Consider the following 201,682-nt stretch of genomic DNA (forward strand, 5'->3'; position numbering starts at 1 on the left):
AACTCTAAATAGATTTCGAAAGAAACGATAAAAAAGGTTGTGATGAATCCAATAAAAAAAGAAAGCACAACACATAACTGACACAGTTTTTTATCATTTATTGTTTTAAAGAGACCCTGAGTTATGGGTAAATAACGCTCAACACGTTTGAGTCCCCAGTTTTCAATTTTTGCTTCAATCATGTTGAATATATCAAGCTCTTATAGAACATAATAATAGGTGAGCATTTTAATTTGTTGAGGGTGAAACACATAACTAATTTCTATAAGCGGATTAAAAATACGCAGTTAGAAAAAATATCTAACTGCGATTTAAAATAATGAGTTGCTTTTAACGCATAATCACACAAGAAAAAGAATACAATGAAACAATGTTTATTGTAAGTGCTGCGTTAATTGCTACTTAGCAAGAAAACCAACGTGTGATAATTGTTTTTTTGCTGATTGTTCTGATGACTCATTTGATGATATTTGCGGTGTTTGTTCTGGCGTTTTCGCTGCTCGAGGAAGTAGACGGAACACGGGTTGACCATCTTCTTTTCTCACAAAAGCAACATCACGATAAAGTAGCTCGTTATCACTTTTAATGGCATCTAATTGTTGATCTTTAATCAGTGATAATGGGCCAATCATGGCTGTACAGTGATAGATTTTATGCTCGTAGTTATTAAATAATTTACAAGGTTGATCGAGTACAAAAGTTTCACCTGGTTCTAAATGACGGCTGTTTTCTACTGCGCGGTTGATGTCCGAGATGCTAGCAAATACTGTTGTTGATAAGCTTAATAACACAATACTCGCTAGCCTTGCTAAGGGATATTTCGATTTAAAAGTAGGCATAATGATTATCCAAACAAAAAGCCAATACCTTATTCATTTCGACTAAAATATTGGCTTTATTAGTATGATGGCTATTAAGACGGGAGTGTACTTCCGTCATGGGAAAATAAAAAGACAATTATCACAACGTCGTTTTTATTTACCACCGAGTGTTTGTTCTATAATCCAAACCCCGCCTAATTTTCTGAGTCTACAGCCCGTGAGATGCTAGCAAGTTATGGGTGTACATTGAGATACTAGCCCAGATTCGGGTGAACCAGCCGCCTTGCTGAACACTGTTGAGCGCGACAAGTGGTTCGGTTTTAATAACTTTGCCATTATAAGTGACAGTCATTTCGCCTAATTTTTCACCCTTATCAACCGGTGCTTTGATGTCATGGTCAAATTGGAGATCAGTTTTCAGACCTTTTTCATCAACACTTGAAGGAAGAACCAAGGTTAATGGCTTCTCAAGACCTAAAGAGACTTTATCTTGTTGTCCTCCCCAAACGTGTTGTTCAGAAAGTTTGCTGTTTGCTGCATATAAAGTGTCTTGCTTGAAGAAGCGGAAGCCATAATTGAATAGCCCTTTGCTTTGCGCTGCGACATCATTCAGTGATTGCGTGCCCAGAACAACCGCAACCAACTTCATTGGGTTATCTGGCATTTGAGCAGAGCTTACCAGAGAGTACCCAGCGGCTTCTGTACTACCCGTTTTCATACCCGTCGCATATTGATAAGTGAACAATAAGCGATTGAAATTTGGTTGGCGGATATGATTGTATTCAAAATACTTCTGACTGAAAAAATGAAAGTATTGAGGGTAGTCGTTCATGATGTGCTCTCCGAGAAGACCAAGATCATAAGCGGTTGAGAAATGTGCAGGTGCTGGCAGACCCATAACGGTGGTGAAGTGGGTATTGTGCATACCTAACTTCACTGCCGTCGCGTTCATCATCGAAACGAATGAAGATTGCGATCCCGCGACGTAATTAGCCAGTGTTACAGCGGCATCGTTCCCCGATTCAACAATTACACCCTGAATAAGATCTTTCACTGACACATAAGAGCCGGGCTTCAAGAACATTCTTGAACCACCAGTGCGCCACGCGACTTCTGGTACGAGTACTTTTGAGTCAAGTGAGATTACACCGTCAGCCAGTTTTTGCTCAACAATGTACATTAGCATTAACTTCGTGGTGCTGGCTGGAGCCATACGCATGTTGCCATTGTTGGATGCAATAATTTGTCCAGTGTTGGCATCGATTAAAATGAACGCCCGTGCTTTAAGACTAGGTGGGAATACGCCTGTCTGAGCCCACTTCTGTACCATAGTTTGTGGGATCCCATTCGCACCGCCGGCTTCTGCTGGAGCAGGAGGCACTTGCACATTTTCTGGGATATTGACTTTTACGTCGATAGCACCAAAGTTATTAAGTGGAGCTTTTGCTTCTTTGTATTGTGTTGCCGCATAGTAATCACTATCAGGCATGGTGTTCGCCGCATCGTTGCTAGGCGTGGCAAATACTGTACTGGAGGAAAATAATGCAGCGATTGCTACTGCTAAGGAAAGCTGTTTAATAGTTGTCATAAGGGTTTTAAATTTACAGTTATTCACAAAAAGCGCGATATAAAAAAGCGATTAGATTGGATACTGACTTCAGCAGGTAATTACTGCCCGTTGAGTCTATCCATCACTACCACGGCAATGGTGAGTGCTTTTCCGTTCTATTCAGCTTTACGATGACTTTGGTCACGGACCGCATTATCCATAATGATGTCCTGAGCGAGTGACCTGAATACTGTTGATAGCTATAACCAATCATGGTGCTTAAGCCCTGCCTTCTCAGCAAGTCATGCGTTCCCCGTATTGGTTATAGCCCTCGTATCTTGTCTACTTCTATCCTACCAGCTGAATCATTATGGAAACCTGAACGATAATGATGTTTATGCAGCAGCAAATTCGGCAAGTAGTTCTTTTTGACGTTCACTTAGGTTTTGTGGTGTTTCAATGACTAATTGAACAATTAAATCGCCAGTGTTGCCTTTACGATCTGTGACTCCTTTGCCTTTTAGGCGGAATTTACGACCGGTTTGTGTCCCTTCAGGGATCTTAAGGCTAATCGCACCATTTAAGGTATTTACTTCAATCTTGCCACCTAATGCAGCAGTCACAAAGTCGGTAGTCGCTTTACAATGTAAATTATTACCTTCGCGCGTGTAACGTGGATGAGGGCGAATATTCATTTGAATAAATACATCACCTTGCGGGCCACCGTTGATGCCAGGGTGACCTTTACCACTTAAGCGAATTCGACCGCCATCTTCAATGCCTGCAGGGATTTTGATATTCAGCTTTTTATTTACTTGGCTTGTGCCTTCAAATACGGGTAAATCAATAACACGAGATGCACCGCTAATTGCATCTTCTAAATCAATTTCCATGGTGTATTGAAGATCTTCGCCTTTTTGTGGGCGAGTGGAATGACGGCTACCAAATCCTCCACGACCACCGCGAGCATTTGAGAACATATCACCAAATGCGCCACCAAAAATATCTTCAAAATCACCGTAACCGCCACCTTGGAAACCACCGTGATGACCGCCACCATGATGTCCACCGCCCATACCTGGGTTATCAAACGCAGCATGACCAAATTGATCGTAGGCTGTGCGCTTTTCTTTGTCGGTTAAAATTTCGTAAGCTGCTTTTACTTCTTTAAATTTGTCTGCAGCCGTTGGATCATCCGGATTTTTGTCTGGGTGAAACTTCATTGCGAGCTTTTTGTACGCTTTTTTAATTTCCTTTTCTGATGCCGTTTTGGCGACACCTAGAACTTCATAAAAATCACGTTTTGACATTAGTAACACCTCTTATCTCAACTGAGATAACTATCTGGAATATTCTTTGCTAATCATACCTAAAAACGATAGCTGATTTAAGCGTAATCAACGATTAAAGGCACAGATAGTTAGCCAAATTAGATTTACATTTTGTCTGTTGTTATTGTAGAAAAGGGCGAGAGATGTTGATCTCTTCGCCCGTCTCTATTCATTGCGATTGATTGCTACCAATGATAGCAAACTATCGTGAGTAATTACTTCACTTCTTCAAACTCTGCATCTACAACATCGTCGTCTTTTGCATTGCTCTGAGCATCAGCTTGTTGCTGAGTGTTCGCTTGAGTTTGGGCATGCTCCATTAGCTTTTGTGCTGCAGTCATCAATGCTTGAGTGTGTTTTTCAATGGCGTCTTTATCATCGCCAGATTTCACACTCTCAAGTGCAGAGATAGCTGCTTCAACGCTTTCTTTATCTGTTGCTGGTAAATTATCGCCTGCTTCAGTTAACTGTTTGCGTGTGCTGTGGATCATGTGGTCAGCTTGGTTACGCGCTGTGACCAGTTGTTCAAATTGCATATCAGCGTCTTTGTTCGCTTCAGCTTCTTGAACCATTTTCTCAATCTCAGCCTCAGTTAAACCACCTGATGCTTGAATCGTGATTTTTTGTGCTTTGCCTGTCGCCTTATCGGTTGCTGATACATTCAATATACCATCAGCATCTAAGTCGAATGTCACTTCAATTTGTGGCATACCACGAGGTGCTGCTTGAATACCTTCAAGGTTGAATTGACCAAGTGACTTATTGTGCATCGCTTGCTTACGTTCACCTTGTAGTACGTGAATGGTGACCGCACTTTGGTTATCTTCCGCCGTTGAGAACACTTGTTCAGCTTTGGTTGGGATCGTGGTGTTCTTATTAATCAATGCTGTCATCACACCACCCATGGTTTCAATACCAAAGGATAATGGTGTTACATCAAGAAGAAGCACATCTTTCACATCACCCGCTAATACACCACCTTGAATTGCAGCGCCCATAGCAACAGCTTCATCAGGGTTTACATCTTTACGTGGCTCTTTACCAAAGAAATCAGCAACGGTTTTCTGTACTAGTGGCATACGTGTTTGACCACCCACTAAGATAACGTCAGTGATATCACTTACATTCAAGTTAGCGTCTTTAAGTGCTGATTTTACAGGGCTTAAAGTACCTTGTACTAGCTCATCAACCAGTGATTCCAATTTTGCACGTGTGATCTTAATATTCATGTGCTTAGGACCAGTAGCGTCCGCAGTCACATAAGGTAGATTCACATCTGTTTGTTGTGCAGAAGAAAGCTCAATTTTTGCTTTTTCAGCGGCTTCTTTTACACGTTGCATTGCAAGTGGATCATTGCGTAAATCAATACCTTGATCTTTCTTAAATTCATCAACAAGGTAGTTGATCATACGAGTATCGAAATCTTCACCACCAAGGTGTGTATCACCATTGGTTGCTAACACTTCAAAGGTTTGCTCGCCATCAACGTTATCAATTTCGATAATAGAAATATCAAAGGTACCGCCACCTAAGTCGTACACTGCGATAGTGCGATCGCCACCTTTTTTATCTAAACCATAAGCAAGCGCTGCTGCTGTTGGCTCATTGATAATACGTTTAACTTCCAGCCCAGCAATACGGCCAGCATCTTTGGTTGCCTGACGCTGTGCATCATTAAAGTAAGCAGGTACTGTAATTACCGCAGCAGTTACTTTTTCACCTAAGTATTCTTCTGCTGTTTTCTTCATTTTTTTCAAAACTTCAGCAGAAACCTGAGGTGCCGCCATTTTTTGACCTTTTGCTTCTACCCATGCATCGCCGTTGTCAGCTTTAACAATTTTGTATGGCATAACAGAAAGATCACGTTGAATTTCTTCGTCTTCAAAACGACGACCAATTAAACGCTTAATAGCAAATAACGTATTTTCAGGATTGGTTACTGCCTGACGTTTTGCAGGTTGACCAACTAAGGTTTCACCATCTGTATATGCGATCACAGAAGCTGTAGTACGTTCACCTTCCGCATTTTCAATAACACGTGGCATGTCGCCGTCTAATACAGAAACACAAGAGTTAGTTGTACCTAAGTCAATACCGATAATTTTACTCATAAATCTTTTCCTCATTGTATCGCATTGATTAGTTATTCTTATCTGAACTATGTTCGATATTTTATTGGGGATAAGAATGTTGTTGGTTGAAGTGCTGACTTCAAGCCAAAGATCAATGCAATTTAAATATGATTTCCCGATAGGGGATGAATATAGTGAGCTATCAACCTGTCGAATTTAGGTCGAAAAAAGGTGATAGCTCTAAATATGTTATCTACTCAAGGCTAATTAATAGCGTTGAAATTATTCTTCAGTTGGCAGTGTCGCCGCTTTACCGATAGAAATTTTACGTGGTTGCATTGCTTCAGGTACTTCACGTTCTAAATCGATATGAAGTAAACCATTCTCTAAGTTTGCACCAACAACTTTTACGTAATCTGCAAGTTGGAATTTACGTTCAAAGTTACGCTCAGCAATACCTTGATAGATAAAATTTTTGTTTTCTTCAGGAGCCTTAGTTCCTGTTACAACAAGCATATTTTCATTTTGAGTAAGATCTAAGCGATCCTCAGAGAAACCAGCCACCGCCATTGTAATGCGGTAATTATTCTCGTCAGTTTGCTCGATATTGTACGGAGGGTATCCGGTTGCCTGTGCTTTGTTGTTGCTTGCTTCAACGAGGTTGAATAAGCGATCAAAACCAATAGCGTGGCGGTATAGGGGAGTGAAATCTACATTACGCATAATAACTATCCTCAATAATAAGCAATAGTCTTAGTGTCGACAGAAGGTATATAAAGTTGTCGTTTATCACTAAGTGGATCTGTCTAAGATCCGTAAAAACAAAACTAATAAGGGTTTCCCTAATAAGGCGAATCCTATTAGCATTTCGAACTCCATTTGGCAGTTCGTGTAATTAATATATGCTTCCGTGATTGTGCGGTCAATACTTTTTAATAAGTTTTTCTAATCTTTTTGTTGGTTGGTGTATAACTGATTGATTTCACAAGTTAACCATAACTAAAAAAGTTTAGCTTCTCTCTCAATATGTACGATTTACAGCTTTAATAAAGGTAAATTGGTTTATTCAAATGGTGTCTCTACACAAGAAATAAGGGTTGGAAAGTGATTTTCAAGGGGCTGTAATGCGTAAAGTTCAACCTTTAATTACTTGGGTTAAACGTTTTAAAAGTATGGTGTGTGCAGATAAAGTAGTAATGATAGATCACATAATTAACGATGGGATGTATAAATATTCAAAAATAAGAATGACATAGTGAACAAACTCACACTCTATTACGTACGGTTTAATATTACGTTTCTACTTTTGAGCATTCATCTATGCTCTACAATAGAAACAAGATCTGATTATTGAAATGCGCTGATTAGGGATTAAAAGCATGCATGTAATGGTAAGACGATTACTACCTTTGGTTATTATCGCAATATTTATTGTGGCGTCAGTGTTGTTGATAAATACCAAAAAACGCCCAGAGCAGCAAAAAGTTACAGTGCAGCCTCCTGTTTTAGAAGTGATTAAAATACAAAAACAAGATGTGCAACTCACCGTAGGTTCATATGGAATTGTTGAACCCAAGCAAAAAGCAGAAGTTGTCTCTGAAGTCGTCGGTTCGGTCAAATACATTTCTCCTGATTTTGCTGTGGGCAAGTTCGTTACAAAAGGAGAGTTATTAGCACGTTTAGATGATAGCGACTATCATGCCGATCTTGCTCAAGCTGAAGCGACATTGGCACAAGCACAAGCGAAATTAAAAGAAGAAATTGCGCGAGGGAAAGTCGCTAAAAAGATCTTACGTGATGTATCTGTGAATAAACAAACCTCTCTTGGTTTACGTGAACCGCAACGCAAACAAGAAGAAGCCAATGTAAAGTTTGCACAAGCGGCTGTAGAGCGTGCTAAACGTAATCTGACTAAAACAGAAATACGTGCTCCTTTTGATAGTTTAGTGACAGCGAAAGAAATCAATATCGGTAGTTATGTAACGAAAGGTAAGTTAATTGGCGAGTTGTATGGTACTCAAACGGCTGAAATTCGTTTACCTATCACGCCGCAATCAATGGCTTATCTTGATTTACCCCGTCTTGAAACCACAAAGATCACCTTAGAATCTCAATATAACGAAGTGAAAGTGATTCAATGGGCGGCACAGTTAGTACGTAATGAAGGTGTAATTGATAAAGATAATCGAATGATTTATCTCGTCGCAGAAGTCAACGACCCTTATAACCGTCATACATCCCTCGTTAATAACACATCCTCTTTTTCATTACCTATTTTGCAATTTGGTACATTCGTAACAACAAAGATCCAAGGGCGAAAAGTCAGTGATGTGATTAAGTTACCGCGCCACGTTGTTCGCTCTGAGCAGGTCATTGTGGTTGATGCGGATAATAAAACCACAACTCGAAAGGTGCATGTAGTCCGTTCAGATAAAGAAAATGCTTATATTATCGGGGGACTAAAAGATGGAGAGTTAGTTTCCTTAATAAGCCCTGATAGCTTAATAGATGGCACTGAAGTTACAACGGTGATGAGTAAAAGTTATTCCCCTGATATTTCACCACTAATGGCTGCCGATAACAAAGAGGTAAATCCTAACGTCGTGAATAAGGGAGAATAGCGATGAAAGAAAAAGGATTAATTGCTTGGTTTACCCATAATCATGTTGCTGCCAATCTACTCATGTTGCTTGTTATTTTAGGTGGCTTATTTTCTATTAGTTTAATTAATAAAGAAATTTTCCCCGCTTTTGCTTTGAATCGCATTATGATCACAGCAAGTTATCCTGGCGCGTCTCCTGAAGATATAGAACAAAGCATCAACATTAAAATTGAACAATCGCTCGATAATGTAAAAAACATCAAGCGGATTGAATCTGTCGCTTCTCAAGGCTTGGCTTCATTGACTTTAGAGCTTGATACGGGAGCCGATCTTGAGAAAGTGCTAGATGATGTCAAACAACAAATTGCTGCCATTACGACGTTTCCAGTCAATATGGAAACGCCATTGATCAAGCGGGCTGAATTTACCAGTAATGTCATGTTCATTTCGCTTTATGGCAATCTCAATGAAAGACAATTAAAAGAATATGCCAAACAAGTTCGAGACGATATTTTACTCGAAAGCAGTGCTTCTGACGTTGTCGTTTCAGGCGTAAAAGATTATGAAATAGCGATAGATGTCTCTGAAAATGCGCTAAGAAAGTATGGTTTAACCTTTGAGCAAGTCGCGAATGTTGTTCAACAGCGCTCTATAGATTTACCCGGTGGCATTATTAAAGCTAAAGATGGTGATTTATTGGTTCGAACTAACGGTCAACTGTATAGCGGTGAGGCGTTTTCATCGATTGTTTTACGCACACGCTCAGACGGTAGCCGATTATTATTATCAGATGTCGCCACTGTTTCAGACGGTTTTGTTGAAAATAGGGTTTTAAATCGTTTTAATCGCCAACGAGCCGCAGTTATTCAAGTACGAAACTTAACGGATGAAGATGCGACTAAAATCTCACATCAAGTCAGTGAGTATATAGCCAAAAAGCAAGCTCAATTACCTTTGGGTGTCTATCTCGACACCTGGGGAGATATGTCACATTATTTGGAAGGGCGTTTGAATATGATGCTTTCCAATATGCTATATGGTGGCATATTAGTCTTTGTTATTCTTGCTCTTTTTCTTGATATACGCGTTGCGTTTTGGGTCATATTAGGGATCCCATTTTGTTTCCTTGGTACGCTTTTGTTTATGCCAACGCCGTTTATTGCGGTATCAATTAATCTTATCTCGCTGTTTGGTTTTATTTTAGTGCTAGGGATAGTTGTTGATGATGCAATAGTGGTGGGAGAAAGTGTTTACAGTGAAATTGAAGACAAAGGGCAAGGTATTGATAACGTTATAGCTGGGGCGAAGAAAGTCGCTATTCCTGCAACATTTGGCGTCTTAACGACCATGGCGGCGTTTATCCCCATGTTGATTTCGGATGCGCCTCGCACTGAGTTTTTCAAAGCTATCGCATGGATTGTATTGCTGTGTTTAAGCTTTTCTTTGATAGAGTCAAAACTTATCCTTCCTGCACATTTAGCGCGTATGCGTTTAACGCCGCCGAGCAAGACACCTCATTTACTTTCACGCTTAAAATTGCGTTTTAACAATGCAGTCGATCGGTTTATAAATTATAACTATCGTCGATTTATTACCCTGTGTACGAGGCATCGCTATAGTGTCTTAGCGACGTTTTCTGGCATCTTAATGCTTGCTATCGCACTTGTGGTAAGTGGCCAATTACGATGGGTCTTTTTTCCTAATCTTCCATCTGATTATATTCAAGTAAATGTAGATATGGATGTGTCTTCTTCTGATGAAAATAACGCGCGTGTTGCGGCTCAAATAGAAGATGCATTGTATCAAGCAGATGCCAAAATATATCAAGAGCTGGGTGTGAATGTGGTAAAACACACTTTTATGAATATGGCGAATCGGCAAGATTTATTTATCTTAGCCGAGCTCCATAAAACAGAAACGTTACCGATCAGTAGCTTTGAAATATTAAAACAATGGCAAGCACAAATGCCACCTTTAGTCGGAGTGAAAAATATTACCTATGATGCCTCGATTGATCGTAAGCAAAGTGATTTACAGTTTAGTTTAAAAGGCGAAAATTTAACGCAACTTGCTGCCGCATCGAAAGCAATGCAACAACTGTTATCTGAATATGATGGCACGTTAAATATTAAAGATGATCTCTCATCACCAATACCAGAAGTGAAATTACAATTAACCGCAGTAGGGGAAGCATTAGGCTTATCATTATCAGCATTAGCCAACCAAGTTCGTCATGCTTTTTTTGGTTACGAAGCACAGCGTGTTTTGCGTAATAATGAAGAGGTTAAAGTCATGGTGCGTTATCCGCAACAAGAACGCAGTACGATTGGATATTTGGAGAACATGAAGGTGAGATTACCAAGTGGCAAGTTTGTCCCTTTTACTGAGGTTGCCACGGCTAATATTGAATCTTCTTATACCAGCATCAATCGGGTTGATCGAAAACGATCTGTGATTGTGTCTGCCAATGTTGATAAAGCACAAACATCACCGTCTGAGATCTATAATGATATTCTGACAAATAAACTCGATACATTACAACAGCAATACCCTGATATTAAGATAGCGTTAGATGGTCGAGCAAAAGATGAAAAAAATACCAAAGGTAGTTTAATTCGTGATGCTTTACTGGCTCTTCTCACTATATTCGCTTTAATGGCGATTCCGCTGCGATCTTATAGCCAGCCATTGATTATTATGTCTGTGATCCCATTCGGTATTATCGGCGCAATAGCTGGGCACTATATTGCTGGGCTTACCCTTAATTTACTCAGTGTGTTTGGAATTTTGGCGTTAGCTGGGGTTGTGGTCAATGACTCGTTAGTGTTAGTTACCTTTATTAATCGAGCATTAAAGCAAGGCGTTGACTTACAACAAGCGGTTATTGATGCGGGGTGTGCACGATTTAGGGCGATTGTATTAACGTCATTAACGACCTTTTTTGGTCTCGCGCCTATTTTATTAGAAGATAGCTTACAAGCACAGATCGTGATCCCGATGGCAACATCATTAGCCTTTGGGATTTTATTTGCCACCGTTGTGACCTTACTATTAGTGCCATCATTGTATTTAATATTACAAGATGTTAAATCAGTAATAAGGCGGTTTTATCACTGGTGGTGGCAACCACGCACATCCGAGTAAATTGCGTCAAAGGATGGACGTGGTTACATTTAACGAGGTATTCGGTATGGATGGCCTAACCTAGAAACCAATACCGACACCAGCAGAAACTCCCGTATCATGCTCTGAGTCGTCAGATGCAGCAACAGTAATGATACCTCGTTGTCCAACATCAAATTTACCGCCTAATGCAATTGCAGATTGGTTATCGTAATTTGCCGTACCTAGGCCGATGGTATAGTGATAACCTTGACGGAAAGGGATTGCACTCATCGCCATAGCACTTGCAATACCCGCATTGGCTTCGTTATGTACTTTGTTAATATCTTGGCTAAGTTCACCAAAACGTTGATCGGTATAACTATTAGCTTTATTGAGTGTTGCTGTAGCATTTTGATCTGCATAATGGTCAGCCTTATTTACGGCATTATTAGCGTCAATATCTGCATAATGGTTAGCCTGTTTAACCGCTTCGGCTGTTTTATTATCGGTATATCCATTAGCTTGGTGTAAAGTGTTAGCCGCTGAAGTATTGGTATAACTCTTTGCTTGGTTTAATGTTGATGATACTTGAGTATCAGTATACTTATTTGCTTGTGAAATACCTTGGTGTAGCTGACTTACGTTAACCGCATCTGTTTGTGCTATACCTGCTTGTACATGCTCTAAACGACGTTGGATCTTATCGCTACCAAATGATACTTGGCCATCAGTAGAAACAGATTGATTGCCTATCGCAATAGAGCCTGCTTTACCTGATGCAGTCGCATAGTTACCAATAGTAATATCTTTTTCACCCGCTGACGCTTTAGTCCCCAGTGCCATTGAATAGTTACCGTCAGCATGGCTACTTGTACCCATAGCCATTGCATATGTACCTTTCGCGACACTACTGGTACCCAACGAGGTCGTTGAATACCCAGTGGCTTTAGCACTAGAGCCAAAGGCAATAGAAGCATTGCCATCAGCATTGGCTGTAGAGCCAAAAGCCTCGGTTTGAACGCCTTTTGCGATTGCTCCAGAGCCAAATGAAGAGGAACTATTGCCGTATGTTTGTGCATTAGAGCCAAAAGAGGCAGATTGGTTACCTTGGCTTTTTGCCGCAATCCCCATAGCTATCGCAGCATTACCATTAGCACTTGATGAATAACCTTCAGCAACACTCGATTCCCCTTTTGCTGATGATGCGTAACCAATTGCAACAGAATTGTTACTTTGCGCAACAGAAGCACCTTGGCCCAAAATAACATTATTCGTATTCGTTGCTGCATTAGAAGAATTATCACTTAAATTATTACTTAAATTAAGGGGTTGAGCGAAAGCAGGTAATGAAAAAAGTGATATTAATAAATAATGTTTTTTATTTAATAGCATGGCATAACCCTAATAGTTTAATTTAGCGGTAGCATATACAATTTAATTAATAAAGTTAGAGTTAGGAATAGAATTAAAGTTACCAAAAATGTGATTTATGCATTGTGGTAGGGTTTATATTCATTAAATGCGAATATATATTAGTATTTGATGTTAAATGTGCCAGTTTTTTGACTTTTTAGGTGTTTTTTAAAATAAAGAAAAATATGGGTGTTTTTCAAAATTAAAAGAAAATTAATTAATCTTGACTGCAAATCTACATTTAAATTTTAGAATATATTTAATCTTTAACCTTATTTCTTTTAACAGTTAAACAAACCGAATAATCATTAATGCCATTTTCTTGACACTTGATAACATTTTCTTTTAATTTTTTTAACTCTTGTTGATTGCGGACAGAATAGACCATCCCGTTTACGCAAGAAATCGTGATCATGCCTTGCGGTGAGAATTGATAACCTTCTACTTCACTCCCGCACGGGTTAAAGCCAATGCCTGCATTTACACTGACTTTTTTGGGTACAACTCTCACACTTTCAGTTACGCAACCTACCAGTAAAAAAAGACTTAAAATAATGCTTTGTGTCGTTATCAATTTCATGAGTATTCTCAGTTTGTTAATCTTGATGATGTTGTGTCTAAATTAGGATGCAGCAATGCTCAATAGAATGAATGCTAACGAACAACAATTAATGATTTTAACATCTCACTATGCCGTTTATCTATAATATAAGTTATTCATATGTTAATAAACGTTCAGCCTGATTAAACATTAGAGCCGTTTTTAATTTTTTCTAAGTTTATGAAAATATTGCGTTATAATAGATGTAATGCAAATGACTTTGTTTAAATTTAAAGGAGGAGAACTTAATGTTTAGCGATGTACTGTGGTTTGTTCCCTTCATGATTTTGTTTCTTATCTTTAATTTACTCTTTATAAGAAAACGAAAAAAGAAATCACATGGCAGTTATTTCTCTCATCTTAAAACGCGTTTGAACACTTATCAATCAATGCTAGAGAGTGAAAATGAAGAAGACGACAGTATTATTGAAGATGATTTCATCGAAGAAAAGCCGATAAAAAAACAAGGGACAAAAAAGCCTCGCCAACCTGATGCGACAGAGCCTGCGAAGAAAACAAGCCAGAGAAAAACACCACTAAGAAAGAATACCCAGATAGACAGTGACCATTGGTTAAATCAAAAAGCCAAACGAACGCCTGCCAATAAACCATAGAGGCTTAGTGTTGTTATAGGTATCACTAGAACGCTATACAGCTGCTATAGAAAAGGATAAAGGATTATGAAATCAAAGAATAAAGCACTCTGGGGAAGGGGGAGTTGGCTTGATGTCACGATAAGAGTGACGCTGTTATTAGCCTTTGCTTATGCGGTAAAAACGTTTCATGAATTCGTGACCATTGATCGCTGTTTAGATGCTGGGCATAGCTATAATTACATAGAAAAACACTGTAATACGATAGAGTAAACCGCTTACCACTGCCTATTGGTGGGGTATGGTTATCGTCTGATATCCCACTTTTAACTTCTCTACAATCACCTTTCCCTCTCTGAAGATTTAAATACATCAAATAAACCCTTTTTCACATTTCGTTCACTGTTGACATTAAAAGTAGATCTACATATATTAAAAATCATATATATGAAAAATCGCATGTGAATTTATGGAAACACTATCTTTCTTCAAAGCCATGGCGGATGACACTCGCCTTAAAGTACTTATGCTCCTTAGTTTGAAAGGGGAGCTTTGTGTGTGTGATTTACAACAAGCATTAGATATTAGCCAGCCTAAAGTGTCTCGTCATTTAGCAGAATTACGTCGTACTGGGTTGTTGGTCGATGAGCGCCGAGCAAAATGGGTGTATTACCGACTGAATCCTGCAATACCACCTTGGATGAGCGAGATAGTTTCAACATCGTCACAAAACAGTCATCAATATTTAGAAGACTGTTTATCTCGACTCGAATCAGATTGTTCTAGTTGCTAATTACATATCGATTAGTGACAGAGTTAAAGACTATTTATACATAGGCCACAACATGGAAATTAAAGACTTATCGTTACCAAATCTTGATGAAAACCAGTTCAATGTTACGACGTCAGAAGATTTAGTTGCGCCAAAATCAACCCATAAACCGCGTATTCTGTTGCTTTACGGATCATTACGTAAGCGTTCTTTTAGCAAGTTAGTGATTGAAGAATCAGCGCGATTATTAGTAAAAATGGGCGCAGAAGTCCGTATTTTTGATCCACAAGGATTACCACTACCAGATGCAGAAGATCCAACGCACCCCAAAGTCGCAGAGTTAAGAGATCTTGTGATCTGGTCAGAAGGGCAAGTGTGGTGCTCACCAGAGCGACACGGTTCGATGACTGGCATTATGAAAGCACAAATTGATTGGATCCCATTATCTATGGGGGCTGTTCGTCCAACTCAAGGGAAAACACTGGCGGTAATGCAAGTGTGTGGTGGCTCTCAATCATTCAATGTAGTAAATCAGCTTCGTGTGCTGGGTCGTTGGATGCGTATGGTGACTATCCCTAACCAATCATCAGTAGCGAAAGCGTTTTTAGAATTTGACGATAACGATCGTATGAAGCCATCTGGTTACTACAACCGCATTGTTGATGTGATGGAAGAGCTAGTGAAATTTACGCTATTAACCCGCGATAACAGTGATTTCTTAGTCGATCGTTATTCAGAACGTGTCGAAAGTGCAGAGCAATTAATGCAACGTGTAAACCAAAAAGAAGGCTAATAAAATGGGACTGTTTGAACGTTACTTAACCGTATGGGTTGGGGCTGCCATTATTGCCGGTCTTATTCTTGGCAGTGCAATCCCACAATTATTTAGTGTGGTGGCATCGCTTGAATACGCGCACGTTAATATCGTTATTGCGGTATTAATTTGGTTAATGATCTTCCCAATGATGATGCAGATTGATTTCTCATCGATCAAAGATGTGGGTAAAAAACCGAAAGGCCTAGTGCTAACACTGGCGATTAACTGGTTAATAAAACCATTTTCTATGGCGTTTCTAGGTTGGCTATTCTTCAAAGTTTTCTTCGCCTCTTGGGTTGATCCAGAAACCGCTTCTCAATACATCGCAGGTATGATCTTATTGGGCGTTGCACCTTGTACCGCAATGGTATTTGTGTGGAGTCAAATGACCAAAGGTGATGCGAACTACACCTTGGTACAAGTATCCGTTAACGATCTGATCATGATCTTTGCTTTCGCACCGATTGCGGCATTCTTGCTAGGTGTGACAGACATTACTGTGCCTTGGGATACCCTAGTATTATCAGTGGTGCTGTATGTGGTGATCCCATTAGTGGCGGGTGCCATTACTCGTAAAGCGTTAGATAAATCAAACGACCATTCTCGTTTAGATAACCTATTAGCCAAGCTAAAACCTTGGTCAATTATTGGTTTGTTATCAACAGTTGTTTTATTGTTTGGTTTCCAAGCTGAAACAATTATTGCTAACCCTGAAGCGATTGTATTAATTGCGATTCCACTATTGATCCAAACTTATGCGATTTTTGCGATTGCTTACTGGGCTGCAAAACGCATGAAGTTAGCTCATAACATTGCAGCACCCGCTTGTATGATTGGTACCTCTAACTTCTTTGAATTAGCGGTAGCCGTTGCGATTTCACTGTTTGGTTTACACTCAGGTGCCGCTCTTGCCACCGTTGTTGGCGTGCTGGTGGAAGTACCCGTTATGTTGTCTTTAGTATGGTTTGCCAACCGTACTCGCCATTGGTTTGATGAAAACGAAATGCCATCAAACACTATTTCAAAAGTACACGGAGAGTAAAAAAATGGTTGTTATTCACCATAATCCAGAGTGCGGTACCTCAAGAAATGTGCTGCAAATTATCCAAGATGCAGGCTATGAGCCAGTTGTGATTGAATACATTCAAGAAGGGTGGACAAAACCTCAGCTTCAAGCGTTATTTGCAGCGGCAAATTTAACCCCACGCACAGCATTACGTACCAGCAAATCGCCAGCTAAAGAGCTCGGTTTATTAGATGAAAGCGTATCAGATGAAGTGATTCTAGAAGCCATGCTAGAGCACCCTGTATTGGTGAACCGCCCAATCGTATGTACGGCAAAAGGTGTAAAACTGTGTCGCCCTAGTGAAGTAGTATTAGACGTGCTTGAAAACTGGCCGAAAGGACCACTAATTAAGGAAGATGGTGAAGTCATCATCGACGCCAACGGAAACCGTCTACTGTAATTGCTTTTGCCACTACAACTTAAGTAAGTATAAATAGACATGTTTAAAGCTCTGATGAAAGTCAGAGCTTTTTTCGGTTAGATGATAAGACAATGCTTAATTTTCTAATTATCTCAATTTCATTAGGTGTTGATATATAGGGCTTTATTCATGGTTGTGTTTTTAATCCGACGGGTTAAAAACCGTTCTTACTTTTATCAAAAGCAATCTATCAATAAAAGTGATTTTTTTTGCGACTAAGTTAATGAAAATAAATGTTTTTATTTATTATAATTATGAGAGTTTGCTGTATTAATATAGCGTAAAAGTAAGAATGCTAATTAATATACTGTTATACCTTCGGAGGAATTGTGACAGAGTCAGAAAGTCAATTTGAAATAACACTCGACGATAAGAACATTAAGTTTCAAAAAATCCCCGAGACTGAAGGAAAAACACCTGATTATGAAGTTTATCTTGGTAATCACCTAAGCTATTGGGAGATTAAAGAACTCATTGAAAACCCATCTGAAAAACAAGTATTGCGTGACATTGAAGGTGAATGTTTGGGCATATATCAAGTGAATTCTGATCGTGTTGTAAACAGCATTAAAGATGCGGCTAAACAGCTAAAAAACTATGGAGAATCAAAAGCTAGTAGAGTCATTGTTTTATGTGACAGCCGAGACTTCGCAACAATGGATTTTTTATTCATTCCGAGCATCCAAGAAGTGATGTTAGGTAAAGCTGAATACTATGCTCATCGAGATGGATCACTCGAAGAAATAAAAAGGTATCCAGGTTTACTCACAAATAGAATGAAGTACATCAGTGCTATAGCTGTACTTTCAGTAAAAACAGGTAAAATGCTATTTCTTCATAACCCAAATGCTACCGTTCCATTGTTCGAAACGGACTTAGTGAAGCATTTTGATAATCATCAAGTTTTTGAAAAGAATGGTAGGACTAATACTTGGCAACAGGTATAACAAATAAGGATATGTGTTGCGAAGCCGACACCTATCCGAAGTGTTGGACAAGCCCAAGCCACCTTATATAAGTAAATATTGGAAATATCATGAAGGGTGATGACAAAAAGAAGTCGAGTGTTATCCTTGGTGTGAACCAATAACTTTAAATTTCTGATTTATAATAAAATCCTCTTTATTTTTGAAGCGTTAAAGCCATTATCCTTATTATTTAACGTCGGTTATCTGGGTCGAAATATCCCCGTTAATTGCATCACATGTTGGCAGCAGGGGCAAAAGGGTTGGGCTTTTATACGTACCGTTTTATTCAGTGAGGGCAACGTCAGTTGCCCGGCTAACATGAACATAAATTGGATTGCTTGAAGCCGCTTCTTTTCATGCCCTCGCAACAAACCATAATCACGTACTCGTCGAAACCCTTTCGGTAACACATGCTGCAATATCAACCAAAGAAATTTCACCACGGGTAACGTGCGTGTTTTCATCGTTTGAGTTTGGCTCTCTTTATAACGAAATGTCACCTGATTATGATGGATATACAGAATATCTTTATCCGCAATCACCCCTCGATAAAGGTATGTCGATAAATACAATAATGCAGGTTTTCCTTGTCCTACATGTCGACAATCAACCACCCACTTTTGCGTGATGTGATCGGGTAACGCCCATTTTAGTTCAGTGGTGAGATAGGCTAACAATCTCGCTCGCCATACTTTCGCAAGAGCAAACGCATTAAAGAGATACTTATTTTTACAGTTCTTCCATTGTCGTTTCTTTTCATCAAAGCTACCGCCAGTGATCACCATATGAATATGAGGATGTAAATCTCGACGCCGATTATGGGTGTGTAAAACCGAAGTAAAACCGATGCGATTACCAAGGTGTTTATCATTGTTAGCGAAGCTTTTTATCACACAGGCTGTCACAGTAAACATGGCTTGGTAGAGTGCTTTGGGATGCTTTTGTGCCAGATACCGAAGTTCAGCAGGCAGTGTGAATGTCACCATAAAGTAATCAACAGGCAACAATTTCTGTTGCTGCTTTGCTAACCAATCGGATGTTGTTTGGTGCTGACACTGAGGACAATGACGGTGTCCACAAGACATCGCATATTCAGATTGATGTTCGCAATGCGAACATTGCCAGCGACTATGTCCTTGTTTTTCAGTGTGACACGTGAGTATCGCTTTCATGGCATAACGTATATCGTGATTGATCTGGGTTGAGTACGTAGCACAAAAGTCATCGTAATAATCGCGCAATAATGATTGAAAAGTCATAGGTTCAGTTCCCATGATAGCGTTAAATCATTAGTGAGTTGATTAATGGTTGTTGTTGTGTTTTTACGGGAGATGTCGGTCAGATGGGTGTACTTAGCGGTCGTATTTAAACTGTTATGACCTAATAAATGCTGCACTGAACGTAAATCCAAGCCTCGTTCTAACAGGTGAGTGGCATAGCTATGACGTAAATTATGAGGACTGATAGATTTCGTGATCCCACAGCTTTTAATGACGGCTTTCATTGCTTTTTGAACGCCACCGCGATCCATCATGGTATGGTTAACATTGAACGGTGAAGGAAAAAGATAACGACTATTTTTGTGGGTTTGCCAATAATATCGCAGGGCATACAGGGTTCGCCTTGGTAGTGGGATGAACCTGTCTTTACCCCCTTTGCCTTGTCGAATATGGACAAACATACGATGGCTATCAATATCACCCACTGTGAGATTTAACCCTTCACCTAGCCGTAACCCGAGGCTATATAAGGTCAGAAAAAACACTTGGTAACGCAGTTGCGAAGTGGCATTGATCAATAGGCTCACTTCGGTTGGCGTCAAAATGTCAGGTAAGGTTTTCACGTGTGGCGGCTTTACAATGTTCAGCCACTCCCAATCACGTTGAAGGACATGCTTAAAGAAAAACTGTAAGCCATTGCGATCAATTTTCACGGTACTCCATGAATGTGTTTTGATCAGTTGTGTAAAATGTTGTTTAAGATCTTCGGTAGTTAATGTGTCTGGTGATTTATCCAGTTGATGGGTAATGCGACGTAGAGCACGACTATAAGCATCAATCGTAGCGGGGCGTTTACCTTGCAAGGTGAGATGGGTAAGGTGTTGTTCATAAAGATAATCTGAACGATGTTGCTGTGCTTTGTTCATGATAAATATTCCTTTTTTAAAGGTATATTTACCGTAGTCGAGCTTATGGGCTTTCACTCTGCCGCGCAGCGGCTTCGTTCAACAAACTGTTTAAAAGTGATTCGCAACGCATGGCATTTTTACCATGCGTCAGGTTTAGTGATTAAGGTGGTATGCGGCGGCTTCGGTATTGTGTTGCTCACCCCTTAGCAGGGCGTTAGCCCTCACGAAAAGGTACATGTATTCATGAAAGGACGTTGCCCTAACTGCAATGCAGAGTCTGAGTCGATTCCTCTTAGCCAAAAGTGTTCTCAATGTGGAGAGTTCTCAAATGACTGGGTTATTTATGATTGGGAAGGGTACTGCAGATTCAAGAGAGTAATGATTAGATGTAATTGGGTCCTTTTAGTATTGTGCTCTGCTAATTTATTGGCAATTGTACTAGGCTTTGCCGATCCAATTCAGTGGCTATTTTGTTTGCTCATTATTCCAGCAATAGTGAGTTTAACTAGATCTTATCAGGCAATCGCTAACTCTAAACACTATAAAGGACATCGCTTAAAGGATATAAGCCCATGGTTTCCTTTGTTGTAAAGAGCTAAAAGATAAGTATATGTGTGCGAAGCCGACACCTATCCGAAGTGTTGGACAAGCCCAAGCTACCTTATTATAAGTAAATATTGGAAATATCATGAAGGGTGGTGCCAAAAAGAAGTCGAGTGTTATCCTTGGTGTGAATCAATAATTTTAATACTCTGATTTATAATAAAATCCTCTTTAATTATGAAGCGTGAAGGCCATTATCCGTATTATCTAACGTCGGTAGTTAACGTGTCTGGCGATTTATCCAGTTGATGGGTAATGCGACGTAGCGCACGACTATAAGCATCAATCGTAGCGGGACGTTTACCTTGCAAGGTGAGATGGATAAGGTGTTGTTCATAAAGATATTCTGAACGATGTTGCTACGTTTTATTCATGATAAATGTTCCTTTTTTTAAAGGTATATTTACCGTAGTCGAGCTTATGGGCTTTCACTCTGCCGCGAAGCGGCTTCGTTCAACAAGCTGTTTAAGAGTGATTCGCAACGCGTGGCATTTTTACTATGCGTTGCGTTTAGTGTTTAAGGTGGTATGCGGAAGCTTCGGTATTGCGTTGCTCACACCTTAATAGGGCGTTAGGTTTTTCCGAGGACTACTCTGCACATGACTATTATCAAGTTACTAACTACTTCGTTAATACTTCTATCTTTTACTGCATATTCGCACGAAGAACCAATCCATATGGCGGTGGCTGAAGGTGAATTTGAAAAAGTAAAAGAATTACTAAAGCTTGGTACTGACGTTGAGCAACCAACTAAAAATCTTAGGAAAGACTCTCCTCTTCATTTTGCTGTTGAGCTAGAAAAAATAAAAATAGCAAAACTTCTTTTAGAGGAGGGGGCTAACCCCAACAGAATAAACGGTGTTGGGTACGCTCCTATTCATTATGCTTCGGATGTAGATATTAATATTTTAAAAGTTTTGGTTGAGTATGGTGGCAATGTAAATTTGAAAGCTACCAATGGCACAAGCATGCTTCAAACTGCTATGCAAAATGAAAATCTTCAGGCATTTAGGTATTTATTGAAAGAAGGGGCGGATACTAACGGTATTGCTACTTTTGACCAGCCTATCATTTGTATTGCTGTAGCATACGATAACCCAGAGTTTGTCTCTTTGCTCATCAAATACGGCGCTGAAATAAATCACCGAAATTGTGTACTAAACCCTTTTACTAAAAAAAGTAATTGGGAATTTGTTGCTCCTATACACCTGGAAAAGTGTGACGTTAGTCGAATTAAGCTTTTAGAGTCATTAGGAGCAAAGACAAATGCCACATCAAGCAAAGGAAAAACAATTATTCAACTTGCTAAAGAAGTTGGGGAACGTTGGGATAACGGTAAAGATTGTAACCAAGTGATAAGTTATTTATCTAAGTGAAGTTGAGGGTTAAAACCTAACAAATAAGGATATGTGTCGCGTACCCGACACCTATCCAAAGTGTTAGACAAGCCCAAGCCACCTTATATAAGTAAATATTGGAAATATCATGAAGGGTGATGATAAAAAGAAGTCGAGCGTTATCCTTGGTGTAAACCAATAATTTTAATACTATGATTTATAATAAAATCCTCTTTGCTTCTGAAGCGTTAACTCGATGACGCTATTTCTATTACGACCACACAGCAAACCATAATCACGTACTCGTCGAAATCCTTTCGGTAATACATAGTAAAACCGAATATTTTTAGTGTTCGATGACGAAAAGTTAACAATGCATGAAATAGATTATGATGAAATGAGTGTGGTTGGCTTAACGGTATTTGATTGACTGTTTAGATAACTAGCTTGTTGCTGGCTATTATTAAATAATGGCAATGCGGGTGTAAAATTAAATCAAAAGCGAATGAATCGCGGCTTACAGAATAAGGATATTGTTATACATGCCAATAAATAAAGTGATAGGTGCAAGTGTTATCTTTATCACTATTCTGACAGGGTGTTCCTCACTGCCTAAACAAGCAGAGCATCTTGATGCGCCACTAACACCGAAATTAACCAGTGCGTTATCGACATTAAACGATCGCCACAATCCATTTATAACGCCACAAACACCAAGCGCAGTTCTGGTGCAAAATACGGGCTGGGATGCATTGGCGCAACGTCTAGCTTTGGTTGAAGCTGCCGAGCATACAATAGATATTCAATACTATATTTGGAATTCAGATAGTTCTGGTCGTTATTTAGCGAGTCGTTTAGTCGCAGCCGCTGATCGTGGTGTTTATGTGCGTGTGTTGCTTGATGATATTAACCTAAACGATCGTGAAGCACTGCTAACAAAACTCGATGCACACCCTAATATCGATATCCGCATTTTTAATCCGATCCCTACCCGTAATGCTGGCAAATGGATAAGTTTTGTAGGGGACTTTTCACGTTTAAATCGTCGTATGCATAATAAATCTTTCACTGTTGATGGTGCTTTTACTGTTGTTGGTGGACGTAATATTGGTGATGAGTATTTTGACCTTTCCCATGAACTTAACTTGCGTGATCGTGATGTATTAGCAAGTGGAAAAGTTGTCGCGGATGTTCAACACAGCTTTAATGATTATTGGAATAGTGAGTGGGCATATTCAGTTGATTTATTAAGGGATAAAGCTAAACCACTACCACAGTTAATGCTTAACAGTATCCCTGTACCTGAATATAAAAACTATCCTGCATTGCCTCAAAGCCAAAATGCAGCCATGACGTACTTATCAACGCAGTTAAAGAAGATGACTGGAGCCAAAGCCACATATATTGCAGATAAGCCAATTCCAGATGATGTTGATAATAGTGATCAGCCAAAAGCAACGGCGCAGTATTTATCTACACTGGCGAAAAATACAAAAAATGACATCATTATTGAATCAGCATATTTAGTCTTTGATGATAAACAACTAGCAGGTTTACAGCAGCTCACGCAAAAGGGCGTGGAGATCAAAGCACTGACAAACTCAATGGCATCGAATGATCTTGTGACGAATCATTCTGGTTATGCTGGTAGACGGCAAGAGATGCTTGAAAGTGGCATGGATTTATATGAATTAAAGCCTGACGCTAAGTTATGCAAGATTGTTATTCAAGATAACGACAAATGTGCACCGAATGCGGTATACGGTTTACACGCTAAATCAGCGGTATTTGACCATCAAATAGCGACGATTGGCTCATTTAACTTCAATTTACGTTCTACCTATCTTAATACTGAGTCGCTATTGGTGATAGAAAACCCTAAGATTGCCACAGAGCTGGCTACGACCTTAGAGGGCGCAATGCAAGACACTAACAGTTGGCATTTAAGTCTGGATGATGGCGATGTGTATTGGCATTCGGGTAACGAAATATGGGACAGTGAACCGAACACTAAACAATGGGATCGTATGAAATCAGAATTATTACAGTTATTGCCAATAGAGAAGTATTTGTAAGCACTAATTTTAATAAGAGATTGTAAAGTCAGCCTCTGAGGCTGGCTTTTTGTTTTTAATGCAATAGTTGCTCTTTTTTCTATTGTTTCACGGTTGGTTTCTAAGTTTATTTGTTACTCACTTCAGTATTAATAACATATTTATTAGTATCTGCTATGGGTTAATTATATAAAGGAGCATTTATGAAGGTTATTATTGTCACCGATATTTTTGGTTTATGTGAAACCACAGATAAGATGGCCTCATTTATTGCTCAACATACTGACAGTGTAAAAATCGTTGACCCTTACCAAGGTGTTCGCTTTGAGTTTTCTAGTGAAAAAGCTGCGTATGAGCAATTTATTAAAGCTTGTGGGCATGATGATTACTTATCTTTAGTTTGTGAGTCAGTATTAAAAGATAAGCCTGATGTACTGATAGGTTTTAGCGCAGGCGCAAATGCTGCTTGGCGAATATCCGAATTAGTCGCATCTGATTGTAAAAGTATTCTTTGCTTTTATCCTTCACAAATACGTCATCACGTGGATATTGAGCCGAAAGTACCAACAGCGGTTATTTTTCCGAAAAAAGAAGCCTCTTTTGACGTTTTAACCATGAATACAGTACTTCTTCATCGAGTAAATGTAACGACTCAAATCATGCCTTATAAACACGGCTTTATGAATTGTTTATCTGATGCTTATGATAAACAAGGTGAGACGATGGGGTTAGAGTATATTTTGAATGAAATTAGGTGATCTCATCGGCAGATAATAGGATGTACTTTGTATCTCAACGGATAGCCAACTAGTTTGTTTTAAACTTGGCGCGATCTCTAGTATTGAATACTTAATATGAAGGTGACTATTTTGGGTAAACAATTTTCTGAATTATCAGATAAACATGTAGAGTTTATCGAAAAGCAAAAAATCTATTTTGTTGGTACTGCCGCTGATAGCGGTAATGTGAATTTGTCACCTAAAGGTGGTGATTCATTGAGAGTCATCAATTCAAAGCAAATAGCGTGGTTAAATTTAACAGGTAGCGGTAATGAGTCTGCATCGCATGTTATTAAAAACGCACGAATGACACTCATGTTCTGTGCATTTGAAGGAGCTCCGCTCATTTTTCGAGTATATGGGAAGGCAAAAGTCTTACATACTAAAGATGAGGAATGGGATCAGTTTGTGCAGCTATTTCCAGAAAGTGTCGCTTCTAGACAAATATTTATCTTAGATATTGATTTTGTTCAGTCGTCTTGTGGCATGTCGGTTCCGTATTTTAGCTATGAGGGGGATCGTGATGACTTGGCGAATTGGTCAAAAAAGCAAGGTGTCGAAGGAATAGAGCAATACTGGCTCAAAAAGAATCAAAAAAGTATCGATGGCTTTGAAACTGAAATAGCGAAAAGATCTGGCTTGGACGTAGAGTAATGAATTAAGCGGTTATTTCGCGCCTAATACTTCATCATACTACTCACGATATAACGTATTCATGGCCTGTTACGCTAGTATTTTGCTAGAAAACGCTCATAATCTTGCAAAACAACATTTAAAGAAGAAATTATCTATGACTGACTTTCAATATTACTTTCAGAAACTGCCATGTTTTAACTGTAAAAAAAATACAGTAAGCATTGATCTTGGTTGGTTAACCGCAGCGATGAAAGAAGATGTTATTGCACAAGCGTCTGCGATTATTGCGCAAGATAACGTTGAGCCTGAAGTGTCGGTGAACGTAACTTGTACAAAAGATGAAGCTCGTGATTATTTATTGCTTAATTTCTACGGTTATTCTGAAGAAGAGTTAGCGCATCAAGTTAAAGCTGAAGATGAACAAGAAGTAGCAGAAGAAATTGCTGAGCTTTTTGCTGATGGTAGCGATGTCGGTGTATTTGAACACGAAATCGTACTGCTAAGTTGCACTGATTGCGGTATTGACGATTAGTTTAATTCAGCGTTGTAAGTATAAGGCAATGCTTTTGATAGCGTAATGCCAATGAAAAAGTCCGCAATTAACTTATTACTAGCGCCTAGTAGTAAAAGATTGCGGACTTTTTGTTATGTTTTTTAAGGTTGTTATTTGTCGACGTTTAACGCAATGGCGTTTTCAGTTGCAAATGCGGTTGCCACGTTACCTCCCGCAAGCGCTACATTGGTCGCTGTTAGCAATACATTGGTAGTCCCTGCTTCTGCCACGGCGAAATCGTAATTACCTTCACCCACGTTAAGTACAGCAGAGTCTTTGAAATTCACATTTTGTAATACCGCAGTATCGGCTGAGAATCCTGTACCGGTAGGGGCTGCGTGAATATCCACTGTGCCTGCTATTGGATTAGCATGAACGACTCTTAGTTTTGCATATGTCGCAACACTTCTTAAATCATCTTCAATAATAACAGGTTCTATAGATTGAGCGGCAAATTGTCCGACGGCAAAAATGGTTGTTTCAGAGCCTGCTGCAAAAGGGGTGCCTGGAGCTTTAATGGCTTCAGGTGTTGTTGATCCAGAAGGAGTAACCGTTAAATCGTAAGTGTTCGGCGCTAAATCAAGGCTTTTAATTGTTTCATAGCTTATCGAATCAAGTCCAGACACAACATTGCCACTGGCTCTTACATCGACATCACCTAAATCAGCGACGGCATGACCAACACGCACCGTTGAGTTTTCGCCAGTGTTTCTCAGTACATTAACGGTTGATCCGTCTGCAACAAGAAGGTTGACAGGAGAAACGGCACCACCGCTTACATTGGGTACTGCTGTGACCATTAAGTCGCTACCACCATCTAATGCGATGTTGCCACTGTCATATACTACATCGGCATCAGTACTGTTACCTGCTAACGTGATCCTTATTCGGTATTCACCAGCGGGAAGTGTAACGGGGAGATTTGCATCGTCTTCTTTAAAGGTGAGATCGGAAACCGCAATTGTATCTGCACTGATACTAGGATCGGTCGTTACGTGAATATCAACACCACCAACGTTGGGGTGTCCATGTAACACATCGACGCGAATAGATTGGTCATCAGGGGCTTCATTAGACCGAGAAAGAATCACAGGCTCTATAGCATTCACATTATTTACAGCAAAGACGTCATACTGCATATCTGGTGCAAGGTTTACTGCGTTTGCTGTGATCACATCAGCGGTCGCATCGTTTGCAAGAAGTCCACGCACAATCAGATCATGACTGCCTGAATTAACAGTAAGTAATGGGCTACCTTGCTGATAATCAACGTTAGATAAGCCACTGACTACATCACCATCCATTAAAATAGAAACAAGCGGAGCATCCGCACTTGCATGCGTGACCCTTAACTGTGAAGTAGGCATTTCAGCTTGTTTTGTCTCATTTTCATCATGCGAATCGCTGTCACAACCGTTTAAGATTAATGCCGCAGTTGTAAGTAATGTAAGTGTTGTTTTTTTCATATAAAACCTCTTCCTTGCTTGATTAAGGAAAAATTTCTACGGCAATATGAATATATTGGTTCACAAGCAAAAAATCGTCACTGTGCATCATTTGTCTTATTGTGAGGAATATCACTCAATAGCTATGAATTATTACTTTTTTCATATTAGAAACCTTGGATAAGTTGTTGTGAAAATTAAAAATAGATAAATATGCTTACGCTCTGTTTGTTATCATTTCTATTACATTGATCTAACTTGTTTGTATATGAAACTCATTTTTAAAAGCAACAAATTTATAAAATAGGTGATTTATTAATAAGGAAGTTAAATATTACTCTTATGAAGCGTTTTATTGCTCGCCTGTTAATTTAAATGTTCTGTATTTTATTATGGAGAGAGTCATTTATCAGGATGATTTATTGATGTGGGATTGTTACATTTATACTTTTATTTCATTAAAAATAACAATGCTTTATCACATGTTATTCTTAATTTATGTTTGTGCTTTTAAATTATTTATTAACAAATAATAAGAATAAAAATATATTATCATAATGTTGATTTATTGTTACGTTATAACATTAATAATGGGTAATGTTTGTTATTCATCCATTATTTTTAAGTAACCATATTAGTATGTGAATTTTATTGTTTTTTTTAAATAATGTCTAATTTTCTTTATTTAAATGTACAATTTTCATTTATATGCCTACACTATAAAAACATTAATAAAATGTTACGTAAATTCAAAATTACAAATAAATAAAATCTAATTTCACCGACTATTCATTGATTAATTAATAATAAGTGAAAAACTGAATTTTTATTGAATAAACAGTTGTTTTCATATTATTACCATAAGTTTGAGATTGCTTCTATTAAAGATGTTGACATAAGATTATTATTGATATGCAACTTGTTTTTATTCGCAAATATAGTATTTTCTAGGTGAGAGTTATATTAGTTCATAAATAAAAAGGATTATTATGAATAACTTGAAAATATATGGACCGATGATTTTATACTCATCTTTAATTTTATTTTTTCCTACTGCATTTGCTGATACCAATAATGTTTCTAATAATTGGTATGTAGGACTAGATATCGGCAAAGGAAGTTATACCAACGCTGGAGATGAACATGCTTTATCTGTTGATCAAGATCATTGGGCGTTTGGCACGCATGTTGGTTATCAATTTAATCGGTATTTATCAACTGAAGTTGCGTACCAATACTTTGGTGAGGGAAATGCATCATATCCATTAGGAAATATTAAAGGTAACTTTCAACAATTAGTTTTAAAAGGAATTATTGGCAATTATTTAAATGATTTCTACCCATTTTTGAGTGCAGGTGTTGCTGCATGGTCAGGTAAAAGTAAAGGTTTAAGAGAAGGTACTGCTACAGGTTTTTCACCCGTATATGGCGCAGGTATTCGCTATTATATAAATTCACGATTGAATATTAAGTTGGAATATCAACGTACGGAATCAATGGGAAATAATGATATAGGGCATACCGATCATCAATTAGTTTCTATGGGCGTAAGTTGGGTATTTTAAAAGTACAAGGAAGAGCGTACTATGAAAAAGTCGTGTATACCTTTAGTTATATTATTAACAGCGTGTGGTGGCGAAGATGATGGTTTTCTCGATCAGGAAAAACCTTCGAACAATGGCAACGATACTTCTGAGTTTTTACCACCAATTACTAAAGATTATGAAATTATTACCTTTAATCAAAAAGCGATAACACTAAATCTTAATAATTTATTTTCAGACCTTGATACAGAACAGAAGCATTTAATTGTTAGCATTGGAAAAAACTTTCAAATTAAAAGCCCTAGTACATATGAATTATCGAATCATAACTTAACTTATATTCCTAATGGATTTATTGGTGAGCAGGTTATACCTTACAATGTTTTTGATGGTACATCGTCGACGATAGGCTATATCAAAATAACTAATGAGCCTTCTTCTGGCTCACCAATTACACCTGATATTATTGAAGTTCATACGCGAGATCTCATTATTTATATGGCGTCGTCTGCAACTCAATCATTTAGTCTTGGAAGTAAAGGTACTGTTATTGATTCATTATCAGGGGGATCGCTAGGTCGTATATCTACAAATGGGAATCAAATTACCTATACACCCAATATTAATGCTGATGGTGAAGACATACTTTCTTATGTTACGACAGATAGTAACGGTAAGGTTGTATCAGGTACCATTTCCATTAATGTAATTAACGATAAACCTGAACCTTTGGTGCCAATTACAAAAGACTATTTTGTTTCTATGGTTACTGGAACCGAGAAAATAATCTCATTGAATTCTGGCCCATCTAATATTTCAATAGACACAATTTATGGTGAAAAATTAGGTACAATTAGCTTTTCTGGTAGTCGTTTTACCTATAAATCTATCGCCGGAAAATCAGGTGAAGATATTATATTTTACACAATGACGAATAATGATACGGGCCAGACATTCAAAGGAAAGGTTGTTATCGATCTCTCTTTACCTGCTCCCGTCACGAAAGATATTATTCTGTATGTTGATGCGGGTGAATCAAAAACATTTTCTTTGGGTGATGGTTCATCCATCAATAAGATCCAAGAAATTACTAACGAAAAGTTAGGCTCAGTTTCAATTAACGGAAGTGAATTTACCTATAATCCGTCTGAAAATAAGTACGGGCAAGATATTTTATCTTATACCATGGCTGATCCAAATAACCCGAATAAAAAACAAACAGGCAATATAATTGTTAATGTTGTACCACCTGAAAAGCCAACCTTAACATATATAGGTCTTGATTTAGGTGGGGCGAGTTATGAACCTGGTGCCGAACTAACTTCTTCTTTATATTGTGAAAGGCATTGCGATAGTTATGAATATCAATGGATCATTAATGGAAAAGTGGTCGGGACTGATGAATCTTATACATTACAACCAGAAGATATAAATCACGCAGTTAAATTAGAGGTTGTTGGTGTTGATGAGTATGGACAAAAATCTAGTTCTGAGTATTCAATTTACTCTATAGCCACTGTCAATCAGATCCATAGCAATCACTATTCATTCATAGCGTCTAAAAGCCCTTCTTTAGATCCTTTTATTTCTTCATCAGATTTTATTGGTTGGGGAGCTGAAACATTAGGCGCTAAAGACCAATATATGCCAAGACCAGGAGCCGAATACAAACTCGTTGCTACGCAAATGGCTTATGTTTATGTACCTGAATACGATGCTGATGGTTGGGTGAAAGCTCCTGTCAATGCATGGGGAGATATTCGGCATGGTGGCGAGATGGGGATATATGATCCAAATTTCGGTACTAATAAACTTTATTATATTAAAGATTGTGTCGCATCACGTTTTGCATTTGCTTGTGTAACGGGTTTAGATTTTTATGATGACACTGGTGAGATGCCATTTGGTAAAGTTTATACATGGTATGACCCTAATCATGACGGAAGCTATACCAAAGTCGTTGAAGAAGAGGTCCCTGAAGGTATTGACGTAATTTTTTCTGCTGAAAATGCTTTCGCTGCACTAAAAGGTGACGACCTTGTGTCTTGGGATGTTAGTGCAAACCCGACAGTATTAAAACTTAATGATGTTGTGAAAGTTTATGATTCAGGAAAGCAGGACTCAATTTGGAAAAGACGTCCTGGTTTTACCGCAGTGACTTCAACGGGGAGAATCTTCACTTGGTCAGGTGGAGAGACGTCAGCGAATGAGATTACTTTTAGTTCCGCAACTGGTACGCCTCTTAACGGTGATGATATTGTATCTGTTCATACAACCGACTCTGCATATGCTGCAGTAATGAAAGATGGCTCGGTGCAGGTATGGGGTAATACAGATGGGGGGGCGGATATTAATGGGCTCGAACATCATTTATCTTCTGGTGTTGTTGATATTTTCTCCACGTCATCTGCTTTTGCAGCCTTAAAACAAGATGGAAGCGTTATTGTTTGGGGTGATGAAAGCTGCGGCGGCAAAAATAATACAGGTGTAAACTTAACTGATATTAAAGCAATCTCTAGTACAACAGATGCATTTGCCGCAATTAAAAATGATGGTTCAGTCGTCACTTGGGGAGATGTATCTGCAGGTGGTGACTCAAGTAGTGTGAGTTCTGAATTGATTTCAGGTGTTAAAGATATTGTGGGTAATAGGGAAGCATTTGCCGCTATTAAAAGTGACGGTTCTGTCGTGGTATGGGGATATAATCATGGCGGCGGTTTAATTACATCAACTGATGGTGTAACTGAACCTACAGAAAATGCTAATTTAGTTTCACGCTTAAAGTCTGGCGTAATTCATATTCAAGCAACATTATTTGCTTTTGCTGCACTAAAAGATAATGGAGAAGTCGTAAGCTGGGGACGAGATTATTTTGGTGGTGATACGAGTACTGTTGATTCAGAATTTATGCCAGATCCTAATTCGTTTTCACTTAGAGAAACATCTATTTTTGAGTCATATTGAAATTAGTATACCTATGATAATGCCCATTAATGTAGCTAGTTCATCTATAAATAAGCCGTTTTATTTTCTATATTAAATAATAATTAATGGTCAAAATATTATATTTAAGTGTGATTTTAGTAAATCGTGAATATTAGATGATTGTTTTTACGTATGTATTAACTAAATATAATGAGTGTCGGAGGTATATATATTAAAAATCACATATTAACCTAACGCTATTGATTGCATTGTTATTTACATTGTTGCAAAAATATTGAGGTTGATATCATATTACAATGATGAATTATTCATTAAAGGTATGTTTGGTTGATTTATGATAGCTGGTTGTTATAATAAAGACCTACAAAAAATATGGTTTTTAATTATTCACTTTAAAAGGTAACTGATCTGATGTTAATTAATCGCTCTGGTGTTAATTAATCGCTCTGGTGTTAATTAATCGCTCTAGTGTTAATTAATCGCTCTGGTGTTAATTAATTGCTCTTATGTTAATTGATCGCTTTTATTTTAATTAAACACGCTGGTGTTAACTAATTTATTTTGTTGGAAATAAATTTAATGTGAAAAATGAAATATTTAAAGGTAATACTTTAAATGCATTTTTGAACAACGAATATTGATAAGGATATAATATGAAAATGGATAAAAAGACTACATTAGCTTCTACTATCTTACTATCTACTGCTTTTTTTTCAGTATCAGCTTTGGCAAATCAAGGTGATGTTATATTTCAAGGAGAAGTAACGAAAGCAACATGTAATTTTGTTATTCAAGACAGTGATGGTACAACGAATGCTTCTAACGTTGTGAATTTAAAGACAGCTACTGTTGATGAAGTAGAAGCTGGTAATGCCGAAGAAGTCGTTTTTGATATTGTTTCAGCAAAAAAAAATGATGGTTCTGATTGTTTCACTGCAGCTCATGATGTGACAGTTCTTTGGGTACCTGTTAATGGATGGGATGCTGATAATAACTTGGCTAATTTGGCGCCAAATGCATCAAAAGCACAAAAAGTTGCCGTAAGATTAATGAAAGGAGACGATGGCACTCAAATTACATCAACTGATTCACGTGTTCATTTTGAGAAAATAGCTCCAGGTACTGATGCTATTCACACACCTACAAGATATCAATTTAAAGCACAAATGGTAAAATCTACTGATGATGCGAGTACAGAACCAGCAGTAACAGCTGGTAACGTAAAATCGCAAGCTAAATTTGTTGTCGGCTATCGTTAATAAATTGGAGAAGTACTTTATAAGTGCTTCTCAATTACTCTTATTAATAGTAATTATATTATTAATAACTTATATGTGAACATTACAGTAAGCATAATATCACAAGAACTCTATTAATTATTAGAGACCAATGATTACAAATTAAGATGGATTTAATTCGTGGTTGAAATGCGATGGAGATACGCATGCATATAAAAAATGTGATTACTATTTTAGCTGTTATGAACTCTTCTTTGTGCTTGGCACAAACTGAGTTTGATACTTCATTTATGAATGGTGGCAAAAATGTAAGATCAGATTTTTTAGACTATTCAAGTAGCAATGTTCCTGGAAAATATTTGGTTGATTTTTATCTAAATAATAAAAGTTATGGTCGTCATGTTTTAGTGATAAAGGATGATGATAAAGAATCTATTTGTTTGCCATTAACTTTATTAGAAACGTTAGATCTACCTATTAATTATGAAAAAATGATCGACGCTTTCAATCCAACAGATCATTGCTATAATTTAGAAAAAATACCGAAAGCTTCAGCTATATTTGATTTTTCTACGCAATCTTTATCGCTTCAATTACCACAACTTATTTTATTAGAAGATAATGAGTATAGCTGGGACTATGGTGCTAATGGTTTTATTCTAAATTACAATGCAAATGCAAGTCATCACTATTATCGGGATCATGGTAAAGATACATCTTCAGCATTTGTGAATTTTGATTTACAGATGAACTATGATCGCTGGGTATTTACAACACAGGCGAGTGGTACTAATAAAACAGGTATAAGATCTTCAGAATATCTTGTGTCAACAGCGATAAAACCAATAAAAAGTGCTTTCTCTATTGGTAAAACATATACCCGATCATCTGTACTCAATGATTTTAGTTTTGTCGGCTTAACATTATACTCTGATAGCTCAATGGAACCTCATAAAACGAGAGGTTATGCACCGATTATCGAAGGATTTGCAGATTCCAGCTCAACAATTACCATTAAGCAAGGTAAATATATATTACTTTCTCGTGATATCCCTGCAGGTCATTACTCTTTTAGTAATATTAACCCTATTGGAAGTAAAGATATTGTTGTGGAGGTAGAAAGTGACACTGGAAAAATTACTAAAAAAATATATCCAATGTCAACGTTACCAAATCTGCTTGCTGAAGGTGACTACGATTATAATATAGCAACGGGACGCAAAGGTGATTTTGATAACTATATTAAAAATCCATTTATATTTGCTTCTTTAGATCGTGGGTTTAGGTATGCAACGTTAAATACAGCTGTGGTTTTACATGATAAGTACCAAAGCTTAGGTATAGGAGCTGGAGTTCCTTTAAGCTATTTCGGTGCAATTTCTTTTAATGTTAATGGCTCTAGAAGCGAATATAACAAAACGGATAAAAGTCAAAAAAGAAGTCTAGAAGGGATCAACACAAGTTTACGTTATGTGAAAGATATTACAGAACGTACACATGTTCAATTTGTAGCGTATGAATACCACAGTACTGGTTATGTTGATTTTAATGGCTTTGATCCTGATTCTTATGATGAGTATGGCAGTGAGTCATTAAGAAATCGATTTGAAACAATTCTTACGCATAGTTTTGATCATTCATATCTATCTGCTTCTGGCTGGTACAGTAATTATCGAGGGATAATCGCTAGCGAATATGGTGGCAACGTATCATTCTCAACAGCATTTGAGAATGGTGTGACTGCAAGTATTAGTGGTTCAATAACATCGTCTGAATCTCTTGGTGAGGACTATTCAACGACTCTAAGTTTAAGTATTCCATTATCTTATAAAGAACGAGATATATTCACTAATTCATCAGTGACTTATTCTAAAACATCTGGGACTACCGTTAGTACCAATACGTCATTCAACAGCAGTGATAATATTTCTCATTCTGTAAGTGCAAGTGCTTCGAAGTCTGAACGTTCTGCGTCATTTAGTACAAATGCCAACTTGAATCCTGTTGCTATCGGTTTTAATGCTTCAACGAGTAATAACTCAACGTCTGTTGGCGGATCTATCTCGGGCTCAGTTGCTGCTGCAGAAGGGGCTGGTATTGCTTATTCAAGCCGTCGCTCGCAAACTATAGCAATTGTGAATACAAAAGGGATAGATAAAGCTAAAGTTAACGGTCGTAAAGCTGATAACTTTGGAAACATTATTATTCCGCTTTCAACTTATACACAGAATCGTATTAATTTAAATAGTAAAGATATATCTCATGATATTGAGTTAAATAAAACGTCATATAATGTAATTCCGACTGATAAAGCAATAATTGTTCGTAAATTTGATTATAAGAAAGTGCAAAGATACTTACTTCGTGTGTTTGATAAGAATGGAACTGAATTACCATTAGGTTCACAGGTAACAACGGACGATAATGTTTATGTTGGTTTTATTGCAACACAAGGGGTGTTAATGGCAACGCTTGACTCACCTTCACATTACCTACATATCAAAACAAATACTCAAACTTGTAAAGTGGACATTTCGAAAATTAAGCCAGATCTTAATGAAGTTAAAGATATATATTGCCAATAATGTTGAGGTTTTAATGAAAAATTACTTAATATCATTTTGTTTAGTAAGTTGTATGCTACTTTCTAGCAGTGTATATGCTGGGCTTAAAATGAACAAAACGCGTTATATTTATAATGAAGGACAAGGTGATATTACCGTAAAAATTGTCAATGATAGTGATGTTAACTATGGCGGCCAAGTATGGATAGATAATCTGAATGAAATAAATACGAATAGTGTTAATTTTATTGTGCTTCCTTCAATGTTTAAAATAGTAAAAAATGGTCGACAAATTATAAGATTAAAAAAGATTGGAAATAATATAAGAAAGGATCAAGAGTCACTCTTTTTTATTAATGTTCTTGAAATGCCACCTCGGCCAAAAGATGCTCCTGATAGCTTTATGCAAATAGCGCTTCAAACAAAAGTGAAGTTGATATACAGACCAACATCATTACAAAAGACTCGTTTGGAAGCAGAAAAAGAAATAAAAATAGAAAAAGTGAATCATGGTTATAAGATAATTAACCCAACATCATATTATTTTGCTATTAGTAAAGTAATAGTGGATGGTAAATTGATTCATTTTAATAAATCCGTTGATAAAAAATTAGGATTATTTTCTCCAAAAAGTTCAATAGATCTATCTGGGATAAAGGTTAAATCTAGTTCAAAAATTACAATTTATGCACTCGATGATTTTGGCAGTAGTAGAGAATACATTATCAATGGGTAATTACTAAGACTTATTAAATGGTATTTATATGAGTGTGAATAAAATTGCTTTTGCAGTATTACTTTTATCATCTAATTACGTAATGGCACATATAGCTGAAGTAACTGTAAATATTAGCGGTAATATTATTAGTCCAGGTTGTACTGTTAATAGTAATAATGATGAAACCGTTGATTTTGAAACTGTTGATACGGGGCAGGTAATAACGGGTATTATAACAGAAACAGTGCCAGTTGTGATTCATTGCGCTAGGCCTGAAATTATTGACGGCATTAATATCAAATATGACCCTATTGATACATTAGGAAGTTCTGATGGAATACTTTCTACGAGTAAAGATGAACTTGGTATAAAACTCTTAGTTGAAGGCAGTAACTTGGTATTTGATCAAAACTACCCTGTTCCTATCGGTAATGAAACAGAATTTATCCATGATGTTACTGCTACACTGATTTACACGGGTAACGGTAATTATACAGATTTAAATGCAGGGGAGTTTACAAGCAAGTTAAGAATTACTTTAACTTATTATTAATCGTATTTTACTTAGGTTGATTCATGACATTCAAATATATTTTACATATTGGGCTATTTATACTTTTTTACAGTAGCAATTCGTTAGCTGCATTACAATTAAACGCAACAAGATATATTGTTAATGAAGGCGATAAAAGCGTTGAAATTAAGATAGAGAATATAGCAGATAAAACATACGCTGCTCAAATATGGATAGAGAACGAAAATAAAAAAGATAAAAACGTTAACTTTATCCCTATGCCTAACTTTTTTAAATTTAACAAAGGTGAAACACAAGTTGTTAGACTGCTAAATACACATAAATCGTCATCTCTTAATAATGAATCTCTGTACTGGCTCAATTTACAAGAAATACCACCTGTTGATAAGTCTAAAAAAAGTAGAATAACACTAGCTTTAAAAACAAGAGTAAAACTAATTTATAGACCTAAAGTTCTTTTAGGTAAAAGGGCTAATGCTGAGAAATTATTATCAATTGTTAAATCTAATGGAAATATAAAAATTACGAATCCAACACCTTTTTATCTAGCAGTAGTTAACGTTAAATTTAATGGTAAAGAAATAAAACTAAACAATGAGATGAAACAGCAGTTAGGTGTTTTTCCACCTGAAAGTTCAGTATTTATTAAAAACAATTATGTAGCAACAATCTCAAAATTTGAATTTGACGCTATTAATGATTACGGAACAGTCAGTCATTTTCAAGGGAAATTAGGATATTAAATACTAATTAAACGTTTTAATTTTAGAATACATATTAGGCTATCAGAATGATTAAAATTAAAGGAATCATGTTGTTCCTAATTGTTACCAGTACTTTTAATGTATATGCTAATGATATTGATGTTTTTGTTAATCCAGGTAGAGACGTTGTAGTTCCAGTTGTGCTAGATGGAATTACTTTAAATAATCAATTAGTTAACAGTGAGTTCTTTTGGGCTCATGAACGAGTCGGTACTAGTGACGAATACTCACGATCTGAAACTAGAGGTAATATAACTCTTAGTATGGTGGGAACTGCATCAACATTTAGCTTGTTATTTAATGGTGGTGGAACAAATTGGAATTGTAACCTTGGCGGTAACCCACTTCCTGGTGCGTTTCCTGGCCATAATTTAGCGGGTAATATATTGCATAGATTTTGTGGAGGAGGAAGTCAACGTTTGGGGTTTCACCTCAGAAATCGGGTTTTGCGCAATAATTGGAGAGTTAACCTTCGAACTAGAGTAAATCAGGTACGTATAGTTGTACCCGCTAATGCTACCACTCAACAAGAAAGATTTTCTATTTTCCATCGAGTGCAAAGAAATAATGCTGATAGACCTATTAATGTCGGCACTGCTGATAGAATCACTGTACATATTATACAAAATACCTGTACGTTTGGAGCTAATAACGCTGATATAGATATTAATGTTGGCGATATTACACCCGGTATCGATGGACCGAGAACTCCAGTGGACCTTGATTTAACCTGTATTTCTGAAAATAATGAAGTTGGAACCGCTGTTAATGCTGGCTTATCGAATACGGAAAATACAATGTTGGCAAATTATCGTATTGAAGAGAATATAGCGAGTAATTTTAATGACAAGGCTGTAAATGTGTTCTTATTTAGACCGAATAATGTTCGTGTTAATTTAGGTCAAGTATATGATGATATATTTGAATTAAACAACTTGGAATATCAAGTTATACCAAGTCCAATTGATGAATTTGATCCTCATGATAACACGGCTGCTCAGTTTGGTGCTTTTACTCGATCATATAATGTAAGAATTGATTATTTTTAATCATGATATTGGTTTTAAAAAGGCTTAAGCTATATTTTAATAGCTTAAGCCTTTTTTTATCAATAAGTAAAGTATTCATCTTTATAGTTATTTTAATGATAAAGATAGTCTGTTTCCTTTTTGGAATTGAATGGTATCTTGTTATTCTCTATATTAATTTTTTATTACAATATAAACTGTGGTTGTTGTATATCGAGATTGTTAAATTATCTTATATTTTCAATATTAGAATGTTTTAATAATATATAATCTTTAAATCGCTATGTTTATTTTGGTATTAATTAATGAATAAAAGGATTCTGTGTTTATCTTTAATTTCTTCTTTTTCACAGGCTAATGAGAAAAATATTTATGTAAATCCGGGACGTACTGTCATTGTTGATGTAAATCTTGATGGTTATAACGGTGAGTTTGATACTGGTAAGAATCATGTTTGGAATGGCCTATCTTTAGCTAGAGAGCATAACTATGGTGTGCCAACATATAAATTTAAAGATATCCAAGCAACAATTGTGAGTACATATAACCGTATGAGAATTAAGCGAAAGGGCAGAGTTGGGGAAATATAAATAATTGTGATTATGATTGGTCTAATAGGGGAGATCCTGTGCCAACCTGGTTTCCAAGAGGTTACAATTCAACTCCTCAACCTAAAAATAGTGATTATGATACAAAAAAATGTCGAAACAATGTTCGAGCTGGTTTTAGTTTTAAAACAGGTAATGGAAGGCTTGATGGTTATAAAGCAAGTTACGATATTAAATTAACCAAGATTCAATTTGAAGTTCCCATCAGTCCTGTAAGTACAATTTATAGTATTCCGATACATACCAAAAGAACGACAAATAATAATACCTCAATAATTGATACAGATTATATACAGTTACATATTGTTCAAAATACATGTGGATTTGTTGATAGTGAATTGAATAATGATGTTGGTGATATGACTCCCGGTGAGACTTCAAGTATGCGAGATCTAGATGCTGCTCTACAGTGTACACATAGTGATATTAGTACTGGACAAGCAGGAATTTCTCCTGAACCGAATACGATGTATGCGACATATACAATGACGCCAAATGAAGTATTTGATGAAATTAACCGTGATGCAGTTGATGTTCATTTTTATCGTAATGGGTTTGATCCAATTCAGTTTGGTCATATATATAATGATAATTTATATGAGCTTAATCATTTAAAGTATCAAATAATAGTAAAGCCGATTAAGGATTTTAATCCCCGTAATGATACCGGACCTCAGTTTGGACGGTTTTTAAGATCATATACAATAACAATAAATTATTATTAAAGTTATTATTTATCGAATTATTACTTATTTATTATTAGTCTGTGCAATAATTTATATGTTCGTTTTAAGTTAACAAAGCCAGCAATAAATGCTGGCTTTGCTGTTAACCTGATGTGTTAAGTTAAGCGTTTAAGCAAGTAACAACATCTTCTGTAAAGTAGGGTTCTTGGTATCCCCAGAACATGTATTTTACTTTTAGGAAGTGCTGACTAAATGAGTGCAGCATCGGTGCGATGTTGTTTCGTTTTTCAACTACTGCAGTTGTGTTTGTTTGCCCTATGTAATTACCGTCTTGAATGGCAATCCCTAAAGGGACGGAATACTTATTTTCATGCATCATAGCTAAAGCATGGTTTAATTGTCCTCGACGCTTAACCATGAGATCAGGTGCACCTAATCCCACACCCATTTTTTCGCCATATCGATAAATACTTTTCAGGTAACCTTTGTCTTCCCAAGGAAGCCATTCACCGTTAACAAAGTTGGCATATTGCATGGTTGTTGAGGAAGGAAACGTCTGTTTCAAGGTCAGCATGTTTGCTTTGATACCTGTTATATAGTCTTTTTCATTAAAGCTTGGATCGGTTTTTACTGATACACCAATAGCGGTTTTTTGTAAGTTTATCCCTTCCATTTTTCGTCAAACTGGCGTCCTAATGCTTGCACTAATAGTGAGAAGGTATTTAGGTACGGCTTTATTTTCAGAATAGAAGGTTGCATCTTGAAGTTGAATAAACAGTTTTTTACCGTGCTTTTTTAGGTATTCATAATCATCAAAAATGATAGAGAAATCTTAAACGTCTTTTTGAGGTTCTAAGTCAGACCATGAATACATGATTTGTGCGCCTACAAAACGAGGTTTGTTGAGTAAAGGATGAGATTTAATGGCTTGTCTGTCTTTAGCAAAATAGACGAAATGTTTCATGTTATCACTAGCAATAGGGCAGCTTGCGCTTAAGTGTTTTTCATATTCATTTTTATAGCGATCTGTTGGGTTACCCCATGCCGCATGGTGTTAATACTGAAACAAAGTGTGAAGAGAAATGGAAATATTGGCATAGTAGTTAGCGGTATATAGAACAAAAGCTAGCATGCTATATGCTAGCTTTTGTCGTTAGTTTTTCGTTGTTATAACGGTATGTTTAGAGTTTAAAGCGACTGATTTCTTGTTGCAGTTCATGAGATAAATTTGATAGCTCAGCTGCCTGTTTGGCGGCTTCATTGGCTTCTACAGCAAGTTCATTAGAAACATCACGAATTCCCTCTGTATTACGGGTGATCTCAGATGTTACGGAAGATTGCTCTTCAGCGGCGGAAGCAATTTGTGTTGCCATATCATTGATCGTGGTTACGGCAGTCGTAATTTGTGACAAGCTTACTGCTGCTGCATTGGCATCATCAACACTGGTTTCAGAGAGATGACGACTATCCTCCATGATATTCACAGCTTGACCTGTGGTTTTTTGTAGGGTCTCTATCATTTGTTGAATTTCTTGAGTTGATGCATGCGTCCGTTGGCTAAGTACACGTACCTCATCTGCAACAACAGCAAACCCTCGACCTTGCTCACCAGCTCGGGCTGCTTCAATCGCGGCATTTAATGCCAATAAGTTGGTTTGTTCAGCAATCCCTTGAATTGTAGATAGGATAGTTGTAATGCTTTGAGCATGGTGATTTAGCTCACTGATCACAGATGTTGCCGTATCCACTTCTTGCGCTAATGTGCTGATGGATTGTTGGCTTTGGTTGACCTGTGTTGCACCGTGATTAGAAGCGGTTACCGTTTGCTCTGATGTTCTTGCTGTGTTTTCTGCGTTGGCAGCAATCTCTTGTGTGGCGGCTGCCATTTCATTGATTGCTGTTGCGACCATATTAATTTCATCTTGCTGATGCTGAATACGAGTGCTGCGCTCTTCGGCTTGTGAAGCGGTTATATGAGATTGATGATTAAGTGATTCTGAAACATGACGTAATCGAGTCACCATTTGGTGCATGTTACCGACAAACTGGTTGAAATTTAGTGCAAGCTTACCCACTTCGTCTTGGCTTCTTGGTTCTAAACGTTGTGTTAAATCACCTTCACCATTTGCAATTTCAGCCAGTGCTTTAGATACACGGTTAAGATCGCGAAGAAGATAGTTTACTAACCACGCTACCGCCATAACCACGATCAAAGTGATCACAATAGCGGTGATGATTAACTCTGTTAATAGTGAATAGTAGCTGGCTTCTTCTGTCGATTTATCCATTTCAAGGCCAAATATCCAATCACTATTTGGGATATTTGCAAAGTAAAATAGCTTATCTACCCCTTTGATTGAGATCTGCTCTAAGCGGTTTGTATTGGCACTTTGTTCAATGTTACCCATGTTTAACTGATTGCTATAATTAGCAATCGGTTTCAATAACAGTGACTTATCAGAATGAGCAAGGAAAGTTCCATTCTTTTTATCGATTAACATAGCATGAGCATTATCACCAACGTTCAAACTGATCACATCGTTAATGAGTTGATCAATTAATACGTCGGCACCGATAACACCGGCAAGTGCGCCGCTATGTCGAATAGGCTCGGCAATCGTCACTAAAAGGGCGTTAGTAATAGCGTCTTGATAAGCGGTGGTGATCACTTGTTTATTGCTGTTAACGGCATCACCGTACCAAGGGCGAGTACGAGGATCGTAATCAGCACGGTTACGTTCTGGGTGTGAACGCAGCATTTGTCCTGCAACGGTGCCGTAGTAAATATCGTCAAAACCGCCAGCATCGCGTGCTTGTTGAAGGAAAGGCACAAGATCTGCTTTTTGATAGGGTTCTTTTACTGAAGAGGTAATACTGCGACGGATATTAATCCAATCTTCAATACCGCTGGTAGCTGTGGTTGCTACGCTTTGTACGCGATCTAAGATATTTTCATTTGTTTGTTGTTGTAAATTACTGGCAGCAAGCCAAGTTAATACTGTTGCCATAAGGACAACAGCAGACAAGCTCGCGCTGATCAGCTTTTGTTTCAGTGATAGTTGCATTGTTGTCTCAGAAAATGAGGTGTTAGAAAGTGCGGCGAGTGTAAATAGTGTTTTATATATATGCACGTAAATAAATACAAAAATTAGAGGTATCACTTAAAAGAATTAAAATTGTCATTTTTATGACTGTGTGTAGTCTGATTGATGGCGTTTTATTCTAAATGTTAGGCTTGTATTGATTTTAATTTTTTTGGGAATAATTGTTTTTTGTACTTAGTACAAGAACTAAAACTCTAGCGTATATTAATAAAGAGTTGCGGCTGAATATAGTCAACCGTGATGTTAAGTTATGGATGTCGTATTGGGCTCATTCCACTGATTTATCAAAAGATAAATAACCTAATAGAAAAGTAAGATCGTGATTGAGCATAGTGTTAAACATTTAGCTTAGCTGACGTCTATTAATCAATTGAACAGCTATTACAACGGGATTTTCCGGTTAATAAATAGGAAATATGATAACGGTTTCTGGCAAAAAATAAGTATGCTTTATCTGCAACGATACGTATCACAGGAAGCCTGAGTATCTTTAACCATTTCTTTTTACCAACCAGGTTCCATGCTTTATAAGTGACATCAAGACCAAGTAAAAGCTGTTGTTCTGCGCCTATTTGAGATGAGAGTAAACCGTGTAAAACAGTGCTGGCTTTTTCTTTTGATATATCAGGAAAGCGTTGGATAAAATCAGGCGCAAGAATATCTTCAAATTGTAATTTTTGATGTTTATTAAGTTGTCGAAGTTGTTTCATTTCAGCGACGCAAAGTGGGCAACTTCCATCATAAAAGATGATCATCTTTTCCATTTTTCATATTCCCTGGTTATGTGATTGCAAATACAACCGCATGTAATCCGCAAACAAAAGTAGTTAGACGATTACGTAATTGTTGATAATACTCATCTTGATGAGCGGAGTTAAATTTTATCTCGGCGATACGAATACAGATAAACCCCAGCATTAATGCAACAAGAGCCCAAGTGTAGTTACTCGTTGAGTATAAAAGTGAAAACCAAGCCAGTAGCGCAAAAAGATTACTTAAGAGTAGAGGATATATACAGGTTGAAGTTTCGTTATGATTAAGGCTGTTTCCCCACATAACACCAGAAAGAAAACTAAGAATAATGGCACTGTAACTGACGAAAATGAGCAAAGCGGAAGTGTTAAAAATACGTATCTCAAGGCTGATAGCGAGTGCACTTAGGGCAAAAGGAATAAGACCTAGATAGCCAAGTGTGTGGGAGGGTAATCGAGTGATAGTGTTCATATTACCTAGTCGTCATTGATTGATTAACTTAATACGCTTAAAAATAGGAATCTGATCAATGGGGGTTACATATTGATGAAAAGCGGGGATAATACTGCGCTCGCTGTAGGTATATGATTGGTATATACCTATGTGTAGCGATGCTGGTGTCACTTTCAACTTCTAGGATATTAACTATGCGTGCTTTCGTATTAAGAGCCCGTTCTGCACCCACCGACAGTAAAATGCTATTAGCATCTGTGGGTCAAGATGCTCACACTGAAATTTTGGCTCACGTTTTAATGAATGCTATTTTTGTGGCGCAGTCTCACCGCGAAGATATTATGGTGCATTTAGTGCTTGAAAGTACGCAAGACTTTTCTCGTACCATTAGCTTTAATTCAAATGATATTACTAATTTAACGGGTTTTCATGAGCAAGCATGGTTAGATAAGATTACTCATGCGCTTGATAAATCATTAGGCATGGGTAAAGAGCAATGTCGTAATGTAGAACCGGGGATCACAGTTCGTACGATCAGTTTTGAAAAGCTGATAGTTGAACTTGCTGAAGACTACCAATTATACATGTTAGATAAGAAAGGGGATTTTGTTCGCGATATTGAACTTGCTGCGAACCCTTGTTTCTTATTAACCGATCACATGCCAATGCCGAAGAAAAGTTATAATAGCTTAAAACGCTTAGGCGCGCAGAAGATTAGCTTAGGTCCTAAGATGTTATTTGCTTCTCAATGCATCGTATTAATTCATAATGAGTTAGATTTAACGCTATAACGTGTTCTAACTGTTTCTTTTATTAAAGCCGTAGCAGCGATTGTTACGGCTTTTTTGTTACATTAATGTTGTGATTTTTGTTATATAGCTCTACTGAAGATTTTAGTTTAGTGACGTGTTTTTAACATAACCTTATGAATACTTAGTTTTTTTCAAAATTGATGCTTTGTTAGAACTAAAAATGGAATGATGTTTGTTTACTGCTTGTAAATGGAATAATCTATTTCTAGTGAAGCAATGATTAAATGTCTAAAACTATGAAAAGTAAGATACTAAATATGGGGTAAGAATATGCTTGAGCTTAGAGAAGTTCAGTGTATTTTCATTCTTAAATACCCTAGGTATAAACACACCCATAAGAATGACAACCGTTAGCTAAACGGGCCTTTTTACAGGAATCAATATGCAATTATCCTCTCAGCCTAAAGGGCTTTTTCACCTCATCGCAATACAAATGTGGGAATTTTTTAGCTACTACGGCATGCGTTCGCTATTAATTCTATTTTTAACCCAAAAACTCTTAATGTCAGATGAACATGCTTATGCTCTATATGGTGCATATACATCTTTAGTTTATGTGACACCCATTTTAGGGGGTTATTTAGCAGACCGTTATTTGGGTAATTACTGGGCTGTTGTTATTGGTGGCTCACTGATGGTTGCTGGCCACATTGTATTAAGTATTCCGAGTAACGATCATACGACCTTGTATTCTGCGTTAGCATTAATTATTTGTGGTTATGGCTTTTTTAAAACTAACTCAAGCTGTTTATTGGGTGAGTTATATAAAGGTCATGAAAGCGCACGTGAATCAGGATTTTCTATATCCTATATAGGCGGTAACATTGGTTCTGCTTTAGCGCCAATTTTCTGTGGGTATGCTGCAAGCCGTTGGGGATGGCATGTGGGCTTTGCTCTTGCAGGTATTGGTATGTTTATTGGCTTAATCATTTTTAGTACGGGCCGTAAAAACTTTGCCCATGTACAAAAAGCCAATAAAGCGGCGTTAACACAAAAAACAGCAGGTATTAGTCACTGGTTCTTAATCATTCTCGGTGTCGTTGCTGCCGCGATAGGTCTTGTATTTGTACTTAAAGATTTATTAGCCGGTTACATTCTTGCCGTGATCCTTGCATTTTCAGCACTACAAATGCTGCGTTTATACCGTAAGAGTGATGCTGAAGATCGCAAGAAACTTCACTCAATTATGTACTTTATGATTTTTGGTATGGTGTTTTGGGCATTTGATCAGCAAGGTGGCAGTTCAATCAGCTTATTCATCGAGCGTAATATTGATACTGATATTTTTGGTTACCATATTCCAACAGCTTTCTTCCAATCGGTGAATCCTGTAGCCGTTATTGTGGGTGGTGCTGCGGTGACATGGTTGTGGAAAGTATTATCGACACGTCAGATCTCTGTTCGTACATTAACTAAATTAAACATGGGTTTGTTTCTCTTAACTGCGGGCTTTAGTTTGATTACGTTGTCTTCTAAGTTAGCAATGGCAACAGGTCATACAACATTCCTATGGCTATTTATTGGTTTGTTTTTCATTGGTATTGCTGAGCTATTTATTGACCCTGTCGCGTTAGCTGCAATTACGCGTATGAATCCGCAAGGAGCAACAGGTACGGTTGCGGGTATTTACATGTTAATGGGTGGTTCGGTAGCAAACTATTTAGCAGCAAACATTGCTGAGTTAACATCAACCAATACACCAAAAGGTGATGCCATTGATTTAATTACTTCTGCTGCGCAATATCACCACGTATTCCAGTCTATTTTAATAGTGACGGTTGTGGTACTGGTGATGGGATTATTGGTGAATTTTAAAAACCGTAATCAGCCAGAATTTGATTAACGACTAATTACATTTTCAGCCAGTATTATTACCTTTCTTGTTAATAATACTGGCTTTTTTATTGCCTAAATTTCTTGACAGCAAGAATAAAAATCGATCGTTATGCCTATTCGTATCGTAAATGAAGAGTCGATAAAAAATAAGGCATATAATTTATGGCGGTAAAAGCTCTTTATTGGTTTACCAATGATCTACGTTTACACGATAACCCTATACTTCATCAAGCTTACGAGTATTGTGACAACTTGCTGTGTATTTATTTTATGGAGCCACAAAAGCAGCAATTTAATCGTTATCAACTTGTCTCGGTGGGAGCCATTCGCCATCGCTTCCTGCTGCAATCGCTACAAGCACTGCAATCTAATTTAGCCACATTGGGTCAGCGTTTATTAGTGATGCAAGCCGATCCTATGGTTTTTATGCCTAAATTAATAGAACAATACGGTATTAACCTTATCTATCGGAGTCGTCACTGCGGCTGGTATGAACAACAGCAATGGCATTACCTAAAACAATGTTACCCCCATTTTCAATTTGTAGAAGTCGATACGCATACGTTGTATTCACAAAATCAACTGCCGTTTCCTCTTTCAGATATGCCAAATAGATTTTCAAAATTTCGTAAACAGATAGAGCAAAGCGTCACTGTTTTTTCGTCCCTACCTGTGCCTGATTATTTACCGCCACAACCCAATGTATATTGTTCTGGATATTTAGATATTCGAAATGTTCCCATTTTAGATAATGATCAGGTGGAGTGGCATGGTGGTGAAAATGCAGCACTGATGCATTTACAGCAATACTTTTCTTCTCGTTTACCGTCTAGTTATAAAGAGACGCGTAATGCCATAGAGGGTTGGGATAACTCAACCAAATTTTCACCGTGGTTAGCGTGTGGTGCACTATCCGCCAAAATGATTATGGCTACCTTGCTAGATTATGAAAAATACAAAGAGAAAAATTCATCAACCTACTGGATCTTCTTTGAGTTGTTATGGCGTGAGTTTTTTCAATGGCATGCCCATGCTGTTGGGCGAGATCTGTATCGTTTCAGTGGCGTGCAAAATAAACGTTTATTAAGCAGTTTTTATCCAACTCGTTTTAAACAATGGTGTGAGGGCTCAACACCATATCCTATTGTTAATGCGTTTATGAAACAGTTAAACCAAACGGGCTATATGTCTAATCGTGGGCGCCAAATAGTTGCAAGTTGTTTGGTTAATGAGCTATCTGTTGATTGGCGCTACGGTGCAGCTTATTTTGAACAACAGCTGATTGATCATGATGTCGCGGCAAACTGGGGCAATTGGCAATATATTGCAGGTGTTGGAACAGACAGTCGTGAAAAACGTTGGTTTGACTTAGAAAAACAAACACGAATATTTGATCCTAATCAGCATTTTATTCGCCATTGGCGAGGGGATGAAAATCTTAATACCTTAGACAGCGTAAATATTGATGATTGGCCAATGAGTGGTAGAGGATAATCATGCAATCGCGCTATACAACTCTTCGTTTTATTTTAGGCGATCAACTCAATGCGAGTCATCATTGGTATCAACAACCCAATGAACATGTGCTGTATGTTATTGCAGAGCTAAAGCAAGAAACCAACTATGTTACTCACCACCATCAAAAGATCTGTGCATTTTTTGCTGCGATGGAAAATTTTGCGATTGCGCTGCAACAAGCAGGACATGAGGTTTTACATTTAACATTAGACGATACTCATACCTATCATGATTTACCTGATTTAATTATTTCACTTTGTCAGCAATATCATTGCCAAGCATTTGAATATCAACAACCAGACGAATACCGATTATCGCAACAGTTAGCGACGTTAAAGATTCCTGATGTAACCGTTCAAGCATGTGATAGCGAGCATTTCTTACTGACATTGGCCGAACTTGAGCAGTATATAACACCAAACAAACATCACCGTATGGAGCATTTTTATCGCGCTATGCGGAAACGATTTGATGTATTAATGGTTGAAGGAAAGCCTCAAGGTGGTAAATGGAATTATGATGGCGCAAATCGAAATAAGTTAAAGGCTGTTGATATTGAAGCTATTCCTCAACCGTTAATGTTTAGTAATGATGTTAGTGCTATTTCTAAACGACTCGAAAAATACGGTATCAACACAATCGGTCAATCTTGTGAGCAGTTACTTTGGCCAACAAACCGTAAACAATCACAAGCGCTACTGATTTACTTTTGCCGTGATTTATTGCCTTTGTTTGGACGCTTTCAAGATGCGATGACCACGAGAAGTGAGTCAGCATGGAGCTTATACCATTCTCGTTTATCTTTTGCTTTGAATGCGAAAATGTTGCATCCCATGCAAGTGATCCAAGCGGCTATTGATGCTTACTCTCAGCCAGATTCAAAAATTGATATTGCCCAAGTTGAAGGGTTTGTTCGTCAGATACTAGGCTGGCGTGAATTTATTCGCGCTATTTATTGGGTAAATATGCCCCATTACGGAAAAGAGAACACGTTAGAAGCTAGCGGCTCGTTACCTGATTTTTTCTGGAATGCAAAAACCAATATGCAGTGTATGCATCATGCGATTAAGCAGTCGCTTGATTATAGCTACGCTCATCATATTCAGCGTTTAATGGTCACGGGTAATTTTTGTTTATTAACGGGGATTGCGCCGAGTGAAGTCGAACAGTGGTATTTAGGTATTTATATTGATGCGGTTGAGTGGGTAGAAAAGCCCAACACGCTAGGTATGGCGCTGTTTGCCGATGGTGGTGTGGTTGCAACAAAGCCTTATGCTTCAAGTGGGGCATACATTAATAAAATGAGCGATTATTGCTCATCATGCCAGTATGAGGTTAAAAAGAAAACAGGGCTGAATGCTTGTCCATTTAATAGTTTATATTGGCGTTTTATGGATAAACATAGAGGGTTATTAGCAAACAATCCTCGTGTAGGTATGCTATTTAGTCATTGGGATAAATTAGATGATAATGAGCAATCTGTTATTGTAGAGCAAGCCGAGTATTATTTACGCCATATTAATTCACTATAAAGAAAAGGCGTGTTTAATCGCCAGTAATGACGTTGTTACACATCATCGTAAGATAAGGTTTAAGCATGAAAGATCCACATCAGTATTCAAAAGTGCCTAAAGGGCGATTATCACGACTATCGAAATTAGGCTCACTGGCGTCAAGAGTCGCAACGGGCATGGTTGCTGAAGGGGTGAAACAGTTAGCGTCAGGACATCGTCCTAAAGCCAGTGAGTTGCTCTTAACGCCGAAAAATGCTCAACGTGTGGCTGATCAATTAGCACAGTTACGTGGTGCTGCGATGAAAGTAGGTCAACTTTTATCGATGGATGCTGGTGATTTACTCCCGAAAGAATTAACTGAACTGCTATCTCGTTTGCAAGCTGATGCTAAACCTATGCCTATTAGCCAATTGAATCATGTGCTCATTGCTAACTGGGGGGAAGATTGGCAAGACAAATTTGCTCAGTTTTCGTTTTACCCTGTTGCTGCAGCATCAATAGGACAAGTTCATAGAGCAAAAACCAAAGACGGTCGAGATATTGCTTTAAAGATACAGTATCCAGGTATTGGAGAAAGTATTGATAGCGATGTACATAATGTTTCAACCTTACTAAATGTATCAGGATTGATCCCTAAGTCTATTGATGTGTCAGAGTTATTAGACGAGGCGAAAAAACAGTTACATGCCGAAGCTAATTATCAGAAAGAAGCACAATATCTTAAACAGTTTCGCCAGTTACTTTCTGATGATGCCCGCTTTTTGATCCCTGATATATACGATGATTTAACATGTGAAACGATCCTTGCGATGAGTTTTGTCGAAGGCATAGAAATAGAGCAACTGGCTAAGCAATCCCAAGCGGTACGTGATGAGGTGATGGCATTAGCCTTTACCTTATTGTTCAAAGAAGTGTTTGAATTTCGATTGGTGCAAACCGACCCGAATTTTGCTAACTATCGTTATAACCTCACAACGAATCAGTTTATCTTGCTTGATTTCGGCGCCACGCGTGAATATCCCGAGCACGTCTCTGAAGGCTATCGCCAATTGATGACTGGTGCGGTGAAAAATGATCGGGGATCTATGCTTAACGCGTTAAAACAAATAGGCTTTTTCCATCAGCACATTGAAGATGTCGCACAACAAGCAGTCGTGAATTTGTGTGTAGAAGCTTGTGAGCCATTAGCCTTTGATGGTGTGTATGATTTTGGTGCAACAGAGATGGGGAAACGCATTCGCGATGCCGGTAGTGCCTTGAGTATGAATAGTGGTTATTGGCATACACCGCCCGCAGATGCTATTTTTTTACACCGTAAATTGGGTGGTTTATATTTGTTGGCAGCCAAGCTTAAAGCAAGAGTGAATGTTCATGCGTTATTTAAGCCTTATATGAGGTAATGTTGAATAACGAGTTAAATATTCTCTGATAATATTAACTTGTATAATCACATAAAACCTAAAGTTCAAGCTGTTAATGTTTAGAAATTAGAGCGTATATTTTTACAATCAAATATTGATCGTTTTTTATTAGACATTAGACCCCTATTTGATAGTATGCCTTGCGATATTTGTATGATGAATATGCATCAAAGTATGCAGTAATCTTGAGAGAGTAACATGACAGGTAAGCATGTATCTTATGCGGTACAAAATTATGACGCATTGTCCCATAAGCCTCAGGACGTATCTAAGATAGCACTTGTCACGGAAGGTGGAGGCCAAAGAGGGATTTTCACCGCAGGGGTATTGGATTCATTTTTAGATCAGGATTTTAATCCGTTCTCACTAATGATTGGTACGTCTGCAGGATCGCTTAATTTAGCGTCTTATATCTGTGGTCAAAAGAAACATGCTTTTAAGGTGATCACAGAAGCAACAACGAATCACCATTTCTTTGACGTATATCGTTTTTTGTTTGGTCGTGAAGGGCTTGATCTTGATTGGTTAATGCAGCAAACCCAGACACGCTTTGAGCTTGATTGGCATCAAGGCCGACAGAATATGCGTAATCGAACTGTACTCGCATCAGCAAGTAATACGGTGAGTCATCAAGCGGCGTATTTTAATTTAAATACGGATAATTGGTCTTTGGCATTAAAAGCTTCATGCGCGATCCCTGTTTTAAATCGACAACCCATTTACTCACAAAATGAATATTGGGTTGATGGTGGCTTATCTGCCCCCATTCCTGTTCAAGAAGCTTATGAGCGCGGTTATCGTCATATTGTGGTGATCCGCACTGTGCCTATTGATACATCATTTGATCATTGTTGGATGAGTAATATTCGTCGTGCGTTAGGCCAATCAAAAGCCGCAGGTATGATTGAGATGTTGTTAGAGCACGAAGATAACTATAGAAAAACACAAGAGTTTCTTAGTAATCCACCTGATGATGTTACTATTTATGAGATTCATCCGCAAAAAGCACTAAAATCAAAAATGATTGGTAGTGATATGCCATCTTTAGAAGAAGATTATAGGCTTGGTTATCAATCAGGTAAGTATTTTTTAAACACTGTGGGTCGTTATATTGATATTGATGAACCTCATTGTAATGCATCCCATTTAGTGGGAGAAGAAGTCAGCGATTTATGTAAGTTTGTATAATAATTATAAGAAGTTGTCATGGTTAAACAAAATTGTGAGAGGGATTTTGTTACCAAGGAGTCGGTTTTTACACAATTAATGGCGAGTGAAGTCCATTATATGTGGCAGAAGAGGGAGCAAGGCGAATTTAAAGGTGTTGATGGAATACCGATCCGATGGATAAGTATTCGACATCCTCAAAATGAACGTTGTGTGGTCATTGTTAATGGGCGTAATGAGAGCTTCTGGAAATATCAGGAGTTATGTTATGAGTTATCTCGTAAAGGTTATGACGTGTATGCCTACGATCATCGCGGTCAAGGCGCATCAGGACGATTAACTAACGATAGTGAACTTGGACATGTGATTTGTTTTGATGATTATGTGTCAGATCTTCATTCATTTATTACAAATGTCGTTGGAAAACAAACATACAGACAACGGTTTTTATTAGCTCATTCAATGGGTGGTGCGGTAGCAACCTTATATTTAGAGCATTATCAGACTCATTTTAATGCCGTTGTTCTTAATGCACCTATGTTTGGTATCAATCTTCCTGTCCCCCTTAAATTAGTCGCATCTTCAATCGCTAAAATTATCGAGCATTATCAAACACAGCCGTCTTATGTGTTTGGATATAAGCCGTATCACGAAGCACCTTTTGAAAAAAATGATCAATGCCAAAGTCAAATACGTTACGTTTGGGCGAAGCATTTGTATCAGTGCCACCCAGAACTGCGTGTTGGTGGTCCTAGTGCACGATGGGTATGGCAAGCATTAGCTGCCGCGAAAAGCTGTATTCGGGATGTGGAACATATCCATACGCCCATTTTATTGTTGCAGGCAGGCGACGATACCGTTGTAGATAATAATTCTCATCATCTTTTTTACGCAAAATGTGCAGAGTGTGAAATGAAAGTGATCCCACATGCTCGACATGAATTGTTAATGGAAAAAGATTGCTTACGTAATCAGGCATTAGACGATACGTTAGATTTTTTTGAGACTTACAGTTAATGATTTTATGCTATTCATGCGTAAGATAAATAAAGAGCCCAGCATAACGATGAGATTATGCTGGGCTTTGTTATTTTTTAAAGAGAGTAATACTATTTACTGACAAATAAACCAAGAACGTGCATCTGCTTCAATTACCGCTTCTTTATACCAAGGTAGTGGATCAATTTCAGGTGCAATACGAATATCGCCTTTTAACTTTTCAGTCGCTAATACACTAACGCGGTTGTCATTTACACTTTGGATTTTACCTTTGTAGGTCACACCATAAGCTTCGTCTTTGGTCTTCTTATACATACACACAGTTTCACCTACGTGTGTCGCAATAAAGCCGGTTTCTTCAGTCCAAGGTTCTTGTTCCGGTGCAGGTGTTTCTTTCTCATTAAACAGTGCTGCTTGAGATTGGTTTGATGGGACAATTTTTCTATGTACAGAATAGGGTTGATAACCAAGAAGTTTAGCGCCATCAATCCAAGCGGCTTCATTGACGTCTTTATTTTCAATGACACGCATTGTAACAAATGGCCCTGTAGGACAAACATCAGCCCATAGATCTGTTGACGTAATTCGTGCTGAGAAAATAGGTGTTTCATCAGGCGTATTAGGGTGACTCACACACCAGGCATCAGTATCTTGGTTGATCATGGTGCCAGAGTTAGCTTTACATGTTTTTTTTGCTAATTGATAAAATTGATCAATATCTTGTTTCGCTTGTTCGGCACTTGCAGAGCAATAACGATAACTTAGAGAGAAGGTTTCTTTAGGGTAAAACATACCTTTATCAACAACTGTACCTTGGCTACGTGTTGCATCAGAAGTCATAAATTGGCTAGCTATCGTTTTGAAACTTTTTTCAACTTTTGGAGCTGGCGGCGGTGGTGTTGATGAACAACCCGCAACGGTAGCAATAAGACTTGCTAGTGATACTCGGGTTAAAAGGGTTTTGCGCATTCTTGCCCCCAGAAATACTCTTCGTATATATAAATAAAAAGATAGAATTAATTATTAAGTGTATAGGGGACAACAGAACGTGTGAGGAATCAAGAAAATATTCTGTAAAATAAAATGTATTTGTTATTTTTCAATTGGTTAAGTTAAAAATAAATTACATTTTTATTTCTTTATGATTTTTAACAAAAAAATGCCCACAAATTTTCATTTGTAGGCACATTGCTGAGGCGATAGATTAACCGGCGAAAGTATTCATTAGTGTTTGTGAAGGTACAAAGTAGTGAGTACCTGTTTTTGCTTCCACAAAATCCAGTAAGCGATCGTAGTTACCATTTTCATCAGCATAAATCATTTGCTTCAATGAGATATCTAGAATTTCAGGTGAGGCGGCAAACCCGACAAACATAGTGCCATGTTCCATAGCATTACCAAATGGACGGTTCTGACGTAGCATTTTAATTTCTTGGTCATCAATAATAACTTTACTCTTATTATTGTGCGCCCAAGCGGGTTTTTGATCATCATCAAGTTCAATATCATCAAGCTTGGTACGACCAATAACTTGCTCTTGGTATTCTGTGGTTTGTTTATCCCATAAGCCTTGACGATCTACATAGCGTTGTACGGTTAAGTAAGTCCCGCCTTGATGGATATCACGGTCATTATCAACTAATACGGCATTAAAACGAGCTTCATTTTTTGGGTTTTCAGTTCCATCAACAAAGTCGATCATGTCGCGGTTGTCTAGATATTTAAAGCCTTGAATATCTTCAATTAAATTAGCGACAGGTTGAAGCGCTGCGGCAATGTATTTCGCAGCTTGAAAATTAATATCCATACGTTCAGATTTTATCATGATGAAAATATCTCCCGGTGTACTTGGGAAACTACGTTCGCCGTCAGTCATAGCAATGAAATCATGCAATAAAGATGGCGCTTGAACATCAGGAAAAACGGTAGGCCAACCTTTATTTGAAATACCAATGGTTAAAGAAAGGTTAGCTGAAGGATCTTTTTGCGCGATGGATTTTTCAATAATTTGAATTTTGGCAAAGATTTTTGTTACGTCATCATTTTCAATATTTTCTTTGAAAATAAAGGTGAGGTATTCAGCGAAAGTATTAGGGTTAGAAATAGCACCAGGTTGTGCAAGTTCAGATAATTGAGTATTCATAATAAAAACCTTTAAATTTTTTTATTACGCTACGCTTTTTATACTCATAACTATAGTATGAATAATGTAATGTTAAATTACTAAATGTGAGTGTGTAAAGTGCGACATAACATACTGACAGAAAACAGTTATTTTTTTTATCATAAGCTTAAATCAAAAATGTTGACGCATTTTATTGATAAATAGATATACACAAAATGTTGTTATATTCATGCCTTATTAATTAAAGCTTATATATAAATAGCTTGGGTCAAATATGTCTAAATATTAAACGTTTTTTATTTGCCAAGAACTTCTATTACTACGCTTGTTATTCGTTATTGACTAGTCATTTTCAGTTGTTTTTGTAATTTTATTACATGAACATCGATTTGATCACAAAGTTAAATTTATCAGCTTAACTCCTCTAATTACCTCTGATACTAAGTAAATCATAATGACACAGGTTACTTTAGGAGGTTGTTGTGTCTATTAACTCTATCGATTTTTCAGAAATTTCTTCCGTATCATCTAAGTGGGATCACAAGGATGAGTCGGCAACCAATATTGCTGAGAGTAAAAAACAACAAGCGGCAGCAAGACGACGTATAGAGCTTCTCCGTGATATTCAAGCGAGCGGGCTTACCATTGCCGAAGCCCGTGAGTTAGGGTTATTACATTAATTACCAGTTAAGTTATTAACGCTAATCGTATTGTGACATTGTCACTGTAGTTGTGGGAGTTCCAGAATAAGCAGTGTAATCATAATTAACTAATAATAAGTGACACTGAATGGGATGCGATGTTTGCATCCCATTTGTATGCGTTCGATATAATAGTTTTTTATCAATCTTTTTTGCGACATTCGGCTTTTGATAGTTTTAGGCTATTGCTCTAATAAGTTGAATCATATTGCTTTTTTATCTGTAAGCGTTACAGTAAATACAGATAAAGTTTAAAGATGGATGATAACAATGACTACAATCACAACACGCTGTCCACACTGTAAAGCACTGAACCGTTTACCTTCTGAGCGCGTAAATGATGAAGCAAGCTGCGGCTCATGTAAGGAAAAATTATTCGACGGCATGCCAATTGAAGGTACTAGCGATAATTTCTCTACACTATTAGAAAGTGATAAGCCTGTCGTTGTTGATTTCTGGGCACCGTGGTGTAATCCATGCGTAGGATTTGCTCCTGTATTTTCAGACGTATCTCAAGAGCGTGATGGCCAAATACGTTGTGTGAAGATTGATACTGAAGCACAACAAGCACTCGCTGCTCAATATCGTATCCGTAGTATTCCAACAATCATGGTGTTTAAAGAAGGCAAGATGGTTGATATGCTAAATGGCGCAATGCCGAAATCGCATTTCGACCAATGGCTAAATGAAGCACTTACAAAGTAAACATTGCTCACTAATAATATATTCCCAAAAGCCGAACATTTATCGTGTTCGGCTTTTTTGTTATCAATTGAGTGCGCTGTACGATAAATCAACAGTTATGCGTTAAAGGATTTATATAAGGTATTATTTGCTTATATAGTATTCACTTGGCCTTGAAGTATGCTAATTATGAAAAATGATATTGTTATTGTGAGCAAGATCTCTATATACTCTCGCCTCGGTCAGAACAGTTAAGTTCAGCCACCTTATTTTACAAGCTGTCACCAGGGATAAGTGAACGACCCACGGAGTTGGACCGGCGTTATTTGTAGCTTGTTAATTTAGGTGACTCGTATGTTGTATTATTGGGCGAACATATTCATATTTTTAGCGTTGTATTACGTTAATCCTACCTTTTTTACTTTTTCCCCAAAAGTAATTGTTACTCAATGGCAGCAAACAGCAATACCTTCATTATTCGACACCCATTTAAAAAACAGCAGGACGAAATAATGCAGTTGTTAATTACATTAGCCGGTATCGTAGTACTGGTTCTATGCGCAGTGGCGCTTTCTGATAATAGAAAGGCGATCAATTGGAGAACCGTTGGCGGTGCTTTATTCTTACAAGCGAGCTTTGCCGCTCTTGTACTATATGTGCCCATTGGTCAGAAGATGCTAGGTGCAATGAGTGACGGTGTAGCTGGTCTTCTTAGTTTCGCTGATGTTGGTATCAATTTCGTCTTCGGTGATTTAGCTAATATCCAAAAAAGCGGTTTTGTTTTTGCTATTCGTGTTCTTCCTCTTGTTATATTCATCAGTGCTTTAATTTCTCTCCTTTATTACTTCGGTATTATGCAATGGGTAATTAAAGTTTTAGGTGGTGGTATCCAAAAACTATTAGGCACCAGTCGCGCAGAGTCTTTGGTTGCGACAGGTAATATCTTCCTTTCTCAAGGTGAGTCTCCTCTTCTTATTCGTCCATTCCTTGCAAAAATGACACGCTCTGAACTTTTCGTGGTAATGACATGTGGTATGGCGTCAGTTGCGGGTTCTGTATTAGGTGGCTATGCAGGATTAGGTGTTGAACTTAAGTATCTGATTGCAGCAAGTTTTATGGCGGCACCCGGTGGTTTACTAATGGCTAAAATTCTTGTACCAGAACAAGAAACGCCAATGGAACAAACTGAGGTCGAAATGGCAAAAAGTGAGCACAGTAATGCTATTGATGCATTAGCTGCTGGTGCAATGAACGGTATGAAAGTAGCTGTTGCGATTGGTACTATGCTTATTGCTTTTGTTAGTGTGATCGCAATGGCGAATGCTGGCCTTGAAGGGGTAGGGCATTGGTTAGCAAGCATTACGGCAACGATTGGTCTTGATTCGGTATCGCATTGGTTCGCTACAACGCCACTAACTATGCAAGCTATTTTGGGATATATTTTCTCGCCACTTGCTTTTGTTATCGGTGTACCGGCGACAGAAATGATGAAAGCAGGTACTTTTATTGGTGAGAAGCTAATTCTAAATGAATTTGTTGCCTTTATGGACTTCGCAGCGGTTAAACAAACGTTATCTGAACATACCCAAGTGATCATCACTTTCGCATTATGTGGTTTTGCGAATATTGGTTCTATTGCTATTCAAATTGGTTCAATTGGTGTTATGGCACCTGAGCGTCGTGGTGATGTTGCAAAATTAGGTATTAAAGCCGTTTTAGCGGCAACATTAGCTAACTTAATGAGTGCGGCGCTTGCTGGTATTTTTATCGGATTATAAGCGTTATTAACAGCATAAAAATTTATAGCCGTAGAGTTTGCTTTGCGGTTTTTTAATACGTGCTTTTCAATAAATATCCATATCTTATTGTTATTTAATACTTATTAGTATCAGTAACAAAGAAGGAAACTATTTGATTTTAGCGCTAGAAATTAAAATATAACAAGATTTTGTGAATAATTTCCTTGTCACCATGAGTATCGACGCTTATCATTGCAATGACCTTATTTTTGTTCACTATTTTTAGGTATTATGTTTCTGACCTTTGTTCGTTTTTTGATATTAAGTATTTGCTTAGGGGCTGCGTCATTAGCTTCGGCATCTACACATATCAACGAAAATGTTCAAAAGTATGTCGTGCAAAATACGATTAAGCAATGTAATGAAATGGTTGTTCAATCGCACTCTGTTAACCTTAATTCAGATGTTGCGAAATTTAACTGTAATAAAAATCAAACGGTTAAGCATTCTTCTGATAATAAACACCCATTAACACAAACACAAAGCAATAACAGTATTGGTTTACCTGTTTCTGTTAATAATTCAAAATTTGTCTGGAATTTCCCAATTTCTAAGCCAAATAAAAGCAGTGATAAGAATAAGCAACATCGTATTGAATTTAGCGATTACAATATTGCTTTAGGGACATCGAGCCGTTTATTAAATGCGCTTCATCTTAACCCTGAAGAAGTCTCGCCTGAATATCGATTAGCATTTGAGCTTCCTATCCTTGTTGCTGTACCACTTACCCTCGGTTATCAAGAGCCTCTGTCACCAACGGTTGAGTGGATACTCAAAATTAAATCATCTTCATCACGTATTTCAGGTTGGAAAGATACAAATCTGATCTACTCTCAATATGGCGAACAACTACAAGTTGTCTAAAATATTATTTATTAGTTGAAAATTACGATTCAGCTAATAGTAATAGCCTTTCAAAATATATTAATAATTGTCTGATTATTAAGTTCTATTTATCGTATCTGTAATTATATTGATCCTTTAAAAGTGGTCATATTTATGAGTATCTTTAACAAACTCTTGTGATAAAGGTATAATTATAGGTGTTCTATCGACTGCGACAGGCTGTCTGTTGCAAGGTACATGGCTAAATATAATGAGAAAAAAGAATACTAAACAGATTCTGAATCATTACGCAGCATGGAAATATGTTGTGTTAATTGTGACAGTTTTAATAATGTTATTAAGCGCTATTCCAACGTGGTATGGCGACAATGAAGCTGTACAAATCAGCAATAAAGGCGGTCCAATGCCGACACCTTTTGAAATTCAAAAGGTGTTAAAAGAACATGATATTGTACCGCTAAAAATTGAACAAAAGCCTGATAAAACAATTGTTGTATTAGATAACACTAAACAGCAAACGGATACTAAAGCGGCGTTAGATACACTGTTGAAAAGTGAAAAACGTTTAACGTTAGCATTAGAACCAGCAGCTCCAATGTGGCTACAAGACATGGGCTTTGAACCAATTAAGCTAGGTCTTGACCTTCGCGGTGGTGTTCAATTTCTTTTAGATGTTGATGTTAAGCAAGTTTACAAAAACCATGCTCAGCAATTAATGGATGACTTACGCGTTAATTTCCGTAAGGAAGATATTCGTGGCGGTCGTGCTGAATTAAAAGGTATGGATGAAGTGATTGTTCGTTTGCCTAGTGAGGCGGCAAATAATAAGGTTCGCCAGTTTATTCGGGAACAGTACCCACAATGGCAAGCTACCAATGGTTCTGCTGATAATCTTCTTCTTACAATTAGTGAGAAAGAGAAAACAGATTTGCGTAACCTAACCGTTCAGCAGAACTTACAAACAATGCGTAGTCGTATTGAAGAGCTTGGTATCACGGAAGCATCTGTTCAGCGTCAAGGTGAAAACCGTATTCGTATTGAACTTCCTGGTGTTCAAGATCCAGCGGCAGCGAAAAATGTTATCGGTGCAACAGCAAGCCTTGCTTTCTATGCTGTGAAAGAAGAAGGCACAGGTAGCACAATGATTCTACCTGATAAGAATGGTAATCCTATTCGTGTTAGCCGTAAGCCTGTACTTACAGGTGATCACATTGTTGATGCGCGTGCAAGTTTCGGTGAAAACGGTACGCCTGAAGTAAATATTACGCTGGACAGTGCTGGCGGTAAGATCATGTCTGATTTCTCACGTATGAATGTGGGTAAACCAATGGCGACGTCTTACAGTGAATATAGCCGTAATGCGCAAGGTCAGACGGTACAAACTAATAAGATCATCAGTGTTGCAACGATTCAAACACAATTAGGTAGTCGCTTCCGTATTACGGGGGCAGGTTCACTAGAAGATGCACAGCAACTTGCTTTACTTCTACGTGCAGGTTCGCTTACTGCGCCTGTAACAATTGTTGAAGAGCGTACTATTGGTCCAACATTGGGTGCTGAAAACATCAAAAATGGTTTCGCTGCACTTGCTCTAGGTATGGGTGTAACACTGCTATTTATGGCTGTGTGGTACCGTCGTCTTGGTTGGGTTGCTAACATTGCACTTATTACAAATATGATCATGCTATTTGGTCTATTGGCGTTGATTCCAGGTGCGGTATTAACTTTACCTGGTATCGCTGGTTTAGTGTTAACCGTCGGTATGGCGGTAGATACCAACGTACTTATATTTGAACGTATTCGCGATATGATCCGTGATGGTCGAAGCATGGCTCAAGCCATTGACCGTGGTTTTAGCAGTGCATTTGGTACTATTTTCGATGCTAACTTCACAACAATGATCACAGCTGTTGTGCTTTACTCTATTGGTAATGGTCCAATTCAAGGCTTCGCATTGACGTTAGGTCTTGGTCTATTAACAAGTATGTTTACTGGTATTTTCGCTTCTCGAGCCATTATTAACTTGGTTTGGGGTCGTGATTCGCGTCGAAATGTAAGGGTTTAACGCAATGAAAAATTGGATTATTAAAAACTTAACCAAATTGCGTTACATGACAGGTATTGTCTCTATCGCCTTAATGGTTATCTCTATTACTTTTATTTGTGTAAGAGGTCTTAACTGGGGTTTAGATTTTACTGGCGGTGTTGTTAGTGAAATTCAAATGGACAGCCAAATCACAAACAGTGAAATTGAGCCATTAATGGATGCAGGCTTTAATCAAGATGTTGTTGTTATTGCTGCAGATGAACCGGGCCGTTGGATTTTACGTTATGCAGCGCCAGCTAAAGGTGTTGACTATCCAGAAATTACAAAAGTTCTTGCGCCGCTCCATGCCAATATACAGGTGTTAAATACCAGTATTGTTGGTCCCCAAGTTGGTGCTGAGTTGGCCGAGCAAGGTGGTTTAGCGCTATTAGTAACAATGCTATGTATTTTAGGTTATCTAAGTTACCGTTTTGAATGGCGTCTTGCTGCAGGTGCATTACTAGCGTTATTACACGACGTTATTCTTGCTGTTGGTTTCTTTGCTATGACGCAAATGGAATTTAATTTAACAGTACTTGCTGCGATCCTAGCGATCCTAGGTTACTCGCTAAATGACTCAATTGTTATTGCTGACCGCATTCGTGAATTATTGATTGCGAAACCTAAGCAAGATATTGAAACGACAAACAATGAAGCGATTGTTGCAACGTTCTCTCGTACTATGGTGACATCTGGTACCACATTGATGACTATAAGCTCACTATGGTTATTAGGCGGTTCGTCACTACAAGGATTTTCTATTGCGATGTTTATCGGTATCTTAACGGGTACTTGGTCTTCAATCTCTGTCGGTACATTATTACCAGAGTATTTAGGCTTAAAACCTGAACATTACCAACCGAAACCAATAGCTGAAGAGCCTTAATCGGAAAATGTAGAGTTGTAAAGCTGTCCTTAAGCGAGTCTTAAGGGCAGCTTTTTTTTGCGTTAAATGTGATGTGACATGTGAAAATACCAACAATCGATTAACAATTTATTGGATAGTGAGCCAAACTTGATTTACTGAAGTATTATTTAACAGGAGACGTTCAATGAAAAATAATATCACTGTAGTATTTGTCGCACTTATGATGCTCGGTTGTACTCATACTGCTAATAACGGAGTACGTTTCTTACCTGAACAGTATGTCAGTAATGTTCAACACGATAGCATTTATTATTATGGTTATAACCAAGGTTGCAAGTCTGTATTGGCTCAGAGAGGTCATTCGAATGCTGGTTTTAAGAAAGACTCGACATTAGATGGTTCAGACTCTCGCTTTAATATGGGATGGGATGATGGGATGCAAGCGTGTGCTACGGGAGAAATGAAAGTTATTGATGATATTAATGCTAAGAATTTATCTATTTAAAGTTGTAAATGCTGAAAATTCTAATTAATGGATAAGATGAGACCAATCTCAAATAACGCAATAAATAATTTGGTAAAAGAATATAGATGTAATAATCTTCTTACAATAAGATGAAAAATGTTCAGGTAAAAAAAAACAGATCAAATGATCTGTTTTTTAGAGTGAATAATAAGAAAGCCTAGCCGTAGTATTTCTTAATCGTTCGTGTTTAATTTGTTTCTGTGTTTATGCTGCTTTTGCATCGATAATAGAGATAACATCTCCGTTATCGAAGTTGATAGTGGTTGCAACGTTGATTTCAGGTAACAGTAAATAGGCGCAATTGGTGCCATCGTCTGTGATAATTTCAACAATAACATTAAGTTGATTTTCTAAAAAATCACTTAAGCTTATATTTTTGCAATCAATATCAGAAATATGCAGTTTTTTATAGTGTCCTCTTGAATCGTGTACCCAAGTAGTGAAATTTTGCAATTCACTTTCCATTTGATATATAAAATCTGCCAGATTTCTCATAAAACGTCCTTTATGTTGATCAATATAAAATATTGACTCACATGTTCATTATGTACAAAAAACTAAATTATGAAATATAGTCCTGAAATTTTTTATAGATAGTGTGATCTGAAATGATATTTAAGGTAATTATTACTTTTATCAACATTTTTTATCATATGATTTATAAAATATAACAAAGAATAGTTTCATTAATATTTCAAAAAGGCATGGTAAATAGGTTGTTTTTTGTCAAAATATATGTTTATGGAATGTTTGTGGGCGAATTATTCGGTGTGTTACATGTATAATTTTGTTAATTAGGCATAGTGAAAACAATACTTTAAGAGAATCAATTGATAACTAATATTTAATTTATTTTTACGCTGATTAATTGTCATTATCTAAATCAAAGTAAGTGAACAATTGAGTGTTTAACTTAGTATGATTAAAGAAAATTTGTCTCATTCATGAACAAAATTCGCTATTATGTGTTGGTTTATAATAGTTACTTAATTGGTTAATTATGCCTAAAACAGCAGTAAAAGTTATACAAAAAGTTACATGGATAGGATCGATCGCCAATATTAGCCTCGCATTTATCAAAATTACTATTGGTAAAATGACGGGAAGTCAGGCACTTATTGCTGATGGTGTACATAGTTTTTCTGATCTAGTCACAGATACTGCAATACTTATTGGATCGCGTTATTGGACGGCGCCTGCCGATAAAGAACACCCTTATGGTCATGGGCGTTTTGAAACGTTAACCAATATATTTATTGGTATATTACTCGCTCTTGTTGGTATTGGTATTGGCTGGGAATCACTGACGTCTATTAGTGAACAATCACATAGTCATCCTGGTATGCTGGCGTTTGCAGCTGCAGTTACCTCAATTGTCGTCAAAGAAGTGCTGTATCGCTGGACTGCAGTGAAAGCAAAAGAAATTAATAGTCGGGCATTATATGCCAATGCATGGCACCACCGCTCTGATGCTCTTAGCTCTCTTCCTGTCGCTATTGCTGTTATTGCTAATTATTTTGTACCTGAACTGCATTATTTAGATCAAATTGCCGCGCTAATTGTTACGGCTATGATTTTAAAAGCAGCGGCTGAAATTTTATGGCCTGCGGTACTTGAAATTACAGAAGCGAAAGCTGACGCTGAAATTGAAAATAAAATTCAAGCATACGCGGCAGAGGAAAGGGATATCAAAGAAGTACATGCCATTCGTAGTCGTCGTACTGGCAGTACAATTTTGTTAGATTTTCATTTACTTGTCGATCCTGAAATGAGTGTAGATAAAGCGCATACGATTGCAGAAAATTTTAAAATGCATTTACTCGAAGTGTTAGATGAAGTGGTTGATATCATTATTCACATTGAACCTTTTAACTGCCAAGAACGAATATTAAATCCTTGTTGTGATAGCTGTGATGACAATAACTAGTTAATTTTGAGGCGATAAATTTAAAAAATTAAAGAGGCGATGTTGTTGCTGCACATTACCTCTTTATTTTTTAATATATCTATTATTAGCAATATCAGCTATACACCTTCTTATAGTAGGGGATATATAATCAAGGCTACTTGGTTAATTGGGAAGATAATTAATAAGCGGCAAATATCTAAATTTAATGAAAGAATAAAGCCGCTATTAATGACTAGATAATAACCTGTTTAAGCCATGTATTAATATCGAACAGCTCGTTTTTATATTGCTCCTGCTCTACTGTTAATTCTGATATGGCGTTACTTATAGTGGCTGCATTATATTCAAGACCAAAGAGTGTTTTTTCAACTAGCTCAATAGGTGTAGGATCTAAGCTATCTGTGAACATTTTTACAGAAATGATATGACCTTTTTTAACATCTAAATGAAGTTCAACGCCTCCCCAAGAAAAGCGCTCATCAAGAGAATGCATAAACTGGGGCGTATTGCCAAAGTTCCAGTTCCAACTTGCTTGTTGTTGGTATTTTTCTTTAAATCCAGGTAAGTCTGGCAGGTTTTCTGGTGAGATATACTCAATATCTACACATTCACCATAGTGGGCAAAAAAAGAGGCTGTAATCGCTTTACATACACTTTTATGGTCTATATTTGGAAGAAGTTCATTTAGGTTGATAACGCGAGATCTGACGGATGTGATCCCTTTAGCCTCTAGTTTCTTTTTATCAGGATTTAGATAGTTAGCTAAACGTGTCAGATCTGCACTTAGAAGAAGAGTGCCATGATGAAACCCACGATCCATTGTCTCTCTATATGCAGAACCTGAAAACTTTCGATCACCGTCTTTTGTTGATACAACGAGATCGTTTCGACCTGTTGCTGCTGCGTTTATTCCAAGTTGTTTTAAGGCTGATAAAACGATCTCTGTTGAGACGTTTTTATCATATTTTGGTTTTCCTGCCATAAAAGTGAAATTAGTATTACCCAAATCATGAAAGACTGCACCGCCACCACTTTGACGACGAGCGAGGGTGATCTCATCCTGCTCCATTTTCCTAGTGTTACATTCTTTCCATGGATTTTGAGCTCGACCAATCACAACTGTATCCGCATTGCGCCATAAAAAGAGAACCTGCTGATTGGCTGGCATATTTCGGAAAATAGCGTCTTCAACAGCAAGGTTAAACCAAGGTTGTGTTGATTGAGAAATAAAAACACGTGTTGTTACGGACATTTAACAGACCTGACAATGACTAGACAATATAGTGAATTTACAGGGTAACGTTATTGAGGTAAAGCAGAGGAAGATTCTGTTTCTATTGTACAAGGAGGTGAGGTTTGGCTTAAATCGCTAAATGTAATAAAAGTAATAGTTAAAAAAAAACCAAATCACATATTATAAACTGGAAGAATATATGATTTGGGAATGATATTTATGTTTCTCTATAGAGAATTTTAATGCGTTTTATTGCTTAAAATTAGGATAACATTGCAGGTTGTCAGAACATATAGCTATTGTTGAAAGGTAAGGTTGATAACATAAATGTTAATTTTCTAACCTGTCCCTATAAAGCGTAGTTAAAGAATACTGACCTGAAAAGCAAATAATTAAAAAAGTTGAAATGAGTGCATGGCTGAAACCATGCCTCTAATCGTGATGAAAATTTATTGCTGGCTGGTTTGTGCAGAGGGCGTTGTACTTTCAACTTGTGTAACAACATCATAAGTGATGAAGTAACCCACAAGTAGAATAAGAGGAAGAAATTTAAACCACTTTTTCATTTTAATATACCGATAGTAGAGATAGCTTCTCACCATACCATGCAAAAATTTACGATAAAGAGCCATTAATGGAAAGTTAGGTTGCTTATGGAGTTCATATTATGACCGTTATTCCGAGGCTAATTTTTATATAAAAAAGCCGAACATTATGTTCGGCTTTGCGACTTATTATTCTTATTTGTTAGAAATAGAGGCGAACAACTGATTCAGCAACACAGCCAGGACGACGACATCCTTCAATTTCAACTGTAATTTCTTGCACAATTTCCAAGCCGCGTTTAATTGGCGTGACGGATTGAATTTTAGTACGAGCACGCACATTTACGCCTGATTTTACAGGATATGGAAAGCGCACTTGGTTTAATCCATAATTCACGGTCATTTTGGCTGTAGGAAATTTTTGATCTTTAGGATCGACACTATCTGTTAATACTGATAATAATGACAGTGTTAAAAATCCATGAGCAATAGTTGTTTTAAAAGGTGATTCTGTTTGTGCGCGCTCTGGATCAGTATGTATCCATTGGTGATCTTCAGTGACATCAGCAAAATGGTTAATACGTGACTGCTCGACTGTTAACCATTCCCCAACATGAATTTCTTCACCTAATGTTGCAGTTAAGGTATTCATTAGCTTTTGAGCTTCAGGGTGCATCTCAATAGGTTCTGGCTTTTCAACTTCTATAGCATTGTCATTGGCGACAGAAACCAAGCTATGATCTTTAACCCATGAAGCAATTTGGCTATTGTTTGCTTTGTTTAAGAACTCAACCCAGTAATCTCGGATTGTTGGTGATAGCCAGTCTTTAAACTCAAACTGGTGATGCGCTAAGTCTTCACGCTTACGTTTGATAAAATCGACTACTTTTTCTTTCATAGAGCATAACCTTCGTTGATATAACCCACTTGTAGGGGGGCACGTATTTTAGCGAGATATTACATCTTCACAAACTTTTTCGTGCTTTGTGTCGCATAAATTAACTCATCCGATGAGTGAATTTTAGTTAAATCAATGAAATAGCGCAATGTATTAATGATAATTCCTTTATTAAGTTACATGCTAGTCAGAAAATTAATAACTAAATTAATGACTTAATAGTATAAGTATTATGTTAGAGAATATTGCACCTTTACTCTTCGTCATAAAAACATCCTTCCATTGTAGTAAAATTTTCATTTTTGTTTGCCAAAGTGTAGTGGTTTTTTATTAATGTTAAGGATCAACTGTGAAAAAACCATTATTTGCTGGGCTATTGATTTCGTCTTTATCTATACCTTTTTCTAACGCTCAGGCTGAAAGTCAATTTGATATACATTTAATTGGACGTGCATTGCTTAATGCTGAATCGCCAGAAGGTGCAGCTGAAATTGTTGCGTACCAGAATAACAAAAAACGAATATTTGCAATTAATGGATCTGGTTCGACATCGACGGTAGAAATTGTTGATATTGCTAATACCCCCTTAAAAAAACTCAAACGAACATCTGAAGGGGTGGTTAATGGTAGTAATTTAAAATCTAGCTATACGATTGATTTAAATAAATATACAGCAGGAAATGCGAATAGTATTGCGATTGCTGAAAAATCAGGATTAGCTGCTGTTGCTATGGCTGCTAATAAAACAGGTGAAAAAGGCGTCATTGCTTTTTATGACATAAGTAAAGACATACCTGCATTTATTAAGAATGTCGAAGTGGGTTATCTACCAGATATGGTGACATTTACACCGGATGAAACCAAAGTTGTCGTCGCCAATGAGGGTGAACCATCAGGGGATTACTTAACCGATCCTGAAGGCTCTATTGGTATTATTAGTATTAATAATGGCAAAGTGGCAGATAAAGCAGAATTACTCGACTTTACTTCTTTTAATGGCAGACAATCAGAACTAGAAAAACAAGGGATGGTTTTTTCTAATCCTAGCGGTCAAACCATTAAGGGCTCGAAAATTATAACAACAGTCGCCCAAGACATAGAGCCTGAATATGTCGCTATATCGAAAGACAGTAAAACTGCTTATGTGTCGTTGCAGGAAAATAACGGTATCGCTATTGTTGATTTAGCGACAAATAAACTCACTTTAAAAGGCCTAGGTTTCAAAGATTGGTCTAAATATAAAATGGATGCATCTGATAAAGATGGCGGCATTAATATGAAGACTTATTCCGGACTCTATGGCATGTTCCAGCCTGACACTCTCGCAAGTTATAGTGTAGATGGAAACAACTATGTCGTTATTGCAAATGAAGGTGATGGTCGCGAATATTTCTTTGATGCGAAAGATAAGGAATCATGTAAAGCACAAGGCGGAGTAGATTTTGACAAGAAAAAGGGCTGTGTGTCTTTTGTTAATGATATTCGCGCAAAAAAATTAATGCTTGCTGATAATTTTAATTATTTAAAAAATGATGAATCGGATATAGGTCGTCTTAAAGTTAATCCTCAGTTAGGTGATAAAGATGGCGATGGTAAGTATGAAGAGCTATATACCTTTGGCGGACGTTCTTTTTCTATTTTAGATAGTCAAGGCAAGATGATTTTTGATTCGGGCGATGAGATTGGACAACTCACCGCTAAAATTCACGGTAAAGCATTTAATAATGATGAAGATGAAAATGCAGGTGATGCGCGTTCTGACGCTAAAGGTGCTGAACCTGAAGCGTTAACCGTCGGAAAAGTGGGTGACAAGACATATGCTTTTGTTGGTTTAGAGCGCATGGGTGGGGTAGTTGTTTATGATATTACAGAACCACGTAAAGCGCATTATGTCGATTATTTCATTAATCGTGGTGTTGTAGAAGGTGAAGCGATCACGGGTGATTTGGCACCTGAAGGCATGACATTTGTGGAAGCAAAAAACAGCCCAACTCAAAAGCCGTTAGTGATTATTGGTAATGAAATTTCTGGCAGTATTGCGGTATGGGAAATTTCAACTAAGTAATTGTTAATAAATAAAAACGCCGATATCTTTTTTATTATATTAAGATATCGGCGTTGATGTGTAACTTAATTAAACAAGATGACGGTTATTATTGCTCTGATTTTGGCTGGCTTACATTACCTTCACGGAGTGACTTCAACACGGCATCTTTTGGACCATCGGCGACAATGCGTCCTTGCTCCATAACAATAAGTCGATCAACAATATCAAGCATACTGGTTTTATGAGTGATTAAAATCAGTGTTTCTTCTGGGGTCATATTAGTCAGTTGACGTTTTATATACATTTCAGAGCGGTTATCCATACTACTCGTTGGTTCATCCATAATCATAACGGGTGGGTTAGATAAGAATGCACGCGCAATCGCAATTGCTTGTCGTTGACCACCGGAAATAGCATGACCACCTTCACCAATTTGTTTTTCTAAACCTGCGGCATCGTGTTGTGTAAAGGCTGTCACGCCAGCACGCTCTGCTGCTAATAATATTTCATTATCACTGGCTAACGGGCGCCCCAATGTAATATTGTCACGAATCGAGCCAAAGAATAATGTGATATCTTGTGGAACACAGCCAATATTCCTACGGATATCAATATGATGAAGTTGATTAATATCAGTATCATCAATTAAAACAGAACCTTCTGTTGGTCTATATAGCCCCATTAACAAACGTTCTAAGCTTGTTTTACCAGAACCAATACGACCAATAATTGCCACTTTTTCACCAGGATTAATGGTGAGGTTAATATTTTTTAGCGCGGCATGTGTTGCATTGGGGTAAGCAAAGGATACATTATCAAATTCAATTTTTCCGCGAATAACAGGGCGATGAATGTAACGTTTGCCGTCTTCTTGCTCTAGTGGCATAGCCATCAATTGTTCAATGACCGTCATTGCTGATTTTGCTTGGTTATAACGGGTAGAAAGCAGGGCAAGTTGTACCATTGGACCAACCGCACGTCCACTTAACATGGTTGAGGCTATCAAACCACCCATAGTGAGGTCGCCATTGGCAATTAAATACACGCCTACCACAATCATTGCGACAGAAACGAACTGCTGTAAGAAACCTGCGGTATTTTGTACAGAGTCTGTTAAACGACGTGATTTTAAACTCCAGTTAGACATATGCGCGACAGCTTCTTCCCAACGGTATTGGAATTGGCTTTGTGCGCCAAACATTTTAACTGTTTCTAAACCTGATAGGCTTTCGATGAGGTTGGCATGTTTTTGCGAAGAAAGACGTGAGCCTTCTTCAATACTTTTTCGAAGTGGGCGTTGGATAAAGAAGCTATACGCCACTAATATGAGTACAGCAATCAAAGGTACTAATGCTAAAGGCCCTGCCATTATGTAGATGATCAGTAGGAATAGCAGAGCAAAAGGTAAATCGATTAATGAAGATACGGTTGCCGAGGTAAAGAACTCTCGAATAGATTCAAACTCTTGTAAGTGGCGAGCAAACGCACCAACAGAAGCTGGTTTTGCTTCCATACGAATACCCATCACACGGCTAAATATTTTTGCTGATATTAATATATCTGATTTTTTACCAGCAAGATCGATGAAATAGCTTCTCAGCAATTTTAATATCAAATCGAAGACAAAAATAACCGTAATACCAATGGCTAGCACCCATAATGAATCAAACGCTAAATTAGGTACAATTTTGTCATACACTAAGCGAGTGAAAAGGGGAGCGGCGATGGCAAATATATTGATAAGAATTGAGGCTATCAATACATCACGGTAAATATTACGAGATTCCCATAAGGTACTCCAAAACCAGTGGCCATCACGCGTTTTTAAAATTTCAGGCGAGCGTTCATCGTAGCGGAAGCGCTTTTTGACTAAAAATAACCGGCCCGTGTATTGCGCATTTAATTCATTCAATTTGATCCATTGTTCACTACCTTCATTTTGTGGCAGGACAACTTCGGCTTCACCTTTTTCTTTATCAATACTTAAAACGACACATGCGTCTCCACCTTTAAGTAGAGCGATGACAGGAAATAGAAGAGAAGAGATACTCTTCAATTCCATTTTTGTTTCTTTGGCTTGCAGTCCTGCTTTTTCTGCTGCGCGAGGAAGAAGAAAAGGAGAAAGTAAACCATCAGTTAATGGTAAATCTGCCACGAGAGCATCTGGTGAATTTGCTTGACCATAAAAACGGCTGACATATACGAGTGACTGAAGTAAAGGATCTTTCATTTTAATTCTCGTGATTCAATTGATCAGTAACAAAACCTTGGAACCCGAGGATATCCATCGCAGCTAATTTATCTTTTTGCTCAGCCGTTTCTACGCGTGTTGCAATTGTGGTGACAGAAAGGTTATTGGCCGTACGTGTGATAGATTGAAGTACATCCGTTTTTATCTGATCATCGAGTTGTGAAGTATAAGCAAAATCTAATTTAACGTAGTTTGGGCGGAGACGATTTAAATAACCAGCTGAGCTAAAGTTATGCCCGTAATTATCAATACCAAAGCGGAAGCCATTTTGATGAATGATTTCACACAGTAAAGATACATTGTCAATTTGCTTAATAAAGCAAATTTCAGGTAATTCGAATAAAACACGATCTTTAATTTGCTGTGAACTTTGGAGCTTGCTGTTTAACCAACGAATGAAACCCGTATCGTTAATACTGCTTTGTGTAATGTTAATCGCAATAGGAACAGAGGTTGGATTTCTCTCTATATCGCTAAATAATGCATCAACGATGTAGCGGTCAAAATTAGCACCTTCATTGAGTTGTTCTATCGCAGATAAAAATTGACCGGCATTAAAGCGCTGGTTGTCTTTTTGAATGTAAGCGAAAGCTTCTTTATGCAGTATTTTATTGCCAACATTGATCGCTTTTTGGAATGTGAAGTGGATAAGCTTATTGGCGATAGCTTCATCAACCAGTGCTTTCCATTGTTGCTTACCTAATGATGCCGTTTCTTTCTTCTCATGAGATTCAATCAGCGCGAGTGGTTCTTTAGGCTCTTGTCGTGCTTTGTTTAACGCATTATCAGCACTGGCTAATAATGTAGAGATTGTTTCATTGTCTGAACAAATCACAATGCCGACAGCAGCATGTAATGGTGCTATGCCTAATGGATCTGAATTAAGTTCTGAAGTCATGTTAAGCATTTTTCGACCAGTTTCGATAAGTTCTTCTTTGGTCGCGTTAGGAGATATTAAAGCAAACTCTGATTGGTTTAGACGTGCAATGGTTACATCGTCATTCGACAGTTCTTTTAAGCGAGAAGAAACTTTTTGAACTAATTGGTCACCAGCTTCATAGCCGGATTGAGTATAGCTATCTTCAATATCATCTGCTTTCAATAACGCCATACCGCCACTTGGTTTATGAGATAGCCAGGTGTTAATTTTTGATAGGAGATAACTACGGTTAGCCAAACCTGATACAGGGTCTTGATAAGCACGAATACGAAGGTTGTCTGCCTCTTGTGCTTGCTGTTCAAAGTGACTTTGAAGTTGTTGGTTCATTGAGTTAAAAGCGGTAACCACATCAGCTAGATCGCGGGTGAGAGGCATTGGAAGAGAAGATGTGAAATGCTGTGATGCCATCTCTTTTGCACTATTTTGGATCTGTTTTAACGGTTGTAATACTTTATTGAGAACAAGCGATAAAACGATTGCACCTAAAACTGAACATATAACGAAACCTAGCATGAGCTGCACGGTAGCTTTCCACAATTGTTGGTAAGCTGTAGCTGGGCTACTTGTTACTGTAAGGTTTGCAAGTTGCATCCAACCACTTGCAAGTGTTGTTGATTGCGTGATCGGTTCAATATTAATGAGGCTTTGGAACCAGCTAGGTACACCAGCAACCTTCTGAGGATACTGACGAACGATTTTCTTGTCGGAATCTAAGAGCTCAAGTTTAACTTCACTGTAAAAACTTGAGTCAAACGTTGCGCTTATCACTGATTCTGCAGCAACCATGTCTTTATTTTCAAGGTAAGGAGACAGGGCAAAACCAACAGAGCTTATTGCATTCGTTAACTCTGTTGATTGCTGGTGAACAAGATAGTCTTTTGTAGTACTGAATTGGATTGCAAAGACCGCACTGATAAATGCGAAAAATACAACCAGCATCCATAGTAAAAGCTGTCGATAAAGTGTCATTGATGTTCACTCGTTAATAAGTATTTTTAGGGCGGTGTAGTATTATTTTATTGGAACGATCACGGAGGTCGTTCCATAGGCTAAGACGTGACGCTTTTCCTGCGATTTGACTTTGCCCTCTATTTTTCATTAGCCACAACTTGCTACCATTAAAGCTGTAAATCGGTAGTAAATCTTTTCGTTGTGTTGCAGGTGAAATTTCACCTTTTAAGTTATCTAAAATTAGAGGTACAGAGGAGGGAGTAGGGTAGTAAGCGACAACCATGTGGAATTGATTCAGTTCTAAAGCTTTTACGTAAATTAATCGCAGCTTTTTATCTGGAATACCCAGTTCTCTTAATGCTTGGTATTTGGCGATACTAAAATCTTCACAATCACCGGCACCTGCACCTACAAATTCATAAGGTGTGGCCCAGTAATCTTCTTTACCCCATAACTTCTCATCACTTATAAAAACAAATTGATTGAAAAAGTTATTAACAGCTTTCAGTTTTTGCTGTTCACTTAAGTGTTGTGAATTTTGGATGAGTGCTCGCCACGCAGTCGCTCGTTTCCCAGCTCTTTCTCCGTAAAAGTGTTCTATTTTTGCGATCTGTTGCTTGTTCGTGGCAGCGAATACATTCACTGCCACGACTAAACACAGAGCCCAGAAGATTATTTTTTTCAACGTGGATTCTATTTATTAATTTTCACGAACAGTATAGATACTCCATTCTTTCACAACGTTACCTTGAGATCCAACAACTTGAGCGACAACGCGACGGCTAAGTGCGTTACTTTCTTCAACATCTGACGCTTTCACAGGATCGCTATCACCAAAACCAATAGTTTTAATGCGAGACGGTGCAACCCCTTCAGTGATCAGTGCTTGTCGAATAGCTGCAGCACGGCGCTTTGATAACGCAACATTGTATGCCGCGTTACCAACTGGACTCGCATACCCTTTTAGTTCAATGTGTGTTTTTGGGTATTTGGCTAAAAATTCACTCATATTGCTAATGTTTTCCATATAGCTTTCAGGGATTTCTGCAGAGTCATTAGCAAATAATACGTGAATATTATTCTCTTCTGAATTTTTAACATATGTAGGACAGCCATCGTTATCTACGACGGCATCTATAGGCGTATCAGCACAGCGGTCACGCTGATTGATCACACCATCACTATCTGCGTCAAACAGATCTTTTGTTTGCTTTGCAATAGGAGGCTGCGGTACAGAGAGTGAACAACCAAATAAAGAAAAAGACAGTAAAACCGTGATTACGTATTTCATTTTTAATCCTTTTATTTAACAGACTTTGCCCAAGTTTCTGGGATCTCAACGCGCATCTCATCAAGGATTAGACCGGTTGCATTAAGAACACGGTATTTTGCTAAAATACCATCATATTCAGCTGCTAAATAAGCTTTACGTGCTTCAAATAATTCGTTTTCGGTGTTGAGTACATCCAGTAATGTACGCTGACCAATTTTAAACTGTTTTTCATATGCGATAACGGTACGTGCAGAGGCATCAACGTGCTCTTGCAAGAACAGTTTTTGTTTTTTCGCTAAATCTAGTGCGCTCCAAGATAGGCGAGTACCTTCTTCTAACATGTGGTGAGCACGATCACGAATGTCTTTAGATTTGTTAATTTGGTATGCAGCACGACGAGATTTTGCTACATCACTGCCACCGTTATACAGGTTATAGCGCATTTTTAGCATGGCTTTTAGCTCATCAGTTTTACCTTCAGAGCCATTTAAGTCATCTCCCCATTCTTGTGATGCTTCTATACTAAATGATGGGTAGAACGTACCTTTTGCTTGCTTGTACTGATATTCAGCAGCGTCAATGTCATTTGAGGCAACGTGTACCACAGGGTTATTTTTCTTCGCTTTTTCTAATGCATCATCTAATGATTTTGGTAGGTAGTTCACGTCAACTTCAGGCTTTACAAGATCTTTAGGATACTGGCCAACGATACGCACAAACTGGGTGATCTTGTCTTGCAAATTGCTTTGTGCTGCCAGTAGATTTGTATTAGAACTGGCTAAACGGCCTTCGACTTGTGCTAAGTCAGCTGTTGATCCAATACCTGAGTCTGCACGTTTTTTAATGTCTGAATACATTTTTTGATGAACTTTAAGGTTTGATTCAGACAAAGCGAGTACATCTTGAGCATGAAGCACATTTAGATATGCTTCTGTGCTTTTTAATGCTTTGTCTTGTGCATCAGACAGTAATTGATAACGCTCTGCTTCTGTTTCTGACTTATTACGTTGAATATCGTTGTACGTAATCGAGCCATCCCAGATTAGCTGTCGAATGTTGATTTTCGCATTACGAGGTTTATATTCACCAGAAGGGCTTTTCGCTTTATAATCGTCATAGCCAACACCCGCTTCAAGATCGACACTTGGTAGGTAGTCACCTTTTGAAGCATTGATCAATTGATGCTTACTTTGGAACTCATTGTAGGCACTTTTAATCTCTGGATTACTTGAGAGCGTTTCAGCTACAGCTTGTTCCAATGATTGCGCCATTACAGGCGCAGCCATACATTGAAGACCGATGAGAAGAGTAATTTTTTTTAATTTATATTTCATAGTCACTTCATTATTCTCTTAACGCGGTATGTCGCGCTTTGAGTATTGGTTTAAGAAGGTAGTCAAGTACAGAGCGTTTTCCTGTAATGATATCAACGGTGGCTGTCATACCGGGTATAATCGGTAAAGCTTCGCCATTAGGTCCCTTTAAACTACTCGCATCAGTACGAATTCTGACTTGATAGAAACTATTGCCTTCTTTATCTTGGATTGTATCTGCACTGATTGTTTCCAATGTTCCATGCAAACCACCATAGCTAGTAAAATCATAGGCACTAAACTTAATAATTGCAGGTAGATTTGGTCGTAGAAAGCCAATATCTTGCGGTGCTATTTTAGCTTCTATTAGCAAGGTATCTTCCGTAGGAACAATTTCCACAAGTGGCATGCCTGGTTGAATAACACCACCTACAGTATTGACATATATTTTTTGAATTGTGCCAGTTACCGGTGAAACCACGGTTGTTCGTTTAACACGATCTTCTAAACCAATTTGGGTTTCACTTAAGCTCCCTAATTTGTCACTGGTTTCATTTAGTTGTGCTTGAATATCTGAACGGAACTGTAATGCAATATCAATGTACTTAAAGCCAGCTTCTTGAATCGCTGCTTGCGTGACAGGGATTTGCATTTTTGCAGAGTTTAAATCACGTTTCGTATCGTTGAGTGACCGTTGTAACTTCAGTAATTCTATCCGTGGTACAACACCTTCCTCAGCTAATGGTTTCGTAATATTGTATTCTTTTAGAGCAATATTGTAGCTGTTACGTAAGTTGCTGACTCGAGATTGTGTTTCAGCCAACTCTCTTTCTTTTTGCGATGCTTGCTCAGAAGCAACAGAAAGCTGGTTTTGTAGGTTATTTAATTTGTCTGTAAATTGATTGAGCTGCCGACGAACTAATGCTGAATGTGCTTTTTTAAATGTATCATCAAAAACAGGTGGTTTACGTTCAATCGTGACACTATTTCGCCAATGCGTATTATCGGCTTTGTTGCTCACTGTAACGCTCGCAAGTAACGCATTTAAACGTTGGGAGTCTGCTTGCATAGAAGCTAAGCTTTGTGTTTTTTCTTTAAAATCGGATTTAAATTGCGTGTCATCAATTAATAATAGTGTTTGACCTTTCTTTACTTGTTCACCTTCTTTAACAAGCACTTTTTTGACAATACCACCTTCCAGGTTTTGAACGACTTGAAGTTGAGATGACGGAATAACTTTTCCGCTACCGGTGGTCACTTTATCTAACTTGGCAAAGTAAGCCCAAATGAAAGCCGTGACAAAGAATAAGATCATTACCCACAGAATAACACGAGCGCTTTTAGGGGTATTAAGCAACAATGCTGCTGATTTATCATCCACATACTCTAGGTTGTCTGCTGAAATAGAAGTGTTTTTCTTGTTCATTAGTTGTCCGCGTTAGATGCTCACTAAAGGGAAATGCTGACCGACGTCCATGTATTTTGTTATTTAAAATGATCGTTCGCATTACAGTTTTTATACTATTTACTGTATGCTATCAACACTAGTATCATTAAGTTTGCAGGGCATTTTTTCGCTCTTACTTGTTCTTAATTGGTATTTATTATTGATATTTCTATGAAGTATGTTACAAAAGCTTGCAAAATCATAGTTGAATAATAAGAATTTTTAGCTAAATATGTCGTCAAATTATTGACGATATGTTTTTTTAAATCAATTAAAAAAATACCGTTTTTAATAGAAAACCTCTATCGATGATAAAAACATCAATTGGTGGTGCGTAACATGTTCTGTATGACTGGGATCGTTACTATCAAATTGAATAAACAAAAAAGGTTAAGAGAGTATGACTACCATTGATAATAAGAATTTAGGCATGATCAAGCTTGTGAATGGAGACGGCTTTATTCTTAAGGCTGGTGATAAAGTTCAGCCAATTATTGATGAGCATACTCTTCAACCTGATGAAATCGTTGTTACTAATGGTAACGCTAAATTTATTATTAACAATAATGGCGTTGAGCAAGTCATTAATCAGACATGCCCAACTTGCGTAGTAACAACGCCTGTAGGTGTTAAAGCAACGGATCTTAATAACAAAATCGCGTTTAATCATGAGGGAGCGGAACATACAACTTTCGCTTCTGACGACATTGATGCAATTCAAGCTGCGATTTTAAACGGTCTGGATCCTACTCAACTTTTTGAAGCACCTGCGGCTGGTAATGAATCTGCAGGTAATGTAGGCCTTAATGGATCATCTTCTGCTGCAAGTTTTATAACGATTAATTACGATAACGATGCACTTTTAGCTGAAGCTGGCTTCGATACGGCTTATGATCCAAGTCGAAATATAGATAACCTAGATCCACGGGCTATTTTAGTTCCTGATGGTGGCGAACTAGGCTCATTACTTATTACTGAGGGTGATCTCAGTGATAATACCTATCCTGTTGTTTCTTCGACATCTATTTTTGTAGAAGCGGCAACGCTTCCTCTTGAGACTTCATCGTTTGTATTTGATCCTCTCACCATCAATAATGTTTTAAATGAATTAAACAGTGAGATCACATCAGGCGGTCAGGCTGTTACTTTTGTCTACGATAAAGTAACGAATATGATCATCGGTACTCTCGATGGTCAACCTGTTATGTCTATTGCATTAGAAGCAACGTCAGAAAATGGGCGTGATGTAACGGTGACAGTAACCACAACGATTAATCAGCCACTTGACCACTCTGGTGATAATGTTTCTGGCTTAGTCAATCGTGATGGCGATCAAATCAATATTGATGTTGCTATTCAAGCCACAGATAGCAGTGGTAATGCATTAGATAAGCCAATTAATGTTGAGATTGGTGTTATCGACGGTGCAAATCCCGAATTTGGTACTGATACCGGCGTGACAATTAATGAAGGTACTCAAGCTGATCAGGTTATTGACGGAAAGGTTCCACTTGATGTTGGTTCTGATGCAATCGCAACCATTCATTTTAATGCTGAACAAGCAGGCTTAACGGCAATTACAAGTAATGGTCGAGAAACAACGTTTACCGTTGATGGTAATGTTTTAACTGTTTTAGATTCATCTTCGCAACCTGTGATGGTGGTGACCATTGCGAATGATGGTACCTACACTGTAAAAGTGACTGGGCCTATTGACCAAAACAGTGACGATATCGCGAATATTAAATTAGATGTTACTGCGACAGATAAAGACGGTGATACAGCTCAAGGTGAGTTAAATATCACCATAAATGATGGCACTGATGCTGCGGGTGGGGAACGCGTTTCTATTACATTAACGGAAGGTGATATTGACGTTGATGGGAGCGGTACAAGCACGGGTGGCGCAGATACCACTTACCCAGTAGAAAAAACCGGTGAGCTTACGCTGGTTGCGGGGGAAGATCGCCTCGATCCAACCACCGTTGCCATTGATGCGACGCAGCAAACGGATTTAATTAAAGAGCTAAACGCAGAGCTTACATCTGGTGGCAAACCATTAACCTTTACGATTGACGCTAATGGTAACTTAGTCGGTACCATTGCGGGTACTGATACAGTTGCCGTACGAGTTGAATTAATCCCAACGCAAGTGGGTCAAAACGTTAACGTCGAAATTCAAATCATTCAAGAATTACCACTTGATCATAACCCTTCTGGAAATTCACAAGGTTTTGTTACTGTGAATGGCAGTAACATTTCAATCAATCTTCCTATTCAAGCAAAAGACACTGATGGTGATTTTCTTGAAAAACCTGCGCAAGTAGATATCACGATCAATGATGGTGATAATCCTGTTTTTGGTATTGATCTTGGAACAGAAAATCCAATTAATGAGACCGATGATCTAGGTAAAGTTGTCGATGGGAAAATCCCCCTTAATATTGGCTCAGACGAAATATCTCACATTCACTTTGATGCTGAACAACCAGGCTTAGCGAATATTACGAGTGATGGCAAACCTGTTACTTTTTCTGTTTCAGGTAATACCATTAACGTCGTTGATGCTGAAGGCAAGCCTGTAATGACTGTTACTATCGCTAATGATGGTAGCTACAAAGTTATTGTAGAAGGCGAGCTGGACCAAGATAGTCTTAATATTGCGAAAATAGAATTAAACGTCACAGCAACAGATAAAGACGGCGATACCGCACAAGGCCAATTAAATATTCAAGTAGAAGACGGTGCAATTGCCGGTGGCGGTGAGTCTGCAAGTATTACGATTACAGAAGGGGATTTAACCCCAGAAGGTAATGAAGTCGGGTATCCCGTTTCAGCAAGTACTTCTTTAACGATTACCGCTGGTGCTGACCGATTAGACCCAAGCTCGATTACGATTGATGAGAAACAACTCGAGGCTTTAAAAAATGAGCTTACAACAGAGCTTAGTTCTGACGGTAAGCCATTAACATTTACTTATGATGTAGCAACGGGCGTATTAACCGGAAGCGCAAATGGTGCAACTGTTGTTAGCGTAACATTGACAGCCCTTCAAGCAGCGAATGGTAAAGATGTTGATGTAAAAGTTACCATGACTCAGTACGGACCATTAGATCACAATGGTAATGAGATCGATGGTCTAGTCGCTAACCATAATGATCAAGTTGTTATCGATTTACCTATTCAGGTGAAAGATACCGATGGTGATTGGTTAAAAGATCCTGCAACCGTTGATATTACCGTTGTCGATGGCGAAATCCCTGCTTTTGGTGTGGATAGCAAAGCGACCTTAAATGAAGGTAAGGATGGCATTGCAACCGGTATGGGGAATATTGCGGTTGATAGCGGTAGTGATCAGGTCGTTAAGGTTACGTTTGAGGCGAACCAAGACTCCCTTAATGGTTTAACCAGTAATGGTCATGCTACAACTTATTCACTGAGTGCTGATGGCACTACGGTGACGGTGGTATTAGCGAGTGATCCATCGCAAGTGGTAATGGAAGTGACTATTGATATCAATGGTCATTACGTTGTAACGCAAAAACAACCTATCGATCAGGTCGATGATACTGCAGCTGATAATGAGAACATTGCTTTATCTGTTGTGGCAGAAGATAGAGATGGTGACGTAAGCAAGCCAGGTAATATTGAGATTACTATTCATGATGGTGCCAATGCATCAGGTAATGAGCAAGGAGCTATTACTATTACAGAAGGTGATTTAACACCTGAAGGTAATGAGCAAGGTTACCCAGTAAGTGGTAATACAACAATAGCTATTGCTGCGGGGGTTGATCGTCTTGATCCGACAACAGTGACCGTTGACCAGACACAAGTTAATGCGTTAATCCATGAGTTAACTACTGAACTTACAACAGCAAATGGTACGGCAATTAACTTTAGCTATGATGCTAAAACGGGATTAATTACAGGTACTGCGGGTGGTGAAACGGTATTAACGGTAACTGTGAGCGCGGTTCAAGCGGTAAATGGGCATGATGTTGATATTAACGTGTCTATTACGCAATTTAAGCCACTTGATCATAATGACAATGGCACCGATGGCTTAATTAAAAGCGTTGATGACAAAATTGTTATTGATGTTCCAGTCCAAGTTAAAGATACCGATGGTGATTGGTTAGACAAACCTGCCAATGTGGATATCACGATTGTTGATGGGGCGAACCCTGAATTTGGTACCGATAAAGGTATCATCATCAATGAAACCACCGACGCTGATAAAGTGATGCAGGGTCAGATCCCGTTAAATGTCGGCTCTGATGATATTCAGACCATCCACTTTAATGCGACCCAAGAGGGCCTAGCCAACATTACTAGCAACGGTCAGCAAACCACGTTTACTGTTAATGGCAATGTATTAACCGTGGTTGATGCAGACTCTAATCCTGTGATGGTAGTGACGATCGCTAATGACGGTACCTATACCGTTAAAGTAACCGGGCCTGTTGACCAAAACAGTGTCGATATTGCTGATATTAAGCTTGATGTTACCGCGACAGATAAAGATGGTGATACGGCTAGTGGTGAACTCAACATCACGATAAAAGATGGTACAGATGCGGCAGGTGGTGAAAACATTGATATCACAATCACCGAAGGTGACCGTGATGTGGATGGTAGCGGCACAAGCACAGGTGGCGCAGATACCACTTATCCGGTAGAGAAAACCGGTGAGTTAACGCTGGTTGCGGGTGAAGATCGCCTCGATCCAACTACCGTTGCCATTGATGCGACGCAGCAAGCGGATTTAATTAAAGAGCTCAACGCTGAGCTTACATCCGGCGGCAAACCATTAACCTTTACGATTGATGCCAATGGTAATTTGGTCGGTACCATCGCAGGTACTGATACGGTTGCCGTACGTGTTGAATTAACCCCAACGCAAGCGGGTCAAAACGTTAACGTCGAAGTTAAAATCATCCAAGAACAACCACTGGATCATCAGGCTTCAGGTAACAGTTCAGGTTTTGTGACTGTCGATGGTGATGACATCTCGATTAAAGTCCCCGTACAGGCGAAAGATACCGATGGCGATTGGTTAGACAAACCTGCCAATGTGGATATCACAATTGTTGATGGTGCGAACCCTGAATTTGGTACCGATAAAGGTATCATCATCAATGAAACCACCGACGCTGATAAAGTGATGCAGGGTCAGATCCCGTTAAATGTCGGCTCTGATGATATTCAGACCATCCACTTTAATGCGACCCAAGAGGGCCTAGCCAACATTACTAGCAACGGTCAGCAAACCACGTTTACTGTTAATGGCAATGTATTAACCGTGGTTGATGCAGATTCTAATCCTGTGATGGTAGTGACGATCGCTAATGACGGTACCTATACCGTTAAAGTAACCGGGCCAGTTGACCAAAACAGTGTCGATATTGCTGATATTAAGCTTGATGTTACCGCGACAGATAAAGACGGTGATACGGCTAGTGGTGAACTCAACATCACGATAAAAGATGGTACAGATGCGGCAGGTGGTGAAAACATTGATATCACTATCACCGAAGGTGACCGTGATGTGGATGGCAGCGGCACAAGCACAGGTGGCGCAGATACCACTTATCCGGTAGAGAAAACCGGTGAGCTTACGCTGGTTGCGGGTGAAGATCGCCTCGATCCAACCACCGTTGCCATTGATGCGACGCAGCAAGCGGATTTAATTAAAGAGCTCAACGCTGAGCTTACATCCGGCGGCAAACCATTAACCTTTACGATTGATGCCAATGGTAACTTGGTCGGTACTATCGCAGGTACTGATACGGTTGCCGTACGTGTTGAATTAACCCCAACGCAAGCGGGTCAAAACGTTAACGTCGAAGTTAAAATCATCCAAGAACAACCACTGGATCATCAGGCTTCAGGTAACAGTTCAGGTTTTGTCACTGTCGATGGTGATGACATCTCGATTAAAGTCCCCGTACAGGCGAAAGATACCGATGGCGATTGGTTAGACAAACCAGCCAATGTGGATATCACGATTGTTGATGGGGCGAACCCTGAATTTGGTACCGATAAAGGTATCATCATCAATGAAACCACCGACGCTGATAAAGTGATGCAGGGTCAGATCCCGTTAAATGTCGGCTCTGATGATATTCAGACCATCCACTTTAATACGACCCAAGATAGCCTAGCCAACATTACTAGCAACGGTCAGCAAACCACGTTTACTGTTAATGGCAATGTATTAACCGTGGTTGATGCAGACTCTAATCCTGTGATGGTAGTGACGATCGCTAATGACGGTACCTATACCGTTAAAGTAACTGGGCCTGTTGACCAAAACAGTGTCGATATTGCTGATATTAAGCTTGATGTTACCGCGACAGATAAAGACGGTGATACGGCTAGTGGTGAACTCAACATCACGATAAAAGATGGTACAGATGCGGCAGGTGGTGAAAACATTGATATCACTATCACCGAAGGTGACCGTGATGTGGATGGCAGCGGCACAAGCACAGGTGGCGCAGATACCACTTATCCGGTAGAGAAAACCGGTGAGCTTACGCTGGTTGCGGGTGAAGATCGCCTCGATCCAACCACCGTTGCCATTGATGCGACGCAGCAAGCGGATTTAATTAAAGAGCTCAACGCAGAGCTTACATCCGGCGGCAAACCATTAACCTTTACGATTGATGCCAATGGTAACTTGGTCGGTACCATCGCAGGTACTGATACGGTTGCTGTACGTGTTGAATTAACCCCAACGCAAGCGGGTCAAAACGTTAATGTCGAAGTCAAAATCATCCAAGAACAACCACTGGATCATCAGGCTTCAGGTAACAGTTCAGGTTTTGTCACTGTCGATGGTGATGACATCTCGATTAAAGTCCCTGTACAGGCGAAAGATACCGATGGTGATTGGTTAGACAAACCTGCCAATGTGGATATCACGATTGTTGATGGTGCGAACCCTGAATTTGGTACCGATAAAGGTATCATCATCAATGAAACCACCGACGCTGATAAAGTGATGCAGGGTCAGATCCCGTTAAATGTCGGCTCTGATGATATTCAGACCATCCACTTTAATGCGACCCAAGAGGGCCTAGCCAACATTACTAGCAACGGTCAGCAAACCACGTTTACTGTTAATGGCAATGTATTAACCGTGGTTGATGCAGATTCTAATCCTGTGATGGTAGTGACGATCGCTAATGACGGTACCTATACCGTTAAAGTAACTGGGCCAGTTGACCAAAACAGTGTCGATATTGCTGATATTAAGCTTGATGTTACCGCGACAGATAAAGACGGTGATACGGCTAGTGGTGAACTCAACATCACGATAAAAGATGGTACAGATGCGGCAGGTGGTGAAAACATTGATATCACTATCACCGAAGGTGACCGTGATGTGGATGGCAGCGGCACAAGCACAGGTGGCGCAGATACCACTTATCCGGTAGAGAAAACCGGTGAGCTTACGCTGGTTGCGGGTGAAGATCGCCTCGATCCAACCACCGTTGCCATTGATGCGACGCAGCAAGCGGACTTAATTAAAGAGCTCAACGCAGAGCTTACATCCGGCGGCAAACCATTAACCTTTACGATTGATGCCAATGGTAACTTGGTCGGTACCATCGCAGGTACTGATACGGTTGCTGTACGTGTTGAATTAACCCCAACGCAAGCGGGTCAAAACGTTAATGTCGAAGTCAAAATCATCCAAGAACAACCACTGGATCATCAGGCTTCAGGTAACAGTTCAGGTTTTGTCACTGTCGATGGTGATGACATCTCGATTAAAGTCCCTGTACAGGCGAAAGATACCGATGGTGATTGGTTAGACAAACCTGCCAATGTGGATATCACGATTGTTGATGGTGCGAACCCTGAATTTGGTATCGATAAAGGTACAACGATCACTGAAACAGAAAATGGTGCAACCGCAACAGGTAAAATCCCGCTAAATGTGGGCTCTGATGATATTGCACATATTGATTTTGCGCAGTCTCAGCCATCACTTGAAGGGATTGTATCTAATAACCAAGCAACCCGTTATGTGGTTGATGGTAATGAAATTAAAGTTGTGATTGACGGTGGCGCGAATGATGGCGCAGCGGTAATGACGATTGAAATCAATGTCGATGGTAGTTACACGGTTCATCAACATCTGCCAATTGAGCAAGACAACAGCAAAGGCGATACCGTTGATATTAATCTGGCTGTTACTGCAACAGATAAAGACGGTGATATCAGTAATACGGGTCAATTAGAGATCCATATTAAAGATGGTCTAAACCCTACCGGTGAGGGTGTTGTAGCAAACATCACGATTACAGAAGGTGATCTTGAAGATCCTAAAGCTGGTAAGGGTTACCCTGTTTCAGCAGATACGTATTTTACAGTTAATGCCACAGATGATGCATTAGTTGCTAATAGCTTGAAGATTGCTGATAGCGCACAAGTAGATTTAGTAAAAGAGCTCAATAGCTTAACGTCAAATGGTGAAGCACTGACTTTCACTGTTCACACTGATGCTAATGGTGTAATCACTATTACGGGTGTGACAACAAGTGGTCAAGAAGCGGTAAGTATTAGCATGACGCCGTCTTCATCAGCGAATGGTGATGTGACTGTTGATTTGGCCATTCATCAGGCTTTGCCTCTTGATCACATAAAATCAAACGGCACCTATGTTGATGTTACCGGCGGTAAGATCACTATTGATGTACCTGTTCAAATGCAAGATACCGATGGTGACGCGTTAGACAAACCCGTTGATGTGAACATTACGATTAAAGATGGTCAGAAGCCTTCGTTTGGTCATGATTCAACAGCAACCTTGGAAGAAGGGGTATCAGGCACAGCAACAGCATCTGGCACTATTGATATTGATACGGGCAGTGACCAAGTCGCGAAAGTGTACTTTAAAGGTAACCAATCATCGTTGGATGGTTTAACCAGTAATGGTCATGAAACGACGTACTCATTAAGTGCTGATGGCTCTACAATCACCGTAGTATTAAAAGACAATCCATCTCAAGTTGTGATGGAAATCAAGATTGATGTTAATGGTCATTACGTTGTTGAACAAAAACAACCGATTGATCAGGTCGATGACAAGAATGCTGATAATGAAATTATTAAGCTAGATGTCGTTGCTCAAGACTATGACGGTGATAACAGCAAGCCGGGTCAGATCACGATCAATATTCATGATGGTGAGGATGCAAAAGGTGGCGAAACTGGCTCTATCGTTATTACTGAAGGCGATTTACAACCGACAGCAGGTGAACAAGGTTACCCTGTTTCAGGTGATGTTGACATTGCGGTGAAAGCTGGCGTTGACCGTTTAGATCCAACTAAGGTTTCAATCGATAGTACACATCTTTCGGCATTAATTGATGAGTTGCAGTCAGAGTTAACAGCATCTGGTTCAAAAATTAGCTTTAGCTATCACGATGGTCAGCTAATCGGTACTGCTAATGGTCAAGTCGTTCTAACGGTTGCGGTTTCAGCAGTACAGGCAGCTAATGGTCATGATGTAGACGTGAAAGTTTCCATTACTCAACATGCGCCTTTAGATCATCATGGTAGTGAAACCTCAGGTTTTGTAAGTGTTGATGGCGATAAGATTGTTATCGATGTGCCGGTCCAAGTCAAAGACACTGACGGTGATAACCTTGCCAATAATGTAAATGCGCAAATCACCATTAATGATGGTGCCGCACCTATCATTATTTCTGCTCCAGCTATCAGTGTTGATGAAGATGCATTAGCGGGTGGTTCACATACATCAAAAGATGGCGTAACAGCACTGGGTGATATTCAAGTCGATCAAGGCAGTGACTATGTGTCTAACTTTAAGGTCGATGTAGAAGCGTTTAATGCTCAAAATACCATTAAGTCAGAAGGCCACGACGTTGTTCTTGAGCAGACAGGTGTGGGTACTTATCAAGGGATAGCGAATGGACAAGTTGTCTTCACCTATGCCTTGTTACCTAATGGTCGTTATATATTTAAGCTGGAAGGGACAATAGATCATCCCACTCAAGGTGAAGATGAGTTTAAGATTGAATTTCCTGTTTATGCCGTTGATAAAGATGGTGATACCAGCGGTACAGTCAATATTGATGTATCAATTAAAGATGATATTCCATCTGTACATGATGTAACGCTAAATACGGTTGAGCACAGCACGACGACACTGGAAAATGTGATTGTGAGTACCGGTGCGGATGGTGCACAAGTCACAGCATTGATTGTTGATGGACAGCATATTGATTTATCAACATTGCCTGAGTCTGGCGGTTATCGTATTTATGAAGTAACAGAGAATGGTCAAAAGTTAGGTGATCTTATGATCAAACCTAATGGTGATACTTACTTTGCTGCGAACGATAATTTGGATCATAACCAAGAAGAGATCCTTAAAAATATTGGCTTTGAAGTAACCGATGGCGACGGTGATAAGGCACAAGGTACGATCACGCTTGAAGTGTCGGATAAAGATGCAACCTTAAGCTTGCAAAACAGCATTGGTCAGGAAGAAGACGGTCGTCACTCTACTGATCCCAACGATAATGTTGATGTAAATCGTGATGGTATTGCGATCAATATGAGCATCAATGTTGGTGATAATGATCGTGGTGAGCACATTGGCACTGTGACTATTCACCCGCAAGGCGAAGCGCATGGCGTCTTTATGTTTAACGGTCAGCCTTTAGCTGTTAATAGCGATGGTTCAATCACTATTCCTGCAAGTGCATTTACAGCAGATGCTAGCGGTGAGAATTACACCCTACAAGGCGTGACTTTTGTTCCTGCAGAAGATTTCTCGACCTCTGCAAACGGTATTAAATTTGATGTTAGTGCACAAGTGAATACCACTGATGGTGGTAACCACCCAGTAATGAATGGTGAGTTCTCGATTGATGTTCAGGGTATTGCAGATACGCCAACATGGAGTGCAAGCTCTGTTGAACATTATGTTGTTGATGAAGATGGTTCTAATGTTCAGCTAAGTGTTGTTGCTGATCTGCAAGATACCGATGGCTCTGAAGCATTGTTCTACTACATTACGGTACCAAAAGAGTACCAAGATAAATGTACATTAGAAATTGATGGTCAAACATTAGTTGAAACATCACCAGGGTCAGGTATTTACAAAGTAGATGCTGAGCAAATGAAGTCTGTTGAGGTGAACCCTGCTGATAACTTTAGTGGTGATATTAAACTGTCTATCACAGCTGAAAGTAAAGAGCTTGATAACTTTGTTAATGGCCATCAGACGGCAGAATCGACTGCGAAAGAAATTGTTATCAATGTAAATCCTCAAGCTGATGATGGCACGTTAAAAGTGACGCGTGTTGAATCGAAAGAAGATGAGCGCATTGATCTATCAACGCACATTAACTTTGTGTCGTTAGATGATAATACCGATAACTCTGAGCATTTATTCCTACAAATCTCAGCACTTCCTGAAGGTGCGGTATTGTACTTAAATGATCAACTTCTGACGCCAAATGCTGATGGTGTGTATGAAATTAAATATGAAGACTTGAACGGTCTATCACTTCAGCCGCCATTAGATAGTAACGTTGACTTTAGTATCTCAGTCAATGGTGTGATCCGAGATGTTGCAACCATTACTGATGCTAATGGTAATGTGACAACGGAAACTAGCGAGAAAGTTGTTGGTCCACAATCGATTGATATTGCATTAACCGGTGTGGTTGATCAGGCGAGAATTGAATCAGAAAATTCTGATTGGACCCGTTTAGATAACGGTAAAATTGGCTTACAAACCACGATCAAAGAAGACGGTAGCGCGAAGTTTGATTTTAAAGTGGTATCAGGTGAGCACACGGTTGATGGTAAAACTGATGGTTCTGAAACCTTAAGTATTGTGGTTTCTGGTATTCCAGAAGGGGCAAAACTGTACGATCAGAACGGTAACCTTCAAACACTGGTTTATGCTGGTGAAGATAAAAACGGTCAGCCTATTTATCAGGTTAATCTGACAACGTTAAATGATGTAAAAATCGTACCACCTGAAAATAGCACAGAAGACATTACGCTTGATGTACGAGTCGTGGTGACTGAAAACGATGGTGCGAGTAAGGCGTTTAATGGCGAATTGGTTATTCATGTTACGCCTGAGATTGATGCGACAGATTACGGTACGGTTTCTAAGGGTTTTGAAGATCAACCGATTCAAATTGATTGGTTACCACCTGAGTTTACCGATCCGAAAGAACATATTACGGCTGTTGCATTAAACGGTTTACCACAAGGTTACCAGTTGTTCTTGGGTGATACGTTATTAGTTGCCGATGCATCAGGAAAAATCACCTTTACTGATAGCCAATTACAACAGTTATTGAATGGCACTAAGTTAACACTGCATGCGCCAGAAGATTCGGATAAAGATATCACGTTAACTTCAACAGTAACGGTATCAGAGACGGATGTTGATGGTGATAAAGAGACGGTAACGAAAGATATTACAGGTACTTTAACCGTTGATATTGAAGCTGTTGTGGAAAGCGATGGTCAGTTAGTTGTAAGTGATGACGGCAAAACTGTTACCAATATTAGCTGTGACAGTGATGGTGTAATTGATCTCTCTAATGGTGCTGACTCAGATGGCAAAATCACTTGGGTTAATGACGATAATTCCAGCTCTGAAGTTATTCAGCAAGTCGTACTAGAACCTATTCCTGAAGGTTTTGTGATTGTTGGTGGTATTAACAATGGTGATGGTAGTTGGACGATTCCTCAGTCGCAATTAGGCAACTTGCAGATCAAAGCACCAGAAGGCTTTAAAGAGACTCTAGTGCTACAAATTAGCGCTATGGTTCAAGATTTAAGTGACGATGGTGATCCAAGTGCATTAGTGGTTAAGAAAGACACTATTACGCTTGATTTTAGTAAGAATACTGAAAGTCATGATGAAAAAGCTGCAGACATCATCATTGAAGATCACGTTGTAACGGGTACAGAAGATCACACGGTAGATTTAGGTAAACAAATTACCGATCACATCCTAAAAGTGAGTACCGCTGACGGTCATCAATTGAATGATGAGTTAACCATTGTTATTGATGCTAAAAATCTACCAGATGGGGCTTCGATTTCTGGAGCTGATTATAATCACGTAACAGGTGAGTATGTACTGAAAGTACCGGTATCTGCGAATGGTGAAGTGGACTTATCTAGCATTCACATTAACTTGCCGAAAGATTTTGCCGGTGACTTTAAGCTAGATGTGAAGTTTGTGACTACCGATACCGAAAGTGGTGATTACAAAACACAAACTGACACGATTTCAGTGCAAATTGCACCTGAAGTGGATGGACCTAAATCGGTTGAAATCAACGTGGTTGAAACTGAAGGCTTAAACGGTGATAAGCAGCCGATCTCGTCTTCTGATGATAAAACAGAGCAAGTTTATAAAGATGTTGCTTATGAAGATGGAGATATCAAGCTCGATCTATCTGTAGCACTAAAAGATGTCAGCACAGAGCTAACTGACGGTAAAGAGAGCGTTGAGTCTGTGACATTAACGCTTAAAGACAGCACTGACGGCGTGTTCATTGATGAACACGGTAACGTGTTAGGTTCATCTATCACCATTGATGCTAGCCTGATGGGGAATATTCATTTCCGTCCAGCGCCTGATTTTAGCGGCAAGGTTAATATTGATGTGAAAACCACGGTTGTTGATACCACTGTTTATGATGAAACGGCTGGTGGCAAAGAAGTATCAGCATCAAAGACATTTGATAACACAGTGAGTTTTGATGTCGTTGCTGTTAATGACGAAGTTAAATGGCATGGTACTGAGACACCGATTGTCGGTAATGAAGATACCGCTATTTCATTAAGTGGTGTTGGTGGAACACTACAAGACAGCGATGGCTCTGAGCATATTGTTTCTATTAAGTTAGAAAATGTACCGGATGGCTTTATTGTTCAAGGCGCAACCAATAATGGTAGTGGTGTTTGGACACTTAGCGGTTCGGGGGAATCATTTGATTTAAGTAGCGTGAAAATTGTGCCACCGAAAGATTTCAGCGGTACAGTTAATATCGATATTGTGGTGTATTCAAAAGAAGAAACCTTAGACAAGCCAGCTGAAAACCGTAAAACCATCACTATTGATGTTCAGCCAGTTGCTGATAAAGTCGATACAGATGTAAACCCAAATGCATCTGGTGATGAAAATGGTTCAATCACGTTGGATTTAGGCATTAAAGCTTATGATGACGAAAACACCGTTAAGAACCCAAATTCAAATGTGCATGAAAATGGGGCGGAATCACTACAAATCACCATTACTAATGTGCCTGATTCAAGTTCATTTACATTACCGGATGGTGTAAAAGGCAGCTGTGAAAAACAAGCAGATGGTTCATGGGTCATTAAAGTTGATGGCTCTGAGCTTGATACATTGACCTTCCACCCAGGTGATGCGAACAACCAAACTGTGATTGACGGTAAGGTTTGGACGGGTGATCTAGATTTCGATATTCGTGCGGTGGATAACGGTGTTGTTGGTACAGATAGCGTTGCGGTGGATAAAACAATCCACGTTGATGTGACGCCTGATAACGATGCACCTGTAAACCATATGCCAACGGATCCGCTAACAGTTGAAGAAGATGCAATACTCGTGATCAAGAACCTGCAAGTGACTGATGTAGATAGTCATGATCATGATGCAGTAATGAACATGACGGTGACGTTAAGTGTACAGCATGGTCAATTAAGTATTGCTGATGGTGTCGATACAACAGGTCTGGTGATCAAAGGTAATGGTGATGGCACATTAACCATTGAAGGTGATATTACTAAGATCAATCAGCTATTGGATAAAGGCATCAATTACGTTGGTGATAAAGACTTTAACGGTACTGATAGCTTAACCATGACAACCAACGATAACGGCAATTCTGGTGCAGGTGGTGCTCTAACCGATACTGATAGCGTGGATATCACGGTGACGCCTGTTAACGATGCGCCAGTGAACACGGTACCTGATGCATTTACTGTTGATGAAGACAGCAGCCATGTGATCAGTGGTCTTAAGATCAGTGATGTAGATGCGAAGGAAAATGGCGCATCAGGTGACATGACGGTGACGTTAGCAGTAGGTCATGGCCAGTTAGCGATTATTGCAACTGATACGCAAGGTTTGAATATTGTTGATAATGGTGACGGTAAGTTAGTTATCAGTGGTGATATCAATAAGATCAACACATTACTTGCTGACGGTATTAAATATACCGGTGATGAGAATTATGCAGGTAAAGATCAGTTAACCATGACTACCAGCGATAACGGTAACGCTGGTGCAGGTGGCGTATTAACGGATATCGATACGGTTGATATCACGGTGACACCGGTTAACGATGCGCCTGTTAACCATGTACCAACCAGTATTGCGGCAGATGAAGACGTTGCTACTGTTATCACTGGATTACAAGTATCAGACGTCGACTTTAATGAACTAGCCAATAATACTGGTATGTCGGTACAGCTAAGTGTGGCTCATGGTTCATTAACGATTACATTGCCAGATAACAGCCCAGTGAAAGTGGTTCAAAATGGAGTCGGTAATGTCACGCTTGAAGGTTCAATGGATGATATTAATGCCGTACTTAATAGTGGGGTAAGTTATACCGGCGATGAAAATTACAGTGGTAAAGATGAGTTAACCATTACGACTAACGATGGCGGCAATACAGGCTCTGGCGGTAACCAAGCTGCAACTAATAAAGTTGAAATTAATGTAGCTCCTAAAGCAGATGCGCCATCATTAAGTATCAGTCCGGAACATTTACAAACAGCAGCGATAAGAAGCTCTGTTGGTACCATGTTGCCACTGATTGGCTTAATTGCTGCGGCATCCGCAGATGCATCTGAAACCTTAACCGTTAAGTTAACGAATTTAGGTTCAGGTCAGGTTGTTGATAAAGACGGTAATGTTATTGGTAAAGATCTTGGTAATGGTCATTGGGAAGTGCCAGCTGACAAGGTTGATGGCTTGTATATCAAAGATCTTGACCAAGGTACGCACTCAATTAATGTTGTCGCGGTTTCGACTGAATCTGATGGCTCTTATGCAGAATCTGCACCTGTAAATATCAATATCGTTGTAGATGATTTATCGCAAACAAATAACGTTATTGGTCACAATTCAAATGTGAGTGGCGATAATCTGATCATCGACAGTACTGCAGCAGCAACGCTTTACGGTGGTGATGGTGATGATGTACTGGTTGGTGGTTTAGGCTCTGATATCCTTGTTGGTGGTGCTGGTGATGACATTCTATGGGGTGGGGAGCTAGGCGGTCATGGTGATGGGGTGAAAGATACCTTCCTATGGTCAGAAAGTGATTTCGGTACGGCAGATGCCCCTGCGACAGATAAGATCATGGACTTTGAAGTTGGTATCGATACTATCAGCCTAGGTGATGCATTAGACACGAAAGATATTCACTCATTAGCGGATTTGAATAATCGTCTGAATATCACTGAGCAAGATGGGAGTACCTTAATTCAGATCTCTAACGATCAAGATAAGGTAGTGCAGAATATCATTCTAGATGGTGTGTCTAACCATGACTTATTTGGTAGTACATCTAGTGAGATGACTGCAACGGATAAAGTGACAACGTTATTGAATAACGGCAGCCTTGAGCTTAGTAAGAACTTTGGTAATGAAGAGAGCAATGACTTAATCGCAGATAGCCAAGGTGAGTCTTTATTTGGTTTCGATGGTGACGACAATTTACTCGCGGGTACTGGAAATGACATCTTAACTGGCGGTGCTGGTGATGATCTCTTTACTTGGCATGAAACATCGCTATCTAATAGCAATAATACCGATACTATTGCTGATTTTGAGCTTGGTAAAGATAAGATTGATATCCGAGAATTGCTTGGCAATGATGATAGTGGTAAGTCAGATATGGATAACTTATTGGATCATGTAAGTGCAGGTGTTGATGATAAAGGTAATGTTAATCTTGATATCACAACAGATGACGGTAAGACGCAAAATATTGTCTTAGGTAATATTCATCCGGCCCATGATCTTGGGTTAGTGGATGGGGCTTCTTCTGTTGATATTATGAATTCACTGTTTGATCACAATGCATTTAAGATAGATAGCGGTCACTAAATAGAAAAATAGAATATAAAAGCAGCCCTTAGTGGCTGCTTTTTTTTACCTAAAACTGCGTAGTTATTCATTTAATTTACAATAAGTGCAGAAAACAAGCCTATATAAAGGAAACTTACGAACGATATAAAATAATAATCTATAAATAATGACTAATTAGACATAAACGTGTTTTGTTGCGGTAAATGTAAAAATTTTGTTATGTTAATTGCTATGTATTTAGCGGATGACATGGATGGAAAATGAAAGCATTTGAAGCGAATTTTGATGGTTTAGTGGGCCCGACGCATAATTACAGCGGTTTAGCTTACGGTAATCTTGCGTCAGCTAAGAACAGCGCCAAAGCGTCTAATCCTAAGCAAGCAGCGAAACAAGGGCTGGCAAAAATGAAAACCCTTGCTGATCTAGGCTTAGTACAAGGGATCATTGCACCACAAGAAAGACCAGATATTGCTACGCTCCGTAGTTTGGGCTTTTCTGGCTCAGATAAAAATATTATCCAGCAGGTAGCAAAACATAATCCCAAGTTACTAGCATCTTGCTATTCAGCTTCCAGTATGTGGACAGCCAATGCAGCCACAGTATCGCCATCTGCTGATACTGTTGATAAGCGAGTACATTTCACCCCAGCTAATTTAGTTAATCAGTTTCACCGTTCAATCGAGCATGTGACAACAGGTAAGATTTTAAAAGCGATGTTTTCGAGTGAACAACATTTCCATCACCATAGCGCTTTACCTTCAGTGAATCATTTTGGCGATGAAGGGGCGGCCAATCACACCCGCTTTTGTCGTGAATATGGTGAAGCTGGCGTTGAGTTTTTTGTTCACGGTCGTCATGCTTTTGATAGTCGTTTTATTCAACCAAAGAAATATCCAGCAAGGCAAACCTTTGAGGCTTGTGAAGCTATAGCACGGTTACACCAATTAGATGAGCAGCAAGTTGTGATTGCTCAGCAAAATCCTGCTGTGATTGACCAAGGTGTATTCCATAATGATGTGATTGCTGTTGGTAATAGAGATTTATTGTTTTGTCACGAGCAAGCGTATGTTGATCAAACGAAAGTGTATGCAGAGTTAAAACAAAAAATGGGTGAGGACTTTAAGATCATTGAAGTGCCTACTTCGAGTGTGTCGATTGATAGTGCGATCTCAAGCTATCTATTTAACTCACAATTATTATCGTTACCTAATGGAGAAACCGTACTGGTTTTACCGCAAGAGTGTGAAGAAAATAGCCAAGTTAAACGCTATGTTGAGCAATTAGTAACGAGTCAGCAAGGCATTGATAAAGTGATGATCTTTGATTTGAAGCAGAGTATGGCAAATGGTGGAGGACCAGCATGCTTACGACTACGTGTCGTGCTTAATGAACAAGAACTGCAAGCTGTAAATCCTGAGGTGTTAATGTCAGATGATAAATTTTCTGTTTTAAACCAGTGGGTTGATAAGCATTATCGTGATCGTTTAGTTGAAGCTGATTTAGCTGATCCCAATTTACTGGTGGAATCTCGCACCGCATTAGATGAACTGACTCAGATACTTAATTTAGGCTCGGTGTATAACTTTCAACAGTGATCTTTACATAAACAAAAGGCGATAAGTTGAGTGTAAGTATTTTTTATGATGAATGAAAAAATTGTAAGGCATCTTTAAACGACGCGAGACGAAATTTTGAGAATAACTCAATTAATTAGATGATGGTGAGGTATCGCGAGTTTAATGACTAAGGAAGAGACAAAGCGGGAAATAATGCTGAACTCTACTTTTTTATTAAATTGTTAACTGTGATTTGTTAGATGAATAATCGATTCTTTAGCCATTAAGAATGGATTTAAAGTCTGCAAGTAATTTTATTGTTTAAGCTTGACCTGTTTTAGCGCTAAACGTGATAATACGGCTATAAATTAGTGTGTCTACACTGATAAATAATAATGAATGTTACGGAGTTTCAATGGCAAAGCTAAGTCTACAAGAGCAGATGCTAAAAGCAGGGCTTATAGATAAGAAGAAGCTTAAAAAGGCGGGTAAAACCACTAAAAAATCTCGTACTCAAGCGAAAGAAGCAAAAGCTGCTGTTGAAGCAAATCGCATAGCACAGCTAGAAAAAGATAAAGAGCTTAATCGCGTTCGTGATGAAGAGATCAAAGCGAAAGAGCTGGCTGCTCAAATTAAACAGCTTATTGAAATGAATCGCTTGGATCGTCAGAGTGGTGATATCGGTTACAATTTTACTGATGGTTCAACGGTTAAAAAGATCTATGTTGATAAAGTAATGCAAAATCAGCTAGTAAATGGTCGTTTAGCGATTGCACGTTACCTTGATGGCTATGAAGTAATCCCCGCTTCTGTCGCAGATAAGATTGCACAACGTGATGAAGAATCTATTGTATTAAATAATACCGTGGCTGACAGTATTGCAGATGAAGATGATCCGTACGCAGACTTCGTTATTCCAGATGATTTGATGTGGTAAGAATATCTTACTGATTAAATAGGTTCAGAGATTAAAAACCGATATAGCTAAAGCAAGTAGGCTCTTAGCGTTATCGGTTTTTTTATACGCGTTTTTTAACCTTCGTAATTGCAGCGCATCAGCATATTATTTTTATCGCTAAATCATAGAGTACTGCGCAATATTCACGCTATCGTTTGCGTGTGCAATAATTAAACACACAGATGTAAATATGATAAAAATAGCATGGTATATAATGCGAATGTTTATCATTTGTGGTTTATTGATAGCATGATGTAGTACTTAATGATGCAAGTTCTTGCACATATCAATTCGATTGTGATTCAGAAAATCATCAACATAGCAGGACAATAATAATGAATAGTGATATCGCTCGTTGGTTGGAACGCGATCCTGACCCAAAAACACGAAATGAATTAGAACAGCTTATCCAAGACAATAATCAAGCAGAGTTAACGGATCGTTTTAACGGTCGATTAGCTTTTGGTACAGCAGGATTACGCGGAGTTGTTGGTGCTGGGCCTAATCGAATGAACCGCTTAGTCATTCAAGAAACAGCGGCAGGATTGGGGCAATATCTGTTACGTTCAGTCCCTGAAGCGGCCAGTAAAGGTGTTGTTATTGGTTATGATGGGCGTCCTGATTCACAACAATTTGCACATGACACAGCATCAGTATTAACCGCACAAGGCATTAAAGTCTATTTAACGGTAAAAGTGGCACCAACGCCAGTTGTTGCATTTGGCGTGAAACATCTTCATACCGCTGCTGCTGTTGTTGTTACTGCCAGCCATAATCCTCCGCAATACAATGGCTTTAAAGTTTACTGGGAAAATGGTGCACAGATTATTCCGCCGCAAGATGCTGGAATCGCCGATGAAATTGATAAAGCGACAAAACATGAATTGTCGTATTTACCGCTAGAAGAGGCTGAAGATAAAGGGCTACTCGTTTGGCTAGATGAAGACTACTACCAAGCTTATCGCCAAACGATGAATACCAATCCGTTACTGATAAATCACACCAATCCGCAATCAATTAACATCGCTTATACGGCAATGCATGGTGTTGGTGCCGAAATGGCAGAAACATTATTAGCTGATGCTGGGTTTGACCATGTTTACAGTGTTGCAGCGCAAAGAGAGCCTGATGGTACTTTCCCTACGGTCAAATTCCCTAACCCTGAAGAAACTGGCGCGATGGATCTTGTTATTGCGGAAGCAAAAAAACACGATGCAGTATTAGCTTGTGCCAATGATCCAGATGCAGATCGCTTTGCTGTTGCTGTACGTCGTGACGACGGTGAATACCAAATGCTAACAGGGGATCAGGTTGGTACATTATTCGGCTATTACTTATTAAGCCATGCACATGCTAATCAAAACCTAGTGGGGAATACAATTGTATCTTCAAGCTTACTTGGCAAGATTGCGACGACTCTTGGAGCGCGTTATTACCAAACGTTAACGGGCTTTAAGTGGCTAACTAATGTAGCGATGGCACAACAAACAGAAGAGCATCAATTCCTGTTCGCATACGAAGAAGCATTGGGCTACACCATTGGTAGTAAGGTGTGGGACAAAGATGGTTTATCTGCATTAGTTGCGTTTGCACAATTAACCGCAGAGTTGCATGCTAAAGGGCAGACTATTTGGGATCAATTAGAAGCTATCTATCGTGAGCATGGTTTGTATATTAATGCGCAACGTAGCATTGCATTGGATCCAACCGCTGCGCCTATCGGTGATACATTACGCCATCAACCACCAACAGAGATTGCAGGGTTACCGATTGTATGCACAGAAGATTATAAGCAATCGTTGAGAACATTTAGTGATGGTACAGTTGAAGGTATTGAATTACCCGTTAGCGATGTATTGATCTATCACTTACAAGGTGGGGCTCGCGTTATTGTTAGGCCTTCAGGGACGGAGCCAAAGATAAAATGTTACTACGAAGTAGTAGAGCCAATGTTACATGAAGATACCATGATTCATGCCCAGCAACGTGCTCAAGAAGCGATGGATATGTTGATTGAAAAGCACCAACAGTCATTGTAAGTAAATTGATTTAATAGAACGATGATGAGTGCGGCATTAATCGATCACCAATGATCTATTTTGCCGCATCTTTTATGCCGGTGACTGCGGCAAACAACGTGGAAGTAGTTATGCAGATTAAAGGTCATTTGGCTATGCATGTGAAACGGTAAACAAGATGCTATCGTGAAACATTTACGTGTATAATCAGCAAATAATATACTATTTAAAAGTTAGGGTTTTCCTATGCATGATTTAAATTTATCTATACCTGATGATTACGAAAAAGAGCCAGAGCTCCCTATTCCCGAGCTTGATGAGCAGAAGAAAATTGTTGCTGAATTAAAGCGATTAGAAGAGGCGGGTGAGCTAACACCAGAAATTCTTCATGCATTTATGACCGGTGAAAGAAAACCGGAATAAGTATCAACTGAGCCTCTGTATTAAGATGATTTTGTCAAATATATAGGGGCTTGATTATTTCTGTAATTATCGATACTAACAAATTGATAATATAAACAAAAAAGTAATTCAATATAGGTTCTAAGTAGTAACAAAATAGCATATGACATAAGCACCTGATTGCATTAATGTGTGCTTATTATTACGGCTGTGTGAGCATACCTATATATGTATTATGTGACCGCCAAGAATATATTTCTAAGTGGCTGGGGGCGTGCAGGTAAGTTTGATTGTTATGTTTGTATTATTTGTAAAACAAGGCATGAAGCAAGTATTGTTGCAGTGAATGCTCAATATCGTTCAGATCTGCAGCGAGTAAAAATACATTCAAAAATCCCATTATCGTTAACAGAAGATACGTTAAAGATTGGTCGGCATATCCTTACTGCTTACATTGTAAAAGTACTCGACAAAACCACAGAGCCTAAACTATTTATGCCTAATTATTTTCAATATAGATCTAAACCGAAAATACTAAAACGATAGTTAAGATGTCTTATGGTCAGTATTTAGGATCTAACGCAATAACAATATGATAAAGATCAGATCCTAAAGTATTTAATTAGTGATGTTTCACACCGTTACGAACAATATCTTTACCATTATCATAAACATCTTGGCTTAACCAGCGTCCATAAATCAACTGCTGATTCTTATCAAAAACAGCGATGAAAGGGCGACCATCAGCGTTATTTTTAGCTAAGCCAATGCCTTCTACATCTTTTAAGCCTAAACCACCATTTTCAATTGAGATAATAAAGGTTTTTAACTCTTCTAGCGTTTCAATAACGTCTTGTTCAATTTTCATTTGTTAATTACCACATAGTAAAAAAGCGTAAGCTGTTTATAAAATAACGTAGATCTAAATTTAACTCTACAGGGTAATACTCTACCTCTGATGCTTTATTTTTGAAATGGCTAGCTTTGTATCGTATAAGATTACGTTAAATAAATGAAAGTTTCACAAACGGACTGCATAGAAAATAGCCATATAAACATCATCATATGGCTGGATATTACTTAATATTAAAGGCTTTCATTGGCTATACATTGATTCGCAATATACTTTAATTCTGCCAATGGATAGCGCTTATAAAGCTCACTACAGCTGTATATCAACGTTATCGTGTGATCATTGTTACTTAAAGCTCCACGTGTGATCGTTTCAAGCCAACTAAGGTGAGGGGGAGGCGGTAATACATCACGAGATTGCGGAAGGTTTTTTCCTACCGTCGCAAAAGCGGCTGTATAACTTTGCCAAAACCATTGTAATGCTGTTTGTTGATCTGGAAAATATTGTAACAACTCGATAAAAGCGTGAAAGGCAGTAATACCATATAAGAAGGTGGAGTCACTTGTTTTACGGTAATACTCAACAACTAGCTGCAATACTTTTTCTATTGTTATATCAACAGGGACGGGAGCAAGCTTTAGATAGTTAGGATGCTGTGCCACCTCAAAAATACGCTGACTAGCATTATTGGTTTGGAATGAGCTATTTGAAAAAGCATACACCAGTTGCTCTAACTGCTGCTCTGCGTTGTATTTCTCTGTTATCGATAATGGAGTAATAAGTTGATAGCTTTGTTCCCAATAGGTTAATGCATAAGCGATCTCACGTTGCTGCTGGCTTTTTATCGCATAAGATAACCGTATCATGCATTGGAAAGCTTGTGCATTAAAACTAGCAATTAACCTTGGCATATAGGCGATGAGTGTTGCTTCAGCGCCATCATTTTTAATACGTTGCTCAATTTTATCCGCTTGTTTAATAAAGGGCTCATTACGAGCGACGTTTTCAAGCTGTGCTATATATTGATGATAAAAAAGTAATATACGCTCGTCGTTAGCACCCATTTGATCAAGTGCAACTAAAGTCATTGGTAAATGATTACTGATCCCATTTTTATAGGTCGGTTGAAATTGTAATCCCGCTACAATTAATTCGTTAGTTAATAATGATGTTTTCATCTATCGCTTCCATGCAATTTACAACATATTCAATATTAGACGTTCAAAGTAAGAGTGCCTACTTTAAATCGTTTAACTGATTGAAAAATAGTCATATAAAGGAAGTTTTTGATAAATAAAAAATGAGCTTATTGGCGAGGTTTTTAGCAAAATTGATGAAATCTTATAACTGAGTAATAGCACCATACATTTGCAAACTACATTGTTCTATTAAGAGATGATTAATAGGTTGTAGTTTATGGCTTGGCGAATATTTTTAACGTTGATAGCGTGTGGTTCAATGATGGCTTGTAACAGTGATAATGCAAATGCGGTAAAAGTTAATACAACGCCAGAACCAGTACAATCAGAATCAGTTGAAGTGCAAGCGGTAGATGATAACTTGTCTGAGTCTGAGTCTGAGTCTGAGTCTGAGTCTGAGTCTGAGTCTGAGTCTGAGATCTTGACTCAATCGGCTCCAGAACCTGAATGCGACTTAGAAAGTGTTAATTTACTCGATTTTGTTCCTTGGCAACGTGAAGAAGGCTGGTGGGTTGGCGAATATACCTTTTTAGGGGCAGATGGTGATCCCAATGTTTCTGCGAGTTGGCCATATCGTTACGATCACTATCGCGGATTTATCCATTTAGAAGTCATTGGCAACAGTATTAAACAGCGTAATGTGTTTTTGTATCCAGCTAAAAATTCATCTGAATGTGATTCTGTTGAAGATGTTGTTGGCTCTGGTATATGCGGTGATAACGGTAATGAAAAAGTCTTTAGTGCTGATCAAAGCGCGTCAGATTGTGATGGTAATTTATCTGGACCATTTGAAGCTTTTGGCATGACGCTAAGTACCACAACAACATTGATTGGTGATGATACTGTACTGTATCAAGTGCGTTTACCCGATGGGAGTTTTACCCAAAATCAGCTAACGACACTACCACCGAACGATACGCGAGTGCGTACTGCTCAAGGTTTCTTTATGGGATCATCAACATATGCGAGTTACTATCGAGAGCGTAAGGTAACAAAAGAAGAGTTTGTGCAGTTATTAGAAGAAACACGCCAAGAATACAATATATTAGAGCTTGATTATTGTGGTTATGATTCGGGTGGTAACCCAAGCAACGTATCCTGTGATGAACATTTTGGTGTGGCGTTGGGAGATTAAACATAAAGACCAACAAAACATGTTGGTCTTTATTTTTATAATTACTTAATACTGCGGCTCATTTCAACATTGCCATGAGCTTGAATCGATGTGCCTTCTGATAGTGAGTGAGCACAGCCGATAATGAATATGCTAAGAAAGGCTAATATAATCCAATTATTCATTATTTATCTCAGTTAGTCGTAGTAAGGGAGGCAACTTTACGCAGTTAAATAAAGAGATTCAAGTGGGCAGAATTTTGTGTGTATCATGAGGAAAGTCAGATGATTAATAATAATCAAAATATTAACGTTATAGATAAGAGAATCAGTTCGTTAAAATTAGAATGCAGGCCTTGATAAAGACTGGAGCGGATAACGGGAATCGAACCCGTGTCTTGAGCTTGGGAAGCTCAGGTAATACCATTATACGATATCCGCTCTGTTGTTTTACCATAAGTTTTGCTATGTGATGAGTCAATTAAAAAATGATGAAGAGAGTTAATTATTAACAAAATGACTTTAATAAAGAATGACTGTAACTTATAGCAATTTGTATCTGTATTATTTCGATTTCTGGTACCTATACCACATGTAATATTGGGTTATTATAAATCTCTACCAATTCCCATTACATATTTAATAATATGGAAAATCGCCTTTTAAACCGTTTAGATACTGCTTTTTTGACGTTTAAGCCGTATATAAGCAGAAAGTGAAGTAATCAATAACTGTCTTTTCTAAGCGTTAAATAGTTTACTCGGCTAATATGTGACCCATCCCCTGCAGTAGTGTGACATGCATCACATTTTAAAGTATTATTCAAGCTCAAATAAAGAAATGTCATTGTCCTAACAAACAAATATCGTTGGGGTGGACAATGTCTTTTACATATTACAATTGTATTATCTTACGTTGGACTTCAAGAAATGTCGTTAATTACTATTAGTAGAAATAAAATTAAAACTATTCGTGATAAAATTAAAATCTGTGTTAATAATGGTGATGTTGCAAATGTTTCATTATTGTTGTCAGAACTTGAATCAGAATTAAATATTTTTGAGTCATTATACTCATCACCTAAAGAAATATAACCAATAAAGGATTAATGGATTATTATATTTACGAGAGATATTTAAAGATAAATAACGTATTATAATCAGTCTGATGATTTATTGTTTATATATATGGAAAAGCAAAATATTGCCCCGCCATCAAGTGAAGATGCTTTATCTCGATTGAAAACGGCTTTTAAAGCAGGCGCTGCCGCGACACTAGCCAGTATTTCTATTGGTTTTTTATTCAAGATTTGGCTCGCTCAGTGGGTTAATAAAGACGACTTAGCGCTGTTTAATAGTGTGATAGATATTGTATCTCTATCATTAATATTAATGACGGGTTTTCGCTCTTCTATGGTTGTGACTTACAGCCAAACGAATAATGATCGTGACATTATCAATATCTTCCGGTTTTGCTTGATCACGATTGTTCTCTTAACTTGGGGAGTTGTACTTCCATACATTAAACACGAATTACACATCAACGTTGGCTATTTCGAAATGGTTGGTGTGATTTTTAGCATGGGAATGAAGGTTTATTTTACCAACTTGATAGCCATGTACCGTTTGTATGATGTGTCTAATAAAGTGACTTGGATAGAGCCTGTTACGAATGTAGCGGGCTTTGTTATTTGTTACTACGTATTGCACTTTACACCACTTGCCTCATTGTTTTATAGCATGGCATTTTCATCGCTTGTTGCTGCCCATTTTATGTATTGGAAGCGACGTAAACAAATTGCGACGAAACCAATAAAATCGGTTCAACTTGATCCTAATATGCGTAACTATGTTCGCAAAAGCTTCACTGCCTCATTAGAAGCAGGGGCGAGTATATTGATGATTTATATTACGGTTTTATTGACTATCACGCACTTTAGCTTAGATGAACTTGGCGATTTCCAAGTCGTTGTTCGTCCGATATTCACTTATATGACGATGTTATTTGTCTTTCCCATTTATCGTTTTGTTTTGCCTGAGTTAACCTTATGTATTAAGCACGGTGATCACCAACAAGTCAAAGCAATAAGGCGTTGGATTTTTCGTCTCGCAGCAATGGTGAGTGTGACATTTTTCCTCATCATGCTTATCGGTGGGCGTGAAATTATAGGTTTTGTTTTTCCCCCTCAGTATCATGGTGCCGTTATTGTATTATTTCATTTTTCTATGTTCTTTATTTTTATGATGCTAAATGCTTACCAATTAGCCTATATAAAAGCCCATGGGAAATTCACATTAAGCTTACTCATTCGTCTTAGTGGTATCATCACGCTAATAGCAAGTTATTATTTATTATCGATATTTACTGCAAATGTTGTCGCTATTATTGTCGCATTATGTTTAGGTTATGTAATGATGTTCATTCTATCAACGATTGCTGAACGTAAAATATTAAACGGGTATAAGCTGGCTTTATCCAATAGCTAGCTTGTACTTAATATTGTCTTGGATTGATTTTAGGGAAAAAGAAAAATGGCTGGTATCACTGATTTAACTGAGCTTCTGATGAATTTACAACCAGAATTAAGCCTTACGCGTTATATTTTTTGTTGCACAGAAAATACTAATCTAGATGCTATTGCTTCTATGTCACCATTAGCGACATTTTGTGAAGAAGAAGGAATGACATTCATTTTAAGTTATGAAAGTGCAGTCCAGCATAATATTGAAATCAATAATGTGTATCGCTGTATTACATTAAAAGTACATTCCAGTTTGGAAGCTGTTGGTTTAACGGCTACTGTAGCATCAGAGCTTGCGAAGCATGGAATTAGTGCCAATGTGATGGCAGGGTTTTATCATGATCATATTTTCGTCAATGAAAATCATGCCGAGCAAGCTATGCTAGCGTTAACTGAACTATCGCAACGCTAGCATAGAAAAGATTTATTTAGAGTACAGGCGACATCCCATAGCTTTGACTATTAAGTAGCAGTAAACCAAGGCCGATGAGCAATAAGCCCCCAAATAGCTTAAATACTAATGGGGCAAATGAATGCTGGTGATCAGAGTACGCAAGATATTTTGTTACCAGCTTTTTACCCGAAAGTGTCATTGTAGCGATCGTTGAAGTCGTCAGCGCCGTTCCCACAGCCATCAGTAAAGCGCTCACTACACCTAACCAGTACATATCAACCATATTGGCAAAAAGTAGTGCTAATATCGCACCTGTACATGGACGAATACCAATACTGGCGATAATTGCAATATATTCACGCGTATTGGTTGCTTGATTAATACTATCAGCATCAGCAAAGTGTTTATGCCCACAACCACAATCACTGCTATGGCTATGGCTATGGCTATGGCTATGGTTATGGTTATGATGAGTATGGTCATGTTTATGGGTTTTCTGTTTGTATAATTGCCAGCTTTGTTTTAAAGCTCGGTAAGCAACAATTACACCCAGTAATAACATGGCCACGAAGCTAAGTGTGATGAATCGGTCTGCTGCGCTATTAATTTCACGCATCGATGAATTAAAAAACACCAGTAGAACGGTAACTAGCACTATAGCAACTAAGGCTTGTAAAAAAGCAGAGATAACCGTCATGATTAAGCTTGCTTTTACTTTAGCTGGGTTTGTTGCTAGATAGGTCGTTACAATCATTTTGCCGTGTCCAGGGCCTAATGAATGAAATACACCATATAAAAAGCTGACGCCAGCCAGCGAATAGATAGCAGCGGGGTTTTCTTTTGCATCATAAAGCAAGTCACTCAATTGACCGTTTATTTCACGTTGCCATTTTATGGTGCTAAGCATTAACGTTGGCCAATTGTGCCAAAGTAAATAACCGACAATAATTAAAAAAGTGGCTACAAGGGTTGCGCCTAACCAATAGTTTCCTTTGTTCGTATGAGCATGTTGCTCGGAATGATGGTGCTCCATGGAAATCCTTTAATAAGAGTTAGTCGGCTGATTGGCAATGCAGTTTTACTGTTTGAGTAAATAGTTGACCAAGTGCATTATCGGGATCGGCATCAGGTGGTAATGATTGGGCATAAAGCATTTGCTCTGGACTTGGGTTAGGCTCAACGAGGTCAAAAGTACAGACTTTGCTTAACTCTGGCGATAAGATGATGTCGTTTTTTGCTTTCCAAGACATATCAACATAGTAACTTGGTTCAAAAATAAGTAGTCGTAATGAATCTTTGGTTAGTGGCTGAGGTTTAGACAGTGGAAGTTCAAATGTGAGTGTCGCTTTAGCGCGATCTTTTGTTAATACTCCATCGGTAGCAATTTTATATTTGATTGGTTCTTGGTCATTATAAAAGTAAGTAAAATAATGCTCATTCATCATATTTTTCATTACAGAATCACCAACACGAGCAAGTGTTTCTGTTTTGCTTTCCGGCGACATATCTTCACCGTCCAGCATATATGCTGTTGTCATAGCATCAAAAGTCCATACCATTTTAAATCCTGTGATTTGTTTTTTATCACCTTGGATATAGGTTTTCATATCAATCCATGAGTGTGGATGTGCTTGGCTAGCGGTTGAAAACAAGGTTAAAGACGAAAGTAATATTGCAGGAAAAGAAATCCAACGCATAGAAAATGCAATCTCCATATTTACAAGCTTGGCACTATGTTTAAGCATCAAAGAAGACTAAAGTAATGTTATATTATAACAGTGCCCTTTGTTTGCACAAAGTGAATTCAGTGCAAATAATCTTGAGGATATATGGTAATTAAGACTAGGGTTTTAATTCTGCGAGTAAAAAGGCAGAAGTCGCAATAATGATACCAGCAAAGATGGCGAGTGGTTGGTTATGGTCAAAGCCTGCAATCAGCGTTAACACTATGCCCAATGCGATATATAGCTTCTGTCTGATGATCATTTAGCACTCCAATACGATGTATTTCTTTATTAATAACACGCATCGCGGTAGGTGTGTTAACGACATGTCAAATCTTAGTTGTTAGAAGATACGTAGTTTAATTAACTGATTGATAAATGTTTTATATCGTTTAGAGTTTGAAGTTGTATAGTTCTTCAATATAAATATGTGCAGTAAGATAATCTATAAACTGGTATTTAGCCTGTAGATAGTACTAATTTTGAACTATGTGATACAGGTAAGGCTAAACTTGGTATTAGTGACCGTTTTGATGAAATAAAAAACGCCATTTCAAATTATTCATCGCTTTGCCGCTATTTGCTGATTTTCAAGGTATAATAAGCAAAGAAGACGTAAATAATAGAGTAGAAGAAACTAAGTATGAAATTAAAGCTATTTGTGGCTGGATGTATGTTGTTACTGAGTTCATCGACATGGGCTGAAAAAGCAGATACACAGCTCCCTATCCATTTGGCAGCAATTACACAAGATGTTGATGTTATCAATAATATCACAACCTTAACTGGAAAGGTTGATATCACACAGGGTGGCGTTCAGATTAAAGCGGACAAGGCCGTGATAAAGCTGGACAGCAAAACAAAAGCACTAAAGAGTGTGGAAGTTTATGGTAAACCCGCTTACTTTCATCGTGTAATGGAAGATGGAAAGGTGGTGGATGGAGAGTCGCTTTACGGCATTTATACACCAACAAATAACATGATGGTGTTAAAAGATAAGGCTAAAATAACTCAAAATGGCAGTACGATCCAAGCGGCTGAAATAAGCTATAACTTGGCTTCTCAGGTGATGCAAGCAAAAGGCTCTAAGTCACGCCAAGTGAATACTGTTTTACTGCCTGAAAATTTAAATAACCGATGAGCAAAATAAGCAGAAGTCTTTATTGCTTTTGCTTATATTTGGTCAAATTGACATAGATTTTGCACGTTGTTCAAAAACCGATCAATGATCTTATAGAAATATTAATAAAATAGATAAAGAAGGTCGCTGCAGTGGAATTAGTACAAGTTAATGCTTCAAACATAACCATTTATTTAAACTTAACTCAGGCATATGAAGCTGAGTTTTCACCACTGACGAAAAAAGTGCCTGATAATGATGGTAAATTTGCGCTTGATACGCCAATAGAAGGTAATGTACTTGGCTTTCTTTTATATTTTGATGGTGTGCCAGCGGGATTAGCAGCGATTGCTGACCATGGTAACAGTCATTATGAGGTATGTGATTTCTATGTTGTGCCTGTCTTTCGTAAAAATAAAGCAGGTCAACGTTTCGCACATAGCTTGTTTTCAATGATGCCAGGTGAATGGGAAAGTAAGCAAATTGAAGGCGCAGTTCATGCGATTGCTTTTTGGCGTCGTGCTATCGGTGCGTACACAAATGAACAGTATGTTGAAGATATTTATCACGATAGCTACTGGGGTGATGTTACTCGCCAGCGTTTTACTATTTCGGTTTAGTGATTACAAAAATAATAAAGGGAGCTAATGCTCCCTTTTTTCAAATTGTTAGCGTATTACAATATAAACTTATAATGCCGTCATTAAGATTTTACGACTTATCTCTGGCGTAATATCGTGATGTTCACTTAATGCGATCATGCCATGTTTTTTAAGGCTTTCGATAAGAACATCGATATCTTTTTCTCCTAAATCAACGTCAGTAAGTGTTGTTGGTACACCCATTTGTTTGAAAAAGGCGATGGTTTTTTCAATCGCAGCGTCAATACGTTGATCTGCTGTACCTGTTGTTAAACCAAAGATACGCTCAGCATATTGCAATAATTTTGCTTCTTTTTCTTTACGACGTACTTTCATAACAGCAGGTAATACAATGCTTAGCGTACGAGCATGATCAATACCGTAATTACCTGTTAATTCATGGCCAATCATATGTGTTGTCCAATCTGATGGAACGCCAACACCAATTAAACCATTGAGTGCTTGAGTGGCAGACCACATAATATTGGCTCGAACGGCAAGATCATCGGGTGTGGCTAATGCTTTTGGCCCTTCTTCAACTAAGGTATGCAGTAAACCTTCAGCAAAACGATCTTGGACTTTTGCATTCACCGGATAAGTTAAGTACTGCTCCATTGTATGAACAAAGGCATCAACAACCCCGTTTGCTACTTGGCGAGAAGATAAACTCAATGTTGTTTGTGGATCTAAAATAGCAAATGCAGGTTTTACGAGTGGCGAGCCAAAGAATAACTTGTCTTTACCACGCGAAACTACAGAACCACCATTACTTTCAGAACCCGTTGCAGGTAAGGTTAATACACAACCAAGAGGAACAACCTTAGTGACAGGCTCTTGCTTAAGTAAAATGTTCCAAGGATCTTCTCCCTGATAACAGGCAGCAGCGGCAACAAATTTAGTACCATCAACAACTGAACCACCACCTACCGCTAATAGGTAATCATAACCTTCTGTTTTAACTAGTTCGACGGCCTTCATCAGTGTGTCATATTGTGGATTAGGCTCAACGCCTGAGAATTCTCCCCAGTTAAATCCGTCCAACGCTGCTGTTACTTGGTCATAAACACCATTTGATTTGATAGAACCGCCACCGTAAATAACCAATACTTTTTTATCTTTAGGAATAGCTTGGCTAATTGCCGCGATTTGACCTTGACCAAAATGAATGCTTGTAGGGTTTTGGTAGGTAAACTTATCCATTGTAGGCTCCGTTATATCGTTGTGATATTGATATTCTAATTATTGTGTTGAGATCTCTAGTGTAGAAGCGAACGTAGGATAAACTAAATACATAATTCTCTTTATTTCTTGCCTATTTCTATTTTAGCCACCTTGCTTGATATGTTAGTTATAAGGTAAATAGGTGTAGAATGGCAAAACAATGACTGTTATGTCGATCGTTAATGAACAGGTTTGATGGATGTACAATGAGAGCTGAGCTTAAAAGAGAGCTAGCTATAGTTGCTAGTCAATTATGTGAATATTACAAAATATCAGACCAAACTAATCGGGTGCATACGTTGCTAACTGGTGTGCGATTATTTCGCATTGATCGTTACCATAAGCTGACGCCACAAATGTATGAACAAGGAATAGTTGTTATTTTTCAGGGAAGTAAAATAGGGCATTTAAATCAACATCAGTTTGGTTATGACGTTGAACAATGTCTTATTGTGTCGACATCTTATCCTATAACATGTGAAACATTTGCCTCTCAGCAAGAACCATTAATGGGGATCAATATTGATATTGATATTAATGTGATCAGCCAGTTAGTTTCTGATATGGAATTAGAATCTAAAAATTGGGGAGAGTTAGACACACGCTGTGGTGTTTCCCCTGCACCAATGACTGAGTCAATGTATCTTTGTATGTTGGAGTTGCTTAATGTTTTGCATAATCCTCTTGATGCTAAGGTACTTGGCCCCTCAATTCTCCGCCAGTTTTTCTATTACTTATTGCAAAGTGAGAAAGGCTATTTATTGGCACACTACTGCGAGCAAGACAGTTCTTTAGCTAAAATTTCGGCCGTGATCGGCCATGTGCAAAAGAATTTTGCGCAAAAATTACATGTTAATGAACTAGCTGCAATGGCTGGGATGAGCGTCTCAGTTTTTCACAAAGTTTTTAAACAAGTTGTCACGGATCCTCCTTTACAGTACATCAAAAAAATTCGGCTGAATCATGCTAAAAACTATATTTTACAAGAAGGTCTTTCAGCCAGCCTTGCGTCTCAACGAGTAGGATATGAAAGTGCTGCTCAATTTAGCCGAGAATTTAAGCGATATTTTGGTGTACCACCTAGCCGTATTGATGAAATTTCAGATTATTCACGAAAATAATCTATAGATATCAATAAATATTTAACTAAAGTTGATTGTGTAATTTCAGGTATAATCGTTATTCTTTTTAGGGATGTAACTTGTTGTTTGTATACATAGTGCGGAACTTTAGAAGCGGTTAGTTGTCACATCGTCGTCGTGGAACGAAATATTATTAAAACAGGAAAATCATGCCTGAGTCTCAACCTAAAATTCTGATCCTATTTGCCCATCCTTCGCCAAATCGTTCAGAGATCAATGTACCCTTATTTAATGCATCTAAAACTATAGCCAATGTAACGTGCGTTGACTTATATGCCGAATATCCAACCTATCGTATTGATATAGATAAAGAACAACAGCGCCTTCGTGAACATGACGTTGTTGTGTTTATGTTTCCACTCTATTGGTATTCCACCCCATCGTTATTAAAAGAATGGCAAGATTTAGTGCTTGAGTACGGGTTTGCATATGGCAGTGAAGGGAATGAACTGGTTGGTAAAAAATTTGTTTGTGCTTTGACAGCCGGAGGCCCTGAATCAAGTTATCGTAAAGAAGGTTTTAACCATTATACCATTCGTGAGTTATTACAACCTCTAGAGCAAATGGCAGAGCTAACGGGTATGGATTTTCTAGCGCCATTTGCACTTTTTGGTGCGGGCATGGCGAATGAAGAAAACCGTATTGAACAGCACATTAAAGATTGGAAACGTGTTCTGATTGCGATTCAAGATAATAAATTCAACTATGAGGTTGCGAGTAAATTATCAAAAATGAATCACAGCCTAGAATTAGTCATTAAATAGAAGAGACGACTATGACTGGATATTTTTTGCAGGCTTTCATCTATTTGGTGGCCGCCGTTATTGCTGTTCCGCTTGCTAAGCGATTAGGGCTAGGTTCAGTACTGGGTTATTTAATCGCAGGTGTGGTTATTGGCCCCGTTATTGGTTTAGTTGGTAGCGAAACCACGACGATTCAGCATTTTGCTGAGTTTGGTGTCGTTATGATGCTGTTTGTTGTCGGTTTAGAACTTGAGCCTAAAATGTTGTGGGGTATGCGTCATCGCTTATTAGGCTTAGGTGGTCTACAAGTGGTTGTTACCGCTTTAACCGTGATGGGTATTGCACATTTATTTGATATTGCTTGGTCTTACGCCCTTGCTATTGGTCTTATCTTTTCACTTTCTTCTACTGCGATTGTACTGCAAACATTCAGTGAAAAAGGGCTAAGTAAAACAGAAGGTGGAAAAAGCGCATTTTCAGTATTGCTGTTTCAAGATATTGCCGTCATCCCAATGTTAGCTTTGATCCCTTTACTGGCAGTACCTGAATTAGTGGCAAAGTCACAAGCCGTTGTGACAAAAGCTGCTGAACATCATGATGATCTTAGCCTAGTAGCGAGTCTTCCCGGTTGGGCTTATGCGATTGTAATTATTTTAGCGATCGCTGGTGTTGTAGTTGGTGGTCATTATTTAAGCCGTCCGTTATTCCGTTTTGTTGCTTCATCGGGCTTGCGTGAAATTTTTACCGCAACAGCATTGATGTTAGTTATTGGTATTGCAGCCTTAATGAGTCTAATTGGTTTATCGCCAGCACTCGGTACTTTCCTTGCTGGCGTGGTACTTGCCAATAGTGAATTTAGACATGAACTTGAATCTAATATCGAGCCTTTCAAAGGGTTACTATTAGGGCTTTTCTTTATTACTGTTGGTGCGGGTATTGATTTCAACGTACTGTTTGATCAATTTGGCACAGTAATTGGCTTAACCATTGGTGCGATGTTGGTTAAGTTTATTGTTCTGTTGGTACTTTCTTTTATTTTCAAGGTAAAAGGCAGCGACCGTTGGCTCTTTGCGTTAAGTTTGGCGCAAGCGGGTGAATTTGGTTTTGTATTATTAAGCTATACCGTACAAAACAACGTTCTACCTGAGTCAATGAGCCAAACACTCTCACTGGTGGTTGCGCTATCTATGTTTTTAACACCAGGTCTATTTATTTTATATGATCGTGTGATTTTACCCCGTTTCTGCGAGGCTAAAAACGAGCGTGAAGCTGATGAAATAGATGAGCAAGGGAAAGTCATCATTGCGGGTATTGGCCGTTTTGGTCAGATTGTAAACCGACTATTGGCATCTAATGGGGTGCAAACAGTCGTGCTTGACCACTCTGTAACGCAAATTGACAACATGCGCCAAATTAATATTAAGAGTTTCTTTGGTGATGCGACGCGACATGATTTGCTTCATACCGCAGGTATTGAAGATGCAAAACTGTTTATTGTTGCCATTGATGATAAAGAACGAGCCACAGAGCTTGTTCATTATATTAAGCAAACATATCCTCAAGTACGGGTATTAGCACGTGCTTATGATCGAGGTCATCATTATTCGTTACGTTGCGCTGGTGCTGATTACGTGATCAGTGAAACATACCGCTCTGCACTAGCCTTGGGCACAGAAGCGTTGAAAAATTTAGGGGTGCATCCATTCAGAGCTGAGCAGCAAAAGGCTACATTTGTTGAAACTGAAGCCCGAAGTAAAGAGAAGCTTTATCAAACATGGTTAGAAAGTACAGAAGAAGATCGTTTTAATACCTCTTATGTGGAATTGTTTAACCAATTAGAGTCAACATTAAGTGATGTAATGAAACAAGAGCGGACTGACAAGCATACGAAGTCAGAACGTGGTTGGACGCCACCACCTAAAGTGTTTAATGATGAAGTAGAACAAGATTTAGTTGAAAAGCATGATCACTAATAGCTGATGACTATCATTTCTAAGCCATAGAAAAGGAGCTGCAAAGCTCCTTTTTAATTGAGTGAATTATTAATTATAATATTCAATCAGTGTCGAATTTCTAGATATCACCTTTATTTATTGCGGATAATGGCTAATAAAAAATAATCTTAGAGATAATCCGGTTTCACCAATGTTAGTAATGTTAATAAATCATGAACTTAGTGTTAACTTGATCGGATTATTTACATTTCGTTAAGAAAAAAATAATTCCTTTTTGGAATCAAATTAATAGTGAATTATTAATTGTTATGATAATAAATGTATATTTAACTTCTTGGATATCGCTATGTTAGCTATATATTTATCTAATTGTTACATTATAAATGAAAAAGAATATTTTTTACCATCAATTATTCCATTAGGGTATTTTGCTGGCTATTTGAAGTTTATAAATTGTAATTATTAAAAAACAGAACTACTTTGCTAGAATTAGTTTGAGATTTTTACTTTCTAATAATTATGAAAAATTACTTAATCAAACCATCTATTTTATTTTCAGTACTTTGTTTTTCTAGCTACGGCAATGTTTCATTAGCATCTGAAATTGATGACTTGATGTCGATGGATTTAGATGACCTCACAACGCAAAGTGTGACAGTTACTACGGCTGCAAAGAAAGAGCAATCGTTAAGTGATGTGCCTGCTGCTATTTATGTTATTACCAATGAGCAAATTAAGCGCAGTGGTGTTCGTTCTATAGCTGAAGCCTTAACTTTAGCGCCAGGAGTACAGGTAACTAAAATCAGTGAATTTAATTGGCAAGTATCCTTACGTGGTTTAAACGAGGCATTATTTAACAAATTATTAGTCATGGTTGATGGTCGTAGTGTATTTAGTCCTTTAATGTCAGGGACTTTTTGGCACACTATTGATGCTATTTTAGATGACATTGATCGCATTGAAATATTACGCGGTTCTGCCGGGACAATGTGGGGGGGGAATGCAACTAACGGCGTCATTAATATCATTACTAAAAATAGTAATGAAACGTTGGGACAATTTCTTGAAGTCGCTGTAGGTGAATATAATTATAAAGAAGTTAGTTATCGTAACGGTTTTCAAATTAATGATGTGACAACAGCAAGATTATCAATGAAAGGTGTTCAATCTGACTATTACACTTTCAATGATGATGAATGGAATAGTTATGATATTTCATTTCGTACGGATTATGTTGAAGATGATCGATTTTTAACATTTCAGTTAGGCGGTTATCATACCAAGTCTGAACATTCTGATTGGTATCGTTATGAAATTTTAGAGACCCCCTTTTACCCTAATGATCCAATGAGTGCTGTCGTTGGCTATAAAGTAGGGCTAGAAGATTATTCTCGTGGTTTTTATACTAATTTAAACCTAGGTAAAACGGTTGATGATACGCAGTATGAAGCAACATTGTGGGTTGATAGTAACTCAAGAACAGAACCCTCCGCGAATGGTGAATACGATACATTTAATACAGATGTGTTAGCAATCAAGCAAATAAATCAAAATAATGAGCTGACATTAGGCTTAGGTGCGCGTTATACCAAAATAAAAGTTCCTGAGAAAAAAGCAGACTTTTACCTTGGTATGGAGCCATATCGTCGTACTAGTTCGAAGCAAATAGAACGCGAGCAAATTTATAATGTTTTCTCGCAATTAGAAACTCGGCTAACAGATAAGTTCACCTCTAGCATAGGAGGAAAAGTTGAACATTTCACTCGAAATAATACGACTGAGATTCAGCCTCAAGCGAGATTGTTGTATCGCGCTTCTGATGATCATCAATTCTGGGCGGGCGTTGGTCGAGCTGTTGTAACACCTTCCTCGGTTGATTCGACGACTGATTTATATCGATTAGGATTTGTAGTTGCACCCTTGCCTAATTGTGATGTTTCACAGCAAAATTGTTATGCCCAATATCCTATGCTTGCGTTGACGGCGGGTAATTCTGATATGGATAATGAATCGGTTGTTACATGGGATGCAGGATATAGAGGGAAACTCTCAGATACATTATCGTTCGATACAACGATTTTCCTAAGTCACTATGAAAATTTGCGGATGCTTGATAATGGGTCATGGTATTGTCGCTACGGTGAATGTGTTGATGGTTCGACACAACCTGGTCAATTAGCCGTTCACGAGTTTAAATTAGTTGATGCTATTGATGCACAAAGTTACGGTGCTGAATTGTCACTGTTTTGGCAGCCAGCAAATGATATAAATATCAATACATCATACAGTTATATTGATACTCAGGCTGAATGCAGTACAGAATATATGACATGTAATAGCTATGATAATGGCGGTTACAAAGTTTTGTATAATCTTCAGCCAAAACATTACGTTTCGTTACAAATGATGTGGACGATTAACTCACAATGGCAAATAGATGGCTGGCTAAAACATAAGAGCTCGGTATCATCATCTCTTGATTTTTATCAGCCGCCTGCAATAACGACAATGGATGTGCGTGTTGCGTGGCAATACAATCAAGATTGGCCACTGGTTGAGTTTGTGGTTGATGGTTTAGGTAGTTCAACATATGAAGATTTACCGAATAAAGTACCATTAGAAGAAACAGCGTTTTTACGTTTTTCATGGACAAAATTGTAATGAGGCGGAATGCAGAGTAACTATTTCACTCCAGGTAAAGTTGTGTTGAATAAGATGGTAGGGCTGCTTGCAAAGCCTTACCATTTCTGCCGTTTGTACTTTCTGTGTTTTACTGCTGTTGTACTTATTTGTATCTATACTTTTGCAAATAAAGCCAATGCAGATAGCGTTGCTGACTATGAAATATCTGCTGTCTATATTTACCGTTTTTCTCAGTTTGTTACTTGGCCTCAAGACGACAGAACATTAACTTATTGCACTTTAGGTACTGATAATATCGCGTTAACATTAAGCCGATTGCTGAAAGCTAAAAATAACAAGATTGTTACGTTAACGAGCATTAGTCAGCTTGCGCAGTGCCAAATTGCTTATATTTCTAGGCAAAAAGAACTGGGTTTAACTCAAATACCAATTAAAGAAGGGGTGCTGACGATTGGTACTGGTAATTCCTTTTTAGCAAAAGGAGGGATGATTGAATTACGTTCAGTCAATAATAAAATCCGCCCTGTTATTGCTATATCGAGTGCCAAAAAAGCTGAGTTAACAATAAGTTCAAAATTATTGAAAATAGCTATACTTCCTTCTCTCAATAGCCAGCAGCAGGGAGGGGAAAATCATGCGCAATAATTGGATGAATTCTCTCTCTCTTAATCAACGTCTATATTTGCCGTTAGTCTTTTTTGTTGTTGTACTTTTTATCTTATTTCAAACGTTAAGCTCTTATAAATATATAGAGAGTGAAAAGCAAAATTTAGTAAATCGAATTACGATATTAAGTACGGGTATTGGTACGAATTTAACTGCCGCTATTCAGTTTGACGACGCGACAACCGGGCAAGAGATTTTATCGGCATTTTCAGCCGATCCAATGATCGTATCTGTTTCTGTGTTAACTGCGAACGATGTCGTTTTTGCTGGATTTAACAATACCGATAATAGGCATTTACCAGCAAATGATGCAGAAGAGGTCATAGTTAAAGCGCAAGGGCATGTTTTTAGTAAACAGTATTTATATATGCAGATCCCTATCTATATAGAGAACACAGAGCTTGCAAAAATGCGCATTGTTGTGTCTCTTGATAGATTACATGCCCTTAAATCATCTCAGATAGAAATTAGCTTGTATTTATTAGTGATTTTAATTTTATTTAGTAGTTTCGTTATCCGTCGATTACGGCATTGGATGATCAGTCCTATCCGTCAATTAAATGATGCGATGATTAATGTGATTCACTTTAATCAAACTGAAGTTGTACAGCATCCTACAAGTTCGAAAGATGAGCTAAGTGAATTGATCGATTGTTTTAATACGATGATCATAAAACTGAATCAGCGTGAATTAAAAATTAAACAGACTATTTCTCAATTAGAATATGAGAAAGAATTTGCCGACGATGTGATTAGTACAGTACAGCATGCGCTGTTAGTTGTTGATCATTCTGGACATATAATATTAGCCAATGATAGCAGCTCGAAACTATTTCACGATTCACCACAAGTTCTGCAATCCCAACATATTTGTGATGTGATTAAACCGGTTGATCTTGAAAAATTTCAAGATCAATTAGATCAAACACTACAGGGCAATAAGCAGTTTAGTCATGATTTAGTTAAAACGGTTGGCATAAAGGGAACGGCAATATATCAAGTAGTGAGTCATCCGCTACAGCATAAAAACCAGACTTTATTTGCGCTAGAAGATGTGACGGAACGGAGTGTTGCAGAGCGGCAACAACAGTTAGCGGCTAAGATTTTTGAAAATAGCCGTGAAGCGATTTTATTACTCAATGGCCAAGGTTATATTGAGATGGTGAATCTCGCTTTTTGTGAATTGATTGGTCAAGAGCACGGAACCATTATTGGTAAATATTACCGTTCGGTATTAATTGAAACCGAAACACTACTGATGAGAAAAGAAATTCTAATGTCGTTGTCTTTAGATCAGCAATGGCAAGGAGAATGTTCGTTCTTTAATCGTAAGAGAGGTGTTACGACATCTTTACATTTAAAAATAAATCAACTGATTGATACTGAAAGTAATGAGAGCCAAATTGTTGTGTTGGCTTCCGATATCAGCTCAGTAAAAGAAGCACAACGTTTAGCGTATATTGCTCAGCATGATGCATTAACACATTTACCTAATCGTGAATTCTTACACCATTATCTAGTAGAAGCGCTTACTTTACCTCGTAGCGATGTAATGGCTGTACTGTTTATTGATTTAGACGGCTTTAAATTTGTAAATGACTCTTACGGCCATGATATTGGCGATAAAGTACTTCAAATTGTCGCGAAGAAATTAATGATGAGTGTTCGTCAAAACGATATTGTTACGCGCTTAGCTGGAGATGAATTTGTAGCTGTACTCAATCCGGTTAATAGTCGTGAACCTATTTTAAATATAGGAGAGCGTATTATTAACAATATTTCCCAGTCAATTAATATCAAAGGCTATAGTATTAATATTGGTGCGAGTATCGGCTGTTACTATATTGAACCTCAAGATGTGACGGGGATTGATAGTGTCTTACATTGTGCGGATATGGCGATGTATCAATCAAAGATGCAAGGAAAAGGGCGTATCACTGAGTTTAATCAGCTCAACATAGACACACTTGCCGAATAGTGGTTTAGGCAGCATTATTTTACATAGTATTAAAAAAGAGAGGGCGCAACTTTCGTTGCGCCCTTAGGTCTTACTTGCAGCCATCCTGCTACTATCTTGCTCCTTGCATCATTCCTTTGATTGCTGTAATCCTTCAGCATAATCCTTTTTTCTTCTTCCTGAAGTTGTTCCTATGGCTTCCATAACCCGTCATAACATCCTGTTATAACTCTCATCTCTTTCCTTAGAGGTGTCCTTTACTTCTTCTTGAAGTGTCCTTGTGTCATCCTGACCGGTAAATATCCTATTTACCTTTACTACTTCCAGTAGTCTCCATCACAGTCCTTGTTTGATAAACCATCCTAGTTCATCACATCTCATCCTGAGATCACCAACGTCCTTGGTTCCAATCCTGTTCCTGTCGCCAGTTCCCTCTGACACCATTAATAATAGGTAAAAGTAGGAATAGAATATAGATATAGAGAGGGAAATTTTCTTTGTTGTATCGATTAATTATTTGTATGTATTGATCTTATTTGTTTAAAAACAAATGATTATAAAAATCACATGGACACTATATTCAAATTTAAGTGTGATTGTCTTAGTTGTTTGTAAGAGATCTCTTACAAACAACTAAGCAAAAGTGAACATGAGTTTAGCGATAAATGTTTGAGTAGTGTTAAATTTTACTGGATATAAAGTTTCGCTTTTTTGATGTGGTAAAGTTAACCCACATTAAAAGAGGAAAGATACATGAGAAAAACTCTGTTGCTGGTGGGGTTATTAGTTAGTTCACATGCAATGGCAAATGATCAGGCTTTGTTTAACGTATTGGCGAAAATCGTATATGTAGAGCATGGCATGGGTAAAGCGTGGGTTATTGTTGATGATATACATTGCGATACTCATCAGCACGAAATGCAGTGTGATTATAAAGAAGTGACAGAGCAACGCACAATTAAAGAAGAATTAGCCCAACAGTTAGTGGATACGTTACAGCCTTTCATTAGTCTCGATGATATTGATAATAAAAAACTAAAACAGCTTTCTATTAAAAATGCTAAATGTTTAAAGAAATCAGTACAAAACAGTTCAGGTGAAACAAATGGTGATTATCAATATCAATGTACTATTGAAAAATAAGAAAATACGGTTTAGAACGAAAATTATAAAATAGCGAGCAAAATGCCCGCTATTTTATATTTAAGATTAAATAACTGCCGATGCTAAAGGCGGTTTATAGCCTGTCTTTTTATCAGAAACTATTTGTCCATCTTTGATAGTGATAATGCGTGGCGTTCTTTCCGCTAGGCTGACATCGTGAGTGACGACAATTAAGGTTCTTCCTTGTTGGTGCAAGTCATTAAAAAGTGCTTCAATCTCTGCGCCTGATTTAGAGTCCAATGCCCCCGTTGGTTCATCCGCAAGGATAATTTGTGGATCGTTAACTAAAGCTCTCGCAATTGCCACACGCTGCTTTTGACCACCCGATAATTGATTCGGTTTATGGTGAATACGATCAGCGAGTCCTACTTGGGCTAATAAATCTGCCGCTTTTGCTCGACGTTCTTTTGTTTTTACGCCTCGGTACACGAGAGGTAGCGCAACATTATCTAATGCAGTGGCATATTCTAATAAGTTAAAACTTTGAAAAACAAAACCAATTTTGTGGTTTCTGATTTTTGCAAGTTGGTGGCTTGTCATTGATGATACATCGTTATTATCCAGCAAATATTCGCCAGATGTCGGTTTATCTAAACAACCTAGCATGTTCATCAGGGTCGATTTACCAGAGCCTGAAGGGCCAAGTATTGATAAAAACTCACCAGAATGAATAGTGAGAGAGACATTATCTAATGCTTTAACTAAATTATTTTCTTCGCCATAGAACTTACAAATATGATTAAGCTCAACTAAAGCTGTGTGTGCCGGAGAGGTACCCAATGTATTTGTCATTTTATTCACTTTGTAATGCCTCTAATGGCGTAATACTTGCGGCTTTATTCGCTGGGAACCAAGCTGCAAGAATACCAACCAGAATTAATGCAGAAATTACGATTAACATAACGGACAGTGACAACTCAGGTTTAGGGCTGCCCAAACGAGCATAAAAACCCGAATCTGAAATAGGGATTGCGTCAATGATGCTGACAAGGCCAAGCGTCATTAATAACCCGATAAAACCACCCATAGCCATCGTCATCATAGCTTGCACAATATAATGTAAACGAATATGGCTAGGCGTTGCTCCTACTGCCATCCGAACTCCAATATCACGTGTTGCGCGTTTTACACTGGCGTACATGACATTTGCAATACCTATTCCCGCAACGCCTAATGTTACAAAGCCAATAATGCCTAAGAAACTCTGTAGCCCGAGTAAAAATGAACGCATGGTTTCTTGCTGTAGCAGCATGTCATCCGTTTGAATTAACTGTTCATCAGCAATATCCGCGTTGTATTTTCGTGCAATTACTTGCCGTATAGTTTTGGCCAATTGTTCACGGTTGGCGTTGGGTTGAGGTTCTACATTAATACCTTGGATTGGAGAATTGGGATAAAAGCGTTGCCATGTCGCCAACGGCACCAATATGCTGTATTCAGAGGAAGACCCCGACTCAATGTTACGATCATCTTTTAGTACACCAATTACGGTGAAATCTTCATCACCAATTTTAAATTGTTTACCAACAGGATCGCTGTCGAGTTTTACGTCTTTATCCCAGCTAAACGCAGCTTTGTTAAATAATAGCGCTGCTGTTGTTTTCCCTAAAATAGCGACTTTTCGCTGTTCTTTTGTATCAAGAGGGTTAAACCAGCGGCTACCTGCCATTAATGTTAAATCATTGAGTTTTTTATAATTGTTTTCAACCGCAAGCGGAAACATAAAGGCTTGGCGATCTTTGTAATGCGCACTTTCTTCCCATGTTGCGGTTGCTGAAACCATTTTTACTGTTGGTAATGCTTTAATAAGCTTTTGATCTTCAATGGCTAAATCAAGTGATTTTCCTTTGTAAAAATTACCATAATTAATGGATGCGACACCGGTTGATACATAAATGAGATTGCCGTTTCCACTGGTTGAACTGCGAATTAACCCTTGGCGTAAACCCTCACCAGCTGCGAGCATGGTACTAATACAGACTGTCGACCAAACAATGGCAAGAATAGTAAGACTTAAGCGAAGTTTCTCGGCTGACATTTCATGGAAAATTTGTTTAACAGGAAACATTGTTAGGCCCTCGCACTTAATGCTATCACTGGCGTTAAGTGTGCAGCCCTACGTGCTGGAAAAAATGCAGCTAATAAGGCAAGTACTGCTGTGATCATGAGTGTTAAAACGATAGATGTTGACGTCATTACTGGGTGACCGAGCCAATCGGGTAATGAGAGAAGATTTAAGCATTGAATGATGATGGCAGAAACGGCAATACCGGTGAGAGCTCCCACTGTCACCAATACAGCACCTTCTACCATAAACTGCATCAAAATATGAGTAGGGGTCGCACCAATGGCAAGCCTTACGCCTATTTCGCGGGTTCTTTCTGCTACAGATAAAAACATGATATTAGCAACACCTAATGCACCTACCGCGAGTGTCATTGCACCGCTAGCGCCTAAAAATAGCTGGATACCTCGTAACAGACTGGTGTAGAAATCGGCAAAGCGGCTGTAATCTGGCATTCGTATAGCCTGTTTGTCTTTAGGATCAAATTGGTACTGTTTAGCGAAAAAGCTTTGCATTGCTGTACGTAATGCCATGCCTGAAATACCTTTCGCTGGTTGCACTAACAGATCGGTAGGATTACTTAGCCATAAGTCATTAAATGTTGTACTTGGAATTAAGGCGGCACGTTTAATTCTGGTAAGCCCGCTACTTTCTGTCTTTTTTGAAATACCGATCACTTGAAACGGCACACCATTGATGTTGATGTTGTCGTTCAAACGAATGTTTCCGCGTTTCGCGAGACGCCAGCCTATAATGGCAACACGAGTATGGTTGGCTAAATCACTCGGTGATATTTTACGAGAGCCTAGCACTAAACGTGTGTTATTAAGCGCCAAGAAGTGATTATCAATACCAAAAACATTTCCTTTTAATTGAGTGCCGTCAATATCGGTGACTTGTGCTTTGGCATTCGAATATAAAATAGAGACTTGTTTTATTTGAGGCACCTCAGACAACGCACTTAGCTGCTTTTCCGTTGTCGTGATCTTTCTTCTCGCAGGGTATCCTTGCCACGGTTTGCTCGTTTGTGCAAAAGAGACTTTCTGTGTATCGCTCATCAGCATAGAAAAAGATTTTAAGTTTTCACGATAAAACCCTTCGCCTAATGCGACTAAGACTAAAACTGAAACAATCCCCCAGACTATCGCAATAATGGCCAATGCACTTCTCAACCTATGGGTAAGCAGTGTTTGAACGGTTTGGCTAAGCAGTGTGATCATGGCATTAAGGCCTGAGAAAGCTGAGTAATTGTTTGGTCATTGAGTTGACCTGTTAGCTTTAGCAATTCAATTCGGTTTAACCAGTATTGATAGAGAAGTTGCTGTAAGTCTTCTTTACTTTGATATACCGTATCTTGAACGTTGATAACGTCTAATGCTGTTGTCCCATCAGCGCCAGAATTAAATAAAATTTCTTTAGTTTTAAGTGCCTTTTCATCGGACTTGACTTTTTCTACGCCCATTTCAACGCGTTTCCAATCCAGATCAAGTTGGTTAAAGCGTGTTTTCACATTATTTTCGAGATTAAGTTCGACTTTTCTTAATTGCTGTTTAGCTATTTGTAACTCGAGCTTAGATTGTGAAACTTTGGTTTTAATCGCGCCATTAAGATCAATCGGCACTGAAACACCAAGGTTTGCACTCATCCCTTCGCTATTATTGTCAAAGTTATTACTGTAGCCAACAGAGCCGTTAACAGTAGGGTAGTATCCCGCTTGTGCTTGATCTACCGCGAGTTGCTGACGTTTTACATTTTGTTTCGCAATCAATAATTCAGGGCTGTTATCTTTTGCTTTGTTTAACCATGCTTTTTCATCATTGACGGCCAGTGCTGGTTGGTGAAGATTTTGGCTGTCGATTTCATTGACACGATCAGGTGTTTGGTTGATCACGATAGCGAGTTCAGACTGTTTTTCAACGAGATCTGATTGTCGTTGCAATACAGTAGTCTCAGTGCCAATGACATGCGCTTTAGCATCGTCAATTCCTGTTGACATGATCAAACCGGATTTGTAGCGCTGTTCTGTCAGTGAGAGAAGTTGTTGACTATCTTTACGTTGTTGCTCTGCAATGGTTAGCGAACGTTGAGCTTGTGCTAAAGCGAAATAAGCTTGGATAAGCTCTTCTGCCAGTGTGTTTTTCGCTTGCGTAATCGCGATTTTTGCAATAACTACATCTACTTGTGATTGATCCAATGCAGCCCAGTTTTGACTATTCCAAATCGATTGATTAAGTGAAATATTGTAGCCATTACTGTTGCCACCATCTTTAGTCCAGCCCGTTGTTGCACTCCCTTGAAGGCTAGGAAGTAATGCACTTTTGCTTAGTGATACACCGTATTGACTCTGAGTTTCTTCAAGCTGTTTAATACGGTAATCAGGATTGGTTTGTTTTGCCGCTTTCCATGCTTGATCAATCGTTAATGCGAAGCTTTGAGTGCATACCAAACCCAGTGAAAGACTCAATAGTGTGTTACGCCATAAAGCTGTCATTATAAGCCCTCGACCATGCTAGCATCGATGATACTTTGTTTAGGTTTAATGCCTGATAAGACTTCAACATTAATACCGTCTGATAAGCCTAGCTTCACGGGAATCTCTTTATAGCCTTTCGTTGAGTCATCGGCGATAAGTACAAAAGGATCATTACCTTTAAAATGCAGAGCGCGTTCAGGTACCGTCATTACGTCTGTCGCTTTTTTCAATGTGATATGTGCAGTAGCCGTAAAGCCTGAGCGTAAAGTAATATCTTTAGGAAACTGAATGTCACTGACTTCAACCGCAAAACCATTGTCAAAGCTTTGTGCTTGTTGATTATTATTACTATCGTTGTTTAGTTTTTCTGATTGCACCGCAACTTTCGTGAGTTTTCCCGCTATTTTTAGATCAGGATAAGGCGCAAGGGTTAATTCAACAGGCATTCCCTCTGTTAGTTGGGCTGCATCATGCTCACTCACCGAACCTTTAAAGATGATATTTTTCATATCAGCCATGGTCATAATTTCTGTTGCTGCTTGGTTTGATTCCGTTGAAGTGATCGGTTCACCGACATCGACTTTGACATCTAATACCGTACCGTTAATCGGCGCATAAATAATAGAGGTGAGTTTGGTGGAGCCTGCATCTGATTCGCCTTTACTCATTAGATCAGATTCTTGTTGTTTTTGTTTTAACTCAGCGGTTCTCGATTTCACATCTGCTTGTGCTTGAATATAGGCATCGAAATTAGCGGGAATAATTTTTTGTGCCGCTAAACGTTTTAAATTCGCTAATTTTATTTTGGCTGATTCCAAATCGGCTTTGCTTTTTAATAAGTCAGCATTAACACGAGTCAGATCTTGCGGTGTAGGGTTTGGACGAAGCTTTATAACGGGAGAGCCTGCCTCTACTTTGTCACCTAGATTGACATAAATTTTATCTACTATCCCTTCTATTTGAGATTTAATCTTTACCGCTTGAGCTGGCATGATTTGTCCTACCGCAATGGCTTGTTTCTCAATCGTCGCATTTTTAGCAGTCAGCATGGTGAAATGGTGTTCATCAGAAGAGGGAGCTTTAACTGCATAAATACCTAAGGCAGCAATAGCACTTAGGGTTGCAACGACAATCCAGCGTTTTTTCATAGTAATACTCTAACGGTGTAAATCGAAAAAAGGAATCTAAGTAAGACAACTATGAATAGCAGAATTCATAATTACAATGGTTAAATTTTAAATAGATATAAATTAAAAGTGTTATTTAACTGTCAAGTTATTTTTAGAGCAATAAAAAGGAAAACGATTGTTAACTAGAAAAGAACACATTGTCATTTAGCGGCAGGAGCAATATGTATAAATAGGCGTTAACCTTCCTATCAACTGATTATATTGTGCTTAGTTCTGAATTTAATTTTTTATTGTGATTATTTTACGTATAGGTTTATGTATTCACAGCTGATGATGGAATATTTTCTCCGGCTTATTAAAATATTGACATAACCGAATAAATGTAACCTGCCTTCTTTTTTTTTGATAATTAATGGATTAAACCACTGATTCTCTGTCTTGTATTAGATTAATGTTTTAATTTTATTCTTTTCTGGATTTAGGTTTTGGAATTTATGTTCTTTTTGGCTTATTTGATTGAAATTAAACACTTTAGCAATATATTATAATGTTAGTTAACGAGTTATTAACATGGATAGAGGCGAGGGTGTTTAATGGAGATAGAAAATAAATTCTTAATCGAAGCTTTCCAAGTACCGTCAAAGGTAGCAGCGAAAGTTGCTCCATTCTTTGACTTGCTCCCCCCTGACAAGTACATCAACAGCGATCATCGATTTCGTGCTTACGCGCGTTTTCAGTTTGAAAATGGAAGCATCATTAAACTTCCCCATTCAAAATTTAAACAGTCATCTCAAGTTAACCGGGTGCTCGGTGACGTTGAGCGAGACTTTTCTGATATATCACAAGACATGGTAAATACCGTTGAATTTCAGCATCTTTTGAAATCATTTATGGAACGCACTGGGGCTATAGATGATCACTCAGTTGTGGATGTTCACCAAATTCGTGTTACTTGCGACCATGATGCTGCAAGTGCACCTGCGCCAGAAGGAATACACCAAGATGGCTTTCGGTATGTTGGTATTTTCTGTGTTCAAAGAAAAAATATCTCAGGCGGATATACGCAAATCTTTGCTTCTCCAGTAGAGCAGCATCCACATATGAATACAGTGCTTGAAGAAAACCAATTTGTAATACTCAATGACGAACGCTTTTATCATTACATATCTGAAACATTATCCAATATTGAAGGGCAAAAAGGAGTAAGAGATGTCTTCGTCTTTACCGCTTAGTCAGCATGTAGATCTTCTACGTAAACAATTTCCAGCGTTAAATTGTGAGGTTGATGGTCGTCAAGCTATCTATTTTGATGGTCCAGGAGGTGCACAACAACCGCTTAGCGTGATAGAGAGTTATGGTAATTATCTTAAGCAGGGTAATACTAACCTCGGCGGTCATTTTTCTGTCAGTCGTAAAACGGTAGAGCTTGTCGATACATGTCGTGAGAAAGCGGCAGCACTTTTTGGCGCAGAGAAAAAAGAAGAAATTATCTTTGGGGCTAATATGACCTCGATGACTTTCCATTTTAGCCGTGCGATAAGTAACGATTGGAAAGAAGGTGATGAGATCATACTGAGTACTGCAGATCATGGTTCAAATCGCTCATCATGGGCGATGGCTGCTCAAGATAAAGGGGTAAAAGTTCATTATATTCCTATCTTGGATAATACTTGCCAACTTGACCTTGAAGCGTTTGAACGCCTACTAAATGATAAAACCCGACTTATTGCTGTGACTGCAGCGAGTAATCTTTCGGGTACGTTAGTCGATATTGAAAAAATAACCCGTCTTGGTAAAGCCAATGGCAGTGTCGTTTATATTGATGCCGTGCATCTTTTACCCCATAAAATCATTAACGTTGCTTCTTTAGGCGCTGACTTTGTTGCAGGCTCTGCCTACAAGTTCTTCGGCCCTCACCTTGGTGTCTTGTACGGTCGCCAACAGGCGTTAGAGTATTACTCTCCTTATAAGGTGGAGCCTGCTCCTTCATACTCACCGAATTGCTGGGAAACAGGAACGCTAAATTTTGAGGCGTTATCGGCATTCTCTTCGACAATTGATTACTTAGCGTCTTTAGGACACGGAAGGTGTTTACGAGAACAATTAGAGAGTGGTTATGAGAACATTGGCAATTACGAGAGTTTTCTCGCGAGCAAGTTCCTGACACGTTTGAAAGACTACCCTTCAATTGAATTGTTTGGCGAGCCTAGTATTAATAATAGAACGGCAACGTTTGCACTGCGCTTTGGTGAGTTGAACCCAACAGAGGTAGCCGCTCATTTAGGAGAGCAGGAGATTTACACCTGGAGTGGTCATCTTTACGCTGATATGTTGACAGATGCACTTAAAATAACAAAAAAGGGTGGGATCTTACGTGTCGGTTTAATGCATTATAATACCGAAGAAGAAATCGAACGTTTTTTCAATGCCCTTGATCAGATACTTTAACGATTGAGTAATTTTTAATGAGAGGCCTTACTTTTCAATGAGTAATGTCTTCGTGTTATTGATACTTGATTGGGTTGCGATTTAATTATCTGTAAATTAAATAAGTTAAAAATGGAGGATGAAACATTCCCATTTTTAATGTGTCGCAGCCTTATTGACGCCATGTGTAACGATTTAAGCTCTCCATTGCTTTTACTCGTTATCAATCATGAGTGACACTTATTTTTCCTAGCTGAACAGCTAATCTCATCTTAAACGCAATCATATAAAAACTACAGCTTGAAATGCTGTGCTTTCGAGTCTTTAAAGTGGCACTAAAGACCATGACTTGAAATGCACTCTTAATGCTAAGTGGCTCCCTACAATCGCCATGAAAGCAAAAACTTAACGTGAAAAGGTCCTGAGAAAAAATGAGTCCAGAAAAGCACTTCCGAGAATGGCAAACGAGTCAAACTTACGCCGAATCTATTGCTCCTGTTTTAGGCCAACTGTACCGTCAAAAAGGTGTTGAAGTTATACTTTTTGGTAAAACATTAGTTAATGCGACAACAATCGACATCATCAAAGCTCACCGTGTTGCCAAGCGTTACATTGGTTGTTCACTTACAGTTGAACAAACGCAACCAATTATTCAGCATCTTATTAAGATGGATTTGTCACCTTGTCGTATTGATGTCGGGCGCCTCGCATATACATTTTGGGAGAGTAATGTAGATACACATGGGCTGGATGATTTCTTGCAAACAGCATTGAAAGATTCACTTGAAGATGATCCAATGACAGAGCCTCGTGATGTGGTGCTGTATGGTTTTGGTCGTATAGGTCGTTTATTAACTCGATTATTAGTTGAAAAGAGTGGGCCCGGTTATCCATTAAGATTACGTGCTATTGTGGTGCGGGGTGGAAAAGACGGTGACTTAGAAAAACGCGCCAGTTTATTACGTCGAGACTCTGTGCATGGTCAGTTTAATGGCAGTATAGTCATCGATCATGAACGTAAAGTCATCATTGTGAATGGTAACTACATTCAAGTGATTTATGCCAATAAACCGCAAGATGTCGATTACTCCACTTTCGGTATTAAGGACGCCTTAGTTGTTGATAATACAGGTGTGTGGCGCGATACTGAAGGGCTTAGCCAGCACCTTGTTTGTAGAGGTGCCAAAAAGGTGTTGTTGACCGCCCCAGGTAAAGGAGAAATAAAGAACGTTGTATTCGGTGTAAATGAAGATGTTATTGACCGTGAAGACACGATAATTTCTGCTGCAAGTTGCACGACAAATGCGATTACTCCGGTATTAAAGGCAGTACATGATAAGTTTGGTGTATTGTTTGGTCATATTGAAACAGTACATTCATTTACTAATGACCAAAATCTGATAGATAATTTCCACACCGGAGATCGTCGTGGCCGTGCTGCTTCATTGAACATGGTGCTGACATCAACCGGTGCTGCTAAAGCAGTGGCAAAAGCCATGCCTGAAATGGCAGGTAAATTAACAGGCAACGCGATTCGTGTTCCAACCCCAAATGTATCAATGGCGGTAATGAATCTTCAATTAGAGCAAAGTACCGATAAAGAAGCGTTGAACGCTTATTTACGAGAAATGGCGCTCTCTTCAACGTTATCTGCACAAATTGATTTTACTGACTCGACAGAAGTTGTCTCGACAGATTTAGTTGGTTCGCGTTATTCGGGAGTGGTTGATGGTGTTGCGACCATTGCACAAGATAATCGTGCCGTTTTGTATATTTGGTATGACAATGAGTTTGGTTATAGCTGTCAGGTTGTGCATTGCATGGAGCAGATGATGGGAGTGCGTTATAAAACATATCCTTACGTTTAATGAATAGTTTTCTTAAATCGATCTTAAAATAATAAAGATACCAGTAAAAATATAATGGTTTCACTTGCCTCTTTTTATGAAGAGGATTGCCACTTAGCGCTACTCCCCATAGTTCTGAGTGGCTTTTATTGACGAAAGAAAACAGTGAAACAACGCTTTATCGATAAAATCTGGATGAATAAAGCGCTGCGAGTCTTACATAGATAATTGCACCTAATGATTTATAACCCCATGTATGCCATGAGTTCACTCTTGATACGATTATATTCTCGATTCGTTACTTTTTGTGCTTGATAGTCGGTAGATTCTGCCTGCCCATCTTCTGCGACTTCAATTTCAAGAAAAGGTAGTTCATTGCTATTGGTCATTAGGTACAAAGCACGATTACCATCAATTTTATAGTCAAGATCAAAAGCAACAATCGTTTCCATATTGATATAGACAGTATTTATTTTAAGCGCTTTTTTCATCACATCACCTCATCCCTTTAAAATCAATATTTAAGCATTAGAATAAGCATATTCTCGATTATTTCTTCTGTCTTTATTGAGTTATGCAAACATACCTTTTGCTATTGCATAATCGTCTATACGTAAATGATAAGGGGATTTTTGTTACATGAAGATGTGTCGTACTTCGCCTTTATTTGTATTCGAAAAGAAAGACAAGATAAGAAGTTATAATATGAGTAATTTATTATTAAGTTGAACGAATGCAAAAATTTAATATAAGTCGAATAAACACTGATTTTGGAATATTTAACGTTATAGGCACTTACAATAAAAAATGTAAAGAGCTAAAGGTAAGTCAGTTATACCAGATGGGGACTGATGGTTGGTTTGAACTGGATATTAATAGATCTCCATCTGTTGTTGAAAAATTAGAGTCTTTAATAATAAACCACATTAATTAAAGAACTTTATATTGCTTTATAATTGGTGGGTATTATTTATATCTGGTTTGGGTTTATGGACTTGGTTTAGACTTTAAATCATTAATATCACAAGTATTCAAAAAGGGTTAGCAGTGATGATGTCAATATTATGGATGATGGGTGCACTTTGCTCGTTTTGTTTAATAGCGATTGGTGCTAGAGAGTTATCTGGTGATATCACCACAGCTCAGTTAATGGCACTGCGTAGTATAATTGGGTTAGGTATTATTAGTGCTATTATCTTATATTATCAAGATAAGCGTTTATTTCAGACACAACGCTTGCGGTTACACGTATTTCGCAATGTATTCCACTTTGCTGGTCAATATGGCTGGTTATTAGGGTTAACATTATTACCCTTGGCAGAAGTTTTTGCGATTGAGTTTACCGTACCTATTTGGACTGCAATTATTGCCACGTTGTTCTTAAACGAACGCTTTACCTCAAAGCGTTTGTTTTCCTTAGTGCTGGGTTTCATTGGCGTACTTATCATTGTTCAGCCCGGTATTAAAATCATTAATAGTGCTTCGCTAATCGTACTAGGGGCGGCGATGTGTTATGCCGTATCTCATGCTTCAACTAAATTGCTTTCTACTTCAGATAAGCCATTAACTATTCTATTTTTCATGTGTTTAGTACAACTTCCGTTTGGGTTAATACTGGCTTACCAAGGTTGGCAATCACCCAATATCTTTGCGTGGGGTTGGATTGTTTTAGTGTCTGTTTCAGCACTATTAGCCCATTTCTGTATGACCAAAGCAATGCAATTTGCTGATGTAACCTTAGTGGTTATGATGGACTTTTTGCGCTTGCCTTTAATCGCGATTGTAGGGTTTTATGTTTATGAGGAAGGGATTGATTGGACTCTCTTCTTAGGTGCCAGTTTTATGCTGGTGGGTAATTTAATGAATGTGAGTTCACCTAGAAAAGAAATGGTGAATAGTTAATGTTGTCGTTATTCGCATCGTTGGGTTATTACGTATTTCTTATTTTTAGTGGGTTATTATTTCTGATTTTGGCGCCGTCTACATTGGTCTATGCAGATGCTCATAAGATGTTGTTAATGATGACAATATGCTCCTGTATTATTCTTTGGTTACTGTTTTTTTATTTTCTCGTAACGAATGATACCTTTAGAGAAATCGCATTTACACGTATAACAAGGAAAGGAAATAAAATATTTAGTATTGCGCCAGCATTCATTTTCTTTATTATAACACCGCTCTTTATTTATATTTTTTATATAAAATTGATCCCTAGTGTAATAACGGCCTTTCCTAATAATATTGCGTATCAAACTGTCGTTATTAAAGATCTTTCACAAGATAGAAGCATGCAATGGTGTATTGAGCCTGAAGAGTTTACACAGTTCATGAATGATAGTATTTGTGAGATTCCCTCTGAAGTTGGGAGTAAATTATCATTAAATGATCGCGTTATTTTAGTGGGGAGAAAAACAGATCTTAGTTTTGGCTATTATGCGATGGTCGTGACGAAACCTGAATTAGACACTCCCATTAAGTATCACTTTTAACAGCTTTGATTTGAGGATAGAGCAAGGCAATGTCGTTTTTACAAAAATTTAAATGCGACCTATTGGTTGAATTGAGTGTTAAACAGTTATCTGTTCAGGTATTTGGAACGGGTGAAAGGGCGGATTTATCTCCTTATATTGCGATTGAAGGTAAGAAAAAGAATGTACTAGCGGTAGGAGATAACGCAAAACATTTATCAGGTTCAAATATTACAGTAATTAATCCGTTTGATCATAAACGCTCGTTTGTCGGTGATTTTGCATGCGCTGAAAAGCTGCTGCAATATGCTGTCCGAGAAGTATTAGGTAATAACAAGTTCTCAATAAGCCCACGTATTGTGATACATCAATTGGAAAAAGTAGACGGTGGTCTCACTGATATTGAAGAGCGGGTGTTAAAAGAATTAGCAATGGGAGCTGGGGCAAGGCAGGTTTTAGTTTACAATCACTCGGTTCGCATTCATGCTCAGCAAACCTCTTATGCAGCGTTGAAAAAACAAATAGGCTCGTAGTTTTATAGTGCCATTAATTTTTGTTGCGTGGTTTTATCCAGTTTTTCTAATGCATAGCGAAAAGCCGTACGGGTCATCGCGCTGCGGTGCTGAGTTAAGTATTTAATCACAGTTTCAGGTTCGTGTTTAGACAGTACTTTTAGCATCCAACCGTATCCTTTTTGCACCAAGTAGTGCTCATCATTCTGGAGTAAATTCGCCACGGTTAACGGGGATAAGTCGCTGTAGTCTTTTTTGTTCATTGGATAAATCAGGATCACCGCCATAGCACGACGAACAGCAAAGTTATCATGGTTTACCCACGGTAAAATTTTAGGAAATAGTGCTTTATATTTCAGTAGCAATTCACCAAAAGCATGGGTACAAAAATCATCACAATCGTTCCAGTCAGTTACGTAAGTAAATAGCCAATGTTGGAAAGTTGTAAAGGTTTCAGGAGTGTATTGCTTCCTCATTTTAAATGCCCAATCGTAAGCAATAATACTACAAGCCCAATCACGCTGTTTTAGCAATGTTTCACACACTGATAAAGTTGAATCAATATCTTGGATTTCTAATTGTTTAAAAAGCGCAGCAGAAAGGGCCCGAACCTGACTGGTTTTAATCGCTTTGGCGGGATAGCCTATTTCTGAAAGGGCATTTTTAACGGTTGATATGATCGTCATGGCGTCCTGCTTGTTGGCATTTATTGTAAATCATTTTAAGGGTATTGTTGCCAATGGTATTCCATTTGATGTGCCACTTGTTCTGCAAGCACTAAGCTGTGTAATTTTGATACGAGGTATAAGCTCATATCTATTCCTGCTGATATACCTCCGGATGTTATATATTTTCCATCACAAACCCATCTCTTGTTATCTATGACATTTAGTTCAGGGAAGGTTTCGATTAAAATTGGGATGTCCTCCCAGTGGGTTGTGACAAACAAATGGCTAAGCAATTGGGCTTGTGCGAGTAAAAAGACGCCAGTGCAAACAGAAACAACGTGAGTTGCTGTTGTATCAATATGCTTTATCCATGCTAATACTTCTGTTTTATTCATTTCTTCAGTGTGAATACCACCGACAACGATGAGAACATCTATATGCGGGTGATCGTTGAAGCTGTAATGTGGTAGTACTTGGAAGCCACCTCGTGCTGTCACTGGATCAGACGTTTCAGCAATGAGGAATATATTCCAATCTTTTGCATGTAAGCGCTTAGCGGTACTAAAAACTTCAAAAGGCCCAGAAAAGTCGAGAACTTCTGCATTGTCGTAAATATAAATACCGATATTCATTTTTGCTCCATGCATGAATGAACTTAAATGAGAAAGGAACAGATATAACGTTTAGTAGGGCTATCATATCGCGCAACATTACTGGAGGTAAGAGAGAAGATTGTGATGAGTGATACATTTTTGAATGTTTTAATAAAACAATGAATGACTCTGTTATTGAGTGGTTATTTGTAACGAAGTATTGGGATAGCTGAATTAGAATAATTAATGAAGTGTTAGCATAATCGAAATCATTATTTTTAACACTTCATGCTCGGTACTTAATCAGTATTTAGTTAGTGACTTGACCAATAAAAATAAATACAGCAATAACCGTTGGCATATAAGCGTATTTGAGAATTTGTTTTAATTTAAAGCTTGTTAAACGTGGTGCAAAGAGACTAAATAAAATGCTTACGTTACATAGCAGAAAAAGTCCGTATGTTTTAATGGTAACGTCGTGTGTTTTTAATAACTTAATTTGTGCGAGGATTAATACCACATTAAGAATGATGCTAAAGATGCGTGCAATATTAAACTGTGCAAGTTGCATATCATTCGTTGAATTATCTCGCTCAGTTTTATCAACAGTGTCTACTGGTTGGTTCATGAATGTACATTCCTGAATGATGATGTTTAAAAGGGCAAAAAAGCCCAACAATGGCATGATAATCAGCCATATTATTTCGATATTTTAACTAAAGAGAAAATTTGTGACACCCCTAATTATAGCTAATTTTGCAATATCAGGTTGGAAAATTAATCGCTATTACATTGGTTATTCAGATTAATGTTTAAGTTTCTCTTTTTCTGTGTTTTTTATGTTAATCATGAAGCTGTTAAAGTGCGTCATTAATGGTATTCAAAAGGTTGTAAAAGAGGCAGCGAAGAAAAAGTTCTTCTAATAATGGATTCGCAAAATCAGATTCTTTTCTATACCAATTCGCGAGGCTTAAACTTGATTGAATGTAATTAGCAACAAGATCATGTTCTAACCCATTCTCATTTTGATGAATAAGAAAGAGATCTTCTGCTTTATAAAATGATCGGTATAAAAAAGTGGTTTCAGTCATTATCCGCATCTCGATATGAATCTTACTGATAACTATTATCATCTTTGTTGATCTTGCTTATTGTTATGTTATAACATAACCAAAAGGCAGCGAGGGAGAGTAATAATGAAAGAAGGTATACACCCAGAATATCGAACGGTGGCTTTTCATGACACAGGTGCAGATAAGTACATAATGGTTGGTTCAACAATACAAACGTCAAGAACGGTTGAACTAGAGGGAGAAATATATCCTTATGTCACGTTAGATGTTTCTATGCACTCTCATCCGTTTTACACCGGTAAGCAGAAGATGACGAAACGTGATGGGCGTGTTGCTCGATTTAATAAACAGTTTGCGATGACAGGGCTAAAAGGGGAATAACGATGCAGGTATTAAGCTCATTAAAAAGTGCAAAGCAGCGAAGTAAGGATTGCCAAGTCGTTAAGCGCCGTGGACGCCTTTATGTTATTTGTAAATCAAATCCAAGATTTAAAGCAGTACAAGGCAAGGTAAAGAAGAAAAAGTAAGATAGCAATAGTGAAAGGATGAATCCCAACCGGCTAGGTATCATCATATTAAAATAATATATTGCATATGAAGCCCATTACAAACGTGATGGGCTTTTTGTTTATTATCGACGTTGACAACTGGTACATCCGCGACAAGCTTGTCTTGTTGATTTATCTAATAATGAACGTTGTACACGACAGTAGGCATTTTTCAATGCTCGGCGGCCTGAAAACCAATCATCAGGCTTTTCCATGATCAAATAACCACCAAAGCGCTTTACTAACGCCTCACGATTGGCATTGATAAATTGGCTGTCGTAGCTAATCTCAAAGTAATCAAGTGCCTGCTCTATAGCAGTGAAATCTTTAATAGTTGTGAGAATATCTGGTTTGGTCATGGTGTTGTCTCTATTTATTGAAAGCGCAAGGTAGCACAAAGGGAAGTAAGGTATTTTGATTTTGATCTGTATATTAGGTTGTTAATAAATTGTTTGTTTTTTAATTGTTTTTAACTATTGTGGAGAGTGAAAAGAAAAGGAGACTGAAATGGAATTATTTACGACCTACCTAACAGAATTAATAGCCGTTGTTACTATCACGGTTTTAACCATTATTACACCGGGACCTGACTTTCTGATTGTGGTTAGAAATAGTCTCGTTCATTCAACGCGTTCTGGTATTCTCACTGCATTAGGTGTTGCTGCTGCGATTTGGGTACATACTTTTTATACCTTAGCAGGGATTGGCGTATTGCTTTCTCAATCTATTGTTCTCTTTTCTATCGTTAAATACCTTGGTGCGGCCTATCTGCTTTATATTGGTTATAAAAGTCTAAAAAGCACAGCGAAGACAACATTAGAGAATAGTGATCTTAAAAAGAAGGATGTTAGTGCTATTGCAGCTTTTAAAATGGGTTTTTTAAACAATATGTTAAACCCTAAAGCAACGTTATTCTTCTTGAGTTTATTCACTCAGTTAGTTAGTGCGTCGACACCTATCGCTATTCAAATTACCTATGGTGCGATTGTGTCATTTACCTGTTTTGTTTGGTTTTCTATGGTCGCAATTTTCTTAAACCGCAGTTACATTAAAAATGCTTTCTTATCAGCTCAGCAGTATATTGAAAAAGTCATGGGTGTGGTGTTAATGGCATTAGGCGCGAAGGTTGCTTTATCTAGCTCTAATTAATCTTATGATTTATTGATAGTAAAAAGCGATCTAACGATCGCTTTTTTGTTCGTATTAAAAATAAAAGCTCAGCAAGTGTTAGTTAAAAATAATATTTGGAGTGGAGGATATTAAGACTATTGTATTCAACCCATAAGAGGTTATTCGCGTCTAAAGTGTAGCTGTGTTCAATCTAATTGGTATTTAGCTGAAGTAATAAATTGACCAAAAGATTCACACCACACGATCACTGTATCGTATTCAGTGATATTAATATTCTGAGGCACATTGACAACGAAATTATTAAAGGTTTTCACGTTTCCTACCAACACCATATTGGCTTTTTCTTGGTTAAATTCTGTTTCGGTTTCTACAAATTTAGGTGATAGGTATAGTTTATAATCAGGCCCTGGTGCGAGTTTTCCCATTAAGGTTATTTTTGTTGGTGAGATTGAAACTTTACCTTCGCCCCAATGGAGAAAGTCGCTACCAGCTAATCCTTTTGTGAACTCACCAGAATACTGGGCTTGCTTCGAAATGCGAGAGACTTCAGATTGTGTTGGTGCCGTTGGCGCAGTCAAAATAGGCAGTAAATAGATCCCTAGGGCAACACCGAATGCACCGGCAAGTAAGTGAGTGATAAAAAGTGTAATTGTCTTTTTGATAGTCATAAGTCTACCTGCGTTTAAACAATAGGTTTTTATAGGTATTGCTTAAAAATATTATAAATTCAAATTCTTAATGCTTTATTTCTAATAAATATACAAAAAGCCCATTACGAACTATCGTGATGGGCTTTACTTATTGTTATCGGTTAGCCAATAACAAATTACACACATAGAGTTATGTGTTGCTGTTTGTTTTTAAAGTTAGCGCTTTTGAATGATTAAAAATCTGCGATTCAAGTGATAAATACAAAAACGCCCTAGTGAGTAGGGCGTTGAAGTGAATAGAAAGTGAGTTAGACGGCAATGCTGTTAGGTTGTAAGTATTGCTGCCAAGCGGCTTGGTATAAATGTAATGACTCTTGACGTAGTTTTTTAATTTTCTTCTCTTCAAACTCTGTCAGGGGGCGTTTTTGATGCAGAGCTAAACGTTCAATTTTCTGAATTTGTTCGTAAATATCATGCTCTTTACCATTTTTCACATCAGAAATATCTTTTAAGTGAAGTTGTACTTCGGCAATGATTTTACTTTGTGGCAGTTCAACTAATACATTCAAATCACGGTAACCAGAAGCTGTTGGTTTTTTAAAGCGGTTTTTAACACCTACAATGGTCGCTTCTTTGCTTAGTAGTTCAAAAGATTGCACTAACGATGAAACATCGTTAGCAACGAGAGAAGCACGCGCGATATCCGTAATTTTATTCGTTTGACCATTTAGCTCTGTTTCAATTTTATGTTGTGCGCGTGCCATTGACTTAACGGCAGGAACTAATGCTTCAGTTGATGAAACTAGGCTAATGCTACGCATAAGATGTGCTAATTCAACTTGTGCTTGAGTTGATGCTTGGTACAAGGTAGTAAAGTCATCATACGGTTGTGCAATGTTATTATTTTTCCAAGATTGAATGCTATATAAACCACTTAAATCACGTTGAAATGACTTCCGGCTTGCTTGAGATAAACGGGTTGGTGATGGTTGGTCAGAGATTGTGTATGCAGGCGCAACAGCGGGTGCTGCAACCACAGAACGGCTAAGCATACAGAACAGAATAAAGCTTGTACGTAGAACAGATTTTACATCCATTAAGCAACTCCCAACGATATTGTCCTTCAATATCAAACACACAAAAAGAGTATTTAAAAGTGTTGTGTAGTTTGTTGGCGCTTGGTTTTACTTTCTGATCTGATGTTAGCAATATAGCCTGAATGGGAGGTAAACTCTGTGTCAATATTCATAAAACGATAAAAAAACCGCATAAAAATGCGGTTCTGATCACATTGTTGTATGTTGTTTTATTAGCTGGCTAGATTGAAATGCTGAGTATAAGCTTGCCACGCTTTTGCATATAGTGCCTGGGATTTTTCCTGTAAGCGTTTGATTTGCATTTTTTCAATATCATCTAGCGCTCGACGTTTAATTATCGAAATACGCTCGATGTTTTGAATGGCTTCATAGATATCATGCTCTTCACCATTTTTAATTTCTGCAATGGCTTCAAGGTGTAGTTGAATTTCAGCGATAAGCCCACTATTGCTTAACCGAATTAACACTTTGATATCGCGATAGCCAGATACTGCAGGGGAATCAAAACGGTTCTTCACTCTAACAATATCGCTATATTGAGCTAGGTAGTAATAAGCTTTCACTAAATCGCTAATGTTTGTTGCGACAACACTTCCTCGTACAACATCGGTTAGCTTATTTACGTTACCGAGTAACTCTGTGGCTATTTTCTTCTCAGCACGTTTTTGGTTTTTAATTCCTGGTAAAAAAGCCTGAGAATGGCTAGCGAGTGCGGCGGATTCTAATAGCATATTTAGCTCTTGTTGAGCTGGGTACGCGTGCTGGTATAACTTCTCTAACTGATTATAAGGCTGTGTAATATTATGCTGACGCCAGCTAGGAATTTGCTGTAGCTCTTTGATAGAATGCGGTGAATTGAATAATACACTCGTTTTATTAATGAGCTTAAAATTATGACTATTTTTTGAATGTTGAAACATCGCATCAGCAATTGTGTCATTGCTAACCGCAGAAGGTAGTAGACGATGAGTACGAGCGACAGTGTGAACAACCATTTTTTACTCCTTTAGCACAGCGCACTAGCAAATGGCAGCTAAGTCTGTGATTTATTCCTGAACGTCCTGTTCTGGCGCTAAAGATAATACTTTATTTTGAAAAGTGGTAATAAAAATGTTTATTTTTTTTAACGATAATCCAACATTGTGAGAAGGGTCATAAAACCATACTTATTGAGAGGTTAATTATGCTTTCAATGAGGGGGATAAGTTACTTTTGTTGTTTGAAGTTTGTTCAATGTGAAATTTTATAGTGTTTAATCGTAGGGATAGTAAGTAATGCAGGAAAATCTATTAATTGGCTTTATCGTTATTTGGGTTGCACTGGTTGTGGGTAGTGTAATGATATTTCAACGCGGTAAGGATGTAGCAAAAAAGCGTAAATTATGGCCAATTTATACCGTGTTTAGTAACGTCGTGATTGGCGGGTTCATTATTTATATGCAACCACCAATGGTATGGTTAGTTGCGATTCTAGTGTTATTGGTGCCATTAACATTGTTGACTATTCGTTCTACCAAGTTTTGTGATAGCTGTGGGCAGGCAACTCGCTCACCATTTTTTATGAAGCCGCCGCAGAAATGTAGTCATTGTAATAAGCCGTTAAGTTAATTTTTCAATTATTATATTAAGCAAGCCATCATCGTATTGTTCTAAGTTGATAGAGAGTAATTATCGTGATGGCTTGTTTGTGATTAAGCTTTAGCTGTTAACGGGAATGTATCAAACTGAATGCCAGACCAACCGTATTTAATAAAATGACGAATATTTTGGTGGTCGTTGTTTTCAGGATGTTCTAACACATCTTGACGGTAATATTGACCAAAACAAGCTAGCGTTTCTTGTTCTGATAGTTGATTTAATTGCGCAAAAGCAAAAATCTTACATGAACCTTCATTTGTTCCTGCATCATTCTTTAACGTATCGTCTTTTAAACCATTGTAAAATGTGGTGGCTTGGTAATCGTAATGTTCAGTGATCACTGCCATAACGTGTGCAAATTCAACGATGGTTGGATTTTGTTTAATGGTTTGAAGTAGTGCGTCCATTTACGTTTTTCTCCTATAAAAAAGGCCAGAATAACTCTGACCTTAGTATTGTAAATTCGTCCAGCGATTAACGCTGTTTTTTTGCTTGGTTCTTTAGCTCGTAATCTAACTCGTCAGGGTAGATCACTAAACCCTCTTGATCTTGAATTGGAAATACAACGATTGCCAGTTCGTCATCTTCAAGGCCATGTGTCCAACGGCTATGCCATTTGTTTAATGAAATAGCTTCTGCTTTACAATTATCCCACTCACCAGTTGCCCATGCTTCTGCAAACTCTTTATTTGGCCATACTGGTACACAGTCTTCATCGTCGGTATTAAGCATTACACAACCGTGTTCATCGATAAGGATCCAAATTTCACGGTTAGCGACAACTTCTTTAACTAAATGCTTGTAACGCTTTTCGGCATCAAAACCTTGGATTGTTTCAATTGCTGTTGCATCTAATGGCGTAGACATGGGTGTATTACCTTGGTAGTTATGTCGATTGATTGTAAGAATAAATCAAAATAGAACAGAGATCTTGTTTTATCCTACTGATTATTACAATTTTATGGGGTTTTATTAGATTGTCATGCAAGATGAAATAATAAAGGGATTTATCTATATAGCACAAGGAGCCTGTGTTGTTTACTTACCGTTCTATTGCAACCACTGTGTCATTATCATTACTACTCTCTGGGTGTAATTGGGTTTATTGGGATGAAGATTTTGAGAGCTATCATGATCTTTCGTCATCGAATCCTTACCCGTTTCATCAAGTTGATATTTATCAGCCGGATAGCGGTGTAGGGCGCAATGACATAACAGTACTTAATAGCGGTATTGCAGCATTACAAACCCGTATTGATATGATCCGACGTGCTCATAAAACGATAGAGGTGGAATACTTTATTTTCTCGCCCGATATGAGTGGGAAAATAATCGTGCAAGAATTAGTGTCAGCAGCAAAGCGAGGAGTAAAAGTACGGGTATTAATTGATAAGTCTGCCACCGTATTTGAGTTTGATGAATACTACGCCGATGGTTTGAAAGATCATGGTATTGATGTTCGTTATTATAATGCCGCACCGCTGTATTATATTTCTACGATAAACTTTCGTAATCATCGTAAATTGTTGGTGGTTGATGGTAAAGAAGCGGTAACGGGTGGACGAAATATCGAAAATGATTATTTTGATCTTTCAGAACAATATAACTTTCTTGATCGCGATCTGCATGTATCAGGGTCTATTGTTAAAGCGATGCAAGATTCTTTTAATGCGTTTTTTGAACATGATATCAGTGAACGTTATCACTCTCCTGAAGTACCTAACAATCGTATTGAATTGCAAAAATACGAGCGTAAACAGGAAGCCGTTCAAGCCTTTCTTGCTCACACAGAAATTGAAGAGGCGACAAGAGCAAGAATAGAAGCCATCGCAAGACCGATTTTAATGGAGAAAAAGACGTATTTATGTCCTGAAACGACATTTACTTCAGACGCACCAGGAGGATCATTCTGGACGCGATTTAAAGATCCGTATAGTGATAATTATCGTTTTTTACGTAAAACTATTTTCGATAAAGTGATGACAGTCGATAACAGTTTAATATTGGCCTCTCCTTATTTACTGAATAATCGAAAATCAGAGCATTTAATGCAAATATTACTCGATAAAAATATCGATATGACGTTATACACCAATTCTTTATCCTCAACCGATGCCACTTATGTAGCGGCACAACTCTATAGTCATGTTTATGATTGGCAAGCTAAGGGAATGCATATCTATCTCCATGCTGGCGAATGGCTAAATGAAACGGCATCAGTGAGTAAAGCGGTGGAAAATGCAAGGTGGGGAATGCATTCAAAAACACAAATTTATAAACGCAATAGTGATGCTCAAAATGAAGTGATGGTGGGGACGTACAATATTGATAACCGTTCTAATCACTATAATACTGAAATGGGACTTTTTTGTCGTGGCAACGATCAGCTTGTCGCTGAAATTGAGGAGAGTATTCGTTCACGAGCAAAGAATGGATACCAAATCGTAGGGAATGAACAGGCAATAGATAGTCAAAATAACCCAGTTAATGTTTATGGATCTGGTGAGCCTGATACAACAAAAATGAAATTTATGTGGTTGCCGTCATGGCTGTTTAATTTCTTATTATAATAAGAATGTAAATATAGTTATACAATACAACATAATTAATTAGATATTTAAAATGGATTTATCTCTTGTATTTATTTGTCAAAAAAAGAATCAGATAAAAATATAACATCATAAAAACAGTTATAATTAATAAATAAGATGATGAATTAGATATAATAATGTATTTTTTGCATTTTGGTATGCAAAATAAATAGTATATATTTTATTTATTTAGCGGTATTAATACGAGGCATATTATTCATTTGTTGCCTATATTATAAAAAAGAGGGGAATCAACGATATTATAAAGGTGGCTTCAATGCTAGCACAGTGTGATAAGAAAACGTTCAAAGCTAAACTCGTTGCTATTGGCTGTACTTATGAACCTTGGATTGCGTTATTAGAACAAACTGGATGGAAAACACATTGTTGTTATGACCTTCGTACTGCTGATGCCATCTTGGAAGAATATAGTCCTTGCATTTGTATTGTCGATCTTAGTAATAATGATTTTAGTTTAAATAGCATTTCTTTAAGGGCAAATAAAACCAAGCAAGTAAAATGGATTGCTGTAATTAAGAAAGAACAGCTTGGTATGGATGCTATTTGTCAATTTATAAATAATTATTGTGTTGATTATTTTTCAATTCCCATTCCATCGACGCATCTATTGGAAACTGTCGGCCATCAATTAGGCATGTTAGAAATTGAATCTAATTCTTGGACAGATGCTCAGCAAGATGTCGGTTTATTTGGTGAATCTAAATCAATTAAGCATTTGAGAGATATGGTTCGGCGTGTTGCAATGACAGACGTTAATATTTTTATTAGCGGTGAGCAAGGAACCGGAAAAGATCTTATTGCGAATTCTATCCATAATTTAAGTAAACGAAGAAATGACAGTTTTACTATGATCAATTGCGCATCAGTTATGGACGATGATGAGCAAATAGCCTTTTTAAATTCAGACGGTGAACATGTATCTGAAAACACGATAAAAGCGGGTACGGTTTTACTTAATGGTATTGAAGAACTGTCTAAAAACTTGCAACAGAAGCTTCTCGCTTATTTACAAAAACCGACTAATGACTCTTTAGAAGATACCAGAGAGTGTGATGTTCGTGTTATTGCCTGCTCTAGTGCTAATTTAGAACAAGCAATTGCGAATGAAACATTCAGTAAAGAGTTATTTTACCGACTTAATGTTTTCCATATTTCAGTACCAACGTTACGTGAAAGAGGTGCTGATATTATTGCTTTAGCTGAATATTTCTTACATAAGTATTCAAGCGAATATAACACCATTGCAACTCAGTATAATGAAGAAGCAAAGCAGTTACTTCTCCGTTATAACTGGCCGGGTAATGTACGAGAGCTAATAAATCAAGTTAAACGCGTTTCGTTATTAACAGATGGTAATGAAGTGGGTGTTGAACACTTCGACTTACCTAAGAAAATTAATATGAAGCAAAGTTTACGTAATATTAAAGATGAGGCAGAAAAAGACGTACTGGTTGCTGTATTAGAAACTCACCGTGGTCAAGTAGCATCAGCTGCAAAAGATCTTGGTGTTTCAAGAGCAACAATGTACCGCTTGTTGAATAAACATAATATTGTACCTGATGTACGTTACTACAATGGCTCCAATTACGCGACAGAATAAAATTTGATGAACAATACCCACTTATTTAACACTTTCTCGTAGGGTGTCGGTAAGTGGGCTTTTCTTTGACTGTAGTTTACAACTTAATAAGTCATGAAGAAATAAACGGTGTAAAACTGAGGCTAAAGATAACTGGACAGTGATCACTCAATTGGTAAGTTGATACTTGCTCGAAGGAATAAGGTACCTGCTGGATAGATGAGATAGTAAAATGTTCACTACTAAAACCATGGTCAATTAATTCTTTATAACGACGATAATAGGTTTTATTCTTCTTTCTTCTTTTTGTTAAACAGTTACCTTTAACATTATGAGTAAGCCATTTTAAAGAACCTTGCTGATTATTATTGGAGAAAAAGTAAGTTTTGTTATTTGTTGTATTAAGAGATATACGATGATTAAAATCGCCAACTAAGATAAAAGGCTGCCTTTTCACTTCTTGCTGTTCTATCCATTGTTGGATTAATGTTCGTTGTAAATTCAGTGTGCGACAGGATTTTTTACGGTTGTTCTTTAGCTGTTTAGGAGTAAAGCAACCTGATTTTAAGTGTACATTCACAACGATAATATCATGCTGATTAAGATTGACTTTAATTGCTGAACCATAACGTAACTTTTGTGGGTAATACGGCTTGTTTCCTAATGCTATAGCGGGAGAGCTCAACGTGGTTATATCTGGGTGTTCTTTAACGGTAAGGTGTTTTTTAACGGCAAAACCAGTGAATTGGTTGATCCCATTAAAAACGTCGTCTTTGTTTTTGACTCTTGATGATATGTATATTTGATACTGGTCTTTAGGAACAATGCGATGAAGGCTTGAGGCACTATCGACTTCTTGAAAGGCGAGAATATCGGGTTGGTGAGTAAGAAAAATTTGCTTTAATACTTGGTAGTCTTTTGCTGTTCGTTGTATGTCGTTTTTGGGATGATCTGCTAGCCATTGAAAATTCCACGTCATTAACGTTAATGAGTGTGCATGACAAATATTAGCGAGTATGAATTGAATCGCAAAAAAGAATAAATACGGGATTATGTTCTCCTTATTTTAGGTTAATTTTTTAGCCTTATTATAATATTTATGATGAAAATTCAGTTTCACTATTCTTGGTAAACATAGTTTTCTGGAGTGAGTTATCACACCACTTGAAAGCTATTCTTAATATCGTATGCAGTGTGTTATCTCAAACAAAAATCATGAGTTATAACTTTTGTGGCATCTTACTGTCAGCTTTGTTTTAGAAAGGAATCTAAGGTGGAAATACTACTGCTTGAACCCGAAGTTTCGTGGGGGAAATTTAAGATCCTTGCGTGGTTTGCTGCTTTATCTATTGTATTGGTCTATGTTGTGCTGCGTGTAGAAGCATACATGAAATTTAAGTCATTAACCGTTAAAAGCATTGTGTTTAAGTGCTCTTTTCTACCTGTATTATTTTTAACAGTAGGCTATTTAGAGCATTTAGATCGATTTTATAGTTTTGCGATTCAACCTAATGGCAATGTTATTTTGAACTATGTCTTTCCTGAAGGGAAAAAGGTAGCGCTTGAGCCAGAAAAGGCATGGATATCTCATGATCGTGCTGGCTGCGCTGTGTATATCAAAGCGCAAGCAGAACACTATAAAAGTGTAATGTCGATACGAGTATCTAAATGTCGGCAAGCCGTTGACGCAATATGACCAAAATAGCCACAGATGGTTATTATACATAGCTCAAAGTGCGGTATTTACTAAGCAGCGATATAACAATTTCGTCCTGATTTTTTTGCATCATATAAATTGTGATCTGCTTTTTCTATAAATTGCGTTGAACGTTGGCTTTCCTCATAAGTCGTTATACCTTGGCTGATTGTCACGATATGACTGGTTTGTGAGGCGGGATGATCAATCGCTACTTTAGTTAAGTTTTCCTGAATACGTTGGGCGACTAAAATAGCGCCATCAAGGTTGGTATTTGGTAACAAAACCGCAAATTCTTCTCCACCGAAACGAGAAACACTATCTGTGCCTCGAAGCAAGCTTGCATCAATCACTTTTGCAACTAATTTTAAACACTCATCCCCCGCAATATGGCCTTGACTGTCGTTAAATGCTTTAAAGTGATCAATATCAATTAAAATTAGAGACAAAGGGATATGTAAGCGTTGGCTATTTTTAATTTGCTTCTCAAGTTCTATTTGGAAAAAACGGCGATTTTTAATTTGGGTTAATTGGTCACGAGAAGCGAGTTGATTTAACTCTTTTAGTAAACGTTTATTCTCATGTTCTTGTTGAATACGATTACTGAACCAGCGATATAGCACACGGCGTCCAGATTCAATGATGATGAGAGTGATCATAAACTTTTCAAACGAAAACAGTAATGTTAAGTGCTCATCTTTGATTGTTATCCAAGTACTCAAAGCAAGTATTGGTGTAATCGCTAAATATAAGGCATTTCGGTAGGTATAAAATCCAAGTAATGCCACCATAGTTGTCAGGTTGGCTAATACTTCAGAGAGTAAAGTGAATTGTGCATACAGGCCTAAGATTAAGATAGTTGCTCCCCAACTCAAACCATAGGTGAAGCTATAAAAGGCACTCACTAAGCGATAATTTGCAGGTTCAGTGCTGCGATTAAAATAAATGATCCCGAAACCAGAAAGTATCATTTGCCAAGTAAACTGGGCTGTTAACAAAAATGATATATCAGAGTCATTAGTGAAATGATTGAGCCATAATGTGACTAACATTAAAGATAAGATCATCAGAGATATCTTAGATGACCATAAAAAACCAATACGAAGGTTTTTATAGGTTACTTTATTGATACGCTGTGTAAGTGTTAAGCCATCCATTAAATATTCAAATCAGCCTGGTAAAAGTGTTTAATCAGTCTACTTCATTCAGCAAAAAATCAAGAATTTTTTCTCATTATTTTTACTTAAATACCAAATAATTTTATTGACAAGCGTATATGTAAATTTGCTTTTATAAAGAATTTTGTGACGCATCAGATGCATCGTTCGTATCGTAATCTCTCTTTAAAACAAATTGATTTGGATCAATGTTTGTTTTTTGAAAATCTCGCCTAATACCCACATCTTGTTGTTGCGTGTATACCGAATGCCTATATTTTGTGTTTACGTGACACTGTAATGAATATTGTATATTTAGGAGCCTAGTGTGAAACTTGTTGTGATTAAGCGTGATGGCTGCCGTGTACCTTTCGAAATGCAACGCATTAAAGAAGCGGTAATGGGTGCAGCTCAGTCAATCAATGACATGAATATGAGTGAAGTGGATGCAATGTCTGTTGCTGAAGCGACATTAGCTCAATTCCAGCATGCTGAAGAAGTAGATATTCACGCTATCCAGGACGCTGTAGAGAATCAATTGATGATTGGTCCTCACAAAACAGTTGCCCGTGCCTATATTGAATATCGCCATGATCGCGATATTGCACGTGAAAAGAAAAGCCGCCTAAATAATGAAATTCGTGGTTTGATTGAGCAAAGCAATGCATCTTTACTTAATGAGAACGCGAATAAAGACAGTAAAGTGATCCCAACGCAGCGTGATTTATTGGCTGGTATTGTTGCTAAACACTACGCGACTCAACATTTGTTGCCGCGTGACATTGTTAAAGCACATGAGTGTGGTGATATTCACTTCCATGATCTGGATTATTCTCCTTTCTTCCCTATGTTTAACTGTATGCTGATTGATTTAAACGGCATGTTGACCCATGGTTTTAAAATGGGTAACGCAGAGATTGATACTCCTAAATCTATTTCTACCGCAACAGCAGTTACAGCTCAGATCATTGCACAAGTAGCAAGCCACATCTACGGTGGAACAACCATCAACCGTATTGATGAAGTATTAGCACCTTATGTTACTGTTAGTTATAAAAAGCATTTAGAAGTAGCAAAAGAGTGGGGCATTGAAGACCCAGTTGCTTTTGCTAATGCGCGTACTGAAAAAGAATGTTATGACGCATTCCAATCACTAGAATATGAAGTAAACACATTACATACCGCAAATGGGCAAACACCGTTTGTTACTTTCGGTTTTGGTTTAGGTACGTCGTGGGAATCACGCTTAATTCAACAATCTATTTTGAAGAACCGTATTTCAGGTTTGGGTAAAAATCATAAGACGGCAGTATTCCCTAAGCTTGTGTTTGCCATTAAAGATGGGTTAAACCATAAACAAGATGACGCGAACTACGATATTAAGCAATTGGCGTTAGAGTGTGCTTCTAAGCGCATGTACCCAGACATTTTGAACTATGACAAGTTAGTTGAAGTAACGGGTTCATTCAAAACGCCGATGGGTTGTCGTAGTTTCCTTGGTCCGTATGAAGAAAATGGTGAGTTGATCCACGAAGGCCGCAATAACCTTGGTGTTGTAAGTATTAACCTTCCACGTATTGCATTAGAAGCAAAAGGGGATGAAGCGCGTTTCTTTACTTTATTAGATGAGCGTTTGGCCTTATCTCGTCGTGCACTTGATGCACGTATCTCCCGTCTTGATGGAGTGAAAGCACGTGTAGCCCCTATTTTATATATGGAAGGAGCATGTGGTGTACGCCTTAAAGAAGATGATGACGTATCAGAAATCTTCAAAAATGGTCGTGCTTCAATTTCGCTTGGCTATATTGGTATTCATGAAACAGTGAATGCACTATATGGCAATGATACGCATGTATACGACAGTGAAGAGCTTCGCCAAAAAGCGGTTGCCATTGTTCAGCGTTTACGCGATGCAACAGATGCATGGAAGAAAGAAACGGGGTATGGCTTTAGCTTATACAGTACGCCAAGTGAAAACCTATGTAGTCGTTTTTGTGCAATTGATACTAAAGAATTTGGTGTTGTTGCAGGTGTGACGGACAAAGGCTACTACACAAATAGCTTCCACCTAGATGTTGAAAAGAAAGTAAACCCATACGATAAAATTGACTTTGAGATGGCTTACCCTGATATCGCGAATGGTGGCTTCATCTGTTACGGTGAATACCCAAATATTCAGCATAACCTTGAAGCACTAGAAGATGTATGGGATTACAGCTATTCGCGTGTTCCTTATTACGGTACTAATACACCCATTGATGAGTGTTATGAGTGTGGCTTTACGGGTGAGTTTGACTGTACAAGTAAAGGCTTTACATGTCCTAAGTGTGGTAACCACGAGCCATCTAAGGTATCAGTAACACGCCGTGTATGCGGTTACTTAGGTAGCCCTGACGCACGCCCGTTTAACTTCGGTAAACAAGAAGAAGTGAAGCGTCGTGTTAAACACATGTAATTTCTATTTGAGTGCATAGTGTAACAAGATAAAAGTGCCTGAGAGGGCACTTTTTCTTTTTAAGATTATTATTTAATAAATCACTAGAGAGTGTAGGTGACCAATATGAATTATCACAACTATTACCCTGTCGATATAGTTAATGGACCAGGCACTCGTGCAAGTTTATTTGTTTCTGGCTGTATTCATCAGTGTCGAGGTTGTTATAACCAGAGTACATGGCGACTAGATGCAGGGCATTTTTTTAGCCAAGAGATGGAAGATCAGATCATTAATGATTTGAACGATACTAGAATTAAACGCCGTGGTTTGTCTTTATCTGGAGGTGATCCGTTACACCCAAACAACGTGCCTGATATTTTAAAGTTGGTAAAACGTGTCCGTAGTGAATGTATTGGTAAAGATATTTGGTTATGGACGGGGTACACGTTCGCTGAGTTAACTGAGCAGCAACAGGAAATTGTTGATCTTATCGATGTTCTTGTTGATGGAAAATACGAAGAATCTCAACGAGATCCTGCTTTGGTATGGCGTGGTAGTGAGAATCAAGTTATCCACTATTTAACTAAAAAATAATCATAATGAGAATTACATGATAATTTTGACTTACTATCGTAACTTACTGATTATTTAAAAATCCCACCTGTATAAAAAATACACTAAAAGTGTGTTTTTTCACAGCGTTAGTAAAGTTATCCACTGTTTCTGTGTATAAGTATGGGAAAAGGCAGTGTATGATTTTACCCATGCCCTATTAACGAGAATACGTTTAAAACATGTCACATTTTAATTATTACTCCTGTGGTTACATAACGGTATTTATCTCTTAATTCTTTGATATGCAGCTTTAAATAGTGTTCGAAGTATACTTTATTAACAATCTCTTACATGTTTTGTGTGAAGTGATAGGTAGCACAGTATTTTATAAATTTTCATGTATAATAAACTGATATGATTGATAGTATAATTTACTGAAATAAAATAATTAGTTAGCGTTGTTCGTGATGATTAGTTGATGTTATTAACACGAATGTTGGTATTGAGTAGTGAAATACAGGCAGCATCGAGCTGATAGTATTTATCATAATTAAATAAGAAAATAGTTATGACTGTTTACAGAGTAATGTCAGAGCTCTCGTCGAATAAATATCTTGTTGCTGTTTCGAATGTCTTTATCATGGCCTTACCGCTGGCATTAATCTCGACGTTCTGTGAACTTATAGCGGTATTCTGTGAGTACTACGGCTATGACTCATTAACTGGCACGATAAGGTATGTAGGTGAATCAACGGGTTTGATGTTTCCTATATTGATCAACTTTTATCTTGTTACATACCTCTCTTCTGTAAAACGTATCCCTAAAGGGGTCTCAATAGCCAGTGCATTAACTGTGTATTTTGTTGTGTCCTACCAATGGGGCTTTTTATCGCAAATTATGCCATTACCTAATAGTTTTCCGTTGTCGTTATTAACGGCATATATTACTTGTGGACTGATTTCTCGATTAAAGAAATTTCGTGTTTTTAGAGGCAGTGATCGCGACTCCGTCATCGACAGCTCAGCAAACATGCTACTAGGTGCGATAGTCTCCATTGGTGCATTGATAACATCCAGTCAGCTTATTTACTTTGCTGTTAATTCGGTAAGCATTTCATCTTCATTATTACCCTCGCTTGATCCTACCTCTTTTGTTGATGGCCTTATTTATGAGTTATTGCGCGGGGCGTTTTGGTCCGTAGGGATCAATGGCCATAATGTACTTCATATGTACAAAGCTGAACTTTACGATATCACTATGGTGAATATTTCAGCATGGCATAATTTTGGTGCAGATCTTAATATTATCAGCACCAATTTTTATGATTTCTTTACGGGCATTGGTGGTAGCGGCAACTTATTGAGCTTAGTTATTTGTATGCTGTTATTTGCAAAAAGTGAAGGCTATAAAGTATTAGCAAAAGCGTCCCTTATCTTGTGTCTTTTTAACGTCAATGAGCCGGTGCTCTATGGTGTGCCTGTTATATTTAATCCAATCATGATTATTCCTTTTCTGATTGCACCTGCAATTGGTTTTGTGGTGGCTTATGGGGCGATGTATTGGGGAATTGTGCCACCATTAAGTGAAATCCAAAGCTGGTTAATGCCGCCTTTATTAAGCGGCTATGTTGCAACAGGAGGGGCTATTTCTGGCGCAATATTACAGGCTGTTATCATCCTAATTGGTGTCGCGATCTATTACCCATTCTTTAAACTAATGGATAAGCGTAACCTTGGTATTGGTGTGTCCGATGTCTTCTCCAATCGCTTATTTACCAGTGATGAGATTGAAGTTAAAACACGTTTAACCAGTTTTATACCGTCTTTACATCGAAATTTAAAAGCACAAAAAGAGATCGAACGGCTACAAGCTGAAGGGGAGTTTTTACTCTATTTTCAACCTCAGGTTGATGTGAATACGAATAAGATCATTAGTTTTGAAACACTTATTCGTTATCATGATAAGGATGGAAAGATTTTACCGCCGACGTTTTTAGCCGCCTTTAATCAATTAGGGTTAATGCCAGATTTAGATTATTGGGTTTTTGACAAAGCATTACGTGCTGGCGAACGATTTGCGAAAGTGAATGAGAACATTAGATTATCGATAAATATCTCACCAGATACTGTCTTAAAGAAAAATTTTGTCCAAACGATTAAAACACATATTGAAGAGAGCTCACTGTCATTCTCTCAAATTGAAATTGAGATCACTGAAGAGTTATTGGTGCAAAATGAAGCCGATGTTGCGAAAGTCATCGATCAATTACATCAATTAGGCATTGCCGTAGCATTAGACGATTTTGGTACTGGCTATTCATCACTGGCTTATTTATCGCGTTTTGATTTTGATAAAGTAAAAATTGATCGAACACTGGTACTGAATCTAGAAACACAGCGAGGTAAAGATCTGTTTAGCTTAGCTGTACAACTCGGTAAGATCACCAATGCTGAGATTGTTGTTGAAGGGGTAGAGCATCTTAAAGAAGTTGAATTTATTCAATCTGTGGGGGTACGCTATATTCAAGGTTTTTATTACTATCGACCAATGTCGCAACAAGATGTTTTTGCTAATGAATTATTACAAGACTTTGTTTCTAATAACGATATAAATAATGATCTGACAACCAAGCAGGTAACAGCTATCGAGGTATAGTTTAATGGTGACGGATTTATTAAATAATACCGCGTTGTTTAAGCTTCCATCTTAAAAGGATATACGGTAAATTTCGTATCCATTTTATGCTCTACTGGGGACGTTATGTCACGCACTATTATCTATACCTACAAAAATGAAGAAAAAGAGCTTATTTTTTCATTTGATCAATACCGTAATATTCATGAAGCGGTAGCTGCTGCAGAAGGTATCGACTTAACGTCATTTCTAAAAATGGAATTGCAAGTTGAAGCAGTTTCAAATTCAAGTAAAGCTGCCCGTGACTATCGTGATAGTTATTTTCGTAAGCTAGGCTTTGGTAAAATTGCTTTAGCGAAAAAAGAAAATCGCGGTGTTGGCCAAAAATAGTTGGCAAGTAAATGAAAAAGGCTGGCTATAATCGCCAGCTTTTTTGTTTTTACTGAACGCTGTTATAACTCATTATATTTTTTCGCTGATCCATAACATTTCTCAATAGGGTATTTATCAGCATTTTTTATTATCTTTCTCTGGCAAGCCTCTAAAATATCCACATCGCACTTATCCGCTAATCGAACCAAGTACATCATCACATCCGCAAGTTCTTCTTCTAATTGCCGTTTTTTTTCAACTGAAAGGTGTTGGCTTTGCTCGGGGGTTAACCATTGGAAAATTTCTGTTAATTCACCCACTTCACCACTTAAGGCCATTACTAAGTTTTTAGGGGTATGGAACTGATCCCAATTGCGCTGTATTGCAAAGTGACGGAGTTGTTCTTGTAGTTGCTGTAGCTCTGAAGGTGGGTTTGATGACATGATAAAACGTTCTTATTTGGACAATAATTGAAGGATAAACAAAAACACCGTACAACGCACGGTGTTTACATTTAAGACAATTACGAGTGAGGCAGGGTAACGTTACGCTTTTTATCGAATAAGTTGGGTAATGCTTCAAGTGTACAAAAGATCAAACCTGCCCAAATAAGGCTAAAACTGATCGCTTTAGTATGATCAAAGACCTCACCAAATAAGAACACGGCTAATAAGAACTGTAATGTTGGCTCGATATATTGCATTAATCCAACCATTGTTAAGCTAGTACGATTCAGTGCTAAAGCGAAGAAGATTAAGGGTGCGACTGTAACTGGCGCAGAGCCTACATATAATAGGAATGTAGTCGTACCTGATGTTAACGACACACTATCACCAGAGAAGTAAAGCCACAGCATATAAATTACAGCAAAGGGGGTAAGGATAGCGGCTTCAATAGTCACCGAGGTTAATGCATCATATCTTATATACTTTTTGGTTAATCCATAGATAGCAAAAAAGCTGCCCATAAGAAGAGACAACCAAGGTAATTCCCCGTACTGCCAGACTTGATAAGCAATACCTAAGATAGCCAGAACCACAGCGATTACTTGAGCTTTTGTGAGCTTTTCTCTTAAGAAAAACATACCTAAGGCAATAGCAAATAATGGGTTAATAAAATAACCAAGACTTGCGGCAAGCACTTCACCGTGGGTAATCGCCCAGGTAAAAGCATACCAAGATACACTCATAATACAGCCAGCAACACCGCACATGAAGAACGATTTCTTATCTGCCAACAGTTCCGTAACGTTAGGTAAAGGCCGTTTAAGTAGTAGTATGACTAATAACATAACAGGCACTGAAAAAATAAGTCTTAGTGCGAGTAATTCATTAATATTGGCTTGTGGCAAGAACTGATAATACAGTGGGAGAATTCCCCAAAGCACAAAAGAAAATGCCGCCAGCATATTTCCAGCACGACGAGATTGCATTGATTGACCTAACAGTAAGTGTAAATGTTTGATGTAATGTGTTGGCAAGACTTTGCCATATCGGGTGGAACAGAATGAACCTAGACGATAATCGCGACATTTTGCCATTGAATAGGTATATGTCAATATTAATTTATATTCATAAAGCATAAAAATATAAACAATATTTAATCACTGTTTATTCTGTTTTTTGTTAAACTTCATGGGTTAGAGTGCTGTGGTGATATAAGCTATGGTTGCTTGCCATTTAGGTTTACAACTGAGAGAAAATAGATGACTAAATTAACGTCAGATATCCAAGCTAACAAATTAATGTTTGTTGAAGAAACACAAAATACACGTATTGTTTGGAGCCTTCGTAATGAAGAAGGTGATTGGCTATCTGTTGCTTCATCTGAGTTTGAAGATTCGGAAGTAATGCCATTCTGGTCAAATGAAGAAGATGCGAAAGCGCAATGTGCTGATGAGTGGGCTGAGTTCCAACCAAGTGAATTGCCACTAGATATTTTCTTAGAAGATTGGATGATCACATTAGCTGAAGACGGTGTTCTTGTTGGTTTGAACTGGAACGAAAGTCTTGAAGGTGTGGAAGTTGAGCCTAGCGATGTTGCTAAGCTTTACATCTAAGCTTTAGATTGTTGATATAATTTACACCCAATGAAACTCATTGGGTGTAATTATTTTAGGCTTTATTCTCTTTTGATGTCTCTTCACTCGCCAAATAAGAATCTTTCGATAATTCATTATCAAGTTGGGCGATCTTTTCTGCCATAAGTTGATGGCATTTTTCAGCTAACTGTCTTGCGTCAGTCGATTTAAATGTTTGAGTGTCGATTGGGGCTAGCATTTCAGCTATAACATTACCGTTATCAAGTTTATTTAAATCAATCTTATTGTGTGTCGTACTGATCACGACAGGAATAATAGGTACACCTGCTTCTATCGCCATTCTAAAAGCTCCTGTCTTAAAAGGCAGCAATCCACGTCCTTTGCTTCGCGTGCCTTCTGGGTAAACCCAGACAGATAAATTTCGCTGGTGGATAGCATCAGCAACTTGCTGAATGGTATTACGCGCTTTGGCTTTATTCTCACGATCAATCAGTATATTGCCCGTGATCCAGTAAAGCAGCCCGAAGAAAGGGATCCATAATAAGCTTTTTTTCCCTAGTGACACGGTATTTGGTTGCAACATACCAGGGGTCGTAACAAAGTCATAAACACTTTGGTGATTGGATATATAGACGGCATTAGCAATATTGGCGCTGTTACTGAGTCCACGTTGCTCAACACGAACACCTGTAATTTTTTGCAATTGGTTAAACCAGCGGCAAAAGGTGTAGACATGTTTAGGTGCACGAGGTCGGTTTATTAGGCAGTAAAGTAGTGCACAACAGGTTGTAATGATAATAAAAAGGGTTGCGATGGTAATTCGAATTAAAGCCAGCACATATACTCCTTATGCTGTTTAAGTTATGTCGCATGACTACATCTTTATACATTACCTAAATAGTTATTATTGTGATAGTGTGGCTTTACAAATAATTAACATTTTATAGTGTGTTATCACGATTTATAAAAATATACGGTATCTGGTCAGATGATATATTGCTTGTTAATAACATTAACAGTTACATTTTCAATCTAGGCGTGAAGATAATCGCATATGTATTTATAGATAAGTAAATGACTGGATCTTAAATAGGATAAAAGTAAAAATTATATATAGATAATCAATACGTTATAGACGTAGTTTTTATCTCTTCTGTTGTATAAATTTTTGAGCTTACTTAACAGTAAGCTTTTTTTTTCCTTCCCTACAATAATTTTACCATGTTGTAGCGTTCGAACGTAATGTCGTCACGGATAGCAATTTCTGTATCGATTAATTCAAAACCTAGCTTGCTAAACAAGGGTAGAGAGAGTTTACTGGCTGTAACACTCAGTGTTGTTTGATGGCTTATATGTGCTATTTGTTCGAGCTTACTATAAATAGCACTCGCGACACCCAAGCGATTAAACTCAGGCCGGGTATAGAGTAAAGCAATATAATTTTTCGGATGAAGTTGACCGAACCCCATGACACTCCCTTCATTGTTAATTGCCATTATTACAGCACCTTGTGTTAATAATTTAGCAAATTCGTTTGGGTGTTTGCGCGGATAATCAGCCCATATTTTGACTTGTTGTGGATGATAATAAGCAGGCGCAATTTTTGTAATAGCGTCATAGTAAAGCTGAGACAATTCTTGCTCATAATGGGGATTATAATTATGAAATTGTATTGAGGTCATATTGTTGAGCGTATACGTTTAATGTTTGTATCTAATTTTAAGATATTAGAATTGTTATTGTTTGGAATAGGTCAAATTTATTCTGATAGTGTGCACTTTGTCCTTATTATTGGTATTATTTTAAGCCATAATCAATAAAAGTATTATCAAACGATCAGTACAGGCTAAATTTTGAAGAACGGATTTAAATATAATAAACACGCATTATTTGCATTGGCGCTTGTGTCAATGATTGGGTGTTCTTCGACTGACTCTGTAAATGATAAAACATCAAACAATAAGGCTGCTGAAACAACGTCAGTAGGCAAAAAAATTGCTGTTAGCAATGATATGTTGGAAGAAGGTTTGAAAAAGAACGCTTCTGTAGATACAGGTATGTTTGATGGTGTTTACCATTCATGGAAAGGAACACCTTATCGTCTTGGTGGAACAACAAAGAAAGGCATTGATTGCTCAGCATTTGTGCAAGTAGGTTATTCCAGTGTTTACCAAATGATGTTGCCAAGAACAACATTACAATTGGTGAAAAAGGGACGTAAAGTTTCACGTAACAGTGCAAAAGAAGGGGATTTAGTCTTTTTCCGAACGGGACGTAATACACGCCATGTTGGAATATATTTAGGCAATTCAGAATTTATGCACGCGTCACAATCAAAAGGTGTGATGATTTCACGGTTAGATAATCCTTATTGGAAGCGACATTTTTGGCAAATTAGACGTATGCCGAAACCACAATGACAATTAGATGATAAAAAGCCCAGCTACTCTAGCTGGGCTTTTTATTTATAAATATGTTGCGGCCATTACTCTAGCGAATAAACCAACAGGAGTTGTCACACCTGTCGTAGAATTAAAGACTTCGCCATTTTTAACAATAAGAATAGTAGGTGTAGCACTTATCCCTAATTGTTGGCTAATAGAACCATTTTGGTCATTAATGACAGGAAAGCGATATTCTTTACTGTTCATGTATGCTCGTAATGAACGGTCATCTCCAGAGCGAATAGCAACACTAAATACCTTTATATTCAGATCACTTTGATATTGCTGCAGCCAATTGATTGATGGACTTACAAAGCGGCAGCTTGGACACCATGTTGCCCATAAATAGAGTACAACAGGCTGTTGATAACTGAGAGTTAGCCAATCAATATCATGCTGGTTTATAGTTTTTTCTACCGAATGGTTATCAACAGAAACCGTTAAATCTTTATTTCGCCAGATATCAACCACAATACTTATTGCTGTTACTAATATAGCAGTGATAAGTATGTTTTTAAGCCATCCTTTGGCAGACGTCCTTGTCATGTATGTTATTCCTTTATTCCTTACTTGCTTTTTTAATTGCGTTAAGCACTTCGTCACTTGTTAAAATTACGGGCAATGGGATACCTTGAGGCGCATTAGGACCATATACAATATTAAATGGTACACCAAAACGTCCATGTGACTGTAAGAAGCCTGTGACGTAGTCAGAAGGTTTCGTCCAATCACCGCGCATTAACACGATGTTATCAGCAGATAAGGCTGAATATACGGGCTCTTGCAGTAAAACACCGACTTTATTGGCTTTACATGTGATACACCATTCAGCCGTAACATCAACAAAGACTGTTTTTCCTTCAGCAACTTGTTTTGCAATGTTATCAACGTTTAGCGTTTGCCAATGGTGGTCATCAGCTAGCGGCTTCGCCCAATGGTTTGAGGTTAAGCTACCCACGATAAGGCTACCTGCAACACCCAGTAAAAGAACTGCTGTTGTGATGATAACGGCTTTACGTCCTTTCTTACGACCTAATTGCCATAAGATAACAAGCATGATCAGTAGACCAATCACCCAAACAACCGCCGCAGAAAAGAAGCTAGTCATTAAGCTTAATAGCCAGATACTGGTTGCCAGCATCATCAAACCAAACAGCGTTTTAACCCTATCCATCCATAGACCAGGTTTTGGCAATGCGTTTGCCAGTTGTGGGAAGAGAGCAATGAGCAACCATGGTGCAGCCATACCAATCGCTAACGCGGTGAAGATGGCAAAAAGTGTCACATAATTAGCACCTAATGCGAACGCGACAGCTGTGCCTAAGAATGGGGCACTACATGGCGTTGCAAGAAGGGTGGCAAACATTCCTTGAATAAAGTGCCCAAGGTGTGAGTTATCCCCTTTGGTTGCCATCCAAGTATTGGTGTTACTTGATAAGCGAATTTCAAATAAGCCTAACATATTTGCACCAAACAGGGCGGTGATCGCAATCATGGCACCAATAAACCAAGGGCTCTGGAATTGGATTCCCCAGCCCAACGCTTGGCCTGATAATTTCATTAATGCTAAAAAGCCAGCCAATAGCCAAAATGAGGTGATAATACCTGCAGCAGAAGCGATAAATTGGGTACGGATTTGGCGTTTTTCTAAGCCTTTCGCTGAAACAACGCTACTTAACTTCATGCCTAATACCGGTAATACGCATGGCATGATATTTAGAATTAAACCGCCCAATAGCGCAATGCCAATTATTTCTAATAAGTTACTATTAGAACTTGGCACAATCACTGGGGTATCTGTTGCTGTTGCTGGGATCTCAACAGCGAGATTATTATCACCGAATGTGATTTGAAGTGGTTCACCAACAAGCTTTGGTGTACCAAACCAACTGGTCACCGGTAATACCGCATACAGTGTTTTATCTTTAATCGTAACATTCGGCGCTAAAAAAGAGGTGTCTTTAACGGCTTTATTATGTCCGTCAATCAACACATCTGGTTTTATCCAGCCAGCCTTATTTGTTGCAACCACCGTAATTGCTTTTTTGTCCTTGTTATAAGAGACAGTATCCAATGTTACTGCTTGAGACGATTTAGGTACTTGGCTATAACCCTTGTTGTATAAAAACATCGCGTCAGTCGATAAGCTGAGTTTTTCAGGGTTAAAATCAAGTGCTAATTCATAGTCAGTCAGTACACAAATACTGGTACAGGAAGACATGGTTAATTTACCTGCAAGGAATACAGGCTTATTCATGTCTTTTACATGAATTGAAAGTGGGAAAATAACATCATGTTTATAGCCCAGCGTTTCAACACCTAAGAACTCATAACGTTTTGGCATCGGCCACTGCCAGTCAACACTTTCAACATTACTAGACATATCCCAGTTTATAGATGGTGCGACACCACCTTCACCAGGCGATCGCCAATAGGTTTTCCAATCTTTATCAAGTTTAACTTCTAGCAGTCCTTGAACTGTATGGTTAGCTGTGTCTTTTTCACCCGTTAGCACTAACCTAACTTGCACAGGGGGATGCTGTGGGTTTGTTACCCACCCCGTTGTAATCTCAGTAGCCGCAAAGGTTTGACTGGAAAAAGTGATACTGAGTAATGCGCCGAGCATGGCACAGACGAAATAAGTATTGAGATATATCTTTTTCAATCTAGAACTCCGTTTTAACAATGCGCATGTCATTGCAACGATCATGAGCGTATAAATTTTATACTATGGTCTTGGTGATAAAATAGAACGGTAAAATAACGACTCTATTTCATCGAGTTAGCAAAATATTTAGATTATTAGGTGACAGTCTATTTACGTTTTGGTTCGCGTATTATCGCGATAAGTTATGCTGTCATTTCCTATTGTTGTTGCGATAACCTGAACATACGCTTTAGTTTTGTGAAAAGGCTTTGCTGCGTCGTATTTTTTCCTTGATAGTATGCTTGCAGTAACCGTTGTCGAAGCTGTTCATCTTTTTTACTGTCATTCGACTGTTTTATCTCTTCACTAATGTGATCTAACAGCGTCTCTGCTTGTTCATTAGCATAACTATAATCAATTTTATTTGCCCCTTGAACAAGCAACCATAGTAGAGTGATCAGAATATATTCATCGATATCTTGATTAATAAATTTGCTAGCGTGTTCAACCCCTACGGTTGATTGAAATACCGATTGCATTTGATGATAGGCGGTCTGTTGTTCAGTCCAACGAGACGAGGCAATGTGATGTTGTTGCGTCATATAGCCTAATAGTAACGCTAAAGGCTCTTTATCTTGTCGTTGGTGGCAAATATCATTAAATCGAGGTGTTGATTCATGAATAAAAGCATTAATAATGTTTTTCTCTTTTTCTGATAAATCAAGTTGTTCAAGGCCAAGAGAAAAAAATAAGTGTTTGAGATCTGTCATGCTATTAACTTCGTACAAAAGGACGTCGACAGAATAACATGGACAATTAGCGAGTAATAATAAATAGGAATGAGAATGACAAAAATTTATGACTTCGAGGTTAAAGCACTTTCAGGGGAAGCGCTTTCATTAAGTGCTTTTGAAGGGAAGGTTATACTCGTTGTAAATACTGCTAGTAAGTGTGGTTTTACACCTCAATATGAAGCATTACAGGCATTATATGAAAAGTATCGTGATCAAGGATTAGTAATACTTGGTTTTCCATGTAATCAGTTTGGTGGACAAGAGCCTGGAACTGAAAGCCAAATTAAACAGGAGTGTCTAATCAATTATGGCGTAACATTTCCGATGTTTAGTAAGGTGGATGTAAAAGGGCGTGATGCTGAACCTGTATTTTCTTATCTCGTAAAACAATTACCTGGTTTGCTAGGCAATGATATTAAATGGAATTTCACCAAGTTTTTGATTTCAAGAGAGGGTGAACCAATGAAACGCTATGCACCCACCACAAAACCATTTGCTTTAGAAGATGATATTATCAAGCTACTATCATAATGATTAATAAGCAGTATTTTGACTACATAGGATGACTTCATTAATCAATTGCTGCTTATTTTCTAGATGCCGTTGTTGTGCTTTTTGAAGTAATAAACCAATCGCCTTCGCACGTCTCCCCGTTGTTTTGTATTGCTCTAAATAATGATTAAGAAAGTCAATTTGTACCGAGCTATCATTGAAGTCACCTAATTTGGCTTGTAGAAATTTCACTGTTTTTAATTTCAAACGAAGTGATAACTGTTCTGTTAATGGGTGGTAGTACTCCAAACCATAACGTAATTTTTTATATTTGATTCTCAAGCGATGAAGTTGCGCGTCAGACGTTTTTGAATCAATAGCCTTCATTGAGGTGATAATACGATTGTTTAAGTTTACGAATAGCGTGTTTATCATTTGTTGTGGTGGTGTAGATAGATCTTCCATGAGAGGCGATAGCTGCTTTAACTGTATACAGATGAGCTTATATTGCGTTTTATATTCTTCGCTTTTTAACCAATGCTTATTTTTCTTATAGGCTTTTTGGCGTTGGTGCTGCAGATCGTCAAAAAAGCGTGCCAGTCCTTGATGATGCTTATGTTCGACTAAGTAAAAGTAATGCTCCATTTGCATGAGATAAACATCGAGATCGCGTTGTAAATTAGTGGGCTGCATTAAACTTTTGATAGCTAAATTAGTTTCTTTTAGTTGTTCTGGAATGAAAAGTGATTGATGGAGACTAAGTATGGCGCGTATACGGCGCATGGTAACGCGATATTGATGAAGAAATTCAGGATCATCATCTTTTACAATGCCTTTTTGATAGTTTTCACAAAAAGAGAAGCTCTGTAATACGTGAGCGCGAATAATTTTAAATAGTGGCAAAGTAGAATGAATAGGATAAACACCTGACGTTTTTCGAGGAAGCTGAAAAGTGTCTCGCTTATGCATGATTTTGCCTAACTAGTAAAATTCACTTTAAACCCTAAATATAGAACAAATAAACGTTTACAGCTGAAACATGAGGCTTATTTGTGTATGTAAATATTATGGAAACAGTACGTTACAATGAAGAATAAATTAAATGAACAATGACGAAAGATAAAACTGCCCGTTATTTTGAAGTGCTGCTAAAGCTTAAAGAGTTAACAATAAGTTTTATAGGAGTCACTGTATGTCAAAAGTATGTAATCCATTAGGCACTGATGGTTTTGAATTTGTTGAATACACTGCTCCAACAAAAGTTGGGATCACTAAGCTTAAAAAATTATTTAGACAAATGGGCTTTGCGGAAATAGCGAAACATAAACATAAAATGGTGTGGCTTTACCGTCAGGGGGACATAAACTTCATAGTTAATGGCGAGTTAGCTTCGCAAGCAAGTTCGTTTGCATTGCAGCATGGCGCAAGCGTTAATGCGATGGCATTTCGGGTGAAAGAGGTTAACAAGGCGTTAGACTATGCTATCAAGCATGGTGCAACGAGGTGCGAAAATAATGTTGGGCTTATGGAACTCAACATTCCCGCTATTGAAGGTATTGGTGGTGCATTATTATATTTTGTCGATCGTTATGGCGAACGAGATATTTATGAAGTGGATTTTGAGTATTACCCAGACGCACAACAGCGTTTAGCCGCTATAGATACAGGGTTATTAACGATTGATCACCTTACGCATAATGTTGCAATTGGACACATGGATAAGTGGTCTGATTTTTATGAAAAAATTGCTAATTTTCAAGAAATTAAATATTTTGATATTAAAGGGAAACTGACTGGTTTAAAATCTCGCGCAATGACATCACCTTGTGGCAAAATCCGCATTCCTATCAATGAATCAAGCGATGAACATTCTCAAATTGCAGAATACTTAAAACAATATAATGGAGAAGGGATTCAGCATATCGCTTTAAGTACTAATGACATTCTTTCATCTGTGAAAAAACTTCGTCAATTAGGTGTTATCTTCATGGATACACCAGATACTTATTACGAACTGGTCAATAAAAGGATTGATTGTCACGATGAAAATATTGCATTGTTGCAGCATGACAAAATACTGATCGATAGCGATGAACATGGTATTTTGTTGCAAATTTTCACGGGAACTGTGATTGGCCCCGTATTTTTTGAGATTATTCAACGCAAAGGAAATCAAGGATTCGGTGAAGGTAATTTTCAAGCTTTGTTCGAATCAATTGAACTTGACCAAATACGCCGAGGTGTCCTGAGCGAAAAATCTTAGCTTAATGAAAATAAGCAATTTGTTTCCCTGCTGTTAGCTATAAATTTTACATTTCTTCAATGTAAAATTTATACCAGAGGGTCTGGTTAATGTTCTCTATACTGTAGTAGTATCATTTCAAGGTATTGGGTTTAATGCTTCTATAGTATATTGGACATCTAATATGGTTAATAAAGATACAATAGTGAATAAAAATAATAAGTTTCTTGTTGGGTGGCGTGAAGTTGCTGCATTACCTGATCTGGGTATCAATAATATTCATGTAAAAATTGATACTGGTGCACGTAGTTCGTGCCTACATACTTTCAAAATTGAAGAATTTACCCGTGATGGTGAAGATTGGGTGAAGTTTTGGATTCACCCAATCCATAACAACACCGACGTAGAACAAATTTGTGAAGCTAAAGTGGCTGATAAACGCGTTGTAAGAAACTCAGGTGGTGATGAGCAACTGCGCTACTTTATCGTTTCTACAATTGATTTTAATGGTCAACAGTGGCCGATTGAAATTTCGCTAACCAGTCGTGATAATATGGCTTTCCGTATGCTACTAGGGCGTACAGCTATGCATGATCGTATTATTGTTGATCCAGAAGCATCTTATCTTATTAAAAATCAAGGCTAGTTGTCATGAAAATTGGAATTTTATCTCGCAATCGTTCACTGTATTCGACAGCTCGTTTGATTGAAGCCGCTGAACAACGTGGCCATGAAATTAAAGTGATCGATGCACTGCGTTGTTATATGAACATTAACTCGCAAAAACCTCAGATTCACTTTAAAGGTGAAGATTTAGTGGATTTTGACGCGATTATTCCACGTATAGGTGCATCAGTAACATTTTACGGTACTGCTGTTTTGCGTCAGTTTGAAATGATGGGTGTATATACCGTTAATGAATCTGTAGCGATAAGCCGCTCACGTGATAAGTTACGTTCAATGCAACTACTATCACGTAAGTGTATTGGTATGCCTGTGACAGGTTTTGCAAGTAAGCCTGATGACGTTAAAGATTTACTTGATATGGTTGGTGGTGCGCCAGTCGTTATTAAGCTATTAGAAGGCACACAAGGCATTGGTGTTGTTCTTGCTGAAACACGTAAAGCTGCTGAAAGTGTTATTGAAGCTTTCATGGGTCTTAAAGCGAATATCATGGTTCAAGAATACATTAAGGAAGCAGGCGGTGCAGATATCCGTTGTTTCGTTATTGGCGATAAAGTGATTGCAGCAATGAAACGCCAAGGTGCAGAAGGCGAGTTCCGTTCAAACCTACACCGCGGTGGTAGCGCAGCACTGGTTAAGATCACACCTGAAGAACGTAAAACAGCCGTTGCAGCTGCAAAAATTATGGGATTAGGTGTTGCTGGTGTTGACCTGTTACGTTCAGAGCGTGGTCCACTTGTTATGGAAGTTAACTCTTCACCAGGCCTTGAAGGTATTGAGAAAGCGACAGGTAAAGATATTGCCGGCATGATCATCGATTACATCGAAAAAAATGCAGTGAAAAAAACGACACTTCGCAATAAAGGCTAATTGAAAAATCAAGCATAAAAAAGGCGCTCAATGAGCGCCTTTTTTGTCACTATTTAATGGTTATCTTACCGACTTATAACTGTTTCTCTATTGGTAATACACCGGCCGCCCAAGCGCCCATTTTAAGCCAAATGCTACTGTCTGGCTCTGATGTATACTGCTTGCCCGTTGTATCATCATTCCATATGATCTCACCATTTTCGTCCAATGCTAAACGGTAAGCATCTTTAACTAGTGAGTTATTGATCGTGTTGTAAACTTCACCTGAGAATTTAGGTGAATCAACAATCACGCCTAACTCTGTATTTAAGTATGCAGAGCGTGGATCAAAGTTAAATGAACCGACGAAAATTTTCGATTTATCAATAATAAACGTTTTCGCATGCAAACTTGTACGAGAGCGACTTAGCCATTTGTGTTTTGTTTTATGGCCGGGTTCTACTTTTACTTCGTATAGCTTAACACCACCTTCTAGCATGATTTTACGGTATTTGGCATACCAGCCATGTACAGCGAAAACGTCATTAGAAGCTAATGAGTTGGTAACAATAGTGATGTTTTTGCCGTTCTTTGCCACTTTAGCTAGCACTTTAGCCCCTTCTTCTGTTGGGACAAAATACGGTGAAACTAAAAAGAAATCATGCTCTGCTTTCGCGATCATCTCTGATAGCTTATGTAGCAATAAATCATCTTTACTATTCGCAATTTTATACGGTGTATCGTAAAGCAGTTCTGCATCTGTCCAGTATAGCGGTAATGTCTCTTCCATTAACTGCTGTACCATTGGGTGGTTTTTTAGCGAACTTGCATAGTCTGATGACATGTACTTAAGCTGAGCATCTTTCCACTGTGCCAGTTGTTCTTTTGTAGGCTTATGTGCTGATGAGACTAAGGCTTCAATCGGTGTTGCTGGTTTACTGTTCCAGTATTCATCAAATTGACGTGCGAATTGTGGGATCACTTTACCCAGCATAATGAGGTCGAAGTCTCCGAATTCTACGTCACTATTGGCAGAGAAATACTCGTCGCCGATATTACGTCCTCCGGTAATGGCAAACACACCATCTGCAATAATGGCTTTATTGTGCATACGGCGATTTAACCGATCAAAGTCAGTTAAGAAACTTAATGGCTTAATAGTACGGTTTGAAAATGGGTTAAATAAGCGTACTTCAACATTAGGATGAGCAGAGAGGCTTGCTAATGCTTGATCGTCACGATTTTGCATATCATCAAGTAATAAGCGCACACGAACGCCACGCTCAGCAGCTTGATATAAATACCATGTCATCAACCCACTTGTCGCATCATCACGGTAAATATAGTACTGAACATCCAGTGTTTTTTGTGCATGTTCAATAATAGCCAAACGTGCAAGTAATGCGGCTTGACCATCACCAAGAGGGTAGAAGCCTGTTTTATCAGGATGAATGCTGGTATAAGGCAAAGAGCTTTGGTACAAGCTAGTGTTGAAATTATCAACATTGGAATAGCTTGCTTGCTTTTCTAGTGATAACGGTTGAGCACAACCAACAAGTGCTAGAATACTTGTTGCGATAATAGTACGAGATAACAGCTTCTTATAATCTTTAATACGGATCATGGCTAAGACATTGAAAATAAATGTGACTGGATTCTACAGAGGAATAATTGGGTAAGCTGTAATTAAAAATACATTATGTGATCATTTTCTGCTTTTAGAAAACTAACTGATAAGAAGTGTAACAAAGTAAGAATCTATTATTATATTGAGTCAAAAAAAGCCCGAAATAATTGCTTATTTCGGGCTGGTATTTTGGTTAATCTATCACAGTGATGCGTTAACTCGTCGTGGTTGTAAGTCCATGCCATTGGTAATGATTGTTAGGCTTTTTACTCACAATACCTTCATCTAATAGCTGTTTGAAAATACTATCAACCTCATCGGTTGAAATATTTAAAAACTTACTTACAGCGCGTTTACTGCAATTTACTTTGTTATGACTAAGCGCATCAACGGTTAATTCATAAGGGGTTTTAGGCTGTTCAGGTTCGACAATAATTTCTTCTGGCTCTTGCTCATGTACATTAACTTCTGATGTTCCAATCGTTGAAGGGTCAAAATGTTCTAGCAGTTTAGGTTGGTCAAATTCATTGTATCCTGCCATTTCTAACACTTTGTTATGGCGATACTGATGACGAAAACGATTTTCTTCACCGATTAACCCTACAAAGAATGCAGCAAAGAAATCTAATAATACTGATAGAAACACCACTAAACCTAACTGTGCGGCTTGAGGGGTTACATGTAACGATTCTGCAAGACTATCAATCAATCCTAAAACCGAGCCTTGGCTAACGACAGGAATGCTATCACGTTCCATTGCAAGCTTTTGTTGTTGCTTACGTAATTCATCATTTTGTTTTTGAATGCGTGCAACACCAGAGGCAATGCGCTCCATCTGGATGTATTTTTCTGCTGCGACGTTATTGAGATCAATTTGTTTTTCAATGGCTTCAATCTGCATGTTGAATGCATTGATTTTGCTTTTTTGAACGTTAACTTCACTTTGTGCTTTATTCGTTGCGCTGTTAATACCGCCAATAGATCCACCAATCGAAATTGCGGCAAGAACGGCGTAAAAAGTAAAAGCAGATAGTGTGCCAGTATAGTTACGACGTGCTTTACGTTCCCCAACTTCGTACCATGCGAAGAATTTTCCTAGTTCGAAAATAACCGCCAATCCACCAAAGAGAAACTTCATTAATGGATCATCATCAATGGAAAGGAATAATAGCAGCGAGAAGATGATAGAGGCGAGAATAGCTGCACCTGTGAAACTATAAACTGTCCACATCGCAAAAAATCCTTTCGGGTAGCGGATGTGACTTTTCTGATCGTAAAGCATAAATTAAGTCTGAGTAATGAGCGTTTGCTCGCTTGTCGTTATTAACGCCAAGCAAAAAAGGAGTCTATAGGATACCTTAAAATTGTTCCCAGCCCTTATAAAACCTAGCGTGTTGTGTTTTTTCGATGAAAATTTACACGCCGCTTTCATTGCTGTTTAAAATGCCACCATAGAGTGATTACAAACTAAACATAATCGAAGGTTAAATAAGACTACTGTGCAAAAAAGGGGGAATATCTAACATGATGTATAGTGGTCATTTATTGCTAAAGCTATGAGTCTTTATCCATCTTTTATATAAACTAATTAATACGGATTGAGATAAATTGTCATTATATTGACAAAAATATCTAGCATTATTTGAATAATAGGAACAATAAAGTAACCACAGGTAGTTTTGTGAAATATCAACCTCAGTCGAATGTGATGGGAAGTATCGATCAACAGGTTAGGGATAACACAACACCGATTTATTATACTGAAAGAGAACGCGTAATGTATGAGCGCTTAGGACAGTCCTATGCGTGGTACAAAATTATGGACGATGAATTATCGCTCATAGAGCAAAAGTGTCTAAGTGCTTTTTATGATACTTGGCCGCAATTGCAAAAGTTTGATTTTCAAAGTTATAAAGAAATTGTTAGTAATAAAGTTCATGTGATGTTTGAAATTCAACGTATTAAGACAAAATACCCGGCGTCAGAACAACAACAATCCTTTATAAATAACTTATTGATAAAAAGAGATTTATTGTATCCTGAATGGTTAAGAGCCAAAAAGTCTTTAGAGTATATAGAATCTGAAAAAGCCTATTTACGTGCAGTTAAAGATATCGCCCATAATTAATTATGTAAAAAGCTGACCTATACTTATTGTTAATTTAACGGTTAAGGAGGGTCAGTGATGTTCTTTACCAGTGAACATAAAATGACAAATGAAGAGCAATTTTTCATTAAGTCGCAGTATATGGGGTGCAATTTACCATCTAATTTACAATTACACCTTGCTTTAGTTTATGTTGATAATCAAACGTTTCAATGTGTTTGGGAAGCAGAATCTCTTGAAATGATTGAGCATTATGTCGATGCTCAATTAGCAGATTGTTGTCAGAGCCACTATTTTGAAGTTGATCCATTCTCAGCTATTGGTGCTTAAAAATTTGTTATTAATATAATTAATATGTTGTTCTGATGTGATGGATTAAAATATTACGTCTTATTAATGTTAATGCTTGTATTGCGTTATTCCTTTGTGTGATGAATATCGAATTATCATTTATATGAAGGGTGATTCTCTGCGCAAAAATGATTTCTATTAATAACTACTCTCAATTTATAAATATTTTGTAATAAATATCGAGAGAAGTATTAATGAAAAAGAATTTAGTTTGCTTAGGTATCTTGGTTGCTGGTTTAAGTTTTCAATCATCCTCTTTTGCTCAAGGTACTGAACTGCCTAATATTAAGATATTAGCAACGGGTGGAACAATAGCTGGTGCAGGGCAATCGGCAACAGGCAGTGCGTATACGTCAGGACAAGTCGGTATTGATGCCCTTATTAATGCTGTACCGGAAATGACAAAAATTGCCGATATCAGTGGCGAGCAAGTTGCGAATATTGGTTCGCAAGACATGAATGATCAGGTATGGCTTACGTTAGCTAAACGTGTCAATGAACTCTTAGCGAAAGACGATGTTGACGGTATTGTTATTACACATGGTACTGACACCATGGAAGAAACAGCATACTTTTTAAATTTAACCGTGAAGAGTGATAAGCCTGTTGTATTAGTGGGTGCAATGCGCCCATCAACCGCGATGAGTGCTGATGGACCTGTTAACTTATACAATGCTGTGATCACCGCTGCTGACACTGATTCAAAAGGCCGCGGTGTGTTAATGGCGATGAATGATGTGATTTTGGATGCGCGTGATGTCACTAAGACCAGTACAACAGCTGTCGATACATTTAAATCACCTAATTTTGGTGAGTTAGGTTATATCCATAATGGCGATGCGGTGTATCAACGCAGTCCAGAGCGTCATAATACGAAAGATTCTAAGTTTGATATATCGAAAGTGAAAGCCTTACCTAAAGTCGGGATCGTTTATAACTATTCCAACGCCTCTGACTTACCTGTTAAAGCGCTAATTGATGCAAAATTTGATGGTATTGTGAGTGCTGGTGTTGGTAATGGTAATATTTATAAAGGTATTTTCGAACAACTCGCTAAAGCAAGTAAAGACGGGATCATGGTCGTTCGGAGTTCTCGTGTACCTACTGGCGCGACAACACTTGCGGCAGAAATCGATGACACTAAATATGGTTTTGTTGCATCCGGAACTCTAAATCCCCAAAAAGCCCGTATTCTATTAATGCTGTCATTAACGCAAACAAATGATTATCGTGATGTACAAAAGATGTTTCAGTATTACTAGATTATATTTATTGGCTTGAGTTTCGTGTTTACGTAGGTTTGTTATAGTAAAAAGCCAGTCTTCCTGACTGGCTTGATACTCGCTTAATAACGTACTGAATTATTTAGCGTTGCTCTTTACTTCCGCAATGGCATCTTTAAGCCCCTGAGGATCGTAGCCATTAATAATGTGAACATTGTCTGTGGTTACATTATCTGTTGGCATAACAATTAATGCCGGTGTTCCTTGAAAACCTAATTTACTAAATAGCTGGAAGTTGCCTTCAAAACTATTGTTTGCATCAAACTTACTAATATCAATGCCCAACTTAGTTGCAATATCATTAACATCTTGTTTGGTTAATTTGCCTTCATCTTTACCTGAGGCAAATACGGCATTATGGTATTTACTGTAAAGGTCACTGCCTTTATGGGCAAAAATCCAGTTACCCATATCTGCCGCATATTTTGAAGCTTCCCAACGTGATGCAAAGATTGGCGTTTCTTTGAAAATGAATTTTACATCGGGGTTTTCAGCTTCAAGTTGTTTCACGATAGGTGAAATTTTTGAGCAGAACATGCATTGGTAATCAAAAAACTCAATAACGTTTACTTTGGCATCTTTAGGGCCAACATATGGTGTTTTAGCATCTTTAATAAGTTGGTCAGCATAAGCGACAACAGTTTGCTTCGCTGATTGTACCTGCTTTTCCATCTGTTGCTTTTGCAATGTTTCTGATGCTTTTACTAAAACTTCAGGGTGCTCAATAATATATTGGCTGGCAATCTTTTCAATTTGTGCTTTTTGCTCAGGGCTAAAGTCTTTATTATTAACTGCTGTTGTTTCATTACAGCCAGCTAATAGTACTGTCACCATAAGCGGTAAAATTAGTTTTTTCATTTTATCTCTATACGTTAGATAGCGTATTAATTATCACCAATTAAATGATATAGAGTATGAATGTAACCTGAATCAAATTGTTAAATATTATAGAAATGTTTATTTTTAAATAAAAAATTCAATAGAAGAAAGTGAGTTAATTAAACTGTTATATAAAATATAGATCTTATTTTTCATTATTTGAAAATATCATTGTGATGTATTGCGCATAATTATGAATACTTTTGTTGTAAATTATTCATAACGAATGAACAGAGATCTTATTATGAAGAAAAAATTTACATTATTAGCCGTTAGCTCATTATTTGCTTTATCTACACTTTCTACAGCGGCTTTTGCGGATCCTAAAGTACCGGCGACTGATCCTGGTTATAGTACGATCCAAATAATGGAAATGGGGCAACCAAAAGACGTCCATTGGATCTCAGTTAAGCAAATTGCTGAAAAATTAAAAGGTAAGCCACCAATGGCTGTCGGCTTTGACATTGATGACACGGTATTATTCAGTACACCGGGTTTCTATCGTGGTAAGCAGGAGTTTTCTCCAAATAGTTTTTCATACCTGCATGAGCAGAAGTTCTGGGATAAAATGAACTGTGAGTGGGAGAAATTTAGTTTACCAAAGCAAATAGGTAAAGAGTTGATTGCTATGCACCAAAAACGTGGCGATCAAATTTACTTTATTACAGGTCGTACAGCGTCAAAATGTGAAATTACCACGCAATATTTAAAAGATGTATTTGGTATTAAAAATATGCATAAGGTGATATTTTCAGGATCAAGTAAAACAGAATTTACTAAAACGCCTTACATAAAAGAAAATAATATTAAGTTATATTATGGTGATTCTGACGGTGATATTATTTCAGCTCGCAAAGCGGGAGCAGAAGGCATTCGTATTATGCGAGCTGCCAACTCAAGTAACCGACCAATTGCTAAAAATGGTGTTTTCGGTGAAGAAGTCGTGACTAATTCACAGTACTAGTTGTTAATGAATTTAATAAAAGCGACCGTTATGGTCGCTTTTTTTATATATGTTTATTTCGTTGTGCCCAACAGCCAATAAAGATAAAAAAGGTGCTTATAATACAAACTGACAAATAATTAGGAAGATTTAACAGCTCACGATATACCCAAGGTGATAAAGTGATAATTAAAAAGCCATAACCGAAGGCATTGACGAGAATAAATACAATAGTCCTAATAATAAAATTGTAATGGGACAAATGCCTGCGTAAAAAACGATTAAAATCCCCACCGAAAACAACCAATGAACAAGCGACAATCGCGGTTGAAATATCATCTAACCAAGGACGAAGATCGTGTCCTAAATCAGATAAAAGACGAATAATGAGCTCCATGTAAGTATACTATTTCTGCTAAATAATGACGTTTGAGGGTAGTTGTGTTGATGATAAAAAACTAGTGTAGTAGTACAAACTTGCCAAGAAGATCACGGCATACAGAGATATACTTAACTGGCTTCTATTACAGTATTTAGATCCTTGTCGAGGCTCTGAGTACGAAGAAGGCATAACTATTTCTTTCCATATTGCTATATAACGATTTAACGCTCTCTATGGTAAAATTGACGTAAGAAATGCAGAGAGTAAATACATGTTAGTTATTTCAAATTCAGTCCAACTTGCCGATTGGGAAATAGAGCTTACCGCTATCCGAGCTCAAGGTGCTGGTGGTCAGAACGTCAACAAAGTGTCGAGTGCAATCCATTTGCGGTTTGATATCAATAGTTCATCCTTACCTGGCTTTTACAAAGAACGCCTTTTAAAACTATCTGATAGCCGTATAACAAAAGAGGGTGTCATTGTTATTAAAAGTCAACAACATCGTACTCAAGAGATGAACCGTGATGAAGCATTAGCACGTCTAAAAACACTTATTCAAAGTGTTATGACAACCCAGAAAGCGCGTAAAGCGACACGTCCGACGAAAAACTCACAGGTACGTCGTGTCGATAAGAAAACCCAGCGAGGGAAAACCAAAAACCTCAGAGGTAAAGTGAATTTTTAACCAATATTAATGTGACCTTTACGGCATAAGTTGCTGTAAAGAAGTGACATTGTGATACCTAACCGAATATCTTTGCTATCAATAGCTGTGTAAATTCTTTATTGCATTTATTTATTATTGGGTGGCAGGGATGTTCGAGAAAAAAACACTTCAACTTTTACAGTTGTTTTATCGTGAAACAGAGCGCGTACGTTTATTCACTTTAGACGATCTCCCGCCATTAGCTGTTGAACAGCAACAACAAATGAATCTATGGTTAGAAACCAAACGCAATTTTGAACACAATGAAATTGTGGAGCAGATATGGTTAAAAACTTGTAGTGCAGGGTACATAACAGAGTTAAGGTTACATGATGACGGAACGCTTGATGAATACACGCTATTCAATCGTCTACACACCACTGGCTATTGGGAGCTAGTAGATGGAGCGATCGAAATAGAAATTAAAAAAGCAGAGAATACCTATCGCTTTACTGTCTTTGCTAACCGTCACGCTAATATCCATTCCGCCATCGAGTACAAAAATGGCGAGCTGCATTCGTATCTTAAATTAGCGCAAACACGACCTATTAAATTCTAATCTATAGCTTTTTGGTTGATAAAATAGACTGGTATCGATGTATATTATCAGTACACTGATAAAAAGGTTTGGATATTAGGAAGGTCAAGGATGAGTAAGATAAATAAAGTTGCAGTTGTTGGTGGTACTCACGGTAATGAATTTAGTGGTATTTACTTACTCAAAAAGTGGCAAAGTGATCCCCTGCAATTAGCGCGTGAGAGTTTTTCTGTCGACACTGTCTTTGCTAACCCAAAAGCATACGGTGAAAATAAGCGATATGTTGATCATGATTTGAATCGCCAATTTGGTATTGATGATCTCGTGAATAATGAGCTGACGAGTTATGAACAGACTCGCGCTAAAGCAATTAATCAGCAAATTGGACCAAAAGGAAAGGCAAATACTGATTTTATTATCGATTTGCATAATACCACCAGTAATATGGGACCTTCGTTAATCTTACTTCAGTCTGATCTATTTAATCGTCAGTTAGGGGCGTATGTTAAGTCTAAAATGCCAAAAGCAGTGGTGGTATTTGAAGATCATACCTCTGTTGATGAGCATTTATTTCTTTGCTCAATTGCCAAGCAAGGTGTGATCGTTGAAATAGGGCCGCAACCACAATCGGTTATCCGTCAGGATGTATTAGATTGGATGGAAGCGATGACAAAACATATTTTGGATTTTGTTCATTTAAATAACACTAATGAAGTGCCTGACTTACCTGCAAGTTATGACGCTTACCGTTATGAAGAAACCCTCAAGCTTCCAGTAGATGAACAAGGGGAGCGAATTGGCATGGTTCATCAATCTGTTCAAGATAATGATTTTGAACCACTGCGCTCAGGCGACCCTATTTTCACCTTGTTCGATGGTACAGAGATTTTCTGGGAAGGGGATTATGAAGCGTACCCTCACTTTATTAATGAAGCCGCTTATTATGATAATAATCTTGCGATGTCATTAGGTAAGAAAATCGTGGCATCAACAAACTAATATTTAGCCCATATTATAAGTCATCAAATACTTGCCCGTAACAGACGCACATTGTTCTGTTACGGGCTTTTTAGTTGTTATTATTATTTAATGCGTTGTTTTCAAGACTACAATAGGGGTGTGATCAACCATAATGATATGCGAATCAACATTAAATACCGCAGAAATAAGCTCACTCGTTACTGTAGCTTTAGGTGAGCCATAATCAAATAATTTGCCGTTATGTAGTACAGCAATATGGTCGGCATATTGAAGCGCCAAGTTAAGATCGTGGATCACCATAATTACACATGCCCCTGTGCGTTTAGTATAGGAGCGAACATAATTGAGTAATCGCAATTGGTTTTGCATATCAAGTGCTGAAGTTGGCTCATCTAGCAGCAATACTTTAGGAGTGTTTATTAACGCTTGGGCAAGTCCTACCATTTGGCTTTCACCACCAGAGAGTGCAAAACATTGTTTATTAGCGAGATGTAAAATCCCCATATCTTTTAATAAGAATAACCCTTGCTCTGCACTTTCTTTTTTCGCGATCAAAGACGTTGAGTGAATGTACATTGTCGTGATCAATAACTCGAGTACCGTAATGTTAGCGTGGATACGATGCTCTTGCGGTAAATAGCCTATATCCTTTAATGAAAGCGGTTGTTTAAGGTATCGAATTTGTTCAGGATATTGTTTAAGCAGCGCAGTCATTTGGCGTAAGAGTGTCGATTTACCTGCACCGTTTTTTCCTATTAAGGCTACCATTTCGCCGCAGTGGATAGTGGGTAATGTTAAGTCATTCAAGACTGACTGTTTACCAAATGTCACTGTGACATTATTGATATCAAGGCTCATGTTAGCGTCCCCCTTTTTTAATCACAAGAAAGATAAAGAAAGGGATCCCAACAATCGACATTACAACAGTAAGAGGCAAAATGATCCCAGGCATAATTGCTTTACTCGCAATAGAGGCTAACTCTAATAATACCGCTCCAACTAAGAATGATGCGGGCAAGAAGAAGCGTTGATCTTCACCTAAAACCATCCGTGCAATATGCGGAGCCACTAAACCTACAAATCCGACTGCGCCAACAAATGAAACCGAGATAGAAGTAATAATTGAAACTAACACCAAGGTCTTCATACGTAGACGCTTGACGTTAATTCCCATCGATTCTGCACGTTCTTGTCCCATTTTTAATGAAGATAATCGCCAAGCATCTTTCATCATAATTATTAATACAATGGGTAACAAAATCAGTAAGAAAACAATTTTTTCCCAGCTACCGCGATCTAGCGAGCCCATCTGCCAGAAGACTAATGTTTGCAATTGGGTTTCGCTGGCAATGTATTGCATCATGATCAGCAAACTATCGTATGCAAACATAACGGCAACACCAAATAACATCACACCTTCAATTGAAATACGCTTTATCGACGAAATCCCCGCTATCAATAACGTCGTTAGTAAACACATAATGAACGCCATTACAGCGATTTGATATTGTGCAGGGATAAAGGGCAGAGCAACAACATTGGTGATAACTAAAGACGCCCCGAATCCTGCCGCCGCTGAAACACCAAAGGTATAAGGATCGGCTAGCGGGTTATGCAATGTTGTTTGCATTTGTGCGCCAGCCAAGGCTAATGCTCCCCCAATAAAAGGGGCCATGAGTGACATTGGCATGCGTATATCCCACACAATGACTCGACTGGCGATAGCACTTTGGCTTGGTGAAAAAATCGCTTGGATCACTTGTGAAAAAGAGAGGCCTTGTGAGCCAATAAGCACATCAATAATGACAAATAACACACTTAATATGGCAAGGCTGATCAGTGCGATTCTTTTATTACGAGAACGAATATGGTGAGCTCTCAATTCAACTGTAATGCTATTCACTGATTCATTGCCTTGAAGTTATCTTGACCAAACTGACCACTCAGATGACGATGACCAAACTTAAGGTTCATCTCTTCAAATGTCTTTTCTGGCTGTAACGTTGAAAAAAGTGAAGGGTGTAACCATTTTGCAAAATACTCAATCGCCACTAAGTTATACGGCGAGTTGTAAAATGGCATATAAATCGAATAAACATTCTTTTGTTGATACGCTGTTAGTGCTTGTAGCCATGGTCGATTCATCAAATCGGTGGTCGCTTGTTTAATTGCGGCATGGTTAGGAGAGTAACCAAGAGGAATCCCACTTGTTGGCTGACCGTCATTGGTGATCCAACCGGTTGTTTGCATAATATAAACATCAGGCTGTGAGGTAATGACTGTCTCTGGTGACATCTGTCCAGTTTCAGAACCATCAAGTGGCGCTATCGCAATATTTTCAGCTTTAAGCATTGGGATGTAAGCGCCCATATTACCATTAGCAAAAGTACGGCAGCAGGAGTCACTGTAACCTGCAGCGCGTTCAATAAACACGCGCGGAGTCGGTGTGTTTGGGTGCTGTGCCAGTGTCTCTTTTATCACATTCAAGTGACTTGTATAGTATTTGGCGAATGCATCGCCTTGCTTTGAGCGGTTAACAGCATCAGCGAAAACCTGTACTGATTTCAGTGTGTTTTTGAGTGGATTTTCACGGAAATCGACCGTTAATACTTTAATGCCAGCATCATTGAGTTTTTTCAATAAGCCTTTATCTTCAGCCAACTTAATATTTGATAGATCAACAATAAAAAGATCAGGTTTAGGTTTTAGATTAATAAACCGTTCAACATCAAATTCACCAGATTTAATAAGACCAATAGTCGGAACATTTTTTAGTGAGGGGTATTGCTTAATATAGCTAGCATACATGCTTGGCGCTGAAACTCGCATATCATCTCTTGCCGCAACAAGGTGCTTTGCTGCTTCTTTTTGATAAATAATTTCTAGCAATGGAAAAATTCGACTGGTTGAAAGTGCAATGTTTTGAGGTTGATGATCAAAGGTAACTTGTCTACCCGCAACATCCGTTACTGTGATGGGATAGGTGCTTGCTAAAGCGATATTGGAAGCTGTTAAGCCAACAGTTAGAGAAAGCAACGTTTTAATGGGCGTTTTCAAAATGGCTATCCTTAAAAAATTTTCGAAATAGTAATGATAATAATTATCGTTATAAATGTGTTTTATTGAGAGATAAGGATCCATTAATGAATGGTAATAAGATTTATTAACATTTACTGGTGTGTCAGTTTTAGATTAGTTGCAAGGGGAGAAGTGATCGTGAAACGTATCGGAGAGTAAGGATCCAAGAAAATGAATATTTGAGTATCACTAAATAGTACTTGGATCTCTTGTTGATATTAAGGCTTTGATTACAGTGCGTTTACTGCTGCGGTAAAACCGTCAGCCGATAAGTTGAAACCTGCGATGTCAACGTAGTTTTTAGTTTGAAATAGGTCAAGAACTTGCGACATTTGTGCGCCATTATTACTGGCGTAAGCATAGGCCGTACAGGTGTTATTGCTTGGATCGAAGCTAGTAGATACACGTAATAAGGTTTGTTTAGCCACATTGTAATTACTTAGCGCTGAAACATATTTCCAACTTTTACATACACTTTGGTTAGTAGGCATATGGTCGATAAAGTCGATACGGGCGAGTTGATGTGAGCCGCTACTAAAGTGAAAAACATAGGTTTGATTGCCAAAATCAGTTTGAGTGATCAACTCATTTTTGGACGGGACAGCTTGGTAGGTATTATGTTGAGTGGTATCAGCAAAAGCATTAGAAATACTAAAAACAGAAAAAGTAAGTGCAACAAGTGAGGTAGAACGCTTAAACACTAATATAACTCCACGAAATTAGATTTTAATTAAAGCCTAATAACATGCCTTTTACGCATTCATAATGCAAATATTTTACTATGAAACAGCGGTATAATTAAATTCCATTTGTAGAAATAGAAGTAAAATTTAAACGATACTCAAATAGTTGTATTTCATGATTTGTATAATAGCTTTATATGTAACGCCATGTGTATTTTTCAATATAATTTCATGTGTATTAAAACGTTACATTTTTGACCTTTAAAAACAGTAAATATACTGCCATATTTTTGACTTAGTATTTTATCTCTAAAAACGTTAATTTTTTCACTTAAATAATGTTAGACAGAGGCGCAATCGTTCTTACTGGAATGGATAACCTAATTCATGGATATGACATCAATAATATTTAATGCTCTACAGCCTTTATGTTGGATTATTCCGGTTGTTTTTATTCTGTTTTTAGTAAATTCACCGTGGTTTAAAGGTCGTGCAGGTGAATTAATTGTTCATTACCGATTAAAACTTTTGCCAGCAAAACATTACAAAGTATTAACTAATGTAACCTTGCCTACTGAAAGTGGTACAACGCAAATTGATCATCTTGTTGTTTCTCAATACGGTATTTTTGTCGTGGAAACGATAAATATTAAAGGGTGGATTTTTGGTGGGACCTATCAGTCAGTATGGCAACAAGCATCGTTTAATCGCTCATCAGTATTTAAAAACCCGTTACATCAAAATGCTCAACATACTAAGACACTTCAATATTTATTGGGTGTTGATGAAACGGCATTTCATTCCGCAGTGGTTTTTGTTGGTGATTGTACTTTTAAAACCGAGATGCCTGATAATGTAGTCAAATCAGTAAGTGCAATGATGCATTATATCCATACATTTAAGGCACCGTTATTTACAGACCAGCAGTTACAGCAATGGGTTGCGAGTATTGAAAGGACATCATTTAACCCAGATCTTTGCAACTAACGGTTAAGTAAAAGTATTATGATGAGCTAAATTACTCGCAAGACTGCGCTCTATATACAGAGGGTATGTGGATATATTCCGTTTTTAAGCCAAATTATTACTTTTACGTGCTACAGAACTGCCTTTAACTTAATCCAGATTAAAGTTTTCACCTTCCTTTATCAGTACTATCCCCTCCATCTGTTCAAAGTTGACAGATATTAGAAAAAAGAACCGATACCTTGATCGTGTCGCTGTTCTTTTTGTTCTTCAATCTGATGATAAATCATAAAAAGATGTAAGAGGCTTCACCTTGAGTAATTTGTTTTCTACAACTCACATTGGTTCGATGACGTTAAAAAATCGCTTTGTACGCAGTGCAACGTGGGAAAATATGGCGACAGAAGAAGGTCATATGACAGATAAGCTTTATGCTATCTATGAAGAGCTTGCCAAAGGTGAGGTTGGTTTAATTGTCACGGGTTATGCCAATATTGTAGAAGAAGAAAAGCCGAATGCAGGCATGATGGGGATGTATAACGATTCTTTTATTGAAGAATATAAAAAGCTTACAGAGCTTGTACATCAATATGATTCAAAAATTGTCATGCAGTTAGCCTATGGTGGCACGAAAACAACCTATAATCTTGGCGAACGTGTTATTTTTGCACCTAGTGCCGTGTGTGAAAAAAGTACCCAAACATTGGGTAAAGCAATGACACAAAAAGAAATTGATTACATCGTTAATGCATTTGCCCAAGCAAGCTTACGTGCTCAACAATCGGGTTTTGATGGTGTAGAAATTCATGCGGCGCATACTTATTTAATAAATCAGTTTTTAAGCCCTTACTACAACCAACGTGAAGATCAGTACGGCGGTAGCCTTGAAAATCGTATGCGTTTCTTAATTGAAATTTACGATGCGATCAGAAAGTTAGTCGGTAAAGATTTCCCGATCCTAGTGAAATTAACCGCGACAGAATTTTTTGAAGGTGGATTAACTTTTGAAGAAACGCGTGTTATTTGTAAAAAACTGGAAGCGATTGGGGTTGATGCCATTATCATCTCAGGCAATATTCATGGCAAAGCCGATACTATGGTTGGTGAAGTGCATGATGGTTATGAGATTCAAGCGGAAGGTTACTTTAGCGAATATGGCCGTGTGATAAGTGAAGACGTTAAAGTGCCTGTTATGACTGTTGGTGGCTTAAGTAATTACTGTGCAATTGAAGCGCTTGCTGATAATACAAATATTGAATTGTTTGCGTTTTCACGTCCGCTACTGACGGAGCCACAACTGATCAAACGTTGGAAAGAGGGGGATCGGATCGATGTTGAGTGTGAAAGATGCTCAAAATGTCGAACTCGCCGTGGGAATTTTTGTGTGACCTCTAAAACGCGAAAAGCTGAAATTGCAGCATTGTAATTTTTAAGAGGGCATAAGAAGAGTTAGTGTTCAAAAACACTAACTCTTTTTTTATTCAGCGGGAGTAATAGCAAGTGAGGCGCTTTTTTGTTGCCACTGCTGATACCATTGCTCAATACTGTCATATGGCAAAGGGGGAGATATAAAATATCCCTGTGCTTGTTGACAGTGCATTTCCTGTAATTGCTTCCATAAAGCAAGGTTTTCAACGCCTTCAGCAATAGTGATTAAATCTAAGCGTTTAGTGAGTAGTAAGCATGATTCCACAATGGCTTGTGCCGTAATGCTTGTTGGTAATGCCTGAATAAAGCCAAGATCAAGTTTAAGGGAATTAAACGTTAATGTTTCTAACTGCTTAAGTGACGAATAGCCAGTACCAAAATCATCAATGGATAAAACAAACTCGTGCATACTCAAGCGTGATGCAGACTCAATGGCTTCACCGACTGATTCAAATATATCGGACTCTGTTAGTTCAAAATATAACCATTGATTTAAATCGTAATATTGTTCTTTTAATTTCAGTACGCAGTTGATGAAATGTGGATCAGCCAATGTTTTAGATGAAATATTTATCGCAATTTTTCGATTATGGAAATATGAACGATAACAAATTACGTAATGAATAATGTAAATTGCTAATTGCTTTTCTTTATTGTGCGCCATGATTTGATCAATAAACTGGTAAGCCGGAACCGTACCATATTCAGGATGCACTAAACGTATTAACGCTTCACAAGCAACCCATTCACCTGTTTCAAGCGATACGATAGGCTGAAAGTAAGGCACAAACCAGTATTGTTTAAAGGCGAGATCGATAAAGGCTTCATCCAATTTTATATCACAAGACGGTAGGCGTTCAGGTAATGCATTAGTTTGCTTTGCTGTTTCAATTAAAGCACTAATTTGCTTTAAACAGGTAGGTTTAGCCAATGTGCCTAATAAATTAAGTTTATAGTTAAGACACATTTTCTCAACACTGGCTAAGATATCTTGTTTCAAGGCGCTGGTGATTATAATAGCGCCCTTAAACTGCTGTTTTGCAATATGACCAAGAAAACTGATGCCATCCATTTCCGGCATATTTAAATCACACAACAATAACTGTGGTTGATATTGCTGCATAATTTTTAATGCTTCGGCACCGTTAACCGCGCAATGAATTTCATCATTAACAGGATCGATAATACGAGCTAACTGCGTTGTTAGCACTTGGCGCTGAAAATCATGATCTTCTATCAATAGTATGCGCATTTTAGTTACCTTTTAAATTATCGATTTGTTGAGTGAGTTGACCAACTAAAGCTATTAATGATTCATAATGGTGCTGTAAAGTCTCTATTCTATGCTGTTGAATATCCTTTTCCACATCGATGCAAAGTGCATCAAGCTGGTGGAACGTCATGACGCGAGCTGCACCTTTAATTCGATGAATAATTAAGCCTACTAATTCAATATTATTTTCGTTAATAGCCATATTCAATTCATGCTGGTCTTTAATACATGATGCAAGATACTGATCGAGCAATGTATAGGCTGTTTCACTATCACCGAAGATATCAATAAGCTCGTTAATATTAACTAAATCCGTTGTGCTTTCACTATCCGTTAACGTATTAGGCACGAGGTGCTCATATGTTGACGTGACATTGTCACAATTTCTACTCGGTAGCCATTGGTTTAATACGGTATTTAATTCATCTAATGTTATTGGCTTAATTAAATACGCATCAAATCCAATCTCTTTAAAAAATTGTTCGTTAGATAGCGCATCTGCTGTTAACGCCAATACAGGAAGAGGCTTAGCAGCTTTTATCTGTTCTTGTTTACGAATGGCTTTAACCAGCTCAAAACCATCAAGCTCTGGCATATGGCAATCTGTTAGTAATAGATCATATGAATTCTTGCTTAATGCATCTAGTGCTTTTTGACCGTTATCTACAATATCAACGGCATAGTTAAGTTGCTCTAGTTGTTGTTTAAGGATCTGCTGGTTAATAGGGTGATCTTCTGCAACCAGAATGTAACGCCCTTTTGCAACAGCCTGCTCATAGGTGTATACACGCTTTTCTGTGGTGGTTATATCAGGGTATAGGGTATTTTTACAGGTCTGTTTTGCTAGCGCTTGATAGAACAGATTCGGCAATAATGGATTACAAGAAATGATATAACCTTCCGAGGTGCTTTGAGTGAAAAAATGGCTCGGAGAGCTAATTGTAATAACGTTTATTGACGGTAAATTAGCCTTAAACCATGCTGCATCAATATTGTGATCAGTAAGCCATGTGTCTTTCACGATAATCGTATTGATTTTATTCGTTAGAATGAATGCTGGTAATTTAGCTTTATTTGCAATTGCAATTTTTGTGTATGAGCAATGCCATGATTGTAAATATAACTCTAAAAACTGCTCGTCAATATCGCCCAAAAAGCCACAATGTTTATGTAACGGCTTGACTGATTTCTTTTCAACAACAGTGAAGGGGATCGTAACACTAAATGTAGTGCCAACATTAATGTCACTTTTCGCGACAATTTCACCACCCATTAGTTGGGCTAATTGGTGGCAAATGGATAAACCTAGCCCTGTACCACTAAAGCGACGGTTACTGTTTTGCTCAACTTGAACAAATGGTTGAAATAAACGCTCTAAATCTTTAGGTTTAATACCAATCCCCGTATCAGTGATAGAGAATGTCAGCTTTTGTTCTGATGCTGATTCTTGGATCATATCAACAGCCAGATGAATGTTTCCTTGCACGGTAAACTTAATCGCATTGTTAATAAGATTATTAAGAATTTGCGTTAAACGTACTTCATCAAACAGTAAACAGTGTGCGATGGTAGGATCGAGCCACAAGGTGAATGTAATTTCTTTTTGCTGTGCATGAATAGAGTGGGGCTGTACTAATTCATGAATAAGATCCGAAATATTATTTTCACTTGGGTTAATACTGAGCTTACCAGCTTCAATTTTCGAAAAATCTAATACATCATTGACAATGTTGAGCAAGTTACGCCCTGATTGTGACAAATTATGATGAATTTGTCGTAATTCATTAGTTTTCGCATGTGGTTCCATTAGCTCTAATAAACTTAGAATTCCGCTGATTGGCGTACGGATCTCGTGGCTCATCATGGCCAAGAAGCGTGATTTAGATTCAGTCGCAGCCAGTGATTTCTCGTTAGCTTCCATTAGTGCGACTTGTTGTTCTTTGGTTTGCGAAATATCTAGAATAATAGTATTCCACTGCCAACCGTTTTCAACTTCCGATATTTGGCAACGTAGTTCTATCCAGCGCGGTTTAAGCGTGTTGGAATGAATTTGTAAATTAGTACTCCAATAGCCAATAGAAACTGCCTGTTGCATTGTTAAATAAAGAGATTCGAAGTCTTCTCGCTGTTTTAATATATCAAGTAATAAAGCCGGATCTTCATATAGTTTAGATGCATCACAATCAATGAATAGATTGATTTTTTCGCTAATGAATAAAAATTCAATATCAAATGGGTTTGCACTGTTTTGTAAGTGCTGAATCAAAACACCATCAAAATTATTCGTTAGGTAAGTTAGCTTTTGTTCGGCATTTTTCCGTTGCGTGATCTCTCGACTTAAACGACGATTCCAATAGATAATTACAGTAATAATACTAAAAATTACCGTTGTAACGATGATCGCCCAGCCAATGATTTGGCTGTAATTAACGTCAGATTTTATGGTTATAGAATGCCATTTTCTAAAACTATTCGTTAGATCTTCTGGTGGCAATGTCATTATCATTTTATTGATGATATTTCTTAGCTGAAGATTGTTATTATCTACTGCAAAATTAATTGAACGTTGGTGGTTATCCAACTTGCTAGGGACAATTTTTAATTGGCCAAGGTATTCATTTTGTAACAACACATGCGCTTGGCTGAGTGAAATAACAGCATAATCGATTTGATCATTGATCAATGCAGCAAGCATGTCATTTCTTGAATCAAAACTAATTGTTTTATTATCTGGGTATAAGTTTAAAGCAAGGTTTTTAACAAAACTTGATTGAATAACACCAATACTATTCTTAGGTGTAATTCCGTAGCTATTTCGTTTTGAAATTTTATTGACAATAACCCAGCCTTCTTGCCCATAAGGCATGCTAAAAAGCAGTTCTTTTTTCCGTAATGACGACGTGGCAACGGCGCTAAGAATATGTATATCTCCTTGTGCAAGCATCGCTTTAGCTTGGGAGTAGTCATTAATATGGATAAACTCATAATTAACACCGAGTCCTACACTCATTTTTTGAGCGATATCTTCAACTTGCAGATATAGAATATCTTCTTCTTTTAGATGGTTAGCATCAAATTGGTAACCAATTTTTAGCGTAGGTAAAGACTCAAGAAAGTTTTTTTCATCGCTAGTAAGTTTAATTTTACTCGGATCTTTGAGTAAAGAAATTTGATTTTTTGTCAGCCATTTCTTGTGAAGCCAATTTATTTCGGTTTTAGATAGGGCAACGATAGTGCTATTGAGTTGTTTGATAATGGCACTATTTTTTATTGAACTGGCAAGGTGCAGTTGCTCTAAAGGTAACTGTTCAAGTATTGTTACTTCAAATGGGATCGATGGATCATTACTTTTTAGTAGCTTATTTAAAAGAATTGAATTGCCAATGTAAGCGTCAGCCTCGCCTCTTTTGACAGAATCTAAGGCGGTTTTTGAATCAACCATTGAAATCGTGGTGATACTTTCGTTGACTTGAGGTAATAACCCATTGAGAACACTGTTCTCTTCAATGGCGATTGTCTTATCATCAAAATTTAAGAGGATATTGGAAGACGAATAGCTAAGCATTGCGTAAGGAAAAGCCAATAGAGGCTCACTAAATGCAAAAAACTTTTCTCTTTCTGCACTGTTGCTTACCCCTATGGCAACATCAAGCTCATCGCGTGCTAATGCTGTTAGAATTTCAGTCGGCGTATCATAAACAATATTTTCAATAGTGTACCCAGCGTTATGGCTGATAATTGACATATAGTCAGGTAATAGCCCTACGACTTCTTGCTTTTTATTGAGTGAGGATAACGGTGACCAATCTAATGAAAGGTATCCAACTTTTAATGTTGTTTTTTGAACATTGTCATCAGCCCAAGTTAATGAGCTAATAAATAAAATTATTAGTAAAGTAAAGTTACGCATGACTTAATTCTCATTAACGTTTAGTAAAGGCGCTGGTTGAGTACGGTATGTTTCGTTTTTAATGTTTTATACCATTCAGGTTTAATATCTTGTGACTCAAATACCCACCTTGCTTCGTTGACAGTATTTTTTTCACTAACATATAAATCGAGGTGTCCACGAGCAAATAGTTCCACTATGCAGCGTGCTAAAGTGATATCAAAACGGTACATCGGCCATAATGTAAAAAGTAACTGTCCAGCCGTCACAAATTGTTTTTGTTTTACCAACTGTAAGGCATAACTATACTCAGCACACTTGCTCTCATTAATTTTAGCCGTCTGCGCTTTTAGCCACATCTGCTTAATGACATTATGTGGTTCATTAGGTTGTAAATTGAAAATGTTGGTCAACTGCTTTACAAACTTAATGATATGAGTATGCATTGAAAGCTTAATGGCTGTACTTAGCGCAATAATAAGAAATTCGCTTGGTAATTCATTATATTCATGGTGCTCTACATAATTTAATGCATTCATAAATTCACGATACGCAATCAAATTAGAATCATTTTCAGCGGCCTGATATGCCTGTAATAAATAGATATAAGCGCGATCGTGCTTAGTGATCTTCTGCTGCTGATTAATAGAGCACCATAGTTTCTCTATCGACTGGTGCTTTTTGTTGTATTGTTGTAGCTGTACCCACACTAAAAATGCGTAGTTTTGAGGTTTATCCCAAATGGAAAAACGCAGTGAAAAACAGGCTTCTCTGATATGACGTTCGATCTCAGTGTCGTGTTGAAGACAAAACTCAATCCATATTAAACCAAACAAGCGGTAGAGATTATTACGGCTTACTTTATGCGCCGCTAACCAAAATTCATAGCCTATGCTTATACGGTTCTGTTTTAATGCAGAGCGAGCTTTAAGATCTAATAGTGTCAGGTGTTGTTGTGGGCTAGAAGAATTAATTGATGTAAGCAACGGAGTAAGCTGGTCAAATTTATTTTGCTCTAACCATAATTGCGCTAATAATAATTTAGCAGGCACATAGTCATTTTGTTGAAGTAAACTATTTAACATGACGTCAATATCGTTATAACTTGTCGTCACTTTATTTAGCAATAATCGTTTAGCCAAGGCTGTTACACTCGACCAATATTTATCACAATAAGAATAGTTTTCAATAAACTCTTGTACACCTAACCAACCCTTTGATTGGTAAGTGTTAAATACAGCATCTTCAAACTTATGCTTATTAAAATGGAGATTTATTCGCGTTGTCAGTGTTTCTAAACGAAAAGGCTTAATTAAATAGTCTGTAGGTTGGTATTCAGAAAATCCCATCAAAATTGATTCTGAATCATCTGCAGTAACAATAAAAATCAAAGGATGATGAGTGATCAATTGATTGTGGTGGAGGCGCTCAAGTAACTGAAGGCCTGTGCTGCCAAGACCTAAATTAAAATCAATAAAAATGATATCGAATACATTGCGTTGGCAAAGCTTTATTGCATCTTGTGCATTTGATGCAAAATAAATTCGTTGTGCTTCAAATTTCGCTTTCAACAGAATTAATTTAGTCGTTTGCTGAATAATTACACTGTCATCGACAATTAGAATTGATTGACTATTAACCATATAAGCTCAGAAAAGGAAAATGGATTTAAAATTTGTAAAGGGAGCGGGATGATAATAGCTAATTAAATAATCAACAAATATTCTTATGTAACAACGTGTAACTCAATTAAGCTTTTGTTTTTTGGTGAGTTATCTTCATGAGGAATGTTGTTGTTAGGCGTTTCAACGTGAATCAAGGGAAGAGTTGTATGAAAGGGGCAGTGCTATTGAATACGGATAATCTTATTATAAAAAAGAGGTCGCTAAGCGACCTCTTTTAACATCAATCACACATAGGCTAAGTTAATAGTTAACTTTCAGTGGCAAGGTGATGATTTTCTTCGCCAATGAAGCCACCAGTTTGATGTGCCCATAACTGAGCATAAATACCTTTCTGATTGATGAGCTCTTGGTGTGTACCTTGCTCAATAACCTGGCCTTTATCTAATACGATAAGACGATCCATCGCTGCAATAGTCGATAAACGGTGGGCAATCGCGATAACTGTTTTGCCTTCCATTAATTCAACCAAACTTTCCTGAATCGCCGCTTCCACTTCAGAATCCAACGCTGAGGTTGCTTCATCTAAGATTAAGATTGGCGCATTTTTCAGTAATACGCGGGAGATAGCAATACGCTGACGTTGTCCTCCTGAGAGTTTAACACCACGTTCACCCACCTGAGCATCGTAACCAATATTACCAAACGGGTCTGTCAATGTTTCGATGAACTCATGGGCATGTGCTTGTTTAGTTGCGGAAAGCAACTGCTCTTCACTGGCTTCAGGATCACCATAAAGAATGTTGTCTTTAATAGAGCGATGAAGCAAAGACGTATCTTGCGTTACCATGCCAATTTTACTGCGTAATGAATCTTGCGTAACTTTCGCAATGTCTTGCCCATCTATGCGAATATTTCCGCCTTCTAAATTATGAAAACGTAATAGCAAGTTAACTAAGGTTGATTTGCCTGCGCCAGATCGACCGACTAAGCCAACTTTTTCACCAGGTTTAATATTCAACGAGAGATGGTTGATAACATCTTTATTTTCGCCATAGTTAAAGCTTACGTTATCAAATTCAATGCCACCATTTTGCACAGCTAATGGCTTAGCGTTAGGCTCATCTTCAATTTCAACTGGCTTAGACAGCGTTTTCATACCGTCGACAACGGTACCCATATTTTCAAATAGCGCACCCACTTCCCACATGATCCACATCGACATGCCATTAATACGCAGCGCTAAACTAATCGCAATTGCAATCGAACCTACTTGAATTGCACTGTGCATCCACAGGTAAATAGAAAGGACAGAAATAGAAAAAAGTAATAAGTAGTTAGCTAATTGAACGCAAATATCAAATCCGGTAACCAAGCGCATTTGATGATGAACCGTTGCAAGGAAGCCCTTCATCCCTTTTTCGGCATAATCGGTTTCATATTTACTGTGGGAGAACAGTTTGACTGTTGCAATATTGGTATAACTGTCAACAATTCGTCCTGTCATGGTCGAGCGGGCATCAGCTTGCTCTGCTGCGACCTTCTTTAGCTTAGGAATAAAGTGAATTTGAATACCAATATAAGCGATTAACCAAGCCAACATAGGTAACATCAATAGCCAATCCGCTTGAGCAAGGATCACTAACATCGAAGTAAAGTAAACAGAGACGTAAACGAAAACATCAGCCGTTTTCATTACCGTTTCTCTTACGGCAAGAGAAGTTTGCATGACTTTAGTTGCAATACGTCCTGCAAAGTCATCTTGGTAAAACGACAGGCTTTGTTTGAGCAGATAACGGTGAGCTTGCCAACGAATGGACATTGGGTAGTTACCCAGTAACGTTTGGTGTGATAGCAATGATGAGATCAAGACTAATAGTGGCATTACGATAAGCACGACCACGGATAACCAAATTAAGGTTGTCCCGTTTTCAGCTAAGAATGTTTTAGGATCACTTGCTGCTAGCCAATCGACTAACTTACCCATAAAACCAAATAGCACAACCTCAATAATTGCAACAATAGCACTAAGTAACGCCATGCAAGCTAACGGCTTTTCAAATCCACGAGTGTAATAGCGACAAAATGCAAAAATACCTTGGGGGGGTTGTGTGGGCTCTTGCTTTGGAAAAGCGTTCGTGAAACCTTCGAAGCGTTTGAACATAGTTCACCTAGTTAGTATTGGCATTTTGTTATTAGCTGTGTAGTCGCGCATTCATAAGAAAATGAGGAAAAATATGATTTATGATTGAGCTTATTACAGTAAAACCGTATGCATGGCAGTTAATTATTTAAACGCTCTCAGTGTACGAATTATTATGAAGGGTCTCAATACGAGAATACAAATTTATAAAAATATACAAGTATGGCCAGATTTCATTTGTAATAAATGTATACCGATAAGAAAAAAAAGGTTTGTCATTGTTAGTGACAAACCTTTCATTGTTATATTGTCATGATTGTAGCGAATAGATTTACAGCTTTTTAGAGAAAACCCCACACAGCGCAATAATCGCTAAACCTAATAACATGATGTCGCCTTTATCACTATCAAATCCAGCTTTCACACCTGAAATTGCAACAATAGCGATAGCCACTGGAATGATATATTTAATCAATACATACCAAAGGTTGAACAGTGGGAATGACACTTTTCCGTTATTGGTAATTTCTTTTTTTAGCTCACTTCGATCTAAACGCCAGCCCGCAAATAGACACACCAACATACCACCAACAGCAAGGAAGATTTTGTCAGTAAGTAAGTCAAAGACATCAAATGCGCCAGTGTCGAATAGCTTAGGACCAAAGCCACCAATAGATAGCGAAGCAAGAATACAAAGTAGCGCCATCACAATACTTGCGCTGATCACCGCAGTCACACGGCTAAAACCTTTCTCGTCAATTAAGTAGGCAACGACCACTTCCAGTAATGACACTGACGAGGTTAATGCCGCCACACTTAAAGCAACGAAGAATAAAATTGCAAGTAAGAAGCCGATGCCACCCATTTCAGCAAACAATTGCGGAACAACGACAAATACCAAACCTGGCCCTGCAGAAGGTTCCATGCTGAACGCAAACATTGCAGGGAACATAGCGATACCGGCGAGTAATGCTACCCCCGTATCCATCGCCGTAACCATAGCGGTGGTTTGTACGATATTCTCTTTTCTGCGTAAGTAACTGCCGTATGTCAGCATACAGCCCATACCTAAACTTAGTGAGAAGAACGCCTGTCCCAGTGCAGCAAGCACAACAGAACTATCAATTTTTGAAAAATCAGGCTTGAATAAAAACTCTAAGCCCGCCATTGAGCCTGGTAAGGTAAGGCCTTTGATAGACACAATGATTAAGATAATGAAAAGCAGTGGCATTAACACTTTACTTGCTTTTTCTATACCACCTGAAACGCCTCGGATAACGACAAAAATATTAAATAAAAGGTAAAGTCCCATCCAGAAAAGCGGTTGTATAGGATCAGAAATAAAGCTACCAAAACTATCGTTAATAGCCGTTGGCGTACTTAATAATCCGGTTGAAATTTTATAGATATAAGCAATGGCCCAACCACCAACAACAGGGTAAAACCCCATGATAAGTAGGCCACTTAATACTCCCATGATGCCAACAAACGTCCAACGACGATCGGTGGTTTTAAATGCGCCAACGGCAGACAAACCTGTTTTACGTCCCACTGCAAATTCAGTTAGCATGACGCTAAAGCCAATAAAAATAACGAAAAACAAGTAAATAGCAACAAACGCGCCGCCACCATTGTCGCCAGCAGTATAAGGAAACTTCCAAATGTTTCCTAAACCAACAGCAGATCCTGCTGCGGCCATAACAAAGCCAATTCGTGAACTCCAGTTTCCACGATTAGCGGTTGGAGAAGTTGATGTGTCCATAAAACATCCTGTTAATGATTGTAGTGAGTCATAATTGTTATAAATATTTAGTCTTAAATATCCTTTTCACTATGAGAAATATGAAAATCTTTGACTATAAATCATAAAATAAAAAGTTATTTAAACTGATTGAGTTTACATAATTAACATATTTATCACGCATTGGCGGGGTTGAAAATCATTAATTGTAATGAATTAGTTAATTTCTGTAAAAAAGATAGAAGTGTTATTAGATGTTTACACTTTTTAGTTTTGCACGCTGCTCAATTAATCTGTATACAAAAAATGGAAGATTGTGCTGATAACTAGTTTGCTATTGATAACCTAAAATAAAACGGTTTCGAATCGCTTGGGATTATAAAGTGTTTTATAAATTGATTGTTTAGAGTGAATATGAAACAGTTAAGCGAACAGCGTTCCATTTGGTTCGTTTATATAATAAAAAGTCAGCCAATTGGCCATAATGTGTAGTGTCATAGCGTCATTACACAGTGCAAAAGGAAAGATTCGCCCAATGTCACTTGTTATACCTATGGTTATTTATATACAGCAGCACTTAGCCAAAGTTGCAGATAAAGCGGTTGCTGCCAATATGCAACAAACACTTAGGGTAAATCAGCCTTGCTATGGGGTTAATGCCGAGCAACGAAGTGAAATTTTTAAAGATGCGAGAGCACATACAAAAATTGATAATGCAGAAAATTATCGTCGCTTACTGCTTTGGCTATGGTCCGGTGTTTATCGTGAAGAGCGTTATTTAGCACTTGATGCTGGTGAGTATTACCATGCATTTAGAAATGAACATGCTTTTCATACTTATCAAGAAATGCTGGAAACTGTTGATGGGGTTGATATTGCTGATCGCTTAGTTGAGCAGTTAATCAGTCCTGTTGTGTTAGGGCATCGCGAATTTGAATCAAAACTAATTGAATGGCGAGAGTCTGATAATAAATGGTTGAAACGAGCGTCATTATTGGCGCATTGTCATCACAAACAGCATACCAATGTCGACTTACTGTGCGAGACAGTACTGCTATTAGCCGATGATAGTGATTATGAGGTGCAGCAAGCGATAGGGTTAGTATTGCGAAATTACAGTGAAACCGATTTCCCTTTCGTTGATCATTTTCTTATATCGAATATTGGTATATTAACGCCGCAAGCTAGGCGAGAAGCAAGAAAACTTACATTAGGTTTGTAGCGATATTTAAGCCTTTACAGTTAACGATAAAGCCCGTATTACGCTAACTCGATCATAGCGAGTTAAACGTATACGGGCTTTTTACTATTCAATGATAGTGACTTTTTCAATCACAATCGGATCACGAGGGACATCGTCATGATCGCGAACAGATAATGTTTTTACTTTTGAAATTTTGTTTACTACGTCCATTCCAGCCGTTACTTCGCCAAAAACAGTGTATCCCCAGCCCGCATTTGTTGTTGCTGTGTGATCAAGAAAATCATTGTCAGCAACATTAATAAAAAACTCAGCCGTTGCTGAATGCGGGGCATCTGTTCTTGCCATTGCGATAGTACCTATCACATTTTTCAGACCACGGTTTGCTTCATTAACAATGGGGGCGCGGGTTGGTTTTTCTTTCATTTTCACAGTGTAACCACCACCTTGGATCATAAAGCCTTTGATCACTCGGTGAAAAATAGTGCCGTTGTAAAAACCGTCTTGGCAATATTTTAAGAAGTTCTTAACCGTAACAGGCGCTTTTTTCTTGTTCAGCTCAATCGTAATATCGCCAACATTGGTGGTAAAAATAATCATCTAAAACTAACCGTGGTGTAAATTGAATCGGGCAGTATACGTAATAGTGATGCTATTTGTAGTAAAAAAGTCATTAAATATCATGGCTTAAATTGAAGGTCATTATTGATCAGCCTTAATCCTGCTTCTCTACCTTGTTGATAACCTTGATCTAATTTACTGATATCTTTAGTTAATCTTTTGATCATAAACGTTTTATCAGGTGCAATGGCGGTGATTTTGCAATCCTTTGGCGGATTATGAATAAAATACAATGCCTTATTATAGCGAGACTCTTTGGTTAAAAACTCTTGCCCAAACACGGGATTTGTTCGGAATAAGCGACGTGTTAACCATGGCACTTGTCGATTTTTAGCAAACAAACCTTGAGCATGAGATAGAATAACTGTGATATCACGTGCGCCCTTATTGTAAGCCTCGATCACTGGGATAGGATCGGCAATACCGCCATCGCTCATTTCAATACCGTCAACTTGTGGAAATTGACGGTAAATGATCGGTAGGGCGCATGTTGCAGTCATCACTTCATTTAAGTTGTTACGTGTTACTTCAACGTAGTTAGGCTCACCCGTATCGACCACCGTTGTTGTGGCGTAAAGTGGGACATTACGATTCTCATATTTGTGTAGCTCTAAAGGAAGATGACTGATACTGGTGTTCCATAACCAATCTATATCAATTAAGTTACCACCTTTAACAAAACGTCTGTAATTAATGAACTCCTTACTGCGTGCGTATTCGGTAATAACTTTATAGTTACGTTGATAACTTTCACACAGATATCCCATGAGTACTACAGAGCCTGCTGATACGCCGATAGTAAAATCAAATGGGTTGTAACTACGTTCAATAAAAGCATCTAATACACCAGTGGCAAAAATGCCACGCATTGCCCCACCTTCGACAACCAAAGCGCGTTTACTCATCACTGTTCCTTATCCTTGGTGATTTAATTATTCCATATTGGAATTAGACGATATTACCTTTAAGAATATGCACACATTTAATTCTAGATCACATTTTTATGAGTTTTTTGTTATTTAACGTATTATGACGGACATTATTTTGCGTGTTTCTCCTCCCACATATTAGATTAGGTTTGTTGATGCAAATTTTCCAAAAAGATGCGATTGAGTGGTTAACAGCTTTGCCCGATCAAAGTATTGACTTGATGATCACCGATCCACCTTATGAGTCGCTTGAAAAACACCGCTCAGTGGGAACAACAACGCGATTAAAACAAAGTAAAGGATCGAGTAACCAATGGTTTGATATTTTCCCCAATGAACGATTTGAAAGTTTATTGACGCAAGCCTATCGCGTTTTAAAACCAAACAGTCATTTCTATTTGTTCTGTGATCAAGAAACAATGTTTCACATTAAACCGATTGCAGAGCAGGTGGGGTTTAAGTTTTGGAAACCCATCGTGTGGGATAAAGTCGCGATAGGGATGGGATATCATTATCGAGCACGTTATGAATTTATTTTGTTTTTCGAAAAAGGTAAGCGAAAACTGAATAACTTATCGATTCCAGATGTATTGGAATGTAAGCGTGTTTATCGCGGTTATCCGACAGAAAAGCCCGTCCCACTATTAGAGATATTAATAGAGCAAAGTAGTGTTGAAGGTGATGTTATTGCCGATCCGTTTTTTGGTTCAGGTTCAACATTAGTGGCGGCTGATAGGTTAGCGCGTCAAGCATGGGGTAGCGATATCTCTGATTCAGCCCATCAACATTTAAAACAACGTCTATCGTCGCGATAGACGACATTTTTTAAGCTAGGAACAAACATGGCCCAACCGGGAAAGATTATTAGCTGGAATCAACAAAAAGGTTTTGGATTTATTGCACCAGATAACGGCGAGCAAGATGTTTTTTTTCATGTCTCTGCCTTGCCGGATAAACAGTGTCGTCCTCGTATCAATGAGGCCGTAACATTTCGTATAAGTAAAGATAAAAAAGGGCGCATGTCAGCAACAACAGTGACATTGACCAAAGCACATTCAGGTTTAGATAAATACACCGCACCTTTTTCAAAGTCACAGTGGTTTAGTGTTATCTTTTTGGCTTTCGTTGCGATATCAGTGGCGCTTTTTAATACCCCTTATCAAGTACTGATTGGATATTTAGTATTAAGCGTTGTGACGTTTGCGGTGTATGCACATGATAAACGTGCGGCTGAGTTAGATAAATGGCGAACCAAAGAAGCAAGCTTGCATATATTAGCCTTAGTGGGGGGATGGCCTGGTGCGTTATGGGCACAAAAGATATTGCGCCATAAATCTCAAAAACAGCCATTTAAAGCCATATTATGGGCAATGATCATACTTAACTGCGCGGCGTTTATTCTATCGTTTACCCCAGAAGGGGTGACGTTAATTAAACAAGTGTTACAGCTAATTTAAAATAGAGCGTGATTCATTATAGTAATGAATAAGATTCTATTAATCGTCCAGCATAGACCAATGTATAATGACGTGCTGGGCGATCATTCATTTATCGAATAACAGAAATGTCGCCATCTGCATCAGCAGACCAAGTAAAGTACTGGTTACCTTTACCTGAAATAATCGCGCTACCATTTGTGATATAAGGATGAACTTCATTGATATTGTATCGGTAAGTCAGTGGCGATGTAGATTCGGTAGACCAGTATGTAGTATCGTTGTCCGCAGTATTAATCAACATACCTTTAAATGTGATTTGATTACTATTATTCATCGCCATGATGTAATCATCATCAGTGTTTTTATCCAGAGATAATGAAATAATTTCGCCATTTGCAATCGCGTTGTGGGTGGTAAACTGCATCGCTTCAATGGTATGAATAACAACTCTGTCAGTTTGTTTTTCTACCTTGATACGGCCTTTTGTAACAGCAATATCAATATTTCCCTGAATTTCAGGAATATAACATTCATTAGAATTACCAACCGGTAGATTCTCAGCACAGTCCTTTGCTGCTTTTGCTACAACAGTTAAGGCATCTGCAGTTACGTCTGCATAGTTTTGTAAATCAGCATGGCTCAAGTTATCAACATCAATCCCGCCGTGATTTACAACTTCATCACCAACATTACAACCTAATAATGTTGTTGTTACTATTGCCGCTAAACATAGCTTCTTCATACAAGACCTTTTATCAATATATGTATAAATACTGTGAGAGAGGGTAGGTTGTTAATAAATTGAAAGCAATCATTCGCAGTGTTAATGACTTGGTTTTGACAAAGAGATGACAGTAATGGTTGTTTTCAAATAATTTTCATGACACTTGTCTAACAGAACTGCTCAGATATTAAATGATGTTAACTGAACCTAGAAAAGTAAAGGTTACTGCTTATTTCTGCTATCGTAGCTGGAAGAAATTTATTGTTTAATAAACAATTGGTTAAATGTAAAAAAACAGCACTAGATTATAGTGCTGGTTAATGAATGCTAGGCGTAACTCTATTGAGCGGTAATATCGCCATTACTATCAGCAGACCAATTAAATGTCTGGTTATCTTTACCAGTAATTACGGCATTACCGCTGATAAGGGATGGAAGCTTGATATTGGCATCATATTTAAGAGCTAGTCCAGTTGTTGATTCAGTAGACCAATATTTTGCATCGCTGTCAGCGGTATTAATGAGCATTCCCTTAAAGGTAACGTTATTTCCGCCAGGTAGCGTTTTAAGGGTCATGTTGTAATCTTTATCAAGGTTTTCACTGAAATTAAGTGAAATGACTTCACCGTTTGTCACTGCATTTGGAGAGGTAAACTCCATTGCTTTTGTTGTATGAACAATAACAGTTTGATTTTCCTGTTGTTCAACGTCAATTTGGCCTTTTGCTACAATAATGTTTGTCGTTGTATTGCTGGCGCTAAGGTCACATTGTTTTGTCTCGCCAACAGCCATTCCATTTGAACAATTATCAGCCGCTTGCGCGATGACTGCTAATGCATCGGCAGTTAACTCTGCGTAATCTTGTTTTTGGGTTTGAGATAAATTATTGATGTCGATACCGCCGTGTTCTACAACTTCGTCACCTGCGTTACAGCCAACAAGTACTGTAGCTACCATTGCTGCTAAACATAACTTCTTCATGTAAAACCCTTTTTCAATATATGAATAAATATTGCAGAAGATGTTAGATTGTTAATAAATTAAAAGCAATCATTTGCAGTGAGAATAACTTACTTTTTACAGGGTTATGACAAAAGTCGCTATTTTTGTGGTGTTATGTCAGGTAATTGTCAGCTTAGAGGGGGAGGTTGTTGGTATTTTTCTTAGTATTTACTAGATATTCTCTTTAAAGTGAGTGTAATGGCAAGTCGCTTAGTGCTCACAATGAGTTAGCGTAATAGCTAACTCGTTTTTGGACAAAAGTTTGTTATGCACTTTGCTCTAAAAAGTAAGGGTAACTCCAAATAATTTTAAAATATCAGTTGGTTATACGCTTTTCTCTTTTGCGACATTATGCCAATAAGCAGCATATTCAGAAGTCTTCTTAAGTATTTGATCACTTTTGAAATCACTTGGCCAAAACTGAATTAAGTATTTTTGGCCGTCGAGAGGAGGTAATAGTTCTTCGTCATCTTCCGGCTCTTCCATATTTTCATAATCATAATCGAGCTCAAAACCTTTTATGTTATAACGTACTCGATAGATTCCTTCTGGTATATTTAATGGATATTCCTCTTCATGAGCCCATTCACATAAAAGTATATCTTTAGCACCTCGTGTAAATGACACCTCAACAATCTCATCGAAGTTTTCATCTACCTCTGGCTTTGAGTCAAGTAGTTCGATTTCAAGGTTGATTAATGAGTCTGTAGGAGCCGCTGTAAAAAATAATCTTTCGCTCTGAGCAGCTCCACAGAGTCCATTTTGTTGTTTATGAAAAGGATTACTAGGTAGCAGTGAATCATCTGGGTCTTCACACTCAATGTAAAATTGACTGTATGATACAAATATATTATCTGAAAACAGGGTTTGTTGTTTCATTGAAATACGATCCTTATCTGCGTGCTTTGACTTGTTAAGGCTGCACCGCTTGCGCAATATCAGGCCTACTTTCTTTAATGAATTTCACTATGTCTGATATTTTAACTAGAAGCTCCTCAGGTGATTTCTCCGAAAACTCATTAACATTAAATATTTCTAGACTGCCATCTGGCGCCTTCATTGATTGAGATAAATTACTGACTGGATTTGCGCTAGAGTGGATTAGAAAAGGTATTACAAACGTATTATACCCCTCTAATTTCATATCATATTTAGCAAGCATCTCGGGAGGCCAATTGTTATGGCTATTAAAAGTACCACTAATAAATTGTGTGGGTATATGAATCCGTGATTTCCCTTCTGCAATTATTGGAAGCGCAGAAGGCTGCTTGGCGTGCACTAATGCGAACATAGCAAGCCAGGGTGTCGTGCCTTTTGAATTGATAAGGTATTCCGGCTTAATGGCTGCTCCATTAGAAATTGCAGGGCCAACATTTACCATAGACAGCAAGCCTTGCACTTGCCCCTCCGATAAATCTATTTCATTTGGGCTTCCTTTAGATATTCCAATGAAATACATGTGGCGCCACTCTGTCGCAGAGCTTCCTATTTCGGTTTTATCAGTCACTTCTTTCCCCTGTGCAACTGTAGAGATAAAAATAGCACTTACAAAAATTGCGATAATTCGATTTAGCATAATCTTCCTGTGTGGCCTTAACAGTATATTAATAAGCATTCTTACTTTCGCGCAAAAATATACTCATAAAATACCTTTACCATACTCGATATAATCGTTACATATTATGAACTTGGTAGCAATTTTTTACATTTACGGATTTAAAAGAGGGTGTAAAAAGTAAGAAATGTATTTAATCAATCTTATTAAATATAAAGTGAAATATTAAATTTTTTAATTATCAATTAGTATAGCTACACCTCTGTTTTGAATAAGAAATATTTCTTATTAAATACGGAAATTAAGTGATAAAATCAACACGTTCATTATAACTGTTGATATATACAGTAAATAAAACTAATCCAAAATCACGTTAATGCGATATTAATGAGTATTTGCTCTGAATGATAATGGGGCAAAAATGAGTTAGAATAACTAGCGGCATTCATGTGATCACCAAGCGATTCTGTCGTACCCTAACTACCAAGCGACTTTGTCGCTTGCTTAATTACCGAGGGAAATTGACGGTCTCCATTTTTACGTAATTCTTTGACTATCAATATGGGCTAGTCAG

At 38.0% G+C, this 201,682-nt stretch carries 172 protein-coding genes, 1 tRNA gene and 1 pseudogene (1 of these 174 cut by a window edge); 93 read left to right on the forward strand and 81 right to left on the reverse strand.

All coding sequences use genetic code 11. The annotated features are described in order from the left end of the window. The 6 genes from C9J41_RS06200 to C9J41_RS06225 form a co-directional block, all read right to left on the reverse strand. Nucleotides 1–182: the beginning of a hypothetical protein gene (locus C9J41_RS06200; RefSeq protein WP_107294352.1), read on the reverse strand. It extends 808 nt beyond the left edge of the window; the window shows 182 of its 990 coding nt (coding positions 1–182); it begins with the start codon at nt 180–182; its stop codon lies off the left edge, out of view. 216 nt (nt 183–398) lie between these two features. Next, nucleotides 399–839 carry a hypothetical protein gene (locus C9J41_RS06205; RefSeq protein ID WP_107294353.1) on the reverse strand — a complete coding sequence of 147 codons (441 nt, stop codon included), beginning with the start codon at nt 837–839 and terminating at the stop codon, nt 399–401. 190 nt (nt 840–1,029) lie between these two features. After that, on the reverse strand, nt 1,030–2,409 hold the full coding sequence (locus C9J41_RS06210; RefSeq protein ID WP_107206799.1) for a D-alanyl-D-alanine carboxypeptidase family protein: 1,380 nt from the start codon (nt 2,407–2,409) through the stop codon (nt 1,030–1,032). Nucleotides 2,410–2,765: 356 nt separating this feature from the next. Then, a complete protein-coding gene (locus C9J41_RS06215; protein ID WP_107206709.1) occupies nt 2,766–3,680 on the reverse strand; it encodes a DnaJ C-terminal domain-containing protein in 915 nt (304 codons plus the stop codon). Between the two features lie 236 nt (nt 3,681–3,916). Continuing rightward, entirely contained in the window at nt 3,917–5,812 is a 1,896-nt protein-coding gene (gene dnaK / locus C9J41_RS06220) for a molecular chaperone DnaK (RefSeq protein ID WP_107206708.1), read from the reverse strand. Nucleotides 5,813–6,055: 243 nt separating this feature from the next. Continuing rightward, nucleotides 6,056–6,496 (reverse strand): Hsp20 family protein, encoded by a 441-nt coding sequence (locus tag C9J41_RS06225; RefSeq protein ID WP_107206707.1) that lies wholly within the window; start codon nt 6,494–6,496, stop codon nt 6,056–6,058. 656 nt (nt 6,497–7,152) lie between these two features. Here C9J41_RS06225 and C9J41_RS06230 point away from each other — a divergent pair. Both C9J41_RS06230 and C9J41_RS06235 read left to right on the forward strand, forming a co-directional pair. Beyond that, nucleotides 7,153–8,394, forward strand: a complete 1,242-nt coding sequence (locus C9J41_RS06230) for an efflux RND transporter periplasmic adaptor subunit (RefSeq protein ID WP_107294354.1) — start codon at nt 7,153–7,155, stop codon at nt 8,392–8,394. Nucleotides 8,395–8,396: 2 nt separating this feature from the next. Next, entirely contained in the window at nt 8,397–11,519 is a 3,123-nt protein-coding gene (locus C9J41_RS06235; RefSeq protein WP_107294355.1) for an efflux RND transporter permease subunit, read from the forward strand. Nucleotides 11,520–11,579: 60 nt separating this feature from the next. On the opposite strand, the gene C9J41_RS06240 is transcribed toward C9J41_RS06235, so the two are convergent. After that, nucleotides 11,580–12,872, reverse strand: coding sequence for a YadA-like family protein (locus C9J41_RS06240; RefSeq protein ID WP_107206704.1), 1,293 nt, complete (start codon nt 12,870–12,872; stop codon nt 11,580–11,582). Between the two features lie 280 nt (nt 12,873–13,152). After that, complete coding sequence (locus tag C9J41_RS06245) at nt 13,153–13,473, reverse strand: hypothetical protein (protein WP_107206703.1); 321 nt, start codon at nt 13,471–13,473, stop codon at nt 13,153–13,155. Between the two features lie 269 nt (nt 13,474–13,742). Here C9J41_RS06245 and C9J41_RS06250 point away from each other — a divergent pair, with 269 nt between their 5' ends. From C9J41_RS06250 to C9J41_RS06280, 7 genes are all read left to right on the forward strand, one after another. After that, nucleotides 13,743–14,108, forward strand: coding sequence for a hypothetical protein (locus C9J41_RS06250; RefSeq protein WP_107246214.1), 366 nt, complete (start codon nt 13,743–13,745; stop codon nt 14,106–14,108). Between the two features lie 66 nt (nt 14,109–14,174). Beyond that, complete coding sequence (locus C9J41_RS06255; RefSeq protein WP_107206701.1) at nt 14,175–14,360, forward strand: hypothetical protein; 186 nt, start codon at nt 14,175–14,177, stop codon at nt 14,358–14,360. A gap of 196 nt (nt 14,361–14,556) precedes the next feature. Beyond that, the gene (locus C9J41_RS06260; RefSeq protein WP_107206700.1) at nt 14,557–14,880 is read left to right on the forward strand and encodes a metalloregulator ArsR/SmtB family transcription factor; all 324 of its coding nucleotides are present in this window, start codon (nt 14,557–14,559) and stop codon (nt 14,878–14,880) included. 52 nt (nt 14,881–14,932) lie between these two features. After that, nucleotides 14,933–15,652: an arsenical resistance protein ArsH gene (arsH, locus tag C9J41_RS06265; RefSeq protein WP_045185791.1), complete on the forward strand. Its 720-nt coding sequence runs from the start codon at nt 14,933–14,935 to the stop codon at nt 15,650–15,652. Between the two features lie 4 nt (nt 15,653–15,656). Beyond that, complete coding sequence (arsB, locus tag C9J41_RS06270) at nt 15,657–16,718, forward strand: ACR3 family arsenite efflux transporter (RefSeq protein ID WP_107294356.1); 1,062 nt, start codon at nt 15,657–15,659, stop codon at nt 16,716–16,718. 4 nt (nt 16,719–16,722) lie between these two features. Then, complete coding sequence (arsC, locus tag C9J41_RS06275) at nt 16,723–17,142, forward strand: arsenate reductase (glutaredoxin) (RefSeq protein WP_107294357.1); 420 nt, start codon at nt 16,723–16,725, stop codon at nt 17,140–17,142. A 350-nt stretch (nt 17,143–17,492) separates the two neighbouring features. Next, nucleotides 17,493–18,110: a hypothetical protein gene (locus C9J41_RS06280; protein WP_107294358.1), complete on the forward strand. Its 618-nt coding sequence runs from the start codon at nt 17,493–17,495 to the stop codon at nt 18,108–18,110. A 221-nt stretch (nt 18,111–18,331) separates the two neighbouring features. Here the strand turns inward: C9J41_RS06280 and C9J41_RS06285 are convergent, their stop codons facing one another. From C9J41_RS06285 to C9J41_RS06300, 3 genes and pseudogenes are all read right to left on the reverse strand, one after another. Then, nucleotides 18,332–19,390 carry an IS91 family transposase gene (locus tag C9J41_RS06285; RefSeq protein WP_107294359.1) on the reverse strand — a complete coding sequence of 353 codons (1,059 nt, stop codon included), beginning with the start codon at nt 19,388–19,390 and terminating at the stop codon, nt 18,332–18,334. Continuing rightward, nucleotides 19,387–20,277: a site-specific integrase gene (locus tag C9J41_RS06290; protein WP_107294360.1), complete on the reverse strand. Its 891-nt coding sequence runs from the start codon at nt 20,275–20,277 to the stop codon at nt 19,387–19,389. Before C9J41_RS06290 ends, C9J41_RS06285 begins: the two co-directional genes overlap by 4 nt. A gap of 800 nt (nt 20,278–21,077) precedes the next feature. After that, nucleotides 21,078–21,215 (reverse strand): annotated as a pseudogene (locus tag C9J41_RS06300) (integrase); the annotation flags it as partial. Between the two features lie 246 nt (nt 21,216–21,461). On the opposite strand from C9J41_RS06300, the gene C9J41_RS06310 reads away from it, so the two are divergent. From C9J41_RS06310 to C9J41_RS06330, 5 genes are all read left to right on the forward strand, one after another. Next, on the forward strand, nt 21,462–22,238 hold the full coding sequence (locus C9J41_RS06310) for an ankyrin repeat domain-containing protein (protein ID WP_107262168.1): 777 nt from the start codon (nt 21,462–21,464) through the stop codon (nt 22,236–22,238). Between the two features lie 503 nt (nt 22,239–22,741). Then, nucleotides 22,742–24,274 (forward strand): phospholipase D family protein, encoded by a 1,533-nt coding sequence (locus tag C9J41_RS06315; RefSeq protein ID WP_107262170.1) that lies wholly within the window; start codon nt 22,742–22,744, stop codon nt 24,272–24,274. 182 nt (nt 24,275–24,456) lie between these two features. After that, entirely contained in the window at nt 24,457–25,011 is a 555-nt protein-coding gene (locus C9J41_RS06320; protein ID WP_107206695.1) for a dienelactone hydrolase family protein, read from the forward strand. Between the two features lie 111 nt (nt 25,012–25,122). Next, the gene (locus tag C9J41_RS06325; protein WP_369917485.1) at nt 25,123–25,686 is read left to right on the forward strand and encodes a pyridoxamine 5'-phosphate oxidase family protein; all 564 of its coding nucleotides are present in this window, start codon (nt 25,123–25,125) and stop codon (nt 25,684–25,686) included. A gap of 136 nt (nt 25,687–25,822) precedes the next feature. Continuing rightward, nucleotides 25,823–26,200 carry a hypothetical protein gene (locus tag C9J41_RS06330; protein ID WP_107290612.1) on the forward strand — a complete coding sequence of 126 codons (378 nt, stop codon included), beginning with the start codon at nt 25,823–25,825 and terminating at the stop codon, nt 26,198–26,200. Nucleotides 26,201–26,331: 131 nt separating this feature from the next. Here the strand turns inward: C9J41_RS06330 and C9J41_RS06335 are convergent, their stop codons facing one another. Beyond that, the gene (locus tag C9J41_RS06335) at nt 26,332–27,687 is read right to left on the reverse strand and encodes a DUF4397 domain-containing protein (protein WP_107262176.1); all 1,356 of its coding nucleotides are present in this window, start codon (nt 27,685–27,687) and stop codon (nt 26,332–26,334) included. Nucleotides 27,688–28,655: 968 nt separating this feature from the next. Between C9J41_RS06335 and C9J41_RS06340 the strand changes: the two genes are divergently transcribed. The 10 genes from C9J41_RS06340 (at nt 28,656) to C9J41_RS06385 (ending at nt 40,336) form a co-directional block, all read left to right on the forward strand. Continuing rightward, nucleotides 28,656–29,231, forward strand: coding sequence for an outer membrane beta-barrel protein (locus C9J41_RS06340; protein ID WP_107206691.1), 576 nt, complete (start codon nt 28,656–28,658; stop codon nt 29,229–29,231). A 21-nt stretch (nt 29,232–29,252) separates the two neighbouring features. Further along, nucleotides 29,253–32,174, forward strand: coding sequence for an Ig-like domain-containing protein (locus tag C9J41_RS06345; RefSeq protein ID WP_107294361.1), 2,922 nt, complete (start codon nt 29,253–29,255; stop codon nt 32,172–32,174). A 635-nt stretch (nt 32,175–32,809) separates the two neighbouring features. Further along, nucleotides 32,810–33,415: a fimbrial protein gene (locus tag C9J41_RS06350; protein WP_107262182.1), complete on the forward strand. Its 606-nt coding sequence runs from the start codon at nt 32,810–32,812 to the stop codon at nt 33,413–33,415. Nucleotides 33,416–33,600: 185 nt separating this feature from the next. Next, nucleotides 33,601–35,979 carry a fimbria/pilus outer membrane usher protein gene (locus C9J41_RS06355; protein ID WP_158259621.1) on the forward strand — a complete coding sequence of 793 codons (2,379 nt, stop codon included), beginning with the start codon at nt 33,601–33,603 and terminating at the stop codon, nt 35,977–35,979. Nucleotides 35,980–35,992: 13 nt separating this feature from the next. Continuing rightward, nucleotides 35,993–36,694, forward strand: coding sequence for a fimbria/pilus periplasmic chaperone (locus tag C9J41_RS06360; protein ID WP_158259671.1), 702 nt, complete (start codon nt 35,993–35,995; stop codon nt 36,692–36,694). Between the two features lie 28 nt (nt 36,695–36,722). After that, the gene (locus C9J41_RS06365) at nt 36,723–37,229 is read left to right on the forward strand and encodes a fimbrial protein (RefSeq protein ID WP_107206686.1); all 507 of its coding nucleotides are present in this window, start codon (nt 36,723–36,725) and stop codon (nt 37,227–37,229) included. A gap of 23 nt (nt 37,230–37,252) precedes the next feature. Beyond that, a complete protein-coding gene (locus C9J41_RS06370; protein ID WP_107291338.1) occupies nt 37,253–37,954 on the forward strand; it encodes a fimbria/pilus periplasmic chaperone in 702 nt (233 codons plus the stop codon). A 47-nt stretch (nt 37,955–38,001) separates the two neighbouring features. After that, nucleotides 38,002–39,024 (forward strand): hypothetical protein, encoded by a 1,023-nt coding sequence (locus C9J41_RS06375; RefSeq protein WP_107246192.1) that lies wholly within the window; start codon nt 38,002–38,004, stop codon nt 39,022–39,024. A gap of 284 nt (nt 39,025–39,308) precedes the next feature. Continuing rightward, a complete protein-coding gene (locus tag C9J41_RS06380) occupies nt 39,309–39,593 on the forward strand; it encodes a hypothetical protein (protein ID WP_107294363.1) in 285 nt (94 codons plus the stop codon). Nucleotides 39,594–39,631: 38 nt separating this feature from the next. After that, complete coding sequence (locus C9J41_RS06385; protein ID WP_107206682.1) at nt 39,632–40,336, forward strand: hypothetical protein; 705 nt, start codon at nt 39,632–39,634, stop codon at nt 40,334–40,336. A gap of 121 nt (nt 40,337–40,457) precedes the next feature. On the opposite strand, the gene C9J41_RS22010 is transcribed toward C9J41_RS06385, so the two are convergent. From C9J41_RS22010 to C9J41_RS06405, 5 genes are all read right to left on the reverse strand, one after another. After that, a complete protein-coding gene (locus C9J41_RS22010; RefSeq protein WP_233217813.1) occupies nt 40,458–40,970 on the reverse strand; it encodes a hypothetical protein in 513 nt (170 codons plus the stop codon). A 159-nt stretch (nt 40,971–41,129) separates the two neighbouring features. Further along, nucleotides 41,130–41,261, reverse strand: coding sequence for a hypothetical protein (locus C9J41_RS22100; protein WP_255418312.1), 132 nt, complete (start codon nt 41,259–41,261; stop codon nt 41,130–41,132). A gap of 217 nt (nt 41,262–41,478) precedes the next feature. Further along, nucleotides 41,479–43,362, reverse strand: coding sequence for a methyl-accepting chemotaxis protein (locus C9J41_RS06395; RefSeq protein ID WP_107246187.1), 1,884 nt, complete (start codon nt 43,360–43,362; stop codon nt 41,479–41,481). Between the two features lie 401 nt (nt 43,363–43,763). Further along, nucleotides 43,764–44,165: a thiol-disulfide oxidoreductase DCC family protein gene (locus tag C9J41_RS06400; protein WP_107206680.1), complete on the reverse strand. Its 402-nt coding sequence runs from the start codon at nt 44,163–44,165 to the stop codon at nt 43,764–43,766. Between the two features lie 16 nt (nt 44,166–44,181). Further along, nucleotides 44,182–44,625, reverse strand: a complete 444-nt coding sequence (locus tag C9J41_RS06405) for a DUF3429 domain-containing protein (protein WP_107294364.1) — start codon at nt 44,623–44,625, stop codon at nt 44,182–44,184. 176 nt (nt 44,626–44,801) lie between these two features. Between C9J41_RS06405 and trmY the strand changes: the two genes are divergently transcribed. From trmY to C9J41_RS06440, 7 genes are all read left to right on the forward strand, one after another. After that, entirely contained in the window at nt 44,802–45,398 is a 597-nt protein-coding gene (gene trmY / locus C9J41_RS06410; protein WP_107206678.1) for a tRNA (pseudouridine(54)-N(1))-methyltransferase TrmY, read from the forward strand. Nucleotides 45,399–45,801: 403 nt separating this feature from the next. After that, the gene (locus C9J41_RS06415; RefSeq protein ID WP_107206677.1) at nt 45,802–47,262 is read left to right on the forward strand and encodes a peptide MFS transporter; all 1,461 of its coding nucleotides are present in this window, start codon (nt 45,802–45,804) and stop codon (nt 47,260–47,262) included. 155 nt (nt 47,263–47,417) lie between these two features. Beyond that, the gene (locus C9J41_RS06420; RefSeq protein ID WP_107294365.1) at nt 47,418–48,749 is read left to right on the forward strand and encodes a DASH family cryptochrome; all 1,332 of its coding nucleotides are present in this window, start codon (nt 47,418–47,420) and stop codon (nt 48,747–48,749) included. Nucleotides 48,750–48,751: 2 nt separating this feature from the next. Next, complete coding sequence (locus C9J41_RS06425; protein ID WP_199190653.1) at nt 48,752–50,305, forward strand: cryptochrome/photolyase family protein; 1,554 nt, start codon at nt 48,752–48,754, stop codon at nt 50,303–50,305. A 65-nt stretch (nt 50,306–50,370) separates the two neighbouring features. Beyond that, nucleotides 50,371–51,687: an AarF/ABC1/UbiB kinase family protein gene (locus tag C9J41_RS06430; RefSeq protein ID WP_107287539.1), complete on the forward strand. Its 1,317-nt coding sequence runs from the start codon at nt 50,371–50,373 to the stop codon at nt 51,685–51,687. 219 nt (nt 51,688–51,906) lie between these two features. Next, nucleotides 51,907–52,896 (forward strand): patatin family protein, encoded by a 990-nt coding sequence (locus tag C9J41_RS06435; RefSeq protein WP_107206673.1) that lies wholly within the window; start codon nt 51,907–51,909, stop codon nt 52,894–52,896. A gap of 78 nt (nt 52,897–52,974) precedes the next feature. Continuing rightward, nucleotides 52,975–53,892, forward strand: a complete 918-nt coding sequence (locus tag C9J41_RS06440; protein WP_107206672.1) for an alpha/beta fold hydrolase — start codon at nt 52,975–52,977, stop codon at nt 53,890–53,892. Between the two features lie 96 nt (nt 53,893–53,988). Here the strand turns inward: C9J41_RS06440 and C9J41_RS06445 are convergent, their stop codons facing one another. Both C9J41_RS06445 and C9J41_RS06450 read right to left on the reverse strand, forming a co-directional pair. Further along, nucleotides 53,989–54,843, reverse strand: a complete 855-nt coding sequence (locus C9J41_RS06445; RefSeq protein ID WP_107206671.1) for a hypothetical protein — start codon at nt 54,841–54,843, stop codon at nt 53,989–53,991. A gap of 235 nt (nt 54,844–55,078) precedes the next feature. Further along, on the reverse strand, nt 55,079–56,017 hold the full coding sequence (locus C9J41_RS06450) for a Dyp-type peroxidase (RefSeq protein WP_107206670.1): 939 nt from the start codon (nt 56,015–56,017) through the stop codon (nt 55,079–55,081). Between the two features lie 464 nt (nt 56,018–56,481). On the opposite strand from C9J41_RS06450, the gene C9J41_RS06455 reads away from it, so the two are divergent. From C9J41_RS06455 to C9J41_RS06485, 7 genes are all read left to right on the forward strand, one after another. Beyond that, a complete protein-coding gene (locus C9J41_RS06455; RefSeq protein ID WP_107206669.1) occupies nt 56,482–56,679 on the forward strand; it encodes a hypothetical protein in 198 nt (65 codons plus the stop codon). 291 nt (nt 56,680–56,970) lie between these two features. Then, nucleotides 56,971–57,405, forward strand: coding sequence for a thioredoxin TrxC (trxC, locus tag C9J41_RS06460; protein ID WP_107206668.1), 435 nt, complete (start codon nt 56,971–56,973; stop codon nt 57,403–57,405). Nucleotides 57,406–57,896: 491 nt separating this feature from the next. Next, complete coding sequence (locus C9J41_RS06465) at nt 57,897–59,162, forward strand: NupC/NupG family nucleoside CNT transporter (protein WP_107206667.1); 1,266 nt, start codon at nt 57,897–57,899, stop codon at nt 59,160–59,162. 252 nt (nt 59,163–59,414) lie between these two features. Beyond that, a complete protein-coding gene (locus tag C9J41_RS06470) occupies nt 59,415–60,047 on the forward strand; it encodes a hypothetical protein (protein ID WP_107291333.1) in 633 nt (210 codons plus the stop codon). A gap of 232 nt (nt 60,048–60,279) precedes the next feature. After that, nucleotides 60,280–62,094, forward strand: a complete 1,815-nt coding sequence (gene secD, locus C9J41_RS06475; protein WP_107206665.1) for a protein translocase subunit SecD — start codon at nt 60,280–60,282, stop codon at nt 62,092–62,094. 4 nt (nt 62,095–62,098) lie between these two features. Then, nucleotides 62,099–63,001 carry a protein translocase subunit SecF gene (gene secF / locus C9J41_RS06480; RefSeq protein WP_107206664.1) on the forward strand — a complete coding sequence of 301 codons (903 nt, stop codon included), beginning with the start codon at nt 62,099–62,101 and terminating at the stop codon, nt 62,999–63,001. Nucleotides 63,002–63,167: 166 nt separating this feature from the next. Beyond that, a complete protein-coding gene (locus C9J41_RS06485; protein WP_107206663.1) occupies nt 63,168–63,488 on the forward strand; it encodes a hypothetical protein in 321 nt (106 codons plus the stop codon). Nucleotides 63,489–63,713: 225 nt separating this feature from the next. Here the strand turns inward: C9J41_RS06485 and C9J41_RS06490 are convergent, their stop codons facing one another. Next, nucleotides 63,714–64,004: a hypothetical protein gene (locus tag C9J41_RS06490; RefSeq protein WP_107206662.1), complete on the reverse strand. Its 291-nt coding sequence runs from the start codon at nt 64,002–64,004 to the stop codon at nt 63,714–63,716. 505 nt (nt 64,005–64,509) lie between these two features. Here C9J41_RS06490 and C9J41_RS06495 point away from each other — a divergent pair. Beyond that, nucleotides 64,510–65,436: a cation diffusion facilitator family transporter gene (locus C9J41_RS06495; protein ID WP_107206661.1), complete on the forward strand. Its 927-nt coding sequence runs from the start codon at nt 64,510–64,512 to the stop codon at nt 65,434–65,436. Between the two features lie 214 nt (nt 65,437–65,650). Here the strand turns inward: C9J41_RS06495 and C9J41_RS06500 are convergent, their stop codons facing one another. Both C9J41_RS06500 and C9J41_RS06505 read right to left on the reverse strand, forming a co-directional pair. Continuing rightward, the gene (locus C9J41_RS06500) at nt 65,651–66,670 is read right to left on the reverse strand and encodes a lipoate--protein ligase (protein ID WP_107206660.1); all 1,020 of its coding nucleotides are present in this window, start codon (nt 66,668–66,670) and stop codon (nt 65,651–65,653) included. Nucleotides 66,671–67,399: 729 nt separating this feature from the next. Continuing rightward, on the reverse strand, nt 67,400–68,095 hold the full coding sequence (locus C9J41_RS06505) for a MaoC family dehydratase (protein ID WP_107206659.1): 696 nt from the start codon (nt 68,093–68,095) through the stop codon (nt 67,400–67,402). Nucleotides 68,096–68,444: 349 nt separating this feature from the next. Here C9J41_RS06505 and C9J41_RS06510 point away from each other — a divergent pair, with 349 nt between their 5' ends. Beyond that, nucleotides 68,445–70,160, forward strand: coding sequence for a choice-of-anchor I family protein (locus C9J41_RS06510; protein WP_107291332.1), 1,716 nt, complete (start codon nt 68,445–68,447; stop codon nt 70,158–70,160). Nucleotides 70,161–70,248: 88 nt separating this feature from the next. On the opposite strand, the gene C9J41_RS06515 is transcribed toward C9J41_RS06510, so the two are convergent. From C9J41_RS06515 to C9J41_RS06540, 6 genes are read right to left on the reverse strand one after another with little or no spacing between them, the layout of a single operon-like run. Then, on the reverse strand, nt 70,249–72,372 hold the full coding sequence (locus tag C9J41_RS06515; RefSeq protein ID WP_107206657.1) for a type I secretion system permease/ATPase: 2,124 nt from the start codon (nt 72,370–72,372) through the stop codon (nt 70,249–70,251). A gap of 1 nt (nt 72,373) precedes the next feature. Beyond that, nucleotides 72,374–74,302 (reverse strand): EAL domain-containing protein, encoded by a 1,929-nt coding sequence (locus C9J41_RS06520; RefSeq protein WP_107206656.1) that lies wholly within the window; start codon nt 74,300–74,302, stop codon nt 72,374–72,376. Between the two features lie 13 nt (nt 74,303–74,315). Continuing rightward, entirely contained in the window at nt 74,316–74,969 is a 654-nt protein-coding gene (locus C9J41_RS06525; protein ID WP_107294366.1) for a transglutaminase-like cysteine peptidase, read from the reverse strand. A gap of 15 nt (nt 74,970–74,984) precedes the next feature. Next, entirely contained in the window at nt 74,985–75,575 is a 591-nt protein-coding gene (locus C9J41_RS06530; RefSeq protein ID WP_107246171.1) for an OmpA family protein, read from the reverse strand. 11 nt (nt 75,576–75,586) lie between these two features. Further along, on the reverse strand, nt 75,587–76,891 hold the full coding sequence (locus C9J41_RS06535; RefSeq protein ID WP_369917486.1) for a TolC family outer membrane protein: 1,305 nt from the start codon (nt 76,889–76,891) through the stop codon (nt 75,587–75,589). 10 nt (nt 76,892–76,901) lie between these two features. Continuing rightward, nucleotides 76,902–78,296, reverse strand: coding sequence for an HlyD family type I secretion periplasmic adaptor subunit (locus tag C9J41_RS06540; protein WP_107206652.1), 1,395 nt, complete (start codon nt 78,294–78,296; stop codon nt 76,902–76,904). 421 nt (nt 78,297–78,717) lie between these two features. Here C9J41_RS06540 and C9J41_RS06545 point away from each other — a divergent pair, with 421 nt between their 5' ends. From C9J41_RS06545 to C9J41_RS21780, 6 genes are all read left to right on the forward strand, one after another. After that, on the forward strand, nt 78,718–95,490 hold the full coding sequence (locus C9J41_RS06545; RefSeq protein ID WP_107294367.1) for a retention module-containing protein: 16,773 nt from the start codon (nt 78,718–78,720) through the stop codon (nt 95,488–95,490). Between the two features lie 242 nt (nt 95,491–95,732). Further along, nucleotides 95,733–97,067, forward strand: coding sequence for an N-succinylarginine dihydrolase (gene astB, locus C9J41_RS06550; RefSeq protein ID WP_107207524.1), 1,335 nt, complete (start codon nt 95,733–95,735; stop codon nt 97,065–97,067). Nucleotides 97,068–97,443: 376 nt separating this feature from the next. Beyond that, nucleotides 97,444–97,965, forward strand: a complete 522-nt coding sequence (locus C9J41_RS06555) for a DUF2058 domain-containing protein (protein ID WP_107207525.1) — start codon at nt 97,444–97,446, stop codon at nt 97,963–97,965. 356 nt (nt 97,966–98,321) lie between these two features. Then, nucleotides 98,322–100,025 (forward strand): phospho-sugar mutase, encoded by a 1,704-nt coding sequence (locus tag C9J41_RS06560; protein ID WP_107207526.1) that lies wholly within the window; start codon nt 98,322–98,324, stop codon nt 100,023–100,025. A gap of 225 nt (nt 100,026–100,250) precedes the next feature. Beyond that, the gene (locus C9J41_RS06565; protein WP_005365948.1) at nt 100,251–100,427 is read left to right on the forward strand and encodes an ATPase; all 177 of its coding nucleotides are present in this window, start codon (nt 100,251–100,253) and stop codon (nt 100,425–100,427) included. Nucleotides 100,428–100,634: 207 nt separating this feature from the next. Further along, nucleotides 100,635–100,952 carry a hypothetical protein gene (locus C9J41_RS21780; RefSeq protein WP_107207527.1) on the forward strand — a complete coding sequence of 106 codons (318 nt, stop codon included), beginning with the start codon at nt 100,635–100,637 and terminating at the stop codon, nt 100,950–100,952. Nucleotides 100,953–101,028: 76 nt separating this feature from the next. On the opposite strand, the gene C9J41_RS06575 is transcribed toward C9J41_RS21780, so the two are convergent. Next, nucleotides 101,029–101,274: a hypothetical protein gene (locus C9J41_RS06575; protein WP_005365946.1), complete on the reverse strand. Its 246-nt coding sequence runs from the start codon at nt 101,272–101,274 to the stop codon at nt 101,029–101,031. A 218-nt stretch (nt 101,275–101,492) separates the two neighbouring features. Further along, a complete protein-coding gene (locus C9J41_RS06580; protein ID WP_107294368.1) occupies nt 101,493–102,437 on the reverse strand; it encodes a questin oxidase family protein in 945 nt (314 codons plus the stop codon). A 238-nt stretch (nt 102,438–102,675) separates the two neighbouring features. Here C9J41_RS06580 and C9J41_RS06585 point away from each other — a divergent pair, with 238 nt between their 5' ends. Continuing rightward, a complete protein-coding gene (locus C9J41_RS06585; protein WP_199194430.1) occupies nt 102,676–103,593 on the forward strand; it encodes a hypothetical protein in 918 nt (305 codons plus the stop codon). A gap of 41 nt (nt 103,594–103,634) precedes the next feature. On the opposite strand, the gene C9J41_RS22105 is transcribed toward C9J41_RS06585, so the two are convergent. Both C9J41_RS22105 and C9J41_RS06590 read right to left on the reverse strand, forming a co-directional pair. Continuing rightward, on the reverse strand, nt 103,635–103,757 hold the full coding sequence (locus tag C9J41_RS22105; RefSeq protein ID WP_255418313.1) for a hypothetical protein: 123 nt from the start codon (nt 103,755–103,757) through the stop codon (nt 103,635–103,637). A gap of 181 nt (nt 103,758–103,938) precedes the next feature. Beyond that, a tRNA-Gly gene (locus tag C9J41_RS06590) sits at nt 103,939–104,012 on the reverse strand. Nucleotides 104,013–104,758: 746 nt separating this feature from the next. Between C9J41_RS06590 and C9J41_RS06595 the strand changes: the two genes are divergently transcribed. After that, nucleotides 104,759–106,057, forward strand: coding sequence for a lipopolysaccharide biosynthesis protein (locus tag C9J41_RS06595; RefSeq protein ID WP_107294369.1), 1,299 nt, complete (start codon nt 104,759–104,761; stop codon nt 106,055–106,057). A 45-nt stretch (nt 106,058–106,102) separates the two neighbouring features. Continuing rightward, nucleotides 106,103–106,504: an ACT domain-containing protein gene (locus tag C9J41_RS06600; protein WP_107207531.1), complete on the forward strand. Its 402-nt coding sequence runs from the start codon at nt 106,103–106,105 to the stop codon at nt 106,502–106,504. Between the two features lie 16 nt (nt 106,505–106,520). On the opposite strand, the gene C9J41_RS06605 is transcribed toward C9J41_RS06600, so the two are convergent. The 3 genes from C9J41_RS06605 to C9J41_RS21905 form a co-directional block, all read right to left on the reverse strand. Then, nucleotides 106,521–107,519 carry a nickel/cobalt transporter gene (locus C9J41_RS06605; RefSeq protein WP_107294370.1) on the reverse strand — a complete coding sequence of 333 codons (999 nt, stop codon included), beginning with the start codon at nt 107,517–107,519 and terminating at the stop codon, nt 106,521–106,523. 19 nt (nt 107,520–107,538) lie between these two features. Continuing rightward, complete coding sequence (locus C9J41_RS06610; protein WP_233217767.1) at nt 107,539–108,183, reverse strand: DUF1007 family protein; 645 nt, start codon at nt 108,181–108,183, stop codon at nt 107,539–107,541. A 145-nt stretch (nt 108,184–108,328) separates the two neighbouring features. Next, entirely contained in the window at nt 108,329–108,472 is a 144-nt protein-coding gene (locus C9J41_RS21905) for a hypothetical protein (protein ID WP_199187177.1), read from the reverse strand. A 381-nt stretch (nt 108,473–108,853) separates the two neighbouring features. Between C9J41_RS21905 and lptA the strand changes: the two genes are divergently transcribed. Continuing rightward, on the forward strand, nt 108,854–109,351 hold the full coding sequence (gene lptA, locus C9J41_RS06615; RefSeq protein WP_107207533.1) for a lipopolysaccharide transport periplasmic protein LptA: 498 nt from the start codon (nt 108,854–108,856) through the stop codon (nt 109,349–109,351). Between the two features lie 131 nt (nt 109,352–109,482). Continuing rightward, nucleotides 109,483–109,950, forward strand: a complete 468-nt coding sequence (locus C9J41_RS06620; protein WP_107207534.1) for a GNAT family N-acetyltransferase — start codon at nt 109,483–109,485, stop codon at nt 109,948–109,950. Nucleotides 109,951–110,019: 69 nt separating this feature from the next. Here C9J41_RS06620 and C9J41_RS06625 read toward each other — a convergent pair whose 3' ends face one another. After that, nucleotides 110,020–111,171, reverse strand: a complete 1,152-nt coding sequence (locus C9J41_RS06625; RefSeq protein WP_107292689.1) for an iron-containing alcohol dehydrogenase — start codon at nt 111,169–111,171, stop codon at nt 110,020–110,022. 227 nt (nt 111,172–111,398) lie between these two features. Here C9J41_RS06625 and C9J41_RS06630 point away from each other — a divergent pair, with 227 nt between their 5' ends. The 7 genes from C9J41_RS06630 (at nt 111,399) to C9J41_RS06665 (ending at nt 121,441) form a co-directional block, all read left to right on the forward strand. Next, a complete protein-coding gene (locus C9J41_RS06630; protein ID WP_107246153.1) occupies nt 111,399–112,313 on the forward strand; it encodes an AraC family transcriptional regulator in 915 nt (304 codons plus the stop codon). Nucleotides 112,314–112,483: 170 nt separating this feature from the next. Further along, nucleotides 112,484–113,098 carry an NAD(P)H-dependent oxidoreductase gene (locus C9J41_RS06635; protein WP_107207537.1) on the forward strand — a complete coding sequence of 205 codons (615 nt, stop codon included), beginning with the start codon at nt 112,484–112,486 and terminating at the stop codon, nt 113,096–113,098. A gap of 11 nt (nt 113,099–113,109) precedes the next feature. Next, nucleotides 113,110–115,050 (forward strand): monovalent cation:proton antiporter-2 (CPA2) family protein, encoded by a 1,941-nt coding sequence (locus C9J41_RS06640; RefSeq protein ID WP_107207538.1) that lies wholly within the window; start codon nt 113,110–113,112, stop codon nt 115,048–115,050. Between the two features lie 501 nt (nt 115,051–115,551). Beyond that, nucleotides 115,552–117,693 carry a TonB-dependent siderophore receptor gene (locus C9J41_RS06645; protein ID WP_233217765.1) on the forward strand — a complete coding sequence of 714 codons (2,142 nt, stop codon included), beginning with the start codon at nt 115,552–115,554 and terminating at the stop codon, nt 117,691–117,693. 54 nt (nt 117,694–117,747) lie between these two features. Further along, the gene (locus tag C9J41_RS06650) at nt 117,748–118,320 is read left to right on the forward strand and encodes a YfiR family protein (RefSeq protein ID WP_233217780.1); all 573 of its coding nucleotides are present in this window, start codon (nt 117,748–117,750) and stop codon (nt 118,318–118,320) included. Beyond that, nucleotides 118,310–120,319, forward strand: a complete 2,010-nt coding sequence (locus C9J41_RS06655) for a diguanylate cyclase domain-containing protein (protein WP_107246151.1) — start codon at nt 118,310–118,312, stop codon at nt 120,317–120,319. Before C9J41_RS06650 ends, C9J41_RS06655 begins: the two co-directional genes overlap by 11 nt. Nucleotides 120,320–121,051: 732 nt before the next feature. Continuing rightward, nucleotides 121,052–121,441 carry a hypothetical protein gene (locus tag C9J41_RS06665; protein ID WP_105061977.1) on the forward strand — a complete coding sequence of 130 codons (390 nt, stop codon included), beginning with the start codon at nt 121,052–121,054 and terminating at the stop codon, nt 121,439–121,441. A gap of 66 nt (nt 121,442–121,507) precedes the next feature. Here C9J41_RS06665 and C9J41_RS06670 read toward each other — a convergent pair whose 3' ends face one another. Genes C9J41_RS06670 through C9J41_RS06690 form a run of 5 tightly spaced genes read right to left on the reverse strand, consistent with a single transcriptional unit; the run spans nt 121,508 to nt 127,148 of the window. Continuing rightward, nucleotides 121,508–122,254 carry an ABC transporter ATP-binding protein gene (locus C9J41_RS06670; RefSeq protein ID WP_233217781.1) on the reverse strand — a complete coding sequence of 249 codons (747 nt, stop codon included), beginning with the start codon at nt 122,252–122,254 and terminating at the stop codon, nt 121,508–121,510. 1 nt (nt 122,255) lies between these two features. Beyond that, on the reverse strand, nt 122,256–123,530 hold the full coding sequence (locus C9J41_RS06675) for an ABC transporter permease (protein WP_107207543.1): 1,275 nt from the start codon (nt 123,528–123,530) through the stop codon (nt 122,256–122,258). Between the two features lie 2 nt (nt 123,531–123,532). Continuing rightward, a complete protein-coding gene (locus C9J41_RS06680; RefSeq protein WP_107246148.1) occupies nt 123,533–124,747 on the reverse strand; it encodes an ABC transporter permease in 1,215 nt (404 codons plus the stop codon). After that, nucleotides 124,744–126,018, reverse strand: coding sequence for a TolC family protein (locus tag C9J41_RS06685; RefSeq protein WP_107207545.1), 1,275 nt, complete (start codon nt 126,016–126,018; stop codon nt 124,744–124,746). Before C9J41_RS06685 ends, C9J41_RS06680 begins: the two co-directional genes overlap by 4 nt. Continuing rightward, nucleotides 126,018–127,148, reverse strand: coding sequence for an efflux RND transporter periplasmic adaptor subunit (locus C9J41_RS06690; protein ID WP_107207546.1), 1,131 nt, complete (start codon nt 127,146–127,148; stop codon nt 126,018–126,020). Before C9J41_RS06690 ends, C9J41_RS06685 begins: the two co-directional genes overlap by 1 nt. Before the next feature lie 575 nt (nt 127,149–127,723). Between C9J41_RS06690 and C9J41_RS06695 the strand changes: the two genes are divergently transcribed. The 3 genes from C9J41_RS06695 to C9J41_RS06705 all read left to right on the forward strand — a co-directional run bounded on the left by C9J41_RS06695 (nt 127,724) and on the right by C9J41_RS06705 (nt 131,425). Next, nucleotides 127,724–128,362 carry a 2OG-Fe dioxygenase family protein gene (locus tag C9J41_RS06695; RefSeq protein ID WP_107207547.1) on the forward strand — a complete coding sequence of 213 codons (639 nt, stop codon included), beginning with the start codon at nt 127,724–127,726 and terminating at the stop codon, nt 128,360–128,362. Beyond that, a complete protein-coding gene (locus C9J41_RS06700; RefSeq protein WP_107207548.1) occupies nt 128,340–129,578 on the forward strand; it encodes a cysteine desulfurase-like protein in 1,239 nt (412 codons plus the stop codon). Before C9J41_RS06695 ends, C9J41_RS06700 begins: the two co-directional genes overlap by 23 nt. A gap of 410 nt (nt 129,579–129,988) precedes the next feature. After that, complete coding sequence (locus C9J41_RS06705) at nt 129,989–131,425, forward strand: glyceraldehyde-3-phosphate dehydrogenase (RefSeq protein WP_107246146.1); 1,437 nt, start codon at nt 129,989–129,991, stop codon at nt 131,423–131,425. Nucleotides 131,426–131,646: 221 nt separating this feature from the next. Here the strand turns inward: C9J41_RS06705 and C9J41_RS06710 are convergent, their stop codons facing one another. Further along, complete coding sequence (locus tag C9J41_RS06710; RefSeq protein WP_105061985.1) at nt 131,647–131,895, reverse strand: hypothetical protein; 249 nt, start codon at nt 131,893–131,895, stop codon at nt 131,647–131,649. Between the two features lie 559 nt (nt 131,896–132,454). Between C9J41_RS06710 and C9J41_RS06720 the strand changes: the two genes are divergently transcribed. From C9J41_RS06720 to C9J41_RS06730, 3 genes are all read left to right on the forward strand, one after another. Next, nucleotides 132,455–133,306, forward strand: a complete 852-nt coding sequence (locus tag C9J41_RS06720) for a DMT family transporter (RefSeq protein ID WP_107287927.1) — start codon at nt 132,455–132,457, stop codon at nt 133,304–133,306. Between the two features lie 116 nt (nt 133,307–133,422). Beyond that, nucleotides 133,423–133,893, forward strand: a complete 471-nt coding sequence (locus C9J41_RS06725) for a hypothetical protein (protein ID WP_233220392.1) — start codon at nt 133,423–133,425, stop codon at nt 133,891–133,893. Between the two features lie 29 nt (nt 133,894–133,922). Then, nucleotides 133,923–134,405 carry a rod shape-determining protein gene (locus tag C9J41_RS06730; RefSeq protein ID WP_107294372.1) on the forward strand — a complete coding sequence of 161 codons (483 nt, stop codon included), beginning with the start codon at nt 133,923–133,925 and terminating at the stop codon, nt 134,403–134,405. Nucleotides 134,406–134,407: 2 nt separating this feature from the next. On the opposite strand, the gene C9J41_RS06735 is transcribed toward C9J41_RS06730, so the two are convergent. From C9J41_RS06735 to C9J41_RS06750, 4 genes are all read right to left on the reverse strand, one after another. Beyond that, nucleotides 134,408–135,094 (reverse strand): DNA alkylation repair protein, encoded by a 687-nt coding sequence (locus tag C9J41_RS06735; protein WP_304590120.1) that lies wholly within the window; start codon nt 135,092–135,094, stop codon nt 134,408–134,410. Between the two features lie 11 nt (nt 135,095–135,105). Further along, entirely contained in the window at nt 135,106–135,684 is a 579-nt protein-coding gene (locus C9J41_RS06740; RefSeq protein WP_107291144.1) for a DJ-1/PfpI family protein, read from the reverse strand. A 271-nt stretch (nt 135,685–135,955) separates the two neighbouring features. After that, nucleotides 135,956–136,273, reverse strand: coding sequence for a fumarate hydratase (locus tag C9J41_RS06745; RefSeq protein WP_107207556.1), 318 nt, complete (start codon nt 136,271–136,273; stop codon nt 135,956–135,958). Nucleotides 136,274–136,502: 229 nt separating this feature from the next. Beyond that, entirely contained in the window at nt 136,503–136,736 is a 234-nt protein-coding gene (locus C9J41_RS06750) for a hypothetical protein (RefSeq protein WP_233219108.1), read from the reverse strand. A 105-nt stretch (nt 136,737–136,841) separates the two neighbouring features. Here C9J41_RS06750 and C9J41_RS06755 point away from each other — a divergent pair, with 105 nt between their 5' ends. Together C9J41_RS06755 and ykgO are read left to right on the forward strand one after the other, a co-directional pair. Continuing rightward, nucleotides 136,842–137,099 (forward strand): type B 50S ribosomal protein L31, encoded by a 258-nt coding sequence (locus tag C9J41_RS06755; RefSeq protein WP_107261129.1) that lies wholly within the window; start codon nt 136,842–136,844, stop codon nt 137,097–137,099. Nucleotides 137,100–137,101: 2 nt separating this feature from the next. After that, nucleotides 137,102–137,245: a type B 50S ribosomal protein L36 gene (gene ykgO / locus C9J41_RS06760; RefSeq protein WP_023934641.1), complete on the forward strand. Its 144-nt coding sequence runs from the start codon at nt 137,102–137,104 to the stop codon at nt 137,243–137,245. A 104-nt stretch (nt 137,246–137,349) separates the two neighbouring features. On the opposite strand, the gene C9J41_RS06765 is transcribed toward ykgO, so the two are convergent. Further along, entirely contained in the window at nt 137,350–137,625 is a 276-nt protein-coding gene (locus tag C9J41_RS06765; protein WP_107207557.1) for a nitrogenase-stabilizing/protective protein NifW, read from the reverse strand. A 148-nt stretch (nt 137,626–137,773) separates the two neighbouring features. Between C9J41_RS06765 and C9J41_RS06770 the strand changes: the two genes are divergently transcribed. Continuing rightward, nucleotides 137,774–138,415, forward strand: coding sequence for a LysE family translocator (locus C9J41_RS06770; protein WP_107207558.1), 642 nt, complete (start codon nt 137,774–137,776; stop codon nt 138,413–138,415). 167 nt (nt 138,416–138,582) lie between these two features. Here the strand turns inward: C9J41_RS06770 and C9J41_RS06775 are convergent, their stop codons facing one another. From C9J41_RS06775 to C9J41_RS06785, 3 genes are all read right to left on the reverse strand, one after another. Then, the gene (locus C9J41_RS06775; protein WP_107294373.1) at nt 138,583–139,065 is read right to left on the reverse strand and encodes a DM13 domain-containing protein; all 483 of its coding nucleotides are present in this window, start codon (nt 139,063–139,065) and stop codon (nt 138,583–138,585) included. A 290-nt stretch (nt 139,066–139,355) separates the two neighbouring features. Further along, nucleotides 139,356–140,144, reverse strand: coding sequence for a phosphoribosylglycinamide formyltransferase (locus C9J41_RS06780; protein ID WP_107246133.1), 789 nt, complete (start codon nt 140,142–140,144; stop codon nt 139,356–139,358). Between the two features lie 212 nt (nt 140,145–140,356). Continuing rightward, nucleotides 140,357–141,139 (reverse strand): phosphoribosylglycinamide formyltransferase, encoded by a 783-nt coding sequence (locus tag C9J41_RS06785; RefSeq protein WP_107207561.1) that lies wholly within the window; start codon nt 141,137–141,139, stop codon nt 140,357–140,359. A gap of 279 nt (nt 141,140–141,418) precedes the next feature. On the opposite strand from C9J41_RS06785, the gene C9J41_RS06790 reads away from it, so the two are divergent. Next, entirely contained in the window at nt 141,419–141,751 is a 333-nt protein-coding gene (locus C9J41_RS06790) for a hypothetical protein (protein ID WP_107294374.1), read from the forward strand. An 83-nt stretch (nt 141,752–141,834) separates the two neighbouring features. On the opposite strand, the gene C9J41_RS06795 is transcribed toward C9J41_RS06790, so the two are convergent. Together C9J41_RS06795 and C9J41_RS06800 are read right to left on the reverse strand one after the other, a co-directional pair. Further along, nucleotides 141,835–142,188: a HopJ type III effector protein gene (locus tag C9J41_RS06795; RefSeq protein WP_107207563.1), complete on the reverse strand. Its 354-nt coding sequence runs from the start codon at nt 142,186–142,188 to the stop codon at nt 141,835–141,837. Nucleotides 142,189–142,255: 67 nt separating this feature from the next. After that, nucleotides 142,256–142,648: a DUF2750 domain-containing protein gene (locus tag C9J41_RS06800; protein WP_005365846.1), complete on the reverse strand. Its 393-nt coding sequence runs from the start codon at nt 142,646–142,648 to the stop codon at nt 142,256–142,258. Between the two features lie 164 nt (nt 142,649–142,812). Here C9J41_RS06800 and C9J41_RS06805 point away from each other — a divergent pair, with 164 nt between their 5' ends. Next, entirely contained in the window at nt 142,813–144,351 is a 1,539-nt protein-coding gene (locus C9J41_RS06805; RefSeq protein ID WP_233220393.1) for a phospholipase D family protein, read from the forward strand. Nucleotides 144,352–144,649: 298 nt separating this feature from the next. Then, nucleotides 144,650–145,993: a sigma-54 dependent transcriptional regulator gene (locus C9J41_RS06810; RefSeq protein WP_107207565.1), complete on the forward strand. Its 1,344-nt coding sequence runs from the start codon at nt 144,650–144,652 to the stop codon at nt 145,991–145,993. Between the two features lie 91 nt (nt 145,994–146,084). On the opposite strand, the gene C9J41_RS06815 is transcribed toward C9J41_RS06810, so the two are convergent. Beyond that, a complete protein-coding gene (locus tag C9J41_RS06815) occupies nt 146,085–146,951 on the reverse strand; it encodes an endonuclease/exonuclease/phosphatase family protein (protein WP_107246130.1) in 867 nt (288 codons plus the stop codon). A gap of 294 nt (nt 146,952–147,245) precedes the next feature. Between C9J41_RS06815 and C9J41_RS06820 the strand changes: the two genes are divergently transcribed. After that, complete coding sequence (locus C9J41_RS06820; protein ID WP_107207567.1) at nt 147,246–147,668, forward strand: hypothetical protein; 423 nt, start codon at nt 147,246–147,248, stop codon at nt 147,666–147,668. Between the two features lie 50 nt (nt 147,669–147,718). Here C9J41_RS06820 and C9J41_RS06825 read toward each other — a convergent pair whose 3' ends face one another. Beyond that, a complete protein-coding gene (locus tag C9J41_RS06825) occupies nt 147,719–148,825 on the reverse strand; it encodes a diguanylate cyclase (RefSeq protein ID WP_107207568.1) in 1,107 nt (368 codons plus the stop codon). A 328-nt stretch (nt 148,826–149,153) separates the two neighbouring features. Between C9J41_RS06825 and nrdD the strand changes: the two genes are divergently transcribed. The 4 genes from nrdD to C9J41_RS06845 all read left to right on the forward strand — a co-directional run bounded on the left by nrdD (nt 149,154) and on the right by C9J41_RS06845 (nt 154,842). Then, complete coding sequence (gene nrdD / locus C9J41_RS06830; RefSeq protein ID WP_107207569.1) at nt 149,154–151,280, forward strand: anaerobic ribonucleoside-triphosphate reductase; 2,127 nt, start codon at nt 149,154–149,156, stop codon at nt 151,278–151,280. A 105-nt stretch (nt 151,281–151,385) separates the two neighbouring features. Further along, nucleotides 151,386–151,856, forward strand: a complete 471-nt coding sequence (gene nrdG / locus C9J41_RS06835; protein ID WP_107294376.1) for an anaerobic ribonucleoside-triphosphate reductase-activating protein — start codon at nt 151,386–151,388, stop codon at nt 151,854–151,856. A 529-nt stretch (nt 151,857–152,385) separates the two neighbouring features. After that, on the forward strand, nt 152,386–154,473 hold the full coding sequence (locus tag C9J41_RS06840) for an EAL domain-containing protein (RefSeq protein ID WP_107294377.1): 2,088 nt from the start codon (nt 152,386–152,388) through the stop codon (nt 154,471–154,473). Nucleotides 154,474–154,578: 105 nt separating this feature from the next. Continuing rightward, nucleotides 154,579–154,842 (forward strand): DUF2960 family protein, encoded by a 264-nt coding sequence (locus C9J41_RS06845; RefSeq protein WP_045084205.1) that lies wholly within the window; start codon nt 154,579–154,581, stop codon nt 154,840–154,842. A gap of 62 nt (nt 154,843–154,904) precedes the next feature. Here the strand turns inward: C9J41_RS06845 and C9J41_RS06850 are convergent, their stop codons facing one another. Together C9J41_RS06850 and rarD are read right to left on the reverse strand one after the other, a co-directional pair. Next, nucleotides 154,905–155,267 carry a nucleotide pyrophosphohydrolase gene (locus tag C9J41_RS06850; RefSeq protein ID WP_107246127.1) on the reverse strand — a complete coding sequence of 121 codons (363 nt, stop codon included), beginning with the start codon at nt 155,265–155,267 and terminating at the stop codon, nt 154,905–154,907. An 80-nt stretch (nt 155,268–155,347) separates the two neighbouring features. Next, nucleotides 155,348–156,256: an EamA family transporter RarD gene (gene rarD / locus C9J41_RS06855; protein ID WP_107287935.1), complete on the reverse strand. Its 909-nt coding sequence runs from the start codon at nt 156,254–156,256 to the stop codon at nt 155,348–155,350. A gap of 273 nt (nt 156,257–156,529) precedes the next feature. Between rarD and C9J41_RS06860 the strand changes: the two genes are divergently transcribed. Continuing rightward, on the forward strand, nt 156,530–156,883 hold the full coding sequence (locus C9J41_RS06860; RefSeq protein ID WP_006644976.1) for a DUF2750 domain-containing protein: 354 nt from the start codon (nt 156,530–156,532) through the stop codon (nt 156,881–156,883). 55 nt (nt 156,884–156,938) lie between these two features. On the opposite strand, the gene C9J41_RS06865 is transcribed toward C9J41_RS06860, so the two are convergent. Together C9J41_RS06865 and C9J41_RS06870 are read right to left on the reverse strand one after the other, a co-directional pair. After that, nucleotides 156,939–157,703, reverse strand: coding sequence for a 1-acylglycerol-3-phosphate O-acyltransferase (locus C9J41_RS06865; protein WP_107294378.1), 765 nt, complete (start codon nt 157,701–157,703; stop codon nt 156,939–156,941). 367 nt (nt 157,704–158,070) lie between these two features. Next, nucleotides 158,071–158,499, reverse strand: a complete 429-nt coding sequence (locus C9J41_RS06870) for a GNAT family N-acetyltransferase (protein ID WP_233217772.1) — start codon at nt 158,497–158,499, stop codon at nt 158,071–158,073. A gap of 276 nt (nt 158,500–158,775) precedes the next feature. On the opposite strand from C9J41_RS06870, the gene C9J41_RS06875 reads away from it, so the two are divergent. Then, on the forward strand, nt 158,776–159,285 hold the full coding sequence (locus C9J41_RS06875; RefSeq protein WP_107246257.1) for an NlpC/P60 family protein: 510 nt from the start codon (nt 158,776–158,778) through the stop codon (nt 159,283–159,285). Nucleotides 159,286–159,330: 45 nt separating this feature from the next. Here the strand turns inward: C9J41_RS06875 and C9J41_RS06880 are convergent, their stop codons facing one another. The 3 genes from C9J41_RS06880 to C9J41_RS06890 form a co-directional block, all read right to left on the reverse strand. Beyond that, nucleotides 159,331–159,855 carry a protein disulfide oxidoreductase gene (locus C9J41_RS06880; protein WP_107294379.1) on the reverse strand — a complete coding sequence of 175 codons (525 nt, stop codon included), beginning with the start codon at nt 159,853–159,855 and terminating at the stop codon, nt 159,331–159,333. A 13-nt stretch (nt 159,856–159,868) separates the two neighbouring features. Then, a complete protein-coding gene (locus tag C9J41_RS06885; protein WP_107294380.1) occupies nt 159,869–161,974 on the reverse strand; it encodes a protein-disulfide reductase DsbD in 2,106 nt (701 codons plus the stop codon). A 200-nt stretch (nt 161,975–162,174) separates the two neighbouring features. Continuing rightward, entirely contained in the window at nt 162,175–162,726 is a 552-nt protein-coding gene (locus C9J41_RS06890; protein WP_107246120.1) for a hypothetical protein, read from the reverse strand. A 75-nt stretch (nt 162,727–162,801) separates the two neighbouring features. On the opposite strand from C9J41_RS06890, the gene C9J41_RS06895 reads away from it, so the two are divergent. Next, complete coding sequence (locus C9J41_RS06895) at nt 162,802–163,281, forward strand: glutathione peroxidase (RefSeq protein WP_107207578.1); 480 nt, start codon at nt 162,802–162,804, stop codon at nt 163,279–163,281. 3 nt (nt 163,282–163,284) lie between these two features. Here the strand turns inward: C9J41_RS06895 and C9J41_RS06900 are convergent, their stop codons facing one another. Then, complete coding sequence (locus C9J41_RS06900) at nt 163,285–164,211, reverse strand: CHAD domain-containing protein (protein WP_107246118.1); 927 nt, start codon at nt 164,209–164,211, stop codon at nt 163,285–163,287. 223 nt (nt 164,212–164,434) lie between these two features. Here C9J41_RS06900 and hppD point away from each other — a divergent pair, with 223 nt between their 5' ends. The 3 genes from hppD (at nt 164,435) to rimK (ending at nt 167,038) form a co-directional block, all read left to right on the forward strand. After that, entirely contained in the window at nt 164,435–165,505 is a 1,071-nt protein-coding gene (hppD, locus tag C9J41_RS06905) for a 4-hydroxyphenylpyruvate dioxygenase (protein WP_107207580.1), read from the forward strand. A 163-nt stretch (nt 165,506–165,668) separates the two neighbouring features. Further along, nucleotides 165,669–166,130: an ATP-dependent zinc protease gene (locus C9J41_RS06910; protein WP_107291137.1), complete on the forward strand. Its 462-nt coding sequence runs from the start codon at nt 165,669–165,671 to the stop codon at nt 166,128–166,130. Between the two features lie 5 nt (nt 166,131–166,135). Next, a complete protein-coding gene (gene rimK, locus C9J41_RS06915; RefSeq protein ID WP_107207582.1) occupies nt 166,136–167,038 on the forward strand; it encodes a 30S ribosomal protein S6--L-glutamate ligase in 903 nt (300 codons plus the stop codon). A gap of 73 nt (nt 167,039–167,111) precedes the next feature. Here rimK and C9J41_RS06920 read toward each other — a convergent pair whose 3' ends face one another. Together C9J41_RS06920 and C9J41_RS06925 are read right to left on the reverse strand one after the other, a co-directional pair. After that, the gene (locus C9J41_RS06920; protein WP_107294381.1) at nt 167,112–168,641 is read right to left on the reverse strand and encodes a phospholipase D family protein; all 1,530 of its coding nucleotides are present in this window, start codon (nt 168,639–168,641) and stop codon (nt 167,112–167,114) included. Between the two features lie 217 nt (nt 168,642–168,858). Further along, nucleotides 168,859–169,875 carry a Preprotein translocase subunit SecY gene (locus C9J41_RS06925; RefSeq protein ID WP_107207584.1) on the reverse strand — a complete coding sequence of 339 codons (1,017 nt, stop codon included), beginning with the start codon at nt 169,873–169,875 and terminating at the stop codon, nt 168,859–168,861. 450 nt (nt 169,876–170,325) lie between these two features. On the opposite strand from C9J41_RS06925, the gene C9J41_RS06930 reads away from it, so the two are divergent. From C9J41_RS06930 to ansB, 3 genes are all read left to right on the forward strand, one after another. Continuing rightward, the gene (locus C9J41_RS06930; RefSeq protein WP_233217771.1) at nt 170,326–170,772 is read left to right on the forward strand and encodes a hypothetical protein; all 447 of its coding nucleotides are present in this window, start codon (nt 170,326–170,328) and stop codon (nt 170,770–170,772) included. Nucleotides 170,773–170,829: 57 nt separating this feature from the next. Continuing rightward, the gene (locus tag C9J41_RS06935; RefSeq protein ID WP_107246113.1) at nt 170,830–171,081 is read left to right on the forward strand and encodes a hypothetical protein; all 252 of its coding nucleotides are present in this window, start codon (nt 170,830–170,832) and stop codon (nt 171,079–171,081) included. Between the two features lie 215 nt (nt 171,082–171,296). After that, complete coding sequence (gene ansB, locus C9J41_RS06940) at nt 171,297–172,364, forward strand: L-asparaginase 2 (RefSeq protein ID WP_107261103.1); 1,068 nt, start codon at nt 171,297–171,299, stop codon at nt 172,362–172,364. Between the two features lie 99 nt (nt 172,365–172,463). On the opposite strand, the gene C9J41_RS06945 is transcribed toward ansB, so the two are convergent. Beyond that, the gene (locus C9J41_RS06945) at nt 172,464–173,243 is read right to left on the reverse strand and encodes a thioredoxin domain-containing protein (RefSeq protein ID WP_107246110.1); all 780 of its coding nucleotides are present in this window, start codon (nt 173,241–173,243) and stop codon (nt 172,464–172,466) included. 265 nt (nt 173,244–173,508) lie between these two features. Between C9J41_RS06945 and aphA the strand changes: the two genes are divergently transcribed. Beyond that, nucleotides 173,509–174,228, forward strand: coding sequence for an acid phosphatase AphA (aphA, locus tag C9J41_RS06950; protein WP_107294382.1), 720 nt, complete (start codon nt 173,509–173,511; stop codon nt 174,226–174,228). Nucleotides 174,229–174,271: 43 nt separating this feature from the next. Here the strand turns inward: aphA and C9J41_RS06955 are convergent, their stop codons facing one another. Further along, nucleotides 174,272–174,604 carry a DUF3392 domain-containing protein gene (locus C9J41_RS06955; protein ID WP_107294383.1) on the reverse strand — a complete coding sequence of 111 codons (333 nt, stop codon included), beginning with the start codon at nt 174,602–174,604 and terminating at the stop codon, nt 174,272–174,274. 256 nt (nt 174,605–174,860) lie between these two features. Here C9J41_RS06955 and arfB point away from each other — a divergent pair, with 256 nt between their 5' ends. The 3 genes from arfB to C9J41_RS06970 all read left to right on the forward strand — a co-directional run bounded on the left by arfB (nt 174,861) and on the right by C9J41_RS06970 (nt 176,832). Next, nucleotides 174,861–175,274 (forward strand): alternative ribosome rescue aminoacyl-tRNA hydrolase ArfB, encoded by a 414-nt coding sequence (gene arfB / locus C9J41_RS06960; RefSeq protein WP_107294384.1) that lies wholly within the window; start codon nt 174,861–174,863, stop codon nt 175,272–175,274. Between the two features lie 130 nt (nt 175,275–175,404). Next, nucleotides 175,405–175,854 carry a hypothetical protein gene (locus tag C9J41_RS06965; RefSeq protein WP_107294385.1) on the forward strand — a complete coding sequence of 150 codons (450 nt, stop codon included), beginning with the start codon at nt 175,405–175,407 and terminating at the stop codon, nt 175,852–175,854. A 90-nt stretch (nt 175,855–175,944) separates the two neighbouring features. After that, nucleotides 175,945–176,832, forward strand: coding sequence for an aspartoacylase (locus C9J41_RS06970; RefSeq protein WP_107294386.1), 888 nt, complete (start codon nt 175,945–175,947; stop codon nt 176,830–176,832). An 87-nt stretch (nt 176,833–176,919) separates the two neighbouring features. Here the strand turns inward: C9J41_RS06970 and C9J41_RS06975 are convergent, their stop codons facing one another. The 4 genes from C9J41_RS06975 to C9J41_RS06990 form a co-directional block, all read right to left on the reverse strand. Then, entirely contained in the window at nt 176,920–177,672 is a 753-nt protein-coding gene (locus C9J41_RS06975; RefSeq protein WP_107294387.1) for an ABC transporter ATP-binding protein, read from the reverse strand. A 1-nt stretch (nt 177,673) separates the two neighbouring features. Further along, nucleotides 177,674–178,717: an iron ABC transporter permease gene (locus tag C9J41_RS06980; RefSeq protein ID WP_107294388.1), complete on the reverse strand. Its 1,044-nt coding sequence runs from the start codon at nt 178,715–178,717 to the stop codon at nt 177,674–177,676. Beyond that, nucleotides 178,714–179,871, reverse strand: a complete 1,158-nt coding sequence (locus tag C9J41_RS06985; RefSeq protein WP_107294389.1) for an ABC transporter substrate-binding protein — start codon at nt 179,869–179,871, stop codon at nt 178,714–178,716. The genes C9J41_RS06980 and C9J41_RS06985 overlap by 4 nt, the downstream gene beginning before the upstream one ends. Nucleotides 179,872–180,122: 251 nt before the next feature. After that, entirely contained in the window at nt 180,123–180,593 is a 471-nt protein-coding gene (locus C9J41_RS06990) for a hypothetical protein (RefSeq protein WP_107207596.1), read from the reverse strand. Between the two features lie 369 nt (nt 180,594–180,962). Between C9J41_RS06990 and C9J41_RS06995 the strand changes: the two genes are divergently transcribed. After that, nucleotides 180,963–181,562 carry a nuclease-related domain-containing protein gene (locus C9J41_RS06995; protein WP_107207597.1) on the forward strand — a complete coding sequence of 200 codons (600 nt, stop codon included), beginning with the start codon at nt 180,963–180,965 and terminating at the stop codon, nt 181,560–181,562. 292 nt (nt 181,563–181,854) lie between these two features. Then, the gene (locus C9J41_RS07000; protein ID WP_107207598.1) at nt 181,855–182,967 is read left to right on the forward strand and encodes an NADH:flavin oxidoreductase; all 1,113 of its coding nucleotides are present in this window, start codon (nt 181,855–181,857) and stop codon (nt 182,965–182,967) included. Between the two features lie 51 nt (nt 182,968–183,018). On the opposite strand, the gene C9J41_RS07005 is transcribed toward C9J41_RS07000, so the two are convergent. From C9J41_RS07005 to C9J41_RS07025, 5 genes are all read right to left on the reverse strand, one after another. Then, nucleotides 183,019–184,221 carry an EAL domain-containing protein gene (locus C9J41_RS07005; protein ID WP_107207599.1) on the reverse strand — a complete coding sequence of 401 codons (1,203 nt, stop codon included), beginning with the start codon at nt 184,219–184,221 and terminating at the stop codon, nt 183,019–183,021. Between the two features lies 1 nt (nt 184,222). Further along, the gene (locus tag C9J41_RS07010; protein ID WP_107294390.1) at nt 184,223–188,152 is read right to left on the reverse strand and encodes a transporter substrate-binding domain-containing protein; all 3,930 of its coding nucleotides are present in this window, start codon (nt 188,150–188,152) and stop codon (nt 184,223–184,225) included. Nucleotides 188,153–188,172: 20 nt separating this feature from the next. After that, the gene (locus C9J41_RS07015) at nt 188,173–189,774 is read right to left on the reverse strand and encodes a response regulator (RefSeq protein ID WP_107294391.1); all 1,602 of its coding nucleotides are present in this window, start codon (nt 189,772–189,774) and stop codon (nt 188,173–188,175) included. 289 nt (nt 189,775–190,063) lie between these two features. Then, nucleotides 190,064–191,917: an ABC transporter ATP-binding protein gene (locus tag C9J41_RS07020; protein ID WP_107246094.1), complete on the reverse strand. Its 1,854-nt coding sequence runs from the start codon at nt 191,915–191,917 to the stop codon at nt 190,064–190,066. Nucleotides 191,918–192,227: 310 nt separating this feature from the next. Beyond that, nucleotides 192,228–193,658 (reverse strand): sodium-dependent transporter, encoded by a 1,431-nt coding sequence (locus C9J41_RS07025; protein ID WP_107294392.1) that lies wholly within the window; start codon nt 193,656–193,658, stop codon nt 192,228–192,230. A gap of 514 nt (nt 193,659–194,172) precedes the next feature. On the opposite strand from C9J41_RS07025, the gene C9J41_RS07030 reads away from it, so the two are divergent. Next, nucleotides 194,173–194,859 (forward strand): DNA alkylation repair protein, encoded by a 687-nt coding sequence (locus C9J41_RS07030; protein WP_107207604.1) that lies wholly within the window; start codon nt 194,173–194,175, stop codon nt 194,857–194,859. Between the two features lie 84 nt (nt 194,860–194,943). On the opposite strand, the gene C9J41_RS07035 is transcribed toward C9J41_RS07030, so the two are convergent. Together C9J41_RS07035 and C9J41_RS07040 are read right to left on the reverse strand one after the other, a co-directional pair. Beyond that, nucleotides 194,944–195,438: a peptidylprolyl isomerase gene (locus C9J41_RS07035; RefSeq protein WP_107291132.1), complete on the reverse strand. Its 495-nt coding sequence runs from the start codon at nt 195,436–195,438 to the stop codon at nt 194,944–194,946. Nucleotides 195,439–195,518: 80 nt separating this feature from the next. Next, on the reverse strand, nt 195,519–196,364 hold the full coding sequence (locus C9J41_RS07040; protein WP_107207606.1) for a patatin family protein: 846 nt from the start codon (nt 196,362–196,364) through the stop codon (nt 195,519–195,521). 179 nt (nt 196,365–196,543) lie between these two features. On the opposite strand from C9J41_RS07040, the gene C9J41_RS07045 reads away from it, so the two are divergent. Both C9J41_RS07045 and C9J41_RS07050 read left to right on the forward strand, forming a co-directional pair. Then, nucleotides 196,544–197,203 carry a site-specific DNA-methyltransferase gene (locus C9J41_RS07045; RefSeq protein ID WP_107207607.1) on the forward strand — a complete coding sequence of 220 codons (660 nt, stop codon included), beginning with the start codon at nt 196,544–196,546 and terminating at the stop codon, nt 197,201–197,203. 27 nt (nt 197,204–197,230) lie between these two features. Further along, entirely contained in the window at nt 197,231–197,845 is a 615-nt protein-coding gene (locus C9J41_RS07050; RefSeq protein WP_107246089.1) for a cold shock and DUF1294 domain-containing protein, read from the forward strand. A gap of 91 nt (nt 197,846–197,936) precedes the next feature. Here C9J41_RS07050 and C9J41_RS07055 read toward each other — a convergent pair whose 3' ends face one another. The 4 genes from C9J41_RS07055 to C9J41_RS07070 form a co-directional block, all read right to left on the reverse strand. Then, a complete protein-coding gene (locus C9J41_RS07055) occupies nt 197,937–198,569 on the reverse strand; it encodes a hypothetical protein (RefSeq protein ID WP_107294393.1) in 633 nt (210 codons plus the stop codon). 321 nt (nt 198,570–198,890) lie between these two features. Then, complete coding sequence (locus tag C9J41_RS07060; protein ID WP_107207610.1) at nt 198,891–199,532, reverse strand: hypothetical protein; 642 nt, start codon at nt 199,530–199,532, stop codon at nt 198,891–198,893. A 345-nt stretch (nt 199,533–199,877) separates the two neighbouring features. Next, nucleotides 199,878–200,432, reverse strand: a complete 555-nt coding sequence (locus tag C9J41_RS07065; protein ID WP_107261085.1) for a hypothetical protein — start codon at nt 200,430–200,432, stop codon at nt 199,878–199,880. A gap of 34 nt (nt 200,433–200,466) precedes the next feature. Then, nucleotides 200,467–201,129 (reverse strand): hypothetical protein, encoded by a 663-nt coding sequence (locus tag C9J41_RS07070; protein WP_107246082.1) that lies wholly within the window; start codon nt 201,127–201,129, stop codon nt 200,467–200,469. Nucleotides 201,130–201,682 lie beyond the last annotated feature (553 nt).

This window comes from Photobacterium sp. GB-50 (genome assembly GCF_003026755.1).
In the GTDB taxonomy this organism is placed as follows: Bacteria; Pseudomonadota; Gammaproteobacteria; order Enterobacterales; family Vibrionaceae; genus Photobacterium.

What these genes read in the sequence shown, in the direction of transcription:
- C9J41_RS06205 (WP_107294353.1), bottom strand. Translation starts at nt 839, where the DNA reads ATGCCTACTTTTAAATCGAAATATCCCTTAGCAAGGCTAGCGAGTATT.
- C9J41_RS06210 (WP_107206799.1), bottom strand. Translation starts at nt 2,409, where the DNA reads ATGACAACTATTAAACAGCTTTCCTTAGCAGTAGCAATCGCTGCATTA.
- C9J41_RS06215 (WP_107206709.1), bottom strand. Translation starts at nt 3,680, where the DNA reads ATGTCAAAACGTGATTTTTATGAAGTTCTAGGTGTCGCCAAAACGGCA.
- dnaK (WP_107206708.1), bottom strand. Translation starts at nt 5,812, where the DNA reads ATGAGTAAAATTATCGGTATTGACTTAGGTACAACTAACTCTTGTGTT.
- C9J41_RS06225 (WP_107206707.1), bottom strand. Translation starts at nt 6,496, where the DNA reads ATGCGTAATGTAGATTTCACTCCCCTATACCGCCACGCTATTGGTTTT.
- C9J41_RS06230 (WP_107294354.1), top strand. Translation starts at nt 7,153, where the DNA reads ATGCATGTAATGGTAAGACGATTACTACCTTTGGTTATTATCGCAATA.
- C9J41_RS06235 (WP_107294355.1), top strand. Translation starts at nt 8,397, where the DNA reads ATGAAAGAAAAAGGATTAATTGCTTGGTTTACCCATAATCATGTTGCT.
- C9J41_RS06240 (WP_107206704.1), bottom strand. Translation starts at nt 12,872, where the DNA reads ATGCTATTAAATAAAAAACATTATTTATTAATATCACTTTTTTCATTA.
- C9J41_RS06245 (WP_107206703.1), bottom strand. Translation starts at nt 13,473, where the DNA reads ATGAAATTGATAACGACACAAAGCATTATTTTAAGTCTTTTTTTACTG.
- C9J41_RS06250 (WP_107246214.1), top strand. Translation starts at nt 13,743, where the DNA reads ATGTTTAGCGATGTACTGTGGTTTGTTCCCTTCATGATTTTGTTTCTT.
- C9J41_RS06255 (WP_107206701.1), top strand. Translation starts at nt 14,175, where the DNA reads ATGAAATCAAAGAATAAAGCACTCTGGGGAAGGGGGAGTTGGCTTGAT.
- C9J41_RS06260 (WP_107206700.1), top strand. Translation starts at nt 14,557, where the DNA reads ATGGAAACACTATCTTTCTTCAAAGCCATGGCGGATGACACTCGCCTT.
- arsH (WP_045185791.1), top strand. Translation starts at nt 14,933, where the DNA reads ATGGAAATTAAAGACTTATCGTTACCAAATCTTGATGAAAACCAGTTC.
- arsB (WP_107294356.1), top strand. Translation starts at nt 15,657, where the DNA reads ATGGGACTGTTTGAACGTTACTTAACCGTATGGGTTGGGGCTGCCATT.
- arsC (WP_107294357.1), top strand. Translation starts at nt 16,723, where the DNA reads ATGGTTGTTATTCACCATAATCCAGAGTGCGGTACCTCAAGAAATGTG.
- C9J41_RS06285 (WP_107294359.1), bottom strand. Translation starts at nt 19,390, where the DNA reads ATGACTTTTCAATCATTATTGCGCGATTATTACGATGACTTTTGTGCT.
- C9J41_RS06290 (WP_107294360.1), bottom strand. Translation starts at nt 20,277, where the DNA reads ATGAACAAAGCACAGCAACATCGTTCAGATTATCTTTATGAACAACAC.
- C9J41_RS06310 (WP_107262168.1), top strand. Translation starts at nt 21,462, where the DNA reads ATGACTATTATCAAGTTACTAACTACTTCGTTAATACTTCTATCTTTT.
- C9J41_RS06315 (WP_107262170.1), top strand. Translation starts at nt 22,742, where the DNA reads ATGCCAATAAATAAAGTGATAGGTGCAAGTGTTATCTTTATCACTATT.
- C9J41_RS06320 (WP_107206695.1), top strand. Translation starts at nt 24,457, where the DNA reads ATGAAGGTTATTATTGTCACCGATATTTTTGGTTTATGTGAAACCACA.
- C9J41_RS06330 (WP_107290612.1), top strand. Translation starts at nt 25,823, where the DNA reads ATGACTGACTTTCAATATTACTTTCAGAAACTGCCATGTTTTAACTGT.
- C9J41_RS06335 (WP_107262176.1), bottom strand. Translation starts at nt 27,687, where the DNA reads ATGAAAAAAACAACACTTACATTACTTACAACTGCGGCATTAATCTTA.
- C9J41_RS06340 (WP_107206691.1), top strand. Translation starts at nt 28,656, where the DNA reads ATGAATAACTTGAAAATATATGGACCGATGATTTTATACTCATCTTTA.
- C9J41_RS06345 (WP_107294361.1), top strand. Translation starts at nt 29,253, where the DNA reads ATGAAAAAGTCGTGTATACCTTTAGTTATATTATTAACAGCGTGTGGT.
- C9J41_RS06350 (WP_107262182.1), top strand. Translation starts at nt 32,810, where the DNA reads ATGAAAATGGATAAAAAGACTACATTAGCTTCTACTATCTTACTATCT.
- C9J41_RS06355 (WP_158259621.1), top strand. Translation starts at nt 33,601, where the DNA reads ATGCATATAAAAAATGTGATTACTATTTTAGCTGTTATGAACTCTTCT.
- C9J41_RS06360 (WP_158259671.1), top strand. Translation starts at nt 35,993, where the DNA reads ATGAAAAATTACTTAATATCATTTTGTTTAGTAAGTTGTATGCTACTT.
- C9J41_RS06365 (WP_107206686.1), top strand. Translation starts at nt 36,723, where the DNA reads ATGAGTGTGAATAAAATTGCTTTTGCAGTATTACTTTTATCATCTAAT.
- C9J41_RS06370 (WP_107291338.1), top strand. Translation starts at nt 37,253, where the DNA reads ATGACATTCAAATATATTTTACATATTGGGCTATTTATACTTTTTTAC.
- C9J41_RS06375 (WP_107246192.1), top strand. Translation starts at nt 38,002, where the DNA reads ATGATTAAAATTAAAGGAATCATGTTGTTCCTAATTGTTACCAGTACT.
- C9J41_RS06380 (WP_107294363.1), top strand. Translation starts at nt 39,309, where the DNA reads ATGAATAAAAGGATTCTGTGTTTATCTTTAATTTCTTCTTTTTCACAG.
- C9J41_RS22010 (WP_233217813.1), bottom strand. Translation starts at nt 40,970, where the DNA reads ATGGAAGGGATAAACTTACAAAAAACCGCTATTGGTGTATCAGTAAAA.
- C9J41_RS22100 (WP_255418312.1), bottom strand. Translation starts at nt 41,261, where the DNA reads ATGAAACATTTCGTCTATTTTGCTAAAGACAGACAAGCCATTAAATCT.
- C9J41_RS06395 (WP_107246187.1), bottom strand. Translation starts at nt 43,362, where the DNA reads ATGCAACTATCACTGAAACAAAAGCTGATCAGCGCGAGCTTGTCTGCT.
- C9J41_RS06400 (WP_107206680.1), bottom strand. Translation starts at nt 44,165, where the DNA reads ATGGAAAAGATGATCATCTTTTATGATGGAAGTTGCCCACTTTGCGTC.
- C9J41_RS06405 (WP_107294364.1), bottom strand. Translation starts at nt 44,625, where the DNA reads ATGAACACTATCACTCGATTACCCTCCCACACACTTGGCTATCTAGGT.
- trmY (WP_107206678.1), top strand. Translation starts at nt 44,802, where the DNA reads ATGCGTGCTTTCGTATTAAGAGCCCGTTCTGCACCCACCGACAGTAAA.
- C9J41_RS06415 (WP_107206677.1), top strand. Translation starts at nt 45,802, where the DNA reads ATGCAATTATCCTCTCAGCCTAAAGGGCTTTTTCACCTCATCGCAATA.
- C9J41_RS06420 (WP_107294365.1), top strand. Translation starts at nt 47,418, where the DNA reads ATGGCGGTAAAAGCTCTTTATTGGTTTACCAATGATCTACGTTTACAC.
- C9J41_RS06425 (WP_199190653.1), top strand. Translation starts at nt 48,752, where the DNA reads ATGCAATCGCGCTATACAACTCTTCGTTTTATTTTAGGCGATCAACTC.
- C9J41_RS06430 (WP_107287539.1), top strand. Translation starts at nt 50,371, where the DNA reads ATGAAAGATCCACATCAGTATTCAAAAGTGCCTAAAGGGCGATTATCA.
- C9J41_RS06435 (WP_107206673.1), top strand. Translation starts at nt 51,907, where the DNA reads ATGACAGGTAAGCATGTATCTTATGCGGTACAAAATTATGACGCATTG.
- C9J41_RS06440 (WP_107206672.1), top strand. Translation starts at nt 52,975, where the DNA reads ATGGCGAGTGAAGTCCATTATATGTGGCAGAAGAGGGAGCAAGGCGAA.
- C9J41_RS06445 (WP_107206671.1), bottom strand. Translation starts at nt 54,843, where the DNA reads ATGCGCAAAACCCTTTTAACCCGAGTATCACTAGCAAGTCTTATTGCT.
- C9J41_RS06450 (WP_107206670.1), bottom strand. Translation starts at nt 56,017, where the DNA reads ATGAATACTCAATTATCTGAACTTGCACAACCTGGTGCTATTTCTAAC.
- trxC (WP_107206668.1), top strand. Translation starts at nt 56,971, where the DNA reads ATGACTACAATCACAACACGCTGTCCACACTGTAAAGCACTGAACCGT.
- C9J41_RS06465 (WP_107206667.1), top strand. Translation starts at nt 57,897, where the DNA reads ATGCAGTTGTTAATTACATTAGCCGGTATCGTAGTACTGGTTCTATGC.
- C9J41_RS06470 (WP_107291333.1), top strand. Translation starts at nt 59,415, where the DNA reads ATGTTTCTGACCTTTGTTCGTTTTTTGATATTAAGTATTTGCTTAGGG.
- secD (WP_107206665.1), top strand. Translation starts at nt 60,280, where the DNA reads ATGAGAAAAAAGAATACTAAACAGATTCTGAATCATTACGCAGCATGG.
- secF (WP_107206664.1), top strand. Translation starts at nt 62,099, where the DNA reads ATGAAAAATTGGATTATTAAAAACTTAACCAAATTGCGTTACATGACA.
- C9J41_RS06485 (WP_107206663.1), top strand. Translation starts at nt 63,168, where the DNA reads ATGAAAAATAATATCACTGTAGTATTTGTCGCACTTATGATGCTCGGT.
- C9J41_RS06490 (WP_107206662.1), bottom strand. Translation starts at nt 64,004, where the DNA reads ATGAGAAATCTGGCAGATTTTATATATCAAATGGAAAGTGAATTGCAA.
- C9J41_RS06495 (WP_107206661.1), top strand. Translation starts at nt 64,510, where the DNA reads ATGCCTAAAACAGCAGTAAAAGTTATACAAAAAGTTACATGGATAGGA.
- C9J41_RS06500 (WP_107206660.1), bottom strand. Translation starts at nt 66,670, where the DNA reads ATGTCCGTAACAACACGTGTTTTTATTTCTCAATCAACACAACCTTGG.
- C9J41_RS06505 (WP_107206659.1), bottom strand. Translation starts at nt 68,095, where the DNA reads ATGAAAGAAAAAGTAGTCGATTTTATCAAACGTAAGCGTGAAGACTTA.
- C9J41_RS06515 (WP_107206657.1), bottom strand. Translation starts at nt 72,372, where the DNA reads ATGAAAGATCCTTTACTTCAGTCACTCGTATATGTCAGCCGTTTTTAT.
- C9J41_RS06520 (WP_107206656.1), bottom strand. Translation starts at nt 74,302, where the DNA reads ATGACACTTTATCGACAGCTTTTACTATGGATGCTGGTTGTATTTTTC.
- C9J41_RS06530 (WP_107246171.1), bottom strand. Translation starts at nt 75,575, where the DNA reads ATGAAATACGTAATCACGGTTTTACTGTCTTTTTCTTTATTTGGTTGT.
- C9J41_RS06535 (WP_369917486.1), bottom strand. Translation starts at nt 76,891, where the DNA reads ATGAAATATAAATTAAAAAAAATTACTCTTCTCATCGGTCTTCAATGT.
- C9J41_RS06540 (WP_107206652.1), bottom strand. Translation starts at nt 78,296, where the DNA reads ATGAACAAGAAAAACACTTCTATTTCAGCAGACAACCTAGAGTATGTG.
- C9J41_RS06545 (WP_107294367.1), top strand. Translation starts at nt 78,718, where the DNA reads ATGACTACCATTGATAATAAGAATTTAGGCATGATCAAGCTTGTGAAT.
- astB (WP_107207524.1), top strand. Translation starts at nt 95,733, where the DNA reads ATGAAAGCATTTGAAGCGAATTTTGATGGTTTAGTGGGCCCGACGCAT.
- C9J41_RS06555 (WP_107207525.1), top strand. Translation starts at nt 97,444, where the DNA reads ATGGCAAAGCTAAGTCTACAAGAGCAGATGCTAAAAGCAGGGCTTATA.
- C9J41_RS06560 (WP_107207526.1), top strand. Translation starts at nt 98,322, where the DNA reads ATGAATAGTGATATCGCTCGTTGGTTGGAACGCGATCCTGACCCAAAA.
- C9J41_RS06565 (WP_005365948.1), top strand. Translation starts at nt 100,251, where the DNA reads ATGCATGATTTAAATTTATCTATACCTGATGATTACGAAAAAGAGCCA.
- C9J41_RS21780 (WP_107207527.1), top strand. Translation starts at nt 100,635, where the DNA reads ATGTATTATGTGACCGCCAAGAATATATTTCTAAGTGGCTGGGGGCGT.
- C9J41_RS06575 (WP_005365946.1), bottom strand. Translation starts at nt 101,274, where the DNA reads ATGAAAATTGAACAAGACGTTATTGAAACGCTAGAAGAGTTAAAAACC.
- C9J41_RS06580 (WP_107294368.1), bottom strand. Translation starts at nt 102,437, where the DNA reads ATGAAAACATCATTATTAACTAACGAATTAATTGTAGCGGGATTACAA.
- C9J41_RS06585 (WP_199194430.1), top strand. Translation starts at nt 102,676, where the DNA reads ATGGCTTGGCGAATATTTTTAACGTTGATAGCGTGTGGTTCAATGATG.
- C9J41_RS22105 (WP_255418313.1), bottom strand. Translation starts at nt 103,757, where the DNA reads ATGAATAATTGGATTATATTAGCCTTTCTTAGCATATTCATTATCGGC.
- C9J41_RS06595 (WP_107294369.1), top strand. Translation starts at nt 104,759, where the DNA reads ATGGAAAAGCAAAATATTGCCCCGCCATCAAGTGAAGATGCTTTATCT.
- C9J41_RS06600 (WP_107207531.1), top strand. Translation starts at nt 106,103, where the DNA reads ATGGCTGGTATCACTGATTTAACTGAGCTTCTGATGAATTTACAACCA.
- C9J41_RS06605 (WP_107294370.1), bottom strand. Translation starts at nt 107,519, where the DNA reads ATGGAGCACCATCATTCCGAGCAACATGCTCATACGAACAAAGGAAAC.
- C9J41_RS06610 (WP_233217767.1), bottom strand. Translation starts at nt 108,183, where the DNA reads ATGCGTTGGATTTCTTTTCCTGCAATATTACTTTCGTCTTTAACCTTG.
- C9J41_RS21905 (WP_199187177.1), bottom strand. Translation starts at nt 108,472, where the DNA reads ATGATCATCAGACAGAAGCTATATATCGCATTGGGCATAGTGTTAACG.
- lptA (WP_107207533.1), top strand. Translation starts at nt 108,854, where the DNA reads ATGAAATTAAAGCTATTTGTGGCTGGATGTATGTTGTTACTGAGTTCA.
- C9J41_RS06625 (WP_107292689.1), bottom strand. Translation starts at nt 111,171, where the DNA reads ATGGATAAGTTTACCTACCAAAACCCTACAAGCATTCATTTTGGTCAA.
- C9J41_RS06630 (WP_107246153.1), top strand. Translation starts at nt 111,399, where the DNA reads ATGAGAGCTGAGCTTAAAAGAGAGCTAGCTATAGTTGCTAGTCAATTA.
- C9J41_RS06635 (WP_107207537.1), top strand. Translation starts at nt 112,484, where the DNA reads ATGCCTGAGTCTCAACCTAAAATTCTGATCCTATTTGCCCATCCTTCG.
- C9J41_RS06640 (WP_107207538.1), top strand. Translation starts at nt 113,110, where the DNA reads ATGACTGGATATTTTTTGCAGGCTTTCATCTATTTGGTGGCCGCCGTT.
- C9J41_RS06645 (WP_233217765.1), top strand. Translation starts at nt 115,552, where the DNA reads ATGAAAAATTACTTAATCAAACCATCTATTTTATTTTCAGTACTTTGT.
- C9J41_RS06650 (WP_233217780.1), top strand. Translation starts at nt 117,748, where the DNA reads ATGGTAGGGCTGCTTGCAAAGCCTTACCATTTCTGCCGTTTGTACTTT.
- C9J41_RS06655 (WP_107246151.1), top strand. Translation starts at nt 118,310, where the DNA reads ATGCGCAATAATTGGATGAATTCTCTCTCTCTTAATCAACGTCTATAT.
- C9J41_RS06665 (WP_105061977.1), top strand. Translation starts at nt 121,052, where the DNA reads ATGAGAAAAACTCTGTTGCTGGTGGGGTTATTAGTTAGTTCACATGCA.
- C9J41_RS06670 (WP_233217781.1), bottom strand. Translation starts at nt 122,254, where the DNA reads ATGACAAATACATTGGGTACCTCTCCGGCACACACAGCTTTAGTTGAG.
- C9J41_RS06675 (WP_107207543.1), bottom strand. Translation starts at nt 123,530, where the DNA reads ATGTTTCCTGTTAAACAAATTTTCCATGAAATGTCAGCCGAGAAACTT.
- C9J41_RS06680 (WP_107246148.1), bottom strand. Translation starts at nt 124,747, where the DNA reads ATGATCACACTGCTTAGCCAAACCGTTCAAACACTGCTTACCCATAGG.
- C9J41_RS06685 (WP_107207545.1), bottom strand. Translation starts at nt 126,018, where the DNA reads ATGACAGCTTTATGGCGTAACACACTATTGAGTCTTTCACTGGGTTTG.
- C9J41_RS06690 (WP_107207546.1), bottom strand. Translation starts at nt 127,148, where the DNA reads ATGAAAAAACGCTGGATTGTCGTTGCAACCCTAAGTGCTATTGCTGCC.
- C9J41_RS06695 (WP_107207547.1), top strand. Translation starts at nt 127,724, where the DNA reads ATGGAGATAGAAAATAAATTCTTAATCGAAGCTTTCCAAGTACCGTCA.
- C9J41_RS06700 (WP_107207548.1), top strand. Translation starts at nt 128,340, where the DNA reads ATGTCTTCGTCTTTACCGCTTAGTCAGCATGTAGATCTTCTACGTAAA.
- C9J41_RS06705 (WP_107246146.1), top strand. Translation starts at nt 129,989, where the DNA reads ATGAGTCCAGAAAAGCACTTCCGAGAATGGCAAACGAGTCAAACTTAC.
- C9J41_RS06710 (WP_105061985.1), bottom strand. Translation starts at nt 131,895, where the DNA reads ATGAAAAAAGCGCTTAAAATAAATACTGTCTATATCAATATGGAAACG.
- C9J41_RS06720 (WP_107287927.1), top strand. Translation starts at nt 132,455, where the DNA reads ATGATGTCAATATTATGGATGATGGGTGCACTTTGCTCGTTTTGTTTA.
- C9J41_RS06725 (WP_233220392.1), top strand. Translation starts at nt 133,423, where the DNA reads ATGATGACAATATGCTCCTGTATTATTCTTTGGTTACTGTTTTTTTAT.
- C9J41_RS06730 (WP_107294372.1), top strand. Translation starts at nt 133,923, where the DNA reads ATGTCGTTTTTACAAAAATTTAAATGCGACCTATTGGTTGAATTGAGT.
- C9J41_RS06740 (WP_107291144.1), bottom strand. Translation starts at nt 135,684, where the DNA reads ATGAATATCGGTATTTATATTTACGACAATGCAGAAGTTCTCGACTTT.
- C9J41_RS06745 (WP_107207556.1), bottom strand. Translation starts at nt 136,273, where the DNA reads ATGAACCAACCAGTAGACACTGTTGATAAAACTGAGCGAGATAATTCA.
- C9J41_RS06750 (WP_233219108.1), bottom strand. Translation starts at nt 136,736, where the DNA reads ATGACTGAAACCACTTTTTTATACCGATCATTTTATAAAGCAGAAGAT.
- C9J41_RS06755 (WP_107261129.1), top strand. Translation starts at nt 136,842, where the DNA reads ATGAAAGAAGGTATACACCCAGAATATCGAACGGTGGCTTTTCATGAC.
- ykgO (WP_023934641.1), top strand. Translation starts at nt 137,102, where the DNA reads ATGCAGGTATTAAGCTCATTAAAAAGTGCAAAGCAGCGAAGTAAGGAT.
- C9J41_RS06765 (WP_107207557.1), bottom strand. Translation starts at nt 137,625, where the DNA reads ATGACCAAACCAGATATTCTCACAACTATTAAAGATTTCACTGCTATA.
- C9J41_RS06770 (WP_107207558.1), top strand. Translation starts at nt 137,774, where the DNA reads ATGGAATTATTTACGACCTACCTAACAGAATTAATAGCCGTTGTTACT.
- C9J41_RS06775 (WP_107294373.1), bottom strand. Translation starts at nt 139,065, where the DNA reads ATGACTATCAAAAAGACAATTACACTTTTTATCACTCACTTACTTGCC.
- C9J41_RS06780 (WP_107246133.1), bottom strand. Translation starts at nt 140,144, where the DNA reads ATGGATGTAAAATCTGTTCTACGTACAAGCTTTATTCTGTTCTGTATG.
- C9J41_RS06785 (WP_107207561.1), bottom strand. Translation starts at nt 141,139, where the DNA reads ATGGTTGTTCACACTGTCGCTCGTACTCATCGTCTACTACCTTCTGCG.
- C9J41_RS06790 (WP_107294374.1), top strand. Translation starts at nt 141,419, where the DNA reads ATGCAGGAAAATCTATTAATTGGCTTTATCGTTATTTGGGTTGCACTG.
- C9J41_RS06795 (WP_107207563.1), bottom strand. Translation starts at nt 142,188, where the DNA reads ATGGACGCACTACTTCAAACCATTAAACAAAATCCAACCATCGTTGAA.
- C9J41_RS06800 (WP_005365846.1), bottom strand. Translation starts at nt 142,648, where the DNA reads ATGTCTACGCCATTAGATGCAACAGCAATTGAAACAATCCAAGGTTTT.
- C9J41_RS06810 (WP_107207565.1), top strand. Translation starts at nt 144,650, where the DNA reads ATGCTAGCACAGTGTGATAAGAAAACGTTCAAAGCTAAACTCGTTGCT.
- C9J41_RS06815 (WP_107246130.1), bottom strand. Translation starts at nt 146,951, where the DNA reads ATGACGTGGAATTTTCAATGGCTAGCAGATCATCCCAAAAACGACATA.
- C9J41_RS06825 (WP_107207568.1), bottom strand. Translation starts at nt 148,825, where the DNA reads ATGGATGGCTTAACACTTACACAGCGTATCAATAAAGTAACCTATAAA.
- nrdG (WP_107294376.1), top strand. Translation starts at nt 151,386, where the DNA reads ATGAATTATCACAACTATTACCCTGTCGATATAGTTAATGGACCAGGC.
- C9J41_RS06840 (WP_107294377.1), top strand. Translation starts at nt 152,386, where the DNA reads ATGACTGTTTACAGAGTAATGTCAGAGCTCTCGTCGAATAAATATCTT.
- C9J41_RS06845 (WP_045084205.1), top strand. Translation starts at nt 154,579, where the DNA reads ATGTCACGCACTATTATCTATACCTACAAAAATGAAGAAAAAGAGCTT.
- C9J41_RS06850 (WP_107246127.1), bottom strand. Translation starts at nt 155,267, where the DNA reads ATGTCATCAAACCCACCTTCAGAGCTACAGCAACTACAAGAACAACTC.
- rarD (WP_107287935.1), bottom strand. Translation starts at nt 156,256, where the DNA reads ATGCAATCTCGTCGTGCTGGAAATATGCTGGCGGCATTTTCTTTTGTG.
- C9J41_RS06860 (WP_006644976.1), top strand. Translation starts at nt 156,530, where the DNA reads ATGACTAAATTAACGTCAGATATCCAAGCTAACAAATTAATGTTTGTT.
- C9J41_RS06875 (WP_107246257.1), top strand. Translation starts at nt 158,776, where the DNA reads ATGATTGGGTGTTCTTCGACTGACTCTGTAAATGATAAAACATCAAAC.
- C9J41_RS06880 (WP_107294379.1), bottom strand. Translation starts at nt 159,855, where the DNA reads ATGACAAGGACGTCTGCCAAAGGATGGCTTAAAAACATACTTATCACT.
- C9J41_RS06890 (WP_107246120.1), bottom strand. Translation starts at nt 162,726, where the DNA reads ATGACAGATCTCAAACACTTATTTTTTTCTCTTGGCCTTGAACAACTT.
- C9J41_RS06895 (WP_107207578.1), top strand. Translation starts at nt 162,802, where the DNA reads ATGACAAAAATTTATGACTTCGAGGTTAAAGCACTTTCAGGGGAAGCG.
- C9J41_RS06900 (WP_107246118.1), bottom strand. Translation starts at nt 164,211, where the DNA reads ATGCATAAGCGAGACACTTTTCAGCTTCCTCGAAAAACGTCAGGTGTT.
- hppD (WP_107207580.1), top strand. Translation starts at nt 164,435, where the DNA reads ATGTCAAAAGTATGTAATCCATTAGGCACTGATGGTTTTGAATTTGTT.
- C9J41_RS06910 (WP_107291137.1), top strand. Translation starts at nt 165,669, where the DNA reads ATGGTTAATAAAGATACAATAGTGAATAAAAATAATAAGTTTCTTGTT.
- rimK (WP_107207582.1), top strand. Translation starts at nt 166,136, where the DNA reads ATGAAAATTGGAATTTTATCTCGCAATCGTTCACTGTATTCGACAGCT.
- C9J41_RS06920 (WP_107294381.1), bottom strand. Translation starts at nt 168,641, where the DNA reads ATGATCCGTATTAAAGATTATAAGAAGCTGTTATCTCGTACTATTATC.
- C9J41_RS06925 (WP_107207584.1), bottom strand. Translation starts at nt 169,875, where the DNA reads ATGTGGACAGTTTATAGTTTCACAGGTGCAGCTATTCTCGCCTCTATC.
- C9J41_RS06935 (WP_107246113.1), top strand. Translation starts at nt 170,830, where the DNA reads ATGTTCTTTACCAGTGAACATAAAATGACAAATGAAGAGCAATTTTTC.
- ansB (WP_107261103.1), top strand. Translation starts at nt 171,297, where the DNA reads ATGAAAAAGAATTTAGTTTGCTTAGGTATCTTGGTTGCTGGTTTAAGT.
- C9J41_RS06945 (WP_107246110.1), bottom strand. Translation starts at nt 173,243, where the DNA reads ATGAAAAAACTAATTTTACCGCTTATGGTGACAGTACTATTAGCTGGC.
- aphA (WP_107294382.1), top strand. Translation starts at nt 173,509, where the DNA reads ATGAAGAAAAAATTTACATTATTAGCCGTTAGCTCATTATTTGCTTTA.
- C9J41_RS06955 (WP_107294383.1), bottom strand. Translation starts at nt 174,604, where the DNA reads ATGGAGCTCATTATTCGTCTTTTATCTGATTTAGGACACGATCTTCGT.
- arfB (WP_107294384.1), top strand. Translation starts at nt 174,861, where the DNA reads ATGTTAGTTATTTCAAATTCAGTCCAACTTGCCGATTGGGAAATAGAG.
- C9J41_RS06965 (WP_107294385.1), top strand. Translation starts at nt 175,405, where the DNA reads ATGTTCGAGAAAAAAACACTTCAACTTTTACAGTTGTTTTATCGTGAA.
- C9J41_RS06970 (WP_107294386.1), top strand. Translation starts at nt 175,945, where the DNA reads ATGAGTAAGATAAATAAAGTTGCAGTTGTTGGTGGTACTCACGGTAAT.
- C9J41_RS06975 (WP_107294387.1), bottom strand. Translation starts at nt 177,672, where the DNA reads ATGAGCCTTGATATCAATAATGTCACAGTGACATTTGGTAAACAGTCA.
- C9J41_RS06995 (WP_107207597.1), top strand. Translation starts at nt 180,963, where the DNA reads ATGGATATGACATCAATAATATTTAATGCTCTACAGCCTTTATGTTGG.
- C9J41_RS07005 (WP_107207599.1), bottom strand. Translation starts at nt 184,221, where the DNA reads ATGCGCATACTATTGATAGAAGATCATGATTTTCAGCGCCAAGTGCTA.
- C9J41_RS07010 (WP_107294390.1), bottom strand. Translation starts at nt 188,152, where the DNA reads ATGCGTAACTTTACTTTACTAATAATTTTATTTATTAGCTCATTAACT.
- C9J41_RS07015 (WP_107294391.1), bottom strand. Translation starts at nt 189,774, where the DNA reads ATGGTTAATAGTCAATCAATTCTAATTGTCGATGACAGTGTAATTATT.
- C9J41_RS07020 (WP_107246094.1), bottom strand. Translation starts at nt 191,917, where the DNA reads ATGTTCAAACGCTTCGAAGGTTTCACGAACGCTTTTCCAAAGCAAGAG.
- C9J41_RS07025 (WP_107294392.1), bottom strand. Translation starts at nt 193,658, where the DNA reads ATGGACACATCAACTTCTCCAACCGCTAATCGTGGAAACTGGAGTTCA.
- C9J41_RS07030 (WP_107207604.1), top strand. Translation starts at nt 194,173, where the DNA reads ATGTCACTTGTTATACCTATGGTTATTTATATACAGCAGCACTTAGCC.
- C9J41_RS07035 (WP_107291132.1), bottom strand. Translation starts at nt 195,438, where the DNA reads ATGATTATTTTTACCACCAATGTTGGCGATATTACGATTGAGCTGAAC.
- C9J41_RS07040 (WP_107207606.1), bottom strand. Translation starts at nt 196,364, where the DNA reads ATGAGTAAACGCGCTTTGGTTGTCGAAGGTGGGGCAATGCGTGGCATT.
- C9J41_RS07045 (WP_107207607.1), top strand. Translation starts at nt 196,544, where the DNA reads ATGCAAATTTTCCAAAAAGATGCGATTGAGTGGTTAACAGCTTTGCCC.
- C9J41_RS07050 (WP_107246089.1), top strand. Translation starts at nt 197,231, where the DNA reads ATGGCCCAACCGGGAAAGATTATTAGCTGGAATCAACAAAAAGGTTTT.
- C9J41_RS07055 (WP_107294393.1), bottom strand. Translation starts at nt 198,569, where the DNA reads ATGAAGAAGCTATGTTTAGCGGCAATAGTAACAACAACATTATTAGGT.
- C9J41_RS07060 (WP_107207610.1), bottom strand. Translation starts at nt 199,532, where the DNA reads ATGAAGAAGTTATGTTTAGCAGCAATGGTAGCTACAGTACTTGTTGGC.
- C9J41_RS07065 (WP_107261085.1), bottom strand. Translation starts at nt 200,432, where the DNA reads ATGAAACAACAAACCCTGTTTTCAGATAATATATTTGTATCATACAGT.
- C9J41_RS07070 (WP_107246082.1), bottom strand. Translation starts at nt 201,129, where the DNA reads ATGCTAAATCGAATTATCGCAATTTTTGTAAGTGCTATTTTTATCTCT.